At 59.7% G+C, this 230,686-nt stretch carries 197 protein-coding genes and 7 pseudogenes (2 of these 204 cut by a window edge); 85 read left to right on the top strand and 119 right to left on the bottom strand.

Annotated elements, in window-relative coordinates:
- Both phoR and AB4N42_RS03620 read left to right on the top strand, forming a co-directional pair.
- Positions 1 to 1,074: the 3' portion of a phosphate regulon sensor histidine kinase PhoR gene (gene phoR / locus AB4N42_RS03625; RefSeq protein WP_407683036.1), read on the top strand. The gene continues 213 nt to the left of window position 1, outside the view; the window shows 1,074 of its 1,287 coding nt (coding positions 214–1,287); its start codon lies beyond the left edge, outside the window; it ends in the stop codon at positions 1,072 to 1,074.
- Between the two features lie 122 nt (positions 1,075 to 1,196).
- Positions 1,197 to 2,537, top strand: coding sequence for a hemolysin family protein (locus AB4N42_RS03620; protein ID WP_030138217.1), 1,341 nt, complete (start codon positions 1,197 to 1,199; stop codon positions 2,535 to 2,537).
- Positions 2,538 to 2,723: 186 nt separating this feature from the next.
- Here AB4N42_RS03620 and AB4N42_RS03615 read toward each other — a convergent pair whose 3' ends face one another.
- From AB4N42_RS03615 to AB4N42_RS03580, 8 genes are all read right to left on the bottom strand, one after another.
- A complete protein-coding gene (locus tag AB4N42_RS03615) occupies positions 2,724 to 3,620 on the bottom strand; it encodes a peptidoglycan DD-metalloendopeptidase family protein (protein ID WP_030139135.1) in 897 nt (298 codons plus the stop codon).
- A gap of 231 nt (positions 3,621 to 3,851) precedes the next feature.
- Positions 3,852 to 4,799, bottom strand: coding sequence for a response regulator (locus AB4N42_RS03610; RefSeq protein ID WP_198796185.1), 948 nt, complete (start codon positions 4,797 to 4,799; stop codon positions 3,852 to 3,854).
- A 166-nt stretch (positions 4,800 to 4,965) separates the two neighbouring features.
- On the bottom strand, positions 4,966 to 5,727 hold the full coding sequence (gene phoU / locus AB4N42_RS03605; protein WP_030139132.1) for a phosphate signaling complex protein PhoU: 762 nt from the start codon (positions 5,725 to 5,727) through the stop codon (positions 4,966 to 4,968).
- A gap of 74 nt (positions 5,728 to 5,801) precedes the next feature.
- Positions 5,802 to 6,635: a phosphate ABC transporter ATP-binding protein PstB gene (gene pstB / locus AB4N42_RS03600; RefSeq protein ID WP_030139131.1), complete on the bottom strand. Its 834-nt coding sequence runs from the start codon at positions 6,633 to 6,635 to the stop codon at positions 5,802 to 5,804.
- A 168-nt stretch (positions 6,636 to 6,803) separates the two neighbouring features.
- The gene (gene pstA / locus AB4N42_RS03595) at positions 6,804 to 8,474 is read right to left on the bottom strand and encodes a phosphate ABC transporter permease PstA (protein ID WP_460115879.1); all 1,671 of its coding nucleotides are present in this window, start codon (positions 8,472 to 8,474) and stop codon (positions 6,804 to 6,806) included.
- Between the two features lie 15 nt (positions 8,475 to 8,489).
- Positions 8,490 to 10,523, bottom strand: a complete 2,034-nt coding sequence (locus tag AB4N42_RS03590) for an ABC transporter permease subunit (protein WP_187293308.1) — start codon at positions 10,521 to 10,523, stop codon at positions 8,490 to 8,492.
- 406 nt (positions 10,524 to 10,929) lie between these two features.
- On the bottom strand, positions 10,930 to 11,928 hold the full coding sequence (locus AB4N42_RS03585) for a phosphate ABC transporter substrate-binding protein PstS (protein ID WP_030139128.1): 999 nt from the start codon (positions 11,926 to 11,928) through the stop codon (positions 10,930 to 10,932).
- Between the two features lie 274 nt (positions 11,929 to 12,202).
- Positions 12,203 to 13,501, bottom strand: coding sequence for an MFS transporter (locus AB4N42_RS03580; RefSeq protein WP_030139127.1), 1,299 nt, complete (start codon positions 13,499 to 13,501; stop codon positions 12,203 to 12,205).
- 373 nt (positions 13,502 to 13,874) lie between these two features.
- Here AB4N42_RS03580 and AB4N42_RS03575 point away from each other — a divergent pair, with 373 nt between their 5' ends.
- Both AB4N42_RS03575 and AB4N42_RS03570 read left to right on the top strand, forming a co-directional pair.
- On the top strand, positions 13,875 to 14,279 hold the full coding sequence (locus tag AB4N42_RS03575; protein ID WP_030139126.1) for an acyl-CoA thioesterase: 405 nt from the start codon (positions 13,875 to 13,877) through the stop codon (positions 14,277 to 14,279).
- Between the two features lie 57 nt (positions 14,280 to 14,336).
- Positions 14,337 to 15,236: a D-hexose-6-phosphate mutarotase gene (locus tag AB4N42_RS03570; RefSeq protein WP_030139125.1), complete on the top strand. Its 900-nt coding sequence runs from the start codon at positions 14,337 to 14,339 to the stop codon at positions 15,234 to 15,236.
- 134 nt (positions 15,237 to 15,370) lie between these two features.
- Here AB4N42_RS03570 and AB4N42_RS03565 read toward each other — a convergent pair whose 3' ends face one another.
- The 5 genes from AB4N42_RS03565 to AB4N42_RS03545 all read right to left on the bottom strand — a co-directional run bounded on the left by AB4N42_RS03565 (position 15,371) and on the right by AB4N42_RS03545 (position 19,182).
- Positions 15,371 to 15,907: a DUF3299 domain-containing protein gene (locus tag AB4N42_RS03565; RefSeq protein ID WP_030139124.1), complete on the bottom strand. Its 537-nt coding sequence runs from the start codon at positions 15,905 to 15,907 to the stop codon at positions 15,371 to 15,373.
- A gap of 89 nt (positions 15,908 to 15,996) precedes the next feature.
- Entirely contained in the window at positions 15,997 to 16,242 is a 246-nt protein-coding gene (locus AB4N42_RS03560) for a GlsB/YeaQ/YmgE family stress response membrane protein (protein WP_003187057.1), read from the bottom strand.
- A 101-nt stretch (positions 16,243 to 16,343) separates the two neighbouring features.
- Positions 16,344 to 17,429: a 5-(carboxyamino)imidazole ribonucleotide synthase gene (locus AB4N42_RS03555; RefSeq protein ID WP_198796184.1), complete on the bottom strand. Its 1,086-nt coding sequence runs from the start codon at positions 17,427 to 17,429 to the stop codon at positions 16,344 to 16,346.
- Between the two features lie 12 nt (positions 17,430 to 17,441).
- Positions 17,442 to 17,933, bottom strand: a complete 492-nt coding sequence (gene purE, locus AB4N42_RS03550) for a 5-(carboxyamino)imidazole ribonucleotide mutase (protein WP_003196369.1) — start codon at positions 17,931 to 17,933, stop codon at positions 17,442 to 17,444.
- Between the two features lie 331 nt (positions 17,934 to 18,264).
- Positions 18,265 to 19,182, bottom strand: coding sequence for a LysR substrate-binding domain-containing protein (locus tag AB4N42_RS03545; protein ID WP_198796183.1), 918 nt, complete (start codon positions 19,180 to 19,182; stop codon positions 18,265 to 18,267).
- A 182-nt stretch (positions 19,183 to 19,364) separates the two neighbouring features.
- Here AB4N42_RS03545 and aspA point away from each other — a divergent pair, with 182 nt between their 5' ends.
- The 8 genes from aspA to AB4N42_RS03505 all read left to right on the top strand — a co-directional run bounded on the left by aspA (position 19,365) and on the right by AB4N42_RS03505 (position 33,137).
- Positions 19,365 to 20,789 carry an aspartate ammonia-lyase gene (aspA, locus tag AB4N42_RS03540; RefSeq protein ID WP_030139110.1) on the top strand — a complete coding sequence of 475 codons (1,425 nt, stop codon included), beginning with the start codon at positions 19,365 to 19,367 and terminating at the stop codon, positions 20,787 to 20,789.
- A gap of 485 nt (positions 20,790 to 21,274) precedes the next feature.
- The gene (locus tag AB4N42_RS03535; protein ID WP_198796182.1) at positions 21,275 to 22,726 is read left to right on the top strand and encodes an alanine/glycine:cation symporter family protein; all 1,452 of its coding nucleotides are present in this window, start codon (positions 21,275 to 21,277) and stop codon (positions 22,724 to 22,726) included.
- 133 nt (positions 22,727 to 22,859) lie between these two features.
- On the top strand, positions 22,860 to 23,864 hold the full coding sequence (locus AB4N42_RS03530) for an asparaginase (RefSeq protein ID WP_460115878.1): 1,005 nt from the start codon (positions 22,860 to 22,862) through the stop codon (positions 23,862 to 23,864).
- A 185-nt stretch (positions 23,865 to 24,049) separates the two neighbouring features.
- The gene (locus tag AB4N42_RS03525; RefSeq protein ID WP_198796180.1) at positions 24,050 to 25,042 is read left to right on the top strand and encodes an AraC family transcriptional regulator; all 993 of its coding nucleotides are present in this window, start codon (positions 24,050 to 24,052) and stop codon (positions 25,040 to 25,042) included.
- Positions 25,043 to 25,560: 518 nt separating this feature from the next.
- Positions 25,561 to 25,923, top strand: a complete 363-nt coding sequence (locus tag AB4N42_RS03520; protein ID WP_198796179.1) for a DUF6124 family protein — start codon at positions 25,561 to 25,563, stop codon at positions 25,921 to 25,923.
- Between the two features lie 324 nt (positions 25,924 to 26,247).
- Positions 26,248 to 27,279 carry a histone deacetylase family protein gene (locus AB4N42_RS03515; RefSeq protein ID WP_431146921.1) on the top strand — a complete coding sequence of 344 codons (1,032 nt, stop codon included), beginning with the start codon at positions 26,248 to 26,250 and terminating at the stop codon, positions 27,277 to 27,279.
- Positions 27,280 to 27,290: 11 nt separating this feature from the next.
- Complete coding sequence (locus tag AB4N42_RS03510; RefSeq protein ID WP_030139101.1) at positions 27,291 to 28,391, top strand: polyamine ABC transporter substrate-binding protein; 1,101 nt, start codon at positions 27,291 to 27,293, stop codon at positions 28,389 to 28,391.
- Positions 28,392 to 28,538: 147 nt separating this feature from the next.
- Complete coding sequence (locus tag AB4N42_RS03505) at positions 28,539 to 33,137, top strand: dermonecrotic toxin domain-containing protein (RefSeq protein ID WP_460115877.1); 4,599 nt, start codon at positions 28,539 to 28,541, stop codon at positions 33,135 to 33,137.
- Between the two features lie 33 nt (positions 33,138 to 33,170).
- Here the strand turns inward: AB4N42_RS03505 and pdxR are convergent, their stop codons facing one another.
- From pdxR to AB4N42_RS03490, 3 genes are all read right to left on the bottom strand, one after another.
- Positions 33,171 to 34,715, bottom strand: a complete 1,545-nt coding sequence (gene pdxR / locus AB4N42_RS03500; protein ID WP_198796175.1) for a MocR-like pyridoxine biosynthesis transcription factor PdxR — start codon at positions 34,713 to 34,715, stop codon at positions 33,171 to 33,173.
- 63 nt (positions 34,716 to 34,778) lie between these two features.
- On the bottom strand, positions 34,779 to 38,387 hold the full coding sequence (locus tag AB4N42_RS03495; RefSeq protein ID WP_460116368.1) for a dermonecrotic toxin domain-containing protein: 3,609 nt from the start codon (positions 38,385 to 38,387) through the stop codon (positions 34,779 to 34,781).
- The gene (locus AB4N42_RS03490) at positions 38,275 to 40,134 is read right to left on the bottom strand and encodes a hypothetical protein (RefSeq protein WP_460115876.1); all 1,860 of its coding nucleotides are present in this window, start codon (positions 40,132 to 40,134) and stop codon (positions 38,275 to 38,277) included. The genes AB4N42_RS03495 and AB4N42_RS03490 overlap by 113 nt, the downstream gene beginning before the upstream one ends.
- Positions 40,135 to 40,410: 276 nt before the next feature.
- On the opposite strand from AB4N42_RS03490, the gene AB4N42_RS03485 reads away from it, so the two are divergent.
- Genes AB4N42_RS03485 through AB4N42_RS03475 form a run of 3 tightly spaced genes read left to right on the top strand, consistent with a single transcriptional unit; the run spans position 40,411 to position 42,180 of the window.
- Positions 40,411 to 41,052, top strand: coding sequence for an FMN-binding negative transcriptional regulator (locus tag AB4N42_RS03485; protein ID WP_030139097.1), 642 nt, complete (start codon positions 40,411 to 40,413; stop codon positions 41,050 to 41,052).
- Between the two features lie 2 nt (positions 41,053 to 41,054).
- On the top strand, positions 41,055 to 41,501 hold the full coding sequence (locus AB4N42_RS03480) for a GNAT family N-acetyltransferase (protein ID WP_198796173.1): 447 nt from the start codon (positions 41,055 to 41,057) through the stop codon (positions 41,499 to 41,501).
- Positions 41,502 to 41,511: 10 nt separating this feature from the next.
- Positions 41,512 to 42,180, top strand: a complete 669-nt coding sequence (locus AB4N42_RS03475; protein WP_431146908.1) for a GNAT family N-acetyltransferase — start codon at positions 41,512 to 41,514, stop codon at positions 42,178 to 42,180.
- Positions 42,181 to 42,273: 93 nt separating this feature from the next.
- On the opposite strand, the gene AB4N42_RS03470 is transcribed toward AB4N42_RS03475, so the two are convergent.
- The gene (locus AB4N42_RS03470; protein ID WP_030139094.1) at positions 42,274 to 43,170 is read right to left on the bottom strand and encodes a homocysteine S-methyltransferase family protein; all 897 of its coding nucleotides are present in this window, start codon (positions 43,168 to 43,170) and stop codon (positions 42,274 to 42,276) included.
- A gap of 113 nt (positions 43,171 to 43,283) precedes the next feature.
- Between AB4N42_RS03470 and AB4N42_RS03465 the strand changes: the two genes are divergently transcribed.
- The 3 genes from AB4N42_RS03465 to AB4N42_RS03455 all read left to right on the top strand — a co-directional run bounded on the left by AB4N42_RS03465 (position 43,284) and on the right by AB4N42_RS03455 (position 47,248).
- Positions 43,284 to 44,105 (top strand): ABC transporter substrate-binding protein, encoded by an 822-nt coding sequence (locus tag AB4N42_RS03465; protein ID WP_030139093.1) that lies wholly within the window; start codon positions 43,284 to 43,286, stop codon positions 44,103 to 44,105.
- Positions 44,102 to 44,935: an amino acid ABC transporter permease gene (locus tag AB4N42_RS03460; RefSeq protein ID WP_030139092.1), complete on the top strand. Its 834-nt coding sequence runs from the start codon at positions 44,102 to 44,104 to the stop codon at positions 44,933 to 44,935. The genes AB4N42_RS03465 and AB4N42_RS03460 overlap by 4 nt, the downstream gene beginning before the upstream one ends.
- Before the next feature lie 123 nt (positions 44,936 to 45,058).
- Positions 45,059 to 47,248 (top strand): autotransporter outer membrane beta-barrel domain-containing protein, encoded by a 2,190-nt coding sequence (locus AB4N42_RS03455; protein ID WP_460115875.1) that lies wholly within the window; start codon positions 45,059 to 45,061, stop codon positions 47,246 to 47,248.
- Positions 47,249 to 47,311: 63 nt separating this feature from the next.
- Here the strand turns inward: AB4N42_RS03455 and oadA are convergent, their stop codons facing one another.
- On the bottom strand, positions 47,312 to 49,120 hold the full coding sequence (oadA, locus tag AB4N42_RS03450) for a sodium-extruding oxaloacetate decarboxylase subunit alpha (RefSeq protein ID WP_030139090.1): 1,809 nt from the start codon (positions 49,118 to 49,120) through the stop codon (positions 47,312 to 47,314).
- A gap of 12 nt (positions 49,121 to 49,132) precedes the next feature.
- Positions 49,133 to 50,548, bottom strand: a complete 1,416-nt coding sequence (locus tag AB4N42_RS03445) for an acetyl-CoA carboxylase biotin carboxylase subunit (RefSeq protein ID WP_030139089.1) — start codon at positions 50,546 to 50,548, stop codon at positions 49,133 to 49,135.
- A gap of 187 nt (positions 50,549 to 50,735) precedes the next feature.
- Here AB4N42_RS03445 and AB4N42_RS03440 point away from each other — a divergent pair, with 187 nt between their 5' ends.
- Positions 50,736 to 51,698, top strand: a complete 963-nt coding sequence (locus tag AB4N42_RS03440) for a LysR family transcriptional regulator (RefSeq protein WP_303651298.1) — start codon at positions 50,736 to 50,738, stop codon at positions 51,696 to 51,698.
- On the opposite strand, the gene AB4N42_RS03435 is transcribed toward AB4N42_RS03440, so the two are convergent.
- From AB4N42_RS03435 to AB4N42_RS03425, 3 genes are all read right to left on the bottom strand, one after another.
- Positions 51,640 to 51,849: a PA3496 family putative envelope integrity protein gene (locus AB4N42_RS03435; protein ID WP_080628535.1), complete on the bottom strand. Its 210-nt coding sequence runs from the start codon at positions 51,847 to 51,849 to the stop codon at positions 51,640 to 51,642. The two genes, AB4N42_RS03440 and AB4N42_RS03435, sit on opposite strands and share 59 nt — an antisense overlap.
- Before the next feature lie 249 nt (positions 51,850 to 52,098).
- Positions 52,099 to 52,965, bottom strand: coding sequence for a transcriptional regulator HexR (gene hexR / locus AB4N42_RS03430; RefSeq protein WP_003187110.1), 867 nt, complete (start codon positions 52,963 to 52,965; stop codon positions 52,099 to 52,101).
- A gap of 205 nt (positions 52,966 to 53,170) precedes the next feature.
- Positions 53,171 to 56,035 (bottom strand): putative bifunctional diguanylate cyclase/phosphodiesterase, encoded by a 2,865-nt coding sequence (locus AB4N42_RS03425; protein WP_460115874.1) that lies wholly within the window; start codon positions 56,033 to 56,035, stop codon positions 53,171 to 53,173.
- Positions 56,036 to 56,296: 261 nt separating this feature from the next.
- On the opposite strand from AB4N42_RS03425, the gene uvrD reads away from it, so the two are divergent.
- The 3 genes from uvrD (at position 56,297) to AB4N42_RS03410 (ending at position 60,200) form a co-directional block, all read left to right on the top strand.
- Complete coding sequence (gene uvrD / locus AB4N42_RS03420; RefSeq protein ID WP_030139085.1) at positions 56,297 to 58,477, top strand: DNA helicase II; 2,181 nt, start codon at positions 56,297 to 56,299, stop codon at positions 58,475 to 58,477.
- A 304-nt stretch (positions 58,478 to 58,781) separates the two neighbouring features.
- On the top strand, positions 58,782 to 59,654 hold the full coding sequence (locus AB4N42_RS03415; RefSeq protein WP_030139084.1) for a Tim44 domain-containing protein: 873 nt from the start codon (positions 58,782 to 58,784) through the stop codon (positions 59,652 to 59,654).
- A gap of 138 nt (positions 59,655 to 59,792) precedes the next feature.
- Positions 59,793 to 60,200, top strand: coding sequence for an SMI1/KNR4 family protein (locus AB4N42_RS03410; RefSeq protein WP_030139083.1), 408 nt, complete (start codon positions 59,793 to 59,795; stop codon positions 60,198 to 60,200).
- 21 nt (positions 60,201 to 60,221) lie between these two features.
- Here AB4N42_RS03410 and AB4N42_RS03405 read toward each other — a convergent pair whose 3' ends face one another.
- Positions 60,222 to 61,985, bottom strand: a complete 1,764-nt coding sequence (locus AB4N42_RS03405; protein WP_217860674.1) for a cation:proton antiporter — start codon at positions 61,983 to 61,985, stop codon at positions 60,222 to 60,224.
- Between the two features lie 263 nt (positions 61,986 to 62,248).
- On the opposite strand from AB4N42_RS03405, the gene AB4N42_RS03400 reads away from it, so the two are divergent.
- Complete coding sequence (locus AB4N42_RS03400) at positions 62,249 to 62,734, top strand: acyl-CoA thioesterase (protein ID WP_030139081.1); 486 nt, start codon at positions 62,249 to 62,251, stop codon at positions 62,732 to 62,734.
- A 123-nt stretch (positions 62,735 to 62,857) separates the two neighbouring features.
- Here AB4N42_RS03400 and pdxY read toward each other — a convergent pair.
- Positions 62,858 to 63,731, bottom strand: a pseudogene (pdxY, locus tag AB4N42_RS03395) (pyridoxal kinase PdxY).
- A 119-nt stretch (positions 63,732 to 63,850) separates the two neighbouring features.
- On the opposite strand from pdxY, the gene AB4N42_RS03390 reads away from it, so the two are divergent.
- Positions 63,851 to 64,273 (top strand): DUF3301 domain-containing protein, encoded by a 423-nt coding sequence (locus tag AB4N42_RS03390; RefSeq protein ID WP_217860676.1) that lies wholly within the window; start codon positions 63,851 to 63,853, stop codon positions 64,271 to 64,273.
- Between the two features lie 12 nt (positions 64,274 to 64,285).
- On the opposite strand, the gene AB4N42_RS03385 is transcribed toward AB4N42_RS03390, so the two are convergent.
- Positions 64,286 to 65,251, bottom strand: coding sequence for a CobW family GTP-binding protein (locus AB4N42_RS03385; protein WP_460115873.1), 966 nt, complete (start codon positions 65,249 to 65,251; stop codon positions 64,286 to 64,288).
- A 28-nt stretch (positions 65,252 to 65,279) separates the two neighbouring features.
- On the opposite strand from AB4N42_RS03385, the gene AB4N42_RS03380 reads away from it, so the two are divergent.
- Positions 65,280 to 65,633 (top strand): NADH:ubiquinone oxidoreductase, encoded by a 354-nt coding sequence (locus AB4N42_RS03380; RefSeq protein WP_198796166.1) that lies wholly within the window; start codon positions 65,280 to 65,282, stop codon positions 65,631 to 65,633.
- A 64-nt stretch (positions 65,634 to 65,697) separates the two neighbouring features.
- On the opposite strand, the gene zigA is transcribed toward AB4N42_RS03380, so the two are convergent.
- The gene (gene zigA / locus AB4N42_RS03375) at positions 65,698 to 66,906 is read right to left on the bottom strand and encodes a zinc metallochaperone GTPase ZigA (RefSeq protein ID WP_460115872.1); all 1,209 of its coding nucleotides are present in this window, start codon (positions 66,904 to 66,906) and stop codon (positions 65,698 to 65,700) included.
- 116 nt (positions 66,907 to 67,022) lie between these two features.
- Between zigA and AB4N42_RS03370 the strand changes: the two genes are divergently transcribed.
- The 5 genes from AB4N42_RS03370 to AB4N42_RS03350 all read left to right on the top strand — a co-directional run bounded on the left by AB4N42_RS03370 (position 67,023) and on the right by AB4N42_RS03350 (position 70,842).
- Positions 67,023 to 67,415 (top strand): glutamine synthetase, encoded by a 393-nt coding sequence (locus AB4N42_RS03370; RefSeq protein ID WP_407682880.1) that lies wholly within the window; start codon positions 67,023 to 67,025, stop codon positions 67,413 to 67,415.
- Between the two features lie 112 nt (positions 67,416 to 67,527).
- Positions 67,528 to 68,424: a GTP cyclohydrolase FolE2 gene (gene folE2, locus AB4N42_RS03365; RefSeq protein ID WP_460115871.1), complete on the top strand. Its 897-nt coding sequence runs from the start codon at positions 67,528 to 67,530 to the stop codon at positions 68,422 to 68,424.
- Positions 68,421 to 69,089 (top strand): metal ABC transporter ATP-binding protein, encoded by a 669-nt coding sequence (locus AB4N42_RS03360; protein WP_217860683.1) that lies wholly within the window; start codon positions 68,421 to 68,423, stop codon positions 69,087 to 69,089. Before folE2 ends, AB4N42_RS03360 begins: the two co-directional genes overlap by 4 nt.
- Positions 69,089 to 69,955, top strand: a complete 867-nt coding sequence (locus AB4N42_RS03355; protein ID WP_217860685.1) for a metal ABC transporter permease — start codon at positions 69,089 to 69,091, stop codon at positions 69,953 to 69,955. Before AB4N42_RS03360 ends, AB4N42_RS03355 begins: the two co-directional genes overlap by 1 nt.
- A gap of 11 nt (positions 69,956 to 69,966) precedes the next feature.
- Positions 69,967 to 70,842 (top strand): metal ABC transporter substrate-binding protein, encoded by an 876-nt coding sequence (locus AB4N42_RS03350; RefSeq protein WP_460115870.1) that lies wholly within the window; start codon positions 69,967 to 69,969, stop codon positions 70,840 to 70,842.
- A gap of 78 nt (positions 70,843 to 70,920) precedes the next feature.
- On the opposite strand, the gene AB4N42_RS03345 is transcribed toward AB4N42_RS03350, so the two are convergent.
- Positions 70,921 to 71,442 (bottom strand): DUF3617 domain-containing protein, encoded by a 522-nt coding sequence (locus AB4N42_RS03345; RefSeq protein ID WP_030139070.1) that lies wholly within the window; start codon positions 71,440 to 71,442, stop codon positions 70,921 to 70,923.
- Positions 71,443 to 71,583: 141 nt separating this feature from the next.
- On the opposite strand from AB4N42_RS03345, the gene cls reads away from it, so the two are divergent.
- Entirely contained in the window at positions 71,584 to 73,023 is a 1,440-nt protein-coding gene (gene cls / locus AB4N42_RS03340) for a cardiolipin synthase (protein ID WP_460115869.1), read from the top strand.
- Here the strand turns inward: cls and cfaB are convergent.
- From cfaB to AB4N42_RS03315, 5 genes are all read right to left on the bottom strand, one after another.
- Positions 73,020 to 74,207, bottom strand: coding sequence for a C17 cyclopropane fatty acid synthase CfaB (cfaB, locus tag AB4N42_RS03335; protein WP_030139068.1), 1,188 nt, complete (start codon positions 74,205 to 74,207; stop codon positions 73,020 to 73,022). The two genes, cls and cfaB, sit on opposite strands and share 4 nt — an antisense overlap.
- A gap of 187 nt (positions 74,208 to 74,394) precedes the next feature.
- A complete protein-coding gene (locus AB4N42_RS03330) occupies positions 74,395 to 76,290 on the bottom strand; it encodes a cation-translocating P-type ATPase (RefSeq protein WP_460115868.1) in 1,896 nt (631 codons plus the stop codon).
- A complete protein-coding gene (gene hflK / locus AB4N42_RS03325; RefSeq protein WP_030139066.1) occupies positions 76,287 to 77,339 on the bottom strand; it encodes a protease modulator HflK in 1,053 nt (350 codons plus the stop codon). Before hflK ends, AB4N42_RS03330 begins: the two co-directional genes overlap by 4 nt.
- Positions 77,336 to 78,382, bottom strand: coding sequence for a protease modulator HflC (gene hflC, locus AB4N42_RS03320; RefSeq protein WP_460115867.1), 1,047 nt, complete (start codon positions 78,380 to 78,382; stop codon positions 77,336 to 77,338). The genes hflK and hflC overlap by 4 nt, the downstream gene beginning before the upstream one ends.
- A complete protein-coding gene (locus AB4N42_RS03315; protein ID WP_460115866.1) occupies positions 78,379 to 80,340 on the bottom strand; it encodes an SPFH domain-containing protein in 1,962 nt (653 codons plus the stop codon). The genes hflC and AB4N42_RS03315 overlap by 4 nt, the downstream gene beginning before the upstream one ends.
- Before the next feature lie 197 nt (positions 80,341 to 80,537).
- On the opposite strand from AB4N42_RS03315, the gene lpdA reads away from it, so the two are divergent.
- Positions 80,538 to 81,938, top strand: coding sequence for a dihydrolipoyl dehydrogenase (gene lpdA / locus AB4N42_RS03310; RefSeq protein ID WP_460115865.1), 1,401 nt, complete (start codon positions 80,538 to 80,540; stop codon positions 81,936 to 81,938).
- Between the two features lie 176 nt (positions 81,939 to 82,114).
- Here the strand turns inward: lpdA and AB4N42_RS03305 are convergent, their stop codons facing one another.
- The 4 genes from AB4N42_RS03305 to AB4N42_RS03290 all read right to left on the bottom strand — a co-directional run bounded on the left by AB4N42_RS03305 (position 82,115) and on the right by AB4N42_RS03290 (position 87,197).
- The gene (locus AB4N42_RS03305) at positions 82,115 to 84,262 is read right to left on the bottom strand and encodes a hypothetical protein (protein ID WP_460115864.1); all 2,148 of its coding nucleotides are present in this window, start codon (positions 84,260 to 84,262) and stop codon (positions 82,115 to 82,117) included.
- A complete protein-coding gene (locus AB4N42_RS03300) occupies positions 84,249 to 85,442 on the bottom strand; it encodes a DUF3142 domain-containing protein (protein ID WP_431146862.1) in 1,194 nt (397 codons plus the stop codon). Before AB4N42_RS03300 ends, AB4N42_RS03305 begins: the two co-directional genes overlap by 14 nt.
- A 100-nt stretch (positions 85,443 to 85,542) precedes the next feature.
- Positions 85,543 to 86,169, bottom strand: coding sequence for a glutathione S-transferase family protein (locus AB4N42_RS03295; RefSeq protein ID WP_460115863.1), 627 nt, complete (start codon positions 86,167 to 86,169; stop codon positions 85,543 to 85,545).
- Between the two features lie 131 nt (positions 86,170 to 86,300).
- Entirely contained in the window at positions 86,301 to 87,197 is an 897-nt protein-coding gene (locus AB4N42_RS03290) for a LysR family transcriptional regulator (RefSeq protein WP_460115862.1), read from the bottom strand.
- A gap of 233 nt (positions 87,198 to 87,430) precedes the next feature.
- On the opposite strand from AB4N42_RS03290, the pseudogene AB4N42_RS03285 reads away from it, so the two are divergent.
- Positions 87,431 to 89,645 (top strand): annotated as a pseudogene (locus tag AB4N42_RS03285) (LTA synthase family protein).
- Positions 89,646 to 89,705: 60 nt separating this feature from the next.
- Here AB4N42_RS03285 and AB4N42_RS03280 read toward each other — a convergent pair.
- The 5 genes from AB4N42_RS03280 to AB4N42_RS03260 all read right to left on the bottom strand — a co-directional run bounded on the left by AB4N42_RS03280 (position 89,706) and on the right by AB4N42_RS03260 (position 94,561).
- Positions 89,706 to 90,695, bottom strand: coding sequence for an aspartate-semialdehyde dehydrogenase (locus AB4N42_RS03280; RefSeq protein ID WP_460115861.1), 990 nt, complete (start codon positions 90,693 to 90,695; stop codon positions 89,706 to 89,708).
- Between the two features lie 58 nt (positions 90,696 to 90,753).
- The gene (rarD, locus tag AB4N42_RS03275) at positions 90,754 to 91,683 is read right to left on the bottom strand and encodes an EamA family transporter RarD (protein ID WP_198796150.1); all 930 of its coding nucleotides are present in this window, start codon (positions 91,681 to 91,683) and stop codon (positions 90,754 to 90,756) included.
- Positions 91,680 to 92,426, bottom strand: coding sequence for an iron-containing redox enzyme family protein (locus AB4N42_RS03270; protein WP_198796149.1), 747 nt, complete (start codon positions 92,424 to 92,426; stop codon positions 91,680 to 91,682). Before AB4N42_RS03270 ends, rarD begins: the two co-directional genes overlap by 4 nt.
- A gap of 84 nt (positions 92,427 to 92,510) precedes the next feature.
- Positions 92,511 to 93,305 carry a HalD/BesD family halogenase gene (locus AB4N42_RS03265; protein ID WP_030139054.1) on the bottom strand — a complete coding sequence of 265 codons (795 nt, stop codon included), beginning with the start codon at positions 93,303 to 93,305 and terminating at the stop codon, positions 92,511 to 92,513.
- Positions 93,306 to 93,337: 32 nt separating this feature from the next.
- Positions 93,338 to 94,561, bottom strand: coding sequence for a cation:proton antiporter domain-containing protein (locus AB4N42_RS03260; RefSeq protein ID WP_217860709.1), 1,224 nt, complete (start codon positions 94,559 to 94,561; stop codon positions 93,338 to 93,340).
- Positions 94,562 to 94,913: 352 nt separating this feature from the next.
- Between AB4N42_RS03260 and ftrA the strand changes: the two genes are divergently transcribed.
- Positions 94,914 to 95,909 (top strand): transcriptional regulator FtrA, encoded by a 996-nt coding sequence (gene ftrA / locus AB4N42_RS03255; protein WP_323154757.1) that lies wholly within the window; start codon positions 94,914 to 94,916, stop codon positions 95,907 to 95,909.
- Here the strand turns inward: ftrA and nudK are convergent.
- From nudK to AB4N42_RS03235, 4 genes are read right to left on the bottom strand one after another with little or no spacing between them, the layout of a single operon-like run.
- The gene (gene nudK / locus AB4N42_RS03250) at positions 95,906 to 96,502 is read right to left on the bottom strand and encodes a GDP-mannose pyrophosphatase NudK (RefSeq protein ID WP_198796146.1); all 597 of its coding nucleotides are present in this window, start codon (positions 96,500 to 96,502) and stop codon (positions 95,906 to 95,908) included. The two genes, ftrA and nudK, sit on opposite strands and share 4 nt — an antisense overlap.
- Positions 96,503 to 96,542: 40 nt before the next feature.
- Positions 96,543 to 97,376, bottom strand: coding sequence for an ammonia-dependent NAD(+) synthetase (nadE, locus tag AB4N42_RS03245; RefSeq protein WP_460115860.1), 834 nt, complete (start codon positions 97,374 to 97,376; stop codon positions 96,543 to 96,545).
- 1 nt (position 97,377) lies between these two features.
- Entirely contained in the window at positions 97,378 to 98,607 is a 1,230-nt protein-coding gene (pncB, locus tag AB4N42_RS03240) for a nicotinate phosphoribosyltransferase (RefSeq protein ID WP_030139049.1), read from the bottom strand.
- Positions 98,608 to 98,616: 9 nt separating this feature from the next.
- Entirely contained in the window at positions 98,617 to 99,264 is a 648-nt protein-coding gene (locus AB4N42_RS03235) for a nicotinamidase (RefSeq protein ID WP_460115859.1), read from the bottom strand.
- A gap of 180 nt (positions 99,265 to 99,444) precedes the next feature.
- Between AB4N42_RS03235 and AB4N42_RS03230 the strand changes: the two genes are divergently transcribed.
- Positions 99,445 to 100,002 carry an adenylyltransferase/cytidyltransferase family protein gene (locus tag AB4N42_RS03230; RefSeq protein WP_030139047.1) on the top strand — a complete coding sequence of 186 codons (558 nt, stop codon included), beginning with the start codon at positions 99,445 to 99,447 and terminating at the stop codon, positions 100,000 to 100,002.
- Complete coding sequence (locus AB4N42_RS03225; protein ID WP_030139046.1) at positions 99,992 to 100,699, top strand: NUDIX hydrolase; 708 nt, start codon at positions 99,992 to 99,994, stop codon at positions 100,697 to 100,699. Before AB4N42_RS03230 ends, AB4N42_RS03225 begins: the two co-directional genes overlap by 11 nt.
- Before the next feature lie 121 nt (positions 100,700 to 100,820).
- Here AB4N42_RS03225 and AB4N42_RS03220 read toward each other — a convergent pair whose 3' ends face one another.
- The 25 genes from AB4N42_RS03220 to rpmH form a co-directional block, all read right to left on the bottom strand.
- Positions 100,821 to 102,254, bottom strand: a complete 1,434-nt coding sequence (locus AB4N42_RS03220) for an FAD-binding oxidoreductase (protein ID WP_198796143.1) — start codon at positions 102,252 to 102,254, stop codon at positions 100,821 to 100,823.
- Positions 102,255 to 102,379: 125 nt separating this feature from the next.
- Positions 102,380 to 103,900 carry a tripartite tricarboxylate transporter permease gene (locus AB4N42_RS03215; protein WP_030139041.1) on the bottom strand — a complete coding sequence of 507 codons (1,521 nt, stop codon included), beginning with the start codon at positions 103,898 to 103,900 and terminating at the stop codon, positions 102,380 to 102,382.
- A 9-nt stretch (positions 103,901 to 103,909) separates the two neighbouring features.
- Positions 103,910 to 104,383, bottom strand: coding sequence for a tripartite tricarboxylate transporter TctB family protein (locus tag AB4N42_RS03210; protein WP_030139040.1), 474 nt, complete (start codon positions 104,381 to 104,383; stop codon positions 103,910 to 103,912).
- Positions 104,384 to 104,458: 75 nt separating this feature from the next.
- Positions 104,459 to 105,430, bottom strand: coding sequence for a tripartite tricarboxylate transporter substrate binding protein (locus AB4N42_RS03205; protein WP_030139039.1), 972 nt, complete (start codon positions 105,428 to 105,430; stop codon positions 104,459 to 104,461).
- 521 nt (positions 105,431 to 105,951) lie between these two features.
- Positions 105,952 to 107,784 (bottom strand): glutamine--fructose-6-phosphate transaminase (isomerizing), encoded by a 1,833-nt coding sequence (glmS, locus tag AB4N42_RS03200; RefSeq protein ID WP_323154762.1) that lies wholly within the window; start codon positions 107,782 to 107,784, stop codon positions 105,952 to 105,954.
- A 1-nt stretch (position 107,785) separates the two neighbouring features.
- Positions 107,786 to 108,562 carry a DeoR/GlpR family DNA-binding transcription regulator gene (locus AB4N42_RS03195; protein ID WP_030139037.1) on the bottom strand — a complete coding sequence of 259 codons (777 nt, stop codon included), beginning with the start codon at positions 108,560 to 108,562 and terminating at the stop codon, positions 107,786 to 107,788.
- 210 nt (positions 108,563 to 108,772) lie between these two features.
- Entirely contained in the window at positions 108,773 to 110,140 is a 1,368-nt protein-coding gene (gene glmU / locus AB4N42_RS03190; protein WP_460115858.1) for a bifunctional UDP-N-acetylglucosamine diphosphorylase/glucosamine-1-phosphate N-acetyltransferase GlmU, read from the bottom strand.
- Positions 110,141 to 110,254: 114 nt separating this feature from the next.
- On the bottom strand, positions 110,255 to 110,680 hold the full coding sequence (locus AB4N42_RS03185) for a F0F1 ATP synthase subunit epsilon (RefSeq protein WP_030139035.1): 426 nt from the start codon (positions 110,678 to 110,680) through the stop codon (positions 110,255 to 110,257).
- Positions 110,681 to 110,725: 45 nt separating this feature from the next.
- On the bottom strand, positions 110,726 to 112,102 hold the full coding sequence (gene atpD, locus AB4N42_RS03180) for a F0F1 ATP synthase subunit beta (protein WP_003187186.1): 1,377 nt from the start codon (positions 112,100 to 112,102) through the stop codon (positions 110,726 to 110,728).
- A gap of 27 nt (positions 112,103 to 112,129) precedes the next feature.
- A complete protein-coding gene (gene atpG, locus AB4N42_RS03175) occupies positions 112,130 to 112,990 on the bottom strand; it encodes a F0F1 ATP synthase subunit gamma (protein WP_030139034.1) in 861 nt (286 codons plus the stop codon).
- Between the two features lie 50 nt (positions 112,991 to 113,040).
- Positions 113,041 to 114,585 (bottom strand): F0F1 ATP synthase subunit alpha, encoded by a 1,545-nt coding sequence (gene atpA, locus AB4N42_RS03170; RefSeq protein WP_024777788.1) that lies wholly within the window; start codon positions 114,583 to 114,585, stop codon positions 113,041 to 113,043.
- 21 nt (positions 114,586 to 114,606) lie between these two features.
- Positions 114,607 to 115,143: a F0F1 ATP synthase subunit delta gene (locus AB4N42_RS03165; protein WP_003187192.1), complete on the bottom strand. Its 537-nt coding sequence runs from the start codon at positions 115,141 to 115,143 to the stop codon at positions 114,607 to 114,609.
- 12 nt (positions 115,144 to 115,155) lie between these two features.
- A complete protein-coding gene (locus tag AB4N42_RS03160) occupies positions 115,156 to 115,626 on the bottom strand; it encodes a F0F1 ATP synthase subunit B (protein ID WP_030139033.1) in 471 nt (156 codons plus the stop codon).
- 58 nt (positions 115,627 to 115,684) lie between these two features.
- Positions 115,685 to 115,942, bottom strand: a complete 258-nt coding sequence (gene atpE, locus AB4N42_RS03155) for a F0F1 ATP synthase subunit C (protein ID WP_003097235.1) — start codon at positions 115,940 to 115,942, stop codon at positions 115,685 to 115,687.
- A 133-nt stretch (positions 115,943 to 116,075) separates the two neighbouring features.
- Positions 116,076 to 116,945, bottom strand: a complete 870-nt coding sequence (gene atpB / locus AB4N42_RS03150) for a F0F1 ATP synthase subunit A (protein ID WP_030139032.1) — start codon at positions 116,943 to 116,945, stop codon at positions 116,076 to 116,078.
- 16 nt (positions 116,946 to 116,961) lie between these two features.
- Entirely contained in the window at positions 116,962 to 117,369 is a 408-nt protein-coding gene (locus tag AB4N42_RS03145; protein ID WP_030139031.1) for a F0F1 ATP synthase subunit I, read from the bottom strand.
- Positions 117,370 to 117,517: 148 nt separating this feature from the next.
- Positions 117,518 to 118,390, bottom strand: coding sequence for a ParB/RepB/Spo0J family partition protein (locus tag AB4N42_RS03140; protein WP_030139030.1), 873 nt, complete (start codon positions 118,388 to 118,390; stop codon positions 117,518 to 117,520).
- Positions 118,391 to 118,399: 9 nt separating this feature from the next.
- Positions 118,400 to 119,197, bottom strand: a complete 798-nt coding sequence (locus AB4N42_RS03135; protein ID WP_030139029.1) for a ParA family protein — start codon at positions 119,195 to 119,197, stop codon at positions 118,400 to 118,402.
- A gap of 18 nt (positions 119,198 to 119,215) precedes the next feature.
- Positions 119,216 to 119,851: a 16S rRNA (guanine(527)-N(7))-methyltransferase RsmG gene (gene rsmG, locus AB4N42_RS03130; RefSeq protein ID WP_187293307.1), complete on the bottom strand. Its 636-nt coding sequence runs from the start codon at positions 119,849 to 119,851 to the stop codon at positions 119,216 to 119,218.
- A 5-nt stretch (positions 119,852 to 119,856) separates the two neighbouring features.
- Positions 119,857 to 121,755 carry a tRNA uridine-5-carboxymethylaminomethyl(34) synthesis enzyme MnmG gene (gene mnmG, locus AB4N42_RS03125; RefSeq protein WP_030139027.1) on the bottom strand — a complete coding sequence of 633 codons (1,899 nt, stop codon included), beginning with the start codon at positions 121,753 to 121,755 and terminating at the stop codon, positions 119,857 to 119,859.
- Positions 121,756 to 122,446: 691 nt separating this feature from the next.
- Positions 122,447 to 123,817, bottom strand: coding sequence for a tRNA uridine-5-carboxymethylaminomethyl(34) synthesis GTPase MnmE (gene mnmE, locus AB4N42_RS03120; RefSeq protein WP_030139026.1), 1,371 nt, complete (start codon positions 123,815 to 123,817; stop codon positions 122,447 to 122,449).
- 79 nt (positions 123,818 to 123,896) lie between these two features.
- Complete coding sequence (yidC, locus tag AB4N42_RS03115; protein ID WP_030139025.1) at positions 123,897 to 125,579, bottom strand: membrane protein insertase YidC; 1,683 nt, start codon at positions 125,577 to 125,579, stop codon at positions 123,897 to 123,899.
- 2 nt (positions 125,580 to 125,581) lie between these two features.
- On the bottom strand, positions 125,582 to 125,827 hold the full coding sequence (yidD, locus tag AB4N42_RS03110; protein WP_010465488.1) for a membrane protein insertion efficiency factor YidD: 246 nt from the start codon (positions 125,825 to 125,827) through the stop codon (positions 125,582 to 125,584).
- Positions 125,820 to 126,221 carry a ribonuclease P protein component gene (gene rnpA, locus AB4N42_RS03105; protein WP_030139024.1) on the bottom strand — a complete coding sequence of 134 codons (402 nt, stop codon included), beginning with the start codon at positions 126,219 to 126,221 and terminating at the stop codon, positions 125,820 to 125,822. The genes yidD and rnpA overlap by 8 nt, the downstream gene beginning before the upstream one ends.
- Before the next feature lie 16 nt (positions 126,222 to 126,237).
- On the bottom strand, positions 126,238 to 126,372 hold the full coding sequence (gene rpmH / locus AB4N42_RS03100; RefSeq protein WP_003213577.1) for a 50S ribosomal protein L34: 135 nt from the start codon (positions 126,370 to 126,372) through the stop codon (positions 126,238 to 126,240).
- 566 nt (positions 126,373 to 126,938) lie between these two features.
- Between rpmH and dnaA the strand changes: the two genes are divergently transcribed.
- Genes dnaA through gyrB form a run of 4 tightly spaced genes read left to right on the top strand, consistent with a single transcriptional unit; the run spans position 126,939 to position 133,146 of the window.
- Complete coding sequence (gene dnaA, locus AB4N42_RS03095; RefSeq protein WP_030139023.1) at positions 126,939 to 128,468, top strand: chromosomal replication initiator protein DnaA; 1,530 nt, start codon at positions 126,939 to 126,941, stop codon at positions 128,466 to 128,468.
- Between the two features lie 39 nt (positions 128,469 to 128,507).
- A complete protein-coding gene (gene dnaN / locus AB4N42_RS03090; RefSeq protein ID WP_003196145.1) occupies positions 128,508 to 129,611 on the top strand; it encodes a DNA polymerase III subunit beta in 1,104 nt (367 codons plus the stop codon).
- An 8-nt stretch (positions 129,612 to 129,619) separates the two neighbouring features.
- Entirely contained in the window at positions 129,620 to 130,723 is a 1,104-nt protein-coding gene (recF, locus tag AB4N42_RS03085; protein WP_030139022.1) for a DNA replication/repair protein RecF, read from the top strand.
- 5 nt (positions 130,724 to 130,728) lie between these two features.
- Positions 130,729 to 133,146, top strand: a complete 2,418-nt coding sequence (gene gyrB / locus AB4N42_RS03080; protein WP_030139021.1) for a DNA topoisomerase (ATP-hydrolyzing) subunit B — start codon at positions 130,729 to 130,731, stop codon at positions 133,144 to 133,146.
- 615 nt (positions 133,147 to 133,761) lie between these two features.
- Here gyrB and AB4N42_RS03075 read toward each other — a convergent pair.
- The 5 genes from AB4N42_RS03075 to AB4N42_RS03055 form a co-directional block, all read right to left on the bottom strand.
- Positions 133,762 to 134,289: a hypothetical protein gene (locus AB4N42_RS03075; protein WP_217860719.1), complete on the bottom strand. Its 528-nt coding sequence runs from the start codon at positions 134,287 to 134,289 to the stop codon at positions 133,762 to 133,764.
- 205 nt (positions 134,290 to 134,494) lie between these two features.
- Complete coding sequence (locus AB4N42_RS03070) at positions 134,495 to 135,214, bottom strand: hypothetical protein (RefSeq protein WP_198796227.1); 720 nt, start codon at positions 135,212 to 135,214, stop codon at positions 134,495 to 134,497.
- 123 nt (positions 135,215 to 135,337) lie between these two features.
- The gene (locus AB4N42_RS03065) at positions 135,338 to 135,646 is read right to left on the bottom strand and encodes a hypothetical protein (RefSeq protein ID WP_198796138.1); all 309 of its coding nucleotides are present in this window, start codon (positions 135,644 to 135,646) and stop codon (positions 135,338 to 135,340) included.
- A 90-nt stretch (positions 135,647 to 135,736) separates the two neighbouring features.
- The gene (locus tag AB4N42_RS03060; RefSeq protein ID WP_198796137.1) at positions 135,737 to 135,958 is read right to left on the bottom strand and encodes a hypothetical protein; all 222 of its coding nucleotides are present in this window, start codon (positions 135,956 to 135,958) and stop codon (positions 135,737 to 135,739) included.
- Between the two features lie 230 nt (positions 135,959 to 136,188).
- Positions 136,189 to 136,923: a response regulator transcription factor gene (locus tag AB4N42_RS03055; RefSeq protein WP_217860723.1), complete on the bottom strand. Its 735-nt coding sequence runs from the start codon at positions 136,921 to 136,923 to the stop codon at positions 136,189 to 136,191.
- Between the two features lie 234 nt (positions 136,924 to 137,157).
- Here AB4N42_RS03055 and AB4N42_RS03050 point away from each other — a divergent pair, with 234 nt between their 5' ends.
- Complete coding sequence (locus tag AB4N42_RS03050) at positions 137,158 to 138,672, top strand: PAS domain-containing sensor histidine kinase (protein ID WP_030139018.1); 1,515 nt, start codon at positions 137,158 to 137,160, stop codon at positions 138,670 to 138,672.
- A gap of 171 nt (positions 138,673 to 138,843) precedes the next feature.
- Here AB4N42_RS03050 and AB4N42_RS03045 read toward each other — a convergent pair whose 3' ends face one another.
- The 4 genes from AB4N42_RS03045 to glyQ all read right to left on the bottom strand — a co-directional run bounded on the left by AB4N42_RS03045 (position 138,844) and on the right by glyQ (position 143,245).
- Complete coding sequence (locus AB4N42_RS03045; protein ID WP_217861950.1) at positions 138,844 to 139,623, bottom strand: lysophospholipid acyltransferase family protein; 780 nt, start codon at positions 139,621 to 139,623, stop codon at positions 138,844 to 138,846.
- An 80-nt stretch (positions 139,624 to 139,703) separates the two neighbouring features.
- Positions 139,704 to 140,237 carry a D-glycero-beta-D-manno-heptose 1,7-bisphosphate 7-phosphatase gene (gmhB, locus tag AB4N42_RS03040; protein WP_323154769.1) on the bottom strand — a complete coding sequence of 178 codons (534 nt, stop codon included), beginning with the start codon at positions 140,235 to 140,237 and terminating at the stop codon, positions 139,704 to 139,706.
- Between the two features lie 3 nt (positions 140,238 to 140,240).
- Complete coding sequence (glyS, locus tag AB4N42_RS03035) at positions 140,241 to 142,295, bottom strand: glycine--tRNA ligase subunit beta (RefSeq protein ID WP_460115857.1); 2,055 nt, start codon at positions 142,293 to 142,295, stop codon at positions 140,241 to 140,243.
- Positions 142,292 to 143,245, bottom strand: coding sequence for a glycine--tRNA ligase subunit alpha (glyQ, locus tag AB4N42_RS03030; protein ID WP_022641565.1), 954 nt, complete (start codon positions 143,243 to 143,245; stop codon positions 142,292 to 142,294). The genes glyS and glyQ overlap by 4 nt, the downstream gene beginning before the upstream one ends.
- Positions 143,246 to 143,326: 81 nt before the next feature.
- Between glyQ and AB4N42_RS03025 the strand changes: the two genes are divergently transcribed.
- The 4 genes from AB4N42_RS03025 (at position 143,327) to AB4N42_RS03010 (ending at position 146,888) form a co-directional block, all read left to right on the top strand.
- Positions 143,327 to 143,884 (top strand): DNA-3-methyladenine glycosylase I, encoded by a 558-nt coding sequence (locus AB4N42_RS03025; RefSeq protein WP_030139014.1) that lies wholly within the window; start codon positions 143,327 to 143,329, stop codon positions 143,882 to 143,884.
- Between the two features lie 43 nt (positions 143,885 to 143,927).
- Entirely contained in the window at positions 143,928 to 144,815 is an 888-nt protein-coding gene (locus AB4N42_RS03020) for a lysophospholipid acyltransferase (RefSeq protein ID WP_030139013.1), read from the top strand.
- A 193-nt stretch (positions 144,816 to 145,008) separates the two neighbouring features.
- Positions 145,009 to 145,734 (top strand): hypothetical protein, encoded by a 726-nt coding sequence (locus AB4N42_RS03015; protein ID WP_217860729.1) that lies wholly within the window; start codon positions 145,009 to 145,011, stop codon positions 145,732 to 145,734.
- 365 nt (positions 145,735 to 146,099) lie between these two features.
- A complete protein-coding gene (locus tag AB4N42_RS03010; protein ID WP_460115856.1) occupies positions 146,100 to 146,888 on the top strand; it encodes an SDR family NAD(P)-dependent oxidoreductase in 789 nt (262 codons plus the stop codon).
- Between the two features lie 115 nt (positions 146,889 to 147,003).
- Here AB4N42_RS03010 and AB4N42_RS03005 read toward each other — a convergent pair whose 3' ends face one another.
- The gene (locus AB4N42_RS03005; protein WP_217860735.1) at positions 147,004 to 147,294 is read right to left on the bottom strand and encodes a hypothetical protein; all 291 of its coding nucleotides are present in this window, start codon (positions 147,292 to 147,294) and stop codon (positions 147,004 to 147,006) included.
- 33 nt (positions 147,295 to 147,327) lie between these two features.
- Entirely contained in the window at positions 147,328 to 147,747 is a 420-nt protein-coding gene (locus AB4N42_RS03000) for an organic hydroperoxide resistance protein (protein WP_198796131.1), read from the bottom strand.
- Between the two features lie 397 nt (positions 147,748 to 148,144).
- On the opposite strand from AB4N42_RS03000, the gene AB4N42_RS02995 reads away from it, so the two are divergent.
- Entirely contained in the window at positions 148,145 to 148,510 is a 366-nt protein-coding gene (locus tag AB4N42_RS02995) for an NIPSNAP family protein (RefSeq protein WP_198796130.1), read from the top strand.
- Positions 148,511 to 148,568: 58 nt separating this feature from the next.
- Here AB4N42_RS02995 and AB4N42_RS02990 read toward each other — a convergent pair.
- Positions 148,569 to 149,694 (bottom strand): annotated as a pseudogene (locus tag AB4N42_RS02990) (GGDEF domain-containing protein).
- 138 nt (positions 149,695 to 149,832) lie between these two features.
- The gene (locus tag AB4N42_RS02985) at positions 149,833 to 150,396 is read right to left on the bottom strand and encodes a TetR/AcrR family transcriptional regulator (RefSeq protein WP_217860739.1); all 564 of its coding nucleotides are present in this window, start codon (positions 150,394 to 150,396) and stop codon (positions 149,833 to 149,835) included.
- A gap of 191 nt (positions 150,397 to 150,587) precedes the next feature.
- Here AB4N42_RS02985 and AB4N42_RS02980 point away from each other — a divergent pair, with 191 nt between their 5' ends.
- The gene (locus tag AB4N42_RS02980) at positions 150,588 to 151,238 is read left to right on the top strand and encodes a glutathione S-transferase (RefSeq protein WP_030139005.1); all 651 of its coding nucleotides are present in this window, start codon (positions 150,588 to 150,590) and stop codon (positions 151,236 to 151,238) included.
- 78 nt (positions 151,239 to 151,316) lie between these two features.
- Here the strand turns inward: AB4N42_RS02980 and AB4N42_RS02975 are convergent, their stop codons facing one another.
- The 4 genes from AB4N42_RS02975 to AB4N42_RS02960 form a co-directional block, all read right to left on the bottom strand.
- Entirely contained in the window at positions 151,317 to 151,691 is a 375-nt protein-coding gene (locus tag AB4N42_RS02975; RefSeq protein ID WP_033062452.1) for a lysozyme inhibitor LprI family protein, read from the bottom strand.
- Between the two features lie 177 nt (positions 151,692 to 151,868).
- Positions 151,869 to 152,639, bottom strand: a complete 771-nt coding sequence (locus AB4N42_RS02970; RefSeq protein WP_030139003.1) for a MetQ/NlpA family ABC transporter substrate-binding protein — start codon at positions 152,637 to 152,639, stop codon at positions 151,869 to 151,871.
- Positions 152,640 to 152,716: 77 nt separating this feature from the next.
- The gene (locus tag AB4N42_RS02965) at positions 152,717 to 153,379 is read right to left on the bottom strand and encodes a methionine ABC transporter permease (protein WP_030139002.1); all 663 of its coding nucleotides are present in this window, start codon (positions 153,377 to 153,379) and stop codon (positions 152,717 to 152,719) included.
- On the bottom strand, positions 153,379 to 154,386 hold the full coding sequence (locus tag AB4N42_RS02960) for a methionine ABC transporter ATP-binding protein (RefSeq protein ID WP_198796129.1): 1,008 nt from the start codon (positions 154,384 to 154,386) through the stop codon (positions 153,379 to 153,381). Before AB4N42_RS02960 ends, AB4N42_RS02965 begins: the two co-directional genes overlap by 1 nt.
- Before the next feature lie 266 nt (positions 154,387 to 154,652).
- On the opposite strand from AB4N42_RS02960, the gene katE reads away from it, so the two are divergent.
- Positions 154,653 to 156,788, top strand: a complete 2,136-nt coding sequence (katE, locus tag AB4N42_RS02955; RefSeq protein WP_460115855.1) for a catalase HPII — start codon at positions 154,653 to 154,655, stop codon at positions 156,786 to 156,788.
- A 105-nt stretch (positions 156,789 to 156,893) separates the two neighbouring features.
- Here the strand turns inward: katE and AB4N42_RS02950 are convergent.
- The 4 genes and pseudogenes from AB4N42_RS02950 to zur all read right to left on the bottom strand — a co-directional run bounded on the left by AB4N42_RS02950 (position 156,894) and on the right by zur (position 159,691).
- Positions 156,894 to 157,609, bottom strand: a pseudogene (locus AB4N42_RS02950) (PA5502 family lipoprotein).
- Between the two features lie 37 nt (positions 157,610 to 157,646).
- On the bottom strand, positions 157,647 to 158,435 hold the full coding sequence (gene znuB / locus AB4N42_RS02945) for a zinc ABC transporter permease subunit ZnuB (RefSeq protein ID WP_217860747.1): 789 nt from the start codon (positions 158,433 to 158,435) through the stop codon (positions 157,647 to 157,649).
- Positions 158,428 to 159,209, bottom strand: a pseudogene (znuC, locus tag AB4N42_RS02940) (zinc ABC transporter ATP-binding protein ZnuC). Before znuC ends, znuB begins: the two are co-directional and overlap by 8 nt.
- Positions 159,209 to 159,691: a zinc uptake transcriptional repressor Zur gene (gene zur, locus AB4N42_RS02935; RefSeq protein WP_018602776.1), complete on the bottom strand. Its 483-nt coding sequence runs from the start codon at positions 159,689 to 159,691 to the stop codon at positions 159,209 to 159,211. The pseudogene znuC and the gene zur overlap by 1 nt, the downstream one beginning before the upstream one ends.
- Before the next feature lie 66 nt (positions 159,692 to 159,757).
- Here zur and AB4N42_RS02930 point away from each other — a divergent pair, with 66 nt between their 5' ends.
- Entirely contained in the window at positions 159,758 to 160,687 is a 930-nt protein-coding gene (locus tag AB4N42_RS02930) for a zinc ABC transporter substrate-binding protein ZnuA (RefSeq protein ID WP_030138996.1), read from the top strand.
- Positions 160,688 to 160,858: 171 nt separating this feature from the next.
- Here AB4N42_RS02930 and AB4N42_RS02925 read toward each other — a convergent pair whose 3' ends face one another.
- Entirely contained in the window at positions 160,859 to 161,809 is a 951-nt protein-coding gene (locus tag AB4N42_RS02925) for a homoserine kinase (RefSeq protein WP_198796124.1), read from the bottom strand.
- A 59-nt stretch (positions 161,810 to 161,868) separates the two neighbouring features.
- The gene (locus tag AB4N42_RS02920; protein WP_030138994.1) at positions 161,869 to 162,156 is read right to left on the bottom strand and encodes a DUF2782 domain-containing protein; all 288 of its coding nucleotides are present in this window, start codon (positions 162,154 to 162,156) and stop codon (positions 161,869 to 161,871) included.
- A gap of 74 nt (positions 162,157 to 162,230) precedes the next feature.
- Between AB4N42_RS02920 and polA the strand changes: the two genes are divergently transcribed.
- On the top strand, positions 162,231 to 164,999 hold the full coding sequence (gene polA / locus AB4N42_RS02915; RefSeq protein WP_460115854.1) for a DNA polymerase I: 2,769 nt from the start codon (positions 162,231 to 162,233) through the stop codon (positions 164,997 to 164,999).
- Positions 165,000 to 165,444: 445 nt separating this feature from the next.
- Here the strand turns inward: polA and yihA are convergent, their stop codons facing one another.
- Entirely contained in the window at positions 165,445 to 166,086 is a 642-nt protein-coding gene (gene yihA / locus AB4N42_RS02910) for a ribosome biogenesis GTP-binding protein YihA/YsxC (RefSeq protein ID WP_030138992.1), read from the bottom strand.
- Between the two features lie 191 nt (positions 166,087 to 166,277).
- Between yihA and AB4N42_RS02905 the strand changes: the two genes are divergently transcribed.
- From AB4N42_RS02905 to AB4N42_RS02875, 7 genes and pseudogenes are all read left to right on the top strand, one after another.
- Positions 166,278 to 166,568, top strand: a complete 291-nt coding sequence (locus AB4N42_RS02905) for a c-type cytochrome (RefSeq protein WP_030138991.1) — start codon at positions 166,278 to 166,280, stop codon at positions 166,566 to 166,568.
- 46 nt (positions 166,569 to 166,614) lie between these two features.
- The gene (locus AB4N42_RS02900; RefSeq protein WP_030138990.1) at positions 166,615 to 167,226 is read left to right on the top strand and encodes a c-type cytochrome; all 612 of its coding nucleotides are present in this window, start codon (positions 166,615 to 166,617) and stop codon (positions 167,224 to 167,226) included.
- A 197-nt stretch (positions 167,227 to 167,423) separates the two neighbouring features.
- Entirely contained in the window at positions 167,424 to 168,068 is a 645-nt protein-coding gene (locus tag AB4N42_RS02895) for a thiol:disulfide interchange protein DsbA/DsbL (protein ID WP_217860749.1), read from the top strand.
- Between the two features lie 14 nt (positions 168,069 to 168,082).
- Complete coding sequence (locus AB4N42_RS02890) at positions 168,083 to 168,961, top strand: endonuclease/exonuclease/phosphatase family protein (RefSeq protein WP_181289039.1); 879 nt, start codon at positions 168,083 to 168,085, stop codon at positions 168,959 to 168,961.
- Positions 168,958 to 171,051 (top strand): GGDEF domain-containing protein, encoded by a 2,094-nt coding sequence (locus AB4N42_RS02885; protein ID WP_460115853.1) that lies wholly within the window; start codon positions 168,958 to 168,960, stop codon positions 171,049 to 171,051. Before AB4N42_RS02890 ends, AB4N42_RS02885 begins: the two co-directional genes overlap by 4 nt.
- A gap of 102 nt (positions 171,052 to 171,153) precedes the next feature.
- Complete coding sequence (locus AB4N42_RS02880) at positions 171,154 to 171,933, top strand: N-acetylmuramoyl-L-alanine amidase (protein WP_030138986.1); 780 nt, start codon at positions 171,154 to 171,156, stop codon at positions 171,931 to 171,933.
- 75 nt (positions 171,934 to 172,008) lie between these two features.
- Positions 172,009 to 173,623: pseudogene (locus AB4N42_RS02875) on the top strand (EAL domain-containing protein).
- Between the two features lie 7 nt (positions 173,624 to 173,630).
- Here AB4N42_RS02875 and AB4N42_RS02870 read toward each other — a convergent pair.
- Both AB4N42_RS02870 and algB read right to left on the bottom strand, forming a co-directional pair.
- A complete protein-coding gene (locus AB4N42_RS02870; protein ID WP_460115852.1) occupies positions 173,631 to 175,421 on the bottom strand; it encodes a KinB sensor domain-containing domain in 1,791 nt (596 codons plus the stop codon).
- A 10-nt stretch (positions 175,422 to 175,431) separates the two neighbouring features.
- Positions 175,432 to 176,778, bottom strand: a complete 1,347-nt coding sequence (gene algB, locus AB4N42_RS02865) for a sigma-54-dependent response regulator transcription factor AlgB (protein ID WP_030138983.1) — start codon at positions 176,776 to 176,778, stop codon at positions 175,432 to 175,434.
- 436 nt (positions 176,779 to 177,214) lie between these two features.
- Between algB and AB4N42_RS02860 the strand changes: the two genes are divergently transcribed.
- From AB4N42_RS02860 to AB4N42_RS02840, 5 genes are all read left to right on the top strand, one after another.
- Complete coding sequence (locus AB4N42_RS02860) at positions 177,215 to 177,502, top strand: hypothetical protein (protein ID WP_217860753.1); 288 nt, start codon at positions 177,215 to 177,217, stop codon at positions 177,500 to 177,502.
- A gap of 81 nt (positions 177,503 to 177,583) precedes the next feature.
- Positions 177,584 to 177,748: a DUF1328 domain-containing protein gene (locus tag AB4N42_RS02855; RefSeq protein WP_003177151.1), complete on the top strand. Its 165-nt coding sequence runs from the start codon at positions 177,584 to 177,586 to the stop codon at positions 177,746 to 177,748.
- A gap of 2 nt (positions 177,749 to 177,750) precedes the next feature.
- The gene (locus tag AB4N42_RS02850) at positions 177,751 to 178,215 is read left to right on the top strand and encodes an inhibitor of vertebrate lysozyme family protein (protein WP_198796119.1); all 465 of its coding nucleotides are present in this window, start codon (positions 177,751 to 177,753) and stop codon (positions 178,213 to 178,215) included.
- A gap of 705 nt (positions 178,216 to 178,920) precedes the next feature.
- Complete coding sequence (gene gltP, locus AB4N42_RS02845; protein ID WP_460115851.1) at positions 178,921 to 180,252, top strand: glutamate/aspartate:proton symporter GltP; 1,332 nt, start codon at positions 178,921 to 178,923, stop codon at positions 180,250 to 180,252.
- A 113-nt stretch (positions 180,253 to 180,365) separates the two neighbouring features.
- Positions 180,366 to 181,595 (top strand): nucleoside recognition domain-containing protein, encoded by a 1,230-nt coding sequence (locus AB4N42_RS02840; protein ID WP_030138978.1) that lies wholly within the window; start codon positions 180,366 to 180,368, stop codon positions 181,593 to 181,595.
- A 146-nt stretch (positions 181,596 to 181,741) separates the two neighbouring features.
- On the opposite strand, the gene AB4N42_RS02835 is transcribed toward AB4N42_RS02840, so the two are convergent.
- The 6 genes from AB4N42_RS02835 to AB4N42_RS02810 all read right to left on the bottom strand — a co-directional run bounded on the left by AB4N42_RS02835 (position 181,742) and on the right by AB4N42_RS02810 (position 189,436).
- Positions 181,742 to 182,749, bottom strand: a complete 1,008-nt coding sequence (locus tag AB4N42_RS02835) for a DUF5924 family protein (protein ID WP_460115850.1) — start codon at positions 182,747 to 182,749, stop codon at positions 181,742 to 181,744.
- A gap of 219 nt (positions 182,750 to 182,968) precedes the next feature.
- Entirely contained in the window at positions 182,969 to 184,360 is a 1,392-nt protein-coding gene (locus AB4N42_RS02830) for a M16 family metallopeptidase (RefSeq protein WP_030138976.1), read from the bottom strand.
- Between the two features lie 170 nt (positions 184,361 to 184,530).
- The gene (locus tag AB4N42_RS02825; RefSeq protein ID WP_030138975.1) at positions 184,531 to 186,189 is read right to left on the bottom strand and encodes a Na/Pi cotransporter family protein; all 1,659 of its coding nucleotides are present in this window, start codon (positions 186,187 to 186,189) and stop codon (positions 184,531 to 184,533) included.
- A 340-nt stretch (positions 186,190 to 186,529) separates the two neighbouring features.
- A complete protein-coding gene (locus tag AB4N42_RS02820) occupies positions 186,530 to 187,297 on the bottom strand; it encodes a TerC family protein (RefSeq protein ID WP_003177162.1) in 768 nt (255 codons plus the stop codon).
- Between the two features lie 76 nt (positions 187,298 to 187,373).
- Positions 187,374 to 188,681, bottom strand: a complete 1,308-nt coding sequence (locus AB4N42_RS02815) for a CitMHS family transporter (RefSeq protein WP_030138973.1) — start codon at positions 188,679 to 188,681, stop codon at positions 187,374 to 187,376.
- 416 nt (positions 188,682 to 189,097) lie between these two features.
- Positions 189,098 to 189,436, bottom strand: coding sequence for a DOPA 4,5-dioxygenase family protein (locus tag AB4N42_RS02810; RefSeq protein ID WP_460115849.1), 339 nt, complete (start codon positions 189,434 to 189,436; stop codon positions 189,098 to 189,100).
- Between the two features lie 85 nt (positions 189,437 to 189,521).
- On the opposite strand from AB4N42_RS02810, the gene AB4N42_RS02805 reads away from it, so the two are divergent.
- Positions 189,522 to 190,181, top strand: a complete 660-nt coding sequence (locus tag AB4N42_RS02805; RefSeq protein WP_460115848.1) for an NAD(P)-dependent oxidoreductase — start codon at positions 189,522 to 189,524, stop codon at positions 190,179 to 190,181.
- Positions 190,182 to 190,254: 73 nt separating this feature from the next.
- On the opposite strand, the gene AB4N42_RS02800 is transcribed toward AB4N42_RS02805, so the two are convergent.
- Positions 190,255 to 191,205 (bottom strand): choline sulfate utilization transcriptional regulator, encoded by a 951-nt coding sequence (locus AB4N42_RS02800; protein ID WP_407684089.1) that lies wholly within the window; start codon positions 191,203 to 191,205, stop codon positions 190,255 to 190,257.
- 114 nt (positions 191,206 to 191,319) lie between these two features.
- Here AB4N42_RS02800 and betC point away from each other — a divergent pair, with 114 nt between their 5' ends.
- The 3 genes from betC to AB4N42_RS02785 all read left to right on the top strand — a co-directional run bounded on the left by betC (position 191,320) and on the right by AB4N42_RS02785 (position 195,553).
- Positions 191,320 to 192,828 (top strand): choline-sulfatase, encoded by a 1,509-nt coding sequence (gene betC / locus AB4N42_RS02795; RefSeq protein WP_323155430.1) that lies wholly within the window; start codon positions 191,320 to 191,322, stop codon positions 192,826 to 192,828.
- A gap of 23 nt (positions 192,829 to 192,851) precedes the next feature.
- On the top strand, positions 192,852 to 193,772 hold the full coding sequence (locus AB4N42_RS02790) for a choline ABC transporter substrate-binding protein (RefSeq protein WP_198796113.1): 921 nt from the start codon (positions 192,852 to 192,854) through the stop codon (positions 193,770 to 193,772).
- Between the two features lie 212 nt (positions 193,773 to 193,984).
- On the top strand, positions 193,985 to 195,553 hold the full coding sequence (locus AB4N42_RS02785) for a SulP family inorganic anion transporter (protein ID WP_030138967.1): 1,569 nt from the start codon (positions 193,985 to 193,987) through the stop codon (positions 195,551 to 195,553).
- A gap of 150 nt (positions 195,554 to 195,703) precedes the next feature.
- On the opposite strand, the gene aroE is transcribed toward AB4N42_RS02785, so the two are convergent.
- Positions 195,704 to 196,525 (bottom strand): shikimate dehydrogenase, encoded by an 822-nt coding sequence (aroE, locus tag AB4N42_RS02780; RefSeq protein WP_460115847.1) that lies wholly within the window; start codon positions 196,523 to 196,525, stop codon positions 195,704 to 195,706.
- Between the two features lie 13 nt (positions 196,526 to 196,538).
- Entirely contained in the window at positions 196,539 to 197,453 is a 915-nt protein-coding gene (hemF, locus tag AB4N42_RS02775; protein WP_030138965.1) for an oxygen-dependent coproporphyrinogen oxidase, read from the bottom strand.
- A 163-nt stretch (positions 197,454 to 197,616) separates the two neighbouring features.
- Here hemF and AB4N42_RS02770 point away from each other — a divergent pair, with 163 nt between their 5' ends.
- The gene (locus AB4N42_RS02770) at positions 197,617 to 198,594 is read left to right on the top strand and encodes an NADPH:quinone reductase (RefSeq protein ID WP_460115846.1); all 978 of its coding nucleotides are present in this window, start codon (positions 197,617 to 197,619) and stop codon (positions 198,592 to 198,594) included.
- 142 nt (positions 198,595 to 198,736) lie between these two features.
- Here the strand turns inward: AB4N42_RS02770 and AB4N42_RS02765 are convergent, their stop codons facing one another.
- The 3 genes from AB4N42_RS02765 to AB4N42_RS02755 all read right to left on the bottom strand — a co-directional run bounded on the left by AB4N42_RS02765 (position 198,737) and on the right by AB4N42_RS02755 (position 201,555).
- The gene (locus AB4N42_RS02765; protein ID WP_198796108.1) at positions 198,737 to 199,294 is read right to left on the bottom strand and encodes an L-threonylcarbamoyladenylate synthase type 1 TsaC; all 558 of its coding nucleotides are present in this window, start codon (positions 199,292 to 199,294) and stop codon (positions 198,737 to 198,739) included.
- A 60-nt stretch (positions 199,295 to 199,354) separates the two neighbouring features.
- Positions 199,355 to 200,449, bottom strand: coding sequence for a DNA-processing protein DprA (gene dprA, locus AB4N42_RS02760; protein ID WP_431146761.1), 1,095 nt, complete (start codon positions 200,447 to 200,449; stop codon positions 199,355 to 199,357).
- A gap of 80 nt (positions 200,450 to 200,529) precedes the next feature.
- Entirely contained in the window at positions 200,530 to 201,555 is a 1,026-nt protein-coding gene (locus AB4N42_RS02755; protein WP_460115845.1) for a LysM peptidoglycan-binding domain-containing protein, read from the bottom strand.
- A gap of 170 nt (positions 201,556 to 201,725) precedes the next feature.
- On the opposite strand from AB4N42_RS02755, the gene def reads away from it, so the two are divergent.
- The 6 genes from def to AB4N42_RS02725 all read left to right on the top strand — a co-directional run bounded on the left by def (position 201,726) and on the right by AB4N42_RS02725 (position 206,972).
- A complete protein-coding gene (gene def, locus AB4N42_RS02750; protein WP_030138961.1) occupies positions 201,726 to 202,232 on the top strand; it encodes a peptide deformylase in 507 nt (168 codons plus the stop codon).
- 71 nt (positions 202,233 to 202,303) lie between these two features.
- Positions 202,304 to 203,263: a methionyl-tRNA formyltransferase gene (fmt, locus tag AB4N42_RS02745; protein ID WP_407684095.1), complete on the top strand. Its 960-nt coding sequence runs from the start codon at positions 202,304 to 202,306 to the stop codon at positions 203,261 to 203,263.
- Positions 203,260 to 204,570: a 16S rRNA (cytosine(967)-C(5))-methyltransferase RsmB gene (gene rsmB, locus AB4N42_RS02740; RefSeq protein WP_460115844.1), complete on the top strand. Its 1,311-nt coding sequence runs from the start codon at positions 203,260 to 203,262 to the stop codon at positions 204,568 to 204,570. The genes fmt and rsmB overlap by 4 nt, the downstream gene beginning before the upstream one ends.
- A gap of 24 nt (positions 204,571 to 204,594) precedes the next feature.
- A complete protein-coding gene (trkA, locus tag AB4N42_RS02735; protein ID WP_030138958.1) occupies positions 204,595 to 205,968 on the top strand; it encodes a Trk system potassium transporter TrkA in 1,374 nt (457 codons plus the stop codon).
- 154 nt (positions 205,969 to 206,122) lie between these two features.
- Complete coding sequence (locus tag AB4N42_RS02730; RefSeq protein ID WP_460115843.1) at positions 206,123 to 206,434, top strand: tetratricopeptide repeat protein; 312 nt, start codon at positions 206,123 to 206,125, stop codon at positions 206,432 to 206,434.
- A gap of 274 nt (positions 206,435 to 206,708) precedes the next feature.
- Positions 206,709 to 206,972: a hypothetical protein gene (locus AB4N42_RS02725; protein WP_460115842.1), complete on the top strand. Its 264-nt coding sequence runs from the start codon at positions 206,709 to 206,711 to the stop codon at positions 206,970 to 206,972.
- 28 nt (positions 206,973 to 207,000) lie between these two features.
- Here the strand turns inward: AB4N42_RS02725 and AB4N42_RS02720 are convergent.
- Together AB4N42_RS02720 and AB4N42_RS02715 are read right to left on the bottom strand one after the other, a co-directional pair.
- Positions 207,001 to 207,697, bottom strand: a pseudogene (locus tag AB4N42_RS02720) (DUF1963 domain-containing protein).
- Between the two features lie 414 nt (positions 207,698 to 208,111).
- The gene (locus AB4N42_RS02715) at positions 208,112 to 208,720 is read right to left on the bottom strand and encodes a hypothetical protein (RefSeq protein ID WP_460115841.1); all 609 of its coding nucleotides are present in this window, start codon (positions 208,718 to 208,720) and stop codon (positions 208,112 to 208,114) included.
- 104 nt (positions 208,721 to 208,824) lie between these two features.
- On the opposite strand from AB4N42_RS02715, the gene AB4N42_RS02710 reads away from it, so the two are divergent.
- On the top strand, positions 208,825 to 209,106 hold the full coding sequence (locus AB4N42_RS02710; protein ID WP_460115840.1) for a tetratricopeptide repeat protein: 282 nt from the start codon (positions 208,825 to 208,827) through the stop codon (positions 209,104 to 209,106).
- 695 nt (positions 209,107 to 209,801) lie between these two features.
- The gene (locus AB4N42_RS02705; RefSeq protein ID WP_460115839.1) at positions 209,802 to 212,699 is read left to right on the top strand and encodes a DEAD/DEAH box helicase; all 2,898 of its coding nucleotides are present in this window, start codon (positions 209,802 to 209,804) and stop codon (positions 212,697 to 212,699) included.
- 236 nt (positions 212,700 to 212,935) lie between these two features.
- On the opposite strand, the gene AB4N42_RS02700 is transcribed toward AB4N42_RS02705, so the two are convergent.
- Positions 212,936 to 213,301, bottom strand: coding sequence for a DUF6124 family protein (locus AB4N42_RS02700; RefSeq protein ID WP_460116367.1), 366 nt, complete (start codon positions 213,299 to 213,301; stop codon positions 212,936 to 212,938).
- Between the two features lie 587 nt (positions 213,302 to 213,888).
- The gene (locus tag AB4N42_RS02695; RefSeq protein ID WP_460115838.1) at positions 213,889 to 214,155 is read right to left on the bottom strand and encodes a DUF2790 domain-containing protein; all 267 of its coding nucleotides are present in this window, start codon (positions 214,153 to 214,155) and stop codon (positions 213,889 to 213,891) included.
- Between the two features lie 254 nt (positions 214,156 to 214,409).
- On the opposite strand from AB4N42_RS02695, the gene AB4N42_RS02690 reads away from it, so the two are divergent.
- The 5 genes from AB4N42_RS02690 to AB4N42_RS02670 all read left to right on the top strand — a co-directional run bounded on the left by AB4N42_RS02690 (position 214,410) and on the right by AB4N42_RS02670 (position 221,231).
- Positions 214,410 to 215,150, top strand: a complete 741-nt coding sequence (locus AB4N42_RS02690; RefSeq protein WP_030138951.1) for a response regulator — start codon at positions 214,410 to 214,412, stop codon at positions 215,148 to 215,150.
- A complete protein-coding gene (locus AB4N42_RS02685; protein WP_460115837.1) occupies positions 215,147 to 216,460 on the top strand; it encodes an ATP-binding protein in 1,314 nt (437 codons plus the stop codon). Before AB4N42_RS02690 ends, AB4N42_RS02685 begins: the two co-directional genes overlap by 4 nt.
- A 186-nt stretch (positions 216,461 to 216,646) precedes the next feature.
- On the top strand, positions 216,647 to 217,507 hold the full coding sequence (locus AB4N42_RS02680; RefSeq protein ID WP_460115836.1) for an alpha/beta fold hydrolase: 861 nt from the start codon (positions 216,647 to 216,649) through the stop codon (positions 217,505 to 217,507).
- A gap of 31 nt (positions 217,508 to 217,538) precedes the next feature.
- On the top strand, positions 217,539 to 218,351 hold the full coding sequence (locus tag AB4N42_RS02675; protein ID WP_460115835.1) for an alpha/beta fold hydrolase: 813 nt from the start codon (positions 217,539 to 217,541) through the stop codon (positions 218,349 to 218,351).
- 687 nt (positions 218,352 to 219,038) lie between these two features.
- Positions 219,039 to 221,231, top strand: coding sequence for a TonB-dependent receptor (locus AB4N42_RS02670; protein ID WP_460116366.1), 2,193 nt, complete (start codon positions 219,039 to 219,041; stop codon positions 221,229 to 221,231).
- Positions 221,232 to 221,444: 213 nt separating this feature from the next.
- Here AB4N42_RS02670 and AB4N42_RS02665 read toward each other — a convergent pair whose 3' ends face one another.
- Positions 221,445 to 221,834 carry a MerR family transcriptional regulator gene (locus AB4N42_RS02665; RefSeq protein ID WP_460115834.1) on the bottom strand — a complete coding sequence of 130 codons (390 nt, stop codon included), beginning with the start codon at positions 221,832 to 221,834 and terminating at the stop codon, positions 221,445 to 221,447.
- A gap of 74 nt (positions 221,835 to 221,908) precedes the next feature.
- Between AB4N42_RS02665 and AB4N42_RS02660 the strand changes: the two genes are divergently transcribed.
- From AB4N42_RS02660 to AB4N42_RS02645, 4 genes are all read left to right on the top strand, one after another.
- Positions 221,909 to 222,988: an SDR family oxidoreductase gene (locus tag AB4N42_RS02660; RefSeq protein ID WP_460115833.1), complete on the top strand. Its 1,080-nt coding sequence runs from the start codon at positions 221,909 to 221,911 to the stop codon at positions 222,986 to 222,988.
- Between the two features lie 111 nt (positions 222,989 to 223,099).
- Positions 223,100 to 223,999, top strand: coding sequence for a DMT family transporter (locus AB4N42_RS02655; RefSeq protein ID WP_258648613.1), 900 nt, complete (start codon positions 223,100 to 223,102; stop codon positions 223,997 to 223,999).
- Between the two features lie 129 nt (positions 224,000 to 224,128).
- Positions 224,129 to 224,809, top strand: a complete 681-nt coding sequence (locus AB4N42_RS02650) for an EcsC family protein (protein WP_030139136.1) — start codon at positions 224,129 to 224,131, stop codon at positions 224,807 to 224,809.
- Between the two features lie 137 nt (positions 224,810 to 224,946).
- Positions 224,947 to 225,564 carry a hypothetical protein gene (locus AB4N42_RS02645; RefSeq protein WP_460115832.1) on the top strand — a complete coding sequence of 206 codons (618 nt, stop codon included), beginning with the start codon at positions 224,947 to 224,949 and terminating at the stop codon, positions 225,562 to 225,564.
- A 605-nt stretch (positions 225,565 to 226,169) separates the two neighbouring features.
- Here AB4N42_RS02645 and AB4N42_RS02640 read toward each other — a convergent pair.
- From AB4N42_RS02640 to AB4N42_RS02620, 5 genes are read right to left on the bottom strand one after another with little or no spacing between them, the layout of a single operon-like run.
- Entirely contained in the window at positions 226,170 to 226,805 is a 636-nt protein-coding gene (locus AB4N42_RS02640; RefSeq protein WP_198796087.1) for an SCO family protein, read from the bottom strand.
- Positions 226,802 to 227,701, bottom strand: coding sequence for a heme o synthase (cyoE, locus tag AB4N42_RS02635; RefSeq protein ID WP_030139141.1), 900 nt, complete (start codon positions 227,699 to 227,701; stop codon positions 226,802 to 226,804). Before cyoE ends, AB4N42_RS02640 begins: the two co-directional genes overlap by 4 nt.
- Complete coding sequence (locus AB4N42_RS02630) at positions 227,689 to 228,768, bottom strand: COX15/CtaA family protein (RefSeq protein ID WP_407684109.1); 1,080 nt, start codon at positions 228,766 to 228,768, stop codon at positions 227,689 to 227,691. The genes cyoE and AB4N42_RS02630 overlap by 13 nt, the downstream gene beginning before the upstream one ends.
- A 10-nt stretch (positions 228,769 to 228,778) precedes the next feature.
- Complete coding sequence (locus tag AB4N42_RS02625) at positions 228,779 to 229,372, bottom strand: hypothetical protein (RefSeq protein ID WP_460115831.1); 594 nt, start codon at positions 229,370 to 229,372, stop codon at positions 228,779 to 228,781.
- Positions 229,338 to 230,075 carry an SURF1 family protein gene (locus AB4N42_RS02620; RefSeq protein ID WP_258648616.1) on the bottom strand — a complete coding sequence of 246 codons (738 nt, stop codon included), beginning with the start codon at positions 230,073 to 230,075 and terminating at the stop codon, positions 229,338 to 229,340. Before AB4N42_RS02620 ends, AB4N42_RS02625 begins: the two co-directional genes overlap by 35 nt.
- Before the next feature lie 70 nt (positions 230,076 to 230,145).
- On the opposite strand from AB4N42_RS02620, the gene AB4N42_RS02615 reads away from it, so the two are divergent.
- The gene (locus tag AB4N42_RS02615; protein WP_030139145.1) at positions 230,146 to 230,349 is read left to right on the top strand and encodes a twin transmembrane helix small protein; all 204 of its coding nucleotides are present in this window, start codon (positions 230,146 to 230,148) and stop codon (positions 230,347 to 230,349) included.
- A 24-nt stretch (positions 230,350 to 230,373) separates the two neighbouring features.
- Here the strand turns inward: AB4N42_RS02615 and AB4N42_RS02610 are convergent, their stop codons facing one another.
- Positions 230,374 to 230,686, bottom strand: the 3' portion of a protein-coding gene (locus AB4N42_RS02610; protein WP_460115830.1) for a cytochrome c oxidase subunit 3. It continues 575 nt past the right edge of the window; only the last 313 of its 888 coding nucleotides appear in the window; the start codon falls outside the window, past its right edge; it ends in the stop codon at positions 230,374 to 230,376.

The following is a 230,686-nucleotide window of genomic DNA, read 5'->3' as shown; positions in this document are numbered from 1 at the left end:
CGGCGCGACCAGCGCGTCCGGGGCCGCCTGCAAGCGGTGATCGACCGCGTCCAGGAGTCCACCGCCGCGCTGAAAGACGCGGTGATCATGCTCGACAGCGAAGGCAACCTGGAATGGTGGAACCGCGCCGCCGAAACCCTGCTGGGCCTCAAGACGCCCCAGGACAGCGGCCAACCGGTGACCAACCTGGTGCGCCACCCGCGCTTCAAGGAATATTTCGAGCAGGACAATTACGCCGAGCCCCTGGAAATCCCCTCGCCGACCAACGATCGGCTGCGCATCCAGCTCTACATCACGCGCTACGGCAACAATGAACACTTGATGCTGGTGCGCGACGTGACGCGCATCCATCAGTTGGAACAGATGCGCAAGGATTTCATCGCCAACGTTTCCCATGAACTGCGCACGCCGTTGACGGTGATCTGCGGCTATCTGGAAACCCTGCTCGACAACGTCGAGGAGGTGAATCCCCGTTGGAGCCGGGCCTTGCAGCAGATGCATCAGCAGAGCGGACGCATGCAGACCCTGCTCAACGACCTGCTGTTGCTGGCCAAGCTGGAAGCCACCGATTACCCATCGGACAACCAGCCGGTGCCCATCGAGGAGCTGCTGCAGACCATCGCCGAAGATGCGCAGGAGCTGTCCGGCCCCAAGCAGCAGGCGATCACGCTTGAAGCCGACCCTGCCGTGCAACTCAAGGGCAGCGAGGCGGAACTGCGCAGCGCGTTTTCCAATTTGGTGTTCAACGCGGTCAAGTACACGCCGGAGCAAGGGCGGATCCATGTTCGCTGGTGGGGCGATGAGCAAGGCGCGCACCTGAGCGTGCGCGATTCCGGCATCGGCATCGACAGCAAGCATTTGCCGCGCTTGACCGAACGGTTCTACCGGGTCGACTCCAGCCGCAACTCCAACACCGGCGGAACCGGCTTGGGATTGGCCATCGTCAAGCACGTTCTGCTACGCCATCGCGGGCGCATGGAAATCAGCAGCGTGCCCGGCCACGGCAGTACGTTTATCTGCCATTTCGCCCCGGCCCAGGTGGTTCACGGACGACGCTCAAGCCGCGACGAGTGATGCCGACCGGCCGTCCCCTCTAGGCAATCGACCGGTCAGCCGCTACATTGGCTGACTTGTGCCTGCCTTTTCAGGCGCCGATTTCCAACCCTACGAACATACGGAACCCGCAAAACCCCATCATGGACCCTTCCCCTGGCTTGTCCCTCGTTACACTCTTCGCCGAATTCGGCATGATTCTCTTTGCTCTGATCCTGGTCCTGCTCAACGGTTTTTTCGTTGCAGCGGAATTCGCCATGGTCAAGCTGCGCTCGACCCGGGTCGAGGCCATCGCCGAGCAGAACGGCTGGCGCGGACATATCCTGCGCACCGTCCACAGCCAGCTCGACGCCTACCTGTCAGCCTGCCAACTGGGTATCACCCTGGCTTCCCTGGGCCTGGGCTGGGTCGGTGAGCCGGCGTTCGCCCACATCCTCGAACCGTTGCTCGGCGCGGTCGGCGTCCAGTCGCCGGAAGTGATCAAGGGCGTGTCGTTCTTCACCGCGTTCTTCATCATTTCGTACCTGCACATCGTGGTCGGTGAGCTGGCGCCCAAGTCCTGGGCCATCCGCAAACCCGAGCTGCTGTCGCTGTGGACCGCCGTGCCGCTGTACCTGTTCTACTGGGCGATGTACCCGGCGATCTACCTGCTCAACGCCAGCGCCAACGCCATCTTGCGTATTGCCGGCCAAGGCGAGCCCGGCCCGCATCATGAACACCACTACAGCCGCGAGGAACTGAAGCTGATCCTGCACTCCAGCCGTGGCCAGGACCCTAGCGACCAAGGCATGCGCGTGCTGGCCTCCGCGGTGGAGATGGGCGAGTTGGAAGTGGTGGACTGGGCCAACTCCCGGGAAGACCTGGTGACGCTGGAGTTCAACGCGCCGCTCAAGGAAATCCTGGCGATGTTCCGCCGCCACAAGTTCAGCCGTTACCCGGTGTACGACAGCGAGCGACAGGAGTTCGTCGGCCTGCTGCACATCAAGGACCTGCTGCTGGAACTGGCCGCCCTGGATCACATTCCCGAATCGTTCAACCTGGCTGAACTGACCCGGCCGCTGGAACGGGTGTCGCGGCACATGCCGTTGTCGCAATTGCTGGAGCAGTTCCGCAAGGGCGGCTCGCACTTCGCTGTGGTCGAGGAAGCCGACGGCAACATCATCGGCTACCTGACCATGGAAGACGTGCTGGAAGTGCTGGTGGGCGATATCCAGGACGAACACCGCAAGGCCGAACGCGGCATCCTGGCCTACCAGCCGGGCAAGCTGCTGGTACGCGGTGATACGCCGCTGTTCAAGGTCGAGCGCCTGCTGGGGATCGACCTGGATCACATCGAGGCGGAAACCCTGGCCGGGTTGGTCTATGAAACCCTCAAGCGGGTGCCGGAAGAGGAAGAAGTGCTGGAAGTCGAAGGCCTGCGGATCATCATCAAGAAGATGAAAGGGCCGAAGATCATCCTGGCGAAGGTGTTGATGCTCGATTGAGGGTCGACCTGCTTTCCGGCGACACTCTCCTGTGGCGAGGGGATTTATCCCCGCTGGGTCGCGAAGCGACCCCAATAAGATCGAGCACAATCCTCCCGACACACCGAGGTGGCAGATTTTGGGGCCGCTTCGCAGCCCAGCGGGGATAAATCCCCTCGCCACAAAAAGCCCCTCGAATATCCAGTGCTACTGCTTGCCCAACGCAAAGTTGGGCAACTCGCCCACCGGTTGGTTGAACTGGTAGGGAATCGACACCAAACCCAGCCCGGTGTTGCGCTGCACCACGAAGTGCAGGTGCGGGCCGGAGCTGTTGCCGGTGTTGCCCGACAGCGCCAACGGCGTGCCCACCATGACCCGTTGCCCTTCCCTGACGCTCACCGAGCCCTTCTGCAGGTGCAGATAGACGCCCATGGTCCCGTCATCGTGCAGCACGCGCACGAAGTTGCCGGAGGGATCGGTGCCACGCCCGGTCTGCTCGTTCTCGGTCTTGACCACCACGCCACCCCGCGCCGCGATGATCGGCGTGCCTTCGGGCATGGCGATGTCCATGGCGTAGCGGTTCTTCGGACCGTAGTGGCTGTATTGACCGTTGGCGCCCTGGCTCAGCCGAAACGGCCCGCCACGCCACGGCAACGGATATTGATAGGCCTGCGCGGCGCCTGCCGGGTCGCCCAGGGAGTATTCGAACCTTGGGGTATACGCCAGCGGCCTTCCCGGTCGCGTCGCCGTCAGCAGCGCCAGGCGCAGGTTGCTGCGCGCCGGCAGCACCCGACGAATCGGCCGGCTCGGCGCCCCGCTCACGTTACGCAGCCCGGCAAAACTCAGCTCGATCTCCACAGGGGCGTACAGGTCGTTGCGCACGTACACCGCGTCCGCGCCCTTCTGTTTCTGGATGTCGAGGAACACCTGGCGCTCGAGGCGCTCGACCATGCGATCACGGAACACGAACACCTGCGAACCCTTGCTGGGGCGGTCGCTATAGGAGACCACACCATTGGCATCGGTGGATTTGTAGATGGTCATGGCCAGGGCCGGGGTGGCGGCCAGGACGAGACCACAGGCGAACAGCAACGGCACGAGCATGGGCAAGAATTCTGTCGAAATGAAGGCCTGCAAAGCAGCCTAGCAGCTGGGATGGACCAGCGTAGTCGGCAGATGTTTCAAAATTGGATCAGCGGTCGGTGTTGGAGCTGATGGCCCCATCGTCGGATCGCCGCCCGGAGCAAGCGCGCCCCCACAAGGATCTTCAGCGCTCACTGGATCAACTGTGGGAGCGAGCTTGCTCGCGATAGCGGACTCAAGGGCGCCGCCGAATCAGGCACCCGGTACGAAGTGTTTCTGCGCGGTGCCGCGGGCGATCAGGCGCGAGATGTAGTCGAGTTTCTGCGGATCCTTGTCGACGAAGCGGAAGGTCAGTTGCAGCCATTCGCTGTCCGGCGTCTGCTCGTGGGCGACGATGGCGTGCAGGTAGCCGTTCAGACGAGCGGTCTCGGCGTTGTCACCCTGCTCCATGTCCAGCACCGAGCTTTCCAGTACTTGTGGCAGGGTGTCGGTGCGCTTGACCACCAGCAGCGCTTCCTTGAGGCTCAGGGCCTTGATCACGCATTGCTGGGTGCCGCTGGACAGGCGCAATTGGCCTTGCCCGCGATTGCTGGTCGGCGCGGAGGCGGCGGGTGCCTTGACGGGCGGGCTGTTGAGCAGACCACGGGCGGCAGCCGGTGCAGGCGCGGCGGCTGGGGCGGCGGGCTTGGCAAACGGGTTCGCGGCTGGCGCTGCGGCGGCGGCCGGAGCGGCCTTGCCGCCGGTCAGGGCACTGAGCGAATCGTTGCCAAATGCCGAGTTCATCTTGGTCGGGGCGCTGTTCATCAGCGTGTCGAGCTTGCCGACCTTGTTCAGGGCCTGCTTGACCTTGGTCAGCAATTGTTCGTTGGTGAACGGTTTGCTGACGTAGCCGGAAACGCCGGCCTGGATCGCCTGGACCACGTTTTCCTTGTCACCACGGCTGGTGACCATGACGAACGGCATGCCCTTGAGGTTGTCCTGCTGGCGACACCAGGTCAACAGTTCCAGGCCCGACATCTCTGGCATTTCCCAGTCGCACAGCACCAGGTCGAACGCTTCACGGGCCAGCAGGGCCTGGGCTTTCTTGCCGTTCACCGCGTCTTCGATGCGGATGCCTGGGAAGTAGTTGCGCAGGCACTTCTTCACCAAGTCACGAATGAACGAAGCATCGTCCACGACCAACACACTGACCTTACTCATCCAGATACACCTCTAAAAAATCCCGGCAAGCATACCGCTTTACTGATGGCACATTGCCAAAAACCTTCAGTCACGCCGGGACTTTTCGTTCACGGGGTGCTGCTTTCGATTAAAAAAACCGCAAAAAAAAGCCCGACCAGAAGGCCGGGCGCTTTTCTTGGCAATCTTACTTATCGTCAGTTTCACCGGGAACATTAGCGGTTTCGGACGGGGTGCCCTCCACTTCTTCCTTCATCCGCTTGAGGCCCATGTGCCGCACGTCGGTACCACGCACCAAGTAGATCACCAGTTCCGAGATGTTGCGTGCATGATCGCCGATGCGCTCCAGGGAACGCAGCACCCAGATAATGCTCAACACCCGCGAGATGGAGCGTGGATCTTCCATCATGTAGGTCGCCAGCTCACGCAGGGCAGTCTTGTACTCCCGGTCGATGATCTTGTCGTACTGGGCCACCGACAGCGCCAGGTCGGCGTCGAAACGGGCAAAGGCGTCCAGTGCGTCACGAACCATGTTGCGCACCTGGTCACCAATGTGGCGAACCTCGACGTAACCGCGCGGCGCTTCGCCTTCTTCGCACAATTGGATGGCGCGACGGGCGATCTTGGTGGCTTCGTCGCCGATCCGCTCCAGGTCGATCACCGACTTGGAGATGCTGATGATCAGGCGCAGGTCGGAAGCGGCCGGCTGGCGACGGGCCAGGATGCGCAGGCACTCTTCGTCGATGTTGCGTTCCATCTGGTTGATCTGGTCGTCGATCTCGCGCACTTGCTGGGCCAGGCCGGAGTCGGCCTCGATCAGCGCGGTTACCGCGTCGTTGACCTGCTTTTCCACCAGCCCGCCCATGGCCAGCAAGTGACTGCGCACTTCTTCCAGCTCGGCGTTGAACTGTGCGGAAATGTGGTGGGTAAGGCCTTCTTTACTAATCATCTTTGGCGTCCTTGGAGCGTCCGGTAAGGTGCGGCGGACCGCAGCGTAGATTCACAATGAGCAACAACGGCTTCCTAGCCGTAACGACCGGTGATGTAGTCTTCGGTCTGCTTCATTGCCGGATTGGTGAACAGGGTATCGGTGTCGCCGAACTCCACCAGTTTGCCCATGTACATGAACGCGGTGTAGTCGGACACCCGCGCCGCCTGCTGCATGTTGTGGGTCACGATGACGATGGTGAACTTGGACTTGAGCTCGTAGATCAGTTCTTCAACCTTCAGCGTCGAGATCGGGTCGAGGGCCGAGCAGGGTTCGTCGAGCAACAGGACTTCCGGCTCCACGGCGATGGTGCGGGCGATGACCAGGCGTTGCTGCTGGCCGCCGGACAAGCCCAGCGCCGAGTCGTGCAGACGATCCTTGACCTCGTCCCACAGCGCCGCGCCCTTGAGGGCCCATTCCACGGCTTCATCGAGGATGCGCTTCTTGTTGATACCCTGGATGCGCAGGCCGTAGACCACGTTTTCGTAGATGGTCTTCGGGAACGGGTTGGGCTTCTGGAACACCATGCCCACGCGGCGACGCAGCTCGGCGACGTCTTCGCCCTTGCGGTAGATGTTGTTGCCGTAGAGGTTGATTTCACCTTCGACGCGGCAGCCGTCCACCAGGTCGTTCATGCGGTTGAAGGTGCGCAGCAAAGTCGACTTGCCGCAGCCCGACGGGCCGATGAACGCGGTGACGCGTTGTTTCGGGATGTTCAGGCTGACGTCGTACAGCGCCTGCTTCTGACCGTAGAACAGGTTCAGGCCGGGCACTTCGATGGCGACGGTTTCCTGGGCCAGGTCCAGGCTCTGCTTGTCGCGGCCCAGGGCCGACATGTTGATGCCGTGAGTGTGTGCTTCGTGTTGCATGGGAGGCTCCCTGTGCTAACAAATTCGGTTCGGAACGCCTTTTCTGGCGGCCCAATGAAATTCCAGTGAACGCCGATCAGTGTGGGAGCGAGCTTGCTCGCGATGGGGCCATCGAGGCCGCCAGAAGCTTCGCGAGCAAGCTCGCTCCCACAAGGTCCGCGTCGATCATCAACTATCCAGTGCTTTGTATTTCTCGCGCAGGTGGTTACGGATCCACACCGCCGACAGGTTCAAGGTCGCGATCACCAGCACCAGCAGCAGCGCCGTGGCGTAGACCAGCGGCCGGGCTGCCTCGACGTTCGGGCTCTGGAAGCCGACGTCGTAGATGTGGAAGCCCAGGTGCATGATTTTCTGGTCCAGGTGCAGGTACGGATAGTTGCCATCCAGCGGCAGCGACGGCGCCAGTTTCACCACGCCCACCAGCATCAACGGCGCCACTTCACCCGCGGCACGAGCCACGGCGAGGATCATGCCCGTCATCATCGCCGGGCTCGCCATCGGCAGGACGATTTTCCACAGGGTCTCGGCCTTGGTCGCGCCAAGGGCCAGGGAGCCTTCGCGTACGGTCCGAGGAATCCGCGCCAGGCCTTCCTCGGTGGCGACGATCACCACTGGCACCGCCAGCAACGCCAGGGTCAGGGACGCCCAAAGCAGGCCCGGCGTACCGAAGGTCGGCGCCGGCAAGGCTTCGGGGAAGAACAGCCGGTCAACCGAGCCGCCCAGCACGTAGACGAAGAAGCCCAGGCCGAACACGCCGTAGACAATCGCCGGAACGCCCGCGAGGTTGTTCACCGCGATGCGGATCAGTCGGGTCATCGGGCCTTGGCGGGCATATTCACGGAGGTAGACCGCCGCCAGCACACCGAACGGCGTCACGATCATCGCCATGATCAAGGTCATCATCACCGTGCCGAAAATCGCCGGGAAGATGCCACCTTCGGTGTTGGCTTCACGGGGGTCGTCGCTGAGGAATTCCCAGACCTTGCTGAAATAGAAACCCATCTTGGTGAACGTGCCCATGCCGTTTGGCTGGTAGGCGTGCACCACTTTGCCGATTTCGATTTCCACTTCTTTGCCGTTGGCATCACGGGCCGTCAGGCTGTCGCGGTTGAACTGCGCATGCAGGTCGGCCAGGCGCGCTTCGATGTCCTTGTAGCGGGCATTGAGTTCAGCGCGTTCACTTTCCAGGTCGGCCTGGGCGGCGGCGTCGAGCTTGCCGTCCAGTTCCAGCTTGCGGCCGTGCAGGCGGATGCGCTCGAGACCGGCGTTGATCGCACCGATGTCGACCTTCTCCAGGGTCTTGAGCTCGTCGGCGAGCTTGTTGACGCGCTCGATACGCGCCTGCAATTGCGGCCAGGCTGCTTCGCCTTCGGCTACGACCTTGCCTTCTTCCTTGACGTTGACCAGGTAGCCGTAGAAATTGCCCCATTCGCGACGCTCGATGGCCATCAGCTCGGGCGGCGTGGTCTGGTTTTTCAGCCAGTCACCGACGATCCAAGTGAAGTCGGTGCCGTTGAGGTCACGGTTGCCGACCTTGACCAGTTCGCGGGTCATGAACTCCGGGCCTTCGTCCGGCACCGGCAGGCCGGCGCTTTTCAGGCGCTCGCGAGGCACTTCTTCTTTCTGCACGACTTCGCCGACGACCAATTGCGCAGGCATGCCCGGCTCGGTGTAGCTGGCGTGGATCAGGTCCGCCGGCCAGAAGTGGCCCAGGCCGCGCACGGCAATCACCGCCAGCAGGCCAATGGTCATGATGACCGCGATGGACACCGCGCCGCCGCTGATCCAGACGCCGGGGGCGCCGCTCTTGAACCATCCTTTCAGGGAGTTCTGTTTCACAGACTTCTACCTTTCTTAAAGCGACGAATATTTCTTGCGCAGACGCTGACGGATCAGCTCGGCGAGGGTGTTCATGACGAAGGTGAACAGCAACAGCACCAGGGCCGACAGGAACAGCACGCGGTAATGGCTGCCGCCGACCTCCGACTCAGGCATTTCCACCGCCACGTTGGCCGCCAGGGTGCGCAGGCCTTCGAACAGGTTCATTTCCATGACCGGGGTGTTGCCGGTGGCCATCAGCACGATCATCGTCTCGCCCACCGCGCGGCCCATGCCGATCATCAGCGCCGAGAAGATGCCCGGGCTGGCGGTGAGGATCACCACGCGAGTCATGGTCTGCCACGGCGTGGCACCGAGGGCCAACGAACCCAGGGTCAAGCCGCGCGGCACGCTGAACACGGCGTCTTCGGCAATGGAGTAGATGTTCGGGATCACCGCGAAGCCCATCGCCAGGCCCACCACCAGGGCGTTGCGCTGGTCGTAGGTGATGCCCAGGTCATGGGAGATCCACATGCGCATGTCGCCGCCGAAGAACCAGGCTTCCATGTACGGGCTCATGTACAGCGAGAGCCAGCCCACGAACAGGATCACCGGGATCAGCAAGGCGCTTTCCCAACCGTCCGGCACCTTCAGGCGAATGGACTCCGGCAGGCGGCTGAAGACGAAACCGGCGACCAGGATGCCAATCGGCAGCAACATCAGCAGGCTGAAGATCCCCGGCAGGTGCCCTTCAACGTAGGGCGCCAGGAACAGGCCGGCGAAGAAGCCGAGGATCACCGTCGGCATGGCTTCCATCAGTTCGATGACCGGCTTGACCTTGCGGCGCATGCCCGGTGCCATGAAGTACGCGGTGTAGATCGCGGCGGCAACCGCCAGCGGCGCGGCCAGCAGCATCGCGTAGAACGCGGCTTTCAGGGTGCCGAAGGTCAGCGGTGAAAGGCTCAGCTTGGGTTCGAAGTCAGTGTTGGCAGCCGTCGATTGCCAGACGTACTTGGGCTCGTCGTAGTTTTCGTACCAGACCTTGCTCCACAGCGCGCTCCACGAGACTTCCGGGTGCGGGTTTTCCAGCGTCAGCGGTTGCAGCTTGCCGCCCTGCTCCACGATCAGGCGATTGGCCCGTGGGGACATGCCGAACAGGCCCTGGCCATCGACCACCTGGTCCACCAGCAAGGTGCGGTGGGCGGTGCTGTGGAACACGCCGAGCTTGCCGGCGGCGTCGAGGGCTACGAAACCTTTGCGACGCTCCTCGGCGGTGATTTCAACGATGGGCGTGTTGCCCATCTGGAAGGTACGGATCTGTTTGAAGCGCAGCTCGCCGTCCGGGTCGCGGGCCATGAACCACTGGGCCAGGCCGCCCTTGGAGTCGCCAATGATCAGCGAGATACCGCCCACCAGCTGGGTAGCCGCGGTGACTTGGGCATCGGCGTTCTCGAGCAGCTTGTAGCGACCGTTGAGACTCTTGTCCCGCAGGCTGAACACATCGGCCTGGGCACGCCCGTTGATCACGTACAGCCATTGCTGGCGCGGATCGACGAAGATGTTCTTCACCGGCTCGGTCATTTGCGGCAGATCGATACGCGTCTGCTCGCTGGTGACTTCACCGGTCATCATGTTTTCTTCGCTGGTCAGCGACAGCACTTGCAGTTGAGCACCGCTGGAACCGGCCAGCAACAAGGTCGAATCAGTCGCGTTGAGGCTGACATGTTCCAGCGCAGCGCCCTGCTCGTTCAACGCGATCGGCGTCTCGCCATAAGGATATTCGACGGCAGGCGAGATGGTTTTCTTGCCGTCCGGGTAGGACACCTTATAGGTGTGACGGAACACCAAGGCCTGGCCGTTGGACAGGCCGATCGCCACGAGCGGGCTGCCGGGCTGGTCTTCGCCAATGGACGTCACGCTCGCGCCGGCCGGGATCGGCAGGTCGACGCGGCGCAGTTCGGCGCCACTGGTGATGTCGAAAAACAGCGCCTGGCCCTTGTCGGAAACCCGCATGGCCACCTGGTTCTGCTCTTCGATGGAGATCATCAGCGGTTTGCCGGCATCTTGCATCCAGGCAGGCGTGATCGAATCCTTGGCGGTCAGGTCCGCGCCCTTGAACAGCGGCAGCACCACATAGGCCAGGAAGAAGAAAATCAGGGTAATGGCCGCGAGAACGGCGAGGCCGCCGACCAACACGTACCAACGGGTCAGGCGATCCTTGAGCGCGCGGATGCGGCGCTTGCGTTGCAGCTCAGGCGTATTGAAGTCAATGCGCTTGGGAGGGGAAGTCGTAGTCATTGTGGAGTTGGCCAGATCATTCATGCGCACACCCTAGCGATCCTGTATGACAGAAAGATGACAATGCAGTGACGCAACAAATCCGCCGCCAGCGGTGAGCGGCAGCGGACAGGAATTGGGGCTGTGGGAGCAGGCATCACTCCCACAGGAAACCCGGGCGTCGGCCCGGGTTCAGGTGTTACTTCTTGGCGACGTTGCCGCCTTCTTGCAGACCCAGGTCAGCCAGTGCCTTGGCGGCGACTTTGGCTGGAACCGGGATGTAGCCGTCCTTGACCACGACTTCCTGGCCTTGCTTGGACAGGATCAGCTTGACGAACTCAGCTTCCAGCGGCGCCAGAGGCTTGTTCGGGGCCTTGTTGACGTACACGTAGAGGAAGCGCGACAGCGGGTATTTGCCGTTCAGGGCGTTCTCTTCGCTGTCTTCGATGAACTCGGTGCTGCCTTTCTTGGCCAGGGCCACGGTCTTCACGCTGGCGGTCTTGTAGCCGATGCCCGAGTAACCGATGCCGTTCAGCGAAGAGCTGATCGACTGCACGACCGAAGCCGAGCCTGGTTGTTCGTTGACGTTTGGCTTGTAGTCACCTTTGCACAGGGCTTCTTCCTTGAAGTAGCCGTAGGTGCCGGACACCGAGTTACGACCAAACAGTTGCACTGGCTTGTTGGCCAGGTCGCCGGTCACACCCAGGTCGCCCCAGGTCTTCACGTCGGCCTTGGCGCCGCACAGGCGAGTGGACGAGAAGATCGCGTCAACCTGTTCCATAGTCAGGTGCTGGATCGGGTTGTCCTTGTGCACAAACACGGCCAGGGCGTCCACGGCAACCGGGATAGCGGTTGGCTTGTAGCCGTACTTCTGTTCGAAGGCCTGCAGTTCGTTATCCTTCATCTTGCGGCTCATCGGGCCCAGGTTGGCGGTGCCTTCGGTGAGTGCGGGTGGCGCGGTGGAGGAACCGGCGGCCTGAATCTGGATGTTTACGTTCGGGTATTCTTTCTTGTAGTTCTCGGCCCACAAGGTCATCAGGTTGGCCAGGGTATCGGAGCCGACGCTGGAGAGGTTGCCCGACACACCAGTGGTCTTGGTGTAGCTCGGGATCGCAGGGTCAACAGCGGCAACCGCGTTGGCAGTCGCAACGCCAGCAGCGACAAAGGTCATTGCCGCCATCAAACGCTTCAGTTTCATGCCTTACTCCTAGCAGATAGGGTGTGTTAAGTCGGCCAAGTATCGGTAAGCCGTGTGAACACTCTATGGCTGAAATATGACAATTGGATGAAAGGCCAGCATTGAGTTTTGCAAGATGATTCTTGTGGCGAGGGGATTTATCCCCGCTGGGCTGCGCAGCAGCCCCTTAAACCTGATAACTCGATGTGGTAGATAGATTGAGTTGGCAGTGTTGGGGCCGCTTCGCGACCCAGCGGGGATAAATCCCCTCGCCACAGAGGCTGTTCTGCGCTGCTTAGCGCCCTTTCTTCCAGAGATACCCACCAATCACCATCCCGATCCCGCAGATGATCGCCACGTAATACGCCGGCCCCATCGGGCTCTCCTTCAACAGCAACGTCACCACCATCGGGGTCAAGCCACCGAAGATTGCGTAGGCCAGATTGTAGGAAAACGACAAGCCACTGAAGCGCACCACGGCCGGGAAGGCGTTGACCATGACGTAGGGCACCGCGCCGATCGTACCCACCAGCAAGCCACTCAAGGCGTAGAGCGGGAACAGCCACTCGGGGTGGGCGAACAGGCTGTGGTAGAAGGTCCAGAAGGTGATCAGCAGCAGGCCGCTGCCGAAGACGAACACCCGGCCAGCTCCGAAGCGGTCGGCCAATACACCGGCGCCGATACAACCAAGACTCAGGAACACAATCGCCAGGCTATTGGCCTGCAACGCCGTGGTCGGGCTGAAGTGGTAGACGGTCTGCAGCACCGTTGGCGTCATCAGGATCACCACGATGACGCCGGCCGACAGCAGCCAGGTCAGCAGCATCGAAATGGCGATGGCGCCACGATGGTCGCGCAGCACGGCGCGCAGCGGCACTTCTTCGGCCAGGGCCTTGCGCTGTTGCAGCTCGGCGAACACCGGGGTTTCGTGCAACCAGCGGCGCAGATACACCGAGAACAGGCCGAACACACCACCCAGCAGGAACGGAATCCGCCAGGCGTAATCCGCCACTTCCACTGGCGTATAAATGCTGTTGATGGCGGTAGCGACCAACGAACCCAACAGGATCCCCGCCGTCAGGCCGCAGGTCAGGGTGCCGCAGGCGTAGCCGATGTGCCGCGCCGGAACGTGCTCGGAAACGAATACCCAAGCCCCCGGTACTTCGCCGCCAATCGCGGCGCCTTGGATCACGCGCATCAGCAACAGCAGGATCGGCGCCCACATGCCGATCTGTGCATAGGTCGGCAGCAAGCCCATGATCAGCGTCGGCACGGCCATCATGAAAATGCTCAGGGTGAACATTTTCTTGCGCCCCAGCAGGTCGCCGAAGTGAGCCATGATGATTCCGCCCAACGGGCGAGCCAGGTAACCGGCGGCAAAAATGCCAAACGTTTGCATCAGGCGCAGCCATTCAGGCATTTCGGCGGGGAAAAACAGTTTGCCGACCACGGTGGCAAAGAACACGAAAATGATGAAATCGTAGAACTCCAGCGCGCCGCCGAGGGCAGAAAGCGACAAGGTCTTGTAGTCGTTACGGGTCAGCGGACGGGCGGGTTGTGCGGGCGTCGCCGTGCTCGAAGGCGCAGTGGTCATGGCAAGGGCTTCTCTTATAGTCAGTTCTCGGCCCGACAACACCGGATGGGAGCCCGGGCCGGTTCGGCACGATAGCAAATTGTTCGAAAAAGCACATAGAGGCGCGTAATTGACAGTCAAAATCAGAACCCGATGGTCGTATCGACGTCTATCGCCCGATATACTCGCAACCTTGCGACACTCTGTAAGGGGTTGCTGTGCGAAAACGTCGTTGGTGATGTAGTACAAATCAGCCGGTTTCGCAGAGTTTCCCTTTGGCACGCCTTTATGAAAAACGTGACGAACGAGGCATGTTCGGGCTGAATCGTTTTTTTCAAAGACGGCTATTCACCTGAAGTACACGACAGAGTTACGGGTCAGAGGCACCCCCGGCATGATAGAGCTCGAACAAGAAGATCCAATTCCGCAAGGCGACCTGGCCCTGCAAATCACCGCACTTCCCCGTGACACCAACGGCTTCGGCGACATTTTCGGCGGCTGGCTGGTGTCCCAGATGGACCTCGCCGGCACCGCGATGGCCAGCAAGGTGGCGGGTGGGCGCGTGGCGACCGTAGCGATTGATCGCATGGCGTTCCTGGTGCCGGTGGCCGTGGGCGCACAGTTGTCCTTCTATACCCAGGCGCTGGAAATCGGCCGCAGCTCGATCCAGATGATGGTCGAGGTGTGGAGCGACGACCCGCTGTCCAGTGAATGGCGCAAGGTCACCGAAGCGGTGTTCGTGTTCGTCGCCATCGACGGTAGCGGTCGTACCCGTTCGGTTCCACCACGGGCCCGTTAAACGCGGCAACCGTTTTGCGGTCCATTGCAGTCCATGTTCCTGAACGAGATTTGCAACATGCCTACGCCCAACGTCGAAGCCGTCAAACTGGATGAACTGAACGGTTGGCGCATCCGCCACGGTCAGGCCGAGTTGCTGGTGGCCCAGCAAGGCGCGCATATCCTCAGTTATCAGGTGGACGGCCAGCCGCCGCTGATCTGGCTCAATGACCAGGCCACCTTCAAGGCCGGCAAGAGCATCCGCGCCGGTGTGCCGGTGTGCTGGCCGTGGTTCGGCAACCTGACCCGCAACCCCGACAGCGTCCAGGCCATGCGCGTCAGCAACGAGCCTGCAACGGCCCACGGCCTGGTGCGGGCGATGGATTGGGAATTGAGGGGCATCGAGGCCGAAGGTGAAAGCCTGAAAATCGAATTCGTCCTGCCCTACCCTGAAAACGGCCTGTCGGGTTGGCCCCATCAGGTCGACCTGACGTTGACCATCGTGATGAACGAGCAACTGCATATCCACCTCACCAGCCATAACCGTGGCAGTGAAACCGTCAGCCTCAGCCAGGCGTTGCACAGCTATTTCGCTGTCAGCGATGTGCGCAACGTGCAGGTCGAAGGGGTGGATGGCTTGAGCTACATCGAGACCCTGGACGATTGGAAGACCCACGCCCAGGCCGGTGACCTGCATTTTGCCGGCGAAACCGACCGCATCTACCTCAATACCCCGCCGACACTGAGCATCGTTGACCCGCACTGGCAACGCCGAATCCAACTGACCAGCACCGGCTCACGCTCGGCGGTGATCTGGAATCCCTGGACCGAACGGGCCAAGGCCTTCAGCGACATGGCCGACGACGGCTGGCAGCGCATGTTGTGCATCGAGACGGCGAATGTGATGGATGACGTGGTGACGCTGTTGCCCGACGCCAGCCATACCCTGGGCGTGAGCATCTGCAGCAAGCCGCTCTGACACCGCAAAAACCATTGTGGGAGCGAGCTTGCTCGCGATAGCGGACTGACAGTCACCCTCAGCGTCGACTGACACACCGCCATCGCGAGCAAGCGCGCTCCCACATTGGGATTTATGTCAGGCCAATCAGCTGGTTACAAATCCGCCTCCTGCACCACCCTCACCTTCTCCGCCTCCAGCGCATACGCTGCGCTCGCCAGGTCGTTATCGACCTTCTCGATCTTCAACGTACCGGTGACCCACAGCGGCGTGTAGATGTCGTCCAGCTTCAGCCCCTTGGGATAGCGCACCAGCACCAATTGATTAGGCGGCGGTGGCGGGACGTGGATGCAGGCACCCGGGTAAGGCACCAGGAAAAACAGCGTGCTGCGGCCCTTGGCATCGCTTTCCAGGGGGACCGGATAGCCACCGATGCGGATGTGCTTGTCGTTCATCGACGCCACGGTCTTGGTCGAATACATCACCGCCGGCAAGCCTTTGCTTTGCTTCAAGCCACCCTTTTCAGTGAAGGTGCCGTTGGCTTCGGGGGAGTTGTGATCGATTTCGGGCATGGCCTCGAGGGCTTTCTGGTCCGACTTGGGCATCAGTTCGAGCCAGTCGGTTTCCGGCAGCTCGGCGGCGTGGGCCAGGCCACTGCCCAACAAAAGAAGGGTCAACACTAGACGGCGCATGAATGGGCTCGGCAATGAGTAAGGAATGAAACGCCGGGCAGTTTAGCCCCTCTCTGTGCGCCGCGCAGAGAGGGCTTCATCAAGTTTAATCAGTTTCTTTTGATCAGGCCGTAGATCACCAGCAGCACGATCGCACCCACCAGGGCACCGATGAAACCCGCGCCTTGACCGGCCTGGTAGATGCCCAGGGCCTGGCCGCCATAAGTGGCTGCCAACGAACCGCCAATACCGAGCAGGATGGTCATGATCCAGCCCATGCTGTCATCGCCAGGCTTCAGGAAGCGCGCGAGCAGGCCAACGATCAAGCCGATAAAAATGGTTCCGATGATTCCCATGGCATTCCCCTCTGATTAGACGCAAAGCCAAAACCTGATCAGGTTTTGGCACTTAGCCATGAGAGAGGTTAGCCGATGAATGGTTCCACCGGTGTTGCAGACTATTGTTCGGCGATCAGCGTCTCGACCTTGATGATCTGCTGGGCCAGGGTGTCCCGATCGGCGCAACGCAGGTTGGCGTGACCAACCTTGCGCCCGGCTTTGAACGCCTTGCCATAGTGGTGCAGGTGGCAGTCGGCAATCGCCAGGACTTTCTCGGTGTGCGGCACTTTGCCGATGAAGTTCAGCATCGCGCTTTCACCGACCTTGGAGGTCGAACCCAGCGGCAGCCCGGCCACCGCCCGCAGGTGGTTTTCGAACTGGCTGCACTCGGCGCCTTCGGTGGTCCAGTGTCCGGAGTTATGGACGCGCGGGGCGATTTCGTTGGCCTTGAGGCCGCCGTCCACTTCGAAGAACTCGAACGCCATGACGCCGACGTAATCGAGCTGCTTGAGCACCCGGCTGGAGTAGTCTTCGGCCAGGGCTTGCAGCGGATGGTCGGTACTGGCGACGGACAGCTTGAGAATGCCGTCCTTGTGGGTGTTGTGCACCAGCGGGTAGAAGCGGATTTCACCGTCGCGGGCGCGCACGGCGATCAGCGAGACTTCACCGGTGAACGGTACGAAACCCTCCAGCAGGCAACCGACGCTGCCCAGCTCGGCAAAGGTGCCGGCGACGTCTTCAGGGTTGCGCAAGACCTTCTGGCCCTTGCCGTCGTAACCCAGGGTGCGGGTCTTGAGCACGGCCGGCAGGCCGATGGCCGCGACAGCGGCGTCAAGGTCAGCCTGGGATTGGATGTCGGCGAAGGCCGGCGTCGGGATGCCCAGGTCTTTGAACATGTTCTTTTCGAACCAGCGGTCGCGGGCGATGCGCAGGGCTTCGGCGCTCGGGTAGACCGGGACGAACTGGGACAGGAAGGCAACGGTTTCGGCCGGGACGCTTTCGAATTCGAAGGTCACCAGATCGACTTCATCGGCCAACTGGCGCAGGTGATCCTGGTCGCCGTAGTCGGCCCGAAGGTGTTCACCCAGGGCAGCGGCACAGGCGTCCGGCGCCGGGTCCAGGAAAGCGAAGTTCATCCCCAGCGGGGTTCCCGCCAGGGCCAACATGCGACCCAACTGGCCGCCACCGATTACACCGATCTTCATTCGTCAACAACCTCAGGCAATGCGTGGGTCTGGATTGTCCAAGACGCTGTCTGTCTGCTCAGCGCGGAATTTTTTCAGCACGGTATGAAACTGTGGGTGCTTGGCGCCCAGGATACTCGCCGACAGCAAGGCCGCGTTGATCGCGCCGGCCTTGCCGATGGCCAGGGTCGCGACCGGGATGCCGGCTGGCATCTGCACGATCGACAGCAGCGAATCGACACCCGAGAGCATCGAGGATTGCACCGGCACGCCCAGCACTGGCAGGTGGGTCTTGGCCGCACACATGCCTGGCAAGTGGGCCGCGCCGCCGGCACCGGCGATGATCACTTCGATGCCGCGTGCCTCGGCTTCTTCGGCGTACTGGAACAGCAGGTCCGGGGTACGGTGGGCGGACACCACTTTCACCTCGTAAGGGATGCCGAGCTTTTCCAGCATATCGGCGGTGTGGCTAAGGGTGGACCAATCGGACTTGGAGCCCATGATCACGCCAACCAGTGCACTCATCGTCGTGCCTCTTCTCTCTGGGCGCCCTCGGGCGCGTCAAAAAACAACAAGCCACGCGGGAAACCGGCGTGGCTTGTTGTACGAATGATGGCCGGGTTAACCGACCGAAGGCCGGGCAGTATACCGAAAAAGGTAAATTAAACGCACTTTCGCCGACCATCTGTCATTTGCGTCGAAGCGGCGGTTTTATTGACTCGCAGGTCAGCAGAAAAACGCCTCAGATCCCTGTGGGAGCGAGCTTGCTCGCGATAGCGGTAGGTCAGTCAAATCAACACTGGCTGACACACCGCTATCGCGAGCAAGCTCGCTCCCACAAGGGGCTGCATGGGTTTCAAGAACCGGCCACACCCTGCGCCACGCCACCCTCAAGCTTGCGCCACAGCAACCGCACGTTGGCCTTGCGCACCAGGGCGCAGCGGTACAGGCGGATCTCCAGCGGGACATGCCATTGCGCCCCGCCGCAGATCACCAATTCGCCCCGGGCCAGTTCGTTGCGCACACTCAGGTGAGGGACCCAGGCGATGCCCAAGCCTTCCAGGGCCATGCTTTTCAGGCTGTCGGCCATCGCGGTCTCGTAGACCGTGGTAAAACGCAGCGCGCGCTGGCGCAGCAACTGATTGACCGAACGCCCGAGGAAGGCCCCGGCGCTGTAGGCCAACAGCGGCACGCTGGCCTCGCCTTCCAGATCGAACAATGGCCGGCCCTGTGCGTCGGCGGCACAGACCGGAAGCATTTCGGTCTGGCCCAAATGCAAGGACGGGAAAATCTCCGGGTCCATCTGCATCGCCGAATCCGGATCATAGAAAGCCAGCATCAGGTCGCAGCCGCCTTCGCGCAGGGCATGTACCGCATCGCCCACGTTGGTCGCCACCAGCCGCGTGGCGATGTTCATGCCGTCGTTGCGCAACTGGGCGATCCAGCGCGGGAAGAACCCCAGCGCCAGTGAATGCGCGGCTGCCACCTGGATGACTTCGCCCTGCCCGCCCTCCAGATGATGCAGATGCCGCAGCACCTCGCCCAACTGCTCGACCACCGTGCGCGCCGTCACCAGGAACAGTTGCCCTGCGGCGGTCAGCTCGATCGGCGTGCGCGAGCGATTGACCAGCGTTAGACCGAGGGCCGCCTCCAGACTACGGATCCGCCGGCTGAAGGCGGGCTGTGTCACAAAGCGTCGTTCGGCCGCCTGGGAAAAACTGCGCGTCGCGGCCAGGGCACTGAAGTCCTCGAGCCATTTGCTTTCTAGATTCATCACCGTCCTCCCGAAGGACGCACCAAAACAGGTCACACGTTCGCCGTGTCGTCGGCGTCACACGGGCATTATGCCGAATATGCATAGCCCAGTGTTTAACAGCATTGGCCCAAATTTTTCTGAAAGCCTAGGATTCACAGCGTTCCGGCCTAGACCGGGTCCTTATTGAGATGATTTCCATCATGTCCTCCGCTGCATCATTCCGCACAGAAAAAGACCTGCTTGGCGTACTCGAAGTACCGGCGCAAGCGTATTACGGCATCCAGACCCTGCGAGCGATCAACAACTTTCGTCTCTCCGGTGTCCCGATCTCGCATTACCCCAAGCTGGTGGTCGGTCTGGCAATGGTCAAGCAAGCCGCCGCTGACGCCAACCGCGAACTTGGCCAGCTCAGCGAAGCCAAGCATGCCGCGATCAGCGAAGCCTGTGCACGATTGATCCGCGGCGATTTCCACGAAGAATTCGTGGTAGACATGATCCAGGGCGGCGCCGGCACGTCGACCAACATGAATGCCAACGAAGTCATCGCCAACATCGCGCTGGAGGCCATGGGTCACCAGAAGGGCGAATACCAGTACCTGCATCCCAACAACGACGTGAACATGGCGCAGTCCACCAACGACGCCTATCCGACCGCGATCCGCCTGGGTCTGCTGCTGGGTCACGACGCGTTGCTGGCCAGCCTCGACAGCCTGATCCAGGCGTTCGCCGCCAAGGGCGAAGAATTCAGCCACGTCCTGAAAATGGGCCGCACCCAACTGCAAGACGCCGTGCCGATGACTCTCGGCCAGGAATTCCGCGCCTTCGCCACCACCCTGAGCGAAGACCTGGCACGCCTGAAAACCCTGGCGCCTGAGCTGCTCACCGAAGTGAACCTGGGCGGCACCGCCATCGGCACCGGCATCAACGCCGACCCGCGCTACCAGGCCTTGGCCGTGCAGCGCCTGGCGACCATCAGCGGCCAGCCGCTGGTCCCCGCCGCCGACCTGATCGAAGCCACCTCCGACATGGGCGCCTTCGTGCTGTTCTCCGGCATGCTCAAGCGCACCGCGGTCAAGCTGTCGAAGATTTGCAACGACCTGCGCCTGCTGTCCAGCGGCCCACGCACCGGCATCAACGAAATCAACCTGCCGGCCCGCCAGCCAGGCAGCTCGATCATGCCTGGCAAGGTCAACCCGGTGATCCCGGAAGCGGTCAACCAAGTAGCGTTCCAGATCATCGGCAACGACCTGGCCCTGACCATGGCGGCCGAAGGCGGCCAACTGCAACTGAACGTGATGGAGCCGCTGATCGCCTTCAAGATCTTCGACTCGATCCGCCTGCTGCAACGCGCCATGGACATGCTGCGCGAGCACTGCATCGTCGGCATCACCGCCAACGAAGCACGTTGCCGCGAGTTGGTCGAACACTCGATCGGCCTGGTCACCGCCCTGAACCCGTACATCGGCTATGAAAACGCCACCCGTATTGCCCGTGTTGCCCTGGAAAGCGGCCGCGGCGTGCTGGAGCTGGTGCGCGAAGAAGGCTTGCTCGACGACGCCATGCTCGACGACATCCTGCGCCCGGAAAACATGATTGCCCCGCGTCTGGTCCCACTGAAGGCTTGATCGACGCGACCACCGCTCACCAGGTCGAGGGACTAGACACCTCTCACCTTTTGAGGGCTTGGGGACTCGTTCCCCAAGCCCTTTTTTTGACAGAAGGATGCAAGCAAGACAGAACCTGTAGGACCGAGCCGACTGGCAATAAACAGCGCCGCGCTGCCGTTGTACCCCGCGTCGCTCGCCATCGCGAGCCAGCTCTCTCCCGCAAGAACCTGACCGAAAGGCCAGGAGATACAAGGGTTCGTTTCGTCGCATGCACCACAACTGTGCAGACGGGCGTCGCACTGATAGGTATAGTGCCGCCCCTCTTCGCATGAGTGGTCGTCGTCAACGAGGCCTCAACAACATGCGAAAACCGAACTAATAACAAACCCGCGAAGTGGACCGGGACGAAGCATCCCCAATCTGTCGAGCCGCGCGCCGACCGATGTAACACGATGTTTCCAAATGGCCATCATTGCTTAAACAAAAAACAGCGAGGAATACTCATGCTCGAAGTCATCAACGACTTCCTCTCAGGGAAAGTGCTGATCGCGCTCATTGTCGGGCTCGGTGGCTACTTCACGATCCGCTCGCGTTTCGTCCAGTTCCGTCATTTCTTCCACATGTTCACGGTATTCCGTGACAGCCTGAAAAGCAGCACTGACCAGCTCAGCTCGTTCCAGGCCCTGATGCTCAGCCTGGCCGGCCGTGTCGGCGCGGGCAACATTGCCGGTGTCGGCATTGCCGTGACCCTCGGCGGTCCGGGTGCGGTGTTCTGGATGTGGGTGACCGCGCTGGTCGGCATGTCCAGCAGCTTCTTCGAATGCTCCCTCGGCCAGCTCTACAAGCGCTGCGACTCCGAAGGCCAGTTCCGTGGCGGCCCGTCCTATTACATCCAGCACGGCCTGCAGAAACGCTGGTTGGGCATGATCATGGCGTTCCTGCTGCTGATCACCTTCGGCTTCGCCTTCAACGGCCTGCAAGCCCACGCCGTGACCCACTCCCTGAACAACGCCTTCGGCCTCGACACCACTTACACCGGCCTGGGCCTGGCGGTGTTGCTGGGCCTGGTGTTCATTGGCGGGATCAAGCGTATCGCCAAGGTTGCCGACCTGCTGGTACCGGTCAAGACCCTGGCGTACATCGGCGTGACCCTCTACGTGATCGTGCTGCAGTTCGAACACGTACCGGGCATGCTGGCGACCATCGTCAAGAGCGCCTTTGGCCTGGACCAGGCTTTTGGTGGCCTGATCGGCAGCGCCATCGTCATGGGCGTCAAGCGTGGCGTATTCGCCAACGAAGCCGGCCTGGGCAGCGCGCCTAACGTCGCCGCTGTCGCGTCGGTCGAGCACCCGGTGGCACAAGGTGTGGTCCAGGCGTTCAGCGTGTTCCTGGACACCTTCGTGATCTGCACCTGCACCGCGTTGCTGATCCTGCTGTCGGGCTTCTACACCCCGGGCTTCGAAGGCGACGGCATTGCCCTGACCCAGAACTCCCTGGCGGCCGTGGTCGGTGACTGGGGCCGGGTGTTCATCTCCGTAGCCTTGTCGTTGTTCGTGTTCACCTCGATCCTCTACAACTACTATCTGGGTGAGAACAACCTGCGCTTCATGCTCGGCGAAAACCGCAAGGCGCTGATGGCGTATCGCACCCTGGTCCTGGCGCTGATTTTCTGGGGCGCCATCGAGAACCTGGGTACCGTGTTCGCGTTCGCCGACATCACCATGACCCTGCTGGCGTTCGTGAACCTGATCGCGCTGTTCCTGCTGTTCAAGGTCGGCATGCGCATCCTGCGCGATTACGACGACCAGCGTGCGGCCGGTATCAAGGTTCCGGTCTTTGACTCGAGCAAGTTCCCGGACCTGGACCTGGACCGCAACGCCTGGCCGGCCACCCCGTCGGCACCGGTTGCCAAGCCTGAAAACGCCCAGGCGGGCGCGGCCGCAGCGCAACGCTGAGCGGCAGGCTGATCGTAAAAAACCGGGCGCATCCCCTGCGCCCGGCGTGACACAGCACGAGGTCGGCGTCATGCTCGGCCTCATGTTGTGACGGCTAACCCAAGCGGCCGTTTTCATCCTCGGAGAACAATCCATGAATTCCTCGACCTACCCTGCCGCCCAGCACGTCATGGTGCTCTACACCGGCGGCACCATCGGCATGCAAGCCAGCGCCAGCGGCCTGGCCCCGGCCTCCGGCTTCGAAGCGCGGATGCGCGACTACCTGCACAGCCAGCCTGAGCTGGTAGTACCGCAGTGGCGCTTCCGGGAGATGTCGCCGCTGATCGACAGCGCCAACATGACCCCGGCCTACTGGCAGCAACTGCGCGAAGCGGTGGTCGACGCCGTGGACGTGCAAGGCTGCGACAGCGTGCTGATCCTGCATGGCACCGACACCCTGGCCTACAGCGCCGCCGCCATGAGCTTCCAGTTACTGGGCCTGCACGCGCGGGTCTGCTTCACCGGTTCGATGCTGCCCGTCGGCGTGACTGACAGCGACGCCTGGGAAAACCTCAGCGCCGCGCTGGTCGCCCTCGGCCAAGGCCTGGCGCCGGGCGTACACCTTTATTTCCATGGTGAACTGCTGGCGCCGACCCGTTGCGCGAAAGTGCGCAGCTTCGGTCGTCATCCGTTCAAGCGCCTAGAACGCCAGGGCGGCGGCATCAAGGCCACTGCCTTGCCAACGCAGTTGAATTACAACCAGCCGAAACACTTGGCGAACGTCGCCGCGCTGCCGCTGTTCCCCGGCATCGGTGCCGAAATCCTCGACGGCCTGCTGGGCAGCGGTATCCAGGGCCTGGTGCTGGAGTGCTACGGCAGCGGCACCGGGCCGAGCGACAATCCGGCGTTCCTCGCCAGCCTGGAGCGGGCGCGGGACAGCGGCGTGGTGGTGGTCGCGGTCACTCAGTGCCACGAAGGCGGCGTCGAGCTGGACGTGTACGAAGCCGGCAGCCGCTTGCGCGGCGTTGGTGTGTTGTCCGGCGGCGGCATGACCCGCGAAGCGGCGTTCGGCAAGTTGCAGGCGTTGATTGGCGCTGGATTGCCGGTGGATGAGGTTCGGCGGTTGGTAGAGTTGGATCTGTGTGGTGAGTTGATCTGACACCCTGCCAAACCCTGTGGGAGCGAGCTTGCTCGCGATAGCGGCGGCACAGTTGACATCTACTTCGACTGACACACCGTCATCGCGAGCAAGCTCGCTCCCACTAGGGTCCAGCGTTCGCGTCGCGAAACTGGGCCGGCATATAACTTGCTCCATCTCCCGTCTCCCCAGGCTGGAAACGGACCATGCTGCATTCCCACCTCACCACGCTCAACGCCGTCTCCCTGGTGCTCGACGCCTTCAAGCACGACGGCCTGCCCCGTGATGCATTGCTGGCCGGCAGCGGCATCAGCACGGCGGATCTGAGCCGGGCCGACACGCGCATCACCACCAACCAGGAAATGCAGGTCTGTGCCAACGCCGTCGCCCTCAAGCGGGATATCGGCCTGGAGCTGGGCCGCAACATGCACGTTTCGTCCTACGGCATGCTCGGCTATGCCCTGCTCACCAGTGCCACCTTAGGTGACGCTTTGCGCCTGGCGCTGCGCTATCCGGCGCTGTTGGGAACACTCTTCGAACTGGCCTTGGACGATGACGGCGAGCACATCTGGCTCAGCGCCAGCGACTATCGGGAAAACCCGGCCCTGGCGGTATTCAACGCCGAGTTCTGCATGGTCTCGCTGAAGGTGATCTGCAACGACCTACTCGGTCACCCGCTGCCCTTGCGCGCGGCGCGCTTCGAACATTCGGCGCCGGATTACCAGGCGCGCTACGCCAACCTGTTCGATTGCCCGGTGCGCTTCGACAGCGTCGACAACGCCTTCGCCTTCGATCGTCATTGGCTGGAACAACCCCTGCCGCTGGCCGACCCCATCACCCATCACGCCATGGCCGAACGCTGCCGCCGGCAGAACACCGAATTCACCGGCCGCCAGGCCTGGCTGGGGCGCATCCGCCAACTGCTCGTCGCGCAACTCGATGCCGCCCCGGGCCTGGAGGGCCTGGCCGAACAAATGAACTGCTCGGCACGCACCCTGCGCCGGCATTTGAAGGATCTGGGTTGCAGCTATCAGGAACTGCTCGATGAACTGCGCTTCGAGCGGGCCAAGCAAATGCTCTGCGAGGATCAACTGCCGATCTATCGGATTGCCGAAATGCTTGGCTTCAGTGAAACGGCGAGCTTTCGCCATGCCTTCGTACGCTGGAGCGGCGTGGCACCGAGTCGGTTCAGGGCGTGAATCACCTCCCGCTTGGGCAACACCGCCCCTGTGGCGAGGGGATTTATCCCCGCTGGGCTGCGCAGCAGCCCCTAAAGTAGCCACTCTATCGGCCCGACACACCAGGTTGTCCTGTTTTGGGGCCGCTTCGCGCCCCAGCGGGGATAAATCCCCTCACCACAGTTGTAAGGCGCGTCTGACAGATTGCTCAGCCCCTTCCGCCAAGCCACGCATCCTTGCGCCTTTGCCTACAACTACGCCAGAATCCGCCGGCTTGTGCGCCTTGCACCCGGGCTCTATCGTTTCCCTGTCGCTGACACCAGCGAATAGGCTTGGCGGCCTGGTTTCGAAAGGCGCAACAATACCCCTCAGCGTTATTGCGATGCTTCTGGCATTGGCATTCGTTATGACGGGTTGCGCAAGGATCCCCTCGGGGATACCGGGTTCCTTTCGTTCCGGGCCGCCAACCTTGCGTAATCCGTCACCCCAACTGCTTGGCGGCAGCCGGTGACGGTTCCTCATATGAAAGGAGCTTCACTATGTTCAAGATCACACCAAACCCTCCAGAAGCAGATCCCAACTCTCCTTACCTGGACGGCCTAAACGCCAAAAAACTCGAAGAAGCCGCTACCCGCGCATTGGACTTTTATCTAAAGCCCAAACCAACAAAACCCAAAGAAACCATCAAGCCCGGCCAGCTATTCACCGTCGTAAAAGATCTCGACAACGAATGCCTGCTGGCCAACCTCAGCGAAACCCTGGCTTCAGCCGATGCGATGGTCAACGAACTGGCGTTCGATCTGGAAGGCTCCAACCGCCACGTCCTCCTCGGCATCCAACAACTGATCGAGCTGAGCTCGCTGCTGGCGAACCGGGTGTTGGATAACGTCGATCCTCGATAACCGCGGCATCACCTGTGGTGAGGGGATTTATCCCCGCTGGGGCGCGAAGCGGCCCTAAAATGCAGACGACGCGGTGGGTCAGGCAGATTGGGTTGGCTGGTTAGGGGCTGCTGCGCAGCCCAGCGGGGATAAATCCCCTCGCCACGGGATTTTTGGGAGCCGTAGACTTACGCCCCGAACCAGCGCACACCCGCGCCAACAAGGGGCGATTTACGGTCAAATCTTTTGGCCATTTAGATCCCCTTTTGGCCTTTCCTGCCGTTCTCCGAAACGCTGTACGCCGCAAGACTGTGTTGCAGCGAATCAGCCCTGCGGAGAACAAGAATGCTGACGATCTACTCCGACGATCACCACCTGCATCATGGACGCTGCGAATTGATGGACGGGCAACTGATGCCCTGTTTCGAGATGCCGTCCCGGGCCGACCATGTGCTGGAGCGGGTCAAGGCTCGGGCGTTGGGGCCGGTGGAGGCGCCGAAGGATTTTGGCCTGGCGCCGATCCAGCGTATCCACAGCGCGGCGTACCTGGACTTCTTCAAAGGCGCGTGGGCGCGCTGGACCGAGTTCAACCGCGACGGCGACCTGCTGCCCTACACCTGGCCGGCCCGAACCCTGCGCACGGTGATCCCGACCAGCCTGCACGGCCAACTCGGCTACTACAGTTTTGACGGCGGTGCGCCGATCACCGCCGGCACTTGGCAAGCGGCGTATAGCGCTGCCCAGGTCGCCCTCACCGCCCAGGCCGAAGTCCAGCGTGGCGCGCGCAGTGCCTTTGCGCTGTGCCGTCCGCCGGGACATCACGCCGCCAGCGATTTGATGGGCGGTTATTGTTACCTCAACAACGCCGCCATCGCTGCCCAGGCTTTCCTCGATCAAGGCCATGAAAAGGTCGCCATCCTCGACGTGGATTACCACCACGGCAACGGCACCCAATCGATTTTCTACGAGCGCAGCGACGTGCTGTTCGCCTCGATCCACGGCCATCCGGAGGCGGAGTTTCCGTTCTTCCTGGGCTACGAAGATGAGCGCGGCGAAGGCGCCGGCGCGGGTTTCAACTTCAACTACCCTTTGCCGGCCGGCTCAGGTTGGGACACCTGGAGCGCCGTCCTGGAGCAAGCCTGCGGCGAAGTCCAACGCTACGACGCCGACGTCATCGTCGTGTCCTTGGGCGTGGACACATTCAAGGACGATCCGATCTCGCAATTCAAGCTCGACAGCCCGGACTACGTGGCGATGGGCAAGCGCATCGCCGCCCTCGGCAAGCCGACGCTGTTCGTGATGGAAGGCGGCTACGCGGTGGCAGAAATCGGCATCAATGCCGTGAACGTCCTTGAAGGTTTCCAAAGCGCCCAATGAGGAACAACAGCATGAACAGACTCAAGCATCTGATGGCCCCGGCCCTGTGCGCCGCGCTGCTTTGCGGCGCTGTCCAGGCCGAGGAGCGCACGCTGCGCGTCTACAACTGGTTCGACTACATCACGCCCAAGGCCCTGGACGATTTCAAGGCGCAGAACAGCCAGGTCAAGCTGATCTACGACATCTTCGACACCAACGAGGCGCTGGAGGCCAAGCTGCTGACGGGCAACGCCGGCTATGACGTGGTGGTACCGTCCAACGTGTTCCTGGCCAAGCAGATCGAAGCCGGAGTGTTCCAGCCCCTGGATCGCAGCAAGCTGCCGAACTGGAACCACCTCGATCCCAAGCTGATGAAGCTGATCGAAGCCAACGACCCCGGCAATAAATTCGCCGTGCCCTACATGTACGGCACCATCCTGATCGGCTTCAACCCGGACAAGGTCAAGGCTGCCCTGGGCGGCAACGCGCCGGTGGATAGTTGGGACCTGATCTTCAAGGAAGAGAACATCAGCAAGCTCAAGCAGTGCGGCGTGGCCTTGCTCGATTCACCGTCGGAGATCCTGCCCCTGGCCTTGCAGCACCTCGGCCTGGACCCCAACAGCAAGAAGCCGGCGGACTACGCCAAGGCCGAAGCGCTGCTGCTGAAGATCCGGCCCTACATCACCTATTTCCACTCGTCCAAATACATGGCCGACATCGCCAATGGCGACATCTGCGTGGCCGTCGGTTATTCCGGCAGCTTTTCCCAGGCGGCCAACCGCGCCAAGGAAGCCAAGAATGGCGTGACGGTGGACATGCGACTGCCCAAGGAAGGCGCACCGATCTGGTTTGACATGCTCGCGATTCCCAAGGGTGCGAAGAACCCGGACGATGCCTACACCTTCATCAATTACCTGTTGCAACCGCAGGTGATCGCGCCAGTCAGCGATTTCGTCGGCTACCCGAACCCGAACAAGGACGCCACGGAAATGGTCGACCCGGCGATCCGCGCCAACCCCAACCTTTATCCAACTGAAGCCGCCATGGCCTCGCTGTACACGCTGCAACCGTTGCCCAGGGATGCCGAGCGCGCACGCACACGGGCCTGGACGCGTATCAAGTCCGGCCAGTGATCACGCAGTCGATGGCCTCGGACGGGCTGCAATGTGGCGCGACAACCTATACATAGTTACCACCTTCCCCGCTCCCTCCCTCTCTAGCATGAAAAAACCGAAGCGTTCGGCTTCGGTTTTTTCATTATTTCGAGAGAGGACATTCAAATGGCACCCGACTCTACCGATACAGAATCTGCGTCCGAAGCAAGCCTCAGGGGCGCGCTGTTCAACCAATTGCTCGCGGGCCCCACCTCAGCGGAAGTGGCCGCCGTACTCCTACGGGACGCACTCAAGCAACTTTATCCGGACTTGGATCTCGACCCCTACACAACCGTCGTCGGCGAGCCGGCCTGGGAGATTGTCGGCAGCGAGATCATTGCGCGCCCCACTCTTTATGAGTCGCTCAGCGATATGCTGGCCGCGCAGATGGAGCAGGGGCAGGGCCAGCCGACTTTGTTGATCGAAGGGCTGCATTTCCTGACGCAACTGCCCATCACCACGCCCGAAGTGCATTTGCCGGTGCGTATCGACCAGGTTGGGCGATTGATAAATGAATTGGCGCCCGCGATGGTGCCAGCCCGCCAGGAACAACAACTGGCGTACTGGAACATTCCGTTTGGCAATTACGGTCCACGCTGGCACCAACTCTCCCTGACGTTGCGCAAACTCTGGGACGTCAAGCAGGTCGACGGCTGGACAGTGGCTGAATGCGACATGGCCAGGCAACTTTACCTTCACCCTGATCGACAGGACCGAAAGGATGCGTACGACAGCCACGCCTATCTGATCGAAATCGACGCGATCGCCGATAACCAGAAAAGCCACGTGAGCGATAACTCGCTGGTGGTGCTGATTGGCACAATTGATAAAAAAGAGGTCATCCTTGCCCACTCGCTGCTCAGCGGCTACCAGAAGTACGAATCTCGTGAAGCGTTGGGGAAGTCGCTTTTGGCCAATCTGAGCAGCTTGTTGCGCCCTAACGTATTGCAATGGCGGCTTTATGAACCCGGTGGCAATGTTTTTGACAGCAAGGCCTGCGGAATCATCACCACACAGGTCAAGGTTCTCGGCCTCCTCAATATCGAGCAAGAACAGATCCTCGCAGAGAACGAACCTCCCGCCGCAGGCCTGACCCACGGGCCCGGCGAGGACTGGTTCCGCCAACAGATACCCGAGTGGCTGCAAGTCGCGCAGGTAGCCGACCAGGTTCTGTTCGCTCAGTACATGAAGAGCCTGTCGGCGCTGAGTAATTCCCACGCCGGTAAAACCTACCTGGACGGTATTGCGTCTATCAAGAACTATGCGTCGAATGCACTCAAGACGCAGATGCAAGCCGAGCACGCCGACGCCTCGACATGGGTCCCTGAAAATATTGAGATCGAAATAAAAAGTCCCGTCGTATGGGGCTCCTTCGTTGTGCCCTTCCAGCTGGATACCACGCGGTTCAATCTCGTCGAGTTGGCCTTGCAGAACCTGATTGCCGTCCCATCGGGCAATAAAACCATTCGCGCCATCGACGGTACGGAGTTGCCGAGTTGGATGACGGTGGCCTACGTTGAAAATCTCATCACCAAAATCGATATCGGTCGCGTCTATCCCGAGCTGATCAAGCACAAATTGCTCGATGATCCGGCAGAGTCGACCCTGCGCGAGAGCTTGTACATTTCACAGCTACGCATCCAGCTGCCCATGATCGCGCTGGAAGGCAAGCTTCGTGGGCAAGGCGATATAGATGATCGCGGTTGTCGTTATGTCGCGGCGCTGATGGAGCCTTTGGAGACCGATCGCAAGGTTGATGGACAACCTATCGTGCTGCGCAAATTAGCCTTTGTACCCGAGCTGCAACTGGGTGTATCAGAGGACATCGTTGCCAATATGTTCGTGATCGGCACGCAAACAGCGAGTGCCGGACCTTGCCTGCTTTATCGCCCCTTGCTCGAACCGCAACTGCTCCAGTTTCCCTCGTTCAGCAACCTGCTGTACGCCATCAAGCAAAACGCTGACTTGCGCCAATCGGTACTGGCGTGGCTGCCCGATGGGGTGCGGGATAACTACAGCCGATACGTTTTCCCCAACACCATGCCCTCGCCCTGGGCCGTTGTTGATTTTGTGGCGAATCCACTGATGTCTCTGGCCAACAGCGGCCCCGTGACACTCAGCGACGACGCCCTGGGAGACGATTTCATGTCGCTGTTGTTCAAGGCCAACGCTAACGCGCTGGTCACACTCGCCGACCGTCAGTCCGTCTCCAACAGCGAAAGCCGCTGGGAGTCATTCAAGCAAGCGGGCTGGCTGATTTTCAACCTGGCGTTGCCCTACCTTGGCACGACGGCGAACACCACGATCTGGCTCTGGCAGATATTGAACGACCTGGAACAACTCACGCAAAACGACGGGGCAACCCAAGGCCAGGCCAAATGGGAAACCTTCGTCGACTTGTTGCTCAACGTGGCATTGGGCGTCATCAACATTGCCATAGATCGCACCAAGACAAGCAGACGTAGCCGTCCGACCGATGCTCCGGAAGTCGTCCCGGCGAAAACCCAGCCAGGGCCCAAACCCGAACCGGTCATCAAGGCGCTCACGCCGCTCATCCAAACTGAGCTGCCACAAGAGCACTACGACGATGTCCATACCAGCGGCGCCCTGATGGGTAAAGCCGGGAAGGACGCCACGCTTCTTGGCAGCTTCAGTGTCAATGCTCCCGACGTTACCCAGCCCGAGCGCGAAGGCGCACTCAAGGGGCTCTATCAGAAAGAAGAGAAGTGGTACGCGAACATCGCCGACAAATGGTTCGAGGTCAGCATAGCGGGCGAACAAGTCAACATCATCGAGGGAGAACGCTCCGGTCCTCCCCTGACCCGGAATGCGCACGGCCAATGGCACGTCGACAGCCGCCTGCGTTTACGTGGCAGTGGTTCCAAAGGCGCCAGGCAAAAGGTCGTTGTCAACGCACAACGTCGCAGCATTCAGTTACTGGCTGAACTCAGGACATTTGAACAACAGAAACCGTTGAACGAACGAATGCTGACGATGGAGGCTAAAGCCATGGCGCTGGCCTCGCCCGCCGACAGAGAAACCCAGGCCAATACCTACCTGGCGACTCTGCGAGAGCAGCGAGAAAACTATGAAAAAGCACTGAAGGCGTTAGTTGAGTGGCCAGTCTTCCAGTCAAGACCCGATTACCCTCGGATCAGCATTGGCTACCTGGGGGCGCAGATAAATTTCACCTTCGCAGAGATCGACCTGCTGAAAGAGCGTTTTACCCCCGTCATGGCCAAGGCACAGGGCATGATCACGTCTTTGGTCAGGACGTCGGAGCAGCAACACATCGACGCTGCCAATAGCATGATCAGCATCGGCGACCAGATGATCGAGCGCCTGGATTACCTCGAGACTCGATTTACCCGGCTCAAGCAACTGGGCTTCGGTGGCTTTGAGTTGGTCCGTGAGCATCGTAAAAAACTGCCCGTTTATACCAGCGACGATCTACGGCTTATCCAGCTGGATATGTATCGACACCTCTGCCTCTCCGTTGAAAGCGTCGCGACGATGCCCGAAGGTTGGGCAGAAATAAACCGCTTGGTCGACAACGCTACAGTGGCCTTCCAAAGCCTGCGTGACGCGATCGATGAGCGAAGCGCGATTCGTCTGGATGAAAAAGTCGACGCACTGGGCAGCCTGACGGAACAATTCGCGGCCATCCAGGAACACCTCGACTACATGCAACGCGAATATCAAGACAGCAGTGTTCCCCTGCAACTCACGCGACTGCGACGAAGGATAAGCGATTCAAAAAAACTGGCGCTGCGTAACTTGGCACAGGCTCTCGATGAACGAAGCAGCCAAAGACGGTCTGGCCGTCCTTATGAGCAGCGTCCACGCTCCAGGAAAAAATTCATCAGGACGCGCTTCTGGGGCTTTGTCAGCGGAGAGCCTCGCCTATCCAGCTCGCGCGAAGAAACAGGCTGGCTCGACGTGAGAAATCCGTTCTCGGATGAAATCATCGCTACCTTTCATCACAAGGAAAACGGTGAGTGGGTGCCCCACGTGCTGCCCTCTATTCCTGCGACAATCCCAGCGTTGGCAGCGAGCGTTCAAAAAGGTAAAGCCCTGATCGACGGACTGGCTGCCTTCAAGAAGCAAATCAAAACCTATACACAAGACCCCCACCGCACGCCTGCCGGTATCGCCATGCTCATGAATGCGCATGCAAGCCGAATGGAAACCGTCGGCGTGGCGATCAGAAAGGCATTGGACCTGGCAGAAAGTGTCGTCACGAACGAAACGGTAGAACTTCCACAGGAAGAGCAGCGCACGGCTGAAGCCTTGCGATTACAGCTCAAGAAGGAATCGAAGACGCTGTACGCGGAGGAATTCGAAACCGTACTGAGCATAATCAAACAGAGCCCGCCCACCATGAGTGGCGTTGTCTGGCTCAACGACCGAAACCGGATTCGAATCAGCAAGCGGACTAACCGAGAACGCATCAGAACCCCGTTCAAGGGCTACCTCGACCGATACGAAATCAAGGACAAGGGAACCGGTAAAACGCTCTGGTTCGCGGACTTTCATTATTCACAGTATTGGGTGTCTGATCGGGCATTTCTCTCAGCGCGCCTGAGAACGGCGGAGCAGGTCAATTCAGGAGCCATCGAAGTCTCTACGAGAGGATTCAGCCAACGGCAATTGATTGATCACTACCGCAGCGAAATCGCCGTGGACCAGGCCCAGCAGGTGTTCTTTCCAAAAGTACGCTCATAGCCGGGCCTGCGGTCGGCACCGTGCGGCAGGCCCTCATGTTTCCCAGACCTTTGCCAGGCTCGCCAACGCGGTGCCGATCGCCGCAGGCGGGACCGCGGCAAACCCCAGCACCAGGCCGGCTCGCACGGGTGAAGGTGTGGCGGGTAGCCAATAATCGCTCAGGCCATTGATCTCGACCCCTACGCTTGCCGCTTGAGCGATCAGCTCGTGTTCACGTTCGACAGTGTCCACAGGCACTGTGACGTGCAACCCTGCGACGACCGTGGGCAGGGTGCCGACACCCGCCACAGCCTTTGGCCAACCCGCGAACAACGCATCTCGCCGAGCCAGGGCGGCCCTGCGCATGCGCCGGATGTGCCGCTGGAAATGGCCGGCAGCCATGAACTGCGCCATGACTGCCTGGGTACTGACTTCCGAGTGACGCACGTCCACGGCGCGTCGGCGGGCGAATGCATTGACCAAGCCAGGCGGCAACACCAGGTACCCCAGTCGCAACGCCGGAAAGGCGACCTTGCCGAACGTACCGACGTAGAGCACCCGGCCCTGGCTATCGAGCGCAGCCAAGGGCGCCAACGGCGCGCCGCTGTAACGATATTCACCGTCATAGTCGTCTTCGACGATCCAGCCATCGTTGCGTTCAGCCCAGGCCAGGAGTTCCAGTCGCCTTGCCAGGCTCATGACAACCCCGGTTGGATACTGATGGGACGGTGTCACGTAAGCGAGCCGACAATGCGCCAACGTACCGAGCACCGTGCAGTCCAAACCCTCGCTATCTACCGGAACGCCCTTCACATCGGCACCCGCTACCGAAAACGCATGCCCTGCCGCGCGATAACCCGGATTTTCCACCGCGACGATGTCCCCTGGATCCACCAATAGCTGTGCACAAAGGCTAATGCCTTGCTGCGCACCGCTGGTGATCACAATTTGCTCAGCCGTACAGTGCAAACCCCGAGAGCTGCGCAGGTAAGCTGCGATCAGCCCGCGCAGACGTGCGTCCCCTTGTGAATCGCCATAGCAGAGTTGTTCCAGATCCGGTTTGCGCCAGAAAGCCGCATTCAGCTTGGCCCAGACGTCGAATGGAAACAGATCGAAGGCCGGCACACCGACCCGAAACGCCCGCGGCGGCCCACCGGATGGCTGCGCCAGATAATGCTCTTCGACACGGTTCAGTGCATTGCTACGGGCGATTTTACTGGATGAACCCACAGGTAAATCGAGCCAATCTGTGGATAAGCTTGGGGATAACCCTGTGGGAATCTCTGTGGATAGTTTTGTGGATATGTTTTTCAGCGGCAGCATGGCTGAAGACAGTTGTGCCACGTAAGTACCGTCGCCGATGCGTCCGTCAATGAAACCCTCGGCGTAGAGCTGGTCGTATGCCCGCACCACACTGTTGCGCGAGATCGACAAAGCCGCAGCCAAATCACGGCTGGCCGGCAGCCGCGTGCCGCTCGCCAGGCGCCCGTCCAGCACACGGGCACGTAACGCCTGGTAGAGCTGACGGCTGAGCCCTTGGCGGCGGTCCAGTTCGATCCCGGCAGGGTTGAAGGACAATGGCGGCACAACGTTCTTCACGACAAGTCTCACGGAAACAGTACGGTATCGCTTATAACACGTCGAAGGGCTGGCGATAGCGCATCAACCGTTCTGCTTTTTATACTGCCAGGCCCAGCCCGGTATCTGCTTATAACGAGACACGGACATTACGAAACTCAACCAATTATGCTCTGTGCGATTATTTGACAGTTCGAACAGGTACAGCTGATTCCGCACTTGCAGCGAAATCGACTCATCTCTAAGTAGACGAGTAGCTATGTGGTCCGCGCGGCGCGCATCCAATACAAGGCTCATGACTAACGCCTCTGTGAAATCAGCCTCGGAACTCAGCGAGTTCGTCTGCAAAAGGGTGTTCTCTATATTGGCATTGGTATAGTTGGGGCTTATCAATTCCGCCCAAACTCCTTGGGCCTGCTCAGGTGAAAAATTTTTCTTGAGCTTATCGAACAAGTCCAGGGAGCGGAGCAGAATTTTTATCCTGGTATTCATTGGATACTCCCCAGGATTGCTGAATAAATTGACGATTTCTGACATGCCCACTTTTTCCGACGACGGCTTTAGAAATTTATAAAAACTTACTATTTCTTTAGAGTTATTGACGATTTTCCTTGCATTAAACTGATCAAGCAGATGAGTCCAACTGATGTCTATGTTTCCGGTTTCCAGCAGCTCATACAGACGCGAAGTTGAATATTTAGCAATAGAATTCAGCTTGACCAGATTGATGTCTGGATGACTTATCCACCTTGCAAAAACCTGCACGGACAGGCGCCCACCCAGATGGCGTGAAATGACGGGAGAGCCCAGAAGAATATCGGCGCGTTCCAATAGGGATGGCCTGCTACGAAGCGTAGATCGAAGCAAACCAATCGTTCGTCTGACCTGCTCTTCATACCTATAGATATTCATGAGTTTAGGAATATCTGTAACAACTTCGCCTGTATTTGTTCTCAGCCTACCTGCCAGTTCCTGCAATTGATGTTCATACACAAATTCTGCACTACCCATATGCTCCAAGAGCTCAAACACCCCCATTCCCCCATGTGTATTTTCGTCATAGAACACATAACCTCCTGGGTTTCGAGGGTAAAACCTGCGTAAATCTCCGACGTTAACGCCGTACTCAAGCAGCAGGTGCATTAAATCTGCATTCACTTCAAAAAAAGTGTCTTTGAGTATTGAGCTTAGCGTCCCGTCACTGCCCCGGGCCCGTAGAACGTTGTAGACCAAGTACTGAATGGATTTTATTTGTTCAGGCGTATAGGGGGCACGCAACGGCGCCAACCCGGAACTAGGCCGCACCTGAATCAGGTCGGCAATTTCTTTCAATACAAGGTGCTGCTTGGCGGTAGGGGCAAGCGATAAGCCAGGTCTTCCCAAGTATGACCTGAGCGGGAGGAACAACTCGTCCGACCGGGGCTTATCGGATAAAGCTTTCTTCAGGACCTCTAGCGCCTCTTTGCCAAGTATTCCCTCGAGTGTTGACTCCACTTGTGCCAGCGGTTGCGTCTCCTTGCCCAATAACCTTTCAAGCGGAAACTCAAGTGAAGCCAATGGTTGCCGAGTCTCCATGAAACTGAAAAGCTGCCGGTTCCGGCGGATATACCTGCCAGCCGCTACACGCAATCCCCGCATCGAGAAGACATTGCCATCCCCGAATGTATTCAACCCCAAGGCAACGGCCGTGAAGAAACAATCGCCATCGGCCGGTATTCTCACTGGCGGGGCATTGTTGGTCTGGAGCAGATCATAATGGTTGCCGCCAGTGCGTCTCAAGACGACATCCGTGCGTGGATTGGGGGGACTGTTCAGCAGATAGACAGGAGCTTCTCCTGGCCCAAACCGCATCGTGGAGGCTTCCCTTTCTGGGCGCTCATCAATAATGACCAATGCCCGGTTTTGGGGCCAACCTGGCAGATTGGGAATGAATTCAGGAACCAGATCCATCGCCGGATTATCCCATTCGCCAGATCTCTCTACCAAATCGGCCATTTCCTCGATTGACTGGGGAAACGCCTCCTGGTCTGGAAACTGTATTGGGGCAGACCCCGCGTGTGAAGGGCCCGGTTGGGGAGATGGGCTCCTCAAGCGTTTCCCGCCGCCTCCCCCCAAGCCAAATCCCACGGCGCGCCATTCGCCATCAGGCATTCGCGCAATGGTGCTTCGCATTACGCCACTGGAACGTATGCTCAAGCCGGTCTCGGGGTCGACTAGGGTGGCCTCGGTTGCATTCAACTTCGTATTGTCGTGGACCCGTAGCACCGTCCCGTCCGGCTGCCGCACATACACGGGGCGAGCAGTCACGATACCCGTGCTTACATTTTGTACGGTTGCGCGATAAAACCCTCCGGCATCCGGCACGACTCCTCTTATTACCGATCCGTCATTCGCGAAGAAACGGCTATATATGGCTCGCTCCAAAAGCAGCCCGCCTGTTTTTCCAGGCGACCTCAGGCGGGAAAGCACGTCCTTAAGAAATGATCGATTTCGTGACAGCCCCACCATGCCGCCGACAGGGCGCCGTGCAACACCGACCGCAGTCAGGTATCTGACAATACCCCAATGCAGAGGAATACGACCGGTCTTGCTCACCACCAGGAACAATCTTAAAAAACCGAGGAAAAAAGCAAAGGTCGACGCGATGTCGATGACTGCTTCCAACGCCGCCATCGTAAGCGTGACGATGGTTTGATAGCGTATTTCCCGGTTGCTGTTGGAGCGATGGTTCGCATAGGCATTCAGGAATCTGATATGAGCGGCATAAAGCGCTTCGGGAAGATTTCCGTCGATTAACGAACCGCGGATCAAGGGTCGGCCCCCTTGCAGCCCCAACGTTCGCCTCAGCTCATCAGGATTGTTTGTCGCGATGCGAGAAGAAAAATAGTCCTGCCAAATTTCAAGTTTCAGGAGTTGTGCGATGCCGTCGCCAAGGTCGGGGAATTCGTAAAAATCATGCTCTCCAGGACTGTCCGGAAAATAAACGCCAACAGGTCCTTGAATATCCGCACCCTCTTGGTCTGAGAAGATCAACACTCCGTCAATGCTGGTTGAATTGCTCATCCTGCCAGGATGATTTCCCATGGCAGTGGTACCACCGAGCAACAGACCGTGGACATGGACTTTTCGTCCTTGGACCTGCCCACGCTCCTGTGCAGTCGATGATGACAGGACGGCGTTCAACCAAAGCGGAATTACCTTCTCGAGTTTTGCGGACTTGGTGCCCTGAACGATAACCATGGACTTGAATACTTGGTCACCGTTGAGCGTAGCTTCATACCCCTTGAAACTCATGTTGGCTTTGTAAGCAGACCACCAGGCTTCCTGATAGTCAGGTGCCCTCAACTTTCCCCTGAGGTACGCGTCATAGTTTTCGCCGATATCCAGGCTCGTGGCCATTTGGGCAAGCTCAGGTCCGCTCAAGACGATGAGACGACCGGTCACGGGGTGAAAGACAGGTCGCCCTTCTTCATCGGCAAGTTGAACAGGACATATTTCCCTCATCGCATTCGGGTAGGCGCTGGGGCGAATGTTGTCCAGCATCAGTTGCGTCAAACTGGCGACACGGGAATCCTTCACATTACAGGCTGCCCCTTGGAACAGCGTGATCAATGTTCGATCTGGGTCGGGATCGATGTCCACATGCAAGAGCGTTCGAAGGTAAGCATTTATTTTTTCGCGGGTGAATTCCATGAGCGACTGGATGCGCTTGCTCGGCAGCTTTCTCATCAGCCTCCGACGCTTCACTCTCCAGATGCCGATAGGTTCTTTTCTGCGCAACCGATGCGACGGTGTAGGCCTCGGGTCGACTATTCCTGAACAACGTGTTGATACGGGCCAGCAAGGGACCATCGAGTTCCAACATCGGCAATTGCAGCGCGGCTTCGGTAGCTGCAGCGAACACTTTCAAATCAAAACGCGCTTTTTCCGGAGCCTTCAGAACCGATTCCAACGCGGTGTATTGAAGCCGTAGCAACTCTTTTGCCGCATCTTCGAAAACCGGCGCGATGAGCTCGAAGTCGATATGAGCTATTTTCCGCTCTTGCCCTTCGTGGAAAGGATTGACCGTGTCCACCAGTTCTTGAAAATCGTCGAATTTCTGTATTCCACCCTCCAGGGAATAAAGAAACATAGCCTCTGTATCGGTCCGCTTAATCACCACCGCAGCAGGCCACTTTTGGGCTGCCTGGTCCTTGATATCCAGCATGACCTTGTACACCCGCGGCACGCCCTGCTTGTTCATCAACCGTTCCCGACCCGCTTTGGAGGGGTGGGTGATGATGATTTCAAGCAGACGATCTTCGGCATGCTGCAAAATCCGAGCAGCATCACTGAGTCGGACAGAGGGGTCGCGGTCAGCTTTGTATAAATCGAACAGATATGAGAATCGTTGGGAAAGCCTGAGGGCGAGTTCTTCTTCTGTTGTAAAAACGTCTGGACGATCAAGCGCTCCTTGAATTTCTTTAAAACGAAAGCCGACGAAATCATCGAGGAACTGGCGCGCGACACGATCGTGGGTCGTAGGATTGGCGATATCAAATGCTGACGCCATGGCTTGCACGATGCTTTCATCTATCGGGTCGACGAACACGCTATCGATTTCTTGCACCGTATCGGGCCTGGTAAAAAAGCCGACGTTCTCCACGGCAAAGTCGGGAGGCTCGTGATTTAACAAACTCTCCCAGAGCACTTCGCTGAAGGTGCTGGACGACACAAGCGAGCGGTGTCCCCGTGAGTCCGTGGAGAAACGATTTACATACCAATGACCGGGATCGACGTCCTGCAGCACTGGCCCTCGGAACTTGCCGGGATCAATTGTCTCCAGCATCAACCCCACCACCACATGGCTGAGCACCGAGTCGAACGTGGGCAGGCCGGCGAAAAGACGCGCCAGATCGGCCTTATGGGCATAGAGGCGCTTCAATTGTTTGCGTTGAACTTCCTCACGGAGACTGCCCGGGCTCTCTTGGCTCCCCACCTCAGTATCGACGACCTGATTTTGCCCGCTGTATTGCGGGGGAACGCCTGTTTGCAGTTTCGTCAGCACGCTGTGCGAAAGCCTTAGCCCATCCACTCGAAGCAGAGAAAAGTCCAGGCTCATGCGGTTTCTGTAGGGATAAATCACCCAACTCTCGCATCGGGCAAAGGTGGTGGGGCTGGGAATCGGCTTGCTTTGATAGGCCTCAAGAAAACCTTGTGTGACAGCAGCGCGCAAGGGAACCCACGCGGTGCTGTCTTCAACAGCTCTGCCGGCCGCTTTGATCTCTTGATAAAACACTCGAACCTGCGCATCACCTTGCAATCCCAACGCAAGTAGCCACGGATCCACAAAGTCATGGGGCTTGAATGGATTGCCATCGGGCAGCCCATTGAGGGGGCTGAGGGGAGGAAGTTCGGGTTGCGGCGACGCGGTTGATCCATCTTTGGGGAACGTAGGCATAAAAAGGTCCGGCGTTGATTGACGAACCAGAACCCTACGGTGTCGTTAAACCCGTCAGCGCATACATATATATATTCAGGCGGATTGAGTTTTAGAAATTGTAAGTGGATCGGCCTATGTAAATATTCCCACAGCAGACAGCGAGGAAGATAAGCGGGGACCCCATCCGCTTTTCATATCCCGTAACGAATGGACCTATGAAATTGGCTGTAAGTGGCTCTTAACACAGACCAATAGCCTGCCTAGGATGCTCGCATTCGCCAAGGAAAACTTATCATGTACAACCCCAAGGGCTTTGCTGTCGAAGATCTGCCTCAACTGCACCAGATGATGGGTGATTGCCGCCTGGCGATAATGATCACTCAGGGCGAGCAGGGCTTGCAGGCCAGTCATCTACCGCTACTGTTGGACCCACGACAAGGCCCGAATGGGAGCCTTTATGGGCACATGGCTCGGGCCAATCCGCAATGGCGCGACCTGGAAGCGGGCGCCAACGCCCTGGTGATTTTCCCCGGCGCCGATGCCTACGTCAGCCCGAGTTTCTACCCCAGCAAAATCGAACACGGCAAGGTGGTGCCGACCTGGAACTACCTGGCCGTGCACGCCTACGGCACCGCCGAGGTGTTCAGCGACGCTGATCGCCTGCGCAACCTGGTGGGCGCGCTCACCGATCGCCACGAGATCGGCCGGGCCCAGCCCTGGAAAATTGACGATGCTCCGGCCGAATACATCGACAGCATGCTCAAGGCAATCGTCGGTTTTGCCCTGCCGATCCAGCGTCTGGAGGGCAAACGCAAGCTCAGTCAGAACCGCAGCCCGGTAGATGTCGCCGGGGTACGCAACGGGCTCGCTGCCAGCCCTGATCCGCAGGACCGGGCCCTCGCCCACCTGATACCTGAACAATTGTCCAAGGAGTGACCATGAGCCAACTCGACATCCGCCGCGTCAGCGCCGACGATCACGCTGCCTGGCTGCCGTTGTGGCAAGCCTACCTGCGCTTCTACAACACCGAATTACCGGACGCGGTGAGCCAAAGCACCTGGCAACGCTTGCTCGATGACAGCGAACCGACCCATGCTGCCCTGGCCTGGAATGGCGACACGGCGGTGGGCCTGGTGCACTTCATCTACCATCGTTCGAACTGGAGCATCGAGAATTCCTGCTACCTGCAAGACCTGCTGGTAGCGGAACAAACCCGTGGCACCGGTGTGGGTCGCCAGCTCATCGAGTTCGTCTACAGCACCGCCAAGGCCGACGGCTGCTGCAAGGTGCACTGGTTGACCCACGAAACCAACGCCACGGCGATCCAGCTGTACGAGCGCATCGCCGAACGCCCTGGCTACATTCAATTTCGCAAAGCCCTTTAAGGAGTGCCCGATGTCTTCACTCGCTGATTGGAAAGGTGTCCCGGCGCCGTCCGCGCAGTTGCTCGAAGGGCGTTTCATCCGCCTGGAAAAACTCGATCCGGCGCGCCATGCCGATGGCCTGTGGCAAGCCCTGGAAGGCCCCGGAGCCGACCCGAAACTCTGGGATTATTTACCCTATGGCCCGTTCCAGGATCGCGGCGCGTTCGATGCCTGGCTGAACAACCATGCGGCCAACGTCGACCCGTATTTCTTCAGTGTGATTGACCGTGCCAGCGGCGAGGTGCAGGGCATTCTCAGCCTGATGTCCATCGTGCCCGCCCAAGGGCGCATCGAGATCGGCCATGTGACCTTCGGCGCGCCGATGCAGCGCTCGCCGAAAAGCACCGAGGCGGTTTATCTGCTGGCCAAGGAATCTTTCGCTCTGGGTTATCGTCGCCTGGAATGGAAGTGCAACAACGCCAACGCCCGTTCCAGATACGCCGCCGAGCGGCTGGGGTTCACGTTCGAGGGCGTGTTCCGCCAGCACATGGTGGTCAAGGGGCAGAACCGCGACACGGCCTGGTATTCGATGCTGGATTCGGAATGGCCAGCCATCGGCGCAGGATTCGAGCGCTGGCTGAGCGAAGAGAATCAGCGCGAGGATGGGCAAGTGCGCAGCTTGGTGGAATGCCGGTTGTAGACCAGCGCCTTACCCGGTGGCGAGGAGCTCGCGCCCACCGGGTTCCCTGGCAGCGCCTGTACGCGTGCCCTCCACCCGAGCCGACCCGGTCACTCAGACCAACTGCTGCGCCAACACCGCAATATGCTCTGGGCCGATACCACAGCAACCACCCAGATGGCTGGCTCCGCGCTTGCGCCAGTCAGCCGCCCACTGCAGATAGCCCGGCGGGTCGAGGTCTTCGCGCAATGGGTCCAGCCCATCATTGGCCGTCGCTTCCTTGGGCTGCGGGGGGAAAGCATTGGCATAGGCGCCGATGTGGATGTTCACGCCCAACCGCTCGAAGGTTTCTCGCGCCGCGTCGATCGCCGCACCGATCACTTCCGGTTGGCTGCAGTTGAACAGCAGCACCTCGACGCCCAGCTCCGCCGCGACCGCCGCCGCGTCTGCCACCGGCTCGCCAGAACGCAGGCGCGGTACTTCATCGGTGTCTTCGTCTTTCAGGGTAAACGACAGCCAGAACGGCTTGCCGTCCTTCGGCAACCCGGCGTGAATCGCCCGTGCTTCGACAGTGGAGCTCTGGGTCTCGGCCAGCCACAAGTCGACGTGGGGCGCCAGGCCGGCGACCAATGGCGCAAGTAATTCGGCGGCGCGGGAGGCGTCGAACAGATCCGGCCGATAGGAACCGAACAACGGCGGCAGCGACCCCGCTACCCGCACCGCTTTGCCTGAAGCCTCAACTGCCCGCTTCGCCAACTCGCCGGCCAGCGCCGCCAAGGCCTGGCCTTCGGCGGCGAAACGCGCCTCACCGATATGGAACGGCACCACGGCATAGCTGTTGCTGGTAATGACATTGGCGCCGCTGGCGATATAAGCCGCATGCACGGCCTCCACGGCCTGGGGCGCTTCGCTCAAGGCCAGCGCCGACCACTCGGGCTGTCGGAACGGCGCGCCACGGCGTTGCAGTTCACGGCCCATGCCGCCATCGAGAATGACTGTTGCTGCGCCCATATGCGATTCACTCATAAGCTTATGAAAAATACTCACTACCGGAGTTGTTCTTATAACTATTTAATACGCACCATTCAGAGAACTACAACTTATTTTTCTAACAGGGCCTTCATATGAAATTACAACCGTTGCTGGCCCTGGGCCTGACGCTGCTGGCCGCCTCTTCGCAAGCGTTCGCCGGAGCCACACTGGATCGCATCGAACAGAAAAAAGAGCTGGTGGGCGTGCTGATGGAAAGCTATCCGCCCTTCTCGTTCCTCAACGATCAGAACCAGCTCGACGGTTTCGACGTGGACGTCGCCAAGGCCGTGGCACAGAAACTGGGTGTGAAACTGCGTCTGGAAACGCCGTCCTGGGACGTGATCGCGGCCGGCCACTGGAGCGGGCGCTACGACATCTGCATCTGTTCCATGACGCCGAGCAAGGCCCGCGCCGAAGTGTTTGATTTCCCGGTGCAGTACTACGCGTCGCCCGCGGTCATCGTGGTCAATGCCAAGGACGACCGTATCCACGGCGCCAAGGACTTGAGCGGCAAGAAAGTCGGCTTGACCAGCGCCTCCAGCTACGAGAGCTACCTGAACAAGAACCTGGTGATCGAAGGCGCCGAGGATACCCAACTGAGCTACCCGTTCGAAGACGTGCAGATCGCCCCGTACGACACCGACAACGTGGCGTTCCAAGACCTGGGCCTTGGCGCCGGGGTACGCCTGGACGCGGTGCTGACCAACCTGGTGACCGCCCAGCCGCGCCTGACCGAGGACAAGCGCTTCAAGCTGGCCGGCCCGCCGCTCTACTCCGAACCGAACTCGGTGGCCATCGAGAAAGGTGATGCGCAGTGGGACAGCAAGGTGCGTGAAGTCTTTGCCCAGTTGAAACAGGACGGCACCTTGAGCAGACTCTCGCAGAAATGGATCGGCGCCGACATTACCCAATGACTTCTTTTCCACCCCCCCAGCCACCGCCTTCGGTGGCTGAATCACGCCTGCAAAAAATCTTCGGTTTTCGTACCCGACTGTACCTGACCTGGGCGGCGATGCTGGTGCTGTTCGCCAGTTTCTTCCTGAGCTTCGACCTGAAGTTCTCGATCATCCTCGACAAATTGCCGAACCTGCTGGGCGTACACCTGGCGCCCAATGGCTTTTTGCAGGGTGCGATGCTGACGTTGTTCCTGTGCCTGTGTTCGATCGTCGCTTCGTCCTTGCTGGGCTTCATCACAGCCCTGGCGCGGCTTTCCAGCAGTGCGGTGGCGTTCGGCATCGCCAGTTTCTACGCGTCGTTCTTTCGCGGCACGCCGCTGTTGATCCAGATCCTGCTGATCTACTTGGGCCTGCCGCAACTGGGCGTAGTCCCCGGCGCCATCGCCGCCGGAATCATCGCCCTATCGCTGAATTATGGCGCCTACCTGAGCGAGATCTTCCGCGCCGGCATCCTCGGCGTCCCCCATGGCCAACGCGAAGCGTCCCTTGCCCTGGGCCTGAGCGAAACCGTGATCTTCTGGCGCGTCACCCTGCCCCAGGCCATGCGCACCATCATCCCGCCGACCACCAACCAATTCATTTCCATGCTCAAGGATTCCTCGCTGATCTCGGTGATGGGGGTCTGGGAAGTGATGTTCTTGGCGCAGTCTTATGGTCGTTCCAGCTATCGGTATATCGAGATGCTGACGACAGCGGCGATTATTTATTGGCTGATGTCCATTGCACTGGAGCTGATTCAGGCGCGGATGGAGCGGCATTATGGGAAGGCTTATCTCAAGCGCAGCTGACGGCTGTGTATGAACATGCTGTAGGGAAAAGCCACAGTTCCCGCCAGCCATCGCGACGATAGCGGGAACGCAACACGACCAGCCTACAAACTTCATCCACTGAATCGTGCCCACGGCGGGAAGATGGCTGGCATCGCCGCCCCGGCTGAATTTTTACAGTGCGACCTTCTCCATCACAGGTCGCACTCAATGCCTACCCAACACGTATTCCTGCCCCAACATCTCGCGCTGGCAATAGCGCTGGCGCTTGGTTGTGCCGAGCTTTCGATGGCCCAGTCGGTTGCCGAAGAAGCCCAACCCGTTGAAACAACTGCCCAGGCGCAGGCCCGCCTCAAGGCATTCGCGGCGGCGCCAGATACGAAGGTCGAAAAGGTTATCAAGGCCCAGGAAGCTCCCCTATCGATGGGCGACAGCAACGACCTGGTGATTGTCAGCAAGCAAGGCGAACTTTTCGGGCTTACCGACGGCGGCGGCGGGACTAATGTCCTGCAATTGGATATCGCCAAGGGAGGCGTCATCAATCAAATAAGTAACGTTAAGGATCTGCATCTCAAGCAAGGCGAATGGTCCAACGGCGGCGCTTTCAACGGGGGAAGTCTGGTCGACTCGAAGGCCAGGTTGACCAACACCGGTCAGATTGCGGGTGCGGTGCACGCACTCGGCATATTCGACAATCAAGGTACCGTGGCCGGGCCCGTGTTCGTTGGGAAAAACGCCACGTTCAGCGGTAACGGGACGGTCGATGCGCTGGATGTGACGGGCTTGATGAAGGTCGGTCCAGACATTGGCGCGCCTTCGGTTACCAACGACCTCAAGTTCTCCAAGAGCGCGACGTTGGTTTATGGAATCGACGCAGAAAGAGGCAGCGCCACGATCCAGGTTGGCGGTACAGCCACCTTGGGTGATGCGACTTTGAAAGTCATCGCTGTATCCGGCGAATCCACTGAAGCCGGCAAGCACGTTGTGATCGAGGCGAAAAAGATCGATGGCAAATTCGGGAAGGTCTTGAACGAACTCGTTTACATGAACGCGACGCCGGACTACGTCGCAGGTAAACAAGTGGGGTTGGTCCTCACACGCAACAACGTTCCACTCACGAAAGCCGCGTCGACTCCCAACGGGCTGGCAGTTGCAGGCGCTATCCCGGACCTGCGGCAAGAAACCAACGGTATTTTAGAGCCTGAACCCTCTCCTGCGAGCAAACCGAAAACCACAAGCCCTGCAGCAAAGCCCACCGAACCACCAAAAGTAGTCGCCGCAGCCAAACCCAAGCCCGTCGTCCAGGCGAAGCCCATCAAGCCTGTAGCTAAACCCAACACTGCCATCAACGCCCTGCTCGGCACCAACATGGCCACAGCCGCCGATGCCATCGACCAACTCGGCGGCTACGACACGGCAGACCTGGGCAACGCCACCCTGAGCAGCGTCGCACCGATCAGCACGGGAATGCTGTCCGTGATGGGCAGGCATAACCCGTCGGGCGAACATGGTAACGGCCAGGTCTGGGTCCAGGCCGTTGGCAATAGCGGCAGCCTCGCCAAGCAATTGGGCAGCTACGCCCTCAAGCATTCGACCAAGGGCCTGATGCTGGGAACCGATTGGGCTGTCAGCTCCAATTGGCGATTGGGCGTCATTGGCAGCAAGACCCAAACACGACTGGACAGCTATCAATTCGACGGAGCACTCGACAGTTGGCTCGTAGGCGCCTACGCCTTGCGCCAGGAAGGGCCGGTGGCGCTGCGCCTGGGTGCCGTCTATGGCAGCCATGACGGCAGCACCAAGCGCCATGTCGCGTTCAATGGTTTCAAGGATCATCTCAAGGGCCGTTACGACGCCACGACGCAACAGGTCTTCGGACAGGTCGGCTACCACCTGGACGTCGGACAGTTCGATATAGAGCCCTACGTCCAGGTGGGTTACCAACGCTACCAACGCGACGCCTACGCGGAAAAAGGTGGCGATGCCGCGCTGCAATACCACGACCAGACCCAGGAACACTTCAGCAGCGACCTCGGCCTGCGCCTCGCCCGCCCTTTTGTATTCGACCAAGGCATGCGATTGACGCCGCGCGTCGATGTCGGCTGGAAGCACCTGTACGGCGACATCAGGGGCAACTCCCATCAACATCTGGCCAGCGGAGGCAATACGTACGTCATCCAGGGAGTCGAGCTGGACCGTGACAGCCTGCTCTTGCAAGCAGGATTGGACCTGGCCGTATCGCCACGTCATACCCTGGGACTGAACTACAGCGGCGAGACTGGCCAGGACAATCGCAACGGTGCGCTGATGGGCCAGTGGAAGATGATGTTCTGAAAGGCGAAAAAAAGGGGAGCACCTGCTCCCCCGAGGTAAAACGTTGCATCGAGGCTGTTTGAATCAGCCTTCGATTTCGACGAGGATCTCGCCCGGGTTGACCCGGTCGCCCTTGGCCACATGAATGGCGGTGACCTTGCCGGCGATGGCCGCCTGCACTTCGGTTTCCATCTTCATGGCTTCGGTGATCAATACCGCCTGGCCGGCCTTGACCACGTCGCCCTCCTTGACCAGGACATCGACGATGTTGCCCGGCATGGTGGTGCTGACATGGCCCGGCGCAGTGGCTTGCTTGCGCTTGCTGCTGCCGCCGCCGACGAATTCATTGAGCGGCTCGAAGACGACCTCTTCCGGCATGCCATCGATAGACAGGTAGAAGTGACGCTTGCCTTCGGCCTTGACGCCCACGCCAGTGATGTCGACACGGTAGGTTTCGCCGTGAACGTCAATGACGAACTCGGTCGGCACGCCTTCGCCGCCGGCGGAGCTGACGCTGCCGGCCTCTGGAATTGGCAGCAGCACTTCAGGGGTCAAGGTGCCGGCTTCACGTTCTTCGAGGAACTTGCGACCGATGTCAGGGAACATGGCGTAGGTCAGCACGTCCTCTTCTGACTTGGCCAGGGCACCGATTTCGCCACGCAGCTTGGTCATTTCCGGCTTGAGCAAATCGGCCGGACGCACGTCGATCACCTCTTCGCTGCCGATAGCCTGGCGACGCAACTTCTCGTTCACCAAACCCGGTGCCTTGCCGTAGCCGCCCTGAAGGTAGAGCTTCACTTCGTTGGTGATGGTCTTGTAGCGCTCACCAGCCAACACGTTGAAGAACGCCTGGGTGCCGACGATCTGCGAGGTCGGGGTCACTAGCGGTGGGAAGCCGAGGTCTTCGCGCACCCGCGGGATTTCCGCCAGCACTTCGTTCATCCGGTTCAGCGCGCCCTGCTCTTTCAACTGGTTGGCAAGGTTGGAAATCATCCCGCCCGGTACCTGGTTGACCTGGACGCGGGTGTCCACGGCGGTGAACTCGCTTTCGAACTGGTGGTACTTCTTGCGCACGGCATAGAAATACAGGCCGATTTCCTGCAGCAGTTCCAGGTCCAGGCCGGTGTCGAACTCGCTGCCCTTGAGGGCGGCGACCATCGATTCGGTGCCTGGATGACTGGTGCCCCAGGCGAAGCTGGAAATCGCCGTATCGATGTGATCGGCGCCGTTTTCGACGGCCTTTAGCTGGCACATCGCGGCGAGGCCGGCGGTGTCGTGGGAGTGGATGAATACTGGCAACGATTGCTCGCTCTTCAGCGCTTTCACCAGTTCGCCAGTGGCATACGGGGTCAGCAGGCCGGCCATGTCCTTGATCGCCACCGAGTCGCAACCCATGGCTTCCATCTGCTTGGCCTGGGCTACGAATGCGTCGATGGTGTGCACCGGGCTGGTGGTGTAGGCGATGGTGCCTTGGGCGTGCTTGCCGGCGGCCTTCACCGCTTCGATGGCGACCCGCAGGTTACGCACGTCGTTCATCGCATCGAAGATCCGGAACACATCGATGCCGTTGACCGCCGCCTTGGCGACGAACGCCTTGACCACGTCATCGCTGTAATGGCGATAGCCCAGCAGGTTCTGGCCGCGCAGGAGCATTTGCAGACGAGTGTTGGGCAACGCGGCACGGAGTTGGCGCAGGCGCTCCCACGGATCTTCCTTCAGAAAACGCACGCAGGCGTCGAAGGTGGCGCCGCCCCAGACTTCCAGCGACCAATAGCCGACTTTGTCGAGCTTGTCGCAAATCGGCAGCATGTCTTCGGTGCGCATCCGGGTGGCGAGCAGCGATTGGTGGGCGTCGCGCAGGATTGTGTCGGTAACGTGGATCTTCTTGGACATTGTCATGATTCCTTACAGGCCTGCGTGGGCGGCAATGGCGGCGGCGATGGCCAGGGCCAGCTCTTCGGGTTTGCGCTTGATCGAGTAGTTGGTCAGTTCAGGGTGGCTTTCAACGAAGCTGGTATTGAACTGGCCGCTGCGGAATTCCGGATTGCGCAGGATTTCCTGGTAATAGGCGGCGGTGGTCTTGACCCCTTGCAGGCGCATGTCATCCAACGCTCGCAGGCCTCGGTCCATCGCTTCTTCCCAGGTCAGTGCCCAAACCACCAACTTCAGGCACATCGAATCGTAGAACGGCGGAATGGTGTAGCCGGTGTAGATCGCCGTGTCGGTGCGCACGCCCGGGCCACCCGGAGCGTAGTAGCGGGTGATCTTGCCGAAGCTGGGCAGGAAGTTGTTTTTCGGGTCTTCGGCGTTGATGCGGAACTGCAACGCAAAACCACGGTGCTGGATGTCTTCCTGCTTGACCGACAATGGCAGCCCGGAGGCGATGCGGATCTGTTCGCGAACAATGTCGATACCGGTGATTTCTTCGGTGATGGTGTGTTCCACCTGCACCCGGGTGTTCATCTCCATGAAGTACACCTCGCCTTCGGCGAGCAGGAACTCCACGGTGCCGGCATTCTCGTAGCCCACGGCCTTGGCCGCGCGCACCGACAGGTCGCCGATGTAGGCGCGCTGTTCGGGGGTCAGTTGCGGGCTCGGGGCAATTTCGATCAGCTTCTGGTTGCGGCGCTGGATCGAGCAGTCCCGCTCGAACAGGTGCACCACGTTGCCAAAACTGTCGCCCAGGATCTGCGCTTCGATGTGCTTGGGATTGACGATGCATTTTTCCAGGAACACTTCCGCCGAACCGAACGCCTTGGTGGCTTCGGAGATCACGCGCGGGAAGGCCTGTTCGAGTTCTTCGCGACTGTTGCAACGACGGATACCCCGACCGCCGCCGCCGGACGTGGCCTTGAGCATCACCGGATAACCGATCCGGTCACCTTCGGCCAGCGCTTCTTCGATGCCCGAGACGTTGCCTTCGGTGCCCGGCGTGACCGGTACGCCGGCCTTGATCATGCTGCGGCGCGCTTCGGTCTTGTCGCCCATGCGGCGAATGACTTCCGCCGAGGGGCCAATGAATTTGATGCCGCGCTCAGCGCAGATGTCTGCCAGTTCGGCGTTTTCCGAGAGAAAACCGTAGCCGGGGTGCAACGCATCGCAGCCGGTTTCCACCGCCAGGTTCACCAGTTTGCGCGGGTTGAGGTAGCCGGCCAGCGGATCGGCGCCGATGCTGTGGGCCTCGTCCGCACGCTTGACATGCAACGCATGGCGGTCCGCGTCGGAGTAGACCGCGACCGAGCGAATGCCCATCTCGGCGCAAGCGCGCACGATGCGGACGGCAATCTCACCACGGTTGGCGATCAGGATCTTTGTTATCAATTGGAGGTTCCCTTGAGCCGGTGATACCCACGGCCTGGGTTCAGGCCGATGCGTGACCAGATGTAACAATTGGTCGCAGGTCCACACTAGTCCCGGCTGGGGATTAACAAAAATGAATAATTATTGGGCCGTGCATAAGCAAAGACTTATAGTTGAGGTAATTGTCTCGACCCAGAGTGTTTGAAAAATGCGTAAGTCATTGATGCGTATGACATTGCGTCAACTGCAAATCTTCAATGAGGTGTGCGACCTGCGGTCCTACAGTCGCGCTGCCGATGAAATGTCGCTTACGCAGCCGGCCGTCAGCCTACAGATTCGCTCCCTCGAAGAGCTTATTGGCCAGCCTTTGTTTGAGTACGTTGGCAAGAAACTCTACATGACCGAAGCCGCCGAAGCGTTGCAACGCGCCAGCCGGGACATCTTTGGACGCCTGGAGAACCTCGACATGCAGCTATCGGACATGCAGGGTTCGCTGCAAGGCCAATTGAAGCTCGCGGTGGAATCCAGCGCCAAATACTTCGTCCCGCATCTGTTCGCCGCGTTCAAGCGCCAGCATCCGGAGGTCAACCTGAACCTCACGGTGGTCAATCGCGGCCAGGTCATCCGACGGCTCTCGGACAACCGCGACGACGTGGTGATCATGTCCATGGTGCCCCAGGACATGGGCCTGGAATTCCTTCCGTTTCTCAACAATCCGATCGTCGCCGTGGCGCCGCCCGATCATCCGCTGTGTCACCTGGGCCCACTGCGTTTGCAAGACCTGGAGCCTTACACGCTGCTGCTGCGCGAACCGGGCTCCGGTACACGGCTGGCCTGCGAAGAATATTTCAAGGAAAAGCGGGTGCACTTCACCCAGACGTTGGAAGTGGCTTCGGCTGAAGCCCAGCGTGAATGCGTGGTGGCCGGGCTGGGCGTGGCGCTTTTGACACGCCACGCCGTGAGCCGGGAACTATCATCCGGCGCGCTCATCGAGTTGCCGGTGGAAGAACTGCCGCTGTACCGCAGCTGGTGCCTGGTGCAGGCCAGGGCGAAGCGCCTGTCACCGGTGGCTCATGCCTTCCTGGCCTTCGTTCGCGGTGAGCGCGCGCAGATTATCGGCCTGGTTGAGCGCTTCGACGGGAAGCCGCCGGTGTTGCCTGCCAGTAATTGAATTCAACCGCGTCAGGAAATTCGCTGATTTCCGCCAGGAGCTGGCGTTGCTCGAAACGGTCTTCGATCGCACGACGGAACGCCATGCGGCGCTGATCTTCCTGCTGACGACGGGTTTTGGCGGCGCTGCGTTCTTCGTAGGACTGGGTCATGTCGAGACTCCCAAGACGTATACGGGAGCTTTACGATGACGGCGGGCGATGACGGTTTGGCTGCGCGTGCATTACAGAACGATGAATTCGGGCGAATGAACCGTGGCGAGGGAGCTTGCTCCCGCTCGACTGCGCAGCAGTCGCAAACCAGCCATGCGGTGTATCTGGAAAAATCGTTGGGGACTGCTTCGCAGCCCAGCGGGAGCAAGCTCCCTCGCCACAAGAGTCCCTAACTTTCAGAATCAGCGCTCAGTCGTCCAGCGCCTTCACCGACTTGGGCGACAACCGCAGGCTGCGAAGGCTGCGCTTCACGCTCTTGAGGTGGTTGACCAGGCTCGGGCCACGCGCCATGGCGACGCCCATCGCCAGGACGTCGATCACCACCAGATGGGCGATGCGCGAGGTCAGCGGCGTGTAGATCTCGGTGTCTTCATGTACGTCAATGGCCAGGTTTACCGTGGAAAGCTCCGCCAACGGCGTCTGGCTCGGGCACAAGGTAATCAGCGAGGCACCGCTTTCACGCACCAGGTTGGCGGTGATCAGCAGGTCCTTGGAACGCCCCGACTGGGAAATGCAGATCGCCACGTCGGTTGGCTTCAGCGTGACGGCCGACATGGCTTGCATGTGCGGGTCGGAATAGGCCGCCGCCGTGAGCAGCAACCGGAAGAATTTGTGCTGGGCATCGGCCGCCACCGCGCCCGAGGCACCGAAGCCATAGAACTCGACGCGCTGGGCCTGGGACATGGCCGTGACGGCCTTCTGCAACGCCACCGGGTCGAGCTTCTCGCGAACCTCCATCAGCGTGTGCAAGGTCGTATCGAAGATTTTCAGGCTGTAGTCGGCGACCGAATCGTCTTCATGGATCGCAAACTGGCCAAAGCTCGCACCGGCCGCCAGGCTTTGCGCCAACTTGAGTTTCAGGTCCTGGAAACCCGAGCAACCAATGGCCCGGCAAAAACGCACGATGGTCGGTTCGCTGATGCCAACGCTGTGGGCAAGATCGGCCATGGAACTGTGCATCACGGCCGCAGGATCAAGCAGTACATGATCGGCGACTTTCAGCTCCGACTTGCGCAGCAGGTGGCGTGACTGGGCGATGTGTTGCAACAGGTTCAAAGGGCTGGACTCTTGTTATGGGCAGGTGCCGGGATGTAGCAATCTTGTAGTTATACTACAAGAATTGTCTTTATGCCTGCCCAATACGTAACTGATTTAGCCCCGCCAACCCTTGTTTTGGCGGGGAACGCTTCATGTAGCCGTCGCAGCGAGGGAAGCAGGGAAAAGTTCGAAACGATTCCTCGATCAAACCCAGCGCGCGGTCCTATTTTTGCGTCCCCAACAAGCGGGCCAAGCCTTCAGCGTCAACCGGCCGGCTGATGAGATACCCCTGGACCTCGTCGCATTGTTCATTTTTCAGGAAGTCGAGCTGCCCTTGCCGCTCCACGCCCTCGGCCACTACCTTGAGTGAAAGCCCATGGGCCATCGCAATGATCGCGCGGGTAATGGCCGCGTCCTCGCCGCCCTCCTCCAGGCCGCGAATGAAGGCCTGGTCGATTTTCACGTAGTCCACCGGAATACGCTTGAGGTAGCTCAGGGAAGAATAGCCGGTGCCAAAATCATCGATGGCCAGCTTGACCCCCAAATCCCGTAGCTGCTGAAACGTCGCGATAATATGCTCAACGCTGTCGAGCAATTGGCTCTCGGTCAGCTCCAGTTCCAGGTATTGAGGGGCCAGACCGGTTTCTTCCAGTACCTGCCGCACCAGGCTGACCAGCTTGCCCTGGCGCAATTGATGCACCGACAAATTGACGGACACCCTGATCGGCGCGAGCCCCTGGCGTTGCCATTCGCATGCCTGCCAACAAGCTTGGCGCAATACGAATTCGCCAATCGGCCCGATCAACCCGGTCTCTTCGGCCAGGCCGATGAAATCCCCCGGCGGCACCCGGCCCATGGCCGGATGATCCCAACGCACCAACGCCTCGGCGGCGTTCAGGCGACCGGTCGCCAGGCACAGTTTTGGCTGGTAAAAGACCTTCAGTTGTTGCTCTTCCAAAGCCTTGCGCAGCTGATTCTCCAGTTGCAGGCGCTCCAGCGTGCTGGCCTGGAGGCTGTCGGTGTAGAACTGGAAATTGTTACCCCCCAAATGCTTGGCATGTTGCATGGCCATGTTCGCCTGGCTGACCAGCATGGCAACTTCCCGCGTGTTATCAGGCAACAAGCTGATGCCGATCGAGGCACTGAGCACCAGTTCATGGCCTTCTATGGTCAGTGGTACACGCAGTTTGGCGGCCAGCCGAGTCGCCACCCGCGCCAGGCTCGAAAGGTTGCCATAGGCATCGAACAACACCGCAAACTCATCGCCCGATAGCCGGGCGATGGTATCCGCCTCCGGCAGCGCATTGATCAGGCGCCGAGCCATTTTTTGCAGCAGTTGGTCGGCGATGTCATGACCGAGACTGTCGTTGAGCAGCTTGAAACGATCCAGATTGATATGCAGCAGCGCCAGGCTCCGTCGCCCACCCTGGCGCACCCGCTGATGGGCTTCTTGCAGGCGCTCGCGAAACAGTGAACGGTTCGCCAGACCGGTCAATTCGTCGTAATGCGTGAGATAGCGCATCCGCTCCTCGGACTCGCGCCGGGCCGAAAGATCCGCGAAAAAGCCGACGATATGGCTGACGTTGCCCCGCAGATCGCGGACCACGTTCAGCTGCAGCCACTGCGGATAAAGCTCGCCGTTGGCGCGAGCCTCCACCAGTTCGCCTTGCCAGGTGCCGTGCTGCCTGAGGGCCTGGCGAATGATTGGATAGTGTCGGCGCGCATCGCGGCTGCATGGCAGGTCGACCACGTTGCGCCCCAACATGTCGGCGATATTGAACCCGGTCACCCGCGTGAACGCCTGGTTGGCCGCCAGCAACGCGTAGTTTGGGTCGAAGATCACGATGCCTTCGCTGGCGGCCTCGAATACCGTGGCCGCCAGTTGCCGTTGCTGTTCAAGCTCTTTGCTTGCGCTGATGTTTCGCCGGGTGCCGACCATGCGTAAAACCCGACCGCCAGGGCTGCGTTCCACGGCTCGACCACGGTCTTCGATCCAGACCCAATGGCCGTCGCCGTGACGGACACGGTATTCGATCTGGTAATCCTCGCTACGGCCCTTCAGGTGCTCGACAAGCGCGCGCTTGAGCGCGGGAAGGTCTTGCGGATGCAGCCGCGGGGTCAAATGGCTGAGCATGGCCGTGACGTATTCGGGCTCCAGGCCGAACAGTTCCTTGAGTTGGGTGTGATGGACTTCGTCGGTCTGCAGGTTCCAGTCCCAGAGCCCCAGCTCGCTGGCTTTCAAGGCCAGGGCCAGGCGCGCCTCGCTTTTACTCAGGGCTTGGTTGGCGATATCCAGCTCCAGGCTGCGCTGCGCCACGCGCTCCTCCAGCCCCACCTGGGCCGCACGCAGCCGGGCCTCGGCAGAACGACGCTGCTCGACCTCCCGGGCCAAGGCCTCGTTAAGCTGCGCGCCACGGGCTTGCGCCTGCTGCAAATGCTCGATCAGGGCCTGGTTCTGGAACCGTCGCAGCATGCCGTTGTGTATCAGCCGGTTGACCTGCCAGGCCACTACACTCAGGAAAACCAGCAGGACCAGCCCAAGCCAGCCCCAACCGAGCTGCTGCTCATCACCGCCCCAGAAAAGATAACCGATTGCCGGCAACAGGCACGGCAGGGTGAAGGACAGGTATGCCGAAAGGCTGACGGCGTAGGCAACGCTGGCCGACAACGTAGCCGCGCCGATCAGGCCAAACGCCCAGGCCTGTTGTTGGAAGCTGTCCGCCGGAACCAGCGCAATGCCAGCGCCGGCCAGCGTCAGGCCGGTCATGGCCGAGCCCAGCAAAAACATGCGCAACCAGATCGGGTGCGCCTGGCGGCTTGGCATCGCCGAATCGAACGCTGCCACCTGGATCACCCGCAGCGCTACCAGCGACAACAACCAGACCAGCCATACGCTGACCAGAAAATAGCGCGATGGCTGCCACAACAGTGCGGCACAGACCAGACCGTTGATCAGCATGAACAGCGTGGGCAGCAGTGAGCCCTGATACAACAGCCTTGTGCGTTCGACCGCCATTTCCGTGGCGTACTGCTTGTAAATGACCCGCGGCTCAACACAAGGGCCCGCCAGATCGGAATTGAAGGTCATAGTCGATGTTCTTGTTCTTATTCAGGGGCGCATGGTGCACCCGAAACGAGAACCGAGCATACACAAGCCAAAGGCCATCCCACACTGCTCTCGCTCATAAAAATGTTGAAAAAAATGGCCATTCCACCGGGCACTGGTGACGCCAGGCAAGCGCCGCCCATGCCTGTAGAGGCTGACCAACCGGTCGTCACCCAGCGGTGTTTTGTCGGTTGATGCAAAGCTCGGTTTGCCCGGGGTGGCGCCGCACCCTAGAATGCGCCGATGCGCGATGATCTCTCCCTTCTGCTGAACTCCCTAAACGATGCCCAACGCCAGGCTGTTGCTGCCTCCGTGGGCCGTCAATTGGTCCTGGCCGGTGCCGGCTCCGGCAAGACCCGAGTGCTGGTGCACCGTATCGCCTGGTTGATCCAGGTCGAGAACGCCTCGCCCCATTCGATCCTGTCGGTCACCTTTACCAACAAGGCTGCCGCCGAGATGCGCCATCGCATCGAACAGCTGATGGGCATCAACCCGGCCGGCATGTGGGTCGGCACCTTCCACGGCCTGGCCCATCGCCTGCTGCGAGCCCACTGGCAGGAAGCCGGCTTGAGCCAGACGTTCCAGATCCTGGACAGCGATGACCAGCAGCGCCTGGTCAAGCGGGTCATCCGCGAACTGGGCCTGGATGAACAACGCTGGCCGGCCCGTCAGGCCCAATGGTTCATCAACGGCCAGAAGGACGAAGGCCTGCGCCCGCAACATATCCAGGCCAGCGGCGACCTTTTCCTGGCGACCATGCGCAGCATCTATGAAGCCTACGAGGCGGCGTGCCAGCGTGCCGGCGTCATCGACTTCTCCGAGCTGCTGCTACGGGCCCTGGATCTCTGGCGTGACCACCCGGGCCTGCTGGCCCATTACCAGAAACGCTTCCGGCATGTCCTGGTGGACGAGTTCCAGGACACCAACGCCGTTCAATATGCGTGGTTGCGCCTGCTTGCCAAGGGCGGCGACAGCCTGATGGTGGTGGGTGACGACGATCAGTCGATCTATGGCTGGCGGGGCGCGAAGATCGAGAACATCCACCAGTACTCGGCAGACTTCCCCGACGCCGAGGTCATTCGCCTGGAACAGAACTACCGCTCCACCGCCGGCATCCTCAAGGCCGCCAACGCCCTGATTGCCAACAATACCGGGCGCCTGGGCAAGGAACTGTGGACCGACGGCAGCGAAGGCGAGGCGATCAATCTCTACGCCGCCTTCAACGAACACGATGAGGCCCGCTATGTTGTGGAAACCATCGAGAGCGCGTTGAAGACCGGCCTGGCCCGCAGCGACATCGCCATCCTGTATCGCTCCAACGCCCAATCACGGGTGCTGGAAGAAGCCCTGCTGCGCGAACGGATTCCTTACCGGATCTATGGCGGCCAGCGCTTCTTCGAGCGCGCCGAAATCAAGAACGCCATGGCCTACCTGCGCCTGATCGAAGGCCGTGGCAACGACGCGGCCCTGGAGCGGGTGATCAACGTGCCGACGCGGGGCATCGGCGAGAAAACCGTCGAGGCGATTCGCGAGCATGCCCGCCACAGCCATGTGTCGATGTGGGAAGCGATGCGTCTGCTGGTCGACAACAAAGGCGTCACCGGTCGCGCCGCCGGCGCGCTGAAGGCCTTCATGGATTTGATAGAAGACCTGGCTGCCAAGTGTGGGGAAATGCCACTGCACCTGATGACCCAGACCGTCATCGAGCAATCCGGCCTGATCGCCTATCACGAAGCGGAAAAAGGCGAGAAAGGCCAGGCCCGGGTGGAAAACCTCGAGGAACTGGTCAGCGCCGCACGCAACTTCGAAACGACGGAAGAAGACGAAGACCTTTCGCCATTGTCGGCTTTCCTCGGCCATGCTTCCCTGGAGGCCGGCGACACCCAGGCCGACGAGCATGAAGACAGCATCCAGCTGATGACCCTGCACAGCGCCAAGGGCCTGGAATTCCCGTATGTGTTCCTGGTGGGCATGGAGGAAGGCCTGTTTCCCCACAAGATGAGCCTGGAAGAACCCGGACGCCTGGAAGAGGAACGCCGCCTTGCCTACGTTGGCATCACCCGCGCCATGCAGAACCTGGTGATGACCTACGCAGAAACCCGACGCTTATATGGCAGCGAGACCTACAACAAGGTGTCGCGCTTCGTACGCGAAGTACCGAAAGGTCTCATTCAGGAAGTCCGTCTTTCCAACAGCGTCAGCCGTCCGTTCGGCGGCAGCCAGCAACAAAGCAGCAGCCTGTTCGGTGGCAGCGATATCCCGGAAACCGGCTTCAGCCTTGGCCAGGCGGTACGGCATTCGGTGTTCGGCGACGGTGTGATCCTCAACTTCGAGGGCGCCGGTGCCCAGGCTCGGGTCCAGGTCAACTTCAGCGAAGGCAGTAAATGGCTGATGCTGGGGTATGCCAAGCTCGAGGCGATCTAAAAAATTTCTGCAGTCCCCTTGTGGGAGCGAGCTTACTCGCGATAGCGGCCGATCAGTCAATATTCATGCTGACTGACACACCGCTATCGCGAGCAAGCCCGCTCCCACAGTCGTTTCGGAGACGTCAAAATTTCCGATAGAACTTGTTTACCTTTCCTACAGCCCAAAGCGAACAGGCCTGCTTGCATAGGCAAAGCTGAACCTAAGCTGTCACGCAAAAGCCCGAAACACTCTGTCGCTAGCCAGCAACAGTTCAGCTGTGCAACATGGCGCGCGTGCTATCCACAAATGGGAATGCCTTTATATGAAACGTTTTCTTAGCATCGCCATGGCGTTGTGCATCGGCCTGACGATGGCCATCGACGCCAATGCCGCCAAGCGTTTTGGCGGTGGTAAAAGTTCGGGCGCAGCCCCGACTCACCAGACCAGCCAGATGGCACCGTCCTCTGCCGCCGGGTCCACTGCCGCCACCGCTGGCGCGGCCGGCGCTGCTGGCGCCGCTACCAAGGCCAGCGGCGCTTCCCGCTGGCTCGGCCCCCTGGCCGGTATCGCCGCCGGTGGCCTGCTCGCTTCCATGTTCATGGGCGACGGCTTCCAGGGCATGCAGATCTTCGACATTCTGATCATGGCGGTCATCGCCTTCCTGGTCTTCCGTTTCATCGCAGCCCGTCGTCGCAAGCAGCAGGAGCAGTTCGCTCCGGCCGGTCATGCGCCGATGCAGCGTGAAGTGTTCAACCAGCAGCCTGCCGGCGGTTCGATCTTTGGTGGCGCGGCCGCTCCAGTGGCGCGTCCAGTGATCAATGCGCCCGCCTGGTTCAACGAACAGCGCTTCATCGAAGCGGCGCGCAGCCACTTCATGTCCTTGCAGCAGCACTGGGACGCGAACGAAATGGACAAGATCGCCGAGTTCGTAACCCCACAACTGCTTGAGTTCCTCAAGCGCGAGCGGGCCGAGCTGGGTGACGGCTTCCAGTCCACCTACATCGATAACCTGCAGGTGCAACTGGACGGCGTCGACGATCGCGCCGACAAGACCATCGCCACCCTGACCTTTATCGGCGTGTCGAAAGACTCCCGCTTCGACCAGGGTGAAGCGTTCAGCGAAAGTTGGAACATGGAACGCGCCCAAGGCGAGAACCAGCCTTGGCTGGTGGCTGGTATCCGCCAGAACGGTTGAACCTTTTCGCGTTTCGCATGTTGAAATAAAAGAACCCCGGCACTTGCCGGGGTTTTCTATTTCGCAGTTGCATCTATGGCGGGCTACTGTATAAACCGCCCATATAAAACCGCGCCATCGAGAAAGAGGATCCCGGACGTGGAAGAAATCATCGAACAATTACGCGAAGCCAACGAACCCGTGCCGGTTCCGCTGGAGTTACCTGATGAAGATCTGCTGGTAGAAATCGAAGAACAGTTGTTCATCGATATCCCCTTCGTATTCAGGGAATTTTTGCTGACCGTCAGTGACGTCGTCTATGGCAGCCTGGAACCGGTAACGGTTACCGATCCACAATCTCATACCTACCTGCCCGATGTGGCAGCCAACGCCTGGGACGCTGGCGTCGACCGGAGCCTGATTCCGATTTGCCAGGACGGCGACGATTATTATTGCGTCGAAGAAGACGGCACCGTGGTGCTGTGGCAAGCAGACGAAGAACTGATCGCCGAGGAAACCTGGGAGTCGGTCTGGCATTGGGCACGGGACGTCTGGTTGGAAAGCTGATCCGCCAGGGCCCGGCGCTGGTCAATGCCCGGACGATTCTTTGTGATTGTCCAGCGTATCGAGCAAAGCCACCTGCATCCGCGTGTGCAGGCGGACAAACCAGCGCCAGAGCAGCGCCGCCACGACAGTCGCCACCACGGCAATCAGCAACAGCAACTTGTTGGTCGGCAAGATACTGGCCGACAAGGCTGCCAACAGCAGGAAGATCACCAGCAGCGACAGGATCGGGATCACTTCGGCTATCACCCGACGCACGCGCTGGGTATGGCGGCCGGCCATCTCCGGCTTTACGCCCATCTCCGCCAGCAGCATCGACAATGCCTTGAGCTTGCGGTACGCCGCGATCAGGAACGGCAGCGACAGCAGCAACGCTGCGCCCCAGATCAGTGCCTTTTGCCAGCTCGGATCGCTGATCCACACCTCTAGATAAGCAGCCATCCGCTCGGCGAAATACCCTCCAGAAACAAAAATGGCAATGACCAACGCCAGGTTGACGCCGACTTGCAGCAGGATTCGCCTGATCATGGAGGCCAGCATGGCTCCTTCACCCTGGGGCTGGATACTGCGCAACCACTCGCCATACATGCCCAGCACGCGCGCCAATCGTCGCGGTATCGCCGATGCCAGCCTGACGGACAACGGATCAGCGGCTCGGATCAAATAGGGCGTCAGCAGCGTGGTGAGCACCGAGACAGCCACCGCCACCGGATAAAGGAAATCACTGGTGACCTGCAAGGTCATCCCCAGCGACGCGATGATGAAAGAAAATTCGCCAATCTGTGAAAGGCCCATCCCAACGCGCAGTGAGGTGCGTCCGTCATTGCCTGCGATAAAGGCACCGAGACCACACGAAAGCACTTTACCCAGCACCACTGCACAGGTGATCACGGCGATCGGCCACGCGTACTGGAGCACTATGGCCGGGTCGAGCATCAGCCCGATGGCCACGAAAAAGATTGCGCTGAACAGATCGCGCACCGGTTCTACCAGCCGCTCGATTTTCAACAGCTGTTGGGACTCGGCCATGATCGCGCCGATCAGAAATGCCCCGAGCACCATGCTGTATTCCAGCTTCACCACCAACAGGCAAAAGCCGAAGCAGAGCCCCAGTACTGTAATCAACAGCATCTCGTTACTGTCGAACTTCGCCACATAGGCCAGCAATCTGGGCACCAGCAGGATGCCAATCACCAGCGCTACGATCATGAACAACGACAGCTTGCCGACGGTCGATAGCACTTCGCCGGAACTCACCGCACCGCTGACCGCGATGCTCGAAAGCAAGGCGATGATGCCGATGCCAAGGATGTCCTCGACAATCAACACCCCGAAAATCAACTGCGCAAAGCGCTCGTTCTTCATCTTCAGGTCATTCAGGGCCTTGACGATAATAGTGGTCGACGAGATGGCGAGGATGGCGCCGAGAAACAGCGAGTCCATGGCATTCCAGCCGAACCAGCGCCCGATCTCATAGCCGATCCAGATCATCAAGACGATTTCCAGGAACGCCGCGATGAACGCTGTGGCCCCCACCTTGAACAATTTGCGCAGGCTGAATTCCAGGCCCAGGCAGAACATGAGAAAGATCACCCCGAGCTCGGCCAGGGTCTTGATGGTTTCTTCGTCATGGATAAAGCCGAACGGCGGTGTATGCGGGCCGATGACGAAGCCGGCGACAATGTAGCCAAGCACCACCGGTTGCTTGAAGCGATGAAACAGTACGGTAACCAACCCCGCCGCCAGCATGATGATCGCCAAGTCTTGTATGAAGCTAATGGCATGCATGGTGGGGCTCCTTGCTGACATGACTCATGCGGAGTCGGATAGGTCCGTTTCTCTTGTAGGAAATACCCAGATGAGGGGCTTTTGCAGGTTAACACCGGGACTTCTGGCAAAAAGACGGTGCAATATATGGAAACAGATCCATCGAAGCGTGACGGCTCGCATCGGCGCAGCGTCCCGATATGAGTGGTTTGTATCTGGTAACCACAACCCAGCGCCCGCAGAGGCGCCCATCCTGAACTGCTGCCTTGAACCGTGAGAACGTTATGGAACCCGGAAACGCCCAGCTGTCGATGACGGTGTTGATGACCCCCGACATGGCCAACTTCTCTGGCAATGTCCATGGCGGCACCTTGCTCAAATACCTCGATGAAGTGGCCTACGCTTGTGCCAGCCGTTACGCCGGCCGCTACGTGGTAACGCTGTCGGTCGACCAGGTGATTTTCCGCGAGCCGATACATGTCGGTGAGTTGGTGACGTTCCTGGCTTCGGTGAACTACACCGGCAACACGTCGATGGAAGTGGGCATCAAAGTCGTGACCGAGAACATCCGTGAACGCTCGGTGCGCCACACTAATAGCTGCTTCTTCACCATGGTAGCGGTGGATGACTTGCGCAAGCCGGCCCCCGTCCCGCCGTTGCAACCGCAGAACAGCGAAGAAAAACGGCGCTATGAACAAGCCCAGCAACGCCGGCAGATTCGCCAGGAGCTGGAGAGACGCTATCAGGAAATCAAGGCGGACGGGCCTTAACCAGCCGCAGAAATCAATAATGTGGGAGCGAGCTTGCTCGCGATGACGATGTCACAGCCAACTCTATGTTGGACGTGAGGCCCTCATCGCGAGCAAGCTCGCTCCCACAATGGCTAGCATCGATCAGAGGCTGATCGGCACTGCCTCGAACCGCACGCGCGGATGGGCGATGCGGTCTTGGCCGCGGATCAACTGCAGCTCGTAACTTGCGCACGCTTGGGTTTCCAACAGCACGTCATGCACGGCCGCAGCGGTGAATTCAAATGCCGCCACCAGGCTATCCCCCAACAATATCCGCGCCAGGAACAACCCCGACGTGAGGTCGCCCACCCCCACTGGTTGACGCGGAAACGCCAGCAGCGGACGGCGCAAATGCCAACTGCCATCAGCCGTGACCAGCAGCATCTCGAAACTGTCTTCGGGCTTGCCGGGGTAAGCCAGGTGTTTGACCAGCACGACCTTCGGACCGCGGGCCAGCAGCGCACGGGCCATGGCCAGACAGTCAAACAATGATTGCGCCTTGCGCCCCGAAAAACTGTCCAGCTCCAGTTGGTTCGGGCACATGATATCGGCCACGGCAGCGGCTTCCTCCAGCAGGAATTCGCTGACCTCGGGCGCCACGATACAACCCTTCTCCGGGTGCCCCATGACCGGGTCACACAGGTACAGCGCCTTTGGGTTGCAAGCCTTGATCCGCGCCACACCCGCCAGAATGGCTTGCCCCTGGGCCGCGCTACCCAGATAACCGGAGAGCACCGCGTCGCAATTGCCCAGCTCGCCGATGGCGGCGATGCCTTCCACCAACAGCGGTATCTGGGCGGGCGCGAGCACTTCACCGGCCCATTGTCCGTACTGGGTATGATTGGAAAACTGCACGGTATTGAGCGGCCATACGTTTACGCCGACCCGCTGCATTGGAAACACGGCAGCGCTGTTGCTCGGCATGGCCAAATATCACATGGGACTGGATGGCAAGCAGATGAGGCGTACGTTTCATGCGGGAAGTTTCCGTAAAACGAATGAAATTCAAGCCGCGCAGTATGCGACTAAACGCAGCCTGTACGACAGGCCGGAGACACAGTTAAGCTGACGGCAACTTGTTGGAGCTTTCCGTTCATGCTGACCCTTGGAAATATTTTCGTGCTGATGCTGCTGGCTACCGGTGGCGCCTGGCTGTGGCACAACCATGGCTTGCGCGAGCGCGCCTTGGCGAGGGTCATGCAACATTGCGCCAACCTCAAGATCGAGCTGCTGGACGGCAATGTCGCGCTGCGCAAGATCGGATTCGTAAAGGACGCCAGCGGACGACGGCGCCTGGCGCGTGTGTATAACTTCGAATTCACGGTGACGGGCGAGACCCGTCATTCGGGTACGATCACTCAGTTTGGTGCCCACAGCGCCCACATCGAACTGGCGCCTTACCCGATGCCGTTCGAAGAAACCCCGCCTGCGCCGATTGAATCGGTCCAGACCCGGCCCAGGGCTGAGGTCATCGAGCTCAGCCAATGGCGCCAGGAGCACAACAAGTGGAAGCCGTGAAGCGCGACTGATTCATGGACATCGGCAATTTGCCAGGCTCGTTTGCAGCGCAACCACGTCCTGCGGTTCGGCGAAGATCAGTTCGATCCGTGAATCCTGTCGCCACTCGCTGGCCTGCCACTGCAACGACGCACTCTCCAACGCATTGGCCGAGACCCAACCGTCAGCGCTGTGGATAACCATCTTCGCCCGTTTCCAATGCGCACCGTCGAGCCAACGCGTCACCGCGGCCGCATCAAAACGCTGGGACGGATGCCACCGCCAACCAATGCTCCAGCCTTCCCCCTGCTGCTGGTACAGGCACACCGGCGCCATCGGATCGGTCCAGATAGCCGGGATTTGCCCCAGCCCTACAGGTAGGCTCAGGTTATCCACAGCGCCATCGCCCCGAGCCGAAATGCCCGGCAATCGACTCATCGGCAACTCAGCCTGTTGCGTCCAATACACGCCCAGCGCAGGCAATTGGGCAATTACGCGCGCCCGATCATTGTCGGTGAGGCCTTCGGATTTGTTCAGCACCAGCAATCCGGCATCAACCAACGCCTGTCGTTGTGTATCGGGCAATGGCTTGCCGTCCGCCATCGCTCGGGCATCCAACACCATCACGCAAGGCTGGACCGCCAGCACGCCGAGCCAAGGCGCCGCGCTCAATTGACGCAGCAGTTGCGCCGGATGGCCCAGCCCGGAAGGTTCGATGAACAGCCTGTGGGGCCGAGCCTTTCGCAACAAGCGACCCAGACCTATCTGAAACGGCGCGCCGTTGACGCAACATAGGCAGCCACCGGCCACTTCGCCCAATGCGATACCATCGGCGGCCTGGGTCAGCAGCGCGGCATCCAGGCCGACCTGACCGAACTCATTGATCAGCACCGCCCAGCGTTCGTCCGCAGGGCGCTGGGCCATCAGGTGCCTGATCAGGCTGGTCTTGCCGGCACCCAATGGACCGGCGATGACATGGGTGGGGATGTCCTGCAACATAGATCAATGGCTTTGAGTGGAGGTGAAGATGCGAATGATCGGTTGGCTGTTACTGGCTTTGACTTCGAGCCAGGCCATGGCCCAGGCCTGTATCGTACACAGCCAGGCGGAACGACTCGACGTCAAGGTCTGCCAGCAGAACCGCAACATTCCGCAAAAGCTGTTTGCCGACGGTTTCTGCCAGCCGAGCCTGCCTGGGCAAAAAGTCGACGTGCAATACGTGGATCAGTGCCCTGGCGGCGCGTTTGGCATCTGCAGCAACGCCCAAGTCGCCAATATGCCTTATCACCAGGATATTCACTATTACGGCGTGGCGACCGACGCGGCTTATCTCAAGCCGTTTTGCGAAGGGAAAAGCCAGGGCACCTGGCTCAAGCCTTGAGCCAAGCGATCCAATCTGACGACACTTGATGTTCCCCTGGGAGCGCGCCCAGGGAAGCGACGAATCAAGCCGCGACCTCGTCATGCCACGGGCCGAACGGGTCCGGTAACAGCCGCCAGGCTTCCATGCCCAGGGCCATCTCCGCGTCGGTCAGCAGGCAGGCGTTCAGTTCTTCGGTGAGTTGATCGAAATCCATGTTCTGGCCGATGAACACCAGCTCCTGACGGCAATCGCCTGTCGCCGCCAGCCAGTTTTTCATGATCGTGGCGGTACTGTCCTCATCCTGCGGCCATTGGTGTTTCGGCACGAACCGCCACCAACGTCCGGCGAACCCATAACGCATCAATCCGCCGGCCTGGGACCAGCTTCCTGCTTCTTCAGGTTTGCTCGCCAACCAGAAAAAACCCTTCGAACGCAGGAGCCTGCCATTGGGCCAAGGACGGTCGATGAACGTAAAAAAGCGCTCGGGATGAAACGGCCGACGTGCCCGGTAGGCCGTCGAGGCGATGCCATACTCCTCGGTCTCCGGTACAGGCTCGCCTCGCAAAGCTTGCAGCCAACCAGGTGCTTGGGCGGCGCGTTGAAAATCGAAAAGGCCGGTGTCGAGAATGCTGGCCAGCGGCACCTGGCCCATGACCATGGGAACAATCCGCGCGTGGGTGTTGAGACGCTCCAGGATCGCGATGAGCTCCTCTCGCTCCCGTTGGCTGATCAAGTCGATCTTGCTGATCAGTATGACGTCGGCAAATTCGATCTGCTCAATCAGCAGCTCAGTGATTGAGCGCTCGTCTTCCTCACCCAAGGTTTCGCCCCGGGACGCAAGGCTCTCGGCCGCGTGATAATCCAACAGAAAATTTACGCCGTCGACCACTGTCACCATCGTGTCGAGGCGCGCGACATCGGCAAGACTCCGGCCTTCCTCATCGCGAAACGTGAAGGTTTCCGCCACGGGCAGCGGCTCGGATATGCCTGTGGATTCGATCAACAAATAATCAAAACGCCCTTCCCTGGCAAGTTGCCCGACTTCTTCAAGCAAGTCCTCGCGCAACGTGCAACAGATGCAGCCGTTGCTCATTTCCACCAGTTTCTCTTCGGCACGATTCAGGGAGACATCTCGCTGGACTTCGGTGCCATCGATGTTGATCTCACTCATATCGTTGACGATCACCGCGACACGCAGGTTTTCTCGATTGCGCAGGATGTGGTTGAGCAACGTGCTCTTACCGGCACCGAGGAAGCCGGAAAGGACGGTTACGGGAAGGCGATCGGGCATCAGGTATATCCTCATCGGTGGCCGTTCCGGCTCGATATGTATAGGCAGGCTAATTTACGTTATACTATAACAATAATTTCGTCACCATCTGCAAACCTTATTGCCGAGAACGATCCATGCGCAGCTCTGTGAAATTAATGACGGCGGGGGCGCTATTGCTTTGGACTGTCTACGCGTCAGCTCAAAACCCGCTCTTGGCGAATTGCACCCGCAGTGCGAATTTGCTGGCGTGTGTCGATGGATACGGCAATGCCTACAGCGTTCAGACGAGTGGAAATGTCATCTATACCCGCGGGTTCGAGGCTGTGAGCCACCGCTATTGGGCGCAAACGACCAGCCGTTATGGCCTGCTCACATTTTTTACGGGCCTGGCATCGGATGGAGAAAGTTGGGTTGGGTATAACCGACGAGTTGGCTGGACAACGATCAATCGTTTTTCAAGCTCTGGCGGGAGCAGGGGTGGGTTCATATGTAGTCGCCTCAATGGCTGTCAGGACTCGCCCCGCTGACGTTTCACGTGGAACAGCCCGACGGATAAGTAAAACTCCTTTCATGGGAGCGCTATTCACAAGTATGACGTTATACTATAACGTCTAATTTTGGATTCTTTGCGGACCTCTCATGAATGCGTTAACGCTGCCCGACGTCGCTGCGCAAATTTCACGCCAAGCGCTTCCCCTCGACTGGGTCGGCATGTGTGGAATCGCCTTACCCGTGCTGTTAGGCGGCCACCGTCTCCAGGCCATGGCCGATGCAGGCGTCAGCCTGGATGACCCTGAAGCCCGCGGGATCCATATGTCACGCTTGTATTTGGCGTTGGAAACACTAGAAACGACGGAGCTCTCGCCGAGGTTATTGCATCGAATTTTGCAGCGGTTCCTGGATAGTCATGACGGTTCCTCCCACGCGGCTTCATTGACGGTCCATACCGATCTTCTGCTAAAGCGCCCGGCACTCATCAGCCCCTTGGCCGGCTGGAAGCGCTATCCGGTGAGCATCGAAGCTAGCCTTAAAAACGCGATGTTCCACGTGGAACTTCGAATCCAGATTCCCTATTCCTCCACCTGCCCTTGCTCGGCGGCACTCGCTCGACAATTGATCCAGCAACAATTCGTCAACGACTTCGCAAACAAGACGCTGGAACACGCCGAGATCCTCGCCTGGCTGGGCTCGCCAAATGGCATCGTGGCTACCCCTCATAGCCAGCGCAGCACGGCAACGCTGACCCTGCGGTTGAACAAAGAGATTGAGGACTTACCGTTCCAATCATTCATCGATGCTGCTGAAGAAGCCCTCGGCACCGCGGTACAAACCGCCGTCAAGCGCGCGGACGAACAGGCATTTGCGTTGGCCAACGGCCAAAACCTGATGTTCTGCGAAGACGCTGCAAGGCGGCTGACCACAGCCTTGGCAAAACCCTCTCTCATCAATGCGCTGAGTGTCAGGGTCGTTCACGCCGAAAGCCTGCACGCCCATGACGCGGTGGCCGAAAGCAGCTGGACGCGAGGCGCATCATGATCAACTGCCACGCCCTGCGCTGGGGCGCTCCCGGACAACCGCTGACACCGCCACTCACGATGGAGCGGCCAGCAGGAAGTCTCACAGCCATCATCGGGGCAAACGGTTCAGGCAAAACCAGTCTCTTGAAAGTATTCGCAGGCCTGCAAAAACCTCTGGCCGGCAAAGCCACCGTCAACGTACCCAAGCGCGGCGGCATTTCATTCCTGCCGCAACAGCAACACCTGGATCGTCAATTCCCCATCAGCCTGCAGGAGTTGGTTGCCGCCGGTGCTTGGAGGAGTTCATACACACCGGCGATGCGGCGTATTCGGTTGAAGACGGTGCTGGAGGACTGGGCCCTGAGCGGACTCGAGCAACGCCCCTTGATGGCATTGTCTGGAGGCGAATTGCAGCGCGCCCTGCTCGCCCGATTGAGCCTGGCTGACGCACCGCTGCTGTTGCTGGATGAACCTCACGCCGCCCTCGACGAACAGGGCCAAGTGCTGCTGTGGAAACACCTTCACCGCTGGCATGCCGAGGGCAAAACCGTCGTGGTGGTGTGTCATGACCTGGGCGCCGTGCGCGAACATATTCCGCATACCCTGCTGGTGAGCAATTCACGCTGCGTACTGGGCCGAAGTGTCGACTTGATTGCGCAGCAACCCCGCGCTTGGGTGGCCTGATGCTTGCGGTCACTCATTTTTGGCAACCCTTCCAGGAATTCGTATTCATGCGCCGGGCCTTGCTCGGCGGCCTGGTGTTGGCGTGCAGTACCGCGCCGCTGGGCGTGTTCCTGATTCTGCGGCGCATGAGTCTGATCGGTGACGCGGTGGCTCACGGCATCTTGCCCGGCGCCGCGCTGGGCTTCTGGATCGCAGGGCTGAGCCTGCCGGCCTTGACGTTAGGGGGCTTGGGCGCGGGTTTGAGCATGGCAGGGCTCGCCGCTTGGATTACTCGCCGTACGGGTCTGCGGGAGGACGCCAGCCTTGCAGCGATTTATCCGATTTCCCTGGCCGCCGGCGTGTTGATTCTTGGCTTGGCCGGTAAACGCCTGGACCTGCTGCACTTGTTGTTCGGTTCTGCATTGGCGGTGGACGGCCCGACCCTGAGCGGCATGCTGTGGGTCTGTGGAATCAGTCTTGTAGCGATGGCCTTGATTTATCGACCGCTGCTGCTCGACACCCTGGATCCCCTGTTCCTGCAAACAGTCAGTCGCCTGGGTCCGTTGGCCCATGGTGTGTTTCTGACCTTGGTGGTGTTGAACCTGGTGATCGGTTTCCAGGCCATCGGCGCGCTGATGGTGGTCGGCCTGATGATGCTACCGGCGGCCGCTTCACGGTTCTGGAGTCGACGCCTGCCCATTCTGATGATGATCGCGGCACTGCTCGGTTGCATCTCGGTGTGGCTGGGGTTGCTGTTGTCGTTCAATTTCTCGCTTCCCAGCGGGCCGGCCATCGTCCTGGTGGCGGGCGCGTCCTATCTGTTGTCCGTGGTATTCGGTCCGGTGCACGGTCTCCTGCGCCGCCCGCCCTTGCTCACATCCCCATGAGGTATTTCTTGATGCGCGCCCTGCTCCTGATCTTCAGCTTGATGCTGTCCGTGTCCCTGTCCGCCGCCGAAAAGCTCAAGGTAGTGACCAGCTTCAGCATCCTTGCCGACATGACCCAACAAGTCGGCGGCGAACACGTCCAGATCATTAACATGGTTGGACCGGACGCCGACGCGCACACCTACGAACCCACGCCGGACGACGCCAAGGCGCTGCTCGGGGCCAGGTTGATTATCAAGAACGGGCTGGGCTTCGAGCCGTGGCTAGATCGCCTGGTGACCAGCACGGAAACCAAGGCAGCGGTGATCAGCGCCAGCCGAGGCGTGATTCCGCGATCGCTGAATGAAGATGGCGAGACGGTCCCCGATCCGCACGCCTGGCATAACCTCGCCAACGCGCAGCTGTACGTCAGCAATATCACCAAGGCGCTCGAAGCGGCGGATCCGGACAACAAGGCCGACTACGAACGTAACAGCCAGGCGTACCTGAAAACGATCTACGCGCTGCTTGCCGAAGCCAAGGCCAAGTTCGGCGCGCTGCCGCCAGGTAATCGCAAGATCGTTACGTCCCACGATGCGTTCGGTTACCTGGGCCAGGCCTATGGCATCGAGTTCATGGCGCCGCAGGGCCTGTCCACCGAACGTGAGCCCTCGGCGGCAGAAGTCGCCGCGCTGATTACCCAGATCCGCCAAGCGAAAGTCAAAGCAGTATTCATGGAGAACATCAAGGATGCGCGCCTGCTCAAACAGATCGCCGATGAAAGTGGCGCGCACATCGGCGGCACGTTGTACTCGGACGCCCTGGCCGCGAGCGGCCCCGCCAGCACATTTACCGGGCTGTTCGAGTACAACCTCAACACGCTGTACGAGGCGTTGAGTCGGCCGTGAGCGCTCAGAGGTTTTGAACCGCTAAACGCCCAGCGGAAGCAAGCTCCCTCGCCACGAATCCATCACATCCAGCCCAGGTCAGGCCCTCGGCTTGACCGTCCCGCAATCCTGCCCCAGCCAAACGGCGCGGGTGTCCAGGCTACCGTTCTGCTGGATGCCCGTAGCGTTGAACGTGCCGTTGACCTTGGTGGTAAATTCCCGATCGCTCTGGAAGGTCGCAATACCATTGCCCTGGGCCTTCGGACAGCTGAAGCGAAACTTCCATTGATTGCCGGTGCGCTCGGTGATCTGTTGCTTGCACCCTGATTGCGGATCCTGCAGCGGAATATCATTAGTCTGCACTTGCGCAGGTGTCAGGCAGACCCGAATGCCTTTTCCGCCCATGGTAATGCCTTGCTTCTCGAGCATCGCCCGTTGCTCGGGGGTCATCTGGGTTTGTAGCTGTCCGAGGATCAATTGCAGATCCGGCAGGTTCTGGTTATCGACTTTCATATTACTGGTAGTCAGTTCCCACAGTCCCGGTTGAAGCATTTGCGCCTGAGCCGCCAGAGGAACCGACAAGCCAACCGCCAAGGCCAAACCCAGCAGACGAACATTCATTGCAAACACTCCAGAGGACAAGTGGCCGTTAGACGCCGCCCGCAGGCTTCGGTTCAGGCCTGCGGCGAGCGAATTAAATAGCGACATTCGTCGTGGAACATGGTCTGTTAAGCATTGAAACTTCAGGAGCACGGCTGCCCCATGGATTATTTCGGCCCGCATGTTTTCGGTTACCTGATCGCGCTGCTCCACACCCTGGGTTCCATCGCCGCCGTTCATGCGGTGCTGACGGTGCGAACCGCCCAAGGCTCGATCGCCTGGGCCCTTTCGCTGGTGTTCATTCCCTACCTGACGTTGATTCCGTATCTGGTATTTGGCCGCAGCACCTTCGACGGCTACATCAAGGCACGTCGGCAGGCCAACGAAGAAATGCGCAAGGCAATCTCCGAATTGAACTGGCGGCCATGGGTTGAAGAGGCACTCACTGCGCGCGCCTCCCAGGCCTACGCGTCACTCAGGGCCATGCCAAAACTGGGGCGAGCACCGTGCCTGGCGAACAATCAGGTGCGCCTGCTGGTGAATGGGCAAGCCACGTTCGAGGCGATTTTCCAGGCCATCGATAACGCTCGGGAAGCGGTCCTGGTGCAGTTCTTTATCGTCCATGACGACCGACTCGGGCAGCGCTTGCAAGCATTGCTCCTGAAGAAGGCCGCCGAAGGCGTGGCGGTATATCTGCTCTATGACCGTATCGGCAGTCATACCCTGCCCCACCGTTATGTCCAGGCACTGCGCGACGGCGGCGTCCACGTCAAGGCTTTCGCCACCCGCAGCGGCTGGCTCAACCGCTTCCAAGTCAACTTCCGCAACCATCGCAAGATTGTCGCCGTGGACGGCGTGCTGGGATTCGTTGGCGGCCACAACGTGGGCGATGAATATCTGGGTGAACAACCGCCCTTGGCTCCTTGGCGCGATACCCATGTCGAAGTACGCGGTCCGGTAGTGGCAAGCATGCAGGAATCGTTCGCCGAAGACTGGTTCTGGGCCGCCCGTTCACTGCCACCCCTGATCCTGCCCGACACCTACCCGGACGGTGGCGTGCTCTGCCAGCTGCTTGCCAGCGGCCCCGCCGACGCCTACGAAACCTGCTCGCTGTTTTTCGTCGAGGCCATCCACGCGGCCAACGAACGAATCTGGATCACCTCACCGTACTTCATTCCCGATGAGGCGGTATTCGCAGCGCTGCGCCTGGCCGTGCTGCGCGGAGTGGATGTGCGCATCCTGTTGCCGTCACGACCCGATCACAAGATTGTCTACGCAGCGTCGAGCCTTTATGCGTTCGAAGCCGTTTGGGCCGGCGTGCGGGTGTTTCGTTATGAGCCGGGATTCCTGCACCAGAAAGTCGTGCTGATCGACCAGGAGATCAGCGCCATCGGAAGCGCGAACCTGGATAACCGCTCGTTCCGATTGAATTTCGAAGTGATGTTACTGACCGTCGACATCGGCTTTGCCAGCGAAGTGCAGCAGATGCTCGAGCAGGATTTCGCCCAGGCCCACGAAGTCGCCAAGCAAGAAAGCCGGGAGACCCACCGCCTGCAGAAGATAGGCATGCGGATCGCCCGGCTTATTTCGCCGATTCTTTAAGGCGTGTAGATATCGTCACGGGTCCAAGGCAAATCATGGCTACCGTCGGCATGGGCCTTGACCGCGAGGATCTGGTGCAGGTTTATCCAGCCCTTGGCAAAGGCGTACGCACAACCGGCCAGATAAAGCCGCCAGATCCGCAGGGCCTGTTCCGGTACTTCCTTGGAAGCGGCTTCGAGGTTGTCTTCCAGGCGCTCGCTCCAATGATCGAGGGTCCGTGCGTAATGCATGCGCAGACTTTCCACATCAACGATCTCCAGCCCTGCTTCACTGATCTCGGCAGAGATCATCGACAGGTGCGGCAGCTCGCCGTTGGGGAAGACATATTTCTCGATGAAGTCGCCAGCGCCGCGGCCTACCGGGCGGCCATCGGTGTGCTTGGCGGTAATCCCGTGGTTCATCACCAAGCCACCTTCGCGCACGGCCCCGAACAGCGTCTTGCAGTACTGCGTCAGGTTGGCGTGCCCCACGTGTTCGAACATCCCGACGCTGACGACTTTGTCGAATCGACCGTCCTGGGGCAAATCCCGGTAATCCAACAGCTGAAGCTCAACCTGGTTTTCCAGGCCTTCAGCCTTGACTCGCTCGCGAGCCAGGTCCAGCTGAGCCTGGCTCAGGGTAATGCCGAACACTTTCGCACCGAACTCTCGCGCCGCGTAACGCGCCAACCCACCCCACCCGCAACCAACGTCCAGCAGGTAGTCGCCGGGTTGCAGGCGCAGCTTGCGACAGAGATGGCGAAACTTGGCCTGCTGCGCCTGTTCAAGGGTTTCGCTGCCGGTCTCGAAATAAGCGCATGAGTACGCCATGTCGCTGTCGAGCCAGAGCTGGTAGAACGCGTTGGATAAGTCGTAATGGTAGGAGATCGCCTTGGCGTCGGTTTCCTTGTCGTGGACCGTGCGCACCGGCAGGTTATCGTCGTCTTCGTCCACCAGGGCCTGGCTCAGCTCGTCACAGACTCGAATGACTTCATGGATCGAGCCTTCGAGTTCGAGTTTGCCTTCGACGAACGCCGCACCCAATGCATCCAGGCTGGGATGGGTAAATTGCGCAACCATTTGTGGGTCCTTGACCACAATCGTCACGCTGGGATCGTCACCCAGCGCGAATTCATGGCCATCCCAGAGCCGCAGACGAAGCGGTAGGTGCAGATTCTGCAAGGCCGGTGGAAGTTGAGCGAGCATGAAAAATCCCCCTTGTTTCAGACGTCTGAAATGAGGGTAGCCCATCGTAGAAAAATAGCTGGCTATCGAATTTATAGCCTTTTTCTATCGTTCTTCTAAATCTACTGTTTTGAGCAGTAACTGCCTGAAGTGGTGCTACCTCTCGTAACTGACTGCGCGCGCCTTCAACAGTTCGTTCACGGACGGCCTAGATCTTTGGCAGCGGCTCCTGGAAGCGTAGCAGTCTTCCGGCATTGCCCAGTACCAACAGCGTACTCAAGTTATGCAGCAATGCCGCGATCATCGCCCCCGCGGCGCCAAGCCAGCCGAATGCGGCGAACGCAACGATGGCCAGCGTCCAGCCCAGACCAATGATCACGTTGACTTGCAGCGTGCGCCGACACTGCCGGCTCAATCGTACGCAGGTCCCGAGGCGTCGCAGGTCGCTGCCGATCAACACGATGTCCGCCGACGCCAACGCGATATCCGCGCCACCCGCGCCCATCGCCACGCCGACCACGCCAGCCTTGAGCGCCAGTGAGTCGTTGATGCCGTCCCCCACCACCATGGGCCGGAAGCCGTGGTCGATCTCGGCCATGACCCGTTGGAGTTTATCTTCCGGCAAGGCCTGTGCCTGCAACTCATGAATACCGACCTCTTGGGCCAAGGCGTTGGCCACGCTCTGGCGATCACCCGTCAACAGCAATTGGCGTCCGAGGCCAAGCGTGCGCAATTCAGTCATCGCCAGCCGCGCTTCCGGCTTGACGCTGTCGGCCAGCAACAGCCAAGCGAGGAATTGTCCATCCAGGGCCAAGCCAGCAATCGGGCCGTCATGGTTGGGTACGGCCGTGGTCTGGATGCCCAGTCGGGCGAACAACTCAGGACGGCCGAGCGCAGCTTCGCCCTCCCCGGTCATGGCGACCACGCCCAGACCCTGGCGCTCATGAATGTCGGTGAGCGGCAAATATTGATGTTGCTCCACCAGGCCGGCCAGCGCGCGGCTGACCGGATGGCTGCTGGCCGATCCTAGGCTGGCGGCCAAAGGCAACACTATCGCCAGGTCGTCCTGGCTCCCTTCGATCGATTGCAAGCGCAAGGTGCCGTAAGTCAGGGTGCCGGTCTTATCGATCACCAGCGAAGTCAGGTCTGCCAACTCTTCAAGGAAAGCCGAGCTGCGGATCAGAATTCCATGACGCGCTGCAACCGCAATACCGGCAATCGCCGTGGCCGGCGCCGACAGCACCAAGGCGCAGGGGCACGCCGCCACCAGAACCGCGAGCATCGCCTGGGCATCGTTGGTGACAAACCACGTCACCGCCGCCAATAACAACACCAGCACCAGATAACTGCCGGCGTAGCGCTCCAGCAGGCGAGTGATCGGTGGCTTCGAGCGTTCCGCGTTTTGCATCAGCGCGATGACCTTGCCCAGCGTTGACTCATCACCGATGCGAGTAACCTCCAGGCGCAACACACCGTCAAGATTGATCGCGCCACCAAAGACCTCGACCCCGACGCCCGCCTCCAGGGGCACCGACTCGCCGGTGATGGGCGCAGTGTCGAGGCTCGCCTGGCCGGACAAGACTCGACCGTCCGCAGGCACTCGATCACCGGCGCGCACTTCCACCACATCGCCGGGCCGCAACGTGCCGTTATCGACTTCGATGATCGAGCCGTCAGCTTGCACTTTGCGGCCTTGGCTGCGGGTCAGTTGGCCGAGGGCGTGAATCGCTTCCTGGGAGCCGATGACGCTGCGCTCCTCCAACACATGGCCGAAGATCATGATGATCGGCAACAACGCAGCCGTCAGCAGATCGCCGGTGGCCCAGGCACCGAGCATCGCCAGGGCGATCAACTGATCGGTGATGCCATGCAGGCTCGGATAACGCAGGCTGTACCAGGCGGACCGCATCACCGGCACTGCCACCAACAGCGAGGCGGCTCCCAACAGCAACTGACTGACGCCGCTCTGTTCCGGCGACCAGCCACGCCATGCCAGGCCCAACGCAAGCAAACCAAGGGCGAGCATCGCCAGGGTCAGTTGCCGAGCGGCTGAACGCTGCTCGGCGGAAGACAACATGGGTGAAGCAGCAGCTTGAGCGGTCATTGTCCGGCTCCCTGGATGATCAGACGGGAATCGTCCTTTGGATCGACCGTGGTTACTGAACCGGCCTGACGAAGAATGCCCGGCATGCGTTCACGGTACAGGCGCAGGAGCATTTGCGGATCGCTGCCTTGGGCCTTCGCCAATCCGGACACCGAGGCTGTATCGGCCGACGCCTTGGCGAGCCGTTCACTGGCCTGGGCATGGGCGACTTGCACCGCACGATCGGCCTCTTGGCGGGCTGCCTGGCTTTGCTTCTCGGCTTCAGTGCGGGCATTGGCGACTACTTTGTCGGCCTGCTGACTGGCGGTGAGCACGGCGTTGAAGGCATTGACCGCCGGCCCCGGCAGGCTCGATTGCACATCGACCCGGACCACTTCGATGCCCAGGCCCTGCCCTGTCGCGGCGAGTTCAGCCAACCGTCGGTTGATGCCTTGTACCAGATCACCACGCAAGCGTTCACGACGTTCGGCGGCCTGGCTGTCGCTGCCCATCAGCTCGGGGCGAGCCACCAGGATCGTGTCCAAGTCCCGAGCAGCGGCAAGCGCCACGGCACTGCGAGTTGCCAGGCGGTCGAGTGCCGGCAAGACATGCTCGCCTTGCAGAACGAAGGCGTAAGGGTCGGTGACCTTGTAGAACACCCGTACATCCAGTTGCACCACGCCCGAGTCGCCGGTCAACAAATAACCGGAACCTGCCAGGGCATCGCTGACCGGAGAGGCAAAACTGGCCACACGGTCCGCTTGCAGCGCCGCATCCGAACGCAGCAGATTCTCCACCCTGCGTTCCAGGACTCGATCCGCCGCCGGGAGCAAGATCACTTGTTCCACGGGCCGCGGCCAGGCCAGTAAGAGTCCCGCATTCTGGATTCGATCGAGCGCACCGAAATGCAGGACCACCGCACGATCCTGCGGGTCGATTTGCCGAACATTCGAAAAGACCCAGGCCAACGCGGCCAACACCGTAACGGCATAAAGCGCCAGATAAGCCAGCCGCCCCGCCTGAATCCATGGACTCGACAACTCATTTGTTCCACGTGGAACCAAACTCATGGTCGCTTACCGTCCTTCAGTTCCTCGGTGGGAGGACCGTCCACCAAGACGCGGAATGGCGCAGCGTCGGTGCGCAGGATCAACTTGCTACTCGGGCTGACGATCGTGCCCAAGGTGTCCAAGGAGCGCAGCAGATTGTATAGCTGCGGGGATCCAGCGTAGGCCTTGCCGTAAATTTCGGCAGCTTCCACTCGCGATTGCGCCTCGATGGCAGCAGCCTTGACCGTGGCATCAGCCTGCAGGACCCGCGCGTCACGTTCAGCCGCTGAACGAATCTGCGCCGCTTCGCGCTTGCCGATGGCCGTGCGCTCCGTAGCGATGGTCTCACGCTCGGCGCGCATACGGTCCACCGTCGCGTTGAGCGTCACCGAGGGCAAGGTCAGGCGTTCGATGCCTACCTGCAAAACCCGCACGCCGTAGGTCTTGAGGAGTTGCTGCTCGATCTGCTGGCGCAATTGGGTTTCGAAATCGGCTATGCGGACGTTGGCCGCATCGGTATTGACCAGGTTCGCCAAATCAAAACTGGCAGCCGTGGTTTCCAGGGCCGAGCCGACAAACGTACGTATCTGCCGCGCGGCTTCATCCGGCTGATTCTGCACCGCACGCATGAACCGCTGCACATTGTCCGGGTCGCCCTGTACCTGCCACGTCACATAGGCCTGGATGATGATCCGAAGACCGTCCCGCGTGCCCACATCCTGCAAGCCGCTGGAGGTGGTACGCAGCCGTAAATCCACCGGGATCGCTGCCTCGAACGGTGCCGGCCAGCGCCAGCCCAGGCCCGGTTGCAGCAACACCCGCGCCGGGTTGCCGAAACGCGTAATGACCGTGGCCTCGCCCGAGCGCACTTGCACCAGGCTCGCCGCCGCGATGGCAAACGCCACCAGCAGCCCCGCCCAACCCATCCGCCGCCAAGGAAATGGCCCGGCGGGCTGCGGATCGCCATGATGAGGGTGATGATGTCCGTGGTGGTGGCCGTGATGATGGCCGGCATGGGCATGATCGGTATGGTCGTGATGGCCGTGTGAAGAAGACTGGCTCAATGGGCAGCTCCTGGCTGGACAGGGTTACGTGGCGATACGGGGTCTGTCGGCAAGATGAAAGTTCGCAGATCGATGGTAGGCGGGCTGCCGCTGTCGCCGAGGCGGTGGTCGAGGATTAGCAGGTTCGCCTTGCCCAGCCCTTGACTCAGTTGCCCGAGGTACTGCTCGAGCACAAAGGCATGGCCGGCTGTTGCGTAGGCTTTGCGTTCGGCTTCAAAGCGCAAGTTCGCGGCCTGCGCGGTGGCGTTGATTTCCCGGGCCGAAGCCTCGGCCTGGTCGTGTGCATTGCTGGCCTGCAGTTGCGCCTGGTTGGTTTGCTCCGCAGCGGCGCCACGCTCCCGGGCGATCAGTGCCTGGGCACCGATCTGCGCAGCTTGTACGCCGTGGTAGGCATTGGCCGCGCCAGCCGGGGGATGAATCGCCTCGACCACGGTTGCCAGGATTTCCACGCCACTGTCGAGTGACTGCAAGTCAGCCTGCACGGCCTTGCCGATTTCCTCGGCCAGGCTGACCCGATCGGCACCCAACAATCCGTCCAATGTGCGTGAAGCGAACTCATGAACCAGGATGCGGCTGGCGGTGCTGCGGATCAGCGACGGCACATCCGTGCTGTTGTAAGTCGCCGCCAACGCCGCTGCATCCGTCAGGCCGATGCGGTAGACGAAGCGCACGTCCATGTTGACGATCTGAAAGCTCTGTTGATCGGCGCGTTGGCTGGCAATCACCTGGGACTTGTCGTTGACGTGACTGGCATCCCATAACCGATTGGCCATGGCCGGAGCCGGTCCTTCCGCCGGTTCAGCCTCGGCAGGGACGCGAGCGTCGCCGACACTGGTTGCCAGCTCATGCACGACGCCGTTCTCGACGCTCAGCACCCTGCCCCACGGCCAAGGCAATCCGACGTGCAGACCTGGGCCGAAAACCTGCGCCGGTTCGCCGAAGCGCTCATAAATGCCGCGCGCTTGCAGCGGTACTTCGTGCACGCCCGTCAGCAACCAACCCACCAGCGACACCACCGCCACTACCGGCCAGAACGCCCGGCGCATGTAGCTGAACGCCCAGATCTGGCGCAGGTCGATGCCAAAGCGATTGTGTAACTCATGTTGCAGGGCCAACAGCGGCTGCGGTGGCCAGCGCAGCAGGTCGGCGAGCACACTTCGCCCCAACAGTGTTGGCTCCAACGTCTCGCGCCGCGGGCTGAACAACGCCAGCACTGCACGAAGCAACAACTCCACCGCCACCAGCCCCGGCAATACGCCGATCAACACCGCAAGGCGCGCCGACCAGACCGACGTGTCTCCGGCAAAGAGCAGGCAGACGGCGCCAAGCACGAGGACGATGATCGCCACGCGCGTCAGTTGCGCCAGCGACCGTGCTTCTGGCCACTCGATCGCGGGTTGTTGCGCCAAGTGCCGTTCAAACACCAACAAGCCAAACGCCAGTGACAACGACACCACCGCGCCAATACTGGCCGCCATACCGAGGGAAGCCGCCGGTAACGCCAGGTTCCAGACTTGCTCCAGACTCAGCAAGATCAGCAGCGCCCATCCGGCAAGCCATAAGACCGGCGCGCCGATTTGCTTCAACAAACCGTTCCACCACGTGCTGATTCGCTCAAGCAGTCGCTCGTAAGCGCCCAGGTTATCAACAGGCTCGCTGGGCATAGGCGAGATATCCACAGCTGGCTGCAGTGTCGTGCGGCGCCATTGCGTCACCCACCACGCCGACTGCAGGCCCGCCACCAATACCCACAGGCCGGCGCTTTGACCGACCAACAAGGCCGGCCACACGGATTGTGGTGAGAACACGCCGATGAAAAACGCCAGCACCAGTCCGAACCCCGCCAGACCGCCCAACGCAACCGCAATCCGCTTCAAGCGGCGCCCTTGGAAGGCGGCCTGCTGGAAGCGCGGCCATTCGGCCACCTGTGCGTCTTCAACCTCAAGATCGACTTGCATACCACCCCAGCTCGTGGCGATCAAAATCCGGACTTGTGGTCTACGCCACTGCCGTTCCGTTACGTGTCGTTACCTTATAACTATTGCTGTGAAATTTCTGTTTTGAATTCTTCACGATAGGCCTTGAGCCTTGACCGTGATCGTTCGACGCGCTCATATTATGATCATAATTTTTTCAGCCATGGGGGAGATCGGTGATGAGCAATTACGACGTGATCATTCTGGGCGGTGGACCCGGCGGCTATAACGCAGCCATTCGAGCCGGACAACTTGGGTTGAAAGCCGCCTGCGTCGAAGGCCGCGCCACCCTGGGCGGCACCTGCCTGAACGTCGGCTGCATGCCCTCCAAGGCGCTGCTTCACGCGTCTGAACTCTACGACGCGGCCAAAGGCTCGGAATTCGCCCATCTGGGCATCAACGTCAGCCCTACCCTCGACCTCGCGCAGATGATGAAGCAGAAGGACGAAAGCGTCGCGGGCCTGACCAAGGGCATCGAGTTTCTGTTTCGCAAGAACAAGGTCGACTGGATCAAGGGCTGGGGCCATATCGATGGGCCCGGCAAAGTGACCGTCACCGGCGAAGATGGCGCCAAGGTCGAACTGAGCGCCAAGGACATCATCATCGCCACCGGCTCGGAACCGACGCCGCTGCCGGGCGTGGACATCGATAACCGGCGCATCCTGGACTCCACCGGCGCGTTGTCCTTGGCCGAGGTGCCCCGGCATTTGGTGGTGATTGGCGCAGGCGTCATCGGCCTTGAGCTGGGTTCAGTCTGGCGACGCCTGGGGGCCCAAGTGACCGTGGTGGAATACCTTGATCGCATCTGCCCGGGGGCGGATGGCGAGACCGCCAAGACCCTGCAACGGGCCTTGGCCAAACAGGGGATCGAGTTCAAGTTGAGCACCAAGGTCACCCGTGCGGTGTCCTCCGAAAACGGCGTGCAATTGCAGGTCGAGCCGGCGTCAGGCGGCGAAGCACAGACCCTGGATGCCGACTACGTGCTGGTCGCCATCGGTCGTCGGCCTTACACCCAAGGGCTGGGCCTGGAAAACGTCGGGCTGGAGACTGATAAACGCGGCATGCTCGCCAACCAGCGCCACCGCACCGAGGCCCCCGGCGTTTGGGTCATTGGCGACGTGACCTCCGGGCCGATGCTGGCCCACAAGGCCGAGGATGAGGCCATGGCCTGCCTCGAACAGATCGTCGGCAAGGCCGGTGAGGTCAATTACGACCTGATCCCTAGCGTCATCTACACCCGTCCGGAACTGGCCAGCGTCGGCAGGACCGAAGAGCAGCTCAAGGCCGAAGGCCGAGCCTACAAGGTCGGGAAATTCCCGTTCACGGCCAACAGCCGGGCGAAAATCAACCATGAGACCGAGGGGTTCGCCAAGGTCCTGGCCGATGAACACACCGACGAAATTCTCGGTGTGCACCTGGTCGGGCCGAGTGTCAGCGAAATGATCGGCGAGTACTGTGTAGCCATGGAATTCGGTGCATCGGCCGAAGACATCGCGCTGATCTGCCATCCCCACCCCACTCGCTCGGAGGCGTTGCGCCAGGCGGCGATGAACGTGGAGGGGATGGCGACGCAGATGTAGCACGCGACGATCCCGTGGCGAGGGAGCTTGCTCCCGCTCGACTGCGAAGCGGTCGCAAACCGGCCGGTGCGGTGTTTCTGAGGACCCGCATTCAGCAGATTTTGGGGCCGCTTCGCGACCCAGCGGGAGCAAGCTCCCTCGCCACAGGGCCTGTGTTTTTTCTTCAATAAGCGGCGTTACCCCGCCATCCGAGCCTTGCGCTTGCGCCGGCTGATCAGTGCCAGCGCAACGGCGACCACCAGCACCGCGCCGCCCACTTCCAACCAGGTCTTGAATGGCCGCAACGCCGAGCGAACAGGCGCCAGGGCCTGGGTCACGTAGCGCTTGTTGGCCTGGTCGAACGCCGGTTCCGGGCATTGGTGGCCGAAATCCCACGCCCACTCCACGTAAGGCCCCTCCTTCACATAACGCTGGTACAACGCGCTTTGTTCTTCGAGGCTGGAGTTATAGCCCACGGCCCTGCACAACACCGCCGCGAACGCCTGGCTGGTATGCGGCAAGTGATCGGCGGCCTGGCTCGCCAGCGCCGTGGCGACGAAACGGTAGTGGTAGCGCACGTCCGGTTGGGCGGCGCTGGCCTGTTGCCGTTGCACTTCGCCTTCGGCCACCAGCGGACCGACCTTGAGCTCCACCGGTTCAAAACTGTAGTTGCCTTCCAGGCTGGCGTAATCCGGCGCCATTTCGTAGCCCAGCAGTTGCATGCCGGACCGGCGCGCGATGACGGACGCATTGAAATACGCCTCGGCTCGGCTGGTCGGCAACCATTTGGACTCGGCATCCTCACGCAGTTGTCCGTAGGCGCGGGCCTTGGCCTGCAGCTCGGGATTGTCGAAATAGTCCGGGGCTTCATCGTAGCGACCTTCGCGCAGCAAACGACGACCCAAGAGGTTGCGCAGATTCGCCGCCACCGACAACGGTACATAGTTGTCTCGATCTTGCTGGCTCAACGGCGGTGGTGCGGGGACCTGGGCATCGACATATTGCTTGAGCTCATCGACGGTCAGCACACGCTCGGCGACGGTCGCCACGTCATACCAATAATTGTACTGACCGCGATAGAGCTGATCGAAAGCTTGCAGGTATTCGCCCCGTTGCAGCGCCAGGATCGCGCTCTCGCCGTCGACCCGGCATTTGGGTTGTACTGTCTCGTAGTCCCAGTCCGGCGTGCGTCGACCGCCCCACGATTCGTCTTTGGGGAATGCCTGGGCGGCGTTGGCATAAGCCGCCGCCGCGCCGGCCTTGTCACCGTCGCGCAGCGCCAGCTTGGCCCGTACCCACCAGGCCAGGCCGGTGTCGGCGGCCTTGTCCACGAAGGCTTTGGCGCTGGTGTAGTCACCGTGTTGATAACTCACGGCGGCCAAGCGGTCGGCATCCTCCAGGTTGCCTTGGGCACTGGCTTGCAACAGCTTGACGAGGGTTTTCTCCCCGGACGGCTCTTCACCGTCCCACCAGCCAACGCGACTGAGCAGATAAGCCGTCACCAGGCGCTGGACCGCCTTGGCCTTGAGCAACGTGCGCAGGCGTTCTTCCGGCTCGACGCTCAAGCCACCCGCCAACTGCAGCAACGAACTGTAGCCCACCGGCGAGCCTTGCAGATTTTGTGTCGCGTACAGCCCGATGGCGCTGTCCCAATCATCAGCGGTATAGGCCACCCTGGCTTCCTCGCCGAGGCTGGCGACGCCCAACTCCAGCGGGTCGCTGAACCCGGCAATGCTCAGCTCGCGGACCTGGCGAAACGCTTGCCGCGACTGATCCAACAACACGGCGGGTTCACCGCTGCCGGCCTCGGCACTCATGGCAAACAACGCACGGCCCAAGGAATACGCCGCCCAGGTGCTGCGCAGGCGACGCTCGTCTGCCGGCAATGCCAGCAATTGCTGGAACGCCTCGACGGCGCGCTGATGATCGCCGGCATTGAAGGCCGCCGCGCCAACCGCGTACAAGCGCAGCTCGGCGGGCAGGTTCGCCGCTTCGGTGGCGACCTGTTCGACATCGCTCAACGCACGCAAACGCTCCACCACCGCTTGTTGCGGCGGCGTCAGGCCAAGCTGTTCAGCCTTGGTGCGCTGTTCCACGTAAGAAGAAACGTCGTCGTAGCTGTAATCAGGATTGCGCGTCGCCTCCGTGGTCGGCTTCAACCCTGCAATGGCTTGGCCGAGACGGCTGATCTCGAAACGAAAGCTGCCTTCGGGCAATTCCGCCAGGGATTGGGCGCGGTTATCCAGCAGGCGCAATGGGAAATCCGGTCCGCAGGCCCACGCGTGACCCAGCGGCAAACTGAGGCTCAGGCACAGCAGGCGACGAGGCCACTTACGGGTAGACATTGAATCCTCCTTGGTCAATTTTCGTACAGCGCGCCCAGCCGATCGCCCGCTGGGCACCGGCAGCCAAGCGGCCTTCCTGAATGCGGGTGAAGGTAAGCAGTCCGGGGGTTTGTTGCAACGTATAACCGGCCAGGGCATCGACCCCGTCACACGCGCTCACCGCCAGGGTCAGGCGCTGGGGCCAAGGCAGGTCGAGGTTGCCCTGGTTGACCAGGCGGATATCGTAGAGGCCGTCCCGCTCTTCCATTTGCACAACCAGGCGGCTTTCCAGGCTTTCGCCACGGGCCACCGCACCAAGGGTGACCAGGCTCCAGGCGCGTCGGTCCCCCACCAGCGGCAGGCGAAACCAGATCAACCCGCTCAAATGCCTGGGCGGTTCGGCGCGAAGCTTCATCACAAGCCCGGCCACTTGCTGCGGATCGGCCAGCAACTCCCGACGCTCGCCGCCCCGGTCGATGGGCACTTCACTCTCCACCATCGGCGCACCGCTTTCCTGGGTCAGCAGCGCCACACCGTAGGCTGGCAGCGCCAGGTAGAACGGCCGCGCAGTGACCTCGCCCCAGCGCTCAGCCCAGCGCCTGGCCTGTTCAGCGTCGAACAAGCCTTGGCGCGGGTCGCTGACCGCATGCACCTGCAGGACGCTGCTGTCCACGGTTTTCAGCAGTTCGGGCAATTCAGGGCTGCTGAGCCAGGCCGGCAACGCCGTGATGCTCAGTTGCAAGGTCGCCGGCAAGGTTTGCCGGAGTCGGGCGAGGAAGGTCCGATAGGCTGGCAGCCGTGCGTTGCCGGCGTCGTGGTCGATTTCAATCCCCACCGGCGCCAGGCCCTGGGCTTGCCAATCGCCAAGCAATTGCTGGATCTGTGCGATCACGTCGTCTTGGTCGAGGGACTTGAGCTGGCCGTCCAGGCGAATCACCGCAATGAGCGGTCGACCGTCAGCCTTGAGCAGCGCCGCATCGATACGCGCGCGATTCCAGCCGGCGCCGGGAAACGCCTGCAACGCCAGCACCCGCAAGCTGGAAAAGTCGCCACGGCTTTGCCGTAACGCGCCTTCATGGGCCGGCGTCCATTGGCGTTGCCAGACATAGAGTTGTTGATCGAGGACGGTTGGCGCGGGCTGGTCACAGCCGCTCAAAAACAACGCGGCCAGCGCCAGCGAGAGCCTGTGGATAAAAGTCATGAAGCGTAGCCACCCCGGGAAAGGCTGGCAGATTACCGCTTCCGTGGTCTCACAGAAACCAGCGGCGACGTTTGCACCCTCGCCGCAACCGGGCCGATGCTCAAGCGTCTTTCTGCAAACCCACCGCGGTACGTGGCATGCCTACGAACCCTGGCAAGGCCTCGATCCGCGCCAGCCATGCACGTACGTTGGCATAGTCTTGCAGCGACACATTGCCCTCGGGCGCATGGGCGATATAGGTGTAGCCAGCGATGTCGGCAATGGTCGGCGTGTCACCCGCCAGGTAGGTGCTGTTACTCAATTCCTGATCGATGACTTTGAGCAGAGTATGGGACCGGGCAATCACATCCTCGGCGTTGTGCGACGCACCGAATACCGTGATCAGGCGCGCCGTGGCCGGACCGGCATGCAAAGGACCGGCGGCGACCGACAACCAGCGCTGGACGCGAGCGGCGCCGACCGGGTCCGTCGGCAGCCAGCGACCCTGGCCGTATTTGTTTGCCAGGTACACCAGGATGGCGTTGGAGTCCGCCAGCACCACGCCGTTATCGTCCAGGACCGGCACCTGGCCGAACGAGTTGATCGCGAGGAATTCCGGCTGTTTGTGCGCCCCCTTGGCCAAGTCGACGAAAATAATCTCGACCGGCAGTTCGAGCAGCGAAAGCATCAATTGGACACGGTGTGCGTGGCCGGACAGTGGGAAGTGATAGAGCTTGATTGGGTTCATGGTCGACTCCGCTGGGAAATGACGCCCTCGTTATGCGGCGTCGATGGGGTCATCTTCTGCTCATGCCTGGAGCTATAGAATCACCTGCAAACGCAATCCTTTATTTCTATCAGCGAAACAATGCCTCAGCGCTACAGGGCCGGGTGTTCCCGCAGCGCATTCACCATGAAGTCCACAAAACTGCGAACCCGCGCCGGCGCATTGCGCCCGCCCTGGTACACCACATGGATCGGCAGGGGCGGCAGCTCGAAGTCGGCCAGGACGATTTCCAACTCGCCGGCGGCAATGCAGCTCGCCACCTGATAGGACAGGACCCGCGTCATCCCCAACCCCTGGCACGCCGCGCCGATGGCAGCCTGGTTGGCCGTCACCACCAGCCGAGGCGCAGGCCGGACCGAGAGCGGCTGGCCCGCCTCGACAAAGGTCCAGTTCCTGACCTGGCCAATGGCCGAGGACGACACCACGGGCATCCGCTCCAGGTCCTGCGGGTGTTCAGGCCGGCCATGGCGGGCGAAGAACCCGGGGGAGCCACACACCACCCGCCGCACCTCGCCGACACGGACGGCGTGCAGGCTGCTATCGGGCAACTCACCGATGCGCACGGCAACGTCGATGCCCTCTTCCACCATGCTGACGGTGCGATCCAGCAGCAAGGCGTTGACGCAAACCTCGGAAAAACGCCCCAGGTAATCCACCAGTACTGGCGTGACGAACAATTGCCCGAACAGCACCGGCGCGGTGATGGTCAGTTGTCCCCGAGGCTGGGCGTGACTGCCGGCCGCCGAGTCCTCGGCTTCCTGCAGATCGCCGAGGATCCGCCGACAGTCATCGAGAAAGCGTTGGCCGGCTTCGCTCAGGTAGACGTTGCGCGTGGTCCGCACCAGCAACGGCGTACCGATGCGTTGTTCCAGCGCCACCACCGCCCGCGTCACGCTGGCGGCCGACAGGCCCAAGCGTCGCGCGGCGGCCGAAAATCCAGAATCCTGGGCCACGGCGACAAACACCTGCATCTCCTGGAACCTGTCCATCCATCCTCCGATGAGAAATCTTGAAACAAGATTAAACACGCCTGAAAGCCACGCCGTGTCGCCATTGTAGAGGGATTGACCCGCGAACCGCAGCCAGCCGCGAGGTTGTGGACCAAAAATGGCTGCTGCGCTTGGTACCATCCTGCACAGTCTTGTGACTGTTTAATGACCAAATGCAGAATCCTACAGGGTTGTGTGTTTGCTGGATTGGTTTGAACAAAAGGCCCGTTTCCGTGAATGTTTTTTATCGAGCGCTGACTCATCCACTCGCGAGCCTTCTCGCGCTGGCCGGATGCGTGCTCTTCGTCCCGATGGGGCTGCGCCTGGTTCTTGGCTGGTCCGACCTGCTGGGCTATCTGTCCGACTTCGCCATCGGCAGCTTATTGATCGTGTTGCTGCATCGACGCCCCGGGTGGCTGGCGTTACCGGTATTGCTCGCCTGGACCACGCTGATGTTGGCCAGCAGCGAACTGGTCAGTGCGGTCGGACGGATGCCAACGCCGTCGGACCTCCAATATTTGACCGACCCGCAATTTGTCGAGAACTCCACCAGCGGCGGCTTCGCTCATCCCTGGCTCGCCGCCTTCCAGCTGGTCGCCTTGGCGCTCTGGCTGGCGGTCCACTGGATCAATCGGAGCCGCCGGGCGCCCGGCTTGCCGCGCCATGCCTGGGCGCTGCCGCGCGGCGCTTTTGCTGGTTCACGGCACGGTGCAAACCTGGCGGCCCAGCGAAGCGGACCAGTGGAACCTGTTCAACCTGCCCCACCAGCTCATGACGGCAGGCCTCGCCGCCGGCCAGGCGCACATTCAAGAGTGGGTCGCCGGGGATACCGAGGAACCGCTTCCCCCCATGGAAGGGCTGACCCGACTGGATCTCGAAGGGAAAAAGCTGCTCGCCGCGCCGGGCCGCGCGCGCAACGTCCTGATCATCGCCCTGGAAGGCATTCCCGGCGCCTACCTGGAAACCAATCGCCAGGCCTTGAAAAGCAGTTATCAGGAAAACCTCATGCCGCGCCTCAGCGCCTGGGCCGAGCGCGGGATGAATACGCCCGACTACGTGTTGCACAGCCACCAGACCATCCGCGGCCTGTACGCCATGCTGTGCGGCGATTACGACAAGCTCGACAACGGCACGCCCAAGGGCGTCGAAATGCTCAACCAGAGCCAGCGCAACCAGGCCTGCTTGCCTGCCCAATTGCGCCAGAACGGATTCTCGACCCACTTCCTGCAGGGCGCCGGCCTGCGGTTCATGGCCAAGGACCGGATCATGCCGCACATCGGCTTCGACACGACCCTGGGCATGGAATGGTTCACCCGACCCGCCTATCTGGAGTTTCCCTGGGGCAAGGATGACAAGACTTTCTTCGAAGGCGCGCTGGATTACGTCGGGCACCTGCAACAGGCGGATAAACCCTGGATGCTCACGCTGCTGACGGTGGGCACGCACCAACCCTATTCAGCGCCAGAGGATTACCTGGAGCGCTACGACACCGCCAAGCAGGCCGCCGTGGGTTACCTGGACGACGCGTTGGACAGCTTCCTCGCCGGCCTGGAACGCCAGGGCATCCTGGACAATACCCTGGTGATCATCACTTCGGATGAATCCCACGGCATCGACGATGTGCGCCTGGCCTCGTCCTGGGGCTTCAACCTCATGTTGGCGCCCGAGCCATTGCCGCGCCTCAAGCAAGGGGTTCATGGCCATGTCGACCTGACGGCTTCGGTACTCGACTACTTCGGTTTCAAAGTGCCGACTTCGCTGTCCGGTCGCTCGATGTTCAGGGACTATGCGACGGGCCGGGAAATCATGTCGTTCACCAACGGCAAGCTGCGCTACCACGATGGCAAGGGCACCTTCACCGAATGCGATTTCCAGCAACATTGCCTCGACTACAGGAGCGAAGGCTTCATCGCCGACAGCGCCACCTACCTGGGGCAATACAGCGGCCAACGCGCAAGACAAGTCAGTGCCCGAGCCACGGCACTGGACCAGACGTTGTTCACCACGCCCTTGAACCAACACTACCAATTCGGTAGCGCGGAAAAGATCCCGCTGCCGGCCCAGGTGTCCAACGACTGGACCGACAATCTGATCGGCGCCCAGTACCTGGAAATGCCCAAGGGCACCCGCACGCGCGTCAGCTTGAGCATCCGAGCCGTGGACGCGGACCACGCCGCGTACATATCCCTCAAGGCCAAGGAGTTCGAACAGGACGTGCCGATGGATTTGCCCACCGACGTCGCGGTGACCACCGATCAGCCGCTGGTGATGGATATCCATTTCGATAACCCGCAGCCGCGCAAGGCGTTCTCCTTCCACTTGCTCGGCCACGGGACGGGCGCCATCGAGATCAGCGACTTCAGTGTCGTGACTGAACTGCCGGAACAGCTGGACCAACCGGAATACCTGGACGATTTGCAGGACGACAGCGAGCCTCAGTCCAGCTGAATGAAAAAACGCGCAGCCGCTGTAAAGCGGTTGCGCGTTTATCATTCAACCCCTTGGTGATCAGTCATTGACCAATTGCATGATTTCGAACGCGTTCAGTGCCGCGCCTCGCAGCAACTGGTCGCCGCTGATAAACAGATCCAGCCCGTGATCGCCGTAGATCAGATTGTAGCGAATCCGTCCTACTTCCACGGCGTGCTTATAGGTCGAGGTCATGGGCATCGGATAAACGCCTTGCTTGGGTTCATCCACCACCTCGACACCTGGCGCAGCCGCCAGGAGTTCACGCACCTGGGCCAGTGATTGCACCGGCTTCCTGAAGCGCAGGCTCAGGCTCTCGGCGTGGGAACGCAGGGTCGGTACCCGAACCGCCGTCGTGCTGATGGCCAGCTCCGGCTCGTCCAGGACCTTGCGCAGTTCCCAGACCACTTTCATCTCTTCGCGGGTATAACCGTTGTCTTCAAACGAATCGACTTGAGGGATCACGTTGAACGCCAGGTTGTGGGCGAAGTTTTCGCTGCCGTCCTGATCGCCATAGTCACTGAACGCCTTGGCCTTTTCACGCAACTCCAGCATGGCCGGTTGGCCCGCACCGCTGGCGGCCTGGTAAGTGGAAATGATCGCGCTTTCAAGCTCGTATGCGTCGTGCAGCGGTCCCAGCACCATGAGTGCGATGGCCGAAGAACAGTTGGGATTGGCAATCAGTTTTTCGCCCTTGTAGCGTTGACCGTTGATCGGCGGTACAAGCAGCGGGATATTCGGGTGATAGCGAAAAGCCGAGGAGTTATCGATAACGTAGGAATTTTCAGCCAGTCGCTCACCATATTCCAGGGCAAACGCCCCGGAAACACACAGGAAGACGATATCGCACGAGGCGCAGCCTTCGACCGAAAAAGGCTCGATCAGGTGGTCGGTGCTACCAGCCTTCAAGCGCTTGCCGGCCGAACGTTCAGAGGCCATGCAGACCACCTCGTAGTCGGTATCTTCAAGCAATTGCAGCATGGTCATGCCCACTGCACCGGTGCAACCCACCACGGCGACTTTCTTCATTTCGATTCCCTTATCCTGAAAAAACCCGCGCCGCCTCGAGACGGCGCAGGCGGGTATGTCATGCCGTACGCATTTGCACGGACAACCTGGCGGCCGCCGCTGCACGCTGGACCCGGATGGAGTTCAAGGTAAACAACGCAAGCGCCAGCCAGATGAACGAGAACGCCGCCAGTTTCAACGACGAGACCGGTTCACCATAAACGAATGCCGCCAACAGGAAGTTGCAAATTGGCGGGACGAACTGCAAGAAGCCCAGCGTGATCATCGACAGCTGCTTGGCCGCCAGACTGTACCACCACAAAGGCAACACCGTGATCAGACCCGTCGCGACCAACAGCAGATCGCGAGTACCCGACTGCAGGAACTGGTGCCCTTGGCCCTGGGCCTGAGCCCACACCAGGAACAGCGCCGCGAACGGCAGCAGCACGGCAATTTCCAGCGTCTGGATGACCACCGGATCACCCGGTACCTTTTTCTTGAAGATGCCGTAGAACGAATAGCAGAAGCCGATCACCAGCGCGATCCATGGGAATGAATGCAGGTTCAGCAGCTCGAACGCCATCAATGTCACGCCTGTGACGGCGAGGAAGATCGCCCAGGTTTGCAGGGCCGTGAGACGCTCCTTGAAGATCACCCGCGACACCACCATGCTCATGATCGGGCTGAGGAAATAGCCGAAGGCCACCTCCAGTACGCGCCCGGTCATGATCCCGTAGATGTACATCAGCCACCAAAGCCCCAACACCGCGGACACCGTGAGCACATTGGCCGGGCGAACGGTCTTGAGCGTAGCGCGCAACGTCCCGACCCGCGCGGTCAACAACACCAGTGCCAGGAGAAACAACTCGGCGAACACCACCCGCCAGGACAGCAGATGATAGGCATCGAGCCCGGCCAACGGCTTGTACCAGAGCGGGTACGAGCCCCAGAGCAGCGTGGCGCCGAGCCCGAAGGCGACGCCTTGTCCGGATTCGTTCTGGGCAGTCATTGGCGTCCTCCAGCGTTGAGTTTGCGCTCGATGCCATCCCAGTACACTTCCATCAGGTGCAGGTACTGTTCAATGCCTTCGGCGAACAGACGACGCTCTTGCGGCGTCTGCAGGTGTTTTTCCATGACGTTGAACACTGCGTTGGAGTGGCCGACTTCGACTTCCATGTGCAGCGTCCAGAAGAACCGGCCGCGTTCGCTGACGCCTTCCTTGATCAAGCCATCGTTGTATTTGGAAACCATCGATGCGGACATCGCCTCGTCGGCGAACAAGCCACCCAGTGCCTTTTGCAATGGCGGTTTGCTGTAGAGCGCGCAAATGCCGTCGTTCAACGCCTGAGTGCTGGGCAGGCACTTGTAGGCCTCGATCTGCTCCTCGCTGATGCCCTTGTCGTGCAGGAACTTGCGGTACAAGTCGGAATGGGAATGGGTTTCCCCCAGTTCATCGCGAGCGTTGAAGGCGATGGTGCGAAGGACTGCCTCGTCACGGGTGATGGTGGAAATCCCACAAACATAGAACGGCAGGTATTTGAAGTAGTGCAGGGTTTCCAGGTACAGCACCTGGCTTTGCTCCGGCGGCAGACCGTGCTCGGCATAGGCGTTCAGAAATGGGTGCTCGGTCGCGCGATGCTTGAGGATGTATTCGATCTGCTCATCCATGAACAACTTGAGCTCCAGATCGACGCCTTCGTTGCGTACGACATAGGCGGTTTCGGATTGAAACGTTTCTTGAGTGATGGACATGGCCTGCTTCCTTGAGCCCCGGGGGCAACGTTGATTTTCCAAATATGAAACCGGGCGGACACCCATCCGCCCGGCCGCTCGCCGTCAGGCCTCTTCGGTGGTCCTGGCCTTGGTATCCCAGATCACTTCGATACTTTCGTGGGCGACATCGGTTCGCCGGTCATGGGCACTGGCCCAGCATGTGTTGAGAATGATCCGAGTGGTTTCCTGCTGGATCGGTACCACGTGGTGCAACGTGGTATCCGACTTGAGGAAATACACATCACCCTTGAGGTGGTGATACGACTTGATCGGGTTGTTGAGGATGTACTGCCAGATCTGCGGGTTCTGCTTGTCCCACTCGCTGTGCGGCACGCACTGGAGCACGCCACCGATCGCCGGGTCCTCGGGCGCCTCGATGATCCAGATCATGGTGTACGGGTAATCACCCCAATGCCAGCCATGGGTATCGCCCGGGTGGCTCAGTTTGGTGATCAGGTATTGCTCCTGCTCCCAGCAGGACGCCAAGTCGTCGCCGGCAATATTGCCCAAGAACTTACGCAGCGACTCGGATTGATAAAGCGCGGGAATGAACGTCCCGCCCTCGGCGATCTCCGGTTGGTTGACGTTATACATTTTGCGGTAGGTATTACCGGTGGATGGAACCGTCACATCGCGGCGCACCGAATACTCGTCCAATAACGCATGAACTTCGGCATGAACATTTTCCAAAATCCTTTTCGGCAGAAAGGAAAAGTTTTTGAAGTTGAAGTAACCGTCGCGGCGAAATTCATTACGAATCTGCTTCATCCGGTTTTCATCCTGCAAAAGAGCCTGGAAATGCTTGGCCAGTTGCTGCTCCATTACTTCAATAACCAAGCTGGACGTTTGTTCGCTCATTTATCGCTCCATTCCATTGTTATCGGTCGGTGTTACAAATCCACGGGAGGCAACGCACTCGGAGTCGACGAGTTGCGTACCGGAAAGATTTTCTTTTCTTGCAGATTCATCAGCGGACCGGTCATCAGCGTCGTGACGATGGTCATGACCACCAGGGCGGTAAACAGCTCGCTGCCGATGATGCCCATGTCCAGGCCGATCTTGAGCACGACCAGTTCCATCAGGCCGCGGGTGTTCATCAGTGCACCGATGCTCAGCGACGTCGACCAGGAGCAACCCACAAGCCGAGCGCCCAGCGCGCTGCCGAATATCTTCGCAGTGACAGCCACGAGCAGGATCACCAGCAGCACCCAGGCCCCAAGCCCGGTGAACGCCGACGAGGTGGTGCTCAAGCCGGCCAGGGCAAAGAAACAGGGCATCAGTATGATCAGCGATACGTGCTCCAGCCGTTCGATGATCATGTCCAGCAAACGCTGGTCACGCGGCAAGCACAGGCCGAACAGGAAGGCACCAAATACGGCGTGCACTTGCAGCGCGTGGGTCAGGCTGCCATAGATCATCACACCAGCCAGCAACGCCACGAGCACCATCGGTTGCGCAAGCTTTCCTTCGGCGGCGAGCCAACGGTTCAAGAGGGGCTTGAGCACCAGGAACGAAAAGGCCACCAGCAGTAACAGGCAACCACCCCGGACGACCAGGGCCATCCAGTCACTGTCCTGACCGTTCACCATCGCGACAGCGGCAATCAACATCCAGGCGACCACGTCGCTCATGGCGGCGGCCAGCAAGGCGATCGCACCGGTCTGCGTACCGAGCATGCCGCGTTCCTTGAGGATCCGCGCCAGTACCGGAAAAGCGGTGACGGAAAACACGGTGCCTATGAACAAGACAAAGGCCAACCGAGACGTCCCGGTGCTGGCGAAATGTTCGTACAGCCAGGGAGCTATCGCGGCGCCGAGGGAAAAAGGGATGACAATGCTGAAGGCGCCGATGACCATGGCATGGAAGCCGGTCTTGCTCTGTTTCAATGGGAAACGAAACTCGGCACCAATGACGAACATGAACAACAATATGCCCAACTCGCTCAGGACTTTGAGCTGGGTGATAGCGCTGCTATCGAATAGTTGCTGATGGAAGGAGGGAAACAACTGGCCCAGTACAACGGGGCCCAACATGAAACCGGCAATCATTTCTCCAACAACCTGTGGCTGCCCCAAGCGATTGAGCGCGGCACCCAGGAGTTTTGCTGACAACATGACAAACACTATCTGGATCAGCAACATAGTCCTTTCCCTTACAACGTCCAGGTTAATCCGGTTACAACTCACAACTCCTTCAACGCCGTTATCCGTTAACAGCGTCCGTAACAGAACTCAATAAGATGCGCGCACTTGGCCTGTCCGTACGAATCGAATTCTGTTGAAGCAGGAATAAATCTGGAAGTGACAATCCTCTACCGGTGCGATGGGGTGGGGTACCGGTAATGCGGCGATCACCTTTGTGGGGTGCAGCCGTCTTGGTTTTCCTGATTGCCTGGCAGCGATTGTAGGGGCAGGGGACTGTCCGCTACAGTGCAGCAGACGACAATAAACGGTGAATTTACGCCAAATGAATGCTCTTCCTGGAACAGTGGCCATCCTCGTCTATGAGGGCCTTTGCGTATTCGAATTCGGCATCGCCCTCGAGATCTTCGGGCTACCCCGCCCAGAACTGGACGTCCCTTGGTATACCCACCGCATCGTTGCCGTCGACGAGGGGCCGATGCGTGCGCTGGGAGGATTGCAAATCTCCGTCGACGCGGGTCTGGAAGAGCTTGAAACCGCACAGACCATCATCGTCCCTGGTTGGCGCAACCGTTATGAGCGGCCCCCCGAAGCGCTCTTGCAAGCCCTTGCAAGAGCCCATGCCCGCGGTGCACGCCTGCTGTCCATCTGCTCGGGGGTGTTCGTGCTCGCCGCCACAGGGCTGCTCGATGGACAAACCGCTACCACGCACTGGCAATTTTCCAAGGAACTGGCCGAACGATTCCCCAACATCAAGGTTGACCCTAATGTGCTCTACGTCGATTCCGGCCAGGTGATCACCTCAGCCGGAAGTGCCGCCGGTATCGACGCCTGCCTGCATTTGATCGCTCGTGATTTCGGCACGCACATCGCCAACTCGGTGGCCCGACGCTTGGTAATGGCGCCACAGAGAACCGGCGGCCAGTCGCAATTCATCGTCGCCCCGGTGTGCAAGTCACCGCGCAACGAGCTGACGCGCGTGTTGCAATGGATCCGCGAGCACCTGGACCAACCGTTGAGCGTGGCTGACATGGCGGCTCGCGTGGCCATGAGCGAACGAACCTTTTTGAGGCGTTTCATTGAAACCACGGGACTGTCGCCCAAGGCCTGGCTTCAGCAGGAACGACTGAACCGCGCTCGCGAGCTGCTGGAAAGCACCGATCAAAACACCGCCGGTATCGCACACGCCTGTGGGTATCGGTCAGTGGAAAGTTTCCGCGCAGCCTTTCGCAACGCGGTGGGCCTGGCTCCCTCGGCCTACCGTGAGAGATTTGGCAGCGATGAAATCAGCAAGCAAGCGGCCTGGGCAGCCAACTGCTAATCCAGCAACCGATGCAACTTGGCGTACTGCAACAACATGATGGTCTTGCCGTCACAGATTTCGCCGGTCTCGATCATGCCCAGGGCCTGGTCGAGCGGCATCTCCAGCACTTCGATCTCTTCCCCTTCGGCCTCAAGCCCGCCACCTTCGTGCTGCTTGTCTTCGTCGAAGTATTCACCGACAAAAAAATGGATCCGCTCGGTCACCGAGCCCGGGCTCATGAACGCCTCGAATACCTTGCGCACGTCCTGGACGACATAGCCGGTTTCTTCCTGGGTTTCCTTGCGGATGCAGGTCTGCGGATCATCGTTGTCCAGCAGGCCGGCGCAGGTTTCGATCAACAGGCCGTCGTGCCCGTTGACGAACGCCGGGAAGCGGAATTGCCGGGTCAACACCACGGTCTGCTTGGCTTTGCTGTAAAGCAGGATGGTGGCGCCGTTGCCGCGGTCATAGGTCTCGCGGGTCAGCTCGCGCCATTGGCCGTTGCGGCCGAGGTAGTCATAAGTGGTCTTGCGCAGGATGTACCAATTGTCCGAGAGGACCTCGACCTGCTTGATACGTACGCGGTCCTTGATGCTGCTTGCCTGGGTCATTTTCCACTCCGTTCGAGACCAAAGCCCCTATTTAAACCTATTACAACGATACCGGAACGCGAGGCAGTGCTCGCTTGTGGGCTGTCTTGAGGTAAGCGCGTTCAATGATCTGCTGCGCCTGCGGCGACACTTCTTCGCCCATCAGGTACGCATCGATTTCCTCGTAGCTGCAGCCATACGCCACTTCATCCAACTTACCGGGCGCCAGGTCTTCCAAATCAGCGGTCGGCGCCTTGCGCACCAGGTGCGCCGGGGCGCCCATCGCGTCGGCCAGCAGTCTCACCTGGGTCTTGGTCAGCCCGGACAGCGGTGCCAGGTCGCATGCGCCGTCGCCAAACTTGGTGAAAAAGCCCATCACCGCCTCCGCCCCATGATCGGTGCCGACCACCAATCCGTTGCTCAGATTGGCAATGGCGTATTGCGCCAGCATCCGGGCGCGGGCCTTGGCGTTGCCTTTGGCAAAGTCGGTGAGTTCGGCCGAAGGCTGCAAGCCATCGATGGCAATGCTGCCCATCAAGCCGTCAACGCACGCGGCAATGTTGCTGATGGTGATCAAGTCCGGCCGGATGAAGTCCAGGGACGCCTGGGCGTCCTGCTCGTCAGCCTGGGCCTTGTACGGTAGCCGGACGGCGATGAATCGCGCCGCGTAGTCTTCATTGCGCAGTTGCTCCACCGCCAATTGGCATAGGCGGCCGGCGGTGAGCGAGTCGACGCCGCCACTGATCCCCAGGACCAGGGACTGGCAACCGGATTCTCGCAGGACCTGCTTGATGAACTCGACGCGGCGGGCGATCTCGCTGGCTTCGCCGCCCTGAGTGAGTTGACGGTCGATGCCCAGTTCCTGGGCAATGCGTTCTTGCAGAAACGATGTCATATCAAGCTCCCAACTGTGGATTGATCAGGGCAACGTTGAACACTTGGGCGGCGTACCGCAGAAACGAGGCATCCTCGCAGACGTTCTTGATCGGATCATCGGAGAACTTCACCACCGGCTCGCCGTGGACCCGCACCAGCTTCATGACGATGCTCAGCGGTTCGACACCGTCGACATCGCAGGCCAGGCTGGTGCCCATGCCAAAACCGAACTTGGCCTTGCCGCGAACGTGACGCAGGATCGGCAGGCATTTTTCGAAATTGAGGCCATCGGAAAACATCAGGTCCTTGGTTCGCGGGTCGATACCCAGTTCCTGGTAACGCCCCAGCACCTTGTCAGCCCAGACGATCGGGTCACCGGAATCCTGGCGCAGGCCGTCATAGAGCTTGGCAAAATACAGGTCGAAATCCTTGAGGAAAAAGTCGGTGCTGATGCAGTCCGTCAGGGCGATACCGAGGCGGCCGCGATACTCGTGCACCCAGTTTTCCAACGCCGCGTTCTGGCTCTCGCGCAAGCGTCCGAGTTGCTGGTGCACCATCAGCCACTGGTGAGCCATGGTGCCGATCAGGGGCAGATCGAATTCGTAAGCCAAGTGCGCGTTACTGGTGCCGACAAAGACCCCAGGAAAATCGCTGCGCATGACATTTACCACTTCCCGCTGGGCCCGGAACGACAGCCGACGACGGGTGGAAAAGTCTGAAACGCGAAACTCGGCGAGTTCTTCACGGCTGGCATTTTTCTCCAGCCATTCGAATTTCTGGTACAGCTTGCGGGTGACGTCGGCCAACTCGACTTCGGGATACTTCTCACGATTGCGCAGTTCGCTGACCATCGCCAATACCGGCTGCTCGAACATGATGCAGTGCAGCATCGGACCACGGACGCGGATGTGCAGTTGGCCGTCGACCTCCGAAACGTGGATGTAGCGCAGATTGAAGCGAAACAGCCCGAGAAACTGTTCGAAGTCCGGTGTCAGGTACTCACGGAAACGCTTGTTGAACAGAAACCGCTGCTCCCCCTCGCGCAGTTGCAACCCGGCGAGTTTCTCCAGTTCGACACGAATATCCGGGATCAGGTGACCGAGCCGCTCCTTGGAGCGGACGATGAACTGGTATTCCACCTCGACATTCGGGTGCTGGTGCAAGACCGCCTGCATCATGGTGAAGGTGTAGTAGTCGGTGTCCAGAAGACTCTGGATGGTGCCGCTGGTTGTATCGAATGCACTGTCCATGTCTCTTCCTTATGCGTTTGCCTGGCGGAGGGTTTCTTCGCGCGTCGCGGCCACCGCGATGCCTGCTTGATGCATGTCCTGGATGGCTTGAATGGCGCCCTCCTCACTGATGGCCCGGCAGGCCGGGAGGTGAACGATCACCTTGAAGCCAGCGGCGGCCAGTTGCAGGGCGGTGGTCTTGACGCAGAAATCCAGCGCCAGCCCGCCGACTATGACCTGCTCCACAGGCTGGGCCTTGAGGTACTCGATCACCCCGGTGGACAACTTGCCGTGCAGGTCGTGGTAGCAGGCGCCGTACGGGTGCAAATCCGGCTCTACCCCCTTCCAGACGAAATAGTCGTAGTCGTATGGCGTCGGCAATTGATCCAGCAGGGCGAAACCTTCGGTGCCGGGAACGCAGTGGCTGACCCAAGTGATGTCGGCGTGCTCGAGCCCGGTCGGCACGAACATTTGTGTGTGGTCGGCGACCACCCAAGGGGCCAGGGGCGAATGGGCGTCCTTGCTGCCGACGCGGAGGCTGGCCAGGGACGCGATGAAATTCAGCTCACCGGCAATCTGGTCACCGCCCGGCACCGGAAGCTCGTCAGGGCACAGCGGTGTGAAGCTCTTTTGCGCATCGACATCGAAGGAAGCGGTTTTCCGGATCAGGCTGTTCATGCTGGGTTTCTCCTCTTCATGGTCACGAGAGTATATGTGATGTACTTTCATGACAAGCCAGGCACGAAAAATATTTTTGGCCAAGCTTCCATGCTTAAGCAAAGCAACTAGAAGAATCAGGTTTACATAAAAAGGATTTTGCCTATAGAGTACATGTCATGTACCAATCGAGGATAAGCCATGTTCGAGATTGCCCTGTATGGCGGCGCCTTCAATCCCCCTCATGCCGGCCACGCTCAAGTAATGATCGAGGCCTCACGCTTTGCCAGACGCGTGCTGGTGGTCCCCAGCTTCCGGCATCCCCACGGCAAGCAAATGGTCAACTACGAGGTTCGCCTGAACTGGCTGGAGTCGATCGTCGAAAAGGTGCAACCACTGTGCCGCGCCGAAGTGCGCGCAAGCCGGGTGGAACAGGTCGTGGCCCGTGGCGTTGAAGGCGCCATCTACAGCTACACCCTGCTCGCCCACCTCGCCGACAGCCTGGCTCTGGACGGCAAGCGGATCGCGTTGGTGGTGGGCCAGGATGTCGCCGATTTGCTGCCGACGTTCTATCGAGGTGAGGAATTGCTGGAGCGCTTTTCCATTCTTCGCGTGGAGGAAAAGATCCACGTGCGCAGCACGGTGGTTCGCGAACGACTGGCCTTGGGCAAGCCGCTGCCCACCCACTGGATGGCTCCGGGCATGAACCCGTTAAACTATGACCTTTACGCTACCCACGGAAATCGACATGCCCACTAGCCCAGCCGCCGCGCGCGGTTATCTGCACACCATCGACCTTTGTGTGCTGCGCTTCTGCCGGGAGACCCAGGCGCTGGAAATCCTCCTGAACCGACGGGAAGCCGAGCCGTTCGCCGGCCATTGGGCGTTGCCCGGGATCGTGGTCAATGGGGACGTCGAAGATCTCACGCTGAACGACGCTGTGGAGCGCCTGCGCAATTCAAGCAAGGTCGGCATGCCGCTGGCCTGGATCGAACAGGTCGGCACCGTCGGCGACGCGTTCCGCGATCCGCGCTGCTGGTCGTCCTCGACGTTCTACCTGGCGATTCTCAGCGACACGGTCCAGCTCGCCGAACACCAGGGATTCTTTCCCCTCAAGGATGTCGCAGACGCCTCGATCAAACTCCCTTTCGACCACAACAGCCTGGTGGCGGCGGTCCAGGAACGGTTGCTGTCCAAAGCCCTCTACAGCAGCCTGCCGTTGATGTTCCTGGGCCCGGAATTCAGCGCGCCGGAAGCGGTGGATATTTTCTCCGTGGTACTCGGTCGTCCGGTGCTCAAGACCAGCATGCGCCAGCGTCTGCTGAAAATGACCGAGGCGGGTTATCTGCAGGAAACCGGCCGCAAAAAAGCCGGCGAAGGCGGCCGCCCGCAACGCACGGTGGAAAATCTCAAACCGGCCAGCGTTTATCTTTTTGACCGGTGTTTTCTGGAGTAGCGCTTAGCGCGCAAGCGTGAATACTGCGCCAGTTTCTTCGTGGTTTGCGTTGCTGCTGATCCACAGCAGCATATGAAACTATTTTTTAATAATTGCGGGAATAATCAAGAAATACCTTCAGTCACTCCAGCCCGGCAGTAAAGACCTTACCCGGATTCATCAGCCCCGCCGGGTCCAGCGTGCGCTTGATAGCACGCATCAACTCGATCTCCAGCGGGTCCTTGAAGCGAACCGCCGCCTCAGGCTTGGCTTGCCCAAGGCCATGCTCGGCGCTGATGCTGCCGTTGAAGGTGCTCGTCATCCGGTAGATGACCTGCATGATCGCCTGTTCCCGCGCCTTGAACGAGGCGTCCGCGTCGCCGATCGGCTTGCTGATGTTGTAGTGCAGATTGCCGTCGCCCATGTGGCCATAAGAAACGATGCGCACGCCCGGAAAGTCCTGTTGCAGCGCGCGGTCGGTGCGCTCGATGAACTCCGGTATGCGGCTCACGGGCACGCTGATGTCATGCTTGAGGCTGGGGCCTTCATGGTTCTGTGCTTCGGAAATGCCTTCGCGCAGCGCCCACAGCGCCGCGGCCTGTGCCTGGCTGCCGGCCAATACCGCGTCGATGACCCAACCAAGCTCGAAAGCATGGGCCAGGCCATTTTCCAGCAACGGAGCCAAGGAGGCGTCGGGGACCGTGTCGCGCAGTTCAATCAAGGCGTACCAAGGATGTTTCGCTTCCAGAGGGTCAGTGCAGCCGGCCACATGGTCCAGGACGAAATCCAGGCTCTGGCGCGACATCATCTCGAAGCCTGTCAGGCGATCAGCGCACAGGCTGCGCACATGGCCGATCAAGTCCACCGCCGCTTGAGGCGAAGGCAGCGCGACCCAGGCGGTCGCCGTGCTGTGGGTCGCCGGGAACAATTTCAATACCGCAGCGGTGATGATACCCAGCGTGCCCTCCGAGCCAATGAACAAATGCTTGAGATCGTAGCCGGTGTTGTCTTTGCGCAAGCCCCGCAAACCGTTCCAGACGCGACCGTCCGGCAGCACCACTTCCAGGCCTAGGGTCAGCTCACGCATGTTGCCGTAACGCAGCACAGCCGTGCCGCCGGCGTTGGTCGCCAGATTGCCGCCCACCGTGCAACTGCCCTCCGCCCCCAACGACAGCGGAAACAAACGTCCGGCCTGGCTGGCGGCGTCCTGTAGCTGCCGCAGGATCACCCCCGCCTCTACCGTAATGGTTTCATTGGCCAGGTCGATGTCGCGGATGCGCTTCATCCGGGTCAAGGACAACACCACTTGGTTGCCAGAGGCATCGGGGATCGAGCCGCCACATAGCCCGGTGTTGCCGCCCTGCGGTACCAAGGCAATCTGGGCGTCGTGGCAGATCCGAACAACCTCGGCCACTTCTTCGGTGGTGGCCGGGCGCACCACCAAGGCGGCCTGGCCTTGATAGGCGTTACGCCAGTCCGTCAGATAGCCTTGCATCAGCTGGGGGTCGCGCACCCATCCTGCCTGCCCGACCACCCGCTCGATGCGCTGGAACACTTCATCGTTCAACGAAGACATCCCTCTCTCCTCAACCGTTACAGAAGCCGCCCGAACCCTGGCTGGCCGGGCGTCCAGCTCGCTCACTGACAGCCCAAGGCCAAGGCTGCAACACGGGCGCGCGTTGCAGCAGCCAATGCGGTGGGCTAGCTGCGCATCAGTTCAATCGCAGCACTTTTGCGGTTGCGAATGACCGTCACCAGATGCCAGGAAATGGACGCGGCGGCCAGGATGAGGAAGCCCGCCGAGATGGGGTTGGTCAGGAAGCCGCCGAAGTTGCCATCGGACAGCATCAGGCCTCGGCGCAAGTTGGTTTCAGCCATCGGGCCGAGAATGAAACCGATGATGAACGGTGCGATCGGCAGACCGCTTTTGACGAACCCATACCCCAGCAAGCCAAACAGCAGCACCGCCCAGACATCGAAGATCCGGCTGTTCAGGCCAAAGGCGCCGACCACGCAAAGCACCAGGATAATTGGCAGCAAGATGTGCTTGGGCACCGCGAGCAACTTGATGAACATGCGCAGGCCGTAGAACTCCAGCACCAGCATCAGCACGGAAGCGAGGATCAGCGCGGCGAAGATCGTGTAGACCAGTGGCGCCTGGCTGATGAACAGCAGGGGGCCGGGCTGGATGCCGTGGATCATGAAGCCACCGAGCATGACCGCCGTGGTGGTATCGCCGGGAATGCCGAGCGTCAGCAAAGGAATCATCGCGCCGCCGATGCCAGCGTTGTTTGCCGTCTCGCTGGCGACCACGCCGTCGATCTTGCCTTTGCCGAACTCCTCGGGTGTCTTGGAGCGTTTCTTCGCCACGATGTAAGAGACGATATTCGACGTACCGGCACCGATGCCGGGCAAGATGCCAATGCCCAGGCCGATCAACGAAGAACGGGTGGCATTGGGCAACTGGCCGACAAACTCTTTCATCGAGAAACCAAAACCTTTCACGCCTTTCATGCTGACGTGCTGGGGTTTGGCCCGGTGGCTCAGGCGCGCGCTCTCGGCGAACTTCAGCACTTCGGCAACCGCGAACATACCGATCATCACGGTCAGCATGGCGAAGCCGCCGTTGAGGCTCGGCAGGTCAAAGGTAAAACGACGGATCGCTTCGACCGGGGCGATACCCACGGTGGAGAAGGCAAAACCCAGGGCACCGGCAAACAGGCCTTTGACCAGCGAGCCGGTGGACAGCGTGGCGATCAATGTCAGCGAGAAAATCGCGATGGAGAAGTATTCGTGCGGGCCAAAGCTCAGGGCCAGTTCCGCCAGAATCGGGGCGATGAACATCAGCGCCGCGATACTGAAGATCGTGCCGAGAAACGAGAACACCACGCCAATGCCAAGGGCCTTGACGCCATGGCCTTGCTTCATCAACGGCCAGCCATCGAACGTCGTCGCGATGGAGGCCGGCGTACCCGGTATGTTGAGCAATATCGCCGATATCAGCCCTCCCGAGGTGGCGCCAACGAACAACGCCACCAGCAACGCCAGGCCAGGGCCGGGTCCCATCGAATACGTCAGTGGCAAGCACAACGCGATCGCCATGGTGGCCGAGAGCCCGGGCACCGCACCGAAAACGATCCCCACCGCAACGCCGAGGGTAATCAGGAGAAAGACGTAGGGTGTCAGTACGGCTGCGAAGCCTGTTTGCATGAGTTCAATCATGGCCGTCCCCTAGAAATCCAATAAACCGACAGGCAGGAGCAAGTCGAAGCCATGGCGAAAGATGTAGAAAATCAGGACCGCCGAGACGACAGCGATCAACGCGTAGCGCAGGTGCTTGACCTTCTGTTCCGCAGGGGTCAACACGATGAACTGGACATACAGATAGAGCGCGGTCGTGATCAGGAAACCCACCGGCTCCATCAGCGCCGTGTAAAGCAGCACCAATGCCAGGGTTTTGAACACGGTTGGGTAATCAATCGCCTCTGGCTTTTCTGCGGGTTCGGCGCGTTTATCCGGCAGCTTTCGCCACATCCACAATTGCAATGCGCCCAACAGGCACAACGAGACGGCGAGCACCCAAGGCACAAACGCGGCATCGATCGTTCCACGACGCGGCAGGTTCATGGTCAGGACCAGATACGCCACGCCGGCGCCGAGCATGGCCAGGCCGGCGATCAGCTCGTTTCTCTTGTAGGAATCCATACAGGCTCCTTTAGCGGGTAAGGACGGGGTTCGGACGCTTGCCAGCGCGGCACGCGCCCGAACCGTTACGCAAAATTATTTGGCTTTACGCATCTCGTCCTTGAACTGCATGAAGTTGTCGCGGGTTTTGTTCAACGTGGCGATGGCTTCTTCGGTGCCCTGGAAGCTGACCGGCTGCTTGAACGACTTCTTCAGCTCCTCGGCGTATTCCGGCTCTTCGGTGATTTTCTTCATGGTATCGGCCATTTTCTTGACGATGGCCGGGTCGGTGCCTTTCGGGAAAGCGACGACGTAAGGCTTGTCCAGGACCAGGTCGACGCCTTGCTCCTTGAAGGTCTTGACGTCGCCCAGCAGCGCGTTGCGTTCGGCGTTGGGCTGGCCCAGGGCGCTCATCTTGCCGCTGGAGATGTAGTCCTGGACCGAGCCATAGCTGATGGCGCCCAGATCGATGCGCTTGCCCAGCAAGGCGACGATTTTTTCGGACACGGTGCCGCTGTCGACCATTTTCAGTTTCACGCCGGCGAGCTTCTCGAACATCAAGCCTTGCAGGTGCGAGAAGTTGCCCATCTCGGTGCCGTAGGTAATGGTGCCGGGCTTGGCCTTGGCCTTCTCGACCAATTGGTCGAGGGTGTCGATACCCGAGCTTTTCGCCGAGACGAACACCGCGCCTTTGTCGACGCCGGCGATGCAGGAGATATCGAACGCATCGAAACGGTCTTCGGACAGCCCCGCGACCTCGTTGACGATCAATTGGCCGGTGTGAGTAAACAGAATGGTATTGCCGTCCGGCGCCGCGCTCTTGACCGCATCGGCGGCAATCGTCCCGCCCCCACCGGCCATGTTGGTGACGACCATGGTCTTGCCGGTGACCTTGGTGAAGTACTTGGCCATCATCCGTGCGTTGAAATCGGTGTCACCGCCGGCGTTGGCGATCACCACCACTTGCACCGGACGGCTTGGCCAGTTGCTGGCGTCGGCGGCCATTGCGGTGCCGGCGGTGAGGCTCAGAAACGAGGCGATCAAAGAGGCGCAGAGTGTTTTCTTCATTATTGTTCTCCGGGTGCTGCCATTCATTGGGGGATTGAAGCTGAACGAGAAACGGACACGCCCGGTGGTAACGCCTGATGGGACAGGCGAAAGTGCTTGGGTGTGGGAAGCGAGGCGTTCGGTAGTAGCTGTGAGCCCGCTCGGGACTCCTCGGATAAGAAAGAAGGTACTCGGCGCACGGCGTTAAAGCGTGGGACCGGAGGACTGCATACTCTCTGGGTGGCAAATGCAGGAGACATGGCTGCACCTTTTAGTTTTTATTATTTTGATGTCATACGTTGTCGTATGACTGGATATCATCACCTCTACCCCATGTTGTCAACGCAGTTATTCCGCGACTCACCGTGAATACGACGAACAGGGTTGAGTAAAAAGCTCGAATTCGGATTTCCTTGCTGATCCAAACGGCGAAACCCATTTTCTCGCGGCCATAAAAAACCCCCGGAATTCAGGGGGTTAGTTTGGTCAGTGGGCCAGGCGCCAACCGTCAGGTTGAGCGTCTGTGCCCGCGCGCGACGCCGTTATTCAACCGTTACCGATTTTGCCAGGTTACGCGGCTGGTCCACGTCGGTGCCCTTGAGCACAGCCACGTAGTAGGACAACAACTGCAGCGGGATCGTGTAAAGAATCGGCGACAGGATGTCGTGGATATGTGGCATGTGCACCACATGGGTTCCCTCGCCATTGGTCATGCCCGCCTTCTCGTCCGCGAAAACCACCAATTGGCCGCCACGGGCGCGCACTTCCTGCAGGTTGGACTTGAGCTTTTCCAACAGCTCGTTGTTCGGCGCCACGGTGACGACCGGCATGTCGTTATCCACAAGCGCAAGCGGGCCGTGCTTGAGTTCACCCGCCGGGTAGGCCTCGGCGTGAATGTAGGAGATTTCCTTGAGCTTCAACGCCCCCTCCATCGCCACCGGGAATTGCGCGCCACGACCCAGGAACAGGGTGTGATTCTTCTCGGCGAACAGCTCGGCGATTTTCTCCACGGTGCTGTCCATCGCCAAGGCTTCGCCCAGGCGAGCCGGCAAGCGGCGCAGTTCTTCTACCAGCTTGGCCTCGACGCCCTCCGCCAGCGTGCCGCGTACCTGGCCCAGGGAAAGGGTCAGCAACAGCAGGCCCACCAATTGCGTGGTGAACGCCTTGGTCGACGCCACGCCAATCTCACGACCGGCCTGGGTCAGCAGCGTCAGGTCGGACTCACGCACCAGCGAGCTGATGCCGACATTGCAGATTGCGAGGCTGGCGAGGAAACCCAATTCCTTGGCGTTGCGCAGGGCAGCCAGGGTGTCGGCGGTTTCGCCGGACTGGGAAATGGTCACGAACAGGGTATCGGGCTGCACCACCACCTTGCGGTAGCGGAACTCACTGGCGACTTCGACCTGGCACGGGATACCCGCCAGCTCCTCGAGCCAGTAACGCGCGACCATGCCGGCGTGATAGCTGGTGCCGCAGGCAACGATCTGCACGTTGCGGACCTTGGCGAACAGCTCGGCAGCCTGCGGGCCGAAGGCCTGGACCAGCACTTGATCCTGGCTCAGGCGACCTTCGAGGGTGCGCTGCACAACGGCCGGCTGCTCATGGATTTCCTTGAGCATGTAATGGCGGAACTCGCCCTTGTCGGCGGCTTCGGCGCCGTCGCGGTACTGGACGGTTTCACGCTCGACGTTTTTGCCATTCAGGTCCCAGATCTGCACGCTGTCGCGGCGAATCTCGGCGATATCGCCTTCTTCCAGGTACATGAAGCGGTCAGTGACCTGGCGCAGCGCCAGTTGGTCGGAGGCCAGGAAGTTTTCGCCAAGGCCCAGGCCGATGACCAGCGGGCTGCCGCTGCGGGCCGCGACCAGGCGATCCGGTTGTCTGGCGCTGATCACCGCCAGGCCATAGGCGCCATGGAGTTCCTTGACCGTGGCCTTGAGCGCCACGGTCAGGTCCGCCAGATCCTTGAGCTTGTGGGCGAGCAAATGGGCGATGACTTCGGTGTCGGTGTCCGAGGTGAACACATAGCCGAGCGCCTTGAGCTGTTCGCGCAAGGCTTCATAATTCTCGATGATGCCGTTGTGCACCACCGCCAGGTCGCCGGAAAAATGCGGATGGGCGTTACGCTCGCACGGCGCGCCATGGGTGGCCCAGCGGGTGTGGGCGATGCCCAGGCGACCGATCAGCGGCTCGGCATCCAGGGCCCGTTCCAGCTCGCTGACCTTGCCCGGACGACGCATGCGCGCGAGCTTCTCATCATTGGTAAAAACCGCTACGCCGGCACTGTCGTAGCCGCGATATTCGAGACGTTTGAGGCCTTCAAGCAAGATGGCCGTGATGTTGCGTTCAGCAACGGCGCCGACAATTCCACACATGCTATTTCTCCTGGCTGACAGACGCGCAGATGACATTGATGCCGCGGGCCTGGATCTGATCGCGTGCCTCCACGGGCAGGCGATCATCGGTAATTAAGGTATGGACGCTGCTCCACGGCAGTTCCAGATTGGGGATCTTGCGGCCGATCTTGTCGGCCTCCACCATCACGATCACTTCGCGCGCGACCTCAGCCATTACACGGCTCAGGCCCAGCAGTTCGTTGAAGGTGGTTGTGCCACGCGCCAGATCGATGCCGTCGGCACCGATGAACAACTGGTCGAAGTCATAGGAGCGCAGCACTTGCTCAGCGACTTGGCCTTGGAACGATTCCGAATGCGGATCCCAGGTGCCACCTGTCATCAGCAGCACCGGCTCGTGCTCCAGTTCGCTCAAGGCGTTGGCGACATGCAGGGAATTGGTCATCACCACCAGCCCCGGCTGATTGCCAAGCTGAGGGATCATGGCGGCAGTGGTGCTGCCACTGTCGATGATGATGCGCGCATGCTCGCGGATCCGCTTGACCGCGGCCCGGGCGATGGCTTGTTTGTATTTGGACACGGTCTGGGCGCTGTCGGCCACCAACTCCTGGGGCATCGGCACCGCGCCACCGTAGCGACGCAGCAGCAGGCCGTTGGTTTCCAGGGCGGCCAGATCCTTGCGAATCGTAACTTCGGAGGTTTCGAAGCGCTTGGCCAGTTCATCCACGCTGACTTCGCCCTGCTCCTGAAGCAAGGCGAGGATGTTGTGGCGACGCTGTGGTGTGTTGCGCTTTGACATGGCGGCTTAAGTTTCGATTCGAAAGATAACGTAAGCAATCAAAACCTATTGAAGCGATATCGTCAAGGCGCCCGGAGAAAAATTCAGAAATTACGCAAATCGAATGTGGGAGCGGGCTTGTTCTCGAAGGCGTTGGGTCAGCCGAATAGTTCGTTACTGACCCAACGCCTTCGCGAGCAAGCCCGCTCCCACAGGGATTGTGGATAACTTTTAAGGCTTCTTGATCTTTTCCGGCCGCTTCCAGCCGTCGATGTTGCGCTGACGGGCGCGTCCGACTGCCAATTGGCCTTTATCCACATTTTGGGTCAAGGTCGAACCGGCTGCCGTGGTTGCACCGCTGGAGATATCCACAGGCGCCACCAGGGAGTTGTTGGAACCAATGAACACATCTTCACCCAAAACGGTTTTCCACTTGTTGGCGCCGTCGTAGTTGCAAGTGATGGTCCCAGCGCCAATGTTGGTGCGGGCACCGACTTCCGCGTCACCCAGGTAGGTCAGGTGGCCGGCCTTGGCGCCTTCGCCCAGGTGCGCATTCTTCAGCTCGACGAAGTTACCCACATGCGCCCGGGCTTCCAGCACGGTACCGGGACGCAGGCGGGCAAACGGACCAGCATCGCTGCCCTCCCCCATGACCGCACCGTCAAGGTGGCTGTTGGCCTTAACCTCCACGCCTTTGCGCAGGGTGCTGTCCTTGATGACGCAGTTCGGGCCGATGACCACGTCGTCCTCGATGACAACCTTGCCTTCGAGGATGACGTTGATGTCGATGACCACATCGCGACCCACGCTGACTTCACCACGTACGTCGAAACGAGACGGATCACGCAGGGTCACGCCTTGGGCCATCAGGCGACGGGCAGCACGCAATTGATAATGGCGCTCCAGCTCGGCCAGTTGCCGGCGGTCGTTGGCGCCCTGCACTTCCATGGCATCGAGCGGTTGCTCGGTGGCGACGGCCAGCCCATCGGCAACGGCCATGGCGATCACATCGGTAAGGTAGTACTCGCCTTGGGCATTGTTGTTCGACAGGCGACTCATCCAGTCACCCAGCCGCTCAGCCGGCACGGCGAGAATCCCGGTGTTGCCTTCGGTGATGGCGCGCTGGGCTTCGTTGGCGTCCTTCTGCTCGACGATCGCCGTGACCTGGCCTTCTGCGTTGCGCACGATGCGGCCGTAGCCAGTCGGATCAACCAGCTCGACCGTCAACAGACCTAGCTGCCGTGGCGCGACATGCTTGAGCAAGCGCTGCAACGTTTCGACTTCGATCAGCGGCACGTCACCGTAGAGAATCAGCACCGTATCAGCCGTTATGAACGGTACAGCCTGGGCCACCGCATGGCCAGTGCCTAGTTGCTTGTCTTGCAGCACAAAATTCAGGTCATCCGCCGCCAGGCGCTCACGCACCGCATCGGCACCATGGCCGATCACCACATGGATGCGCTGTGGATCAAGTTGCCGCGCGCTGTGGATAACATGACCGAGCATGGAATTGCCGGCGACCGGATGCAACACCTTGGGCAGCGCCGAACGCATGCGGGTGCCCTGACCGGCCGCGAGAATAACGATTTCGAGAGACATGACTGGCTACCAATCCTGGGTGGTCAGCGGCTGCGACCAGATGATGAGTATCGGAAAAAGAAAAAGGGTAGCCGAGGCTACCCTTTTTAATCAATCGCACAGAAAGCAGACGGCTTAGCCGCCGAACTTCTTGCGGATCTGCTGGACGGTACGCAGCTGGGCTGCGGCCTCGGCCAGACGTGCGGCAGCAGAACCGTAATCGAAGTCCGCGCCTTTTTCATGCAGAGCCTTCTCGGCGGCCTTGACGGCCTCCTGAGCAGAGGCTTCGTCCAGGTCGGCAGCACGCTGCACGGTGTCGGCAAGAACCTTGACCATGTTCGGCTGAACCTCGAGGAAACCACCGGAGATGTAGAACACCTCCCTGTCCCCGCCCTGCTTGGTCAGAGTAATCGGACCTGGCTTCAAGCTGGTGATCAGCGGTGCGTGACCCAGGGCGATACCAAGATCACCCAGCTCACCGTGCGCAACCACAAACTCGACCAGACCGGAGAAGATTTCCCCTTCCGCACTGACGATATCGCAATGGACTGTCATAGCCATCTGATTGCCTCAACCTAAATTAGCGCCCGTTGCCGGGCGCCGGGATTACAGTTTCTTGGCTTTCTCGATCGCTTCTTCGATGCCGCCGACCATGTAGAACGCTTGTTCTGGCAGGTGGTCGTAGTCACCGTTGAGGATGCCTTTGAAGCCAGCAATGGTGTCTTTCAGGGAAACGTATTTACCCGAGGCACCGGTGAAGACTTCAGCCACGAAGAACGGCTGCGACAAGAAGCGCTGGATCTTACGAGCACGGTTTACCAACTGCTTGTCGGCTTCCGACAGCTCGTCCATACCCAGGATCGCGATGATGTCCTTCAGCTCTTTGTAGCGCTGCAGCACGTACTGGACGCCGCGAGCGGTGTCGTAGTGCTCCTGGCCGATCACGTTCGGGTCCAGCTGGCGCGAAGTCGAGTCCAGTGGGTCTACCGCTGGGTAGATACCCAGGGAAGCGATGTCACGGGACAGAACGACGGTGGCGTCCAAGTGGGCGAAGGTGGTCGCTGGCGACGGGTCGGTCAAGTCGTCCGCTGGTACGTATACCGCTTGGATCGAAGTGATCGAGCCTTGCTTGGTCGAAGTGATGCGCTCTTGCAGCACGCCCATCTCTTCAGCCAGGGTCGGCTGGTAACCTACTGCCGAAGGCATACGGCCCAGCAGTGCGGATACTTCGGTACCGGCCAGGGTGTAACGGTAGATGTTGTCGACGAACAGCAGAACGTCGTTACCTTCGTCACGGAACTTCTCGGCCATGGTCAGGCCGGTCAGGGCTACGCGCAGACGGTTTCCCGGCGGCTCGTTCATCTGGCCGTAGACCAGTGCCACTTTGTCCAGAACGTTGGAATCCTTCATCTCGTGGTAGAAGTCGTTACCCTCACGAGTACGCTCACCCACACCGGCGAACACGGAATAACCGCTGTGCTCGATGGCGATGTTACGGATCAGTTCCATCATGTTTACGGTCTTGCCAACACCGGCGCCACCGAACAGACCGACTTTACCGCCCTTGGCGAACGGGCAAACCAGGTCGATAACCTTGATGCCAGTTTCCAGCAGCTCGTTGCCACCGGCCTGTTCAGCGAAGGTTGGCGCAGGACGGTGAATGCCCCAGCGCTCTTCGGTGTCGATCGGGCCAGCTTCGTCGATCGGGTTGCCCAGTACGTCCATGATCCGGCCCAGGGTCGCTTTACCGACCGGTACGGAGATGGCTGCGCCAGTGTTGTTGACGTCCAGACCGCGCTTCAAGCCTTCGGTGGAGCCCATCGCAATGGTACGAACCACGCCGTCGCCCAGCTGCTGCTGAACTTCCAGGGTGGTTTCGGCGCCTTGAACCTTCAAGGCGTCGTAGATGCTCGGTACGCTGTCGCGTGGGAATTCCACGTCGATAACGGCGCCGATGATTTGAACGATACGTCCGCTACTCATAGCTGGATCCTCTGAATATTTGAACCGTTAAACCGCGGCAGCGCCGCCGACGATTTCCGAGATCTCTTGGGTGATCGCAGCCTGACGCGCCTTGTTGTAGATCAGCTGCAAATCGCTGATCAAATCACCGGCGTTGTCGGTAGCGTTCTTCATCGCGATCATCCGCGCCGCTTGTTCAGCTGCGTTGTTCTCGACCACCGCCTGGTAGACCTGCGACTCCACGTAACGGACCATCAAGCCGTCGAGCAGCTCCTTGGCATCCGGTTCGTAGAGATAGTCCCAGTGGTGCTTGAGTTCCTGTTCCGGGGTCGCCACCAGTGGAATCAACTGCTCCACGGTCGGCTGTTGCGTCATGGTGTTGATGAACTTGTTGGATACCACGGACAGGCGGTCGATCCGGCCTTCCAGGTAAGCATCCAGCATCACCTTGACGCTGCCGATCAGATCATTGATCGACGGCTCTTCACCCAGGTGGCTGATAGCAGCGACGACGTTACCGCCGAAGTTGCGGAAGAAAGCCGCACCCTTGCTACCGACCACGCACAGATCGATCTCGACGCCTTGTTCGCGGTTTACCGCCATGTCCTTGACCAGGGCCTTGAACAGGTTGGTGTTCAAGCCACCGCACAGACCACGGTCACTGCTCACCACAACGTAACCGACGCGCTTGACGGCGCGGTCGATCATGAAAGGGTGGCGGTATTCCGGGTTGGCGTTGGCCAGATGACCAATCACCTGGCGGATGCGCTCCGCATAAGGACGGCTAGCAGCCATGCGCATTTGTGCCTTGCGCATTTTGCTGACCGCCACTTTTTCCATGGCGCTGGTAATCTTTTGCGTGCTTTTGATGCTCGCAATCTTACTGCGAATCTCTTTTGCGCCTGCCATGTAACACCTATCAGGTTAGCAAGCGGGAGCCTTGCGGCTCCCGCTGCGGCTTACCAGGTTTGGGTGGCCTTGAACTTCTCGATACCGGCTTTGAGGCCAGCGTCGATTTCGTCATTGAAGTCACCTTTAACGTTGATCTTCGCCATCAAATCGGCGTGATCGCGGTTGAAGAAAGCAATCAGCGCTTGTTCGAAGCTGCCGATCTTGGCGATTTCAATGTCAGTCAGGAACCCACGCTCAGCGGCATACAGCGACAGCGCCATGTCAGCGATCGACATCGGTGCGTATTGCTTCTGCTTCATCAGCTCGGTAACGCGCTGACCATGCTCAAGTTGCTTACGGGTCGCTTCGTCCAGGTCAGAAGCGAACTGGGCGAATGCCGCCAGTTCACGGTACTGGGCCAGGGCGGTACGGATACCACCGGACAGCTTCTTGATGATCTTGGTCTGAGCGGCACCACCCACACGGGATACCGAAACACCGGCGTTAACTGCAGGGCGGATGCCCGAGTTGAACATGGCCGATTCCAGGAAGATCTGACCGTCGGTGATGGAAATCACGTTGGTCGGAACGAACGCGGAAACGTCGCCAGCCTGGGTTTCGATGATCGGCAGGGCGGTCAGGGAACCGGTCTTGCCAGTCACGGCGCCGTTGGTGAACTTCTCTACGTACTCTTCCGAAACGCGGGATGCGCGCTCCAGCAGACGGGAGTGGAGATAGAACACGTCGCCTGGGTAGGCTTCACGGCCTGGTGGACGGCGCAGCAGCAGGGAAATCTGGCGGTAGGCCACTGCTTGCTTGGACAGATCGTCATAAACGATCAGCGCGTCTTCACCGCGGTCGCGGAAGTATTCGCCCATGGTGCAACCGGAGTACGGTGCCAGGAACTGCAGGGCAGCCGATTCGGAGGCGCTGGCGGCAACGATGATGGTGTTGGCCAGTGCACCGTTTTCTTCCAGCTTGCGAACCACGTTGGCGATGGTCGATTGCTTCTGACCGATTGCCACGTAGACGCAGAAGATACCGCTGTTCTTCTGGTTGATGATCGCGTCGATCGCCAGAGCGGTCTTACCGATCTGACGGTCACCGATGATCAGCTCACGCTGGCCACGGCCGACAGGGATCATGGCATCGACAGCCTTGTAGCCAGTCTGTACAGGCTGGTCTACCGACTTACGCCAGATCACGCCAGGAGCAACTTTCTCGACCGCATCGGTCTCGGTGTTGTTCAGCGGACCTTTGCCGTCAACTGGGTTACCCAGTGCGTCGACTACGCGACCCAGCAGTTCCTTACCGACTGGAACTTCGAGGATGCGGCCGGTGCACTTGGCGCTCATGCCTTCAGCCAGAGTCGTGTACGCGCCCAATACCACGGCACCTACAGAGTCTTGCTCCAGGTTGAGGGCCATACCGTAGACGCCGCCCGGAAACTCGATCATCTCGCCGTACATGACGTCGGCCAGACCGTGAATCCGCACGATGCCGTCAGATACGCTGACGACAGTGCCTTCGTTACGGGCTTGGGAGGTCACATCGAGCTTTTCGATGCGGCCCTTGATAATTTCACTTATTTCGGAAGGATTGAGTTGCTGCATTGCTCTGCTGCCCCTTCAAACTCAAGATTTCAATGCTTCGGCAAGTTTCGCGATTTTGCCGCGAATCGAGCCATCGATAACCAGGTCGCCGGCGCGGATTACAACGCCCCCTATAAGGGACTTGTCTTCCTCGACTTGCAGGCGCACTTCCCGGTTGAGTCGTGCACTGAGAACCTTGGCGAGTTTGTCTTGCTGTTCTTGGTTCAATGCAAAAGCACTGGTCACTTCCACGTCTACCGACTTCTCTTGCTCGGCCTTGTACAGGTCGAACAGAGCGGCAATCTCCGGCAGAAGCGGGAGACGGTCGTTTTCGGCAACGACGTGAATGAAATTCTGTGCCTTGGCATCGAACTTGTCGCCGCACACGTCAATGAACGTGGCGGCCTTTTCTGCGCTCGTCAGTCGCGGGGCCTTGAGCACGCGCTGCATGGTGTCGTCTTGCGACACCGCTGCTGCCAGGCCGAGCATGGCTGACCAATTGGCCAGTTGCTGGTGGGCCTGAGCGTGCTCGAAGGCCGCCTTAGCGTAAGGTCGGGCCAACGTGGTCAGTTCTGCCATGATCGCCCTCGCTTAGATTTCAGCAGCCAGTTGGTTTACCAGCTCTGCGTGCGCGTTTTGATCGATTGTGGCACCCAGGATCTTCGAAGCACCGCCAACGGCCAGGCTACCCACTTGGGCACGCAGCGCGTCTTTGACACTGTTGAGTTCCTGTTCGATCTCGGCTTGAGCCTGAGCCTTCACACGGTCAGCTTCGACGCGAGCCTGTTCACGGGCTTCGTCGACAATCTGGGTACCGCGTTTCTTGGCTTGCTCGATGATTTCAGCTGCCTGAGCTTTCGCTTCGCGCAGTTGCTGACCCACTTTCTCATGGGCCAACTCCAGGTCGCGAGCTGCACGGCTGGCAGCGTCCAGACCATCAGCGATCTTCTTTTGACGTTCGTGCAATGCCGCAATGACCGGAGGCCATACGAACTTCATGCAGAACAGTACAAAAATCAGGAACGCAACGGACTGGCCAATCAGGGTCGCATTAATGTTCACGCCAACACCTCGCAGTTACGTTGTCCATCACACCAATCTACTCGAGACATCCGAGTAATTAGCCAGCGATTTGACCAACGAACGGGTTCGCAAAGGTGAAGAACAGAGCGATACCAACACCGATCATGGTTACGGCGTCGAGCAGACCGGCAACGATGAACATCTTGACTTGCAGCATTGGGACCATTTCTGGCTGACGCGCTGCGCCTTCCAGGAACTTGCCGCCCAGCAGGCCGAAACCAATTGCGGTACCCAGTGCGCCCAGGCCGATCAACAGTGCAACAGCGATAGCGGTTAGACCAACTACAGTTTCCATCTTTCCTCCCGACTTTTACGTCGTATGGTTTAGGTTTTTTAGATTTTAAAGCGGTAAAACAAATCGTTTCCCAGCCCGTACCGGGCTCCTTCCCGTGTGACCGGGAAGGACATCAGACTAGTCGAGACTGGCCTTAATGGTTTTCTTCGTGCGCCATCGACAGGTAGACGATGGTCAGCATCATGAAGATGAACGCCTGCAAGGTGATGATCAGGATGTGGAACACAGCCCACGCCCATTGCAGCACCACACCCAGGCCGCTGAGCCAGAGCAGGCCGCTGCCGAACATCACAGCGATCAGGATGAACACCAGCTCGCCGGCATACATGTTGCCGAACAGACGCAGTGCCAGAGAGATTGGCTTGGCGATCAGGGTCACGAATTCCAACAGGAAGTTCACCGGGATCAGCAGGGCCTGAACCAGGATGTTCTTGCTGCCGAACGGGTGCAGGGTCAGTTCGCCGATGAAACCGCCGATGCCCTTGACCTTGATGCTATAGAAAATGATCAGTGCGAAAACCGAGAACGCCATGCCCAGGGTCGCGTTCGGGTCGGTGGTCGACACGGCGCGGAACGGGATATGGTGGTCGCCGGAGATCAGGATGGCCAGCTGAGGAATCCAGTCGACCGGTACCAGGTCGACGGCGTTCATCAGGAACACCCAGACGAAGATGGTCAGTGCCAACGGTGCAATCACCGGGCTACGGCCGTGGAAGCTGTCTTTCACGCTGCCATCGACGAATTCGACCAGGACTTCAACGAAGTTCTGCAGTGCACCTGGCTGACCGGAGGTCGCTTTCTTCGCCGCCATGCGGAAAAGGAAAACGAAGATCAGGCCCAGTGCGACCGACCAGCCGAGGGTATCGACGTGGAAAGCCCAGAAGCCCATTTCCTTGGCTTCTGCTGCGGAGTGGGCAAAACCCCAGCTGCCGTTAGGTAGCTGCCCGAAGGTCAGGTTCTGCAAGTGGTGCTGGATATAGCCCGAAGCGGTTGTTTCTGCCATGGTTGCCTCAAACGCCCTAAGGTCTCGAAAGTCTTGTTCTCATTAGCAGGGGAGCGAACCAGCTGACCATCTGGGTCAGCAGGAACACGCCGAATACCGCCAGCGGCGCCAGTGGCTTCACACCTGCGAACGTCAGTGCAAACAGCACTGCCGTCAAAATCAATTTCCCCGCCTCGCCAGCATAAAAAGACCGGACGATGGCTTGGGCTGCTCGGGCGCCGGAAAACCGAAAGGCCCTGTGAGCAAAGTAAATATTGGGAAGCAAGGCTATCAGGCCTCCGCAAAGACCCGAGTATCCGGCGACGACTCCTTTCCATTGCCAGAGCGCCAACGTGGCGATCAGTACAACGACAAACTGGGCCATCAAAACCGGGAAAACTGCCAGACGATGGAACGGCAAGCGGTTTGGCGTGCGTGTTTCCATCGCTTTTGCTCTCCAATGGTCGGCTGCCTGAATTCACTAACTTGGCATAATTTGTGCCGACAAAATGCGCGCAGAGTATAGGGGCGGTTCTGCCCCTATTCAACCTTCAGGTAGTGATTTCCGACTGCGCGCTACAAGGGCAATTGTTTCAGCGAATGTGTGCAAGGACACCTTGCAGCTCGTCGAGAGAGTTATAGCCGATCACCAACTGCCCCTTGCCCTTCTTTCCGTGGCGAATCTGCACCGCAGAGCCTAGGCGCTCGGCCAGGCGCTGTTCCAGGCGAGCGATATCCGGGTCAGGTTTTGGCGCCTCGACAGGGGTCGGTTTACCACTCAACCACTGACGGACCAGTGCCTCGGTTTGGCGCACGGTCAGACCGCGTGCGACAACATGTCGCGCCCCTTCAACTTGTTGATTTTCCGGCAAACCGAGCAATGCCCGGGCATGACCCATCTCCAGGTCGCCGTGGGACAGCATGGTCTTGATGACTTCAGGCAAGGCAATCAACCGCAACAGGTTGGCCACCGTCACCCGGGACTTGCCCACCGCTTCGGCCACTTGCTGCTGGGTCAGTTGGAATTCCTGCTGCAAGCGCTGCAGGGCCACGGCCTCTTCGACCGGGTTGAGGTCCTCGCGCTGGATGTTTTCGATCAGCGCCATGGCGATGGCCGCTTCGTCCGGCACATCGCGGACCATCGCCGGGATGGTTTCCTGGCCGGCCTGCTGGCTGGCGCGCCAGCGGCGTTCGCCGGCGATGATCTCGAAGCGGCCATTGGCGATCGGCCGGACCACGATCGGCTGCATCACGCCCTGACTCTTGATCGACTGTGCCAGTTCTTCCAAAGCTTGCGGGTCCATGTCCCGACGTGGCTGGTACTTGCCACGCTGAATCAGGTCCAGCGGCAAATGTTGCAATTCGCGCTGATCCGTCTGCACGGCCTGCTCTTCCAGTGAACTGACGGTCGGACCGCTGAGCAGCGCATCCAGTCCACGTCCGAGACCTCGTTTCTTGACGGCCATGGGGTTTCCTTAAGTTGGCTGGGCTGCAGCGATGCGTGGTTGGCGGCGCTGACGGCGAACCATCTCGCCCGCCAGGGCCAGGTAGGCCAGCGCACCACGGGATTGTTTATCGTAGGCCAACGCCGGCATGCCGTAGCTCGGCGCTTCGGCCAGGCGAATGTTCCGCGGAATGACCGTGTCGTAGAGCTGCTCGCCGAAATGCTCCTTGAGCTGAGCCGATACGTCGTTCATCAGGCTGAGGCGCGGGTCATACATGGTCCGCAGCAACCCTTCGACTTTCAGCTCCGGGTTCAACAACTCGGCAATGCGCTTGATGTTATCCACAAGGTCGCTCAGCCCTTCGAGGGCAAAGTACTCGCACTGCATGGGGATAATCACCCCATCGGCGGCCACCAAGGCGTTGAGCGTCAGCATCGACAACGACGGCGGGCAGTCGATCAGGATGTAGTCGTAATTCTCGCGAACCGGCGCCAGCGCGCTGCGCAGGCGGCTTTCCTTCATCTGCATTTCCAGCAGCACCACTTCGGCCGCCGTCAGGTCGCGGTTGGCCGGCAGCAGTTGATAACCGCCATGCTCGGAGAAATGCATGGCCTGGCCCAGATCGCACTCGCCGATCAGGACATCGTATATGGAGTTTTCCAAGCCATGTTTATCCACACCGCTACCCATGGTGGCGTTGCCCTGTGGATCGAGATCGATCAACAGCACCCGACGCTTGGTCGCGACCAGGGATGCTGCGAGGTTGATACAGGTGGTGGTCTTGCCCACACCACCCTTCTGGTTCGCTATCGCGAATACCTTAGCCATTCTTGCTTGTGTTCCCAATCATGCCGTGCGGCGCAGTATCAGCAGATGGCGTTGGCCTTGGCAACCGGGTACGGTCAAGGCGTGTTCGCTATCGAGGTGGAAGTCTGCCGGCAATGCTACCAGCTCATCGGCCGGATGAACGCCCTTCATTGCCAGCCACCGCGTATTGGCATCGCCCAAGTGGCGAGTCCAATTGCTGAAGTTCTCCATGCTGCTGAACGCCCGGGAGATGATCCCGTTGAATGGCTCAGCCGGCTGGAACGCTTCGACGCGGCTGTGGATAACTTGCAGGTTATCCAGTTTGAGTTCGAGTTTGACCTGGGTCAGGAAGCGGGTCTTCTTGCCGTTGCTGTCCAGACAGGTCACTTTTGAGTCGGGAAACAGGATCGCCAACGGGATACCGGGCATGCCGCCGCCACTGCCGACGTCCAGCCAACGTCCGTTCTCGATGAAGGACATCACGCTGAGGCTGTCGAGCAAATGCCGCGAAACCATTTCATCCGGATCACGCACCGCGGTCAGGTTGTAGGCCTTGTTCCACTTGATCAACAGCGCCAGGTAACCCAGCAATTGAGCATGCTGGGCTTCGCTCAGGCTGACGCCGAGCTGACGGGCACCTGTGGATAACTCTTCAGCGTGTTGCGAGGTGACCATCGAACTCAAGCGCTTTGCTCCAACTGGCGGCCCGCGCCGCGTTTTTTCAAATGAATCATCAACAGCGAAATCGCTGCCGGGGTTACACCGGGGATGCGCGATGCCTGGCCCAGGGTTTCTGGACGCGTTGCGCCGAGCTTGCTCTGGATTTCTTTCGACAACCCGGAAATGCCGGTGTAATCGATATCCACAGGCAGCTTGGTGTCTTCGCTGGCACGCAGGCGGGCGATTTCATCCTGCTGGCGGTCGATGTAACCGGCGTATTTGGTCTTGATCTCGACCTGTTCGGCCACTTGCGGATCATCCGCTCCCTGGCCGGTCACTTCCACCAGCCCGACGTAATCGATTTCCGGCCGGCTCAACAGGTTGAGCAGGTTATATTCGTGGGTCAGCGGCGTGCCGAATTTCGCCGCAATGGCATCGCCCTGCTCGGTACCCGGACGAACCCAGGTGCTTTTCAGGCGTTGCTCTTCCAGTTCGATATTTTCGCGTTTCTTGCAGAACGCAGCCCAGCGCACGTCATCCACCAGACCCAACTCGCGACCTTTCTCGGTCAGGCGCAAGTCGGCGTTGTCTTCACGCAGGATCAGGCGGTATTCGGCACGGGACGTGAACATCCGATACGGTTCCTGGGTACCCAGGGTAATCAGATCATCCACCAACACACCGATGTACGCCTCATCGCGACGCGGACACCAGCTGTCTTTGCCCTGGGCACGCAGTGCCGCGTTGGCACCGGCCAACAGGCCTTGGGCGCCGGCTTCTTCGTAACCGGTGGTGCCGTTGATCTGCCCGGCGAAGAACAGGCCGCCAATGGCCTTGGTTTCCAGGCTGTACTTCAGATCTCGCGGATCGAAGTAGTCGTACTCGATCGCGTAACCCGGACGCATGATGTGCGCGTTCTCCATGCCACGGATCGACTGCACGATTTGCAGTTGCACATCGAACGGCAGGCTTGTGGATATCCCGTTCGGATATAGCTCATGGGTGGTCAAACCTTCCGGTTCGATAAACACCTGATGGCTTTCCTTGTCGGCAAAGCGATGGATCTTGTCTTCGATCGACGGGCAATAGCGCGGGCCGACACCTTCGATTTCACCGGCAGCGGAATACATCGGCGAACGATCGAGGTTCGCCGCGATGATTTCGTGGGTGCGTGCGTTGGTATGGGTGATCCAGCAACTGACTTGCCGTGGATGCTGTTCCTTGTTGCCCATGAACGACATCACCGGGATCGGAGTATCGCCAGGCTGCTCGGTCATCACCGAGAAATCCACGGACTTGCCGTCGATGCGAGGTGGCGTACCGGTTTTCAGGCGCCCGACACGCAATGGCAACTCACGCAGACGGTGAGCGAGAGCAATCGACGGCGGATCCCCGGCGCGCCCGCCGGAAAAATTCTGCAAACCGATGTGGATAAGTCCACCGAGGAAGGTCCCTGTGGTCAACACCACGGAATCGGCGAAGAAACGCAGGCCCATTTGCGTGACCACACCGCGCACCTGGTCCTGTTCGACGATCAGGTCATCGGCCGCCTGTTGAAATATCCACAGGTTCGGTTGGTTTTCCAGGATCTCGCGGACCGCGGCCTTGTACAGCACTCGGTCAGCCTGTGCGCGGGTAGCGCGCACGGCCGGACCTTTGCGGCTGTTCAACACACGAAACTGGATGCCGCCTTTATCCGTGGCCATGGCCATCGCACCGCCAAGGGCATCGATTTCCTTGACCAGATGGCTTTTGCCGATCCCACCAATGGCAGGGTTGCAGCTCATGGCACCGAGGGTTTCCACGTTATGCGTCAGCAACAGGGTTTTGGCCCCCATACGTGCTGATGCAAGTGCTGCCTCGGTACCGGCATGACCGCCGCCGATGACGATCACTTCAAAACGGGAAGGGAAATCCACCACGCACCTCGTGCCTGCTTTATTCAGGTAATTCGGAAATAGGTTTTGAGTCTGGTCCTGGGTGTTTTTTGAGCCAGGTCGGCAAGTATAGGGACTTCGCCCTTTCTAAAGAACCCTTTGCACAAAATTTAACCAGCTGTGGAGAACTCGCGGTTAAAAAAATAAAAAAGAAAGAAATTTATAAAATCTTTGTTTTTATGTTTATTCTTACTGAGCACCTTATCTGTGGATAACGTTCCAAAGGCCTTTATTTTCAATGTGTACAGAGATTCAAAACCCTGTGGTCATGTGCCATTGAGGGGCTTGGATAACCGGTGTAAGCCTGTGGATTAATGAGGTGGTTATCCACAGAGGCAGTTATCTTCAGATTTGAAGGTGGTTTATCAACCGACCTCAATGGCAGTTATTCACAGAGCTTAATCCACAGAAACAGCCGACAAGGGGTCGCCGAAGCGCCCGCAGGCACGCCACCATTTGGGCAATCCGTTCAAAAAAGAGAGGAGGTAGCGGGTTTGTGTTGCGCTCGATAGGCCTGTGGCGAGGGAGCTTGCTCCCGCTGGGTCGCGAAGCGGCCCCAAAACCCGCCGAATGCGGAGTACCTGACACACCGCACCCGCCGGTTTACGACTGCTTCGCAGCCGAGCGGGAGCACAAGCTCCCTCGCCACGGGTTCGTCGTCAGTCCGGTGGGGTTATTTACCGATGCAGAAGCTGGAGAAGATCCGTCCCAGCAAATCATCAGAGCTGAAGGCGCCGGTAATTTCGCCGAGGAAATGCTGAGCTTGGCGAAGATCTTCGGCCAGCAGTTCTCCGGCCCCCGCCAAGGTCAACTGTGCACGACCGTGTTCCAGGGCCGCGCTGGCGTGGCGTAATGCCTCAAGGTGCCTGCGGCGGGCGCTGAAGCTGCTCTCCGAAGTCTGTTCATAACCCATGCAGGCCTTGAGATGCTCACGCAGCAATTCCAGCCCCTCGCCCGCCGACCTTGCGCTCAGGCTGATGGTCACGTGGCCGTCGTCGCTGACATCCAGGGCAATCGCTTCCCCGGTCAGGTCGGCCTTGTTGCGAATCAGAGTGACTTTCGCCGGATCCGGGCGGACCTCGAGGAATTCCGGCCACAAGGCAAAGGGATCGTCCGCTTCCGGCGCGGTGGCATCCACCACCAGCAACACTCGGTCGGCTTCGCTGATGGCCTTGAGAGCGCGCTCGACGCCGATTTTTTCCACCTGGTCCTCGGTGTCGCGCAAACCGGCGGTGTCCACAACGTGCAGCGGCATGCCGTCGATGTGGATATGTTCACGCAGGATGTCGCGAGTAGTGCCGGCGATTTCCGTGACGATCGCTGCCTCGCGCCCGGCCAGCGCGTTAAGCAGGCTGGATTTGCCGGCATTCGGCCTGCCGGCAATCACCACGGTCATCCCATCGCGCAACAATGCGCCCTGCCCTGCTTCGCGCAATACTGTGGATAACTCCTCGCGCACCTTATCGAGCATGCTCAATACGTGGCCATCGGCGAGGAAGTCGATTTCCTCTTCCGGGAAATCGATTGCTGCCTCGACGTAGATGCGCAGGCCGATCAGTTGCTCCGTGAGGTTATGCACACGCTGTGAAAACGCCCCTTGCAACGAGCGCAACGCATTACGTGCCGCTTGCGCAGAGCTCGCTTCAATCAAATCGGCAATCGCCTCAGCTTGGGCCAAATCGAGTTTGTCATTCAGAAACGCCCGTTCGCTGAACTCCCCCGGTCGCGCCAGGCGGCAACCCAGTTCAAGGCAACGCTTGAGCAGCATGTCCAGGACGACTGGGCCGCCGTGCCCCTGCAACTCCAACACATCCTCACCGGTAAATGAGTTGGGCCCTGGAAAATACAAGGCGAGCCCTTCATCAAGCACCTGCTGCTGCGCATCGAAGAACGGCCCGTAGTGAGCGAACCGCGGTTTGAGTACGCGGCCGCTGATAGCCTGGGCCGCGACACTGGCCAACGGCCCGGAAATACGGACGATGCCGACCCCACCGCGACCTTGGGCGGTGGCAACAGCGGCGATGGTTTCACGCGGAGTGCTCATAAACCGGTATCCAGACAAAAGTGGCAGATAGCAAAACGCCCCACTAGGGGGCGTTTTGTGTGGTTATCCACAGAGCAAGTTACGCCTCGGCTTTTTTCGTCGCCGCTTCGATCTTACGCGTGATGTACCACTGCTGAGTGATGGACAACACGTTGTTCACAACCCAGTACAGCACAAGACCTGCCGGGAACCACAGGAAGAAGAAGGTGAAGATGATTGGCATCATTTTCATGACCTTCGCCTGCATCGGATCCGGAGGCGTTGGGTTCAGCTGCTGCTGGATGAACATGGTCGCGCCCATGATGATCGGCAGGATGAAGAACGGATCCTTGATCGACAGGTCGGTAATCCACAGCATGAACGGCGCCTGGCGCATCTCCACACTTTCCAGCAGAACCCAGTAAAGCGCGAGGAAAACCGGCATCTGTACAAGAATCGGCAAGCAACCACCCAGCGGGTTGATCTTCTCTTTCTTGTACAGCTCCATCATGGCCTGGGACATTTTCTGCCGGTCATCGCCATGTTGTTCTTTCAGAGCGGCCAGTTTCGGTGCCACTGCACGCATGCGCGCCATCGACTTGTAGCTGGCGGCCGACAACGGGAAGAAGATCCCCTTGATCAGCATGGTCAGGAAAATGATCGACCAACCCCAGTTACCCACGATGCTGTGGATATGTTGCAGCAGCCAGAAAATCGGCTGTGCAATGAACCACAGGAAGCCATAGTCAACGGTCAGTTCCAGGCCTGGGGACAGCTCTTTCAGCACGGCTTGGCTTTTTGGACCGGCATACAGAACGGCGCTCGTTTCGGCTTTTGCACCGGGGGCGGCAGTCAATGTCGGACCGGTGTAACCGATGATGAAGTTGCCTTTGCTGTCTTTACGTGTCTGGACGACGTTGCTGTCGCCTTTCTGCGGGATCCAGGCTGTTACAAAATAGTGCTGCAGCCAGGCAACCCAGCCACCTTGGACGGTTTCCTTCAGCTGAGCCTTGTCCATGTCCTTCATGGACACTTTTTTGTACGGTTCCGAACTTGTCCACAGGGCAGCGCCCAGGTAAGTCGCGGTGCCGGTGGCGGTGCTGGAAGAAGGATCGTCGCTGGCGTCACGCTTGAGTTGCGCGAACATCGCACCGGACCAAGGCTGGGCGCTCTGGTTGTCGATCAGATAAGAGACGGTTACGTCGTACATGCCACGTTTCACTGTGAAACGCTTGATGTAGTTGACGCCATCCTTGCTGAACTTCAGGTCCACGACCAGTTGGTCCTGACCATCAGCCAGTTGATAAGTCTTCTTCTCGGCAGAGTAGATCGGGCGACCGGCCGGGTTCGAATCCGGACCGTTGGTACCGATCAGGCCACTTTGGGCAAGATAGGTGCGCTCGTTACCGTTGTCGAACAACTGGAACGGGATTTCCGGATGATCCTGGCGACGTGGGTACAGCGGCAGCTTCAGCTGGGCGACGTCACCACCTTGTGGATCGATTGCCAGCTCGAGCACGTCCGTCTTGATCTGGATGAGATCTTTGCTTACGGCCACTGGGGCTTCGGCAGGAGCGCTGGTATCGCTTGCCGCACGTGGGATGTCGTCATTGCTGGCAGCGTTGTTGCCAACTGGAGCATCCGGCAGGCTCGGTGCGGTATTGCTGGCTGCAACATTCTGAGTCGGCAGGGCAGCCTGGCCATAGTCCTGGTTCCATTTAAGGACCATGACGTAGGACACGATTGCCAGGGCGACGATCAGGATCGTGCGTTTGATATCCATGATTACTCGGCCATCGAAGAAGAACGGGAGGTAGGGATAGGCGGAACCGGGTCATAACCGCCGGGATTCCACGGATGACAGCGACCTAAACGACGAAAGGTCAGCCAGCCACCGCGCAGGAGGCCATGATTTTCTATGGCTTCGTACGCGTAGCAGGAACAACTGGGGTAGAAACGACAGTGACTGGCCATCAAAGGACTAATGGCGTAGCGATAAAACTGGATCGGAACGAGCGCCAGTTTACGCATCGTGACTGTCTACCCCTACAGTTTCGGTATTGACTGCTGGTACCGGCTTGTTACGGGCCAGTCGCTTCCAGAGCTTGCCGAAATGCTGAATCAATTCGGGGTTTTCTACGTCACCCAAACCTTTGCGCGCGACGATAACGATGTCCCAACCGACCAGTGAATCCTGGTTCAGGCGAAACGATTCGCGCATCAGACGTTTGAGGCGATTGCGCTGAACGGAGAGCTTTACGCTCTTTTTCCCGATAACCAGCCCGAGTCGGGGGTGATCGAGATCGTTGCTGCGCGCAAGGAGCAGGAGATTTTTCCCCGGAACCTTGCCGGTAGGGGAGTCAAAGACTGCCTTGAAATGCCGGGGTGTAAGCAGACGCTTTTCCCGACTGAAGTCCTGACTCACCTCCAGTGCCGGATTATCAAACTGCCAGACGCGCACGACCTTTGGCGCGACGACGCGACAGGACGGCACGACCGTTCTTGGTAGCCATGCGAGCACGGAAACCGTGGGTACGAGCGCGTTTGATAGTGCTTGGTTGGAAAGTACGTTTCATGTCGTGTTACCTGGTTCGTCCACAACGGGCCGGAATGGCCCCCGTTTTAAGAGACCGGGGATTCTAGAGAAAGCAAGCCTCTAGGTCAATTTCCAACCAGCGTTTCCTTTAAATAGATGTCCAGGTGCTTTCGGCTGATTCGTCAGACAGAGCTAGATATAAAAATAAAGAAGGAATTATTTAAAGCTTTTCTGTAAAGCTTATAAAAGCAAGGCTGCCACCTATCTGTGGATAACAGCGTTGAGGCCTTGTAATCCGCCATGTACAGAGAATGACAACTACGCGGGAAAGCAGTGTCCAGCCTGTGCTGCACTGTCGGATAAGCTGTGGGTGGAATGGCCAGTTATCCACAGAGGGTTTATCCACCGAGTTGCCCCCTCACTTGTGCAACGACCTCAGGCATGGTTATCCACAAGGCTTATCCACTGACCGCCCGTCGTCTTTCGTTCACTTAACGCATTGATAAATCATGGGCGACCGACAAGCTGCATGTGGATAAGTGAGCGACTGATCGCTACAATGGCCGCTTGTTTTTGCCTCACCGGCTTTCAACTTAGGGGATGTCCGTGTCAGTGGAACTTTGGCAGCAGTGCGTGGAGCTTTTGCGCGATGAGCTGCCTGCCCAACAATTCAACACTTGGATCCGTCCGCTACAGGTCGAAGCCGAAGGCGACGAATTGCGCGTCTATGCGCCAAACCGTTTCGTCCTAGACTGGGTCAATGAAAAGTACCTGGGCCGGGTCATGGAACTGCTCGACGAGCATGGCAATGGCATGGCGCCTGCGTTGTCCTTATTAATAGGCAGCAAGCGCAGCTCGGCACCTCGCGCCGCGCCCAACGCGCCGCTGGCTGCTGCCGCAGCTTCCCAGGCCCAGCAGGCAGCCCCGGCACAGGTCAACAACCATACCGCCACGGCGCCCACGCCCGCCCCGAGCAAACGCAACGCGCAAAAGGTTGCCGAAGTCAGCGAAGAGCCCTCCCGGGACAGCTTCGACCCAATGGCCGGCGCCAGCTCCCAGCAGGCACCGGTGCGGGCCGAACAGCGCACTGTCCAGGTCGAAGGCGCTCTCAAGCACACCAGCTACCTGAACCGGACATTTACCTTCGAGAATTTCGTCGAAGGTAAATCCAACCAGTTGGCTCGCGCGGCGGCCTGGCAGGTGGCGGACAACCCCAAGCACGGCTACAACCCGCTGTTCCTGTATGGCGGCGTCGGCCTGGGTAAGACCCACTTGATGCATGCGGTGGGCAACCATCTATTAAAGAAGAACCCGAATGCCAAGGTTGTGTACCTGCATTCCGAGCGTTTCGTGGCCGATATGGTCAAGGCGTTGCAACTGAACGCGATCAACGAGTTCAAGCGTTTCTACCGTTCGGTGGACGCCTTGTTGATCGATGACATTCAATTCTTCGCTCGCAAGGAACGTTCCCAAGAAGAGTTTTTCCACACCTTCAACGCCTTGCTTGAGGGCGGGCAGCAGGTCATTCTTACCAGTGACCGCTACCCGAAAGAGATCGAAGGCCTCGAGGAACGCCTCAAGTCACGCTTCGGTTGGGGCCTGACGGTTGCCGTCGAGCCGCCGGAGCTGGAAACCCGTGTCGCGATCCTGATGAAGAAGGCCGACCAGGCCAAGGTCGAACTGCCTCATGACGCCGCTTTCTTTATTGCACAGCGTATTCGCTCGAACGTGCGTGAGCTTGAAGGTGCCCTCAAGCGGGTGATCGCTCACTCGCACTTCATGGGGCGCGATATCACTATCGAGCTTATCCGTGAGTCCTTGAAGGACTTGTTGGCGCTGCAGGACAAGCTGGTATCTGTGGATAACATTCAGCGTACTGTTGCTGAATACTACAAGATCAAGATTTCCGACCTGCTATCCAAACGCCGTTCGCGTTCGGTGGCACGTCCGCGCCAAGTGGCCATGGCCTTGTCCAAGGAACTGACCAACCACAGCCTGCCGGAAATCGGCGATGTGTTTGGTGGACGCGACCACACCACCGTGCTGCACGCCTGCCGCAAGATCAACGAACTTAAGGAATCCGACGCGGACATCCGCGAGGACTACAAGAACCTGCTGCGTACACTGACCACTTGATGACCACCAGCGCAGCTTATTAAGGCAAGGGACTAGACCATGCATTTCACCATTCAACGCGAAGCCCTGTTGAAACCCCTGCAACTGGTCGCGGGCGTCGTCGAACGCCGCCAGACCTTGCCGGTACTTTCCAACGTGCTGCTGGTTGTCGAAGGCCAGCAATTGTCGCTGACCGGTACCGACCTGGAAGTCGAGCTGGTCGGTCGTGTGCAACTTGAAGAGCCGGCCGATCCGGGTTCCATCACCGTGCCGGCGCGCAAGCTGATGGACATCTGCAAGAGCTTGCCCAACGATGCGCTGATCGACATCAAGGTCGATGAACAGAAGCTCGTGGTCAAGGCCGGGCGCAGCCGCTTCACCCTGTCCACATTGCCCGCCAATGACTTCCCGACTGTGGAAGAAGGCCCGGGTTCGCTGACCTGCAGCCTGGACCAGAGCAAATTGCGTCGCCTGATCGAACGCACCAGTTTCGCCATGGCCCAGCAGGATGTGCGTTACTACCTCAACGGCATGCTCCTGGAAGTGTCTGCCGGCGTTATCCGCGCCGTTGCCACCGACGGTCACCGCCTGGCCATGTGCTCGATGCAGGCCGATATCGGTCAACCGGATCGCCACCAGGTGATCGTGCCGCGTAAAGGCATCCTGGAGCTGGCCCGCCTGCTGACCGAGCCGGATGGCAATGTCAGCATCGTGTTGGGCCAACACCACATCCGCGCCACCACCGGCGAGTTCACCTTCACGTCGAAACTGGTGGACGGCAAGTTCCCAGACTACGAACGCGTATTGCCAAAAGGTGGCGACAAGCTGGTGCTGGGCGATCGCCAAGCGCTGCGCGAAGCCTTCAGCCGTACCGCAATTCTCTCCAACGAGAAGTACCGCGGCATCCGTCTGCAACTGGCCAACGGTCAGTTGAAGATCCAGGCGAACAACCCGGAGCAGGAAGAAGCGGAAGAAGAAGTCGGCGTTGAATACAACGGCGGCTCCCTGGAAATCGGCTTCAACGTCAGCTACCTGCTCGACGTGCTGGGCGTGATGACCACCGAGCAAGTGCGTCTGATCCTGTCCGACTCCAACAGCAGTGCGCTGGTGCAGGAGTCCGATAACGACGATTCGGCTTACGTTGTCATGCCGATGCGTCTGTAACCAGCTAGATGTCCTTAAGTCGCGTCTCGGTCACCGCGGTGCGCAATCTGCACCCGGTGACCTTCTCCCCTTCCCCCCGCATCAATATCCTTTACGGCGCCAACGGCAGCGGCAAAACCAGCGTTCTGGAGGCCGTGCACCTGCTAGGGCTTGCCCGTTCGTTCCGCAGCACCCGCCTCTTACCGGTCATCCAGTACGATCAACTGGCGTGCACGGTGTTCGGGCAGGTGGAACTGGCGGAAGGTGGCCACAGCGCCCTAGGGATTTCCCGGGATCGCCAAGGCGAGTTCCAGATTCGCATCGACGGGCAGAACGCCCGCAGTGCTGCGCAGCTAGCAGAGATTCTGCCGTTGCAGCTGATAAACCCGGATAGCTTCCGCCTGTTGGAAGGTGCACCGAAAATCCGCCGGCAGTTCCTGGATTGGGGCGTGTTCCACGTGGAACCGCGTTTCATGGCGACTTGGCAACGTCTGCAGAAGGCGCTGCGCCAGCGTAACTCTTGGCTGCGACATGGTACACTTGACGCCGTTTCGCAAGCGGTTTGGGACAGGGAACTGTGCCAGGCCAGCGCTGAAATCGATGAATACCGCCGCGCTTATATCAAAGCCTTGAAACCGGTCTTCGAGCAGACCTTGAGCGAACTGGTTGAGCTTGAGGGACTGACGCTCAGCTATTACCGAGGCTGGGACAAAGACCGGGAATTGAGTGCCGTGCTGGCTGGCTCGCTGCAGCGGGACCAGCAGATGGGACACACCCAGGCTGGACCACAACGCGCTGACTTGCGTCTTAGATTGGGCGCACATAACGCCGCGGACATTTTGTCCCGGGGTCAGCAGAAGTTGGTGGTGTGCGCCTTGCGTATCGCCCAAGGGCATCTGGTCAGCCAGGCCCGTCGCGGTCAGTGTATTTATCTGGTGGATGACTTGCCGTCCGAGCTGGACGAGGCCCACCGCCGTGCGCTGTGCCGCTTGCTGGAAGACTTACGCTGCCAGGTATTCATTACCTGTGTAGACCACGAATTATTGAGGGAAGGCTGGCAGACGGAAACGCCAGTCGCTCTGTTCCACGTGGAACAGGGCCGTATCACCCAGACCCACGACCATCGGGAGTGAAGGCATTGAGCGAAGAAAATACGTACGACTCAACGAGCATTAAAGTGCTGAAAGGCCTGGATGCCGTACGCAAACGTCCCGGTATGTACATTGGCGACACCGACGATGGTAGCGGCCTGCACCACATGGTGTTCGAGGTGGTCGACAACTCCATCGACGAAGCCCTCGCCGGTTATTGCGACGATATCAGCATCATCATCCACCCGGACGAATCCATCACCGTTCGCGACAACGGCCGTGGTATCCCGGTAGATGTGCATAAAGAGGAAGGTGTTTCCGCCGCCGAGGTCATCATGACCGTCCTCCACGCTGGCGGTAAGTTCGACGACAACTCCTACAAGGTATCCGGCGGCTTGCACGGCGTAGGTGTCTCGGTGGTGAACGCGCTGTCCGAGGAACTGGTTCTGACGGTTCGCCGCAGCGGCAAGATCTGGGAACAGACCTATGTCCACGGCGTGCCTCAGGCACCGATGGCGATTGTCGGCGACAGCGAGACCACCGGCACGCAGATCCACTTCAAGGCTTCGAGCGAAACCTTCAAGAACATCCACTTCAGCTGGGACATCCTGGCCAAGCGGATTCGTGAACTGTCCTTCCTCAACTCCGGTGTCGGCATCGTCCTCAAGGACGAGCGCAGCGGCAAGGAGGAGCTATTCAAATACGAAGGTGGCCTGCGTGCGTTCGTTGAGTACCTGAACACCAACAAGACCCCGGTCAACCAAGTGTTCCACTTCAACGTCCAGCGTGAAGACGGCATCGGCGTGGAAATCGCCCTGCAGTGGAACGACAGCTTCAACGAGAACCTGTTGTGCTTCACCAACAACATTCCACAGCGTGATGGCGGTACCCACCTGGTGGGCTTCCGTTCGGCGCTGACCCGTAACTTGAACAACTACATCGAACAGGAAGGCCTGGCGAAGAAGCACAAAGTCGCCACTACCGGTGACGATGCCCGTGAAGGCCTGACCGCGATCATTTCGGTGAAGGTGCCGGATCCGAAGTTCAGCTCCCAGACCAAGGACAAGCTGGTGTCTTCCGAAGTGAAGACCGCTGTCGAACAGGAAATGGGCAAGTACTTCTCCGACTTCCTGCTGGAGAACCCGAACGAAGCCAAGCTAGTGGTCGGCAAGATGATCGACGCCGCACGTGCCCGTGAAGCCGCGCGCAAGGCTCGTGAGATGACCCGCCGCAAAGGCGCGCTGGACATCGCTGGCTTGCCGGGCAAATTGGCCGACTGCCAGGAAAAGGACCCTGCCCTGTCCGAGCTGTACCTCGTGGAAGGTGACTCCGCTGGCGGTTCCGCCAAGCAGGGCCGCAACCGCCGCACCCAGGCCATCCTGCCGTTGAAGGGCAAGATCCTCAACGTCGAGAAAGCACGCTTCGACAAGATGATTTCCTCCCAGGAGGTCGGCACGCTCATCACTGCGCTGGGCTGTGGTATCGGTCGCGAAGAGTACAACATCGACAAGCTGCGCTATCACAACATCATCATCATGACCGACGCCGACGTCGACGGTTCGCACATCCGTACCCTGCTGCTGACGTTCTTCTTCCGTCAGTTGCCGGAGCTGATCGAGCGCGGTTACATCTACATCGCCCAGCCGCCGCTGTACAAGGTCAAGAAAGGCAAGCAAGAGCAATACATCAAAGACGACGACGCCATGGAAGAGTACATGACGCAGTCGGCCCTGGAAGACGCGAGCCTGCACCTGAACGAAGATGCCCCTGGCATTTCCGGTGAAGCCCTTGAGCGCCTGGTGAATGACTTCCGCCTGGTGATGAAGACCCTCAAGCGCCTGTCGCGCCTGTACCCACAGGAACTGACCGAGCACTTCATCTACCTGCCGGCCGTCAGCCTGGAGCAATTGTCCGATCACGCTGCGATGCAGGATTGGCTGGCCCAGTACGAAGTACGCCTGCGCACCGTGGAAAAATCCGGCCTGGTCTACAAGGCCAGCCTGCGCGAAGACCGTGAACGTAACGTCTGGCTGCCGGAGGTCGAACTGATCTCCCACGGCCTGTCGAACTACGTCACTTTCAACCGCGACTTCTTCGGCAGCAACGACTACAAGACTGTCGTTTCCCTCGGCGCGCAATTGAGCACGCTGTTGGACGAAGGTGCGTACATCCAACGTGGCGAGCGCAAGAAATCGGTAACCGAGTTCAAGGAAGCCCTTGAATGGCTGATGGCCGAAAGCACCAAGCGCCACACTATCCAGCGATACAAAGGGCTGGGTGAGATGAACCCGGATCAGCTGTGGGAAACCACCATGGACCCGGGCTCGCGTCGCATGCTGAAAGTCACCATCGAAGACGCCATTGGCGCGGACCAGATCTTCAACACCCTCATGGGTGATGCGGTCGAGCCACGTCGTGACTTCATCGAAAGCAATGCGTTGGCGGTGTCTAACCTGGATTTCTGATCCGGTTGTAGGATCCCAGAAAAGCTGGTGTATTTCCCAATATGCTGCTTTGCGCCAGGAACAGGCCAACCCGCGCGGGTTGGCCTTTTTGTTGGCGCGCTGGAGCAATCCTCGTCGCGGATGCACTCCTCATCCGGTTGTGGGTTCCCGATTGTGAGTTCTCATTCTGGGGTGCGACGAAATTTTCTGTAGGTGGTGGTGCCACACCGCCTGTGCGCATTTAATAGAGGTCCACCTAAAATAAATGGACGCTTCAAAATGCGTAATACGATCGCCGCATTTTCAATCAACACTATCTCAAGCATATTGGCCGGCCTCGTGCTTCACTGGATCACCCTTCCGTCCGTCGACGATGTCATTCAACCTGCGACCAAAATGTCTCTATCTGTCACCGAGACTTTAGCTGCGAGATGAAAAGGTGCCGAAAAGGCTGCTTGATTACCTGCTGGCGGGCCAAGGCTCGCCTTCACGCATGCGAGCCAGAGCTAGCAGAGCCATCGCCGATCAAAAGGAATGTGACGTTGCGATCGCTCGATAGAAATCCAGAGGTACAGGCCGCAGGGCTAAGAGTAACGAGCCAGTTCAATTGGTACATACGTCGATTAGAGTGTCGATCTATCGGCGGCGCATCGGCTGGTTAAGAAGAGCAGGCAATGGGGTTTTTTGGATCGCGCATTGAAACAGATAGAAGTAAATGAAACCTGCCAGGAACATGAAGGCTGACAAGGTGGCCATTTCTGCATCCAACGATTTGGATAATAGGTACTGCTTTAGTGTGATTGAACCTAGAACAAGGCCTGCGCAATACATCGCTCCGGTAAATTGATTTGCCAGAAAGCTAAGAATTCCGCTGAAAGTATTATTAGCACTCAGAAGTACCGCTTTGAGTATCGTCCAACCAAGCACGGGTAAGAAAAATTTAATCATAAACAGGAGCATCGTCGTCGAGGCTAATAATTGCAATGGCCCTTCTGCCCACCCCTTGACAGTGCCGTCGGTTTCAATACCGGTATAAAGAATCACGTTGAGTATAAATGCAAACGCGCAACAAATTATCAGACGAAAAGCCTCGCGCTTCAGAGGAGGCATCATAATCATATCTTGAGTCTTTTTGCTTATGTAACGCTTTATGGCATCGTTCATCGGCTCATACACCCTTGCAAATGGAAGGTTAGATTCAGCTTAAAATCTGACGGAATTGAATATGGATAAGTCATATTTGCCATCTCGCTACCCGAGCAAATTTTTGCCGGCCCTCATTCACTATGAAGAATAACGCTTTTATTATTTTTAGATCGAAGTGATAAAAGGGCGGCGTATAAGACGAGATCCAACGTTGACGCCATTCTCATAGCGTAAAAGCGTGTCCTTTACCTCTGAGGCCAGCTTGAAAAAAAGCCATATCTAACAAGCGTCCTTTTGGGTAGGCAAGTCGTAAGTTCTTGGTTTCGATGGTTGGAAGGTCGAATTTCTCCGTCTTGACCAGTTCCATCAACGACGTGAGTGAGCGACCACTGACTTCGGTGAGGCCGCGGTGCGGGTAGAATGACCGTATACCAAGTTTGTAGTAGCGGTCGAGTGCAGGGAACTCACCCCAGACGCCTAGTAAAATTTTACTGATCAAGGTGTCGGTCCAAGACACGTTTCCAGGCATGTCGTGAAAGATCTGAACCACCTCGTCCAGTAGAGCCTGATTGTGCTCAAGGTTGGGTGCTCCCGGTATGAAGTCCTTAGCGCTAAGGTCAAATAGCTCAGGACCCCGGCCTTGGAAAAGACGCATTACCAGTTCCTTCATCAGGTCGAGATTGCTGTTGCGCAGCAGCTCCGAGCGGCCTCGAAACATTCCCCAATTGGCCAGATAGAATCCCACGTGCAATGCGGTAGTGTCGAGGTTGGTCGAATCGGTCAGCGAACTCCAAGGACGCTCCTTACCCCATATATATTCATAGAGAAACTCCCAAGCCATCAGGCGTGGAAAGGGATTATTATCCTTATCAATCTCTAGCGCAGAATAATAGCTCTCAATGTAAAGGCGTGGGTTGAATTCCGGCTCTGATATTTTTTGCATATCCATTTCCTTCCGTGGATTCGTCGATAATGTTGTAAACGCCTTCGGCCCTTGATTAGGTAGTGCCTAGATATAGCTATCCAAGCACTCGTGAGCGCTAATCCACGGGTTTGGCAGGAACGCTTATGGTTTGTTTGATTGAAACCAAGCCGTTAGATAGTTTGCACCGATAGCACCGACAATGGCCGGGAACATAATGGTCCAGAGGGCAAGATGCTTTTGGGCGTTCGATGCTATTTCTCCGGTCAATTTGCCTTGCACCTGCAAAGCTTCAAAGAGAGATACGAAATCAGTCATGATCCCTACCATCAGTGTTGCGTGTATGACCAAGGCAAGTCCAGCTATCAATGTCCAAATGCGCCACGGCTGCATGCCTTTCACTGCACCCAGGATTATAAATGCTGGTGCCACGCCCAGTACGATACCAAGCATGTTCGGTAGACTTTCCACACATACCCCATATATGTCAGATCGATTGTCGCCTAGTACATACCCGACGATTCACTCAAATATATCTTGTCATTAATCAATACCTGTATGCAACAACAGCGTGTATATATATTCAGGATGGCGCATTGATTCTGGAGCAGGTAGATGCATCATTCCATTCCATATTGATAATGTCATCCACGTCGCCCCGGCAATCATGGCTGCATTTGCTTGTTCCACGTGGAACCCATCATTTTGGAAGCGAGAATTTTCGCTTTCGCCAATCCTTTCAAATTGCTGGTTAAGGATATGCATCCGGTTCACGCTGCCCCAACGAAAAAGGCCAACGCTCGTGCGTTGGCCTTCCTCTATTTACTTATCTCGTCCTGCTGCCCCACGAAGCTTATTGTGGGAATCCGCGGCGAAGGAGCTTGCTCCCAATGGGCTGCGTAGCGGCCCCGCTTTTCTCGCGAACGCTTCGCACTGTAGCGCCAGCCAGCTAAAGCCGGACGAAACTCCTCGCCACGGATATACCGAGCTATTCCCTAACTCGCGACAGACGCCTCACTCCCCGCCGCCACACTCTCCAATCGATACCCATAGCCATAGATCGTCAGCAACTGCCAACCCCGATCCGCCGTCAGCCCGAGCTTGTTGCGCAGGCGATAGATATGGGTGTCGAGCGGACGGGACGAGGTCATTTCCTCGTGGGTCCAGAAGCGCTCATAAAAATATTCACGCGACAGCGGCCGGCCCAGGTTGGCGAACAAGCAGCGGGCCAGGCGGTACTCCCGCTCGGTGAGGCTGATGGGAATGCCGGCACGGGTGACGGTCAGTTCGGCATCGTCGAATTCCAGGTCATTGAACACCAGCACCTCGCTGGCCGGAGTGCGTTGCAAGTTGTGGCGGCGCAGCACGGCGGTGACCCGGGCCTTGAGTTCGTTGGGGCGGAACGGTTTGCTGACGTAATCGTCCGCACCGGCGTTGAGGGCCTGGACGATGTCGTGCTCGCCGTCGCGGCTGGTGAGCATGATGGCGGCCGGCGGCGAGTCCATGTGCTCGCGCGTCCAGCGCAGCAGGGCAAGCCCGCTGATATCAGGCAACTGCCAGTCGAGGATCAACAGGTCGAAGGTTTCACGCCGCAGTTGGCGCAGCAGGTCTTCGGTGCGTTCGAAACTGTGCAAGGTCCAGGCTTGTTCGCCCCTGCCGGGGATTTGCTGCAGTGTCTGTTCCACCCGGCGCAGTTCGGCCGGTTCGTCATCCAGTATGGCGACACGCATGACGCGATTCCTTGAACTCGAAAAATAACGGACATCTTCCAGTGGACATGAACGCCCAACCCGATAGCTGAATCGTCCATCCTCCCATCGCTGGCTGAGACAATACCGGCTCGCAACGCGCAGGGAAAGGCAGCCGCACGCCGTCCATCGAGTCCGTTATAGTCTCGGTCCTCGGGCTTGCCTTCCAGGGCCGAGTGTTGGCAATTATCTTCCTCATGTTCCGCCAGGGCCCTTATGAGCAATCCGCGTCGCCGTGAAAGCCGTGAACCGACTCAGGTACAACAATTGTTTCGGCAATTGATGCGAGAGTGGTTTTGGATAAGCCTGCTTCTGTTACCACTGACGGCGCTGATTTCGTTCAGCACGCAAACGGCCCCCAATGGACCAGAAGCTGCATTGCTGTCCATGTGTCTGGTTGGAGCCGTGCTCGGTTTGCTCTTGTTGCGCCCCCGCCTTGCACTGGGGGTCACGCTAGGGGGCATGAGCGTAGCCCTGCTGACCAGCGCACTGTTGGGCGCTCAGGGATGGTGGTGGTCGCCGGTGGCCAGCTTAATGGGAATGCTCTGTGGCTACCTGATCTGGAACTGGCGACGATTGAGCGTGGTGTTGGCTTATTTCGGTTGGGAGTTGGCCCGCCTGGATGCCGAACCGAAAGTATTCCCCGAGCGACGTCGAGCCTCCTATTCTGGAAGTGACCGTTTGCAGGGGCAAATCATGGCACTGGAACAAGCCATGGGCCGGACGCGTGATACCCGTCGTTTTATCGCCGATGGCTTGGAGTACCTGCCGGTGGCCACCATGATCAGTGATCCGCAGGGCAAGATATTGCTTGGCAATCGCAAGGCCCGTGAGTTGTTCGGCCACACCTTGGTGGGCGGTGACGTGATCGAGGAACTGGCCCGCCTGGGGTATCCGCCACTGGACCACAGCCCTGCGCATCGTCTGTCTACCTTGCCGTTGACTGAGTTTCGCGATATCCGAGAGCGCAGCCTGCGCCTCGAACGTGCGGCACTGCTGCCGGTCGAGGGCGACGTGCCCATTGGCTGGTTGCTGAGCCTGACTGACCTGAGTGCCGAGCGCGAGGCTGAAGAACAGCGCGGCGTGATGCTCCGGTTTTTGTCGCATGACCTGCGCGCGCCACATTCGGCGATACTCGCGCTGCTCGACGTGCAGCGACATGAGGCTGGCGCGGACAATCCATTGTTCGATCAGATAGAGCACCAGGTGCGTCGTGCCTTGGATCTAACCGACGGTTTCGTGCAACTGGCGAAGGCGGAGTCAGAGGCCTACCAATTCCGACCGACCTTGTTTGCCATGCTGGTCCTGGACGTGATCGATCAGGCATTGCCCCTTGCCCGGGCAAAAAATATCCAGCTGGAACACGAACTGGAGGATGACGAAGCCATGGTCAACGCCGATCAGCCGCTGCTGACCCGCGCGATATTCAACTTGCTGGAGAACGCGATCAAATACAGCCCGCGCGAAACGCGCGTTTCGCTAACCGTTCGCTGCGTGGAGGGATGGTTGATGTGCGACGTCGTCGACCAGGGCAAAGGCATTGGCGCTGAGGAACTGCCGGAGTTGTTCAGCCAGTATCGACGCTTCTCGTCTGCCCACGGTGTAGACGGCATCGGCCTTGGACTGTCCATGGTCAAGGCGGTCGTGGATCGTCATGGTGGCCAGATCGGATGTCATAGTGAGGTCGGGAAAGGAACGACGTTCAGCTTGCGGTTTCAACTGTTGAGCTGAGCGAAAAATCGCAGTCATCGACGCAATGGCGATGCTGCGATTTGGCAGGTATAAAAACTTATGCACCTTTTCAGCTGTTTTATGTGCTTAAGAAATATGCTTTAAAAACAAAGAGTTAAAAAATAAAAGCAACGAAATCGGATAAAACGGTACACAGGTTATCCACAGTTCTCAAACAGCGAGCTGGTCCGGTGCTGCGGGTGCGGCAGGCGCTGGCGGAAGCGAACCCAGTTCCCTTTGCGTCTGCTCATTCCAAGCCTGTACGCGATCGTTGAGCTCAGCGATCGCGCGGGGCCCAGTGCCCTCTGCGTACATGGGTTTGCCGATAACCACTGTGATGACACCCGGTTTTCTGATCCAGCCAGCCTTTGGCCAGAATTTGCCCGCATTGTGTGCAATCGGCAGCACCGGCAGGGACGCGTTTACCGCCAATGCGGAACCGCTGCGGGAAAACTTGCCGATCGTCCCATAAGGCACACGAGTACCCTCAGGAAAGATCAGCACCCAAACGTTGTCCTTGAGCAGCACGTCGCCTTTTTGCGCGACCTGCTTGAGTGCAACCTTGGGATTGTCGCGATCAATGGCAATCGGACGCAGCATCGCCATGGCCCAGCCGAAGAACGGCACGAACAACAGTTCACGCTTGAGCACCTGGCTCAACGGCTCGAAATAGGCGGAGAGAAAGAATGTTTCCCAAGTGCTTTGGTGGTTGGACTGGATGACACAGGGCCGGTCAGGCACGTTCTCGGCACCCTTCACTTCGTAACTGATACCCAGGAATACCTTGCTTAACCACAAGGCGCAGCGGCACCAGTAAACGTTGATGAAGCGGTAGCGCGTCTTGAACGACATGAATGGCGCGACAAAAAAACTCAAGGTGCACCACAGCAAGGAGCTGGTGCCCAACAGCAGGTAAAAGAGAAAGGTTCTGATGGCCTGCAGTATCGACATAGCGGCGTTTACCATTGCGGGCAAGGCCCGCCTGCTTAAGCGCTTCCCGAACGATCCTTGATCAGGATGTCTAGGGAGCTCTAATTGTGGATAAGTTCAGCGGCAATCGCCGCCAGGTCGTCAAAAATCAAGGTGCCCACCGGTAGGGTCTTGCCCAGAGTCTTCTCGCCTTTCCCGGTCTTTACCAAAACTGGCTGACAATCGACGGCCTTGGCCGCCTCCAGGTCACCGAGACTGTCGCCGACAAACCACACACCTGACAGCGCGATGCCGTAATGAGCGGCGATGGTTTTCAACATGCCTGGCTTGGGTTTGCGGCAATCGCAACCCTCGTCCGGCCCGTGCGGGCAATAGACGATCAAGCCGACCTCCCCGCCCTGCTCTGCCACCAGGTCGCGCAAGCGCTGATGCATGGCATCGAGGACGGCGAGCCCGTAGTAACCTCGAGCAATGCCCGACTGGTTGGTGGCCACCGCCACCGTCCAGCCGGCCTTGCTCAACTGCGCGATGGCCTCGATGGAACCGGGTATCGGCAACCACTCCTCCACCGATTTGATGTAAGCGTCGGAGTCGTGATTGATCACCCCATCCCGATCGAGAATCAGCAGTTTCAAGATTTACCCCAGCAGCGAAATGTCGGCAACACCGAGGAACAGCCCACGCAGGCGCGCCAGCAGTGCATAGCGGTTGGCCCGAACGTTGGCATCTTCAGCGTTGACCATCACCGCCTCGAAAAACGCATCCACTGGCTCGCGCAGTGCCGCCAGGCGCGCCAGGGTTTCGCTGTACTGACGCGCCGCCGCCATTGGCTGGACCGCCTGGTCCGCCTGCTGGATCGCCGAGTACAGGGAAAACTCGTTGGCATTGTCGAAGTACTTGGCTTCGACGGTGGCCGCGATGTTGCCTTCGGCCTTGCCCAGCAGGTTCGATACGCGCTTGTTCACCGCCGCCAGCGCTGCCGCTTCCGGCAATTTGCGGAAGGCTTGCACCGCTTGTACGCGCTGGTCGAAGTCCAGGGCCGAACCCGGTTTCAGGGCACGCACCGACAAGTAGGTCGCCACGTCGACGCCTTCGTCTTCATAACGCGCACGCAGGCGGTCGAAGATGAATTCCAACACTGCATCGGCCAGGCCGGCAGCCTTGACCTTGCTGCCGAACGCATTGACGGCGAAGGCCACGGCATCGTTCAGGTCCAGATCCAATTGCTTGTCGATCAGGATCCGCAACACACCCAGCGCCGCGCGACGCAAGGCATACGGGTCCTTGCTGCCGGTGGGCAGCATGCCGATGCCGAAGATGCCGACCAAGGTGTCGAGCTTGTCGGCGATCGCCACGGCCGCACCGGTCAGGGTGCTCGGCAGTTCAGCACCGGCACCGCGTGGCATGTACTGCTCGTTCAGGGCCAGGGCGACGTCTTGCGGCTCGCCGTCGTTGAGGGCGTAGTAGTAACCGGCGACGCCTTGCATCTCCGGGAACTCACCGACCATCTCCGTGGACAGGTCGCACTTGGACAGGATGCCGGCACGCGCCGCGCGCTGGGCATCGCCGCCGATGCGTGGGGCGATGTACGCCGCCAGTTTCGAAACGCGCTCGGCCTTGTCGTAGACGCTGCCGAGTTTTTCCTGGAACACGACGTTGCGCAGGCGCTCGTTGAAGCTTTCCAGGGGTTGTTTCTTGTCTTGCTTGAAGAAGAACTCGGCATCGGTCAGGCGCGGGCGAACGACTTTTTCGTTACCGGCGACGATCTGCTGCGGATCCTTGCTTTCAATGTTGGCGACCGTGATAAAACGCGGCAGCAACTTGCCTTCGGCGTCCAGCAGGCAGAAATATTTCTGGTTGTCCTGCATGGTGGTGATCAGCGCTTCCTGCGGCACTTCAAGGAAACGTTCCTCGAACGAGCACACCAGCGGCACCGGCCATTCCACCAGCGCGGTCACTTCGTCCAGCAGGTTGGCCGGCACGATGGCGGTGCCTTCCTGCAGGGTCGCCAGTTCTTCGGTGCGCTTGCTGATCAGCTCGCGGCGCTCGTTGGCGTCGGCCAGCACGTAGGCGGCGCGCAAGTCGGCCAGGTAATTGGCCGGCGCGGTAATGCGTACGCTTTGTGGATGATGGAAGCGGTGGCCGCGGGAGTCGCGACCGGCCTTCTGGGCAAGGATCGTACAATCGATGACCTGGTCACCGAGCAACATCACCAGCCATTGGGTTGGACGCACGAACTCTTCCTTGCGCGCGGCCCAGCGCATGCGCTTGGGAATCGGCAGGTCGTTCAGAGAGTCTTCGACGATGGTCGGCAACAGGCTGGCGGTCGGCTTGCCCTTGATGCTCTGGCTGTAGCGCAGCTTCGGACCGCTCTGGTCGATTTCGCTCAGGTCCACGCCGCACTTCTTGGCGAAGCCCAGGGCGGCCTGGGTCGGGTTGCCGTCGGCATCGAACGCGGCCTGGCGTGGCGGACCATCAAGGTTGATGCTGCGGTCGGGTTGCTGGGTTTCGAGGGCAGTGATCAGCACGGCCAGGCGGCGCGGCGCGGCATAGACGTGTTTGGTTTCGAAATTCAGGCCAGCGGCGTGCAGGCCTTTCTCGATGCCGGCCAGGAACGCTTCGGCCAGGGTGTTCAGGGCTTTGGGTGGCAGTTCTTCAGTGCCCAGTTCAACCAGAAAATCTTGAGCACTCATTGTGCAGCCTCCAGCTTAGCCAACACTTCATCACGCAGGTCCGGGGTCGCCATCGGGAAGCCCAGCTTGGCACGGGCCAGCAGGTACGCTTGCGCAACGGAACGCGCCAGGGTGCGCACACGCAGGATGTATTGCTGGCGCGCGGTCACGGAAATCGCCCGGCGTGCGTCCAGCAGGTTGAAGGTGTGGGACGCCTTCAACACCATTTCATAGCTCGGCAACGGCAGCGGCTGGTCCAGCTCGATCAGGCGCTTGGCTTCGCTTTCATAGAAGTCGAACAGTTCGAACAGCTTGTCGACGTTGGCGTGTTCGAAGTTATAGGTCGACTGCTCCACTTCGTTCTGGTGGAACACATCGCCGTAGGTCACTTTGCCGAACGGGCCGTCGGCCCACACCAGGTCGTAGACCGAGTCCACGCCCTGCAGGTACATCGCCAGGCGCTCGAGGCCGTAGGTGATTTCGCCGGTCACCGGGTAGCACTCGATGCCGCCCGCCTGCTGGAAGTAGGTGAACTGGGTCACTTCCATACCGTTGAGCCAGACTTCCCAGCCCAGGCCCCAGGCGCCCAGGGTCGGCGATTCCCAGTTGTCTTCGACGAAACGGATATCGTGCACGAGCGGGTCGAGGCCGACGTGCTTGAGGGAGCCCAGGTACAGCTCCTGGAAATTCTCCGGGTTCGGCTTCAGCACCACCTGGAACTGGTAGTAGTGCTGCAGGCGGTTCGGGTTTTCGCCGTAGCGGCCGTCAGTCGGGCGGCGGCTGGGCTGCACATAGGCGGCGTTCCAGGTTTCCGGGCCGATGGCACGCAGAAACGTGGCAGTGTGGAAAGTGCCGGCGCCTACTTCCATATCGTAGGGCTGAAGTACCACGCAACCTTGCTCGGCCCAGTATTGCTGGAGGGCGAGGATCAAGTCTTGGAAGGTACGCACGGCTGGCGTAGGCTGGCTCACGAAATTCACCTGTTTCTTGGGCTGCGATTTAAAGAGCGGGAGTATACCCGATTCGTTCGTGCGCACGCCCCCTGGAGCCTTATGCCACGCTGCTTTTGGTGTTCTGACGATCCTTTGTACATGGCTTATCACGATCAGGAGTGGGGCACGCCGCTGCGCGATGCGCAGGGTTTGTTCGAGTTGCTTTTGCTCGAAGGGTTCCAGGCCGGGCTGTCCTGGATCACCGTTTTGCGCAAACGCGAGCGCTATCGCGAAGTGTTGTACGGCTTCGACGTGCAGCGCGTGGCGCAAATGAGTGACGCGGAAATCGATGAGCTGATGCTCGACCCCGGCATCATCCGCAACCGTCTCAAGCTCAAGGCCGCCCGGCGCAATGCCCAGGCCTGGCTGGCGCTGGAAGACCCGGTGGCGTTCCTCTGGTCGTTCGTGGGTGATAAACCCATCATCAATCACTTCAAGGACCGCACCGAAGTGCCGGCCATTACGCCCGAGGCGCTGGCGATGAGCAAAGGCCTGAAAAAGGCCGGGTTCACCTTCGTCGGGCCAACCATCTGCTACGCCTTGATGCAGGCCTCCGGCATGGTCATGGACCACACCCAGGACTGCGACCGCTACGCCGAGTTGGTAAACGGTGGTTAGAATAGCCGGCTCGCAACACGGCCCATACATTCAGGAGTGACCTGTGGATAAGTTGAAAGGCGCCTTGCTGGTCGGCGCTCTGCGGTTGTTTGCACTGCTGCCCTGGCGGGCGGTGCAAGCGGTGGGCTCGGCCATCGGCTGGCTCATGTGGAAATTGCCCAACCGTTCCCGCGACGTGGTGCGGATCAACCTCGCCAAGTGCTTTCCCGAGATGGACCCGGCCGAGCGCGAGCGCCTGGTGGGCCAGAGCCTCAAGGACATCGGCAAATCCCTGACCGAAAGCGCCTGCGCCTGGATCTGGCCGGCCCAGCGCTCCATCGAACTGGTGCGCGAAGTCGAAGGCCTGGAGGTGCTGAAAGAAGCCCTGGCCTCCGGCAAAGGCGTGGTCGGCATCACCAGCCACCTGGGCAACTGGGAAGTGCTCAATCACTTCTATTGCAGCCAGTGCAAACCGATCATTTTCTACCGTCCGCCCAAGCTCAAGGCGGTAGATGAACTACTGCAAAAGCAACGCGTACAGTTGGGCAACAAAGTCGCGGCGTCGACCAAGGAAGGCATCCTCAGCGTCATCAAGGAAGTGCGCAAAGGCGGCCAGGTAGGCATCCCCGCCGACCCGGAACCGTCCGAATCCGCCGGTATCTTCGTGCCCTTCTTTGCCACCCAGGCCCTGACCAGCAAGTTTGTGCCGAACATGCTCGCTGGCGGTAAAGCAGTTGGCGTGTTCCTTCATGCCCTGCGCCTGCCGGACGGTTCCGGCTACAAAGTCATCCTCGAAGCCGCCCCGGAAGAGATGTACAGCACCGACACCGAAACCGCCTGCGCCGCCATGAGCAAGGTGGTCGAGCGTTACGTACGCGCCTACCCGAGCCAGTACATGTGGAGCATGAAACGCTTCAAGAAACGCCCGCCGGGCGAGGCGCGGTGGTACTGAAGGCAGGGCATCAATTCCGGCAAAGGCCTTACTTGTGGCAAGTATCCCCTCGCCACAACCACAATGCCTTGGCCTGCACGGTACCCGTGGCGAGGGAGCTTGCTCCCGCTGGGCTGCGCAGCAGCCCGCCCCCCTAAAGCTCGGCCCCCCGCTGTCGATAACCCGATGTATCCGCCAATCATGGACCGATGAAATGGAATTCTCTGTTAGCTCTGACGCTATCTCTCCCGCCAACACTAACCTCACCCGCTCCGACCAGAAGTTGGTAACCAATCCTCCTACGGACGCCGTAAAGCAGCTGACAAGTGCCGGCCCTGCAGCGATCTTTCACCCCAGTGAAGAAACCCAGGCCATGGTGCAATCGCCGGTCATCATCGAAACCTGGATCGGTCGCTCCCAATCACCAGACTTCCCTCGATTCGCCGCGATTACCGAGAGCGCGAAAAACACCCTGAGAAGCGCTTTCGAGACGTTCCAGTCAATGCTGTCGGCAACCCATCCGGACCTGGCCGGCAAGAAATATGGCTTCACCGTCGAGGCCGATGGCCGCCTGAAGGTGCTCAACACGGCCGGCCAACTCAGCAGCGCGGACACCCAGCGGCTGACCGATCTGCTCAATGAGTCCACTGACCTGAAAGCCGCCGCCGTTGCGTTCCGTGACGCCTCTATCGACATGGTCGACGCCGACTCGCCCTGGTCCGGCAGTTACCTGGGCCGCTACAACCTGACCCAGGAAAACTTCGCCAGCACCATCGATCTGGCGCCGATGCTCAAACGCGCCGGCTCGGTCCCTCCCCAGGAGTTTTCGGACGGGTTGTTTTTCAACCAACTGGCGTACAAAGGCGAACGGGCGACGCGAGAGACGGAAGCCGCAATGCTTGAGCGGCGTGCTGCGCAGCGATTCAGCGCGCAAGCCTGAAAGCTGGGTCGACCGAACCCCGTGGCGAGGGAGCTTGCTCCCGCTGGGCTGCGCAGCAGCCCCTCCCCATGACCAAGAACCCCCACCAACCCTGTGGGAGCGAGCTTGCTCGCGAAGAGGCCGGCAACTTCACATCGATGTCGGCTGATGCCCTAACCTTGCTTGTTCCCCAACCTGCCAAGGAAGTAGCAACGGGCATCCGCGGAAAAGACCGTCACAAAGAGGCGCAAAGCCTCAATCGTGTCCATGATTAAGGGCCTGCGATATCGGCGACGTTGGACGGCAAAGCCTTTCTAGATCCGTCGGACGACCGTTCAGCCAGAAATATCGCACTTCCTCTGGTTCGTTAATCAAGGAGTCCCCTCATGAATATCGATTTCACCGGACGTCATGTCCTGGTCACCGGGTCCACCAGCGGTATCGGTTTCGCGACTGCCAAAGGCTTCCTTGAAGCTGGCGCTCAAGTGGTTATCAACGGTCGCAGCGAGAGCAGTGTGGAGGACGCGCTGCAGCGCTTGGGCGCCCTTGCTTCAAGGGCGACTGGTTTTGTCGGCGATCTCAGTCACGCGCCTGGCTGCGAGGCACTCATCGCCAAGCACCCCAGCTTCGATATCGTCATCAACAACCTGGGCATTTTCAAACAGGAAGACTTCTTCGAAACGCCGGACAGCGAATGGCAGCGCTTCTTCGAAACCAACGTGATGTCGGGCGTGCGTGTTTCCAGGGCCTACGCTCAGGGCATGGTCGAGCGCGGTTGGGGGCGGATTGTGTTTATCTCGTCGGAATCGGGCGTGAACATTCCTGCCGACATGATCCACTACGGCTTCACCAAAACCGCCCAACTTTCAATCGCTCGTGGCCTGGCCAAGCGCCTCGCTGGCACGGGCGTGACGGTGAACTCGGTGTTGCCGGGGCCGACGCTTTCCGAAGGCGTTGCCCAGATGCTCCAGGCGGACGTCGAGCGCAGTGGGGAAAGCCTGGAAAAAGTCGCGGCAGATTTCGTCAACGAGCATTGCAGCACCTCGATCATCCAGCGCGCGGCGCGCGTCGAGGAAGTCGCCAACATGATCATCTACGCCAGCTCGGAACAGGCCTCGGCCACCACTGGCGCGGCACTGCGTGTCGATGGCGGTGTGGTGGATAGCATCGTTTAGGACCCCGGAACATGTTGCAAAAAAAACGCCGCTTCCTCGTGAGAGATAAGCGGCGTTTGTGGCTGGAAACAACATGGGTTGATTCGACCAGCTCTTGGGGCGGTGGAGGGATTGTTTAGCCCACTCTATTTTCCATCAGTCGGTCCGAACCGCCCTCGGCTACGCGATTTTCGATCAGTCGATCCGAGCCACCTTCGGCTACGCGGTTTTCGATCAGTCGATCCGAGCCACCTTCGGCTACACGGTTTTCGATCAGACGATCCGAGCCGCCTTCAGCGACACGGTTCTCGATCAGTCGATCCGAGCCACCCTCGGCGAACGTAGGTTGAACATAGGAAGTCGCGAACGCATTGCCGAGGGACAGTGCCAGAAGCGAGCCAATGAGTGTTTTGCCGAGAGTGTTCATGTCCTGATCCTTTTTATTCGTAGATAGAGTGAGTTAGACGGTGACGTGCAAACGGACTTCGACGTTGCCGCGTGTCGCGTTGGAGTACGGGCAAACCTGGTGAGCCGCATCGACCAGCGCTTGGGCATCGGCTTGATCCAGGCCTGGCAGGCTGATGTGCAGGTCGATGTCCAGACCGAAACCACCAGGGATCTGGCCGATGCCGACGTGGGCCGTGATCGAGGCGTCAGCCGGAATGCTACGTTTGCTCTGGCTGGCGACAAATTTCAACGCGCCGATGAAGCAGGCCGAGTAGCCGGCGGCGAACAACTGCTCAGGGTTGGTGGCTTCACCACCGGCGCCGCCCAGGGCTTTTGGAGTGGCCAGTTTCACGTCGAGAATCTTGTCGCTGGAAACAGCACGGCCATCACGGCCACCGGTGGAGGTTGCGACTGCGGTGTAGAGAACGTTCATGGTGTTTCCTCTTTTGCTGATGGGTTTGAGTTGTTTTGGTTTGCGCTAAATGTTTGCGCGCTAACCAGTTGCGACAAAGTTAACGGACGAATAATTAGCGCGCAAGCTAAATTTTGAAAAATTTTTCGTCTTTGAATTAACCAGTTGATATGAAAGGAAATTTATTTTTAGGCTTTGCAATATCGCCAGCCCGCGTGAGCCGCGAGGTGAGGCCAGGGGAAGGACGCGCCTGGGGAATCAGCAGGACCCGCGCAATTGCAGGCTCTCAAAGGGAGGGAAATTCGCACCGATGATGGGCTTCTCGATCGTCCAACGCGTGCCGTAACGCAACTCGCCCTGATGGCGTAAGCTGAGCTGCGCGGATGCTCCCGTGGAAATGCCACATGGAAGATTTGGAATGACTCGAATTATTGAAATCCTGACGTACACCTTAAGGCCAGGATCGGGATTGGATTTTCACAAAGTAATGCAGAATGTCAGTGTTCCGCTTCACCTGGAGGCGGGCATGGATGTCGTTTCTTATGGCTGCTCATTACATGATAGTGACAACTATCACCTGATTCGCTCCTATGAAAGCGAAAGCCATCGCCAGGTATCTCAAGCAGTTTTTTACGCAAGCGTTGCCTGGAAGCAGGGTCCGAGAGAAGACATCATCAGTCGGATTGAAACCAGTACAACGATCGTTATGGCGCTCGCTCAAGACGCAATTGATGCCATCAGAGCTTCCGTAGACCTGTCTGGAGCCGGAGCTCGATCCGCGTAGCCGACATCGACAAAGGCAGGCCCAGTCAAATTCCGACTGTTAATACAAATCAACCCGACTAAGCGACAGCCACTCGATTACGCCCCAACGCCTTCGCTCGATACAGGGCCTTATCCGCATCGTTCATCAAGCTGTGAAGATCCTTATTACAGGCCCCCGTCGATGCGACGCCGAGGCTGGCCGATATGCCGTGGACAGGCTCGATCATCAAACCCGCGATCGTATCGATGAGCTGTTCTGCAATCTGGGTAGCGACTTCGATGGAAGTGTCCGGAAGCAGAATGGCGAACTCTTCCCCGCCGAGCCGCCCGTGGATATCGGTTGCCCGAAACGACGAACTGATCACCACCCCCATCTCGCGCAAAACCTGATCCCCCACCTGATGGCCGTAGGTGTCGTTGATGTGCTTGAAGTGATCCATGTCCAACATGACCGCACACAACCCCAATCGTTTGCTCTTGCACTCGTTGTAGAGTTGCTGGGCATGCTCGAAAAAAGCCCGCCGACTCTTCAGGCCGGTCAGTTCATCGGTTTGTGCGGCACGGGTCGAAATGCTGTTCGCCTGTTCCATTTCGCGAGTAAGACGAAAGGCGATTTCCAGTGCCTGGGACATCTTGTGCGTGGCGCGGGCCGCAAAGGCCGCAAACACCAGGATCGAAAGGGCCATGCCGACTTGAATCGAGGACGGTTGAAACAGCAGCCAGGCGGTGCAGGGAAACAGCACCAGGCCAATGGAGACCAGGGTCATATCGCGGTAGGCCGAGTAGCAGGACACCGCGCTGACGGACATCCCGACCGTAAAGAGCATGACCAATGCCTGGGACAACAGATCGTCCGCTCGGCATGATCACAAACGCGCCGCCGCCCCAGATACCGGCGGATAACACCAGTGTGATCCAGTATTTGCGCTCCCAACGTTGAGGCGTGCGCTTACTTTCGTCGCTGCGGAAATAGGCAACGAACATTGCGATACGCAACAGTGTCGATGCGGTCAGGATGGCCAGCCACCAAAAAATAACGCTGTGCTCAAACCGGTCCCAACACAGCCAGCTCAGCATGATGGCAGCCAGGTAACTGCCAAAAACCGCAGAAACGGATTGGCGAAACAGTTGTTGCAGTCGGTCAGTTCGCACTTGCTCGGCTATGAAGCAATCCTGGCCGTTCCGAGATCTTGGGCCATCCATTTGATCCACCTGATCGTGACGCAACGAAAACGGCGATTGTGGCACCCTGCCACCAATGCAAACAACTGAATTACTGTGGCGAGGGGATTTAGCAAAACGTCAGACGCCCCAACCATTCCTTCCTGACGACAACCAGGATCAGGCTGGAATCAACCCTGTCTCCCGGTAACTCAATATCAAATCATCGTACAGACCGACATCCGCCCGAGTCCGCGCGATCAACTGGGCACCCGCAACAGCGGTGTAGATGGCACGGGCTCGGCGCTCACATTCTGCCGCGCTGCCCACTTCGACATCGGCCAACACCTGGGCAAGCCATGTCACGTTAACGTCCGCAAACGCGCGGATCTCCCGCAAGACTTCATCGGGAAGATCTTCGTATTCGGCGGCCATGAAGCTGGACAGACATAGCCTGTTCCCGTCCTCAAGCGACTTTCGAAAAATGGATGGATACAACTGAACGCACACCTTCGGCTCGGGATTGGCGGCGCGTATCCCTTCAAGCACCTGCTGCACGTCTTGCCAGTAGCGCTCGGCAACCGCGGCAGCCAGCCCTGCCTTGCTCGGAAAGTGGTAGTAAATGCTGGCGTTCTTGATGCCCACCGCTTCGGCAATGCTACGGAAATTGATCCCACTGTAACCGTGCAGTTGGGCAGCGGATTTCGCTGCCGCCAAGATGGCTTCTCGAGCATTTTCGTTCACGTTACCGCCTCGTTACGAGATTTGATTCAGTTGGACGCGATTCTACGCCCGGATCCCCTACCTGCCAATTGTCAGGTAGGGGATTGACGGGGTTAAAATATCAGCTCAATCTTTCACCTACCAATTGACAGGCAGGTGCTCGAATCATGTCTCCTTCACAACAGCGCGCTGACGTTTCAACGGTTCCTGAAATGAAAATCTACGATTGGTTCAACGGCCCCTACCCCGCCCGCGTGCGCATTGCACTGGCGGAAAAAGGCTTGTTGCCGAAAATCGAATTCATTCCGGTGAATCTCTGGACCGGTGAGCACAAGAAACCGGAATTCCTCGCCATCAATTACTCCGGGACACTGCCCGTGCTGGAGCTGAACGATGGGACGCTGATCGCCGAATGCACGGCGATTACCCAATACCTGGATAGCCTCGTCGGCGAACCGACGCTGACGGGCGAAACGCCTCTGGAAAAGGGCCTTATCCACATGATGACCAAGCGTGCCGAGCTCGAATTTCTCGACGCCGTCAGTGTGTACTTCCACCATGCCACGCCGGGCCTCGGCCCAGATGTCGAGCTGTACCAGAACGCCGAGTGGGGCGGCCGGATGCGCGACAAGGCGATCAGAGGCATGCGCTATTTCGACAGCCTGCTCAAAGACCAGCCCTTTGTGGCGGGCGAGAAATTCTCGATGGCAGACATTGCGGTACTGGGCGGGATGATCTTCGCCTCGCTGGTGCAGCTCCCCGTGCCTGGAGAGTGCCTAGCACTTCGAGCCTGGCACGCCAGGATGCAGGAGCGCCCCAGCGTCCGGGCATGGCGCGCGATGGTCGAGCGTGGCGCCGCGTAGCGCTGATAAAAAAGAAAAACCCGACGCTTTACGTCGGGTTTTCGTGGGTACGACTGCAAGTTCGACGTGCTTATCGGATTACTCGACTTGCGACAGCTTGGCGTCGTCGCAACCGGCAGCACGGCACTCGCGCTCCACAGCCTTGAGTATGACGATACGCGCCTCGGTCTTCTCATTGGCGCAGTCCAGGTAGAGCAGGCCATCGTTGGAGCAGGCGCTGTCACGATTTTTGATCCACTGGATTTGAGCGGCTTTCACCTTTTTCTTTTGATCCGGGTTCAGGGCACTCATCGTCTTCTTGTATTGATCATTGATGTCCTGATCCGACTGAACCATTTTCAGCGACGCGCAATAGGTTCTGTCATAGGCGTTTCTAGGGTTGTCGCAACTCATCGCAGACGCCGATGCGGATGCCATTGCCAGCAATGCCCCAACCAACAAAGACTTGATCACTCACTTCTCTCCCTGAATGCCCTCTATTGATTAGAGGTCGCGGCGCGAATTTATCATGAGGGTTATGGAACAATGAAGCAGATCCCAGGGTTTATTCGGCCCGAACGATGGACAAACGCTGCAAAAAAAACGGGCCTGCGTTCCCACGCAGCCCCGTTCTTTTCACACCCAATCAGCTCAAAACGCCGGCAAAACCGCGCCTTTGTACTTCTCAAGAATAAAAGCCTTCACTTCCGGCGTATGCAGCGCGGCGACCAGCTTCTTCATCGCCTCACTGTCCTTGTCATCCTCACGAGCCACCAGGATGTTCACATAAGGCGAGTCGTTACCTTCAATCACCAACGCATCCTTGGAAGGATCAAGCTTGGCCTCCAACGCATAGTTGGTATTGATCAACGCCAGATCCACCTGGGTCAGCACCCGCGGGATAGTCGCCGCTTCCAGCTCACGGAATTTCAGATCCTTTGGGTTCTCAACGATGTCCTTGGTAGTGGACAGGATGTTGCCCGAGTCCTTCAGCTTGATAATCCCAGCCTTAGCCAGCAACAACAGCGCACGACCGCCATTGGTAGCGTCGTTCGGGATCACTACGTTAGCGCCGCCCGGCAATTCGGTCAGTGCCTTGTACTTGCTGGAGTAAGCACCCAGGGGTTCCAGGTGCACGCCGGCCACGCTCACCAGATGCGTGCCCTTGGCCTTGTTGAACTCATCCAGGTACGGCTGGTGCTGGAAGAAGTTGGCGTCCAGGCGCTTTTCCGCGACCTGCACGTTCGGCTGGATATAGTCGGTGAAGACTTTGACCTTCAAATCCACGCCTTCCTTCGCCAACGCCGGTTTGACGAATTCGAGGATTTCCGCGTGGGGCACGGGCGTGGCCGCGACGGTCAGGGTGTCGGCGTGGGCGGAGAACGCGGCGGCAGCAGCGAAGGCAACCAGTAGTTTTTTCATTCAGCTAACTCCTTTTGAGGCGCCTGCTCTCGGCGCCTGCCAGCGAATGGCCGGCTCATGTTTATGGGCGCGAGGCCTTATTTTCTAGAGAAATGCACAACCAGCTTGTCGCCCACGGTTTGCAGGACCTGAACCAGGACCAGCAGCAACACCACGGTCACGACCATGACGTCGGTCTGGAAACGCTGGTAGCCGAAGCGGATCGCCAGGTCACCCAAACCGCCGGCGCCGACCACACCGGCCATGGCCGTGTAGGACACCAGCGTAATCGCTGTCACCGTAATCGCTGCAAAAATGCCCGGACGGGCTTCCGGCAGCAAGGCGTTGACGATGATCTGCCGCGTGGTCGCGCCCATGGCTTGGGTGGCTTCGATGATGCCGCGGTCGACTTCGCGCAAGGCGGTTTCCACCAGGCGGGCGAAGAACGGTGTGGCGCCGACCACCAGCGGTGGGATCGCGCCGGCCACGCCTAGGGAGGTGCCGGTGATCAACACCGTGAACGGGATCATCACGATCAACAGGATGATGAACGGCAGCGAACGCAGGATGTTGACGATCAGCGACAGCAGCGCATAAACGCCGCGGGCTTCGAGCAGTTGGCGCGGGCTGCACAGGAACAGCAACACGCCCAGGGGCAAGCCGAGCAGGACGGTGAACAGCAGCGAGCCGAACAGCATCAGGAAGGTGTCGCCGGTTGCCAGCCAGATTTCCAGCCAGTCGACGTTTGCAAAAAATTCCATCAGCGCAGCACCTCCATGTGGACATCGGCCGCGGTGAAGCGGGCGAATGCCGCCTCCATGTCACCGCCGGTGATGGCGAGGGTCAGTTGCCCGTAGGGGGTGTCTTTGATGCGGTCGATGCGACCGGCCAGGATGCTGTAGTCCACACCGGTTTCCCGGGCGACGGTGCCGAGCAATGGCGCGTAGGTCGCTTCGCCCTGGAACGTCAGACGCACGATACGCCCTGGGACGTGGGCGAAATCGTCGCGCTGTTCGCTTTCGTCGATCTGCTCGTCTTCCTGGACAAAACGCTTGGTGGTCGGGTGCTTCGGATGCAGGAACACCTCGGCCACCGGGCCTTGCTCGACGATCACGCCGGCGTCCATCACGGCCACTTGGTCGCAAACGCGGCGGATCACGTCCATTTCATGGGTGATCAGCACGATGGTCAGCTTCAGCTCGCGGTTGATCTCCGCCAGCAGTTGCAGCACCGAAGCGGTGGTCTGCGGGTCGAGGGCGCTGGTGGCTTCGTCGCATAGCAGGATCTTGGGTTTGGTCGCCAGGGCGCGGGCGATGCCGACGCGCTGTTTTTGGCCGCCGGACAGTTGCGCCGGGTATTTGCGGGCGTGGTCGGACAGCCCTACCCGCGCCAGCAGCTCGGCGACGCGCTGGTCTATTTCGCTGCGGGACAATTCACCAGCCAGCGTCAGCGGCAGCGCGACGTTGTCGGCCACGGTCTTGGACGCCAGCAGGTTGAAGTGCTGGAAAATCATTCCGACTTGCTGGCGGAAGCGGCGCAGGCCGCTGGCGTCCAGGGCGGTGACTTCTTCACCGTCGACGATGATCTTTCCGCCCGTGGAATCTTCAAGGCGATTGATCAGGCGCAGCAGGGTACTTTTTCCTGCACCGGAATGGCCAATCAGGCCGAAGACCTGGCCGTTCTCAATCGTCAGACTGGTCGGATGCAGGGCGGGGATATCCCTACCGGCAACCCGGTAGGTTTTATGCACATTTTGAAACTCGATCACGTAGCGAACCTTGTGGGGCGCGTTGAAAAAGGATCAGCGGTTAGCCGGGCGCGCATTTTAGCCTGTCCGTATAGAGGTTCTTAGCATTTATTTGAGAATGAACCAGTGATTTGGCAATAAGGCGATCAAAGGACAGATAAAAGGAACACAGCGAAACGCCATCGGTCACTCATTAAGCAACTCAAAACATGCCCAGGTGCCGTGCCTGGCGCATCGAACTCATGGGTCCTGGCCATGGCGGGGATCGCAACGAGGAGTCATGCCTGATGAGCATTAACAAACCTGCCGCCCCCAGCCAATTGGCCGGGACCGATACCCTGGACCGTAGCAATACCAACGCCAAACTCGAGAGCCTGGAGCAGTTTCGCTCCGACGCCACCGAACAGGCGTTGCGTACCAACCAGGGCGTAAAAATCGCTGATAACCAGAACACGCTCCGGGCGGGTGCGCGTGGGCCGTCGCTGCTGGAAGATTTCATCATGCGTGAGAAAATCACGCACTTTGACCACGAACGCATCCCGGAGCGCATCGTTCATGCCCGCGGGACTGGCGCCCATGGTTATTTCCAAAGCTATGAAGCGCATTCGGCCCTGACCAAGGCCGGTTTCCTACAGGACCCGAGTAAAAAGACGCCAGTGTTCGTGCGTTTTTCCACTGTGCAAGGTCCGCGGGGTTCCGGTGACACCGTGCGGGACGTGCGTGGCTTTGCCGTGAAGTTCTTCACCGACGAAGGCAACTTCGACCTGGTGGGCAATAACATGCCGGTGTTTTTCATCCAGGACGCGGTGAAGTTTCCAGACTTCGTCCACGCGGTTAAACCCGAGCCCCACAACGAGATTCCCACCGGCGGCTCGGCCCACGACACGTTCTGGGATTTTGTCTCACTGGTGCCGGAATCGGCTCACATGGTGATTTGGGCGATGTCTGACCGGGCCATTCCAAAAAGCCTGCGCACCATGCAAGGTTTTGGCGTGCACACCTTCCGCATGATCAACGCCGAAGGCCTGAGCAGCTTCGTCAAATTCCACTGGCGACCCAAGGCTGGGACCTGTTCCTTGGTGTGGGACGAAGCCCAGAAGCTTGCAGGCAAGGATACCGACTACCACCGTCGCGACCTCTGGGAATCCATCGAGATGGGCGATTACCCGGAATGGGAATTCGGCGTGCAAATCGTTGCCGAGGAAGACGAGCACAAGTTCGACTTCGATCTGCTCGACCCAACCAAGATTATTCCCGAAGAGCTGGTGCCCATCACGCCGCTGGGCAAGATGGTGCTGAACCGTAACCCGGATAATTTCTTCGCCGAAGTCGAGCAGGTTGCGTTCTGCCCCGGGCATATCGTGCCGGGCATCGATTTCACCAATGACCCGTTGCTGCAAGGCCGGCTGTTTTCCTACACCGATACGCAGATCAGCCGACTCGGTGGGCCGAATTTTCATGAGTTGCCGATCAATCGCGCAATCACGCCCGTGCACAACGGCCAGCGGGATGCCATGCACCGCACTACCATCGACAAGGGACGTGCGTCCTACGAGCCGAACTCCATCGATGGCGGTTGGCCGAAAGAGACGCCGCCCGGCCCACAGGATGGCGGTTTTGAAAGTTATCCGGAGCGTATCGACGCTCACAAGATTCGCCAGCGCAGCGATTCGTTTGGCGATCATTTCTCCCAGGCACGGCTGTTTTACAAAAGCATGAGCCCCCACGAAAAAGAACACATCATTGCGGCCTACAGCTTTGAACTGGGAAAAGTGGAGCGTGAATTCATCCGGGCGCGGCAGGTGAACGAGATCCTCGCCAACATCGACCTGGAACTGGCCGGGCGAGTTGCCAAGAACCTTGGCTTGCCGGCACCGAGCGCCGGTACGGTTGATGTCCCGACGCCATCGCTGGAGCAATCCCCGGCCTTGAGCCAGGCGAACCTGCTCTCTGGCGACATCAAGACGCGCAAAGTGGCGGTATTGGTGGCCAACGGTGTCGATGGGGCGGTCATCAATGCACTCAAGCAAGCCCTGGAGGCCGAAGGTGCCCACGCCAAAGTGCTGGGGCCGACCTCGGCGCCGGTCACCACGGCGGATGGGCAGACGCTGGCGGTGGATGCGTCCATGGAAGGCCTGCCGTCGATTGCCTTTGACGCGGTGTTCGTGCCAGGCGGTGCGGAGTCGATCAAGGCCTTGAGTCGCGACGGCGTGGCGTTGCATTACGTGCTGGAGGCCTACAAGCATCTGAAAGCCATTGGGCTTCATGGTGAGGCCCGGCAGCTGTTGGTGGAGTTGAAGCTGGAGGTGGATGCGGGGTTGATCGAAGATGCGGATGCGAGCGGTTTTTCGCGGTTTTTTGCGGCGATTGCCCAGCATCGGGTTTGGGCGCGGGAGCCGAAGGCCAAGGCGGTTCCGGCCTAAAGAGATTTGTTGTCTGGTAGGGCGCTATCGCGAGCAAGCTCGCTCCCACATGGGGTTTCGTGATCGACACAAACCACTGTGGGAGCGAGCTTGCTCGCGATGCTTTTAGGGCTTACGCGGCGTTAGCACCATCTGTGCTTAAGCACACTGCGCAAAATCTGCTTCTGCAGTTTCAAGTCAAACCCCGGATCAAGCTTCTTGACCCGCTTTGTCAGCAACGTCGCCAGCCATGGATAGTCATTGGTGCGTGGCGCCTGGATGCTGACGTCACACTGATAACTCACCACATCGGCGGCGATGGCATCTAATTGCCGACGCATTTGCTGTATATCAGCGAGGTTAAGCGCAACGGTGGTGCTCGGCGCGCTCGGGTCGATCACCTTGGCGACGGGTTTTGCTTCGGCAGCCTTGAGGTCTGCTTCGGCTTTATCCAGCTCGGCCTTGCGGGCCTCGGCAATGGCACTGTTGACTTCGCCGGTCAGCGCTGGAGCCTTTGGCATCAAGGCCCGGGCACGGCTCAGGGCAGTGGCGGCGGCGTTTACATCGCCTTTTTGCAGATCGATCTGGCTGCGGCGCAGGTACGCCTCGGCCAGTTGCCGTTGGTAGGGCTCCAGCGAGTGATCTTCGGGCGCCTGGCTTTGCAAAGCGGCCAATTGGTCTTCAGCGGTGGCCAGCTCATTGCTGGCCAGGCTTTGTTCGAGCTGGGCAATGGCCGGAGCCCTTGTATCAGGGGCCTCGACGACTGGCGGCGTGCTCTGGCAGGCACCCAGCAGCAGGGAAAACGCGACAAGGAGCAGATAACGGGAGGCGAACGGCTTCATTCCTGCGACTCTCTATTTGCGCAAAAAGCGAGCAAGTCTACACCCCTCGACGGGGCAGGACAAAACTCAGCAGAAACAACGCAGCGGCGCTGACCACGATCGATGGGCCGGCCGGGGTGTCCTTGAACCAGGACAGTGCCAGCCCGCCACACACCGCGAGCATGCCCAGCAGGCTTGCACCCAAGGCCATCTGCTCGGGTGAGCGGGCGTGACGCTGTGCCGCAGCCGCAGGAATGATCAGCAATGAGGTAATCAGCAAGACGCCGACGATTTTCATCGCCACGGCGATGACCACCGCGATCAACAGCATCAGTGCCAAGCGCAGGCCCACCACGGGCAAACCTTCGACTCGCGCCAGCTCTTCATGGACGGTGACCGCCAGCAACGGACGCCACAGCGTCACCAGCAACAGCAGCACCGCCGCGCTGCCGCCGAGGATCCAGGCAAGGTCCGTCGGACTGATCGCCAGCAAGTCGCCGAACAGATAGGCCATCAGGTCGATCCGCACGTCCCGCATGAAGCTCAGCACTACCAGCCCGAGCGACAGCGTGCTCGGCGCCAGGATGCCCAGCAGCGTGTCGGACGCCAGCGGCTGGCGTTGTTGCAAGGTCACCAGCACCACCGCGAGCAGCAGGCAGCCAACCGTCACCGCGATGGCCGGGCTGACGTCCAGCAGAAAACCCATGGCCACGCCAAGCAGCGCCGCGTGGGACAAGGTGTCGCCAAAATAGGCCATGCGCCGCCAGACCACGAACGACCCCAGTGGACCGGCCACCAGCGCGAGCGCCAAGCCTGCAAGCAGGGCGTACAACAGAAAATCAGCCATGCTTGCAGCCGTCTCCATGAACATGTTTTGAAGCAGAAGGGGGTTGACCACCGAACCGTGCAGGTCATGGGCATGGTCATGGTGGTGATGATAAATCGCCAGACTCTGTGCGTTCTTTCCGAACAGCTCGACGAAAGCCGGATCGCCGCTGACCTGTTCAGGATGCCCGGAACAGCAGACGTGACGGTTCAGGCAGACCACCTGGTCGGTGGTGCTCATGACCAGGTGAAGGTCGTGGGACACCATCAACACGCCGCAGCCATGGCGGTCGCGCAAACGGGTTATCAAGCTGTACAGCTCGGCCTGTCCCGCTACATCGACCCCTTGCACCGGCTCGTCGAGCACCAGCAGTTCGGGCTCGCGCAACAGGGCACGGGCCAGTAATACCCGCTGCATCTCGCCGCCGGAAACACTCTGGACCGGGCTGTCGATCACCTGCTCGGCGCCGACTTCCTTCAGCGCGGCCAAGGCGCGTTCACGATCCACGCCCGGTACCAAACGCAGGAATCGCAGGACCGACAGCGGCAACGTTGGATCGACATGGAGTTTTTGCGGCATGTAACCGACGCGCAACCGAGGCTTGCGCCAGACGCTACCGCTGTCCGGCTTGAGCAGCCCCAGCACGGCGCGCACCAGGGTGGTCTTGCCGGCACCGTTGGGGCCGATCAACGTCACGATCTGCCCCGGTTCGACGCTTAAATGGATATTATCCAGCACGTTCTGCCCGGCGAACGTCACGGCCACCTGCTCGAGGCGGATCAGCGCGTTGTTCATCAGGCCCCCTGGCAGCCGGAGCAGAGGCCGACCACTTCGACGGTCTGGGTGTCGACCACGAAGCCGACGTCCTTGGCGCTGGCGATGATGGCATCGCTGATGGATTTCTGTTCCAGCTCGATGGCGGCGTGGCATTCGCGGCAGATCAGGAACTGGCCTTGGTGGGCGTGTTCCGGATGGTTGCAGCCGACGAAGGCGTTCAGCGACGAAATGCGATGCACCAGGCCATTTTCCAGGAGGAAATCCAGGGCACGGTAGACGGTTGGCGGCGCGGCACGACGGCCGTCCTGCTCGCTGAGCACCGCGAGAATGTCATACGCGCCCAGTGGCTTGTGGCTTTGCCAGACCAATTCCAGCACCCGCCGACGCAGGGCTGTCAGGCGCAACCCTTGGCGCGCGCAAATGGCATCGGCCTCGGACAGCGCGCTGTGCACGCAGTGGGAGTGATCGTGGGGACGGCTGGCGAGGGGTGTAATAGGCATGGGCAGCGACGAGTTCAGTGAGAGACGTTATTATGTTACCCGTTCTCGCCTCTTCGAGTGGTCATCGTGTCCCGATTTTTTTCGCTCTTTGTCGCTTTTGTCGCAAGTTTCCTGCTGATTGGCTCGGCCCAGGCCGACGTCAAGGTGCTCACCAGCATCAAGCCGTTGCAATTGATTGCCGCCGCCGTGCAGGACGGCGTGGCCGTTCCGGAAGTGCTGCTGCCACCGGGCGCTTCGCCCCATCACTACGCGTTGCGGCCCTCCGATGTGCGCAAGGTGCAATCGGTGGACCTGCTGTACTGGATCGGGCCGGACATGGAAGGTTTCCTACCGCGTGTGCTGAACGGTCGTACGTTGCCATCGGTTGCGGTGCAGGACCTACCGGGGCTCACGTTGCGTCATTTCGCCGAGGACAGCGCGTCCCACGAAGATCATGACGATGGCGGCGATGAGCACGATCATGATCATCGCCCCGGCACCGTGGATGCCCACCTGTGGCTGTCGCCGCACAATGCGCGCGTGATCGCCGCCAGGATGGCGGCTGACCTGAGCGCAGCGGATCCGGCGAATGCTGCCCGTTATCAAAGCAACCTCAAGGGTTTCAACCAGCGCCTCGATGCCTTGGACGCGCGCCTCAAGACACGCTTGGCCGGGATCGCGGGCAAGCCGTATTTCGTCTTCCATGAAGCATTCGATTATTTCGAAGACAACTATGGACTCAAGCACGCCGGGGTGTTCGCCGTGGCCGCCGAAGTCCAGCCCGGCGCCCAGCACGTGGCGGCCATGCGCACGCGCTTGCAGGCGGTGGGCAAGACCTGCGTCTTCAGCGAACCACCGTTGCGCCCGCGCCTGGCCGAAACCCTGGTGGCCGGGTTGCCGGTGAAACTGGCGGAGCTGGACGCGCTGGGTGGCTACACCCCGGCGACGGCGCAGGGGTATGAGCAGTTGTTGGAGAAGTTGGGGAATGATTTGGCGGGGTGTTTGGAGTCGCTATAGCCTGTCAACGCAGAACCTGTGGCGAGGGGATTTATCCCCGCTGGGGCGCGAAGCGGCCCCCAAAAAATATCAGCCGCCACGGTCCGCCAATAGAAAGCAAGGGGCTGCTGCGCAGCCCAGCGGGGATAAATCCCCTCGCCACAAGAGCAGTCAGCTTCGCGTCGCCTGCTGTTATAGGGCGAAAGGCAACAACGCGTGGACCTTCTGCCGCTGCGCCAACCGCTGCTGGAATTCCATCGGATCGTGGATCAACACATCCTGACCAGCGAACGACTCGGCGGCGATCAGCCGCGACAACCAGAACCGCACGCATGCCACACGCAGCATGGTCGGCCACAGTTGCGCCTCGGCGGCGGTGAACGGCCGTAGCGCCGCATAGGCGCCCAGCAATGCCCTCGCCCGTGGGCCATCGAGCACGCCGTCGTCATCCGAACACCAGTCATTCAAGGCGATGGCGACGTCATACAGCATCGGCCCGGAGCAGGCGTTATAGAAATCGATCAGCCCGGTCAGGTGCGTACCTTCGAACATCGCGTTGTCGCGGAACAGGTCGGCATGGATGTTGGCCCGGGGCAGCGCCAGGATGCCGACTTTCTTCAGCGAAATTTCCTCCAGCGCAGCTTCCAGCAACTGACGTGGCTCGGTATCAAGGTGCGACAGCAGTTTGCCGCCCTCCTCCTCCATCCAGTCCAGGCCACGATCGGTCTTGCGTTTGATCATGTTGTCCTTGGTCGCCAAGTGCAGATGCGCGAGCAATTCGCCGACCTGGGCGCAGTGCTGGGCGTTGGCCTGCTTGATGTGCTTGCCGGCCAGGCGCGGTTGCAGCAGCGCCGGTTTGCCCGCCAGTTCCCGCAGCGCAACGCCGTCTGTCGTACGCAAGGCGTAAGGCACCGGCAGATTGGCGTCGTGCAGAACGTCCAGCAGTTCGATGAAGAACGGCATTTCCTGCACCGGGCCACGTTCGACCAGGGTCAGGACGAATTCACCCTGCTCCAGGCTGATGAAAAAATTGGTGTTTTCGCTGCCGGCAGCAATCCCCTGGAAATCAAGTAGACGGCCAAGCCCATAAGGGGCGAGAAAGGTTTCCAGCTCGGGTCGAGCCAGGGGCGTGAACACAGACATGGTTAAAACTGCCAGTACGGGCGCCCTTCAGCGGGCGCCGGTTGAAGTCGGGAGCGGCATCACCACTCAAAGATTTTCCACGAAGGGATCAGCATATCCGGCTGGTCCGAGCGGATGAAGTTTGCATCAGTGCCGTCGGCGCGTACCAGGAAATAAGGCTTGCCGTTCTTGGGCGTGACCTTGATCGCGTACAGAAAGCCGTTTTGCCGATATTCCTGGATGGTTTTGTCGCCTTCGGTGCGGATGGTGACATCCGGGTCCGCCGAGGGTGCGTCGTCCGCCGCCATGACGGCTATCGGGGTGAATGCAAACAAGCCAGCGAGTAACAGGCGATTTAGTGTACGCATGATAACCTTGTCCCTTTGTCGTCAACGGTCCCGCTATTCTAGCCTTGGACCCGCCGAAAAGGTTGATCCTGCTCATGAGCCAAGCCCCCCTCGTCCTGGTGGACGGTTCTTCTTATCTGTACCGCGCCTTTCACGCGCTGCCACCGCTGACCACGTCCAAAGGCCTGCCGACAGGCGCGGTCAAGGGCGTGCTGAACATGCTCAAGAGTCTGCGCAAGCAGTACCCGGACAGTCCGTTCGCCGTGGTGTTCGACGCCAAGGGTGGGACGTTTCGCGATGCGCTGTACGCCGAATACAAGGCTAATCGCCCGAGCATGCCCGACGACATGCGGGTGCAGATCGAGCCGCTGCACGCCAGCGTCAAGGCCCTGGGCTTCCCGCTGCTGTGCGTGGACAACGTCGAGGCCGATGACGTGATCGGCACCCTGGCGCGCAGCAGCGCGGCGGCTGACCGTCCGGTGGTGATCTCCACCGGCGACAAGGACATGGCGCAGTTGGTCGATGGGCACATTACCTTGGTCAACACGATGACCGGTAGCGCCCTGGACGTGGCTGGCGTGAAGGAGAAGTTTGGCGTCGCTCCGGAGCAGATCATCGATTACCTGGCGTTGATGGGCGATTCGTCCGACAACATCCCGGGCGTTCCGGGCATCGGGCCGAAGACCGCTTCCGGCCTGCTGGTGGGCGTCAATGGCGGCCTGACCGAACTGTATTCACAGCTGGATATTGTCGCCACGCTGCCAATTCGCGGAGCCAAGACCCTGGCCGCCAAGCTCGAAGAGCACAAGGAAATGGCCTTCCTCTCCTACGAGCTGGCGACCATCAAGACCGACGTGCCGCTGGATGTCGGCCTCGACGACTTGCAGATGGGCGCCCCGGATCACGAGAAACTGGCCGAGCTTTACACCTTGCTGGAGTTCAAGAGCTGGTTCGAAGAAAACCAGCGGGACGCCAAGCGTGCCGGCCAGGAGATCGTCGAAGTTGCCGAAGAACAGCCCGGCGCTGCCGAGGCCAAGTACGAAGTCATCCTTGACCAGGCGCGCTTCGACGCGTGGCTGGCGAAACTCGACAAGGCGCCGCTGTTTGCCTTCGTCACCGAAACCAACGGAGGCGATGCCCAGCACTCGCAACTCGTTGGGTTGTCGTTTGCCGTGGCGCCTTTCGAAGCGGCGTATATCCCGCTGACGCATTCCTACATGGGCGTGCCCGAGCAGTTGGACCGCGACACGGTGCTCAAGGCGCTCAAGCCGCTGCTGGAAGATCCGAACAAGCTCAAGGTCGGCCAGCACGCCAAGTTCGAAACCAATATCCTGGCCAACTGCGCCATCGGTGGCGACCAAGACAACGGCATCCTGGTCCAAGGCATTGCCTTCGATACCATGCTTGAATCCTACGTGCTGGATTCCACCGCGACTCGCCACGACATGGACAGCCTGGCGCTCAAGTACCTGGGCCAAAGCAAGACCGACTTCCAGGACATCGCGGGCAAAGGCGTCAAGCAACTGACCTTCGACCAGATATCCCTGGAGCTGGCGGGGCCTTATGCCGCCGAAGACGCCGACGTAACCTTCCGCCTGCACCAGGCCTTGCAGGAAAAACTGGCCGCCACGCCGAGCCTGGGCAAGGTACTCAGCGAGATTGAAATGCCATTGATGCCGGTCCTGGCGCGGATCGAGCGCCAAGGGGCGCTGGTCGATGCCAACCTGCTGGGCGCGCAGAGTGTCGAGTTGGGCGAGAAACTGGTGGCGTTGGAGCGTGAGGCGTTTGCCATTGCCGACGAGGAATTCAACCTGGGCTCGCCGAAGCAATTGGGCGTCATCCTGTACGAAAAACTTGGCCTGCCGGTGCTCAGCAAAACCGCCAAGGGCCAGGCGTCCACCGCCGAAGCGGTGCTCGCCGAGCTGGCGGAACAGGATTACCCGCTGCCCAAGGTGCTGATGCAGTACCGCTCGCTGAGCAAGCTCAAGAGCACCTACACCGATCGCCTGCCGGAGCAGATCAACAGCCGCACCGGACGCGTCCATACCAACTACCAGCAAGCCGTCGCTGCGACCGGACGCCTGTCGTCCATCGACCCGAACCTGCAGAACATTCCGATCCGCACGGCCGAAGGTCGGCGCATCCGCCAGGCCTTCGTCGCGCCGAAAGGCTACAAGCTGCTGGCGGCGGACTATTCGCAGATCGAGCTGCGGATCATGGCGCACCTGGCCAAGGATGAAGGTCTGCTCCATGCGTTCCGCAACGACCTGGATGTGCACCGTGCCACCGCTGCGGAAGTGTTCGGCGTCGAACTGCAAGCCGTCACCCATGATCAGCGTCGCAGCGCCAAAGCGATCAACTTCGGCTTGATCTATGGCATGAGCGCGTTTGGCCTGGCCAAGCAGATCGGCGTTGATCGCAAGCAGTCCCAGGCCTACATCGACCGCTACTTCGCCCGTTACCCGGGTGTGCTGGAATACATGGAGCGCACCCGCGCCCAGGCGGCCGAGCAAGGTTTCGTCGAAACCATTTTCGGTCGTCGCTTGTACCTGCCGGACATCAACGCGAAGAACCCGGCCCTGCGCAAAGGCGCCGAGCGCACCGCCATCAACGCGCCGATGCAAGGCACCGCGGCTGACATCATCAAGAAAGCCATGGTGGCCGTGGATCGCTGGCTGGCGACTTCAGGGCTGGATGCGAAGGTGATCCTGCAGGTCCACGACGAACTGGTCCTGGAAGTGCGCGAAGACCTGGTCGATCAGGTGAGCGGGGAAATCCGCCAGCACATGAGCGCCGCCGCCACGCTGGACGTGCCGCTGTTGGTGGAAGTAGGTGTGGGCAATAACTGGGATGAGGCGCACTGATTCCCACGTCCTGAGGCCCAGGGCTTTTGTGGCGAGGGAGCTTGCTCCCGCTCGGCTGCGCCCAGTAGGAGCTGCCGAAGGCTGCGATCTTTTGATCTAGATTTTTCACTTGAGATTCAAGCGTCAGGGGAAAGATCGCAGCCTCGTTTCACTCGACAGCTCCTACGGGCCTGCTTCGTAAGACCATTGCCACATTGAATCGCCGAAAACACTGGCTTGGCTTCGTTAGCTCTGAAAATTCCTACAGTTATTTCCAAAAAAAATCTGAACTAAACCCGTGAAATCCCACTCAGAGATTCTGAATGGCTGGTGAAGCCCTTCAATGCTCCTATGTTGTGTTAAGTGTTGGCAGATATCTGGACCCCGCCCTAGCGGTCCGGAACTTGGACCCCGAACTTCCCCCTCCCCATACGAAGTCCGGGGTTTTTTTTGCCTGCGATTTGGCTTATTCAGCCGCGTCGCTGCCCTTGTCCGCCAGCTCCATCCAGTCGGCCAGCACCGTGTAGGCTTCTTCCAACCCCATGCGCTTGGGGGCCGAGAACAACTGGATGGTGATCGTATCGCCCCAGCCCTTGCGAATCTCCGACTGCACCTTGAGCAGCGTGTTCTTCGCGGCGCCGTAGGTGAGTTTGTCGGCTTTGGTCAGCAGAATGTGCATCGGCATGCCGCTGGCGACTGCCCAATCGAGCATCAGCAAGTCGAAGTCAGTCATCGGATGGCGGATGTCCATCATCAGAATCAAACCCTTCAAGCTTTCTCGGCTGCCCAGGTAGGCTTCCAGGTGGCGTTGCCAGTGCTGCTTGAGCGGAATCGGCACCTTGGCATAACCGTAGCCGGGCAGGTCGACCAAACGGCGTTCATCGTCTAGCTTGAAGAAGTTCAAGAGCTGTGTGCGGCCCGGAGTTTTCGAAGTACGGGCCAGGCTCGCATGGGTCAGGGTGTTCAGCGCGCTGGACTTACCGGCGTTGGAACGCCCGGCGAAAGCCACTTCGAAGCCTTCGTCGTCAGGGCATTGATCGACTTTGGCAGCGCTGAGCATGAAGGTGGACTGTTGGCACAGGCCGAGGATAGGGTTCTTCAGTTGCATGGGATTTCCGATGTGGGCGGCGTCGGGAATGGACGCGGCAAGCTGTGTCGTTTCCGTTTCAGTGACGCCAGTATATAATGCCGCAGATTTTGTGTGCGCTTTGTCCCAGCGTAGGATGAGGCTCACGGGAGCGACCGACCGAAATTGCGCACTAGAACGCAGCTCGCTCTCAACCCTGAAAAGGTCGTTTTATGACGAAATGGCTGCTAGCTGCCGGTGTCTTGATGCCGCTTTACAGCGCTCAGGCTACACAGGATCCGGAAGCTGTGTACAACCGTGTTTGTGGTGCTTGTCATTCCGGCCAACTGCCCACGGCACCCCGCAAGGGTGACCGGGAAGCTTGGACGCCAAGGTTGGCGAAAGGTATGGGGACGCTGGTGCAACACGTGACCCAGGGTTTCAAGGCGATGCCGCCGCGTGGTTTGTGCATGGACTGCAGTGCCGAGGATTACCAAGCCATCATCCAGTGGATGAGCGAGTAAACCCGGTCCATAACTCTTTAACCCTTAGCCGTAGTTGGATTAGCTGATGAACAAACTGATCGTGAGTCTGCTGTTGACCTTGGGGATGTCCGGCGTAGCCCACGCCGCAGGCGATGCCGCCGCCGGCCAGGCAAAAGCGGCCGTATGCGGGGCCTGCCACGGCCCGGATGGCAACAGCATGGCGCCCAACTTTCCGAAACTGGCGGGCCAGGGCGAGCGTTATCTGACCAAGCAATTGCATGACATCAAGGACGGCAAGCGTGTCGTCCTGGAAATGACTGGCCTGCTGACCAACCTGAGCGATCAGGACCTGTCGGACATCGCCGCTTATTTCGCCAGCCAGAAGGGCAGCGTCGGCGCCGCTGATCCAAAACTCGTGGCTCGCGGTGAAGCGCTGTTCCGCGGCGGCGACCTGGACAAGGGCCTGCCCGCCTGCACCGGCTGCCACTCGCCGAATGGCAGCGGCAACGCCGCCGCAGGCTTCCCACACCTGGGCGGCCAGCACGCGCAATACGTCACCAAGCAATTGACCGATTTCCGCAAGGAAGAAGGTGGTCGTGCCAACGACGGCGACGCGATGACCATGCGCACCATCGCGCGCAAGCTGAGCGACGAAGACATCGCCGCTGTGTCGAGTTATATCCAGGGTCTGCATTAAGACCGTTGGCCAGGCGTTGTGAGGTTTGCATTCCCCGCAACGTTAACACTCGATTAATCTGTCGATGCAAACATCAAAAGGGTGGCTTTGGCCGCCCTTTTTTGTGGCCGCTGCCGTTACACTAGCGAACTTGAACCCGCCACGGTCTGTCTTAGAAACAGGTCTCGCGAGGCCACCTCATTGTCCAGGAGTAAAGCATGCGTAATCTGATCATCAGCGCCGCGCTCGTCGCTGCCAGCCTGTTCGGCATGGCCGCCCAAGCCAACGCCGAGGAATCGAAGGCCCCTTACGTCGAGTTGACCAACCCCGTTCCGGTGGCTGTGCCTGGCAAGATCGAAGTGGTGGAACTGTTCTGGTACGGTTGCCCGCATTGCTATGCGTTCGAGCCAGTCATCAACCCATGGGTTGAAAAACTGCCTTCGGACGTGAACTTCGTGCGCATTCCGGCCATGTTCGGCGGCCCATGGGACGCCCACGGCCAGATGTTCCTGACCCTCGAAGCCATGGGCGTCGAGCACCAGGTTCACGCAGCGGTGTTCAATGCGATCCAGAAAGAAGGCAAGAAGCTGACCAAGAAAGAAGACATGGCCGAGTTCCTCGCGACCCAGGGCGTCGACAAGGACAAGTTCCTGGCCACGTTTGACTCCTTTGCTATCCAGGGGCAGATCAAAAAGGCTCGTGAGCTGGCGAAGAAATACGAAATCACTGGCGTACCGACCATGATCGTCAACGGCAAATACCGCTTTGACATCGGCTCCGCTGGCGGCGCGAACGAAGCACTGCAACTGGCCGACAAGCTGATCGCCAAAGAGCGGGCGGCGACCAAGGCCGCTGCCAACTAAGCGTAGCGCCTGCCATGGCCCGCTGGAGCACCGAACGCGTTGTTGGCCTGCATGAAGCACGGGTCAACGAGCATCATGTCGCGTCCACGGGCCTGCCTGCCGACAGTCGTTTGCGGCTGCTCAGCTTCAATATCCAGGTCGGTATCAGCACCGAACGTTACCGGCATTACCTGACCCGGGGTTGGCAACATTTGCTGCCCCATACGGGACGCGCCGGCAATCTGCAGAAGATCGGCGACCTGTTGAAGGATTTCGATCTGGTGGCCTTGCAGGAAGCCGACGGCGGAAGCCTGAGGTCCGGCTACGTCAACCAGGTCGAGCACCTTGCCCAGCTGGGCGCCTTTCCCTACTGGTACCAGCAACTCAATCGCAACCTCGGACGTCTCGGCCAGCACAGCAATGGTGTGTTGAGCCGCTTGCGACCGTGGGCGATCGAAGACCATCCGCTGCCGGGCCCCAAGGGCCGCGGCGCGATCCTCGCGCGTTTCGGCGAAGGTCCGGAGGCGCTGATCGTGGTCATGATGCACCTGGCACTCGGGGCGCGTACCCGCACGATGCAATTGGCGTACATTCGCGAGCTGATTGGCGGCTACAAGCATCAGGTGCTGATGGGCGACATGAACACCCATGCCACCGACCTGTTGCAGACCTCCCCCCTGCGCGACCTTGGTCTGCTGGCTCCGCAACTTGAAGCGACATTCCCCAGCTGGCGTCCTCAACGCTGCCTGGACCATATCCTGCTGAGCCCGACCCTGACCCTCGAACGGGTCGAGGTGCTGGCCCAGCCCATTTCCGATCACCTGCCCGTCGCGGTCGAAATACGTTTGCCGGGTTCGCTCACGGCTGATGCATTCCCCGCGCTGAGTCCTGCCCCTCGCGGATCCGATGAATGAGCGACGACGCCGAACGCTGGAGAGAAAAATACCTCAAGAGCATCGAACAACAGGAAAAGCTCGAGCGCCGCTGGGACGCTCGGCTCGACTTGTTGCGTCGTGGCCTGGTGCGCAGCACCCTCGCCGCCGAGGGTACCGATCGGGCCGTGGACCAGTGCATGAAGGAAATGCGCGAAGTGGTGCGTACCGACAACATGGACGCCGCCCTCGCCGCCTTGCTTCCACGCCTGGAGAAAGCCGTACTTGATTCCGAACAGCGTCGCGAGACCCGCGCGGAACAGGTGAGCGCGGCGCTGACGGCCCTGGTCGCCCAGTTGCAGAGCCTGCCGCTGCCGAAGGAAGTCAGCCGGCCCCTGAAGAAGTTCTCCAAGCAACTGGAGGCCCGGGCCGACCAGGCGCGGGAAATCCCGCTGTTGCTCAGTGAGCTGAGCCAATTGCAAGGGCAGGCGATCAGGGCGCTGGACACGCCGGAGGAGCCGAGCCGTCCCGGCCTGCTTCAACGACTGTTTGGCGGCCACGATCACTCGGAAGCGACACCCGCGCCCGCCCTGACGGCTGAAGCCGAAGCGGCCCTGCTGCCCTCCCAACTCCAGGCCATTGATACGGCAGCCGCCGCGCCAGCGCCGCCGCTATCCAAAGCGGAACAAGTCCACGCACCGGACATGACGCCCGAGCCGGTGGTATCCATTGAAACAGTAGATGAGCCTGATCCGGCACCGGCACCGGCACCGGCACCGGCACCGGCACTGGCACCGGCACCGGCACCGGCACCGGCACTGGCACCGGCACCGGCACCGGCACCGGCACTGGCACCGGCACCGGCACCAGTCGTGTCGCCTGCCCAGCCGAGCATCGAGTCGGCGCCGACCCCCGATGAACCCACCGAGCCGGCCCCCGCTGTCCAGAATCCCGACGAACTGACGCCAGCGGAACCGCCCCAGCCCATCCTCGAGGCTACAGCGGTTCCGGAGGAACCGGCCGACCTTCCCGCGGCGGTCGATCCGGACGAGTCTCCCTACGACCTGCCTGATTCCCCGGAGCCGTCCTACAGCTCGGTCGCTCGCCACATCGAAGACACCTTGCTGGGGTTGCTGGGCGACCTGACATTGCCGGAGCGGCATCGTCCTCAAGCCGAGGCCATGCGGGAACGGCTGAAAAACGGCCTGAACTGGTACGAGTTGCTGCCGGTTCTCGACGACCTGGCTGTGCTCATGTTGGCGATCACCGACAGCGGCCAGCACGAATTCGAAGCTTATCTTCAGCGGCTGAACGATCGGCTGGAGTCGTTTCAAAACACCCTGCGGGCGGCCAGCGAAGACCATGCCGATCATTCGTCGGCCTCCAGGGAGATGGACACCCAGATCCGCGAGCAGGTCGATGGCTTGCAAAACAGCGTGCAGCAGGCCGATGACCTGGAGAGCCTCAAGCACGTGCTGGAAAACCACCTTGAAGGTTTGCTCGGCACGATGGATCAGCACCAGAAACAACGGGATTTGCGCGAGCAGGAAGTGTCGGCTCGCCTAAAAAGCCTGGCCGAGCGCGTTGCATTGATGGAGCAGGACGCCCTGATCGTTCGGGAGAACCTGGAAGAGCAGCGGCAAAAGGCATTGGTCGATCCGCTGACGGGCTTGCCCAACCGCGCCGCCTGGAGCGAACGTCTCGAACGGGAAGTCGAGCAATGGCAGCGGCATGGCAACAGCTTGCTGATTGCCATGCTCGATCTGGATCATTTCAAGCGGATCAATGACAACTATGGCCACCTGGCCGGCGACCGCGTGCTGAAGCTCATCGCCTCGGTGCTGCGCAAGCGTATACGCGGTGGCGATTTCATTGCCCGCTTCGGCGGCGAGGAATTCGTCCTGCTGGTCCCCGATACGCCCCTGGCCGCTGGTGCAAAACTGGCCGAGGCGTTGCGCGCGGCCATCGAAGCCTGTCCGTTTCACTTCAAAGGCGAACCGGTCACGGTCACGGTGTCCATGGGCATGACGGCATTCAAACCGGGAGAACATAGCGATCTGGTGCTTAAAAGAGCCGATCAGGCGCTATATCGGGCTAAAAATGCAGGACGTAATCGCGTGGAGCTAGGCTGAGGCTTCAATTGTTCCAAATTATTTAATGTCGCGGTCCAATCGGATCATTGCTGGGCGATACGTTACACTGTTGCATTATTTTTCTGCATACACCCTATCGCCATGAAATTTGCCCCGCTTCTTGCTTCGTTGCTTCTCCTGGCCGGTTGCGCGAGCGGTCCCCGACTCGACACCAGCCATCCCTCGGTCAACCACGACAGTCGAATCCAGTTCGTTGTCGTGCATTACACCTCGGCGTCCCTGGAACGCTCCCTGTCCCTGCTGACCCATGGCGAAGTCAGTGCCCATTACTTGATCGGCGATGACAAGAACGCAACCATCTACAAGCTGGTGGACGAAAGCCGACGTGCCTGGCATGCCGGCGAAAGTGAATGGCAAGGCCGGACCTGGCTCAACTCCAGCTCGATCGGTATCGAAATCGTCAACCCGGGCTATATCGATACGCCCACCGGACGTCTCTGGTATCCCTACAGCGAAGCTCAAGTCCAGTCCCTGATCGTCCTGCTCAAGGACATCACCCGGCGTAACGCGATCAATCCGGTGAACATCATCGGTCACAGCGATATCGCGCCCATGCGCAAACTGGACCCCGGGCCGTTGTTTCCCTGGAAACGCCTGGCCGAGGCCGGCTTGGGGGTTTGGCCAGACGAACGGGCAGTCGCTCGCCAGCAGGCCGCCTATGTGGATCAGCTTCCCAGCGCCAGTTGGTTCCAGGCCGAGCTGGCGCGCCTTGGCTACCCCACGCCGCGCACCGGCGAATGGGACGTCACCACTCATCAGGTCCTGGCCGCGTTCCAGATGCGCTATCGACCGGCCCGGTTCGATGGCGCGCCAGACGCCCAAAGTGCGGCGATCCTGACGGTCCTCAACCAGACAAAATAATGACGCCCGTCCGACTGCGCGGGCCAATTCCAAAACAGAAGCTATAACTCATTGGTAACTTTCGGATTACCAACGATGACGGCTGCCCGAGAAACCCTGCAAAGCTGGCTCCATCGCCCTGTTTTCCTGGCGATGGTCGCGGCTGCCCTGAGTACCGTGCTGTTGCTGGCGGGGAGCCTGTTCGTGGTTATGCAACAGATCCAGCAGCGCGAAAGCGACCAGATGAATGCCCAGGGTGAGCGTTTCCTGCAGCGCCTGGAACAGCTTTTCGGCCAACTGCGCGAAAGCCTCGATGACCTTCAGGCACAACCTCTGAGGGGCTGTGACGACGACATGATCGCGACGCTGCAACAGGTGAGCTTCAATTATCGCTTTGTCTATGAAGCCGCTTACATCGATAGTCACGGCGTATGTTCCAATCGCCCGCGCCAGAGCGGCTTATCGTTGGCCCGCCCACCCGACTTGCGAGGCCCGGCCTACAGTTACTGGCTCAACACCACCACGGAGCCCGACGAAAATCGTGCCGCCCTGATGTTGGGGCGCGGCAATTTCCGGGTCGCTACGTCTCGCGGTCACCTGACCGATGTCGTCGATCTGCCCCCAGGCAGCAGCCTCCTTGTGGTCCTGGACGAGGGCGAGCGGGCCATTCCAGTCCTCGGCACCGAGCAACGCTGGCCGCCGCATGGAGCCGTGGCCGCCAAAAAGCCGGGACGCCTTGCAAGTGACCCAGACCCGGCTGATCTATCGGATGCCGACCGACAACCCGGAATATCAACTGGTGCTGATTGCGCCGCGCAACGGCCTTCGCATTCCCGCCAACGCCTGGTGGATGCTGCCGATCAGCTTGATGCTGGGCCTTGGCATCGGCTTCCAAGTGTTTTTGCTGGCGCGTCAGCGCCAATCCATGGACGCCGAGCTGCACGGGGCCATCCGGCGCGGCGAGCTACAGGTGCTCTATCAGCCGATTTTCGATCTGCGCAGCCGCAACTGTGTCGGCGCCGAAGCGTTGCTGCGTTGGCGACGACCAGACGGTACGCTGACCAGCCCGGACCTGTTCATTCCCATGGCGGAGAACACCGGGCAGATTCGCCAGATTACCGACTTCGTCCTGCAGCGGCTGTTCGACCAGTTGGGCCAGTTGTTACGCGCCAACCCACACCTGTACATCTCGGTGAACCTCGCGGCCTGCGATGTGATGGTCCCGCGCATTGGGGAAGTGATTACCCGCCTGCTGGCGCGGCATCGAGTGTCGGCGCGCCAGATTGCGTTCGAAGTTACCGAGCGTGGGTTGGTTGATGTGCTGGTGGCCCGGGATAACCTGCAATCGCTGCGCGACCTGGGGCATCAGGTCCTGATCGACGATTTTGGCACCGGTTATTGCAGCCTGGCTTACCTGCAGACGCTGCCGGTGGATTGCCTGAAGATCGACAAGGCCTTCATCGACGCCTTGGGCCATGATGCAGCCAGCAGTGGCGTGGCGCCGCACATTATCCGCATGGCTCATGCGTTACAGCTAAAGGTGATTGCCGAAGGCATCGAACATGAGGCCCAGGCGTCATACCTGAGCAGCGAAGGCGTTAAGTTCGGTCAGGGTTGGCTGTTCGCCCACGCGCTCAGTGCGGTGCAGCTCATAGAGTTGATCACCCGCGGTCGGCGCTTGCTCGGACGACGCCTGGACGACGAAGCTTGAGGCGGTTTCAGACCGTCAGGGCCATATAAAACTGGGTGCCCTGCCCTGGCCTGGAATACACGCCCATGCGTCCACCATGCAGCTGGACGATCTCCTTGCACAGCGCCAGGCCGAGCCCCGCGCCGCCCTTTTTGCGTCCGACCTGGACGAAGGGTTCGAAGATCCGGCCCTGCTGGCCGTAGGCGATACCCTCGCCGTTGTCTTCAACGCTGATAATCACCCGTTCGCCGTGGCGTCGGGCCTGCAAACGGATCTGGCCGTCATCGTTGGTATGACGCATCGCATTGTCGATCAAGTTGTCCAGGACCCGGTCCAACTGCGCGGCGTCGGCATGCAGGCGCGGCAACGGTCCCTGGATCTCCACCAACAGCTCGACGCCCTTCGCTTCGGCCTGCTCGGCAAACCGCAGCCGGGCCGCGTCCAGCATTTGCTCGATGGAGCAAGGCGCCAGGGTGAGTTTCTGCAAGCCGTTCTGATAGCGGGAAAAGTTGAGCAGGTCGTTGATGAGCTGCATCAGCCGCTGCATTTCTTCATTGACCGTATTGAGCAGGTCCGCCTCGCGAGAGTCCTCGGGGAAATGCACGCGCTCCTGCAGCAGCCCGAATGCCATGTGCATGCCGGTCACGGGGGTGCGCAGCTCATGAGACGCCCGCAATACGAATTCGCTGCGTACCCGCTCGAAGGCGCGCTGTTCGGTGACGTCGTGCAATACCATCACAGCCCCGAGAATCTGGCCCTGGGTATGGATGACCGGCGTCAGGCTGTAAGTCAGCACGCGGGATTCGCCATCCACCTCGATGCTCAGGTCGTCTGGCGCACGCTCTTGTGAACCACCGCGCAGGACCACTTGCAGCTCGTCATCCAGCTCGATACGTCCAAGCGCCTCGCCCAATCCTTGGCCCAGGCGTTCCTGGTCCCAGCCGAGTTGCCGTTGGGCCACCGGATTGAGGTGCTCCAGCCGGCCCTGGCGGTCGATCATCAGCAGGCCGTCATCAATGCTGTCGAGCACCGCTTGCAGGCGTTGCTGGCCGGCGAGCAGTTCATCGACATTGGTGGCCTGATGTTCGCGCAACGCCTGGGCCATGATGCCGAAACGCCGCGTCAGCAGGTTCAGTTCCGCCGCTGAGGAGATGGGCAGCGTCACCTCGAACTTGCCCTGCCCGATATCGTCCGCCGCGGCCGCCAGGGCCTCGATCGGCGCGCCGAAACGCCTGGCTATGCCGTGCGCGGTCACGAACCCGATGATCAGTACCGCCAGGCTCACCAGGCCCAGCAAGCTGGAAATCAGGAGAGCCCGTTCACGGGCGCGGTCCTGTGTATCGCTGATTTTGTTCAGTGCGTGTCGATAGCCATCGATCAAGCCGCCGCGCAGCACGTTGAACTTCTCTGTGAGGTCCTGATTGCTGCTCAGTGGCGTCGATTGTTGGAGAGACGCGTCGAAAGCCTGGATAAAACTGATGTAATCGGCTTTGGCGTGGCTGAAGCGGGCGGCTGAATCGTCCTGTTCTCGCTCATGGGCAATGCCCTCATCCAACAACTCGAAATATTGGCGCTTGGATTCTTCTAGCGCCGCCAGATCGGGTTTTTCATCGAGCATGATCATCAACTGATCGCCCAGCGTCTGGCGCAACTTGAGACCCAGGTCGAGCAGGATAAAGTTGTCGCGCACGGACTTTTCCTGGGTATTGGCCATCTGCATGACGCTGACAAGGCCCAGCAAAAGCCCCAGCAGCGCCACGGTAATCAGTGCCGAGATACTGAGGAACAGCCGTGTGCGCAGCTTCATCGCCAGTTTCATAAGGTGGCGCTCACAGGTTGTATTGCTTGCGTTTGCGGTACAGCGTAGACGCATCGATGCCCAGGGTCTTTGCCGCTTGGTCGAGGGTATCGGCGGTGGCCAACACCGCGCCTATGTGGGCCTTCTCCAGTTCGTCGAGACTCAGCGCGGCGCCGATTCGCGGGGCGTTGTTGACCGGTTGCTCGGCCATGCCCAAGTGGCTGATTTCGACTTTTTCCTGCGGACAAATGATGCTGGCCCGCTCGACCACGTTGCGCAGTTCGCGAATGTTGCCCGGCCAGCGATAACCCAGCAGTGCCTCGCGCGCTTCGTCGCTGAAGCCCCGGGCTGGGCGGGCGTATTCCTTGACGAAGCGCGCCAGGAAGCGATCAGCGAGGGTCAGGATGTCCTCGGCCCGCTCGCGCAATGGCGGCAGGTGCAAGGTAATGACGTTCAGGCGATACAGCAGGTCTTCGCGGAAACGTCCATCGCGCACCATGTCTTCGAGATTGAGATTGGTCGCTGCGAGGATCCGTACGTCGGCGCGACGGGTGACTGGGTCGCCTACCCGCTCGTATTCCTTGTCTTGAATAAAACGCAGCAACTTAGGTTGTAACGCGAGGGGAAAATCGCCGATTTCGTCAAGAAACAACGTCCCGCCATCGGCTTGGTTGACCCGCCCCAGTGTGCTCTCGCTGGCCCCGGTGAATGCGCCACGGCTGTGGCCGAACAACTCGCTCTCCATCAACTCGGTGGTCAACGACGGGCAGTTGATGGTGACGCAGGATTTCTTCGCGCGCTTGCTCCAGCCATGGATGGCCCGCGCCAGCTCACCCTTACCGGTGCCGGATTCCCCCAGGATAAGAATGTTGGCATCGGTGCTGGCGACCTGGCGGGCAGTTTCAAGCACGACTTTCATGGCCGGACTGTGGGAGTCGAGGCCGTCCTTCGGCTTGCGGATCTCGCCTTCCAGAGCCTCGAGCCTGGCGGATAACTGACGTACCTCCAATTGCTTGGCCGTCGCCAGGCGCAGTTGATCCGGGCTGCAAGGCTTGACCAGATAGTCGGCGGCCCCGGCCTGGATCGCATCGACAGCGGTGTCCACGGCGGAATGGGCGGTGACGATCACGACCCGCATCCACGGCGCCTGGATCCGCATCTGCGCCAGTACATCGAGACCATTGTCCTCGCCCAGTCGCAGGTCGAGAAAGCACAGGTCGAACACCTGGCGTTGCAGCAGCGCTTCGGCCTGGGCGGCGCTGTTGGCGGTGGCGACGGAATAGCCTTCGTCTTCAAGGCAATAACGGAAGGTACGCAGGATGGCGGACTCATCGTCCACCAGCAGAATGCGGCCTTGATGCTCAGTGGCGGATTCCATTTTTCCTACGCTCCTTAATGAATGATGATGATTAGTGTCAGAAAAATCGGGCAAGTTGCATGGCTCATTCTGGTCGAATATTACTCACCGAACAGGCTTCTGTGGACCTCTGGCGTCTAAAAGCCTGATTTTCATCTTTTTTTTCGCCCCGCCTGCAGCCTTCGGTTCGGTTCGCTCATTCCGACATCCGTTTCCCACCCTCAATTCAAAAAAAGAATCTTGCGCTTCGCTTTCTCCGATTCGTGCATTACGCACGACTCCGCTCGGGCCCATCGTGCAGGATGCGCCCCGCATGCTTTGGCTTTACATGGTAACTATTTGATTTTGAAGGATTTTTGGCTGGTTATAATTCTGGCATGCGGACTGCAATATCCAGATCAACATGGCGTTAAAGCGCCTCAACCAGATCACCGCAAGGGTGGGGAGGAATTCCAGGATGAATCGTCAACGTGCCGCCCAATTTCGCATCACTGCCCTGTCCATCCAACAAGGGCTGTGGGCTGTCGTCGCACTGCTGATCACGCTTGTGGCGGGCCAGCAACTGATGTTGTGGCATGAAAGCCAACAGCCGGAAGCGCCGCTGGTGTCGATTCAACGAGCTCCCCAAACGCATTTCAGTGCGGTCAGCAGCGTCGCCGAGGCGTCCGCCTCGATGCGAATGATGGAGGTCGACCAAACGCAGCCCCTTACCGACATGCCTCGTGAGGAGCGCTGGGTGTTCTAAACCCGATGGACCGGTCGTCCGTCGAGCCGGAACCAACACCGCTACACCCCAACTAAGTAGAAAAGCGTAAGGAGAATCATCATGTTGAGCTGGGCAATTACCTTCCTGATCATTGCCATCATCGCCGCGGTATTGGGCTTCGGTGGTATCGCAGGCACCGCCACGGGCATCGCCAAGATTCTCTTTGTCGTGTTCCTGGTGATGTTCATCGCTTCGTTCTTTTTTGGTCGTCGCGGCCGAGGCTGACCATGAACGCGTCATTAAAAGGACTGGCCGCCGCCCTGCTGTTGGGCGGCAGTGCCATGGCATTGGCTGCCAATGACGGACAGATGCGGGTCAATCAACTGCTTGAGGCCGACCCGCAGTACCGCCAGACCTGGCAGCAAGTGGTCAAAAAGGAAGAGCGTCTGCCCGAATGGGTGATGAACCTGACGGGCGATGCCGAACAGATGAATGCCGTCGAAGAGGATGGCGACAAGTATCTGGTAGGACCGCTGTGCGAAACCCAGGCAACTTGCCGGAGCAAACGCCTGTTCGTGGCGTTCAGTTTCGACAAAGACGAGGCCTATGCCTTGTTGGTCGAAGTGCCCGCGGGGCTGCCGGCAGACAAGTCGCCAACCCGTCATGCGGACTATCGCTTCCTCGGTAATCCCGACGAAGGTATGCAAGAACTGTTAATGGAACAGCTGAAAAAAGATCCGAATTGGTACTGAGACTTGAGAACGGGAAAGGCAGCCCTGCTTTTCTCTCTGCGAGGCCCGAGGAGGGCCGAAGCATGACCAGGGGGCTGGGACGCTCTGACCAAAAAGGGTCGGAGTGACCTACGGGCACAAGGGGTGCCTGCGAAAGGGCCGGGTCAGGTAAAAGCTGCGACGCAAGTTCGCGAAGTCTCGATGGCTTGGCGAACTTGCGGAGAGCTTGAAGTGGCTGATGCTCATGCTAGAGCGGGCCGGTAGTTGTTACGGCAGAACCCGCCAGACGCTGCGGCATATTGTCCTGATGGACGAATGTTACTGTTCCAACGCTGACCGTATATCGGAGAATGCGCCCGCCATTTCTCTTCCCGAGTGGACTCCAACGCTCGATCCCTTCATCGACGCCCCAGCAATCAAAGCAACGCCCGGCTACGCTGAAATGGCCGGCTGACGGCGTTTATGCCTGCTGAAGTGGCGCTTTCGAACCGATTGGGACGCACGTTTCACTTGGGAAATCTCATGCCGATTCGGCATGGGGTAGGCGGTTACGGCATTAGACGATCCCCCCTCGCGTGGCAATAGTTGCGCCTTTTTTCGCCTGCCCAGTGAGCCGTCGTGGGCGCTCGGGTGACGTTATACGGGGGCAGCAGCACGACTTCGCATCGCCATTTTGGCCGTCCGTTGACGCTGCTGCCCGAGTCCAACTGAAGTAAGGGTAATGATATGAAGAAGGCAAGACTAAGCCTCGCCTGGCAGATCCTCATCGGTCTGGTGCTCGGGATTGCAATCGGTGCGCTGCTCAACCACTTCAGCGCCGAGAAGGCCTGGTGGATCAGCAACGTGCTGCAACCGGCTGGCGATATCTTTATCCGTCTGATCAAGATGATCGTGATCCCTATCGTGATCTCTTCGCTGATCGTCGGCATCGCCGGGGTCGGCGACGCCAAGAAACTCGGGCGGATCGGCTTCAAGACCATCATCTACTTTGAAATCGTCACGACCATCGCCATCGTCGTCGGCCTGTTGCTCGCGAACTTCTTCCAGCCGGGCAATGGCATCGACATGAGTACGCTGGGTACGGTGGATATTTCCAAGTACCAGGCCACGGCCGCCGAGGTCCAGCATGAGCATGCGTTCGTGCAGACGATCCTCAACCTGATCCCGTCGAACATCTTCGCCGCCGTCGCTCGCGGCGAGATGTTGCCGATCATTTTCTTCTCCGTCCTGTTCGGTCTCGGCTTGTCCAGCCTGCAATCGGACCTGCGTGATCCGCTGGTCAAGATGTTCCAGGGCGTGTCGGAGAGCATGTTCAAGGTCACCCACATGATCATGAGCTACGCGCCGATCGGTGTGTTCGCCCTGATCGCGGTGACCGTCGCCAACTTCGGTTTCGCTTCCCTGCTGCCGCTGGCGAAACTGGTCATCCTGGTTTACTTCGCCATCGCCTTCTTCGCCTTTGTGGTGCTGGGCCTGATCGCTCGCCTGTTCGGCTTCTCGGTGATCAAGCTGATGCGCATCTTCAAGGACGAGCTGGTGCTGGCCTACTCCACCGCCAGTTCCGAAACCGTGTTGCCACGGGTGATCGAGAAGATGGAAGCCTACGGTGCGCCGAAAGCCATTTGCAGCTTCGTGGTGCCCACCGGTTATTCGTTCAACCTCGACGGTTCGACCCTGTACCAGAGCATCGCGGCGATCTTCATTGCCCAGCTGTATGGCATCGACCTGTCCATCGGTCAGCAATTGATGCTGGTATTGACCTTGATGGTCACGTCCAAGGGTATCGCCGGCGTGCCGGGCGTATCGTTCGTGGTGCTGCTGGCCACGTTGGGCAGCGTTGGCATTCCGCTGGAAGGCCTGGCGTTCATTGCCGGCGTCGATCGCATCATGGACATGGCCCGTACAGCGCTGAACGTGATCGGCAACGCCCTGGCCGTGCTGGTCATTTCCCGCTGGGAAGGCATGTACGACGATGCCAAGGGCCAGCGCTACTGGAACTCCCTGCCGCACTGGCGCAGCAAGGAGCCGCTGCCGACGGGAGAAACTTCCAGCCGTTGAGACCGCCTTCGCGAGCACTTGTGCATGATGCCAACCAAACCCCGGAGAAATCCGGGGTTTGTCGTTTCTGCCAGCCCCGCTATCATTCGCGGCATCTTCCGGGGGATTAACCGATGCTCAATGGCCTGTGGCTTGGCTTCTTTATCGTGGCAGCCGTGTCGGCGCTGGCGCAGTGGTTGATCGGCGGCAACGCCGGGATCTTCGCCGCCATGGTGGAAAGCATCTTTGCCATGGCCAAGCTGTCGGTCGAAGTCATGGTCCTGCTGTTCGGTACCTTGACCCTGTGGCTGGGATTCCTGCGCATCGCTGAAAAAGCCGGCATCGTCGACTGGCTGGCCAAGGCCCTCGGCCCGCTGTTCCTGCGCTTGATGCCGGAAGTGCCTGCCGGCCACCCGGCGATCGGCCTGATCACCCTGAACTTCGCGGCCAACGGCCTTGGGCTGGACAACGCCGCCACGCCCATCGGCCTCAAGGCCATGCGCGCCCTGCAAGACCTCAATCCCAGTCCGACCATCGCCAGCAACGCGCAGATCCTGTTCCTGGTGCTGAACGCGTCGTCGTTGACCCTGCTGCCGGTCACGATCTTCATGTATCGCGCCCAGCAAGGCGCGCCGGACCCGACCCTGGTGTTCCTGCCGATCCTGCTCGCCACCAGCGCTTCGACCTTGATGGGGCTGCTGTCCGTGGCGTTCGTGCAACGTCTGCGCCTGTGGGATCCGGTGGTGCTGGCCTATCTGATTCCGGGTGCGCTGGCGCTGGGCGGCTTCATGGCGCTGTTGGCGACGCTCTCGGCCACTGCGCTGGCGGGGCTGTCGTCGATCCTGGGCAACCTGACGCTGTTCGGCTTGATCATCCTCTTCCTGGTGGTGGGCACGCTGCGCAAGGTCAAGGTGTACGAAACGTTCGTCGAAGGCGCGAAGGAAGGCTTCGACGTTGCCAAGAGCCTGTTGCCCTACCTGGTGGCGATGCTTTGTGCGGTGGGGGTGTTGCGGGCCTCGGGAGCGCTGGATTTCGGCCTCGACGGGATTCGCCACCTGGTGCAATGGGCTGGCCTGGACACGCGTTTTGTCGACGCGCTGCCGACGGCCATGGTCAAGCCGTTCTCCGGCAGCGCCGCCCGGGCGATGCTGATCGAAACCATGAAGACGTCCGGGGTGGACAGCTTCCCGTCCCTGGTGGCCGCGACCATCCAGGGCAGCACCGAAACCACCTTCTACGTACTGGCGGTCTATTTTGGCGCCGTGGGGATCCAGCGCGCGCGCCATGCGGTGGGTTGCGCGCTGCTGGCTGAATTGGCCGGGGTGGTGGCGGCTATCGGGGTTTGCTACTGGTTCTTTGGCTGACCGGCGGAGTGAGTTGCTCACGATAACGATGATCGGTTGACACATCTGTTGGATGTGCCCTCGTCATCGCGAGCAAGCTCGGCTCCCACAGGTCACCGCGAATCCCTGTGGGAGCGAGCTTGCTCGCGATAAGGTCCGGAGGACCTTCAGTCCGTCACCTCGAAACGCAGCACGCCGATCATCTGGCCGTTTTCCGTCAGCACACGCACCTGCCACTTGCCCGTCGGGTTGTCCGGGAAATTCTGCTTGTGGGTCCACGCCCGATAGCCTTCCTTGCGCCCACCATGGATGTCCAAGGCGATGCGGTCCACTTCTTTGCCGTTGAATTTCCAGACATGGTAAATGCGCTCGTCGAGCCCTCGCGGGGCATTGATGGCGGTGTAGGCATACAGGCCATTGCTGCGGATCTGCGCCGCGCTGACTTGCTTGAGGCTCGCGCCCGGTGTGCGATCTTCCACTTGGGTGCTGATCGCCACTTCGGTCATCCATAGCGTCGCCGGTGGCACCCAGGAGCGCAGCACCCAGCCGGCGGCGCCAATCCCCAAGGTAATGCACAGGATGGCCAACGCGTTGCGCACGGTACGGATCGGAAAGATCGAGGCCAGGCTCGGGAACGACAACAGCATGGCGATGCCCAGCGCCAGCTTGAAGCTCTGGTCGGTGGTCAGGTGCACGATCACCGGCAGCGCGGTGAGCAGGGCGGCAAACAGCGTCAGCGTGTGCAACGCCAGGAACGCCCAACGCCTAGGGGCCAGCCATTTGTAATACAGCGGGTCGGTGATCGAGATCAGCGCCGCGATCGTCAGCAGGCCGGTAAAGATCAGCTGACTGCTGTTCCAAGTGGTCGTGATGAAGAAAAACGGCAGGACGAAAAACAGGCTTTCCTGGTGGATCATCTGCGTGGCGTAGCGCAACAGCGGCTGGGGTATTTCTCGTTTGAAGACCTTGGTGAACAACCGCGTCAGGGTGTTTTCCAGCATCAGCCAGAGCCAGCTCACCAACATGATGATGGTGATCCAGGTCGCCAGGCTCTGCTGGCGGTCCACCAGCATGAAACTGCCGACCCCGGAAACAAAACCGCCGAGCGCGATGCCCCCTGGATAGCGCTTCATCAGTTCGAGGATGCGCTGGATTAGATGAGTCAGGTTCGGCATTCGGCGGTTTCACAGTAAGTCGTAGGAAATATCCCTGACAGAGTATCGCCAGGGCATCGATGTGACGAGCACTCTTGTGGTGAGTGAGATTTATCTGTGGCGAGGGGATTTATCCCCGGTGGGTTGCGAAGCAACCCTACAAACCCTTGAGTAAAACCGAGCCGTCCTTGATTGCGACTGCTTCGCAGTCGAACGGGGATAAATCCCCTCGCCACAAAATTATTCCTCGTGCGGTCGAGCCATGCGTCGTACCTGCCACATCACCACGCCGAGTAACACCAACCCCAGCAACCCACCCAGTCCCCAGACAAGCTGGTCATCACTGAGCAATGGCCTCTCGATGCGCAAATATCCCGGGTCCTTGAGCAGTTCGCGCAGGGCCTGGTTGGCCTGTTCCAGGCTGACGTCCTGCAGGCGCGCGGCGGGATTGGCGAAGCGGCCGTCTTCGTAGTCCCCGAGGGCGCTCCAGTAGTAATCCGCCAGGGCGCTGTTGCCTTGGACGGCCCAGGACTGGTGGGCAATGGCGGCGCGTTTTATCCGCACGAAGCTCTCGGGATTCAGGCCGTCCTTGAGCAATGTGCTGCGCAGCTGTTCCAACGACTGTTCGGCCTGCGGCAGGTCCTCGCGGGCCAGGTCGGCGTTCAGGCTCATGAAACCCACGCCGCCGAGCACTTCCCGCTCCGTCCAAGGGCCGTAGGACAGGCCGTCGGCCAAGCGCAATTGGCGATAGAGTGCCCAATCCAGGTATTCCTTGAGCAAGTCGAAGGTTTCGTCGTGTTGCTCTTCCAACACCGGTTCCGGGAATAGCCAATGGAGCTTGGCGCCATTGCCGACCAGGCCTTGGATGAGGTTGCGCTTGGTGACCGCGCTGTAGCGGATCTGGGGCAGCGGTTCGTGGACACTGGGTTCGACCGGCTCGAGCTCGCCGAAGGTGCGCTCCAGATACGCCGGCAGCAATCGATCGAGGTCGCCGACCACGATCAAGGTCATATTGTTCGGCGCATACCAGGCCTTGCGCACCTGCTCGATTCGGGCGAGGGACAGATGTTCGACCTCGGCCCGTTCCTCGCAACGCAAGCCCAGCTCCACCGCCAGTTGATTGCTAGCCTTGTGACCCAGGTCTTGATGGTCCAGCCAGCGTTGCAGGTGGGTGTAATGCCCGCCGTCCTCGCGTTCCACCACCCGCTTGGCCGCCACCAGGGCCTTTTCATCGATGCGGGTTCGGGTCAACAGCGCCAGCAAAAGGTCGAGGACCTTGCGTTGATTGCTCGCCGGCGCCTCGATGACAAACGTCGTATCGGCGTTGCTGGTAAAAGCGTTCCACTCGCCGCCAAGCGCCTGCATGCGTTCTTCCAGGCCGCCTTCGCCGCTGTCGTCGACGCCGCTGAACAGCAGATGTTCGAGCAGGTGCGGCAGCTCCTTGTCGGCACAATTGAAATCATCCAGGCCCACGCCCACCACCAGCCGAATCGCCACATGCCCGCGTTCCGTGCCGGGCTTGAGTATGAGCTGCATGCCGTTGGGCAACGCGTAGCCTTCAACCTGGAATCGATCCGCGGCGAACGCAGGCAAGGAACCGAACAAAAGCAAGGCGAGCAACAGACAGCGCATAGCGGGGCTTCCTGGCGGCTTATGAAGATCCATGGGGCCGGACTGGCTTCATCGCGAGCAGGCTCGCTCCCACCTTGATTTACGCTGTGTTCAGGACAGTGGGAGTTGTCTGGCTCGTGGTTGGCTGGAGACCCGGACCCCTTTTAATGACTGACCAGGGCGCCAGTCGTTCACGGCGAATGGGTAATATCGGAAATTTCATCGGCGGCCAGCGCGCCAATCTCGGAGGTTTCCAGCACCACGTAGGCGCTGCCGCAGAACAGCGAGTTCAGGCGCCGCATGTCGGCGATCAGTTCCAGGTGCAGGGAGCTGGTCTCCAGGCTTTGCACGATCTTGCGCTGCAGGCGGCTGACGTGGGCATGGGCCATCCGCCGTTCCTGGGCGCGAAAACGCCGTTTCTCACGCAGCAGTTGGCGAGCGCTTTCCCGATCGGCACTGAGGAAAACCGACAGCCCCAACCGCAGGTTGGCGATCAGGTGGCTGTGCAGCCCCGCCAACTCTTCCAGCCCTACTTCGGAAAACGAGCGGCGTTGTGAGGTTTTCTGTTGCTGGACCTTGCGCAACATGCGTTCGATCAGGTCACTGGCCAGCTTGAGGTTGATGGCGAGTTCGATGATTTCCGCCCAGCGACGACTGTCCTGCTCGCTGAGGTCTTCACGGGGCATTTGCGCCATGTAGAGCTTGATGGCGCTGCACAGCGCTTCGACGTCGTCGCTCATGCTGCGCACTTGCTGGGTGATCGCCGTTTGCTCGCCCCGCAGCACGCCGAGCATGGCTTCGAGCATGTTTTCGATCAGGTCGCCGATGCGCAAGGTTTCCCGGGCGGCGTTCGCCAGTGCCAGGCTCGGGGTAGCGAGGGCGGTGGGGTCCAGGTGTCGGGACGTGGCCTTGCCATTGGTTTCCGGACGTTCCGGCAGCAACCAGGCACAAAGCCTGGCCATCGGCCCGACGCTGGGCAACAGCACCAGGCAACGCACGGTGTTGTAGAGCAGGTGGAAACCAATCACGGTTTCCTGGGGGCTGAAATCCAGGCTGTCCAACCAGCCCACCAGCGGATCGAGCACCGGAATGATCAGCAACAGGCCGATCAGCTTGTACAACAGGCTGCCCAGCGCCACCTGGCGGCCGGCGGCGTTCTGCATGCTGGTGCTGAGAAACGCCAGCACGCCGCTGCCGATGTTGGCGCCGATCACCAGGCCGATGGCCACCGGCAAACTGATCACCGCGGCGCCAGCCAGTGTCGCAGTCAGCAACACAGCCGCCAGGCTGGAATAGGAGATCATCGCGAACAGCGCACCGACCAAGGCATCGAGCAGGACGTCGCCGGTCAGCGAGGCGAAGATCACCTTCACGCCTTGGGCCTGGGTGATGGGCGCGGCGGCTTCGACGATGAGTTGCAGAGCCAGGATGATCAGGCCCAGCCCGATGCCGACCCGGCCCATTTGCCCGACGCGGGTCTGTTTGCGCGACAGGAAGAAAATCACCCCGAGAAAAATCAGCAGCGGCGACAGCCACGACAGGTCGAGGGTGAGCACCCGCGCCATCAGCGCGGTGCCGACATCGGCGCCCAGCATGGTCGCCAGGGCAGGGGTCAGCGCCATCAGGCCCTGGCCGACGAAGGAGGTGACGAGCATGGCCGTGGCGTTGCTGCTCTGGACCATGGCGGTCACCATGATGCCGGCGATAAACGCCAGCCAGCGGCGGGACATGTTCTGGCCAATGACATGGCGCAGGTTCGAGCCGTAGACCCGCAAGATGCCGGTACGGACGATATGCGTGCCCCAGATCAGCAGGGCCACGGCGGATAGTAGATTCAGCAGGGTCAGCATGAGGAGCCCCCTGTTAGCGTCCCAAAGGGACAAATTGACGGTGCCACATCGTTTTACTTCTTGTACTTAAGCTGTAGTTGCCGAATGGTTCGGACGCCAGCATTGCACAGCTAAAGAAGCGTTTGAAACAAAACTGTCATAAAAACGGATTCCTCGAAAAACACCCCGAATCCCTGTGGGAGCGAGCTTGCTCGCGAAGGCGGCATCACATCCAACATCACCGGTTCAGGCAGACCGCTTTCGCGAGCAAGCTCGCTCCCACAGGTATTGCATCCGACCGGTTTTCCATGGACATGAAAAAGGGGCTCCCAAGAGCCCCTTCGTTCATTGCCCTACACCTTTACTGACCCGGAACATCCTTGCGCAGTTTCACCGGATCCTGCTGCTTGCGCTTGCGAGCAATGGCGGTGCGCATCTTGATGTTGATCGCTTCCACCGCCAGGGAGAACGCCATGGCGAAGTAGACGTAGCCTTTTGGCACGTGCACGTCGAACGACTCGGCGATCAGTACGGTACCGACCACCAGCAGGAACGACAGCGCCAGCATTTTCAGCGACGGGTGTTTGTCGATGAATTCGCTGATCGTGCCCGAGGCCAGCATCATCACCAGCACGGCGACGATGATCGCCGCGACCATGACCGGTACATGGGAGACCATGCCGACCGCGGTAATAACCGAGTCCAGGGAGAACACGATGTCGATGATCGCGATCTGGATGATGGTGTAGAGGAAGTTGCCGCCCTTGCCCGAAGGTTCGTCGCTGCTTTCATCTTCGCCTTCCAGCGCGTGGTACATCTCCTGGGAGCTTTTCCACAGCAGGAACAGGCCACCGAAGAACAGGATCAGGTCGCGACCGGAGATGCCCTGGCCGAACACTTCGAACAAATCGGCGGTCAGGCGCATGACCCAGGTGATGGACAGCAGCAACAGGATCCGCGTGACCATGGCCAGGGCCAGGCCGAAAATCCGGGTGCGCGCCTGCATGTGTTTGGGCATGCGGCTGACCAGGATCGAGATCATGATGATGTTATCGATGCCCAGGACGATTTCCAGGGCGGTCAGGGTAAAGAAGGCAACCCAGATTTCCGGGTTGGTCAGCCATTCCATGTGAGTTCCTTTGAGCGAGTGTTAGGCCGCGCCGCGCCTCCGGTTACCCGGGGGGGCGACGCAGCGGGCATTGCTTTTATAGAGTGCTGAACAGCGGAAAAATCCCCATCAGCAAGGCGGCGAACATTATGCACAGGCAAACCAGCACTGCCCACTTCAAGGTGAAGCGTTGGTGATCGCCGAACTCGATACCGGCCAGGGCCACCAGCAGATAAGTCGACGGAACCAGCGGGCTCAGCAGGTGCACGGGCTGGCCGACGATCGAAGCACGGGCCATTTCGACCGCGGTGATGCCGTAGTGGCTGGCCGCTTCGGCCAAAACTGGTAACACCCCGTAATAAAATGCATCGTTCGACATGAAGAACGTGAACGGCATGCTCACCAGCGCGGTGATGACCGCCAGGTAAGGACCGAGGAAGTCCGGGATGACCGCCAGCAGGCTCTTGGACATGGCATCGACCATGCCGGTGCCGGACAGGATGCCCGTGAAGATCCCCGCCGCGAAAATCAGCCCGACCACCGCCAGGACGCTGCCCGCGTGAGCGGCGACGCGGTCTTTCTGTTGTTGCAGGCACGGGTAGTTGACGATCATTGCAATACTGAACGCCACCATGAACAGCACGGGCAACGGCAGCAGGCCGGCAATCAGGGTGCACATCAACACCAGGGTCAGCGCGCCGTTGAACCAGATCAGCTTCGGACGGCGGGCGTCCGGGAACTGGGAAACACTGATTTCGCTATGGTCGATTTCATCGCCAGCCAAGTGCAGCTCACCCAGGCGGGCACGTTCGCGTTTGCCGTACATGTAGGCAATCGCCAAGATCGCCACGACGCCGGCCAACATGGCGGGAATCATCGGTACGAAGATGTCGGACGGGTCCACATGCAGCGCACTGGCCGCCCGGGCGGTAGGGCCGCCCCATGGGGTCATGTTCATCACGCCACCGGCGAGGATGATCAGGCCGGCCATGATCCGTGGGCTCATGCCGATGCGGCTGTAGAGCGGCAGCATGGCGGCCACGCAGATCATATAAGTGGTCGCGCCGTCACCATCAAGGGAAACGACGAGCGCCAGGACGGCGGTACCGACCGAAACTTTCAACGGGTCGCCCTTGACCAGCTTGAGGATCTTGCGCACGGCCGGGTCGAACAGGCCGGAGTCGATCATCAGGGCGAAATAGAGAATGGCGAACATCAGCATCACCCCGGTCGGGGCGAGCTTGGTGATGCCTTCGAGCATCATCGGGCCGATCTTCGGCGCAAAACCACCGAACAGGGCAAACAGGATCGGGATGATGATCAGGGCGATCAGCGCGGACAGGCGCTTGGTCATGATCAGGAACATGAACGTGATGACCATGGCGAAGCCAAGGAAAGTCAGCATGGGGAATACTCCAGGCGTGGCGCGGCTATGAAATGCGAACCGGACAGGTCAGCGCAGGATGCAGAGCACGGGACGGACGGATGGAGTGGGTGCAGCGGGACAGGTAGCAGCGGACATCAGGATCACCATTGTTGTTGTTAAAAAGGCCACACGAGCGTTTGGAAACTCGTTGTTGGCCAACCGGTCTGTTGCCGGTAGGTGAGGCGATCCTAATCGCGCAAGCTTTCAGCAGCCTTTCGCAAGCCGAGCGTATGACCAAACGCACGAAGTTCCTTTGTGGCGAGGGGATTTATCCCCGTTGGGGCGCGAAGCGGCCCCTGAAGTTCTCATCGCGTTATTTTCAGGAAAAATGCGTTCTGCCTTTTTGGGCCTGCTGCGCAGTCCAGCGGGGATAAATCCCCTCGCCACAAAAACAGTCAGGTTTTTGCTTCGAAGGCTGAAAGTTTCAACGGCCGCACCGTGCCCATCCAGATCGCATGGTCGGTGTGGTCCGCCAGGTCATCCCCGGTGTCGGGATGCAGAAAAACCACCAGGCCCTTGCGGTTGAGGGCCAGCCACGGCAAGACCACGCCGATGTACTGCGGTTCGAATGCCAGTTGGCAACTCCAGTCCGGATGTGGGTCGACCGGCCGTTGGTGCACCCGACCCATTTCCAGCGGGAACAGTTGCGCGGCTTCCTCGCACAAGGCCCGCGCCTGGTCGAGTGTGTGGGCGTCGAAATAGACGTGGGCGTGATAGCCCTTGATCCGTTGCATCTGTCACTCCTTGCAAGACCAGCCGAACCCTCTCGGTTTACCGTGTGTCAGAGCCTTTACACGCGGGAAAAAAGGAAAACCAGCCATGAAAAACGCCGAAACCCCGGTCATCAAGGTGGTGCTCTATGGTGCCATGAGCAGCCTCGGCAGTGCGTTGATGGCTGAGCTGCTTCGACGCCAGCATGAAATCATCGCCGTCCTGGATGATCTTACGGCGTTGGCGCCGCGTCCGGGCCTGCGAGCCAAGACCGGCGACCTCTTCGACCCTGAGCGCGTGAAGCAGAGCGTCGCCGGCGCCAGCGCCGTGGTGTGCCTGTTGAATGCACCGGGGCTGCCGATGAACAGCGAACAGGTGGAGCGCACGCTCATCCCCGGCCCGGTGGAACAGGTCTTGGCGGTGGATGCGCTGATTGCCGGCATGCAGGCGGTCAATATTCCGCGTTTATTCCTGGTTGGAAATTTCTCGGTGCTGGAGGAGGACTCCTCGGAAGACGACCTGCAGCGCCACGCCGCTGAAGAAATCCTCGATGCCCTGAAAAACAGCGATTTGCAGTGGACCCTCGTCAACGCGCCCTATGCCGTGCAAGGGTTGAGCATCGAGCATTTCAGCCACGTCAGCACCAGTCTGGAACCGGGCATGGCCGAGTCGTTGGAGCGCTTGAGTCACGTGGCGGTTGGAATCGCTGACGAACTGCGCCTGAACCTGCACGTGGGCCAGCACGTGAATTTCGTGCCCGCCGTTTAGTGCCCCCCGTGGCGAGGGAGCTTGCTCCCGCTGGGCCGCATAGCGGCTCCCTTAAAACGGATCGGCCCCTGGCTCAAACCGCAATCGACGGCAGCGGCAATCCCGTCAGCGACTCCGCACTATTGGCCTGTTCCTCCATCAACCAATCCACGAACAACTTGATCAACACTCCACGCCGTTTGCGTTGGGGCAAGACCACGTAATACCCCAGCCGCGACAGCACCGTTTCGGCGATCGGACGACACAGCAGCCCTTGCGCCAATAAGTTATCCACAAGGTGCCGCCAACCGATGGCGACGCCTTGGCCGCCGATTGCCGCCTGGATGAGCAGGGTGTAGTTGTCGAACCGCAGTTGCCCTGGCGCGGGTGGCGAGGTGATGCCCAGCTCTCGGAAAACCCCACTCCAGTCGAACCAGGCACTGCTGTTGCCGCCACGCAGGTGCAGCAGCGGGAATTCCGACAGGGCTTGGGCCGGCAAGGGCAGGGGACGTTCCCCGAGCAGCAGCGGGCTGCACACCGGAAAAACTTCTTCGCTGAAAAGCCAATGACTTTCGCCTTGCTTGAAGCGACCGTCGCCGAACAACACCGCAACGTCGATATCCGTACGAAGCATGTTGTGGTTGCGCTCGCTGGTCACCAGGCTGACGTCCACCTGCGGATTGGCTGCGTGAAACCGATGCAGGCGCGGCATCAGCCAATAGGCGGCGAACGCAAAATCCGTCGCCACTTGCAGCACTTCGTGCTGGTGCTGGGCGGTGATCGCGGTAAGCCCTGCGTCGATGCTCTGCAAACCGGCCTGCACCTGTTCGAACAGGATGGCGCCGGCCTCGGTCAGTTCGATGCCGCGATAGATGCGATCAAACAGCCGCGTGTCCAGTTGTTCCTCCAACCGCTTGATCTGCTGGCTGATGGCCGGTTGCGTGGTGCCTAGCTCAATCGCGGCCGCTGTAAAGCTCTGCTGGCGAGCCGCTGATTCGAAGGCGCGGAACAGGTCCAGCGACAGGTCACCCAAGGCGTCATACATAAGCTGTGCTTATCCTAGTCATTGTCTTGCATGGGCTTTACCCCAAAAGGCACGGGCTACATGCTTAATCGCAGCACTATCGCATAACTGCCCACTATGGAATGCCGCGAATACATGAAGCGCAAGAACATTCTTTTCATCATGGCCGATCAAATGGCCGCGCCAATGTTGCCGATCTACGGTCCGTCGCCGATCAAGTTGCCGAACCTGTCACGCCTGGCCGACCAAGGCGTGGTGTTCGACGCCGCGTATTGCAACAGCCCGCTCTGCGCGCCGTCGCGCTTTACGCTGGTGAGCGGGCAGTTGCCGAGCAAGATCGGCGCCTATGACAACGCGGCGGATTTCCCGGCGGACGTTCCAACCTACGCCCATTACCTGCGTCGCCTCGGTTATCGCACGGCGCTGTCCGGCAAGATGCATTTCTGCGGGCCGGACCAGTTGCACGGTTACGAAGAACGCCTGACCAGCGACATTTATCCGGCTGACTACGGCTGGGCCGTGAATTGGGACGAGCCGGATGTGCGGCCGAGCTGGTACCACAACATGTCGTCGGTCTTGCAGGCCGGACCGTGCGTGCGCACCAACCAGTTGGACTTCGATGAAGAAGTGGTCTTCAAGGCCCAGCAATACCTGTTCGACCACATCCGCGAGGACGGCGACCAGCCGTTTTGCCTGACGGTGTCGATGACTCACCCACACGATCCGTACACGATTCCCAAGGCGTTCTGGGATTTGTACGACGACAACGATATCCCTTTGCCAGAGACCCGGGCGCAAACCGAACTCGATCCACATTCCCAGCGCTTGCTCAAAGTCTATGATCTCTGGGACAAGCCGCTGCCTGTGGATAAGATTCGCGACGCCCGCCGCGCGTACTTCGGGGCGTGCAGCTACATCGACAGCAACGTCGGCAAGCTGCTGCAAACTCTCGAGGACACCGGATTGATCGATGACACCATCATCGTGTTCTCCGGCGATCACGGAGATATGCTCGGCGAAAAGGGGCTCTGGTACAAAATGCACTGGTTCGAAATGGCCGCCCGTGTGCCGTTGTTGATCAGCGCCCCAGGGCAGTTCGCCAGCGGCCGGGTTGGCGCGGCGGTGTCCACCGCCGACTTGCTGCCGACCCTGGTGGAACTGGCCGGCGGTACGCTTGAACCAGGTTTGCCGCTGGACGGTCGTTCGCTGGTGCCGCATCTGCAAGGGCAGGGCGGCCATGATGAGGTCTTCGGCGAATACATGGCCGAAGGCACGATCAGTCCGCTGATGATGATCCGTCGCGGTCCGTGGAAATTTATCTACAGCGAGGATGATCCTTGTCTGTTGTTCGATGTACGCAACGATCCCAAGGAAATGGAAAACCTCAGCCAGTCGCCCGGACATCAATCCCTGATGGCCGACTTTCTCGCCGAAGCGCGGGCGAAATGGGACATTCCAACGATCCATCAACAAGTGCTCGCCAGCCAGCGCCGTCGCCGTTTCGTTGCCCATGCGCTGACCTTGGGCAAGCTCAAGAGCTGGGATCACCAGCCGTTCGTAGACGCCAGCCAGCAATACATGCGCAACCACATCGACCTGGACGATCTGGAGCGCAAGGCCCGTTATCCACAACCCTGCCAATAAACCAATAACGTAAGGGGAAGCACATGCAAAAGTTATCCACAGTACTGGCCGCCGGGCTGTTGGCGTTGAGCAGTGTTTCGGCGTGGGCCGAGCAAAGCTGCGATACGGTCAAGATGGCTGACCCGGGCTGGAGCGACATCGCCGCGACCAACGCCATCACCGGTTTCCTGCTGGAAGGCATGGGTTACAAGCCCAAGGTCGATACGCTTGCAGTGCCGATCACGTTTGGCGGCCTGAAAGACGGCCAGGTCGATGTGTTCCTGGGTAACTGGATGCCGGCGCAGCAGGGCTTCTATGACAAATTCGTGGCCAACGGCGATGTCACGCAACTGGCCAAGAACCTTGATGGCACCGAATTCACCCTGGCGGTCCCGGATTATGTCTGGGATGCGGGTGTGCATAACTTTGCCGACCTGAACAAATTCGCCGACAAGTTCGATAAGAAGATCTACGGCATCGGCTCCGGCGCCCCGGCCAACCTCTCCCTGAAGGAAATCATCAAGACCAACGATTTCGGTATGGGTGACTGGAAGCTGGTGGAATCCAGCGAGCAGGCGATGTTGGCGGAAGTCTCCCGCGCAGTGAAAAAACAGAAGTTCGTGACCTTCCTCGGCTGGACCCCGCACCCGATGAACGTGCAGCTGAAGATGCATTACCTCAAGGGCGGCGAGAAGTATTTCGGCGACACCGGCAGCGTATACACGCTAACGCGCAAAGGTTATGCACAGGCCTGCCCGAACGTTGGCAAGCTGCTGACCAACCTGAGTTTCACCCAGGAAATGGAAAACAGCATCATGGCTGAGGTAGTGAACAAGAAAGTCAGCAATGCCGAAGCGGCCAAGGCCTGGATCAAGGCCAACCCGGCGGTGCTGGATAAATGGCTGGACGGCGTGAAGACCGTGGATGGCAAGGATGCGTTGGCTGCGGTGAAGGCCAAGCTCTAGGCATAATGGTGTGGCGAGCGGCTCTTGTGGCGAGGGGATTTATCCCCGTTGGGTTGCGAAGCGACCCCACTGTTTAGCCTCGGTGTGTCAGGACAACGGTGTTTAACTGTCCGGGGTCGCTTCGCAACCCAGCGGGGATAAATCCCCTCGCCACAGGAGAAAGGGAGCCTTGTCCTGATACCCTCGTTCGCAAACTCCATCCTTGAGGCCCCATGGCAATCCCCACGCGCCATTCACTCTTTCCCTTCTTGAGCTGGCTCCCACGGCAGACACGCGCCAGTGTCGGTCGCGACCTGGTGGTCGGCCTCAGCGGCGCGATCCTGGCGCTGCCGCAGTCCATCGCCTACGCCCTGATTGCCGGATTGCCGCCCGAATACGGGCTGTACGCGGCGATCGTGCCAGTGCTGATCGCCTGCCTGTGGGGATCGTCGTGGCATTTGATCTGCGGTCCTACGGCGGCCATCTCCATCGTCCTATACGCTACGGTCAGTCCCCTGGCCGTGCCTGCTTCCCAGGACTACATCACGCTGATCCTGTTGCTGACGGTACTGGCGGGTATTTTCCAGTGGCTGCTCGGGTTGCTGCGGTTCGGGGCGCTGGTCAATTTCGTCTCGCATTCGGTGGTGCTGGGTTTCACCCTGGGCGCGGCGGTTGTCATCGCCTTGGGTCAACTGCCGAATCTGCTAGGCCTGGACCTGCCGAACGAAGCCACGGCGTTGAAAAGCCTGCTCATGTTGGTCAGCCACATCGGGGCTGTGGATAAACCTTCGCTGGTGCTGGGTTTAGGGACGCTGGTCCTGGGCATCGTCCTCAAACGCTTGCTACCGCGCTGGCCGAGCCTGTTGATAACGTTGGTCATCAGCAGCCTGGTGGTCTGGGCCTGGCCGGCGATGTTCGGGCATGTGGCGTTGGTCAGCGCCTTTACCGGGCGCCTGCCACCGTTCACGCCGTTGCCACTGGACCTGGAGCTGATCTTGCGTCTGCTGCCCGGTGCCGTGGCGGTGGGCATGCTCGGGCTGGTAACCAGCCTGTCCATCGCTCGCTCGTTGTCGGTCCGCTCGGGGCAATTGCTCGATGCGAATCAGGAAGTCAGGGCGCAAGGCCTTTCCAATATCGTTGGAGGATTTTTCGCCGGGTCATTATCAGCCGGTTCCTTCACCCGTTCCGGTCTCAGTTATGAGGCTGGCGCCTGCTCGCCCCTGGCCGGGGTGTTCTCGGCGCTGTGGGTGGCACTGTTTGCCGTGGCCGGCGCGAAACTTATCGCGCACATTCCGATTCCCGCCATGGCCGGTAGCATCTTGCTGATTGCCTGGGGCCTGGTGGACCACCGGGGCATCCGTGCGCTACACCGGGTAAGCCGCTCCGAATTCCTGGTCATGGGCCTGACCTGCCTGGCCACGCTGCTGCTGGAACTGCAAACCGCCATCTATGCCGGCGTACTCGCTTCGCTGTTTTTCTACCTCAAGCGCACCTCGCAGCCGCGCGTGCACCATAGTCGCGAAGGCGAGGCGGACGTCCTGCGGGTGGGTGGCTCGATCTTTTTCGGCGCCAGTCATTATTTGCAGGTGCGTTTGCAGCGTATGCAGGCGCAGCGGGTGGTGATCGATGCCCAGCAGATCAACTTCATCGATTATTCCGGCGTGGAAATGCTCCACCAGGAAGCCCGGCGGTTGCGCAGCCAGGGCCGCAGCCTGACCTTGCGTGGGGCGAGGCCGCAGGTGGTGGAGGAGTTGTTGAAGTTGGAAGGACCGGAGAAGTGTCCGATCCACTTCGAGGGTTGAAGAGTGGAGGAGCTTATGGCGCATAGGTCTGAGGTTTACACACCTGTGGCGAGGGGATTTATCCCCGCTGGGGCGCGAAGCGGCCCCGCTTTCTGGGGACTGCTTCGCAGTCCAGCGGGGATAAATCCCCTCGCCACAACAGCCTAAAGCCTACTGTGCCAACTGACGGCGCAATTCGGCCAGGACCGGCGCAGTGTCCGGGCGTACGCCGCGCCAGAGGAAGAACGCTTCGCCGGCTTGTTCGGCGAGCATGCCCAGGCCATCCATCGCCACCGCCGCGCCGTGTTCACGGGCCCAGCGGCAGAACGACGTCGGCTCCTTGCCGTACATCATGTCGTAGCAAAAGGTCTTGCCCGGCTCGATCAGACTTCCGGCAATCGGCGGTACATCGCCTGACAGGCTGGCGGACGTGGCGTTGATGATCATGTCCACCGGCTCCTTCAGCCAATCGAAACCACTGGCCGAGACCGGGCCCAGGTCGGCGAACAACTCCGCCAGCAATTCGGCTTTTTCCACCGTTCGATTGGCGATGATCACCGACGCCGGCGCTTCGGCCAGCAGCGGTTCCAAGGCACCGCGCACTGCGCCGCCAGCCCCCAGTAACAGGATGCGCTTGCCCTTGAGGCTGAAGCCGGCGTTGACCGTCAGGTCCCGCACCAGTCCGGCGCCATCGGTGTTGTCGCCCAGGAGGCAGCCGTCGGCCAGCTTGCTCAAGGTGTTGACCGCCCCGGCGCGTTGCGCCCGCTCGGTCAGTTGGTCAGCCAGGCGAAAAGCGTCTTCCTTGAACGGCACGGTGACATTCGCCCCACGTCCTTCGCGGAAAAATTCCCGGGCGCAACCGGCGAAATCCTCCAGGGGCGCGAGCAAGGTGTTGTAGGCCAACGCCTGGCCGGTCTGTTCGGCAAACAGGCGATGGATCAACGGCGACTTGCTGTGGCCGATCGGGTTGCCCATTACAACGTAGCGGTCCATGGTTTTTCCCCGTTCAGGCCGTTGCCAGCCAATCGCGATCCTGCAGGAAATAGTCGGTCAACCGCGCTTCGTCGCTGCCCGGCTCGGCTTTCCAGTCATAGCTCCAGCGCACTTGGGGCGGCAAAGACATCAGGATCGATTCGGTACGCCCGCCCGATTGCAGGCCGAACAGCGTGCCACGGTCATAGACCAGGTTGAACTCCACGTAGCGGCCACGGCGGAACTCCTGGAATTCCCGTTGCTTGGGCGTGAACTCGTGGTTCTTGCGGCGCTGCACGATCGGCAGGTAGGCATCGATGTAGGCATCGCCGATGGCGCGCATGAAAGCGAAGCTGGTATCGAAATCCCATTCGTTCAGGTCATCGAAAAACAGACCGCCGATGCCCCGGGGCTCGTTGCGATGCTTGATGTGGAAATAGCTGTCGCACCAGGCTTTGTAGCGCGAATAGACCTCCGGACCGAATGGCTCGCAGGCTTGCTGGGCGATGCGGTGCCAATGCACGCAATCTTCTTCCACGCCGTAATAAGGCGTCAGGTCGAAGCCGCCGCCAAACCACCAGACCGGCTCTTCGCCTTCTTTTTCGGCGATGAAAAAGCGCACGTTGGCGTGGGATGTCGGCACGTGGGGGTTGTGCGGGTGGATCACCAGCGACACGCCCAGGGCTTCAAAGCCGCGTCCGGCCAATTCCGGCCGATGGGCGCTGGCCGAGGGTGGGAGACCGCTGCCGAAGACGTGGGAAAAGTTGACACCGCCCTTTTCGATCACCGTGCCGTTTTCGATCACTCGCGTGCGACCGCCACCGCCGGCGGGCCGGGTCCAGGCGTCCTCGACGAAGCGAGTGCCGCCGTCCTCGGCTTCCAGGGCTGCGCAAATGCGGTCTTGCAGGTCCAGCAGATAGGCTTTCACGGCCTCGGTGCGAGTAGTCATGACATCACCTTGATCAGGGCTACGCTGCGCGGCGTACACAGGCCGCCGGCAAAATGGGCGCACAGGATACCACCGCATCCGCCCTCACCACAGTTGACGAAGATCAAGCTTAGGAGTCCGATAGCAGGCTTGGTAAAAGTCCCACGATAAGGAGAAAGTGAAGATGGCCAAACGCATCCAGTTCAGCGCCCATGGCGGACCCGAAGTGCTCGAGTACGTGGAATACCAGCCGGCCGAGCCCGGTCCGCAACAGGTCCGCGTCAGCAACAAGGCGATCGGCCTGAACTTCATCGACACCTATTACCGCAGTGGTCTTTATCCGCCACCGGCGTTGCCTTCGAGCCTGGGCGCCGAGGGCGCGGGCGTGGTCGAGGCGGTCGGCTCCGACGTTACGCGGTTCAAGGTCGGCGACCGGGTGGCGTACGGCAGTGGCCCGCTGGGGGCCTACAGCGATGTGCATGTGTTGCCCGAAGCCAACCTGGTTCACTTGCCTGAAGCCATCAGTTTCGAACAGGCCGCCGGCGTGATGCTCAAGGGCCTGACCGTGCAATACCTGCTGCGCCAGACCTACGAGCTCAAGGGCGGCGAAACCATCCTGTTCCACGCCGCCGCCGGTGGTGTTGGTTCCCTGGCGTGCCAATGGGCCAAGGCCTTGGGCGTGAAGGTGATCGGCACCGTCAGCTCGGCGGAAAAAGCCGCCATCGCCAAATCCCACGGCGCCTGGGAAGTCATCGACTACAGCAAGGAAAACGTCCCGCAGCGCGTGCTGGAATTGACCGGCGGCAAAAAAGTCCCGGTGGTGTATGACGGCGTTGGCAAGGACACCTGGCTGACCTCCCTGGATTGCACGGCGCCGCGAGGCCTGGTGGTGAGCTTTGGCAACGCCTCCGGCGCGGTGGATGGCGTGAACCTGGGGATTCTTTCGGCCAAGGGCTCGCTGTACGTCACCCGCCCAACCCTGGCGACCTACGCCAACAACGCCGAAAACCTGCAGCGCATGGCTGATGAGCTGTTCGGGATGATCGCCAGCGGCAAGCTCACGGTGGACATCAACCAGCGATTCCCGCTGGCTGAGGCGGCCAAGGCGCATACCGAGTTGTCGGCGCGGCGGACGACGGGGTCGACGGTTCTGCTGCCTTGAGTTGAACTGAAGATCTTTGCAAAAACCAATGTGGGAGCGAGCCTGCTCGCGATAGCGGTGTATCAGCCAACATCAATGCCAGCTGACCTGACGCTATCGCGAGCAAGCTCGCTCCCACAGGGGGTGGTGTGCTTACAAGAAGTCAGTCCGGCCGGACTACCTTGCCAGTCGCCAGGTCACGAATCACGCTCGGGTTCTTGCGCCCACCCAGGTTGCCGCCCAGCACCAGGTCGATCTGCCCGCGGAAATACTGCTCGACGCGGATCCGCGTGCGCGCTGCCGGCCGGCCTTGGGGGTTGGCCGAGGTGGAAACCAGCGGTCCGACCAGCGAGCACAGGTCGCGCACGATCGGGTGATCGCTGACCCGCAGCGCGACGGTGTCGTGCACGCCGGTGATCCATTCCGGTAACAGGTCCTGGTGCGGTACCAGCCAGGTGTTGGGCCCTGGCCAGGTGCTGGCCATGCGGTCCATCCAGGTTTCGGGGAAATCCTCGAACAGGAAGTCGAACTGGCGGATGTTGTCAGCCACCAGGATCAATCCCTTGTCAGGCAGTCGGGACTTGATCGCCAGCAGGCGCTCCACCGCTTCTTCGTTCCATGGGTCGCAACCCAGGCCCCAGACCGCTTCGGTTGGGTAGGCAATGACCGCCCCGGCGCGAATTTCTCGCGCGGCTTGTTGCACACGCCAACTGTTGACCATGAAAAGATTCTCCGCAACGCAATAAGGCTGTGCGCAGTTTACCGATCTTCCCCATAAAACCTAGCGAGCAAACCAGCGTCCGTGCTCGCACGCCGCCCGTCCGTCCATTTCCAGCTCGGTCAACGCCGCCAGGACCTTGGACAAGCCCCAGCCGCTGGCATCGGCCAACGCTTCACTGGTCTGCGGCGCGGCATGGAGCAGGCGCAGCAGCGGATGCGTCACCGGCACCGGTTCCGAGGCAAGGGGCAATCGCTGCCAACCGCGCAACGCTTCGAGGATGTGTTCGACCGTTTCCACCAGCGCCGCGCCGTCGCGGATCAACTGATGGCAACCCCGGGCACCGGGATGATGGATCGACCCCGGAATGGCGTAGACCTCGCGGCCCTGTTCCGCCGCCAGCCGCGCGGTGATCAGCGAACCACTGGCGACACTGGCCTCGACCACCAGCACGCCGAGGGACAAGCCACTGATGATTCGGTTGCGGCGCGGAAAGTTGCTGGCGTGGGGCGCTGCGTCCAGCGGAAACTCCGAGACCACCGCGCTGCCCTGGGCAATCATCGCCTCCGCCAACCGGCGATTGCGCTGTGGATAAAAATTTTCCAGGCCCGTGCCCAGCACCCCGACGGTTTGCCCACCGACATCCAGCGCGGCCTGATGCGCGGCGGCGTCGATGCCCAACGCCAGGCCACTGGTGATAACAAAACCGGCCCCGGCCAGGCTCCGGGAAAACGCCGCCGCCGTGTCCATTCCGGGACGCGATGCCCGACGACTGCCGACCATCGCCAACTGCGGTTTTTCCAGAATCGAAGGGTCGCCAGCGACAAACAGCAGCGGCGGCGGATCACTGATCTGTGCCAGCAGCGCAGGGTACTCAGGCTGGTCCCACATCAATAAATGCTGGGCCGGGCCGTCTAGCCAAGCCAATGCGTGGGCGGCGCCGTCGCGTATTTCCGGCACGCGACGGGCCTCGGCGCACGTGGCCGGCAACCCCAGCGCCCGCCATGCGCTGGCCGGCGCGCTGATGGCTTTGGAGGCCGAGCCAAAGGCCTCCATCAGGGTCATGAAACGTTTAGGTCCCAAGTCCGGCAAGCGATGCAAGCGCAGACGGGCCTCCAGCTCCGCAGGCGGAACCGACGCAGATTCAGGCAATGGCATGTGATCAATCCTTGATCGTTATAGCCCCGTTAGGACGGGAACAAGCTGTGGATAACTCTGTTGGTAACTTGTGAGACCCGTTACGGATTGCGCACCTTGTCGAGCACCGCGAGCGAACGCGAGGCGTACAGCACCAAGCCGTAACTGAGTTTGTCGTAGGTGCGGAACACCATCAGCAGGCCAGCGCGTTCGTCCGGGATCTTGACCGGTGCGCCAGTGATCCGGTCGCGCACCGTTTCGCCGGTCTTCATCACGGCCAGGACGTTGCCTTCCACCAACCCGTCGCGCCGCCCCTTGTTCAGGGTGACCACGTCCAACGCGCCGATCTGCGTTACGCCACGGGGAACATCGAGGATCAGCCCCTGGATGTCCGACTTTGGCGCGCTGGGCATAAACGTCGAATTGATCGAGCGTTCCTCGCCGCTGAACAGGCGATCGCCGAGGCGCACCTCTTGCGTGGTGCGTTGCAGGGCCAGGGTGGTCACGTCGCCTTCGGTAGCAACGATTTCGCCGCTGCCGATGTCATCGGCGTTGATACCGAGGAATTCCTTGGTCTGCGGGTCGGTGTAGACCTTGCCCTGGCGGAAGATGCCGTAGGCCGACTGGCTCGCATCGAAGGCGCCACGAGCGAAAATCCGATCGCCGGTGCCGCTGAGCACGCGCTCGGCGTCGCCAGCCACGATATAGGGCGCCTTGTTGAAATCTTCCGCCGTGTCGACGATGCGGTTGCTCAGCAGGAAGCTGTTGATGGCTTGCAGCGGAATGCTCGGAATGGCATCGGCCACGGGCGAGCTGCGAATGCGCGGCGACAGCTTGATGGTGCCGCGGGAGGCGCCGCGATCAAGGGTCAGCCGTGGCTGGCCGTTGACGTAGACCAGTGACAGGGTGTCGCCGGGGTAGATCAGGTTCGGGTTTTCCACTTGCGGATTGGCCTGCCAGAGTTCGGGCCATTTCCACGGCTCGCGCAGGTATTTGCCGGAAATGTCCCACAGCGTGTCCCCCTGGACCACGGTGTATTGCTGTGGAAAACCTTCCCGAAGTTGCACTTGCCCGTGCGCGATACCGGCCGAGGCCAAGAGCAGCAGGGCGAGTAGTGATTTCCTCATGCGGTGAATCCCTTTATTATGTGCGTTCGCGTAAAACGCCAGAGCCCCCGTGGCTCGCTACCTTGCGGAGCTGTTCTGCAAAAGAGCAACGTTTTACAACGGTAGCCTGCATCCCAAGACACGCCAGGCCAGCCACCCGACTTTACCTCACACGTGCATTTATCAAGCTTATGGCCATTTTGAACATTCTCGAATTTCCGGACCCGCGCCTGCGCACTATCGCCAAACCGGTGGCCGTAGTGGACGACGAAGTGCGTCAGTTGGTCGATGACATGTTTGAAACAATGTATGAGGCCCCAGGCATCGGCCTCGCCGCGACCCAGGTCAACGTGCACAAGCGTATCGTCGTCATGGACCTCTCCGAAGACCGCAGCGAGCCGCGGGTGTTCATCAACCCCGAGTTCGAAACCCTGACCGACGAGATGGACCAGTACCAGGAAGGCTGCCTTTCGGTGCCGGGTTTCTACGAGAACGTCGACCGTCCGCAGAAGGTCAAGATCAAGGCCCTGGACCGTGACGGCCAGCCCTACGAGCTGATCGCCGAAGGCCTGCTGGCGGTGTGCATCCAGCACGAATGCGACCACCTCAACGGCAAGTTGTTCGTTGATTACCTGTCTAATCTCAAGCGTGACCGGATCAAGAAAAAACTGGAAAAGATCCATCGCCAGAACGCTTGATGCCCTTCTTCAAAGGCTTGCCGCGGCAAGCCTTTTTCTTTTTGCGACTGCTTTGTAATTGAGAGTTTTCCATGACTGAGCCACTGCGCATCGTCTTTGCCGGCACTCCCGAGTTTGCCGCCGAACACCTCAAGGCCTTGCTGGCCAGCCCCCATGAAATCGTCGCGGTCTACACCCAGCCGGACCGTCCTGCCGGTCGCGGACAGAAACTGATGCCCAGCCCGGTCAAGCAATTGGCCCTGGAAAACGGCCTGCCAGTCCTGCAACCGCCGACCCTGCGCGATGCCCAGGCCCAAGCGGAACTGGCAGCACTGAAGCCGGACTTGATGGTGGTGGTCGCCTACGGCCTGATCCTGCCGCAAGTGGTGCTCGATATTCCGCGCCTGGGTTGCATCAACAGCCACGCCTCGTTGTTGCCGCGCTGGCGCGGTGCCGCGCCGATCCAGCGTGCCGTGGAAGCGGGCGATGCAGAGAGTGGCGTGACCGTGATGCGCATGGAAGCCGGCCTGGACACCGGGCCGATGCTGCTCAAGGCCAGCACCCCTATCAGCGCCGAAGACACTGGCGGCAGCCTGCACGATCGCCTCGCGCTGATCGGCCCGCCAGCGGTTGTCCAGGCCATCGCCGGCCTGGCCGCCGGCACGCTGGAAGGCGAAGTGCAGGACGACAGCCTCGCCACCTACGCGCACAAACTGAACAAGGACGAAGCCCGCATCGACTGGAGCCGCCCGGCCGTTGAGCTGGAGCGCCTGGTGCGCGCCTTCAACCCTTGGCCGATCTGCCACAGCACCTTGAACGGCGAAGCCCTGAAAGTCTTGGCCGCCAACTTGGCCGAAGGGAAGGGCGCACCAGGAGAAATCCTCAGCGCCAGCAAGGACGGCCTCGTCGTTGCCTGCGGCGAGCAGGCCCTGTGCCTGACGCGCCTGCAACTGCCCGGCGGCAAGGCACTGAACTTCAGCGACCTGTTCAACAGCCGTCGTGAGAAATTCGCCGTCGGCACCGTCCTCGGCCAAGCGGCGGACGCCTCATGAACCCGCGTCTGGCCGCCGCCAAGGCACTTGCCGCCGTCCTCAGCGGCAAAGCCTCGCTGAACAGCTCCCTGCCGACCCAACTGGACAAGGTGGAAGACCGCGATCGCGGCTTCACCCAGGACCTGGCGTTCGGCACTGCCCGTTGGCAGCCGCGCCTCTCGGCCCTCGCGGCGAAGCTGTTGCAGAAGCCGTTCAAGGCCGCCGATGCTGACGTCGAAGCGCTGCTGCTGGTGGGCCTCTATCAACTGCTCTACACCCGCGTCCCGGCCCACGCCGCCATCGGCGAAACCGTGGGCTGCGCCGACAAGCTGAAAAAACCGTGGGCCAAGGCCCTGCTCAACGCCGTGCTGCGCCGCGCCCAGCGGGAAAGCGAAACCCTGCTGGCCGAACTGGAACACGACCCGGTGGTGCGCACGGCGCATCCGCGCTGGTTGCAGAAATCCCTCAAGGCTTTCTGGCCCGAGCAGTGGGAAGCCATCTGCGCCGCCAACAACGCCCATCCGCCGATGATCCTGCGGGTCAACCGTCGCCACCATACCCGCGATGTCTACCTGGCGTTGCTGGGCGAGGCGGGCATCCCGGCCATCCCGTGCCAGTACAGCCGCGACGGCATCGTGCTCGAAACCCCAGGCGATGTGCGCGCATTGCCGGGCTTTGCCGAAGGCTGGATCAGTGTCCAGGACGAAGCCGCCCAACTGGCCACCGACCTGCTGGAGCTGGCGCCGGGCCAACGGGTGTTGGACGCCTGCTGCGCACCGGGGGGCAAGACCTGTCACATCCTCGAGGCCGAGCCGAAACTGGCCGGCGTCGTAGCCGTGGACCTGGAAGCCAAGCGCCTGGTGCGGGTAAAGGAAAACCTCGAACGCCTGGGCCTTGAAGCCCAACTGATCGCCGCCGATGGCCGCGACACGACCGTCTGGTGGGACGGCAAACCGTTCCAGCGCATCCTCCTCGACGCGCCATGCTCGGCCACCGGCGTGATCCGTCGCCATCCAGACATCAAGCTCACCCGCCAGCCGGACGACATCGCCGCACTGGCCGTGTTGCAAGGCGAACTGCTCGACGCCATGTGGTCGACCCTTGACGTCGGCGGCATGCTGCTCTACGCCACCTGCTCGACCTTGCCGACCGAAAACACCGAAGTGATCGAAGCCTTCCTCGCCCGCACGCCGGGCGCCCGGGAGCTGGACATCGCCACCCAGGCCGGCCTCAAGCAGCCCCATGGTCGGCAGTTGCTGGCCCAGGAAGGCGGGCACGACGGGTTCTATTACGCCAAGCTGATCAAAATCGCCGCCGCACGCGGTTAAAACCGATTCGATAGGAGTGAATGGATGAAAATCATCATCCTGGGTGCAGGGCAGGTTGGCGGTTCGCTGGCGGAACACCTGGCCAGCGAGGCCAACGACATCACCGTGGTCGACACCGACGGCGAACGCCTGCGCGACCTCGGCGACCGTCTCGACATCCGCACCGTGCAAGGTCGCGGCTCGTTGCCCACCGTGCTGCGCCAGGCCGGCGCCGACGACGCCGACATGCTCGTGGCCGTGACCAACAGCGACGAAACCAACATGGTCGCCTGCCAGGTCGCCCACACGTTGTTCCACACCCCGACCAAGATCGCCCGGGTGCGCGAAGCCGCCTACCTGACCCGCGCCGACCTCTTCGACAACGAAGCGATCCCGGTGGACGTACTGATCAGCCCCGAGCAGGTGGTGACCAACTACATCAAGCGCCTGATCGAGCACCCCGGCGCCCTGCAGGTGATCGACTTTGCCGAGAGCAAGGCGCAACTGGTGGCGGTCAAGGCCTACTACGGCGGCCCATTGGTGGGCCAGCAACTGCGCCAATTGCGCGAACACATGCCCAATGTCGAGACCCGCGTCGCCGCGATTTTCCGCCGCGACCGGCCGATCCTGCCCCAGGGTGACACGGTGATCGAAGCCGACGACGAAGTCTTCTTCATCGCCGCCAAGGCGAACATTCGCGCGGTCATGAGCGAAATGCGCCGCCTCGACGAGAACTACAAGCGCATCGTCATCGCCGGCGGCGGCCAGATCGGCGAACGCCTGGCCGAAGCCATCGAAAGCCGCTATCAGGTCAAGATCATCGAGATGAACCCGGCACGCTGCCGCTATCTCTCCGACACCCTCGACAGCACCGTGGTGCTGCAAGGCAGCGCCTCCGACCGCGACCTGCTGCTGGAAGAAAACATCGCCGATGCCGACATCTTCCTGGCCCTGACCAACGACGACGAAGCCAACATCATGTCCTCGCTACTGGCCAAGCGCCTGGGCGCGAAAAAGGTCATGACCATCATCAACAACCCGGCCTACGTCGACCTCATCCAGGGCGGCGACATCGACATCGCCATCAGCCCGCAACTGGCAACCATCGGCACCTTGCTCGCCCACGTACGCCGCGGCGACATCGTCAGCGTCCACTCCCTGCGCCGCGGCGCGGCCGAAGCCATCGAAGCCATCGCCCACGGCGACGCCAAGTCCAGCAAAGTCATCGGCAAAGCCATCCGCGACATCGGCCTACCGCCCGGCACCACCATCGGCGCGATCATCCGCGACGAAGAAGTCCTCATCGCCCACGACGACACCGTGATCCAGACCGGCGACCATGTGATCCTGTTCCTGGTGGACAAGAAGCACATTCGCGATGTCGAGAAGCTGTTTCATGTGGGGTTGAGTTTCTTCTAACAAAACCTACTCGGTGGATGAGCTCCTCCTGACAAAACAATCCCCGTGGCGAGGGAGCTTGCTCCCGCTGGCCTGCGAAGCAGGCCCAACCCTGCAACCGCTACGCGGCCAAGCAGGAGCAAGGTCCCCGCCACGGATTTATAGGAGTCTTCAAATGCTCGATTCCCTGGAAAAAATGCTCGCCAAGGGCATGGACAACTCCCTCCTCCGCTTCGGCCTCGGCAAAGGCTACCTAGACCTAGGCGAATTCCCCCGCGCCGCCGAACACCTCCAACGCTGCGTCGAATTCGACCCCAAATATTCCGCAGCCTGGAAACTACTGGGCAAGGCCCACCAAGGCCAAGGCAACGCCGCCGCAGCCCGCCAAGCCTGGGAACAAGGCCTGGAAGCCGCCCGCGCACATGGCGACAAACAGGCTGAAAAAGAAATGGCTGTGTTCCTCAAGAAGCTGGATCGCCATCCCTGACTTCACACAAAACCGCTTTTGTGGCGAGGGAGCTTGCTCCCGCTTGAGTGCGCAGCACTCACAAAAAAGCCCACCCCATTCTCAACACCAGCCCGCCAACCAGCCAACACACAAAACCCTGTGGTGAGGGGATTTATCCCCGCTGGGCTGCGCAGCAGCCCCAAACAGCCAGCGCGGTCTGTCTGGCTGCTTAACGGACAAACATTCACTGCTCCAGCATCGGCCCGCAACGCACCTCTCGATACTGATCACCAAGACCTGACTGGAAATACACATGTCCGAAATTACCCAAATGCTCATTGCCCTGACGCTGTCCTTTCTGCTCGATCGGTTTCTCAAGCCGTATCTGCTACGCAAGTGGCTAGGCGTGGTGTTGGTGGCCGCGGGTGCGGTTGGCTGCGTTTTGGCCGGTCAGACCCGCGTGTTGGGGTTTGATCTGGGGTTGCTGTCGGTTTTTGCCGTGGCGATAGGGATGGGATTGTTCATGAAGCGGCGGCGGTTTGAGGAGGTTGGTGTAGGGAAGAAAGGGGCTGATTGAACCTGAAAATGAATCTGCCCCCCGACTCCTAGTAAAAGTCGTAATAAAGCGCCCACTCCCCAGTTTTGTTGTGCTTCCAGAACATCAGGCTCCCACTGTCGACCACGTTCAGATTGATCTTCGAGTCCGATGAGATCTGGAACACAAACTCGAAGCCTTCACCCGGATCAACACCCGACTGGCAGAACGAGGGGTAACCGCCGATCTTGTGTTCATAGGTGTGGGTGACCAAGTCGTAATAGCTCTGGATCTTGCCCGCGCGTTCCAGCGTGAGGATTGCTTGCTCAAGGTCTTCCGGGACACCACCGCCATCCCACAGAGGAAAGTCCTCCGGCACCGCTTGCGCTGTCAGTGGGAAAGGTTTGAGGAATGAATCTGCCACCGACAGAGACTTGCGTACCAACACATCATCCGGCCCATACTCGCGGATGACCCAATTATTTCCCATCGGCTCAAAGTGCTCGGGGAACGGGTTTGAAATGAACACCGTCAGCACACGAACCCCTGCTAGCAGAGGGCTCTTGATGGGCAGGGCGGGCAGGTAAAACTGCGCATAGGGGAGCAACTGTTGCCCCGCCTGATTAGTGGGCACCTCGTCATCCGGTCGAAACAGGAAGACATTGCCCAGCCAGCTTTCTTCATCGGTGCCAAGCAGGACGAAAGCCGCCGGCAATGAGCTTCACGGCGGGGCGGGCCAGACGTTGCTTGATTTCCTGGATTTCCATGGCGATGTAGTTCTCCTTTTTTTGCTACAGGTATTAAGGTCGCAGATGGGCTGTGTACGAGAGTGGATAGCAGCGCTTCTTTGCCCGAGCTAGGCCACGTTAGCATCCTTCACGGATAAGAGAGTGGACCTCCTCCCACTTCCCGGGCCAATGACTTTCAAGGGTTCCTAGCGTGCCTGAGCGTCATCGATACCGGCTCGGCCAGTGGAAGGAAACGATAGAGCCCGAGGGCCCGGCTGCAAAGCCGGCGGATTCTGATGCAGTTGTAGGCAAAGGCGCGAGGATACGTGGCTTGAAGGTGCGGTGGTCAGGTTCTGGCTTGGCCCGCAGCAGGTGGAGAAGCAGGAGTAAGCACCCATTGCGAGTGCTATTGAAGGGGCAAATCTGCGGAAAATAAATGTGTCCGCTCATTCGCTATTCAGGGTAGTTCTGTTCGAGTGCCTCTAGATCGCGCAGTGTGAACACGTAAGTTTTGTTTGAACTGATCACCTTCTGCCCCATCTGATCTGCCATCCAGTCCAGTTTTGGATACAGCGTTGCGATTAGATCTTTAGTTTTTTCCCAGATCGGGTCCAAAGCTTCTAAGCACTGATCCGAAAATGTTCCTTGATCAACTCTTGGCCCATGCAGTGTTCCCCTCAGAACAGGGACTAACTCCCTGATAATTCGTAGGTCTGTTGCGGCATCCTGCTCTTGGACCCTGCCAAGCTCCACAGAGTCAAGCTCAAGCCCATGCGTCTGTGCTGCTAATCCTGCGTATAGAACAGAAATCCGATCCTCAAGATAGAGCGTAAGGTCGTCGATGTTTTTGATGACTGGGGCTGGGTTGATCCAGGAGTCGCCTTCTTGCACAGGAGGATGAGCTTGGCTCTGCTGTCTGATCTTTATGGTGATGTCACCAGTATCGAAGCCCAGTTTTCGGGCCACCAACCAGTGTCCTAGCTCGTGGCGTAACACCTTTCTCTGGACGTCATTCCATATTTTTGCGGGGGAATGCGGCTTCTTCTTGACTTGCTTTTTCACTTGCAGCTCTCTGGGAAAAGGGGACAGGTTTATTTTAGTGGGCAGAGAGGAAGCCGGGGACAGACCACGATTGGGCTCACCTGTAATCGGTCTGTCTCATAATCGTGGTCTGTCCCGTTTCCCCCCTGCGCTTCGGCCTCGGCAAAGGCTACCTAGACCTAGGCGAATTCCCCCGCGCCGCCGAACACCTCCAACGCTGCGTCGAATTCGACCCCAAGTATTCAGCAGCCTGGAAGCTGCTAGGCAAGGCCCACCAAGGCCAAGGCGACGCCGCCGCAGCCCGCCAAGCCTGGGAACAAGGCCTGGAAGCCGCCCGCGCCCATGGTGACAAGCAGGCTGAAAAAGAAATGACCGTGTTCCTCAAGAAACTGGATCGCCACTCCTGAGTTCACACAAAACTGCTTTTGTGGCGAGGGAGCTTGCTCCCGCTTGAGTGCGAAGCACTCACAAAAAAGCCCACTGCGTTCTCATTACCCGCCCGCCAAACAGCCAACACACAAAACCCCTGTGGCGAGGGGATTTATCCCCGCTGGGCTGCGCAGCAGACCTAAACACCCAACGCGGTTTGTCTGATATACCGGAAACTATCGTCTTCATAGATGTCTGCTTTCGGCCGATTGTGTTGACAAGCCCACCACCGTTTCCATAGCAGAAAAGTACGCGCGCTGAGATTGAAATCTTTATTTGAGCAGAAGGTTACGGGCTCAGATTTCACGTAGTTACGCGCAAGAAAGGCGTTTTCACCAGTCAATACGCGGGCAGCCTGGAAAAACCGACTTTTTCAACAGAATCGGCCAGAACCAGTGATTCGGTATCTGAGAAACTAGGGGCGATTCAAAGTGGGGGCCGGGCAATGCGAATCCACTACATGATCCATGTGTAATTCTATTAAAAATTATGTAGTTACAGATTTTACGGCTATGCATTTCACTGCCCTGCTTTTCCCAATTGCCGCTCTGACGCTTAGCAGGATGGCCAACATGGCCATTTAATGCTACGTATGCTTCTGCCGGATTCGGACACTCGGCGCCCAGATTGCTCTGGACGCTTGCACCCAAACGCATTACAGGAGTTGCTAGGCATGAGGGATACCTTTCCAGTAGAACACGGTCTGTCCGAATCTGTGGCCGATGGGTTGGTCTATCGATCCGAGGGGGCGATTTCCCTCACTGATGTTCAGTACCTCGCGTTGGAGTCTGGCGTGGCGCGTGGGCAAAACATGCTGGTGGTTTCCCCTACCTCCACGGGAAAGACTCAGATTGGGCTCTGGGCTATTGCTGAAGGATTGCTCGCTGGGAATAAAACAGTTTATTTGGTGACTCATCGCGCACTAGCCAAGCAGAAATTTGAAGACTTCAAAACGTCGTTGTTGGACAGATATTTGGAAAGCGATGGTGCATCCATGGTCATTGCCACGGGGGACTACGTCGAAGATGCCACGGGACAGTATTCTGCGGCTCCTCTAAGTGCTCCTTTGGTAATTGCTACATATGAAAAATATTTAGCGCTACTGTCGGCATCTGGAGTGCCGAAAAGTATGCAAAATACGATTGTCGTATGCGATGAAATTCAGCTGATGGGAGACGAAAATCGCGGGCAAAATGTTGAAGTCCTTTTGACACTTATGCGGAACGCGGGTTGGAAACAGTTTGTAGGATTGTCAGCAGTTTTAAAAAGCAAGGATGCCCAAGACTTAGCGAACTGGCTGCGGGTTCAGCTTATTTTCGAGCAAAAGCGCGAGAAACATTTACGGTATGAATGCTGGATTGGCGATCAGATTTATTCAGTAAGCAGTGCGAAACCTGATGTGATGGAATCGGACAAGCGACTGCCTGCTGGAGTTAAGGCGGAAACGATTTCAGCTTTAACATATCTGCTTAAACAAGATAATCCACCGCTTCCAATCATAGTTTTTTGCATGAAAAAGCAAGATACTTATGATCTTGCTGAGGCTTTTGTAGCTTCGTACCACAAGGGTACTCAAGGACAGCTATCGTTAGAATTTGATACCTTGCCTGAAACTTCAGCTAACACTATGTTGGCGAAGATACTAGACCTCCGAGTTGCGAGTCATAACGCGGACCTAACTGACGAAGAGCGAGGAGTGGTAGAGCGTTATTTGTCAGAAAATAAGCTGGATGTTGTATTTGCTACAAGTACTTTAGCAGCAGGTGTGAATTTCCCCCTAGGGGCAGCAGTATTTGCTAATTGGGAACGTTGGGACGGCCAGCAAAGGCAGTATGTCGCAATAGATAGCGCAGAGTTTCACAACATGTCCGGGCGGGTCGGGCGTATGGGATTTGAACATGCAGAAGGGCGTGTAATATATTTTGGTACCGGGCCGCAACGCGCATTGGCTACAAGTTATCTATCAATAGAGCAACTTCCTGAAATCAAAGCACGAATTGTGCCTGCTAGGTTTGGTCAGCTTTCACTGCAACTGGTATCTTCAGGGTTATGCAACAACAGAGCCGAGCTTGAAGAGCTTGTTTGCACAACGTTCAGTGCGTTAAGGGAAGAAGACAACAACTTAACTGCATTTAAGACGTGGCCGATTAAAGTCGGCGTTGCTCTGGCCGGGTTAATTGATGCTGGCTTCGTCGTTGAAACATCTGGCGGGAACCTGAGTCCTACGCCAGTGGGGCGAGCGGTCGGGTTCAGTGGTTTGCTACCAGAAACTGGGGTGTTTTTAATCAACTTTCTGTCTAGGAAGTCAATCTATTTGGCAGAACTAATTGGGCATCTTGAATCGGCGGATCTCAAGTCCAGGCTAGAACTGCTTATCTTTTCCGCATGCTTATCCAGCCCTGAGTTTCGCCCGAGAAATGGAGTTAAACCTACTCGGTTCCTGCCTTATCAGTTGAAAGATCCTATTTATGATGCGCAGCACCTTGCAGATGACCTAATGGAATCAATTTGGCAAGTTGATCCAGTACCTACTAATGCGGCATGGTTGTGCCAGAAGTGGACCAGCGGTGTTGAGATCAGGGCAATTGAGCGTGAAGTTAAATCTCTGAGTGCTGGCGCTGTCAAAGAAATGAACAGAAACCTATCCTGGGTCTTACAGGGCTTAGCTGGGATAGCTATGTCCGCAGCCGATAAGCGCGTGCCGCCAGTTCTTCGTCCGCCACTATTAAGAGTGGATGATACTTTGCTACGCGCTATATCTAAGCTGACGCGCTACATTCGAAGATTAGCATACAGAGTCCAAGAGGGATTGCCAGACGATATTCTCTGGATGACAGGGGTATCTGCGGCGGGTAGTGCTTTGAAGCTATATAGGCACGAAATGTTGCTCTTGAAGCAGCATGGAATCACAACGCCACAATTGCTTATGCTTGGCAGTCCTGAGGCTAATTCAGCAAGACTTTTAGCTTTTGTAAAATCTAAGCCTAATGCGCAAGCTAAAGCAAATTGGGTACGAGATGCTTGTCGAGATTGGAAAGTTGACCAGCGGAAGAGAATGTCCGTTAGGCATCTAAAACGAGCTAGCAGATGCGATAGTAAGGTTCTAATTGAGAACTACTATGAGGCAAAAGGTGATGCGTTTGAAGTGGCGTTCGAGCAGGTGCTTGTACAGCTAGGTGTAGCGTTTGAGAAGTTAGATGACAAGACTAAAACTGGCGCGCCCGACTATCTAGTCAAATTCTTCGATTCGTCCTCGATTGTGGTCGAGCTAAAATCGAAAGAAGGCGATAAGCTTGTTGATTATAATAAAGCGGTAGAGGTTTTAGCTGCCTCTGAAATTCATGGCTATAGAGATTGTTTTTGCGTGACTCTTTGCCATCCTGGAGTAGATCCGAGTGTGCCACAACAAATTGCATCCTGTGGCCGGTTAAGCGTAGTTGAAAGCGGGGATTTGGGTGAGGCTCTATTGCGATTGTGCGAGGGAAGCCTAACACAACAACAAGTGTGGCAGTGGCTCTGCACTCCGGGGCAAGCCGTCGCAGAAGACCTGCCATTTCGTTTGTATAATTGATTAGTTTATAAGAGAAGTTTGTGAGACCTATAGCTCTGCTATTTCTAGTAGGGCTGAAGGCTTTATATCTAGTGCTTAGGCGATCTTGATGACGTTCAAAATTGTGATGAGTCGCCCATGGTTTCGTGGACATTTTCGGCTGACTGCTTTTTGGCCGTTTTCGGCCACTCTAGGAGGACGGAGGCAAAAAGAAACCCGGCGCAGAACGCCGGGTTTTTCCATTGGCAAACCTTTACTTACCGCCCCGGCTCCACATTATCCAACACCCGATTCGCCAACAACGAACTCAGCTCAATCAACTGCTGAATCCCCAGCGCCACATGACGCCTCGCCCCATCCAAATCAAACGCCAAATCACTCACCATTGCATCAGCCGAAGCCAACGTCTCAGTGAGGTTGGCAAGCAAACATTCGTTATCGAGGCCTTTCACGACGGTGAATAGCTGCCCCGGTTTGGGGTCGTCTTTGGGTTTATCCGGTTTCGGTAGCAAGTAGTGGTCGAGCACCCGTTGGGTGATTTCGTCTTGCTGCTTGGCTTTGGATTTTGCGGATTTTGAAGTGGAATCTGCTTCTGGCGGATTCGGGGTATTTTGAACATTGATGTGATCCTCATAGAGGCCGCACCATTTCGCTACTAAACGGAGGGTGGCGGCTGTGCGCAAGTTAGTAGACCGGTGATCACATCAAACCCGGCGCGCCCGAGGGCGCCATGCACACAGCCACCATCAAGAACAGGCAGATACCTGACTGATAGAGCTTGTACAACCGAGATGTGAACCGGGCTACTAAACCCGACCACTGATGGGCAGTGGCAGGAAGACAATAGAGCCCCGGGACAAGGCGCACAAGCGGGCGGATTCTGGCGTAGTTGTAGGCAAAGGCGCAAGGATGCGTAGTTTGATGGGCGGTGTAGGGGAGGGCTGTAGGAGAGAGGATTTTTGGCGATTTTGGTGGGGTGTTCTGTGCTGGGGCCGAGTCGTTTTCTTCGCGAGCAGGCTCACTCCCACAGGGTTTTGTGTTGTGCACAGTATTTATGAACACCACCGAAAAGTGTGGGAGCGGGCTTGCTCGCGAAGGCGTTGGTACATTCAACATTGATGCAAGCTGACTCACCGTATTCGCGAGCAAGCCCGCTCCCACAAGGGATCTATCGCGGCCAGGGAAATCGAACTCACCCCTGCGGCACCCCTCAGCTGCCTTCATTGTTACAACTGGCCCCGTGTTTGAGATACGTCAGCGCTTTCTGCTCACCCATTGAATCAAGGTAAGTGATCTGCGCATTCACCAACCCGCAAGTCTGGCCGCCGTCTTCCGTCAGCGAGATCACTTTGTCGATGTCCAGGTGAGTGCCGTAGGAATAGCTTTCGCTCGCTGCTTTGCCCTGGGCCAAGGCGGGTAATGCGCCGGCGCTCAGGGCAGTGATCAGGCAAGCCGTGGCGATGGTTTTCAGGTTCATGGTTGTTTCCCTTCAATGAGTTGGATGGCGCTCATTAAAAGCCCATGAGGTATCTCGGCTATGTCGAAAAACGCCGTGGTTGGATGCGTACGTATCTGAGGTGAATTGCGATACAGATCGATACAATCGCCACTGTTTTCGCTTCGCTCTGGCTTGATTCAAGGCTGGATAAGCTGAACGCACGGTGCGTCGCCAACCGGCAACAGGGCATCGTCACACTGCGCAACAAATGCGCGCATTTTGGAGAGCAGGGCATGGAACATGTCGATCACGTTTTGATCGTGGATGATGATCGGGAAATCAGGGAGCTGGTCGGCAATTACCTGATCAAGAATGGCCTGCGCACCACCGTGGTGGCGGATGGTCGTCAGATGCGGGCCTTTCTCGAAGCCAATCAGGTGGACTTGATCGTGCTCGACATCATGATGCCCGGGGATGACGGGCTGCTGTTGTGCCGCGAGCTGCGCGCCGGCAAGCATAAGGCGACGCCGGTGCTGATGCTGACGGCTCGCAGCGACGAGACCGACCGCATCATTGGCCTGGAGATGGGCGCCGACGATTATCTGGCCAAACCCTTCGCGGCCCGGGAGCTGCTGGCGCGCATCAACGCGGTGCTGCGGCGCACCCGCATGCTGCCGCCCAACTTTGTCGTCAGCGAAAGCGGCCGCATGCTCAAGTTCGGCCGCTGGCGTCTCGACACCACTGCCCGTCATTTGCTCGATGAAGACGACACCCTGGTCTCGCTGAGCGGCGCCGAGTACAGGCTGCTGCGGGTCTTTCTCGATCATCCTCAGCGAGTGCTGAGCCGCGACCAGTTGCTCAATCTGACGCAGGGCCGTGACGCGGACATCTTCGACCGTTCCATTGATCTGCTGGTCAGCCGCGTGCGTCAGCGCTTGCTGGATGACGCACGCGAACCGCTCTACTTGAAGACGGTGCGCAACGAAGGCTACGTCTTTACCTTTGCGGTGGAAATGCTTGAGGAGCAGGCATGAAACTCGCGTTGCAATGGCCTCGCACGCTGGCCTCGCGGCTGTGGCTGGTGTTCCTGGTCGGCTTGATACTCGCCCAGGCCCTGACCTTCGCAGCCCAGTACTATGAACGCTACGAAAGCACCAAGACGGCGATGTTGGGCAACTTCGAGCACGACACGGCGACCTCCATCGCCATCCTCGACCGCCTGCCCGCCGACGAGCGCCTGGCATGGACCAAACGCCTGCAGCGTCGCAACTATGATTATTTGCTGCGGGAACACGACCCCGGCATTCCGCTCACCTCCAACGATCTCGCGGCGACGGCGGCGCAATCTCTGCAAGTCTCGCTGGGCAGCAATTATGACCTGACCTTTGTCGAGATCCCGGGGCCACGCCAGCATTTCCAAGCCCAGGTGCGACTGGCTGATGGCAGCCCGGTGACCATCGATGTACGTCCCTCGGTCAGGCCGTTGTCGCCCTGGTTGCCCTTTGTCCTGTTTGGTCAGTTGCTGTTGATGATCGGCTGCACCTGGCTGGCCGTGCGCATCGCCATACGCCCGCTCAGTCGCCTGGCCGAGGCGGTCGAGAACCTCGACCCGAACGCCCATCCCGTGCCGTTGGATGAAACCGGTCCACGGGAAGTGGCCTACGCCGCCCGCGCCTTCAACAGCATGCAGGCGCGCATTGCCGCTTACCTGAAAGAGCGCATGCAGTTGCTCGCGGCGATTTCCCACGACTTGCAGACGCCCATCACGCGCATGAAGCTGCGCGCGGAGTTCATGGACGACTCGGTTGAGAAAGACAAACTGGGCAACGACCTCAACGAGATCGAGCATCTGGTGCGCGAGGGTGTCGCTTATGCGCGCAGTGTCCACGGGGCGACGGAAACCAGTTGCCGCATCGGCCTGGATTCCTTTCTCGACAGCCTGGTGTGCGATTACCAGGACACCGGCCGCGAGGTCAGCCTGCGCGGCCAGAACGGCGCGATCATCGAGACAAGGCCCCATGCGCTGCGGCGTATTCTGGTGAACCTGGTGGATAACGCGCTGAAGTACGCCGGCACCGCCGAGGTGGAAATCGGTGGCAATGCGAACACCGGCGTTTCCATCAGCGTGCTCGACCGAGGGCCGGGCATTCCTGAAGAGATTCTGGCCGAGGTGGTCAAGCCGTTCTACCGGGTGGAAAGCTCCCGCAACCGCAGCTCTGGCGGCACCGGCCTGGGCCTTGCCATCGCCCAGCAGTTGACCGTGGCGATTGGTGGAACGCTGAGCCTGCGCAACCGCGACGGCGGCGGGCTTTGCGTGACCCTCGACTTCGGCGTCGATCAGTAGGCCGCTCCTGCTGGATCAGTGGCATGCATTTGTAAGCCACTGTATCCAGCGTATCTACAGACTCAAAAGAACGCATAGCGGCCGGGTGTCGAACATTTCCGGTATACATGCCGCTGCAAGAATTCTCCCCATCAACTCGCCACCGGATCCCCCGAATGGCGAGCCCTGACCTAAGGAGATCTTGCCATGAATACCCAGTCCTCCCTCGCTCAAGCAGCCAGCTACATCACCACCCCGGATGGCGTACAGCTCTATTACAAGGACTGGGGGCCGAAAGATGGGCCAGTCGTCACCTTCAGCCATGGCTGGCCGCTGAATTCCGATAGCTGGGAATCGCAGATGTTGTTCCTGGCCGACCAAGGCTATCGGGTGATCGCCCACGACCGCCGCGGCCATGGCCGTTCCAGCCAGCCGTGGGAAGGCAACGACATGGATCACTACGCCGATGACCTGGCCACGGTGATCAACACCCTGGATCTCAACGACGTCACCCTGGTGGGTTTCTCGACCGGTGGTGGCGAAATCACCCGCTACATCGGCCGCCACGGCACCGATCGGGTGAAGAAGGCCGCACTGATAAGCGCCGTTCCGCCGATGATGCTCCAGACCGAAGACTACCCAGGCGGCCTGCCGATCGAGGTGTTCGACGGCCTGCGCAAGGCCTCGCTGGATAACCGCTCGCAGCTGTATCGCGACATCGCGTCGGGGCCGTTCTTTGGCTTCAACCGCGACGGGGCGAACGTCTCCCAGGGGCTGATCGATTCGTTCTGGGTGCAGGGCATGCAAGCCGGCCACAAGAACACCTATGACTGCATCGCGGCGTTCTCGGCGACAGACTTCCGTGCCGACCTGGCCAAGTTCGACGTGCCGACACTGATCGTGCATGGCGATGACGACCAGATCGTCCCGATTGACGCCTCCGCCCATGCCGCCGCCGAACTGGTGCAGGACGCCGAGTTGATCGTCTATCCGGGCGCACCGCACGGCCTGACCGACACCCACAAGGACCGCCTCAATCAGGATCTGTTGGATTTCCTGGCTAAGTAAGCCCATCGCATCCTCCAATAAATGAAAAGGAATGATCATGCTCAATCTCAAATCGCTGTTGGCCGTCACCATCACCGCTGCGCTGGCACTGGGATCCGTCCAAAGCGCAACCGCCGCGCAACCCGACGCCGCCAAGCCCACCATCGTGCTGGTGCATGGCGCATTCGCCGAATCCTCCAGTTGGAACGGCGTTGCCGCCCAGTTGCTGACGCAGGGTTATCCGGTCGTTGCCGCGGCCAACCCGCTGCGCGGCGTGAAGCAGGACGCCGATTACGTCGCCGATATCGTCGAGCAAACCGCCGGCCCGGTGATCCTGGTGGGTCATTCCTACGGCGGCGCCGTGATCACCAACGCCGTGCATAACAACCCCAAGGTCAAGGCGCTTGTCTACGTCGCAGCCTTCGCGCCGGACAAAGGCGAAACCGCCATCGAGCTGTCCGGTCGCTACCCTGGCGGCACCCTGGGTCCAACCTTGGCGGCTCCGGTGCAGTTGGACGATGGCAATAAAGATCTCTACATCCAGCAGGACAAATTCGGCCAACAGTTCGCCGCCGACGTTCCAGCGGCGGACTCCGCCCTGATGGCCGCCACCCAACGCCCCATCAGCGAGGCGGCATTGAAGGAAGCGTCTGGCGACCCGGCCTGGAAAAAACTGCCGTCCTGGTTCATCTACGGCTCGGCGGACAAGAACATCCCCGAGGCGGCCCTGAAGTTCATGGCCGAACGCGCGGGCTCGAAAAAGACCGTCACCGTTCAAGGGGCTTCCCATGTGGTGATGACGTCCAATCCGGGGAAAGTTGCGGAGCTGATTGTTGAAGCGGCGCAGGCCAGTTCCAAGGGGTGATCATGTGAAGCGGGGCGACTGACCCTCATCCGTTGGTCTTCGAGAAGACCAAAAACCCGGCGCAGGAGGCCGGGTTTTTGGTTGGGGCATAAATACTATTGCCGCGGTTCCACGACCTCAGCTCAATCAGCGGCTAGTACCCTGCGCCACATGACGCCTCGATCCATCCAGATCAAATGCCAGATCACTCATCATGGCGTCGCACAGTGTGCAGCCTTGGGCTCGGTATCGGCTCGACACAAAACCCCCTGTGGCGAGGGAGCTTGCTCCCGCTGGCCTGCGCAGCAGGCCCCTGCATTTCTTCAGGGAAACCGCATCGCCCGGTTTTGCGACTGCTGCGCAGTCGAGCGGGAGCAAGCTCCCTCGCCACGGGCGGTGTCTGGGCTGGCGTCATCGCGAGCGAGCTCGCTCCCACAGGGAATCGGGGCTGTTGCAGATACTGTGTTCACCGCCGTCCAGTGTGGGAGCGAGCTTGCTCGCGAAGAGGCTGGCACATTCTGTATTGAAGCAAGCTGACCCGCCGCTTTCGCGAGCAAGCCCCCACAGTGGGTGACGATTGAGGCACTCGACGCCGACCGAACCGCTTTCAAATCTTTTATGGCAACGAGCCATTAGTATGGATAATCCATCTGCGAATCATTAGCATTCACTAAATTGATTTTCCGTTTCCCCGCAGGTACTCACCCCATGCTATTTCCATCTCGCCTTACCTTGCTTGCCGCGTGCTGCTCAGTCAGTTTTCTTGCCCAAGCGGCTGAACCTATCGAATTGGGCATGACCGACGTTACTGCCGATGCGGTCAAAACCAATTCCAACACGCTACCGGCACCCTATGCGGGTGGTCAGGTGGCGAGGGGGGGCCAGATGGGTGTGCTGGGCAATCAGGACAACATGGATGTCCCGTTCGTGATGAACAGTTACACCTCCCAGTTGATTGAAGATCAACAAGCCGAAGACGTGGGTGATGTGCTGCTCAATGATCCGTCGGTGCGGCAATCCTATGGGTTTGGTAACCAATCCCAGGTGTTCGTGATTCGAGGCCTGCCGCTTGCCAGCGACGACATTTCCTACAACGGGCTGTACGGCGTTTTACCGCGTCAAATTCTGTCGACGGATGCGATCGAGCGTGTCGAGGTGTTCAAAGGCCCCAACGCGTTTATCAACGGTGTCAGTCCGACGGGCTCGGGGCTTGGGGGCGGCGTCAACCTGCAGCCCAAACGCGCGGAGGATGTCCCGACGCGTCGCTATACCCAGGACATCAGCACCGAAGGCCGCATTGGCGAGCATTTGGATATCGGGCAGCGATTCGGCGAGGACAATCGTTTTGGCGCCAGGTTGAATCTGAGCCAGCGTGAAGGTGAAACAGCGATCGACAACCAGGATCAGCGCACAAAGTTGTTCGTTGCGGGCTTGGACTATCGAGGTGATGACTTCCGCATTTCCACCGATTTCGGCTATCAGAAACAGCGTATCAACGGACTGCGTAACTCTGTGAACATCGGGAGTGCCACTCGCATTCCCACGGCTCCGAACGCGAGCCACAATTATGGACAGGACTGGACTTACTCCGAAACCGAAGACACTTTCGGCATGGTTCGTGGCGATTGGGACCTGAACGAAAACTGGACCGCCTACCTGGCTGGTGGTGTAAAGCACACCCGCGAAACCGGGGTGTACGCCACGCCGACGCTGGTCGGCAATAACGGCGTAGCGACGATCGGTGGCTCGGAAATTCCCCACAATGAAGACAACACATCGTTCAGTGGCGGGTTGAACGGGCGCTTCAACACTGGGCCTGTTTCCCACCAGGTTTCGATCGGCGGCTCAACGATCTGGACCGAGCAGGAAAACGCCTACACCTTCTATCGTCCCGTTACCGGCAACACCAATATCTACGACACCCCGAAGCTTCCCAAGCCGACCGCAGTGTCCAGCACTGGCGGTGAAATGGGCGATCCCGGGGTGACCGGCAAAACCCGCAACCGGAGCTTGGCGATTTCCGACACGTTGGGTTTGTTCGATGACAAATTGCTGGTCACTTACGGTGTCCGTCGTCAGCAATTGCGTGTCGAAAACTACAAGTACGATGGCACCACTTCAAACGGTGTCCCCAATCCCGCGAACGATGGCAGCCGTAGCACGCCCTACGAGGAAGCCATCACCACCCCTGTCTACGGCATCGTGTACAAGCCGGTGGAGAGCGTGTCGCTCTACGCCAACCGAATCGAAGGCCTTGCAAAAGGGCCGGTGGCGCCTGCTACAGGCGTCACGAACCTGGGCGAAGCCTTTCCCCCTGGCCGTACAAAACAGTTGGAAGCGGGCATCAAGCTGGACATGCAGACCTTCGGTGCCAACGTGGGTGTTTTCCGTATCGAAAAACCGTCCGATGGTTACGTCGACAACGCGCAAAACCTCTACGTGCGCGATGGCGAACAGGTCAACAAGGGGCTGGAGATCAGCGTTTTCGGCGAGCCCATCGAAGGCCTCCGGTTGATGGCCGGCGGTACCCGCATGACGTCCGAACTGAAAAACACTGCCGGCGGCCTCAACGATGGCAACCACGCGATTGGCGTGCCAACGTTCCAGCTCAATGCCAGCGTGGATTGGGATGTCCCGGGTATCGAAGGCGCCGCGCTCAGCGCGAGGATGTTGCGCACGGGCGGGCAGTATGCGGATCAGGCTAACAACCTGAGCTTGCCCACCTGGAACCGTTTCGACGCAGGCGCACGTTACAAAATGAAATTCGTGGAGAAAGACCTGACGTTGCGCGTCAACGTGGAAAACATCACCGACAAGAACTACTGGGCCTCGGCAAACGGCGGCTACCTTTCGCAGGGTGATCCGCGATTGGTGAAGTTTTCGGGGACTGTTGATTTCTGAGTGGTCGTTTGAGGAAGGCTTGAAGTATCGAGACTGAAGAGCGGACACCCAATCCCCTGTGGCGAGGGAGCTTGCTCCCGCTCGACTGCGCAGCAGTCGCAAAACCAGGCGATGCGGTTTGCCTGGAGAAATGCAGGGGCCTGCTGCGCAGGCCAGCGGGAGCAAGCTCCCTCGCCACGGGGGGCTGGGCTGCGCTCCCCGGAGGCTGGCTGTTCAGTTGGAAGCGTTGCTCAGCTGCTGAAGCGCAAGTTGCCTGGCCGCGCTGGCTTCGAGGTTTGCACGCTCTTCATTGAGGTATCGATAGATGCTTTTCAAGTTGGCGATCTTCAGTTTGATTTCCGCCATTTTCTTTTCAATCAGCTTGGCGCCGTCAGCACAGTCGATCAGTTCGTTGCGCTGCGCATCCAGGATCTGACCTATTTCCCCCAGGGAAAACCCCATGCTTTGCGCGCGCTGGATAAAGTCCAAGTCCTGCAGGGTTTGCGCGGTGTAGACGCGGTAGTTATTCGTTCGCCGCAGCGGTGAGATCAGGCCGATCTGCTCGTAATAACGCAGCGTATGGCGGCTGGCGCCGCTGCGGGCCTCGAGTTCGCCGATTCTCATGAAAAACACCGCTTGACTGTAGAGTTGGGTCGATAGATTACGCTCGATTTTTCACCTTAACCAGGAGCAGGGAAATGGGCGTGGAGTGCTTTGTCACGGGGGGTACCGGCTTCATCGGCCAACATCTGGTGGCGTACCTGAGTGCAAAGGGACACACCGTTCGGGTGTTGATGCGTCGCCCGGAGCGACTGGCTGCGCTGCGTGAGCAAGTCGACAATTTGGGAGGGAGCGGGGCCCGGGTATTGGCCGTGGCGGGCGATCTGGAACGGGACAACCTCGGGCTGAGTCGTGCTGACCGAGAGGTGCTGAGGCACGCCAGCGTCTTCTTCCACCTGGGCGCTCACTTCGCTTGGGGGCTTTCAATGGAAAGCTCTCGCTCGGTGAACGTGGAAGGGGCGAAGCGGGTGGCGCTGTTGGCGGCCGGGCAAAAAAGCCGGTTGGTGATGATCGGCGGCTACATGCTGAAGAATCATGAACATCTGCAGCGCATCGGGATCGATCCTCGCTCTCCGGAGCTGACGAATTGGCCTGCCGTCTACCGGCATGTCGGGGGTTACGAGGGGAGCAAGCTGGAGGCGCATTTTGCGACCCTGGAGGTCATGTCCACCCTGGGCAGGGAGATCACCGTTGTCCACCCCGCGACGGTGTGTGGCCACAGCCGCACGGGGCATATCGTTGATGGTCAGCCGCTGGTGGAGCTGATACGCAACCTTGTGCAGGGAAAGCTGACCGCAGTGCCCGGCACCGCCGAGCATTGGCTACCCCTGGTCACCGTGGATTACCTGGTCGAACTGGTGGCGGTTTGTGCGTTTGACCCGGCCATGGCGGGGCAGGAACTGTTGGCGCTTGATGATCAGAGTCCCAACTTGCGAGCACTCCTGGCAGAGGTCGCAAAACCCCTTGGCATAAGGTCGCCCAAGCATCACATTTCGCTGCGATTGCTGAAGTGGCTACTGAGTATTCCTCCCGTCGCGCGTTTTTTGAACAGCAAGCCCGAAGCCTTGGACTTTATCCAGACCACTCGTTTTGATACAGCGGCGCTCGAGCAGTTTGCCAACAGGCATGGAATAACCAAGCCGGATATACGCCAGGCTTTGCAGCACACTGCAACGTTCGTCAATTCCTGTTGCCTGGCGCAGGACAAGGCCCGCTGAGGATTCATCAACTTGGAAATGCAAAACCAGCGTGCTTGAAATCGGCCTGTGCGCCGTCGAGGCGGGGTGGCATGCTATCGACCGAAAAATCACCGACAGGGATCGTCCTCAATGCAATCCACCTTCAGCAAAGGCGTCATGTTTGCACTCTCCGCTGCGGCACTGAACGCAACGATCGGTGTGCTCAGCAAAGTCCTCATGAGTAATGGTTTCACCGCCAGCAGTGTCGCTGTCATCAAGACCGTATTGGGTTGTGTGCTGCTCTCGGTCCTGCTGTTTTTCCTCAGACGCCCGGCGGCATCGATCAAATGGACGCATGCAGCCATCTGCGCATTCCTTGGCATCTTTGTGCTGTTCCATTTCGAAACGTCCGCCTACCGACACTACGCTGCAGCCGGTGTGGTGGTGATGCTGATGGCCAGTGCCTCGATTTCCTCGATCATTCTGGGGCGCATTTTCCTCAAGGACGCCATCACCGCGAACGCTACCGTCGGCGCCGGGCTGGCTATCGCCGGGATCGCGGTGATCTTCGGCGGCGACCTGCAGCAGGGCTTTACCCTGCAAGGTGCAGCGCTCGCCGCCATGGCCGGTTGCGGCTATGGGGCCTTTTCGGTTGCCATGAAGCGCATGGGCGTGTCGGGGGGGCTGCACTTCACTCGGCAATTGTTGTTCTTTGGCAGCCTGTACCTGCTGATGCCGGCGGCGGCCGATGGTTTCGCGATAGGCGAGCTGTCGCCGCTGGCAATCGCCGCACTGCTGGCGCTGGCTGCGTTGCCGACCATCCTGGGGTTTTTCTGCACCACCAAGGCCATCGAGTATCTCAAGCCCTCCCAAGTGCAGGCGCTGGAGCTGACCGAACCCCTGTTCGCCGCGCTGCTGGCGTTTGTGGCGCTCAACGAAGTACCGCGCGACAGCCTCTATGCGGGAGCGGCACTGATCATCGTTGGCCTGTGTTTTTCCAATGAGCTCATCCGCTTGGGTAGCAAAACATCTATTCCTTCGACTGAGTGAGCTGTTTCGATCCTGACGACTTCCACATAGCCAAGGGTGTAGTGTTATTTTGATATCAATTGTGCCACCCTCCGCGTTAGCGCTCAGGCTCGAAAACCGCTGATCAATATCACTCGAAAGGAATCCGGCATGACCACGGAGAAAGAAGAAGGCAGCTCCTCATTGATGAAGATGGTGGAAGCCATCGCCATTAGCCCGCAGGACGCCCGTGAACTGGTTACCCAGTATGAAAGTCAGGCACGCAGCTCGGCGCCATCCGCCACGGATGAAAAGATTCAAGACGCCGTTGTCGACAAAATTATCAGCCGCTATTCAAAACTGGCCGCGACCTCCGGCGCAGCCACTGCTCTTCCGGGTGTCGTTCCGGGTATCGGTACTATGGTGAGCGCTGTTGGAGGAGGACTGGCAGATATTTCGGTATGCATGAAGCTGCAGATCGATATGACCATGTGCCTGGCGGTCGCCATCAACGGCAAGATGTCCAATGAAGATGCCAAGCACATGTCGTACATCATTGCGCTATACGGCTCCCTGGAGCAGATGGGCTCTGCCACTGCAACCAAAATCGCCAGCAAGGCCGGTGTGCGTATGGTGCGTCAATATTTGAAGGGGCCGACGCTTCAGATCATCAAGGAATTGTTTGCCAAAATCGGCATCTCGTTCACTCAGAAAGCCGCGGCAAAAGTGATTCCGTTCGGCATTGGAGTCATCGTTGGTGGAACGGCGAATTACGCGCTCACCACCTACGTGGGCAAAGCCGCTCGCGACACTTTCCGCCTGAATCTGAAAGAAGAGGCGACCGCGGAGTAACTACCATTGCGAAACTGGGACAGACCACGATATTGCGTTCACCTGTGGTCTGACCGTCTCATAATCGTAGTCTGTCGCCGTTTTTTTTAATGTTCGCTGAATAACCCAAAACGGGTTTGGACGCTTGGAGGCATGTTTTGGCAAAAAGCAAATTCGGAGAGTCGCAAGTTATAGACTTTTTCTCTACGGCATTGAAGGATGAGCTTATCAATAGATTTGGAAGCCATTCGCAATATTCCATTGGGAATTTTTCTGGCAGTCAAGACCGTAAGTATGCAGATTTTTTTGCCGGAACTAACTCCTCGTGCATACTTATTGAGTTTAAAGAGTTTGAAAGAGAGATTCGGGATGAGTACAGAAAGCCACTCCGAGAAAAGCTATGTAAAAATCTAACAAGTGAAACCGCGGCGTTATCCAGAACTACCCACTTTATTGCCCATAGAATTTCGAGTATGTGCATGGATATAAAGTTATCGCCATATGTAGATGTGGTTTGTCCGAACTGGTCAATTGGAAGCCCTCCTCTTGAGGCTGTAAGCTCTAAAGCACATTATGACTTTATTGATGACTTTCTCTCAGGGAAAGAGGGTGTTGTTATTGGTAAGTTTTTACAGTACGCAGGGCATCTTAGCTCTACCGCTGGAGGTACTGCAGATGGGGCCAATGCCCCCTTCAAGTCAGTACTTTATAGTCGTAATACCCAAGGCAGAGTTGTAGGTACTTTTTTAATTCATTGGGCGAACTACGGCAACTAATAGATAAGGCGCCAAAGATTACACAATCCCGGCGGCCGTAGCGGGTTCTTGTCTTTTATGAACCAATGTCATCGCTGCTCACAGTATGTGTCATTGAGTTTTATTTACGGGCAATAATCTGTCCCCTCATTGCCTTTTATTGCCGAAGACGCAAGGATGCGTAGCCTAGTAGAGGGGGTAGGTGGGGGCAGGTTTTTTGATGATGCGGGGTGGGGTGTCCTGCGCTGGAACCGTGTCGTTTTCATCGCGAGCAAGCCCGCTCCCGCAGGGGATCGGGGTTGTTGCAGATGCTTTGTTCACCGCAGCTCGGTGTGGGAGCGGGCTTGCTCGCAAAGAGGGGGGCACGTTCAACATGGATGCAAGCTGACCCGACGCTTTCGCGAGCAAGCTCGCTCCCACAGTGGGTGGCGTTGGGCGGGATATTTGGTTCGACACTAACCCCTGTGGCGAGGGGCCTTGCTCCCGCTGGCCTGCGCAGCAGGCCCCTGCATTTCTCCAGGCAAACCGCATCGCCCGGTTTTGCGACTGCTGCGCAGCCGAGCGGGAGCAAGCTCCCTCGCCACGGGGAGATGCATTATCAGGAAGCAAGTGGCCTCGCCTTGGCTTCATTTGCGCTTGAGCATTTCCGGCAACTGCGCCACCAGCTTCTGGTTATTCAACGGCGCCCGAATAAACCCACGCTGAGTACCGTCCGGGCCGATCACGGCAAGATTGCCGCTGTGGTCAACCGTGTAGTTGGGCTTGCTGGTGTCCGCCGGGATGAACGGGATGCTTACCGCATTCGCCAGTTTCTGCAGGTCTTCCACCGAGGCGGCGGTCAGGCCTTTGAATTGCGGATCGAAGTAGCCCAGGTACTGCTTGAGTTGCTTGGGCGTGTCGCGGTTCGGGTCGACGCTCACCAGCACGATCTGCAACTTGGCCACCGCCTCGGGCGGCAGTTCGCTTTTGATCTGGCGCAGTTGGGCGAGGGTGGTCGGGCAGATGTCCGGGCAGAAGGTGTAGCCGAAGAACAGCAGGCTCCACTTGTCTTTCAACCCGTCCATCGCCACGGGCTGGCCGTCCTGGTCGGTCATTTTCACGTCCGGCAGGTTACGGCTCTGGGGCAGCAGGATGATGCCGGCGTCGATCAATGCGGTCGGGTCGCCCTGGCCTTTGCTGGAGAGCACCTTGTTGATGGTCAGGCCGAGGATCAGTGCGATCACGGCCGCGAGGATGAAGACGGTTTTCTGGGTTCGAGTCATAGGCTCAACAGTAAGTAATGGTCTACGAGCAGGGCGATGAACAGCAGGAACAAGTACCAGATAGAGTACTTGAACGTGTTGATCGCCGCGTGCGGCCGGCTGCCACGGTACAACACCACGGCCCATTGCAGGAACCGTGCACCCAGTACCAGCGCACAGACCAGGTAGATCAAGCCACTCATCTGGATCACGAACGGCATCAGGCTCACCGCCAGCAGCACCAAGGTGTACAGCAGGATATGGATCTTGGTGTAGTGCTCGCCGTGGGTCACCGGCAGCATCGGGATGTCGGCCTTGGCGTATTCCTCCTTGCGATGGATCGCTAGGGCCCAGAAGTGTGGCGGGGTCCAGGCGAAGATGATCAGCACCAGCAGCAACGGTTCGGCGCTGACGTGACCGGTGGCCGCCACCCAGCCCAGCAACGGCGGTGCGGCGCCGGCGAGGCCGCCGATGACGATGTTCTGCGGCGTCGCGCGCTTGAGGAAGCCGGTGTAGATCACGGCATAACCGAGCAGCGAGGCGAGGGTCAGCCAGGCGGTCAGCGGGTTGGTGAACACCAGCAGCATGGCTTGGCCGGCGACGGCCAGCGCCAGGGCGAAGGTCAGCGCGGCGGCCGGCGAGACCCGGCCCTCGGCCAATGGCCGTTTGTGGGTGCGGGCCATGACCGCGTCGATGCGGCGGTCCACCACGTGGTTGACCGCCGCCGCGCCGCCAGCGCACAAGGCGATGCCCAGGTTGCCGAACACCAGGACCGTCCACGGTACTCCGGCGCGGGTGGCGAGGAACATGCCGACCAGCGAGGTGATCAGCATCAGCACCACTACTTTCGGCTTGGTCAGCTCCAGGTAGTCGCGCCAGATCGCCTGACTGTGGCGTTCACCGGTCAAGGTTGCCATGGCATCTCTCCTTTTATCGTGATGGGCCCGACGCCATGTTTATGCGGATTGAAGCGCCAGCGCAGCGGGACTTGATGCTTGACCCGGACCAGGCTGGTGCGGGCGTGATAATTGACCAGCACCAGGGTCAGCAACAGTGCGGCGCCCCCGGCGTTGTGGGCCACCGCCACCGGCAGCGGCAGATGAAACACGACGTTGCTTATTCCCAAGGTAATTTGTGCCGCCAGTGCCGCGAGGACAAGGCCCGCCAGTCGGGTCATGCCCACCGTTTTCAGCTGCCAGGCGAGCCCCAGCAGCACGATCGTCACCAGTAGCGCGCCGATGCGGTGGGTCAGGTGGATGGCAGTGCGAGCGTCGCTGTCCAGTTGCCCGCCCAGGTAGTTCGGGCCGATGTGTTGGGTCAGGTGGAAGCCATTGGCGAAATCGGCGGGCGGCAGCCATTGGCCGTGGCAGGTGGGAAAATCAATGCAGGCCACGGCGGCGTAATTGGAACTGACCCAACCGCCCAGGGCGATCTGGCCGATCACCAACAGCAGCCCGGCCGTGGCCCAATGTTGCAGGCGCTTGGGCACGGTCAGCGCGGGCAAGACGCCGGACAATCTCAAGGTCAGCAAAAACAGCAGGCTCAACGTCGCGAACCCGCCCAGCAAATGCCCGGTGACCACTTGCGGCCAGAGCTTGAGGGTCACGGTCCACATGCCGAACGCCGCCTGGGCAAACACCACGGCGAGCAGGAACAACGGTAATTTCAACGGCAGGCCGGGGTGACGGCGGTTCATCCAGGCCCGGGCGGCGAGGGTGGTGATCAACAATCCCAGGGTCCCGGCAAAATACCGGTGGATCATTTCGTTCCAGCCTTTATGCGCTTCCACCGGCGTGTCGGGAAAATGCAGTTCGGCATGGGCCAGTTGGGCTTCGCCCTTGGGCACGCTGATGAAACCGTAGCAACCGGGCCAGTCGGGGCAACCGAGACCGGCGTGGGTCAGCCGTGTGTAGGCGCCCAGCAGGACGACGATCAGTGCCAACAACGTGGCGAACAGCGCGAGGCGAAATCCTGGTTTGGCCATGTCGGTGCCCTCAGCCGATGTTCGACAGTTTCAGCAGATGCCGCAGGTCGTTGAGCAGATCCTTGCCCTTGACCCGGGCGTCGTAGCGCAGCACCAGGTTGCTGTGCGGGTCGATGATCCACAGCTGCGCGCCGCCCGATCCTTGGGCGCCTTTCTGATAGGCCGGCAGGTCCAGCGGGTAGCGTTGCAACTGCGGGTACTCGCGTTTCAACTGCGCGTCATATTCGCCGTCCAACGGTTGCGCGACTGCCAGGGCATGGCTGGCGCGACCGGCTTCACGGCCCAGGCCGATCTGCACCTGCCGGGCCAGGTAGACCAGTTGCCGGCAATCCACCGAACATTCCTGCGGCGCCGTCACCAGGATCTGCCAGCGCTGTTCATCGGCCTGCACGCCAATCTCGGCGCGGGTCTGGCCGTTACCGATCAACTCGCCGTGGTAGCTACGACTGTCGGGCACCCAGAACTGGAATTTGTACATGCCGGTGGCGAGGATCATCGGGCCGATCACGCCGAGTACGATCAGCAACAGTTGCAGGCGTCCCTTGCGGCGGTTGTGCGCCACAGGCGCCTCAGACGTGTTGGTTGGATTCATGGTGTTCCCCATGGTGTCTCCCTGCGTTGTGCCATCCGAGATAAAGGAAAAGGCCAAACAGCGCCGCCGCCATGGCGAACCACTGCACGGCATAGCCGAGGTGTTTTTCCGGACCCATGGAAACCACCGGCCAGTCGGTCCGGTAAGCGCCGGGGCCGCTTTGTTGTCTTAATTCATAGGCGAAGCCGCCACGGTCCAGTTCGGCCCAGAGTTTCTGCGGCTCGATGGTGGTGACCAGCCGTGGCCACGGTGCGCTGGTCGGGTCGGCGTGAAGTTGGAACGTGGCGCCGGGCGCGACGTAGACCCAGGCTTGCAGGTCGACCGGCTGTTCCGGCGTGCTGAAGACTGGCGGGGTGCGGCGATCCGGCCACGGCAGCCAGCCGCGATTGACCAGCAGCCACAGCCCGCTGGCGTGGTCGAGGAATGGTTGCAGCAGTTCGACGCCCACCTTGCCGTCGTGCTGGCGGTTGTCCAGCAGGAGGCTGTGCTCGGCGTCGAAATGGCCACGCAGGCTGACCGGTCGAAAGGCCGGATCCGCCGTTTGCGCAAGCTCGGCGCTGTCCATCGGCTTGGCCACGCGGCGTTCGGCATAAGTGTCCATGAGCACACGCTTCTGTTCGCCCCGGCCCAATTGCCAGAACCCCAGGCACACCATCACCGGCACCAGCACGGCTACCACCAATGACGGCACGAGGCCCGGCCGGAAGCCTTTCATGGCGCCGCCCAAAGGCTATTGAACGAGATAGCTATACTCACCTGCATCGCGTCCCCCCGGAGTGTTCCTGATGCTCAAAGCAGCCATCGCCCTGATGCTGATCGCCACGGTTGCCAGCCTGTTCAGCGGCTTGTTTTTTCTGGTCAAGGACGAAAGCAATTCCAATCGCCTAGTCATCGCCCTGGCGATTCGTGTCGCCTTGGCCGCTGTCACCGTCGGCTTGATCGCCTGGGGCTTTTTCAGCGGCCAGTTGGTGTCGCATGCTCCTTGGTAAAGAGCCGCCCTGGTAGCGGTTGCCTCAGAGTATGTAGACGAAGAAGAACAAGCCGATCCACACCACATCGACGAAGTGCCAATACCAGCTCGCGGCCTCGAAGCCGAACTGGTGCTCGTTGTCGAAGTGCCCGCGCATGATGCGCATCAGCATCACGAACAAGATGATCGTGCCGATGGTGACGTGGGCGCCGTGAAAGCCCGTGAGCATGAAGAACGTCGCGCCGTAGATCCCCGAGCCCAACGTCAGGCCCAGCTCTTTATAGGCGTGGATGTATTCCTCGGCCTGGAAGCCCAGGAAGGCGCACCCCAGCAGCACGGTGATCGCCAGCCAGATT

This window comes from Pseudomonas sp. H2_D02, assembly GCF_054677635.1.
Note: the sequence above shows the minus strand (reverse complement) of the source record. Positions and strands in the feature narration are given on the sequence as shown.

Excerpts from the sequence above, each read along its gene's own strand:
- AB4N42_RS03235 (WP_460115859.1), bottom strand. The coding sequence starts at position 99,264 with ATGAACAGCCTGATCCGGAAAACCGCTTCCTTCGATGTCGATGCGCAA.
- AB4N42_RS02640 (WP_198796087.1), bottom strand. The coding sequence starts at position 226,805 with ATGACTCGAACCCAGAAAACCGTCTTCATCCTCGCGGCCGTGATCGCA.
- AB4N42_RS03210 (WP_030139040.1), bottom strand. The coding sequence starts at position 104,383 with ATGGATTCCTACAAGAGAAACGAGCTGATCGCCGGCCTGGCCATGCTC.
- rpmH (WP_003213577.1), bottom strand. The coding sequence starts at position 126,372 with ATGAAACGTACTTTCCAACCAAGCACTATCAAACGCGCTCGTACCCAC.
- znuB (WP_217860747.1), bottom strand. The coding sequence starts at position 158,435 with ATGGCTGATTTTCTGTTGTACGCCCTGCTTGCAGGCTTGGCGCTCGCG.
- AB4N42_RS02880 (WP_030138986.1), top strand. The coding sequence starts at position 171,154 with ATGAAATTTGCCCCGCTTCTTGCTTCGTTGCTTCTCCTGGCCGGTTGC.
- mnmE (WP_030139026.1), bottom strand. The coding sequence starts at position 123,817 with ATGAGCACTCCGCGTGAAACCATCGCCGCTGTTGCCACCGCCCAAGGT.
- AB4N42_RS03280 (WP_460115861.1), bottom strand. The coding sequence starts at position 90,695 with ATGAAGAAAGTCGCCGTGGTGGGTTGCACCGGTGCAGTGGGCATGACC.
- AB4N42_RS03455 (WP_460115875.1), top strand. The coding sequence starts at position 45,059 with ATGGCTGGCATCGCCGCCCCGGCTGAATTTTTACAGTGCGACCTTCTC.
- AB4N42_RS03510 (WP_030139101.1), top strand. The coding sequence starts at position 27,291 with ATGAACAGACTCAAGCATCTGATGGCCCCGGCCCTGTGCGCCGCGCTG.
- AB4N42_RS03385 (WP_460115873.1), bottom strand. The coding sequence starts at position 65,251 with ATGTTGCAGGACATCCCCACCCATGTCATCGCCGGTCCATTGGGTGCC.
- AB4N42_RS02860 (WP_217860753.1), top strand. The coding sequence starts at position 177,215 with ATGAATCGTCAACGTGCCGCCCAATTTCGCATCACTGCCCTGTCCATC.
- AB4N42_RS03145 (WP_030139031.1), bottom strand. The coding sequence starts at position 117,369 with ATGGAAACACGCACGCCAAACCGCTTGCCGTTCCATCGTCTGGCAGTT.
- AB4N42_RS02730 (WP_460115843.1), top strand. The coding sequence starts at position 206,123 with ATGCTCGATTCCCTGGAAAAAATGCTCGCCAAGGGCATGGACAACTCC.
- AB4N42_RS03465 (WP_030139093.1), top strand. The coding sequence starts at position 43,284 with ATGAAATTACAACCGTTGCTGGCCCTGGGCCTGACGCTGCTGGCCGCC.
- AB4N42_RS03460 (WP_030139092.1), top strand. The coding sequence starts at position 44,102 with ATGACTTCTTTTCCACCCCCCCAGCCACCGCCTTCGGTGGCTGAATCA.
- AB4N42_RS02840 (WP_030138978.1), top strand. The coding sequence starts at position 180,366 with ATGCTCAATGGCCTGTGGCTTGGCTTCTTTATCGTGGCAGCCGTGTCG.
- trkA (WP_030138958.1), top strand. The coding sequence starts at position 204,595 with ATGAAAATCATCATCCTGGGTGCAGGGCAGGTTGGCGGTTCGCTGGCG.
- rsmB (WP_460115844.1), top strand. The coding sequence starts at position 203,260 with ATGAACCCGCGTCTGGCCGCCGCCAAGGCACTTGCCGCCGTCCTCAGC.
- yidC (WP_030139025.1), bottom strand. The coding sequence starts at position 125,579 with ATGGATATCAAACGCACGATCCTGATCGTCGCCCTGGCAATCGTGTCC.
- AB4N42_RS02705 (WP_460115839.1), top strand. The coding sequence starts at position 209,802 with ATGAGGGATACCTTTCCAGTAGAACACGGTCTGTCCGAATCTGTGGCC.
- betC (WP_323155430.1), top strand. The coding sequence starts at position 191,320 with ATGAAGCGCAAGAACATTCTTTTCATCATGGCCGATCAAATGGCCGCG.
- AB4N42_RS03230 (WP_030139047.1), top strand. The coding sequence starts at position 99,445 with ATGTTCGAGATTGCCCTGTATGGCGGCGCCTTCAATCCCCCTCATGCC.
- AB4N42_RS03360 (WP_217860683.1), top strand. The coding sequence starts at position 68,421 with ATGATCAACTGCCACGCCCTGCGCTGGGGCGCTCCCGGACAACCGCTG.
- phoU (WP_030139132.1), bottom strand. The coding sequence starts at position 5,727 with ATGATTAGTAAAGAAGGCCTTACCCACCACATTTCCGCACAGTTCAAC.
- AB4N42_RS03305 (WP_460115864.1), bottom strand. The coding sequence starts at position 84,262 with ATGTCTACCCGTAAGTGGCCTCGTCGCCTGCTGTGCCTGAGCCTCAGT.
- AB4N42_RS02905 (WP_030138991.1), top strand. The coding sequence starts at position 166,278 with ATGACGAAATGGCTGCTAGCTGCCGGTGTCTTGATGCCGCTTTACAGC.
- AB4N42_RS03005 (WP_217860735.1), bottom strand. The coding sequence starts at position 147,294 with ATGAACACTCTCGGCAAAACACTCATTGGCTCGCTTCTGGCACTGTCC.
- AB4N42_RS03295 (WP_460115863.1), bottom strand. The coding sequence starts at position 86,169 with ATGAACCCAATCAAGCTCTATCACTTCCCACTGTCCGGCCACGCACAC.
- AB4N42_RS03060 (WP_198796137.1), bottom strand. The coding sequence starts at position 135,958 with ATGCATATCCTTAACCAGCAATTTGAAAGGATTGGCGAAAGCGAAAAT.
- AB4N42_RS03505 (WP_460115877.1), top strand. The coding sequence starts at position 28,539 with ATGGCACCCGACTCTACCGATACAGAATCTGCGTCCGAAGCAAGCCTC.
- cfaB (WP_030139068.1), bottom strand. The coding sequence starts at position 74,207 with ATGCTCGCTCAACTTCCACCGGCCTTGCAGAATCTGCACCTACCGCTT.
- recF (WP_030139022.1), top strand. The coding sequence starts at position 129,620 with ATGTCCTTAAGTCGCGTCTCGGTCACCGCGGTGCGCAATCTGCACCCG.
- AB4N42_RS02690 (WP_030138951.1), top strand. The coding sequence starts at position 214,410 with ATGGAACATGTCGATCACGTTTTGATCGTGGATGATGATCGGGAAATC.
- AB4N42_RS02925 (WP_198796124.1), bottom strand. The coding sequence starts at position 161,809 with ATGTCTGTGTTCACGCCCCTGGCTCGACCCGAGCTGGAAACCTTTCTC.
- zigA (WP_460115872.1), bottom strand. The coding sequence starts at position 66,906 with ATGCCCGATCGCCTTCCCGTAACCGTCCTTTCCGGCTTCCTCGGTGCC.
- AB4N42_RS02835 (WP_460115850.1), bottom strand. The coding sequence starts at position 182,749 with ATGCCGAACCTGACTCATCTAATCCAGCGCATCCTCGAACTGATGAAG.
- AB4N42_RS02790 (WP_198796113.1), top strand. The coding sequence starts at position 192,852 with ATGCAAAAGTTATCCACAGTACTGGCCGCCGGGCTGTTGGCGTTGAGC.
- AB4N42_RS02805 (WP_460115848.1), top strand. The coding sequence starts at position 189,522 with ATGAAAAACGCCGAAACCCCGGTCATCAAGGTGGTGCTCTATGGTGCC.
- AB4N42_RS02965 (WP_030139002.1), bottom strand. The coding sequence starts at position 153,379 with ATGGAATTTTTTGCAAACGTCGACTGGCTGGAAATCTGGCTGGCAACC.
- folE2 (WP_460115871.1), top strand. The coding sequence starts at position 67,528 with ATGAATGCGTTAACGCTGCCCGACGTCGCTGCGCAAATTTCACGCCAA.
- AB4N42_RS03315 (WP_460115866.1), bottom strand. The coding sequence starts at position 80,340 with ATGCAAGTCGATCTTGAGGTTGAAGACGCACAGGTGGCCGAATGGCCG.
- cls (WP_460115869.1), top strand. The coding sequence starts at position 71,584 with ATGGATTATTTCGGCCCGCATGTTTTCGGTTACCTGATCGCGCTGCTC.
- zur (WP_018602776.1), bottom strand. The coding sequence starts at position 159,691 with ATGCCTATTACACCCCTCGCCAGCCGTCCCCACGATCACTCCCACTGC.
- atpG (WP_030139034.1), bottom strand. The coding sequence starts at position 112,990 with ATGGCAGGCGCAAAAGAGATTCGCAGTAAGATTGCGAGCATCAAAAGC.
- AB4N42_RS02785 (WP_030138967.1), top strand. The coding sequence starts at position 193,985 with ATGGCAATCCCCACGCGCCATTCACTCTTTCCCTTCTTGAGCTGGCTC.
- cyoE (WP_030139141.1), bottom strand. The coding sequence starts at position 227,701 with ATGGCAACCTTGACCGGTGAACGCCACAGTCAGGCGATCTGGCGCGAC.
- yidD (WP_010465488.1), bottom strand. The coding sequence starts at position 125,827 with ATGCGTAAACTGGCGCTCGTTCCGATCCAGTTTTATCGCTACGCCATT.
- AB4N42_RS03050 (WP_030139018.1), top strand. The coding sequence starts at position 137,158 with ATGAGCAATCCGCGTCGCCGTGAAAGCCGTGAACCGACTCAGGTACAA.
- AB4N42_RS02895 (WP_217860749.1), top strand. The coding sequence starts at position 167,424 with ATGCGTAATCTGATCATCAGCGCCGCGCTCGTCGCTGCCAGCCTGTTC.
- AB4N42_RS02890 (WP_181289039.1), top strand. The coding sequence starts at position 168,083 with ATGGCCCGCTGGAGCACCGAACGCGTTGTTGGCCTGCATGAAGCACGG.
- AB4N42_RS03520 (WP_198796179.1), top strand. The coding sequence starts at position 25,561 with ATGTTCAAGATCACACCAAACCCTCCAGAAGCAGATCCCAACTCTCCT.
- AB4N42_RS03260 (WP_217860709.1), bottom strand. The coding sequence starts at position 94,561 with ATGTTGTCAGCAAAACTCCTGGGTGCCGCGCTCAATCGCTTGGGGCAG.
- AB4N42_RS02725 (WP_460115842.1), top strand. The coding sequence starts at position 206,709 with ATGTCCGAAATTACCCAAATGCTCATTGCCCTGACGCTGTCCTTTCTG.
- AB4N42_RS03575 (WP_030139126.1), top strand. The coding sequence starts at position 13,875 with ATGATAGAGCTCGAACAAGAAGATCCAATTCCGCAAGGCGACCTGGCC.
- AB4N42_RS02870 (WP_460115852.1), bottom strand. The coding sequence starts at position 175,421 with ATGAAACTGGCGATGAAGCTGCGCACACGGCTGTTCCTCAGTATCTCG.
- AB4N42_RS03525 (WP_198796180.1), top strand. The coding sequence starts at position 24,050 with ATGCTGCATTCCCACCTCACCACGCTCAACGCCGTCTCCCTGGTGCTC.
- yihA (WP_030138992.1), bottom strand. The coding sequence starts at position 166,086 with ATGCAACTGAAGAACCCTATCCTCGGCCTGTGCCAACAGTCCACCTTC.
- AB4N42_RS03480 (WP_198796173.1), top strand. The coding sequence starts at position 41,055 with ATGAGCCAACTCGACATCCGCCGCGTCAGCGCCGACGATCACGCTGCC.
- atpB (WP_030139032.1), bottom strand. The coding sequence starts at position 116,945 with ATGGCAGAAACAACCGCTTCGGGCTATATCCAGCACCACTTGCAGAAC.
- AB4N42_RS03000 (WP_198796131.1), bottom strand. The coding sequence starts at position 147,747 with ATGAACGTTCTCTACACCGCAGTCGCAACCTCCACCGGTGGCCGTGAT.
- AB4N42_RS02660 (WP_460115833.1), top strand. The coding sequence starts at position 221,909 with ATGGGCGTGGAGTGCTTTGTCACGGGGGGTACCGGCTTCATCGGCCAA.
- AB4N42_RS03220 (WP_198796143.1), bottom strand. The coding sequence starts at position 102,254 with ATGTCTTCGTTGAACGATGAAGTGTTCCAGCGCATCGAGCGGGTGGTC.
- atpE (WP_003097235.1), bottom strand. The coding sequence starts at position 115,942 with ATGGAAACTGTAGTTGGTCTAACCGCTATCGCTGTTGCACTGTTGATC.
- AB4N42_RS02765 (WP_198796108.1), bottom strand. The coding sequence starts at position 199,294 with ATGGTCAACAGTTGGCGTGTGCAACAAGCCGCGCGAGAAATTCGCGCC.
- AB4N42_RS02615 (WP_030139145.1), top strand. The coding sequence starts at position 230,146 with ATGCTCAAAGCAGCCATCGCCCTGATGCTGATCGCCACGGTTGCCAGC.
- AB4N42_RS02675 (WP_460115835.1), top strand. The coding sequence starts at position 217,539 with ATGATCATGCTCAATCTCAAATCGCTGTTGGCCGTCACCATCACCGCT.
- oadA (WP_030139090.1), bottom strand. The coding sequence starts at position 49,120 with ATGTCCAAGAAGATCCACGTTACCGACACAATCCTGCGCGACGCCCAC.
- AB4N42_RS03490 (WP_460115876.1), bottom strand. The coding sequence starts at position 40,134 with ATGCCTACGTTCCCCAAAGATGGATCAACCGCGTCGCCGCAACCCGAA.
- AB4N42_RS03530 (WP_460115878.1), top strand. The coding sequence starts at position 22,860 with ATGAATTCCTCGACCTACCCTGCCGCCCAGCACGTCATGGTGCTCTAC.
- AB4N42_RS03380 (WP_198796166.1), top strand. The coding sequence starts at position 65,280 with ATGCGAATGATCGGTTGGCTGTTACTGGCTTTGACTTCGAGCCAGGCC.
- AB4N42_RS03620 (WP_030138217.1), top strand. The coding sequence starts at position 1,197 with ATGGACCCTTCCCCTGGCTTGTCCCTCGTTACACTCTTCGCCGAATTC.
- AB4N42_RS03350 (WP_460115870.1), top strand. The coding sequence starts at position 69,967 with ATGCGCGCCCTGCTCCTGATCTTCAGCTTGATGCTGTCCGTGTCCCTG.
- AB4N42_RS03415 (WP_030139084.1), top strand. The coding sequence starts at position 58,782 with ATGAAACGTTTTCTTAGCATCGCCATGGCGTTGTGCATCGGCCTGACG.
- AB4N42_RS03345 (WP_030139070.1), bottom strand. The coding sequence starts at position 71,442 with ATGAATGTTCGTCTGCTGGGTTTGGCCTTGGCGGTTGGCTTGTCGGTT.
- AB4N42_RS02685 (WP_460115837.1), top strand. The coding sequence starts at position 215,147 with ATGAAACTCGCGTTGCAATGGCCTCGCACGCTGGCCTCGCGGCTGTGG.
- atpA (WP_024777788.1), bottom strand. The coding sequence starts at position 114,585 with ATGCAGCAACTCAATCCTTCCGAAATAAGTGAAATTATCAAGGGCCGC.
- glyS (WP_460115857.1), bottom strand. The coding sequence starts at position 142,295 with ATGAGTGCTCAAGATTTTCTGGTTGAACTGGGCACTGAAGAACTGCCA.
- AB4N42_RS03615 (WP_030139135.1), bottom strand. The coding sequence starts at position 3,620 with ATGCTCGTGCCGTTGCTGTTCGCCTGTGGTCTCGTCCTGGCCGCCACC.
- AB4N42_RS03435 (WP_080628535.1), bottom strand. The coding sequence starts at position 51,849 with ATGACCCAGTCCTACGAAGAACGCAGCGCCGCCAAAACCCGTCGTCAG.
- AB4N42_RS03300 (WP_431146862.1), bottom strand. The coding sequence starts at position 85,442 with ATGACTTTTATCCACAGGCTCTCGCTGGCGCTGGCCGCGTTGTTTTTG.
- dprA (WP_431146761.1), bottom strand. The coding sequence starts at position 200,449 with ATGCCATTGCCTGAATCTGCGTCGGTTCCGCCTGCGGAGCTGGAGGCC.
- AB4N42_RS03440 (WP_303651298.1), top strand. The coding sequence starts at position 50,736 with ATGCGTAAGTCATTGATGCGTATGACATTGCGTCAACTGCAAATCTTC.
- AB4N42_RS03070 (WP_198796227.1), bottom strand. The coding sequence starts at position 135,214 with ATGCAAAAAATATCAGAGCCGGAATTCAACCCACGCCTTTACATTGAG.
- AB4N42_RS02850 (WP_198796119.1), top strand. The coding sequence starts at position 177,751 with ATGAACGCGTCATTAAAAGGACTGGCCGCCGCCCTGCTGTTGGGCGGC.
- AB4N42_RS03400 (WP_030139081.1), top strand. The coding sequence starts at position 62,249 with ATGGAACCCGGAAACGCCCAGCTGTCGATGACGGTGTTGATGACCCCC.
- AB4N42_RS02655 (WP_258648613.1), top strand. The coding sequence starts at position 223,100 with ATGCAATCCACCTTCAGCAAAGGCGTCATGTTTGCACTCTCCGCTGCG.
- AB4N42_RS03290 (WP_460115862.1), bottom strand. The coding sequence starts at position 87,197 with ATGGACAGGTTCCAGGAGATGCAGGTGTTTGTCGCCGTGGCCCAGGAT.
- AB4N42_RS02980 (WP_030139005.1), top strand. The coding sequence starts at position 150,588 with ATGAAAATCTACGATTGGTTCAACGGCCCCTACCCCGCCCGCGTGCGC.
- algB (WP_030138983.1), bottom strand. The coding sequence starts at position 176,778 with ATGGAATCCGCCACTGAGCATCAAGGCCGCATTCTGCTGGTGGACGAT.
- AB4N42_RS02885 (WP_460115853.1), top strand. The coding sequence starts at position 168,958 with ATGAGCGACGACGCCGAACGCTGGAGAGAAAAATACCTCAAGAGCATC.
- polA (WP_460115854.1), top strand. The coding sequence starts at position 162,231 with ATGAGCCAAGCCCCCCTCGTCCTGGTGGACGGTTCTTCTTATCTGTAC.
- AB4N42_RS03330 (WP_460115868.1), bottom strand. The coding sequence starts at position 76,290 with ATGACCGCTCAAGCTGCTGCTTCACCCATGTTGTCTTCCGCCGAGCAG.
- nudK (WP_198796146.1), bottom strand. The coding sequence starts at position 96,502 with ATGACCCAGGCAAGCAGCATCAAGGACCGCGTACGTATCAAGCAGGTC.
- hflK (WP_030139066.1), bottom strand. The coding sequence starts at position 77,339 with ATGAGTTTGGTTCCACGTGGAACAAATGAGTTGTCGAGTCCATGGATT.
- ftrA (WP_323154757.1), top strand. The coding sequence starts at position 94,914 with ATGAATGCTCTTCCTGGAACAGTGGCCATCCTCGTCTATGAGGGCCTT.
- rsmG (WP_187293307.1), bottom strand. The coding sequence starts at position 119,851 with ATGGTCACCTCGCAACACGCTGAAGAGTTATCCACAGGTGCCCGTCAG.
- AB4N42_RS03225 (WP_030139046.1), top strand. The coding sequence starts at position 99,992 with ATGCCCACTAGCCCAGCCGCCGCGCGCGGTTATCTGCACACCATCGAC.
- pstB (WP_030139131.1), bottom strand. The coding sequence starts at position 6,635 with ATGCAACACGAAGCACACACTCACGGCATCAACATGTCGGCCCTGGGC.
- uvrD (WP_030139085.1), top strand. The coding sequence starts at position 56,297 with ATGCGCGATGATCTCTCCCTTCTGCTGAACTCCCTAAACGATGCCCAA.
- AB4N42_RS02695 (WP_460115838.1), bottom strand. The coding sequence starts at position 214,155 with ATGAACCTGAAAACCATCGCCACGGCTTGCCTGATCACTGCCCTGAGC.
- nadE (WP_460115860.1), bottom strand. The coding sequence starts at position 97,376 with ATGACATCGTTTCTGCAAGAACGCATTGCCCAGGAACTGGGCATCGAC.
- AB4N42_RS03560 (WP_003187057.1), bottom strand. The coding sequence starts at position 16,242 with ATGGGAATCATCGGAACCATTTTTATCGGCTTGATCGTTGGCCTGCTC.
- AB4N42_RS03610 (WP_198796185.1), bottom strand. The coding sequence starts at position 4,799 with ATGAGTAAGGTCAGTGTGTTGGTCGTGGACGATGCTTCGTTCATTCGT.
- dnaN (WP_003196145.1), top strand. The coding sequence starts at position 128,508 with ATGCATTTCACCATTCAACGCGAAGCCCTGTTGAAACCCCTGCAACTG.
- AB4N42_RS03590 (WP_187293308.1), bottom strand. The coding sequence starts at position 10,523 with ATGCAAGATGCCGGCAAACCGCTGATGATCTCCATCGAAGAGCAGAAC.
- AB4N42_RS03565 (WP_030139124.1), bottom strand. The coding sequence starts at position 15,907 with ATGCGCCGTCTAGTGTTGACCCTTCTTTTGTTGGGCAGTGGCCTGGCC.
- AB4N42_RS02625 (WP_460115831.1), bottom strand. The coding sequence starts at position 229,372 with ATGGGGAACACCATGAATCCAACCAACACGTCTGAGGCGCCTGTGGCG.
- AB4N42_RS03535 (WP_198796182.1), top strand. The coding sequence starts at position 21,275 with ATGCTCGAAGTCATCAACGACTTCCTCTCAGGGAAAGTGCTGATCGCG.
- AB4N42_RS02820 (WP_003177162.1), bottom strand. The coding sequence starts at position 187,297 with ATGGAATGGCTGACCAACCCGGAAATCTGGGTTGCCTTCTTTACCCTG.
- AB4N42_RS03485 (WP_030139097.1), top strand. The coding sequence starts at position 40,411 with ATGTACAACCCCAAGGGCTTTGCTGTCGAAGATCTGCCTCAACTGCAC.
- AB4N42_RS03470 (WP_030139094.1), bottom strand. The coding sequence starts at position 43,170 with ATGGGCGCAGCAACAGTCATTCTCGATGGCGGCATGGGCCGTGAACTG.
- AB4N42_RS02800 (WP_407684089.1), bottom strand. The coding sequence starts at position 191,205 with ATGTATGACGCCTTGGGTGACCTGTCGCTGGACCTGTTCCGCGCCTTC.
- AB4N42_RS03265 (WP_030139054.1), bottom strand. The coding sequence starts at position 93,305 with ATGAGCGAACAAACGTCCAGCTTGGTTATTGAAGTAATGGAGCAGCAA.
- AB4N42_RS02650 (WP_030139136.1), top strand. The coding sequence starts at position 224,129 with ATGACCACGGAGAAAGAAGAAGGCAGCTCCTCATTGATGAAGATGGTG.
- AB4N42_RS02680 (WP_460115836.1), top strand. The coding sequence starts at position 216,647 with ATGAATACCCAGTCCTCCCTCGCTCAAGCAGCCAGCTACATCACCACC.
- AB4N42_RS03405 (WP_217860674.1), bottom strand. The coding sequence starts at position 61,985 with ATGCATGCCATTAGCTTCATACAAGACTTGGCGATCATCATGCTGGCG.
- AB4N42_RS02620 (WP_258648616.1), bottom strand. The coding sequence starts at position 230,075 with ATGAAAGGCTTCCGGCCGGGCCTCGTGCCGTCATTGGTGGTAGCCGTG.
- AB4N42_RS03065 (WP_198796138.1), bottom strand. The coding sequence starts at position 135,646 with ATGCTTGGTATCGTACTGGGCGTGGCACCAGCATTTATAATCCTGGGT.
- AB4N42_RS03355 (WP_217860685.1), top strand. The coding sequence starts at position 69,089 with ATGCTTGCGGTCACTCATTTTTGGCAACCCTTCCAGGAATTCGTATTC.
- AB4N42_RS03425 (WP_460115874.1), bottom strand. The coding sequence starts at position 56,035 with ATGACCTTCAATTCCGATCTGGCGGGCCCTTGTGTTGAGCCGCGGGTC.
- rarD (WP_198796150.1), bottom strand. The coding sequence starts at position 91,683 with ATGACTGCCCAGAACGAATCCGGACAAGGCGTCGCCTTCGGGCTCGGC.
- AB4N42_RS03140 (WP_030139030.1), bottom strand. The coding sequence starts at position 118,390 with ATGGCCGTCAAGAAACGAGGTCTCGGACGTGGACTGGATGCGCTGCTC.
- AB4N42_RS03370 (WP_407682880.1), top strand. The coding sequence starts at position 67,023 with ATGCGCAGCTCTGTGAAATTAATGACGGCGGGGGCGCTATTGCTTTGG.
- katE (WP_460115855.1), top strand. The coding sequence starts at position 154,653 with ATGAGCATTAACAAACCTGCCGCCCCCAGCCAATTGGCCGGGACCGAT.
- AB4N42_RS02920 (WP_030138994.1), bottom strand. The coding sequence starts at position 162,156 with ATGCGTACACTAAATCGCCTGTTACTCGCTGGCTTGTTTGCATTCACC.
- purE (WP_003196369.1), bottom strand. The coding sequence starts at position 17,933 with ATGAGTGCACTGGTTGGCGTGATCATGGGCTCCAAGTCCGATTGGTCC.
- atpD (WP_003187186.1), bottom strand. The coding sequence starts at position 112,102 with ATGAGTAGCGGACGTATCGTTCAAATCATCGGCGCCGTTATCGACGTG.
- fmt (WP_407684095.1), top strand. The coding sequence starts at position 202,304 with ATGACTGAGCCACTGCGCATCGTCTTTGCCGGCACTCCCGAGTTTGCC.
- AB4N42_RS03015 (WP_217860729.1), top strand. The coding sequence starts at position 145,009 with ATGGAATTCTCTGTTAGCTCTGACGCTATCTCTCCCGCCAACACTAAC.
- AB4N42_RS03165 (WP_003187192.1), bottom strand. The coding sequence starts at position 115,143 with ATGGCAGAACTGACCACGTTGGCCCGACCTTACGCTAAGGCGGCCTTC.
- AB4N42_RS03515 (WP_431146921.1), top strand. The coding sequence starts at position 26,248 with ATGCTGACGATCTACTCCGACGATCACCACCTGCATCATGGACGCTGC.
- glmU (WP_460115858.1), bottom strand. The coding sequence starts at position 110,140 with ATGTCTCTCGAAATCGTTATTCTCGCGGCCGGTCAGGGCACCCGCATG.
- AB4N42_RS02665 (WP_460115834.1), bottom strand. The coding sequence starts at position 221,834 with ATGAGAATCGGCGAACTCGAGGCCCGCAGCGGCGCCAGCCGCCATACG.
- aspA (WP_030139110.1), top strand. The coding sequence starts at position 19,365 with ATGTCCTCCGCTGCATCATTCCGCACAGAAAAAGACCTGCTTGGCGTA.
- AB4N42_RS03545 (WP_198796183.1), bottom strand. The coding sequence starts at position 19,182 with ATGAATCTAGAAAGCAAATGGCTCGAGGACTTCAGTGCCCTGGCCGCG.
- AB4N42_RS03205 (WP_030139039.1), bottom strand. The coding sequence starts at position 105,430 with ATGAAGAAAACACTCTGCGCCTCTTTGATCGCCTCGTTTCTGAGCCTC.
- AB4N42_RS02770 (WP_460115846.1), top strand. The coding sequence starts at position 197,617 with ATGGCCAAACGCATCCAGTTCAGCGCCCATGGCGGACCCGAAGTGCTC.
- AB4N42_RS02995 (WP_198796130.1), top strand. The coding sequence starts at position 148,145 with ATGACTCGAATTATTGAAATCCTGACGTACACCTTAAGGCCAGGATCG.
- AB4N42_RS03215 (WP_030139041.1), bottom strand. The coding sequence starts at position 103,900 with ATGATTGAACTCATGCAAACAGGCTTCGCAGCCGTACTGACACCCTAC.
- AB4N42_RS03570 (WP_030139125.1), top strand. The coding sequence starts at position 14,337 with ATGCCTACGCCCAACGTCGAAGCCGTCAAACTGGATGAACTGAACGGT.
- AB4N42_RS02670 (WP_460116366.1), top strand. The coding sequence starts at position 219,039 with ATGCTATTTCCATCTCGCCTTACCTTGCTTGCCGCGTGCTGCTCAGTC.
- AB4N42_RS03585 (WP_030139128.1), bottom strand. The coding sequence starts at position 11,928 with ATGAAACTGAAGCGTTTGATGGCGGCAATGACCTTTGTCGCTGCTGGC.
- AB4N42_RS02815 (WP_030138973.1), bottom strand. The coding sequence starts at position 188,681 with ATGCTGACTTTCCTTGGCTTCGCCATGGTCATCACGTTCATGTTCCTG.
- AB4N42_RS02630 (WP_407684109.1), bottom strand. The coding sequence starts at position 228,768 with ATGGCCAAACCAGGATTTCGCCTCGCGCTGTTCGCCACGTTGTTGGCA.
- pncB (WP_030139049.1), bottom strand. The coding sequence starts at position 98,607 with ATGGACAGTGCATTCGATACAACCAGCGGCACCATCCAGAGTCTTCTG.
- AB4N42_RS03270 (WP_198796149.1), bottom strand. The coding sequence starts at position 92,426 with ATGTCCATCACTCAAGAAACGTTTCAATCCGAAACCGCCTATGTCGTA.
- AB4N42_RS02830 (WP_030138976.1), bottom strand. The coding sequence starts at position 184,360 with ATGCGCTGTCTGTTGCTCGCCTTGCTTTTGTTCGGTTCCTTGCCTGCG.
- AB4N42_RS03195 (WP_030139037.1), bottom strand. The coding sequence starts at position 108,562 with ATGTCAAAGCGCAACACACCACAGCGTCGCCACAACATCCTCGCCTTG.
- AB4N42_RS03135 (WP_030139029.1), bottom strand. The coding sequence starts at position 119,197 with ATGGCTAAGGTATTCGCGATAGCGAACCAGAAGGGTGGTGTGGGCAAG.
- def (WP_030138961.1), top strand. The coding sequence starts at position 201,726 with ATGGCCATTTTGAACATTCTCGAATTTCCGGACCCGCGCCTGCGCACT.
- AB4N42_RS02855 (WP_003177151.1), top strand. The coding sequence starts at position 177,584 with ATGTTGAGCTGGGCAATTACCTTCCTGATCATTGCCATCATCGCCGCG.
- AB4N42_RS03475 (WP_431146908.1), top strand. The coding sequence starts at position 41,512 with ATGTCTTCACTCGCTGATTGGAAAGGTGTCCCGGCGCCGTCCGCGCAG.
- AB4N42_RS03185 (WP_030139035.1), bottom strand. The coding sequence starts at position 110,680 with ATGGCTATGACAGTCCATTGCGATATCGTCAGTGCGGAAGGGGAAATC.
- AB4N42_RS03045 (WP_217861950.1), bottom strand. The coding sequence starts at position 139,623 with ATGTCGATACTGCAGGCCATCAGAACCTTTCTCTTTTACCTGCTGTTG.
- AB4N42_RS02970 (WP_030139003.1), bottom strand. The coding sequence starts at position 152,639 with ATGAAAAAACTACTGGTTGCCTTCGCTGCTGCCGCCGCGTTCTCCGCC.
- lpdA (WP_460115865.1), top strand. The coding sequence starts at position 80,538 with ATGAGCAATTACGACGTGATCATTCTGGGCGGTGGACCCGGCGGCTAT.
- AB4N42_RS03555 (WP_198796184.1), bottom strand. The coding sequence starts at position 17,429 with ATGAAGATCGGTGTAATCGGTGGCGGCCAGTTGGGTCGCATGTTGGCC.
- AB4N42_RS03025 (WP_030139014.1), top strand. The coding sequence starts at position 143,327 with ATGCCACGCTGCTTTTGGTGTTCTGACGATCCTTTGTACATGGCTTAT.
- AB4N42_RS03010 (WP_460115856.1), top strand. The coding sequence starts at position 146,100 with ATGAATATCGATTTCACCGGACGTCATGTCCTGGTCACCGGGTCCACC.
- aroE (WP_460115847.1), bottom strand. The coding sequence starts at position 196,525 with ATGGACCGCTACGTTGTAATGGGCAACCCGATCGGCCACAGCAAGTCG.
- AB4N42_RS03055 (WP_217860723.1), bottom strand. The coding sequence starts at position 136,923 with ATGCGTGTCGCCATACTGGATGACGAACCGGCCGAACTGCGCCGGGTG.
- AB4N42_RS03580 (WP_030139127.1), bottom strand. The coding sequence starts at position 13,501 with ATGACCACTGCGCCTTCGAGCACGGCGACGCCCGCACAACCCGCCCGT.
- AB4N42_RS02825 (WP_030138975.1), bottom strand. The coding sequence starts at position 186,189 with ATGCTGACCCTGCTGAATCTACTATCCGCCGTGGCCCTGCTGATCTGG.
- glmS (WP_323154762.1), bottom strand. The coding sequence starts at position 107,784 with ATGTGTGGAATTGTCGGCGCCGTTGCTGAACGCAACATCACGGCCATC.
- hemF (WP_030138965.1), bottom strand. The coding sequence starts at position 197,453 with ATGACTACTCGCACCGAGGCCGTGAAAGCCTATCTGCTGGACCTGCAA.
- AB4N42_RS02900 (WP_030138990.1), top strand. The coding sequence starts at position 166,615 with ATGAACAAACTGATCGTGAGTCTGCTGTTGACCTTGGGGATGTCCGGC.
- AB4N42_RS03390 (WP_217860676.1), top strand. The coding sequence starts at position 63,851 with ATGCTGACCCTTGGAAATATTTTCGTGCTGATGCTGCTGGCTACCGGT.
- AB4N42_RS02810 (WP_460115849.1), bottom strand. The coding sequence starts at position 189,436 with ATGCAACGGATCAAGGGCTATCACGCCCACGTCTATTTCGACGCCCAC.
- AB4N42_RS02755 (WP_460115845.1), bottom strand. The coding sequence starts at position 201,555 with ATGAGGAAATCACTACTCGCCCTGCTGCTCTTGGCCTCGGCCGGTATC.
- gltP (WP_460115851.1), top strand. The coding sequence starts at position 178,921 with ATGAAGAAGGCAAGACTAAGCCTCGCCTGGCAGATCCTCATCGGTCTG.
- AB4N42_RS03075 (WP_217860719.1), bottom strand. The coding sequence starts at position 134,289 with ATGAACGATGCCATAAAGCGTTACATAAGCAAAAAGACTCAAGATATG.
- AB4N42_RS03495 (WP_460116368.1), bottom strand. The coding sequence starts at position 38,387 with ATGGAATTCACCCGCGAAAAAATAAATGCTTACCTTCGAACGCTCTTG.